The organism is Flavobacterium anhuiense (genome assembly GCF_900101855.1).
Taxonomy (GTDB): Bacteria; Bacteroidota; Bacteroidia; order Flavobacteriales; family Flavobacteriaceae; genus Flavobacterium; species Flavobacterium anhuiense.
The window spans coordinates 288,357-506,746 of record NZ_FMVC01000005.1 but is presented as its reverse complement, the minus strand read 5'-3'; the positions used below and the strand labels follow the sequence as shown (position 1 = coordinate 506,746).

The following is a 218,390-nucleotide window of genomic DNA, read 5'->3' as shown; positions in this document are numbered from 1 at the left end:
TGTTTCTCGCAAGAAAAACTTGAAAAAATTTTGAAGCTTTCTTATCGCTTCAGTTTCTCAACTTTTTCTTCCAATCTTTCAATGAGCCTCCGTGTTTTGCGGGGTGCAAATGTAAAAAGCTTTTTCTTTTCCCGCAAGCTTTTTCCAATCTTTTTTTTCGAAAATCTCTTTCCTCAAAATATGATCAAGCTGCCGGAATGTCTAAGAGCGTTTTTCGCCGTTGCGGGTGCAAAAGTAGAACCTTTTTCCGCTTCTGCAAGCTTTTTTAAAGAGTTTTTTTGAAGTTTTTCTGCCCTTTTTCCTAACCTTCTCATAACGCGGGGCTTACATTTTGGATATTTTTCACATCGCGTAAGGTTTTTCTTCATACACCAAGGAATCGGGCCGTTTTGCCGCAAAGCCGCTAAGGCTCGAAGACTGTTTTCCCCACTTTTTAGACGCTGAGTTTTCTGCCCCTTCTTCTGGAAACCGGCGCCCTAGCCCCGATAGGAGCGGAAATCCTTCTGCTTTTTTCTTTAAAAAGCAGAAGATTGCAGCGGATAGCGGGAAACAGATCCTAAAAAAAACAAAATCCCAATCTTTTAAACTCCAAATTCCAAAAATGGATACTCTTCACTCCGCTCAGCATGACAAAATCTTACTCCTGTATATTGTATAGCATGAGTTAGTTCATATTAAATATGTGTAAAAAAAATAAACCCGACAGATTTTGAAAACCTGTCGGGTTACTATACTATATATATGTATAAAATTATTTCTTGTTTAGTTCTTTCGCTCTTTGCTGCCACTTCTCTGACAAATCATCATAATTTACAGGATTAGCTGGCTTCTGATTTACCAATCGGCCAGATTCAAAAGCCCTCACTAAGATTGTTTCTATTAAATAATCTTCGTTTACGTCGTAAGGTTTGTATTCTTCTTTTAAACTTATATCAAATAAATTCGCGGTTGTATTAGAAACAAACGCCTTAAATCCGCTTTTTAGGGTTTTAATCAATTCATAAGTTGTAATTCCAGTTTGACGATGAATCAATTTCACTAAGATCTGTCCTTGTTTTCTGGATAGCTTTTTTAGCCTTTCCTCAAATTCATTATTTAGGTAGTCTTCTACAATTTTGAAGTACTTCTTTTTTTCACGGCTAGTTTTTAAACGAGCCATTCCATTATTTAAAGCGGTTAATCTTTCTGAAGCTAACTTTGCATAAGGATAAACCTTATACACTCTGTTTTGAAGAATTTGAAATTGCTTCATTTCTTCAGCACTCATCTTTTGTCCTTTTGTAATAATTATTTCGGGAAGCTGAATGGTATCCCCTAAAATGGAATCTTTCTCTGTTAATATATACCCCATTTGTTCGTTCTCTTTTGGAGTAACTTGTGCCTTAGAAGAAAAACAAATTAACAATAAAAATAAAAAGGTGGTTAGTCTCATTGAATCATAATTTAAATGTAAAATTATATATTTATACACAACTCTGATACCAAATTTATATTTTAGCGAAAAAATATTTTTATGAGTACGAAATCTATCTTAAATGATACTTCAATAGCTTTTCTTGAAAGCTACTTAAATAACGCTTCTCCAACAGGTTACGAAAGTGAAGGGCAAAAACTTTGGATGAATTATCTAAAACCTTATGTAGATTCATTTATTACAGATACTTATGGAACAGCTGTTGGTGTAATTAATCCCGATGCTCCTTATAAGGTGGTAATTGAAGGGCATGCAGATGAAATTTCATGGTATGTAAACTACATTACAGAAGATGGCTTAATATATGTAATACGAAATGGAGGTTCAGACCATCAGATTGCCCCTTCAAAAAGAGTTAATATTCATACCAAAAACGGAATTGTAAAAGGTGTTTTTGGATGGCCTGCTATTCATACTCGTTTGCGTGACAAAGAAGAGATTCCGAAACTGAGTAACATATTTATTGATTTAGGCTGTGAAAACAAAGAACAAGTCGAAGCGCTAGGTGTTCACGTGGGATGTGTGATTACATATCCTGATGAATTTATGGTTTTGAACGAAAATAAGTTTGTTTGTCGTGCTATTGATAATAGATTGGGCGGTTTTATGATTGCAGAAGTTGCCCGTTTATTACATGAAAATAAAAAGAAACTTCCTTTTGGTTTATATATAGTAAATTCTGTTCAGGAAGAAATTGGTCTGAGAGGTGCTGAAATGATTGCACATCGTATAAAACCAAATGTTGCTATTGTAACTGATGTTTGTCACGACACCACTACTCCAATGATTGATAAAAAGGTAGAAGGTGATCTAAAAATGGGAAAAGGCCCCGTTATTGGCTACTCTCCTGCTATTCAAAATAAATTACGTGATTTGATTGTAGCAACTGCTGAAGAAAATAAAATCCCATTTCAAAGACATGCTACTTCTCGCGCAACGGGTACAGATACCGATGCTTTTGCATATAGCAATGGCGGTGTGCCATCTGCTTTGATTTCTCTTCCATTACGATACATGCACACGACTGTAGAAATGGTTCATAAAGACGATGTTGAAAATGTAATTCAACTTATTTATGAAGCTTTATTGAAAATTGAGAACAACGAGACTTTTTCTTATTTTAAATAATATACTTTAATGTAAATCCGATTTGAGTTATTAAATCGGATTTACAAATTATAAACCAAGCATGAAAATATTACTGCTCGAAGACGATTTTACTTTATCAAAAGAAATCTCCGCATTCTTTACTTCAAAGGAATTCGAGTGTGTTCCTTATTATGATGGCTCTTTGCTTTTGAAAAAATACTTCCCGTACGAATATGATTTAATTGTTCTAGACATAAACGTTCCGGGAATAAATGGAATTGATGTTTGCAAAGGCATTCGGGAAACTGATAAAAAAACACCTATTATAATGCTTACTGCCTTTAGCGAAATTGAAGATAAATTGTCTTCTTTTGATAATGGTGCCGATGATTATCTTGTAAAACCTTTTCATTTTGAAGAATTATACGCTCGCGTACAATCACTTTTAAGAAGGAAAGAAGTTCCTCAGCAAATAGAAAATAAAATCGTCATTAAAGATTTAGAAATCTTTGAAGAAGATATGAAAGTTTTTAGGGCGGGTGAAGAAATTAAACTTACTCCGAAAGAATTCAAATTAATTCTGATTTTGGCGCATGCCAAAGGAAAAGTGCTTTCTAAACAATTTATAGCCGAGAAGCTTTGGGATTATCATATTGAAACCAATCAGAATACTATCGAGGTTTATGTTAACTTTTTAAGGAAAAAAATCGATAAAGACCACGAAATAAAACTTCTTAGAACCAAAGTCGGTTATGGGTATTATTTAAGCGACCAAGAATGACATTAAAAAATCGAATATCACTTTTAGTAAGCTTGCTGTTTACCATTCTTTTTGGATTGGCTTCTACAGTGATATTCATTTTGTATTCCAATTACAGAAAAGAAGAATTTCGAGATCGATTAGAAATCAAAGCTTTATCTAATATTAAGCTATTAGTAAATGTAAAACAAGTTGATAATCAGCTTTTAAAAATAATAGATCAGAATTCCATCAATAAATTATATGATGAAAAGACTTTGGTTTTTGATTCAAATTACAAACTGATTTATAGCAGTATTGACGATGCCAAAATCAATTGGTCTGTTGATGATTTAAAATATCTTAAAAAAAATAAGACCTTTTTTAAACAGCAAGGAGATTATGAAGTATACGGTGTTTTCTACGATACCAACGATAAAGATTTTTATGCTTTAATTTCTGCTACTGACAATTACGGCAAGAAGAAACTGCTTTTCTTGAGGTACACTTTAATTATTTCATACATCTTTTTTACTTGCGTTTGTTGGATTTTGACTTCTTTTATGGTCAAAAAAGCAATGAATCCTCTTCATGCTTTCCACCAGAAAATCAAAAATATAAATGAGAACAATCTAGATACTAGGATTGAATCTAAAAGCACTAAGGATGAAATTGATTTAATAGCAGATGAATTTAATTTCATGATGGACCGTATTGAAGTTTCCTATCAAAGGCAAAAAGAATTTACCGCTCATGCATCTCACGAATTAAGAACACCGCTTTCTAGAATAACGTCTCAGATTGAAAATGCTATTGTCAATCCCGAGATGCAATCTAAAAATAAATCGTTTTTAAATTCCATATTAGCCGATGTCAATCATTTAAGCGAATTAATCAATTCTCTACTTATCCTTTCTAAAATTGACAACAGAAAAGCAGATCATCATGAAGTACAAAGAATAGATGAAATTTTATTTTCTTCTATCGAAAAAATAAACAAAGCTTTCCCTGATTTCGTTATTCTTTTCGAAATGGAAGAAAGTGACGATCTTGATACTGCTTTAGAGGTAAAAGGAAATAGAAATCTTTTAGAGATAGCCTTAACCAATATTTTAAAAAATGCCTGCGTTTATTCAGACAATAAGCAGGCAAAAGTAAAAATAAGCACTGATCACCATCATCTTATCATTTCTGTATCCAACACAGGAGAAACCTTAAATGAAGAAGAACAAAAAAATCTTTTTCAGCCTTTTATGCGTGGCCGAAATTCGAAAGGAACTTCTGGTTTTGGACTTGGCTTAAGAATTGTGCAACGCATCCTAATTTTGCACAAAGCAAACATAACTTACTCTGTCTCAAATATTAACACGAGTTTATTTCAGTTATTTTTTAATTTGTAAACAATTTTAAGCTATTTTTAAGGTAGATTTTAAGCTCTCTTAAAGCCTGTTGATAGCATATTTGTACAACTTAAAGATGATACAATGAAAAAGTTATTCGCATTGCTGTTATTTGCACTTTTAAATCAAGCTGCAATAGCACAAAAATCACTTACTCTCCAAGACTGTGAAAGTCAATTTTTAAAAAAGAATCTATTTTTACTGGCATCTCAATATAATCTTGATGCCTCAAAAGCACTCACCATTCAGGCTCGCATTTGGGACAATCCCACGCTCTCAGCAGAGTTGAATGCCTACAATCCTGAACGAGACAAATTTTTTGATATTGGCAAAGATGGTCAGAAAGTTTTTGCAATAGAGCAACTAATCTATCTTGGCGGTAAAAAACGCAATGAGGTTAAATTAGCGCAAACTAATGAAAAACTGGCAGAGCTTCAGTTTAACGATTTGCTTAGGACTTTAAAACTGCAATTGCGTAAAAGTTTTTTCACTGTATATTACAACACTAAAAATCTTGACAATACCGATAAGCAACTAGCTCATATCGAAAATTTGATTAATTCTTATTCCGTGCAAGCTCAAAAAGGAAATATTCCTTTAAAAGACGTTGTTCGTCTACAATCACTCTATCTTAATTTCAAAAACGAGAGATTAGAGGTTATAAATAACAACATCGAAGAACAGGCTAATTTAAAATTGCTTTTGAATGAAACTGAAAATGTAGTTCCGGTTGTTAGCAAAGATGATTCTGATAAATATCTAAAAGTTATAGCTTTTGATCTTAAAAATTTTGAGGAACAAGCCATAGCAAATAGACCCGATTATTTAGCAAAACAGAAAGAAATAGATGCTAATGAGCTGAATGTAAAATTACAAAAATCACTTTCAGTTCCAGATATTACGCTTGGAGCAAATTATGATCAGCGAAGCGGTGCTTTTAATAATGAAGCCAATTTAACTGTTGGAATTCCCTTACCACTTTGGAATCAAAACAAAGGAAATATTAAGTATGCAAAAACAATTTTGGAACAATCTAAAATTGAAAAACAAAACTTCGAGTTACAGCTCAAAACAGAAATCACATCAGCATGGACCAAATGGGACGAGTCTAGACAAAACTACAGCGTGATCAAACCAACCGTAAATTCAGATTTTGAAGCGGTTTACAACGGAATGCTAACCAATTTTCAAAAACGAAACGTAAGTCTTTTAGAATTTACCGATTTTATGGAAAGCTACAATCAGGCAATAATTCAATTAAATGAATTAAAGAAAAAAGTAGTGATTGCAGGCGAAGAATTAAATAGTACCATCAACAAAGATTTATTTTAAAAAACTACAGAAATGAAACATATATTATTCATCGGAATCGCACTAGCAGGTTTATCTCTTACGAGCTGCAAAAAAGAAGTTGAAAATCCTGAGACAAATAGCTCTTTTGTTTTGAGTGATGCTATGCTTAAAAGTACTACAACTGCTGAAGCTAAAACTCAGCCATTAAAAAACGAACTTAGTTTTTACGGTAAAATTACTGCTGACAATAATAAAATGATTGATGTTTATCCATTAGTTGGCGGAAACGTAATGAAAGTAAATGTTGAACTTGGTGATTATGTAAAAAAAGGACAAGTATTGGCAACTATAAAAAGTACCGATGTAGCCGATTTTGAAAAACAATCCATTGATGCTAAAAGCGATTTACTTGTCGCTAAAAATAACTTGAAAGTAGCACAAGAATTATTTGATGGAAAATTGAATTCTGAAAGCGACGTTCTACAGGCAAAATCGGAAGTAAATAAAGCGCAGTCACAATTAAGCAAAATTCAGGAAACATATAAAATTTATAACATCAAAGCAGGTTCTATTTATGAAGTAACAGCTCCAATAAGCGGTTTTATTATTCAGAAAAGTATCAATCAGGATATGCTTTTGAGAAATGATCGTTCTGAAAATATATTTGACATTGCAGAAATCAGTGAAGTTTGGGCAATGGCGAATATTAATGAAATTGATATCAATAAAGTAAAATTAGGAACCAATGCTGCAGTGACCACTTTGAGTTATCCAGATAAAACGTTTTATGGAAAAGTAGATAAAATTTATAATGTTATTGATCCAGAAACGAAAGCCATGCAGGCTAGAATTAAGCTTAATAATCCAGATTACATGCTTAAACCCGATATGAATGCTAATATCAAACTATCTTTTAATGAAAATCAGTCTATGATAGCCGTGCCTAGTAAAGCGATTGTTTTTGATAAAAGTAAAAACTTCGTTGTGGTATTTAAAGACCGAAATAATATTGAAACCAGACAAGTAGAAGTTTATAGAGTGGTTGGAGACACCACGTATCTTTCAAGTGGTTTAAAGGAAAATGAAAAAGTAATCACAAACAATCAGCTATTTATTTATGGTGCTTTAAATAATTAAGACATGAACAAATTCATAAAAAATATTATTGCTTTTTCGCTAAAGAATAAAGCATTTACCTTCTTTTGGGTGGGATTGTTAGCTGTTGCTGGATTTATTTCATTCAAAAATATGCCAATCGATGCTTTTCCTGACGTTACCAATACGCAGATTATTATTATTACGCAGTGGAATGGGAAAAGCGCCGAAGAAGTAGAGCGTTTTGTTACTTCTCCAATTGAGATTGCCATGAACTCAGTACAGAAAAAAACAAGCGTTCGAAGTATAACTATGTTTGGTTTATCTGTAATTAAAATCATTTTTGATGATGGTGTAGATGATACTTTTGCACGTTTTCAGGTAAATAATCTATTAAAAAATGTTTCTCTTCCTGATGAAGTTGAACCAGATGTACAGCCACCTTATGGACCTACAGGCGAGATTTTCAGATATATTGTAAAAAGCGACAGCAGAGATAGCAGAGAATTATTGACCTACCAAAACTGGGTTATCGATAAACAATTGCGCTCTCTTCCTGGCGTTGCCGATTTAAATGTTTTTGGAGGTCAGACTAAAACCTATGAAGTTGGGGTTGATCCAATCAAATTAGCAAAATACAACATTACGCCTTTACAAGTTTATAACGCAGTAAATGCTGGCAACTTAAATGTTGGCGGTGACGTCATTGAGAAAAACGGACAAGCATTTGTTGTCCGTGGAGTTGGTTTATTAAAGTCTAGAGAAGATATTGGTAATATTATTGTTGATGACGCTGGAGGAAATCCAATTTTGGTAAAAAATTTAGCTGATGTTTACGAAAGCTCAATGCCAAGAGTAGGTCAAACGGGTATTGGAAATAATGACGATGCCGTTGAAGGAATTGTGGTGATGCGAAAAGGCGAAAATCCGCAGGAAACTCTTGCCTTAATCAAAGCTAAGATTAAAGACCTAAATGACAATGTTTTACCAAAAGACATTAAAATTGAAACCTTCTATGACCGTGATAATTTAATGAATTTCACGACAGAAACTGTAATGCACAATTTATTTGAAGGTATTATTCTAGTTACCGTTGTCGTATTCCTTTTCATGGCCGACTGGAGAACAACTTTCACCGTTTCTATTGTCATTCCGCTTTCCTTATTATTTGCCTTTTTATGTCTTAAAATGATGGGAATGAGCGCCAACTTATTAAGTTTAGGGGCAGTCGATTTCGGAATTATTATCGATGGAGCCGTCGTAATGGTTGAAGGTTTGTTTGTGGTTTTAGATCATCGAGCGCATCAATTGGGAATGGAGAAATTTAATAAAATTGCCAAAGGAAGCTTAATCAAAAAAACAGGTACTGAAATGGGTAAAGCCATTTTCTTTTCAAAACTGATTATTATTACAGCTTTGCTTCCTATTTTCTCTTTCCAGAAAGTAGAAGGAAAGATGTTCTCTCCCCTAGCCTTTACATTAGGTTTTGCCTTATTAGGAGCGCTTATTTTTACCTTGACTTTGGTTCCCGTTCTTTCTCATATTTTATTAAATAAAAATGTAAAAGAAAAACATAATCCGTTTGTGAATTTTTGGGATAGAATTGTCAGCAAAGGTTTTCAATGGACATTCAAACATAAGGTGCAGACCTTAATTGCATCATTAGGATTGTTAGCAGCTGTTTTCTTCTCAGCAGGTTTCTTAGGAACCGAGTTTTTACCACAATTAAACGAAGGAGCATTATGGGTTACGGCAGAATTGCCAATGAGTACCTCTCTCCCTGAAAGTGTTAAAACAGCAGCAATGATTAGAAAAGATCTGGAAAGTTTTCCTGAGGTTAAACAAGTTTTATCTCAAACTGGACGAAGCAACGATGGAACTGACCCGAATGGTTTTGGATTTATCCAACTTCAAGTTGATTTACTTCCAAAAGCAGAATGGAAACGTAAAATTTCTATGGACGATCTGATTAATGAAATGGATAATAAACTAAAAGTCCATCAGGGAATCACATATAATTATTCTCAACCCGTAATTGATAATGTTGCAGAATCGGTGGCTGGGTTTAAAGCTTCGAATGCCGTTAAAATTTATGGGGACGATTTGAATAAATTAGATGAGCTTGCGAATGAAGTCTTGGCTCAAATTAAAAATATTCCAGGTATAAAAGATGTTGGAATTTTGCGAAATGTTGGACAACCTGAAATTAGCGTAATCTTGGATCGCGAAAAAATGGCGGCCTATGGAGTAACTCTGAGTGATGCACAAGCAGTTTTAGAATTAGCTTTCGGAGGAAAAACCGCAACAGAAAAATATGAAGATGAAAAGAAGTTTGATGTTCGTGTTCGTTTTTCTAAAGAATACCGAAAAGATGAAAAAGATTTGGAAGAAATTAAAGTTCCGACCATCAGCGGAATCAAAATCCCTTTAAAAGAAATTTGTGATATTAAAACTATTACAGGTCCCGCATTTATTTATCGAGATAACACCAAACGTTTTATTGGTGTAAAATTTTCTGTTCGTGATCGTGATTTAGGAAGTACAATTGCAGAAGCCCAACAAAAAGTAAACAAACTTAAATTACCAGCTGGTTACACGACAGGATGGACAGGAGAATTTGAAAATCAAGTTCGTGCGAGTGCCCGTTTAGCGCAAGTAGTGCCCATCAGTTTAATTGGAATTTTTGTACTATTGTTTATTTTGTTTGGAAACTTTAAAGATTCTCTTCTTGTTTTGGCTAACGTCCCATTTGCTATTATCGGCGGAATTATTGCGCTTCATATTACAGGAATGAATTTCGGAATTTCAGCAGGAGTTGGATTTATAGCACTTCTCGGAATCTGTATTCAAAACGGAGTTATTTTAATTTCTGAATTTCATCATAACCTGAAGGCCAAATTCTCTCTCGAAGAATCTATTTTTATGGGAGTAAAAGCCAGAACCAGAGCGGTAGTTATGACAGCATTAATGGCATCTATAGGATTAATGCCTGCAGCAATTTCTACCGGAATTGGATCTGAATCGCAGAAACCGCTTGCCATTGTAATTATCGGTGGACTGATGACAGCTACTGTTTTAACACTATTAGTATTTCCAATTTTATTCTGGATATTCAACAGAAAAAAACATGTACCGATAGAATAAATAATTAAAATACTTAGTTTTAAATCAATTTGTTGGGATTTAAAAAAGAAGAAGCATCATTCTCGTAATGATGCTTTTTTGTTTATAATCAAGTCTGCACAAAGCAAAAAAAAGACCTTTTGCTCAGAAAGGTCTTTTTACTAACTCAAAACTTTTAAAATCTTATTTCAAATCTTTCAAAAGCGCAATTGCTTCTGAAGCATTTGATGCTTGTGCATATTTTAATGCAGTATAACCTTTTTCGTTTTTAGCTTTAGGATTTGCCCCATTCGCTAATAAAATTTTAATGATTTCATGTTTATTGTATAGTGCAGCTATCATTAAAGGAGTAAGATCCTCTGATATTTGGTTCACATCTGCACCATATTCAATAAATTTTTTAACTGTTTCTAAATCTCCTTTACTAATAGCAACATTTAAAGGAGTTCCTACGTAATTTTTAAATTCAACTTGATTTTTAACAGTTGAGATTTCATTTGAAGCCATTGCTACATTTCCAAATGTTACTAAGGCTAATCCTAAATAAATAACTGATTTTTTCATAATGATTGATGTTTATTAAATGATTGATGATGATTTTTAATTTGATGATGTAAAAGTAAATCATTTTATCGTATTATGCATTACAAAGTACCATGTTTTAACCAATTCTTAACACTTACTTAATAAAACGATAATCAAAGAGCTTTAACGTTATCAAATTATTGATTTTACTATAATAGACTACAAAAAAGGAAAAATGTTACAACAAATCTTATTTTTTTTTAATTCTTTTTAAATCAATCTGCTTCCAACGCATAAATTATTTTTTTTAAATTTACTATAGCATTAGAAATCAAAGGCTAACATATCAATGCCCAAGCCTTCTAATTCTTAGCTTTAAAAATAAAAACAAACAATAATGTAATAACCTTAAAGCAGACCGTCATGATTTTTATTAAAAGAATTCTCGTCATTTTAATTTTATTTATTTCAATTGTTTTAATTACCGCTTATTTTATGCCGAAAGAATATTCGGTAGAAAGAGAAATTACAATCAATAAACCCGCTGATAGCATTTTTAAATATGTTCGTTCTCTAAAAAATCAAAATGAGTTTAGCGTATGGGCAAATATGGATCCGAAGATGAAAGTTCATTATAGAGGAATTGACGGCATGATTGGTTCAGTTTCTTCTTGGGAAAGCGATGTGAAAGAAGTTGGCGTTGGCGAACAAGAAATTACAAAAATAACAGAAAACAGACGTTTAGATTTTGCGCTCCGTTTTAAAAAGCCAATGGATGACACTGCTGTCGGATTTATGTCTACAGAACCAATTTCTGAAAACAAGACAAAAGTGAAATGGGCAATCAGCGGTGCAATTCCATATCCAACAAATATCATGCTTCCATTGCTAAGAATGGATCAAATGATTGGAAATGATTTGCAAAAAGGTCTTGAAAATTTAAAAGATAAAATGGAAAAAAAATAAATCTTCTCTTAAAAAAAACATCATCCTTATAAAAAGATGATGCTTTCCTTTCTTTTGTTCTTAAAAATTACCTCAATCCTTTTAAAATCTCGGCAGACTCAGTTGATTTTGCGTATCTAGCATAATCCAATGCTCTTAGTCCGTGAGCGTTTTCTATTGAAGGTTTAGCTCCACTTGCCAACAAAATTTTTACAATTTCAACGTGGTTATAACGAGCGGCGAGCATCAAAGGCGTCATATTGCGCACAATTTTATTTACATCTGCGCCGTATTCAATGCTTTTCTTTACAGTTTCAAGATCTCCGTTGCATACTGCCAAATGTAAAGGCGATGATAAATCAAAAGGAATTTCAATTTGATTTTTATTTTTTAACTTCAAGTTAGAAGCTGTTGCAAAATTTGCAAATAAGGCCAAAGCCGTTCCTAAAACGATTACTGTTTTTTTCATGATTGATTGCTTGTTTAATGATTAATGATTGTGATGATTACTTATTAGACGCACATTAGGTATAAAACGTTGCATCGAGAATGAAAAAAATGCAAATTTTATTTTAACAATAAAAAAAGTGCGGTCAAACTAATTGAATCGCGCCTTTTCATAAATTTCAATTTTTGAATTTCTATAAAAAAAATGCCTCACTTGTACAGTAAGGCATTTTATAAACGTTAAAGCTTAAATGTTCATTTAAGCACGAAATTATTATTTTGAAGAAAGGTAATCTAATACGTTTTTTTCAATACGCTGGTCAATATTATCAATATCCGCTTTTACAAATTTTTCTCCTAAAATATTCTCGTATAATTCGATATATCTTTCAGAAACTGACTCGATATATTCATCTGTCATATTTGGAATCTGTTGCCCTTCTTTACCTTGAAAACCATTTTCAATTAACCAGCGGCGAACAAATTCTTTAGATAATTGTTTTTGCTCTTCACCTTTTTCTTGTCTTTCAGCATATCCATCAGCGTAGAAATAACGAGAAGAATCTGGTGTGTGAATTTCGTCAATTAAAACAATAACACCATCTTTTGTTTTTCCGAACTCATATTTGGTGTCTACTAAAATCAATCCACGTTTAGCAGCGATTTCAGTTCCTCTTTGAAATAAAGCTCTCGTATATTTTTCTAAAACTAAATAATCTTCTTCTGAAACAATTCCTTTTGCCAAAATATCCGCGCGAGAAATATCTTCATCATGAGAACCGTTATCTGCCTTTGTAGTTGGTGTAATAATTGGCTCTGGAAATTTATCGTTTTCTTTTAAACCTTCAGCCATAGTAACACCACAGATTTGTTTTCTTCCAGCCGCATATTCACGAGCCGCATGTCCTGACAAATAACCACGGATAACCATTTCTACTTTAAAAGGTTCGCATAAATGTCCAACAGCAACATTTGGATCTGGAGTAGCAATCAGCCAGTTTGGAACAATATCTTCTGTCAATTCCATAAACTTTGTTGCAATCTGATTCAAGATTTGTCCTTTGTATGGAATTCCTTTTGGCAAAACTACATCAAAAGCCGAAAGTCTATCGGTAGCTACCATTACTAAAAGTTCGTCGTTAATATTGTAAACTTCTCTAACTTTTCCGCGGTAAACTGATTTCTGGTTCGGGAAATTAAAATTTGTAGTTGTAATTGTATTACTCATTATCTTTAGTTGTGTTGTTTTTTATGAATGCAAATTTAAAACTATTTCACATAGTTACACAATGAAATTTCAGATAAGAAAATAAAAAATCCCTAAATAAGTAGTTCATTTAGGGATTTTCCTTTCTAATATCTTCTAAAATTAACTTGTTGCAAATTCTTTATCTAAAATTTTAGATGCAATATATCTAGCAACGCCATCCTCGGCATTTGTTTTAATTACTTCTAAATCTGGCAGAGTTTCTTTCAAAATTGATGGAGCATTTCCCATAATCAATCCTTTTCCAGATGAAGACAGCATTTGCACATCATTAAATCCGTCTCCAAAAGAAACCGCTTCAGACAATGTAAATCCTTCTCTTTCCAATACCTGCTCAATTGCAACTGCTTTATCTATAGATTTGTCCATAAATTCTAAACAAGTCGGCAAACTAAAAGCATGATGCAAATGTTCTGAAGAATTGGCTAAAATGGCATCTTTCAATTTGACTAATTTTTCGTGATCGCTGCAAGAGAAGAAAATTTTAATAGCTCCAAAATCTTCTAAATTCTTATAATCTACCAGTTCTGGACGATATTTTAATTCTGTTTGAAAAGAATTCAGTTTTTCGTTCCATTTATTGGTCTGCCAAACATTTTCTTTGAATAAAACGACCGTGATTTCTGGATCAATTTCAACATTTAATGCGGCCTTAACCACATCACTGTCTAAGTTGAAAGCAAAAAGCTGTTCTTTGTTTGGCGAATGAATTCTGGCTCCATTAGAACTTACCAAATAAACTGGAACTTCCAATTTATCAATAATTGCCATTGCATCTAGATGATGGCGGCCTGTAGCTACCACAATTAGATATCCTCGATTGTGAAGTTCTTGAAAAATTGATTTAGTATAATCTGAAATAGTGTGTTGTGGGTTAAGCAAAGTTCCGTCAAGGTCGCTTACTACAACTTTTATATTTTTAAGTTTTGTCATATTAATATTCTAATATTTAGAATTGCAAATTTACGGCTTTAAGCTTGGTTAGACAAAGATTAGAGGCTTTGAAAACCAAAATTGAGGTAAGTTTATTATTTATTTAACTATTTCGTTAAATATTGCTATACTAATAATTTAAATCTTAACAATTCCTGTTTTATATAAATCAATAGCTTTTCTAATTATTATTTCAATCTGTTTCAAAGGCAAATCTTCATTAACATCAAACAGCATAATTTTCGTTCTAGAGCGATTTTCTTGAATAAGAAAAACTTCGTCAAAATGCTTTCCTTCTACAATTCCCATATAAGGTTCTTTGAGTTTTTTATGAATCCACAAATAACAGAACATTTTTCCTTTATAAGAGAAGAATGGCATTCCATATTTTAGAGTATTGGTTATCTCCTGATCTTGTTTTAGAATGATTTCTTTAATGCCAGAAATATCCCTTTTATAGGTTCTTCTTGGTTTAGGTAAAAATCATCTAGTTGTTTCATTTTTTTAATTGAATTTAATATTCAAACCCATTTTTCCAATCAACAATTTCTTTTGGATGATTATAATCATTTGGATAATTGCCTTTGATAAATTCAAACTGATTTTTTGTCAATAATACAATTTTTCCGTCATTGCCTGAGCTAATCGGATAAAACTGTTCATTACTGTCTTGCATTTTAAGCTGATCATTTAACATTTCAATGAAATTCAAATATGCTATTGTCCAATCGTAATTTCCAAAATCATTATCGAAAGCAACATATTCTTTTCCGTTTAGTTTTATCTTATGAAGTAAATGTTTATCAGTTTGAGATTCAAATTCTTCAGATATTACAAGTTTTAGATTTAACTTATCAAATAAAACTTTAAAGATTTCTAAATATTGAATTAATCCTCCTCCTTCAAACAATGTTTCAGAATCAATAAAATAAAATCTATTATCTGTAAAACTTAAATCTTCTCTCATTTGACCTTCAAAGAAATTCAATTGATCATAAGACTTTTCAAATTCATATCTTGTAATTTGCAAATCATTTTTATCGGTTAAATTGAAAAAATTCAATCTGTTTAATTCTTGAACAATTTCCTTTCCACTTAATTTATTTATTTTTCTTTCTGTTTTATTTTCTTCTCTTTTTTGGGCATAAAACTTAACTGCAAAAAAAAGTAAACCAACAATCAAAATAATTTTACTTTCCATTCTTTTTCAATGATAATAAAAAAATATTCGTTTTGCACTTTTCAAAAGAAAATATACAAAACGAATATTAATAAATGTTAAAACACAATTCACGATTTACATTTAACATTTTACTAAAATTTATAATTAATCGTGGTTTTCTATTTGCTTATAAGCATCAATTACCTTTTTAACCAATCTGTGGCGAACGATATCTTTATCATCTAAATAAATAATTCCGATGCCTTCAATGTCTTTTAGAACCAAAAGTGCTTCTTTAAGACCAGAAATTGTTCTTCTCGGCAAATCGACTTGACCTGGATCACCAGTTATCATGAATTTGGCATTTTTCCCCATACGGGTCAAAAACATTTTCATTTGTGAATGTGTGGTATTCTGAGCCTCGTCAAGAATTACAAAAGCATTGTCAAGAGTTCGTCCGCGCATGAAAGCTAGAGGTGCAATCTGGATAATTCCTTTCAGAATATAATCTTCCAATTTTTCGTTTGGAATCATATCTCGCAATGCATCATAAAGCGGTTGCATGTAAGGATCAAGTTTTTCCTTCATATCTCCAGGCAAGAAACCTAGATTTTCACCCGCTTCTACCGCTGGACGCGTCAGAATAATTCTTTTTACTTCTTTGTCCTTCAGCATTTTTACCGCCATAGCGACTCCTGTGTATGTTTTACCAGTTCCAGCGGGACCTACTGCAAAAACCATATCGTTCTTTTTAACGGTATCAACCAGCAATTGCTGATTTGGGGTCATTGCTTTTACAATTTTACCGCCAACACCGTGAACTAAGATTTTATCATGATCGTAAGCTCTCTTTTCATCCTGACCATCACTCATTATCACACGCTCAATTACGTTATCATCAATATTGTTGTAACGTGTAAAGTGAAGCATTAATCTTTGAAATCTTTTTTCGAATTCGTCTAAAACTTCTTTTTCGCCAAATGCTTTTAAAGTTGTCCCTCGTGCTACGATTTTAAGCTTTGGGTAATACTTTTTAATAATTTCTAAATGGCTATCCTGTGCGCCCCAAAATTCTTTTGGTGCAATATCTACTAGCTCGATTATTCTTTCGTTCAAATGAAGTTGTTTTAAATTAAAATAATTCCTTTTAATATTTAGTGGCTGTCGGGTCTTTTTTTAGTCACAGTATCCGGTCGCAGTTTTCAGCTTTTCGTTTCTTGAACCTAAATCTGTGTTTCTGAATATTGTAACAGACAAAAACTTTTAAAAAACACAAATTGTCTTTACTTTCTTTCAATTTGTGTTTACTATTATTAGCTTTGCATTTCTCAAATTTAATGAAAATTAGATTTAAATACTATCAATAGTTATAAACAAAAATATGTCAATAATTACCCTTACTACAGACTACGGCTTGAAAGATCACTTTGTGGGGTCGCTGAAGGGTAAAATACTTTCTGAAAACCCAGAGGTTCAAATCATTGACATTTCTCACGACATTGATCCCTTTAATACGGCCGAAGCAAGTTATATTATTGGAGCATCTTATTTGAGTTTCCCAAAAGGAACTGTGCACTTAATTGGTGTCGATATCGAGCGCAATAAAGAAAACCAGCATATCGCTATGCAATGGAACGATCATTACTTTATTTGTGCCGATAACGGTATCTTAAGCATGCTTACGCAGAAAATTGTTCCGCAAAAAATTGTGGCAATTAATATTCACGATCGTTTCCCCATTGAAGCGACAGATTTGGATATCTTTATTCAGGTTGCTTCTCACTTATCTAGAGGTGGTTTATTGAATGTTATCGGAAAAGAAATTTCGTCTATTAAAGAAGCTACCGAATTGCAGGCTCTTGTTGCAGATGACGGAAATTCTATAAAAGGAAACATCATATATATTGATCATTTTGGAAACGTTGTAACCAATATTTCTAAAAAACAATTCTTAGAAGTTTCGCGCGGACGTCCTTACGAAATTGTGATGAAACCAAAGAGCATCAAAACAATTCTGCCAAATTATTCGGCTATTGCCACTTCTGACAAATATCCGATTAAAACCTATGAAGGAGAAAAACTAGCTATTTTTAATGAAGCTGGATTTCTAGAAATTGCTATTTTCAGAAGCAATCCTTCTAAAGTGGGTTCTGCAAATAGTTTGTTGGGATTGAATTATCGTGATGTGATTACGATTAAGTTTTCTTAGAAAAATTTTAGATTTTAGATTTTTTAGCTCGCAGATTTCGCTGATTGAGCAGATTTTTTATTGTTTTTGATCATGAATATAGCCCGTGGTTGAAACCACGGGAACATAACGCATATCACTCAACGTTTCCCGTGGTTGAAACCACGGGCTATGTTTAAAAATACTGTGAAAATAGAATTTAAAAATCGACATTTATAATATTTCATTTTTTGTTTAAAACAATAATCTATTTTGGTATTTTTGCGCACCTGTAAGATTTTAGACAATTCAAAATCTAAAATCAACAGTCTAAAATCTAAAATAATAAGATGTTTGTTCGAATAGTAAAAATGAGTTTTCACGAAGAAAAAATTCCTGATTTTCTGGAGAATTTTGAATCGGTGAAAGAAAAAATACGAAATGTAGAAGGGAATCGTTTTTTAGAATTGTATCAGGACAAAAATGATAAATGCATCTTTTTCACTTACAGTTACTGGGAAACGGAGCAAGATTTAGAAAATTACAGAAAATCCGAACTTTTTAATACGGTTTGGGATTTTACAAAAAAACTATTCAATGCTAAACCAGAAGCATGGAGCGTTGATAAATTGGTTAGCTTAAATTAGTTTTCAGTCACAGTCGCAGTTTGCAGCGTGGCCAGAATAAACCAACCGCTAAACAAAAAACGATTACACGATTAAACAAATAAACGAATAAACCTTATACATGAAATCAATCATTTTAAGAGAAATAAAATCCTTTTTTGGCTCTCCAATTGGCTATTTGGTCATAGCTGTTTTTTTAATCAGCAACGGACTATTTTTATGGGTGTTCGAAGGAGATTATAACATTCTAAATACAGGTTACGCCGATTTAACTCCATTTTTCACATTGGCGCCATGGATTCTGATTTTCTTAATTCCAGCTGTTACCATGAGAAGTTTCTCTGATGAAAAAAAACAAGGAACTTTAGAATTGCTTCTAACAAAACCGTTATCAATCTGGGAAATTGTAAACGGTAAATTCTTTGGTTCATTTTTGCTGATTATTTTAGCCATTATCCCAACCTTAATTTATGTAAAAGTAATTTCAGATTTAGGTTCTCCAGAAGGCAATATCGATATGGGAAGCACAATTGGCTCTTACTTCGGATTATTATTTTTAATTGCCTCTTATTCAGCAATCGGAATCTTTACTTCTACCCTTTCAGAAAATCAGATTGTAGCTTTTATTGTAGCCGTTTTTCTTTGCTTTTTCTTTTATTTTGGCTTTGAAGGTCTGAGTTCACTAATTCCAGGTTCAAACAATTTCATTTCGGTTTTAGGAATGCAAAATCATTTTAAAAGTATGAGTCGTGGTGTAATTGATACTCGCGACATTATTTACTTTTTAAGCATTGCCATTGCTTTTTTGTCTTTTACTGTTTACCAATTAAAATCTTATAAAGCCTAATGAAACCATCTATAAAGCAAAATTTAAAAACGTTAGGTATTACTATTTTCATTTTAGTAGTTTTAAATGTACTTGGAACTCTATTTTTCCATCGTTTTGATTTAACCAAAGATAAACGTTATACATTATCTCCAACTTCGTTGGGCATTATAAAACAAGTTCAAAATCCGCTTTCTATAAAGATTTATATGGCCGGAGATCTCCCAGCCGATTTTAGACGTTTACAGCAGGAAACCAAACAATTATTAGAAGAATTTCAGGCCTATAACAACAATATTGTTTTCGAATTTGTTGATCCTTTAGAAAATGAAGATGAAAGCGAAGAACTAACAAAATCACTTTTTCAAAAAGGATTAACTCCTGTAAACATTACAGTTGATGATAAAGGAAAACAATCTCAAGCTATGGTTTTCCCATGGGCTGTTGCAGTTTACAATAACAAAGAAGTTAATATTCCATTATTAAAAAACATAATGGGAGCTTCTACTACGCAAAAAGTAATTGGATCTATTCAGCATTTAGAATATTCAATCGCTGATGCCATTAATAAAGTGACTAAAAATAAACAGAAAAAAGTTGCCATCATAAAAGGAAATGGCGAATTAAACGAAATTCATATCGCCAAAATGCTGATGCAGATTCGTGAGAGTTATTTTATCGGACCTTTTACTTTAGATTCTGTTGCAAAAGATCCAAACGGAACTTTAAATGCATTGAAAAAATATGATTTAGCCATTATTTCTAAACCAACAGAAAAATTCTCCGATGAAGAAAAAGAAGTTCTGGATCAGTTTATTATGAATGGCGGAAAAACCATTTGGCTGATTGATCAAGTTGCGGCTGATATGGACAGTTTATACAACGATGCAGGAGCAACTTTAGCTTATCCAAGAGATTTGAATCTAAACGACATGTTCTTCAAATATGGATTCAGAATTAATCCCGATTTGATAAAAGATGAATATGGAAGTCCAATAAAATTGGCAACCGGCGAACAAGGGAGCGCAACGCAATATCAAGATTTTATTTGGAAATTTGCTCCACAGGTTTATCCAAAGAGCCAGCATCCTATTGTTAAAAATCTTGGCGGAATTAAGTTTGATTTTGCCAACCCAATTGATACGTTGAAAAACGGAATCAAAAAAACAGTTTTATTGCAGTCTTCTCAATATTCCAAAACTATCGGAACACCAGCAGAAATCAATCTGAATATGGTTACTGAAAAATCAACTCCGCAAGATTATTTGAATAAAGGAAACCAAAATCTTGCCGTTTTGTTAGAAGGCTCTTTCCATTCTGCTTTTGAAAACCGAGTTTTGCCTTTCAAAGACAATTCGTTTACAGCAAAAGGAAAACCGAACAAAATGATTGTTATTGCTGACGGAGACATTGCAAAAAACCAATTGGACAAAAACATGATGCCAGTCGAACTAGGTTACGACCAAAGAACTGGAAATTTATACGACAATAAAGACTTTATCATGAATTGCATCAATTATCTTCTTGATGATACAGGACTTATTAACATTAGAAGCAAAGATGTAGAACTACCATTATTAGACAAAGAAAAAGTTTACGAGAGCTATACTCAGACTCAATTCATAACTATCGGAGTACCAATTCTAATTTTAACCGTTTTTGGACTTGTATTTACTTTTGTAAGAAAAAGAAAATACAGCAAATAGATGTTAATAAAAAAATGTAATACTTTGGATAGTTTAAGATATATTTGTAATCCGTATATTTAGCCCTTTATTTGCTAAAGCATCCATCAAAAAATAAAATAAAACAGATGAAATTTATAGTATCGAGTTCGTACTTATTAAAACAATTACAAGTTTTAGGTAGTGTAATCAATAGTAATAATACGTTGCCTATTTTAGACAACTTCTTATTTGAACTAAACAATAATGAGTTGACCGTTTCGGCTTCAGATCTTGAAACGACAATGTCGGCTACATTATCGATCGATTCTACAAGTAAAGGAAGTGTAGCGGTTCCAGCTAAGCTTTTACTTGAAATTTTAAAAACTTTCCCAGAGCAGCCATTAACTTTTACTGTTGAAGACAACAATACAGTAGAAATTAGCTCAAATTCAGGTAAATATGCACTGGCTTACGCAGCTGGAGAAGAATTTCCTAAAGCAGTAAGTCTTGAAGATCCATCTGTAACGCTTGTTCCTGCAGAAGTTTTGGCAACTGCGGTAAGCAAAACCATTTTTGCTGCTGGAAACGATGATTTACGTCCTGTAATGTCTGGAGTTTTCTTCCAGTTCTCGCCAGAGGGATTAATTTTCGTAGCTACAGATGCTCATAAATTGGTAAAATATGCACGCACAGATGTAAAAGCATCTCAAGTTGCAGATTTTATTATGCCTAAAAAACCTTTAAATATTTTGAAAAGTATTTTAGGAACTTCTGATGCTGAAGTGAAAATTGAATACAACGATTCAAATGCGACTTTCTCATTTGACAACTATATCTTAATGTGTCGTTTAATTGATGGAAAATACCCGAACTACGAAGCGGTAATTCCTAAAGAAAATCCAAACAAATTAATGATTGACCGTTCTTTATTCTTAAGTTCAGTTAAACGTGTTGCGATTTTCTCTAACAAAACTACACACCAAATTCGTTTAAAAATTGCAGGAGCAGAATTAAACGTATCTGCAGAAGACATCGATTACTCAAACAAAGCAGAAGAAAGATTGACTTGTGATTATCAAGGAGATGATTTACAAATTGGCTTCAACTCTCGTTTCTTAACAGAGATGCTGACTAACCTTCAATCTGACATGATTATGCTTGAAATGTCATTACCAAATCGAGCTGGTATTTTAACTCCAGTTGATGGTTTAGAAGAAGGAGAAACAGTTACTATGCTTGTAATGCCTGTAATGTTAAATAGTTAACATTAAAGTTTCTTTCTGTTACAGGGATATTTTTTAGTTTTAAATAAAAGATATATCATTGTAAAAAAAAAAGATATCGCTATTAACCAACCATTTTTTATACCTAGAAACCGCAATTCCTATAAAGAGTTGCGGTTTTTTATTGGAGTTGATTTTGTTTCAAGTTTCAAGTCCCTATGCTTTCTGTTTATTTTTAACCGAAAAGTTCGCAAAGGCTTACGCAAAGTTCGCAAGGTTTTTTCCTCAAAGCTTTGCGAACTTTGCGTTTTCTATAGATTTTGCATATCAAAAAACCTTGCGTGCCTTGCGGTAAGAAAAACACAAAGCATAGCAACTTGAAACTTCAAACCTGAAACCTAAAACAACAATTTTCCCTATCTTTGCAATATGAAAATAGAAATTTGGTCGGACATCATGTGTCCATTTTGTTATATCGGAAAAAGACAATTGGAAACTGCACTTGCAGTATTTCCTAATGACGAATTTGAAATTGAATGGAAAAGCTTTCAGCTAGATCCAACAATTACATCTGAGCCTGATATGGATGTTTATACGTTCTTAGCAGAAAGAAAAGGCATGTCGATTGAACAATCTAAAGAAATGCACAAAGGAGTTGCAGAACGCGCTAAAAGTGTTGGTTTAGATTATAATTTTGATAAAGCTGTTATCTCTAATTCTTTAAACGCCCACAGAATTATTCAATTGGCTAAAACGAAAAATATAGGCGACAGAATGGAAGAGATTTTCTTTAAAGCCTACTTTACTGATGGACGAGATTTAAATGATGGTCCAACTTTAATAGAATTGGGAATTCAAGCTGGTTTGAAAGAAGAAGAAATTAGAGAAGTCCTTGAAAGCGATTCTTTATTTCTAAAAGAAGTTGAGTCGGATATTAGAGAAGCAGGTGAAATTGGCGTGCAAGGAGTTCCATTTTTTGTATTCGATAGAAAATATGCTGTTTCGGGTGCACAACCTGTAGAAACATTTGTAAAAACGATTCAGGAAGTTCTGAAATAAATTATAAATCTTATCTAACCTAAAAGCGTGCTGTTTATATTTAAACAGCACGCTTTTATTATTTAGTCTTTTCAATAAAACTAAAAATTAATGTCCACCTCTACCTTTAGAATCGTTAGATTTTGTGGTGCTTTTTCCTCTAGAACCAGAAGTTGATTTTTGAGCTTTTCCAGAATCTTTCATTCCAGATTTCGAATCTTTTCTTGAAGTTTCCATGATAAATAATTTTTTAAATAATTAATATACACAAATTTGCAAAATGTGTAAGTCCTTATTTTACAGAATTATATTTGATTTTACAAAATGAGAAGCACACTGAAATCCTCTTTAAAATAAATCATATAAAAATTAAATCGAATCTTATAAATTTTTCAAGTTTCTAATTTTCAAATTTGTATATATCGTTTTATTATAACCATTTACTAATTTAAAATAGTAGCCATGAGAACAGATAAAGACAATAGAAAAACTGCAAGATTAAATGATTATAAATGCAGTAAACCAGATCATGTTGATACAGCGCATGAAAATGAAGCAATGGATAATGAATTTACTTCAGGAGAAAATCCTGATACAAATTACAGAAAATATTGCAGTCATTTTGAAGACTCCTATGAAATCATAGAAAGCGGGCTTAATCTAGCTGAAGACAATACTCCTTATCCTACTTATGATGATGCTAATCCTTATAACAGTTATAATTTAGATAACGAAGATGATAAATATAACTGTCCTCCTTACAGAAATTTTGAATATTAAAAATTCTACAAGAAACTATGTCGCCAAAAAATGATCAAGAAGTTATGAATGAATACTTGTCTAATGAGAGAACCTTATTAGCATGGATTCGTACAGGAATTGGGATAATGGTTTTCGGGTTTGTCGCGGTAAAATTTTCATTATTTTTAAAACAGCTTCCAGCAAAATATATAGCTGAAACTGTTCCGCCAAATAGCAATTTCACTATTTATTTAGGAATCGGTTTGTTGATTGCTGGTGCAATGACTATTCTGCTCTCCTATTTGCGTTATGTTCGCACCATCAAATTATTAAAAAAAGGAAAGTATCAATATTCAACCGCAATGCTTACCTTTATAACAATGATGCTTTTTGTACTGAGCATATCACTTATTGCTTATCTAATTATTGCAGCAAGCACATAAAAAAATTATCTAATTGCTAAATTTTCTAATTATCTAATTAAAAAATGAATCCGCCACTATTGCAATTTAACGACAAAGGAATCTACTGCCAGCAGGCCGACGTATATCTTGATCCGTGGCGACCAGTAAAAAATGCTATCATTACCCATGGACATTCTGATCATGCCAGATGGGGGCATCAAAACTATATTACCCATTACTCAAATATTCCAATTATTAAACATCGTTTGGGAGAAATTAATGTTTCAGGAAAGAATTGGAATGAAACTTTTACGATAAATGGAGTGAAATTTTCTTTTCATCCTGCAGGCCATATTATTGGTTCTGCCCAAATAAGGGTTGAATACAAAGGTGAAATTTGGGTTTTTACTGGAGATTACAAAACAGAAGATGACGGAATTTCTGTCCCGTACGAAGTGGTAAAATGCCATTCTTTTATCACTGAATGCACGTTCGGACTTCCCGCTTTTAAATGGGAACCGCAAGCTGATGTCATGACAGAAATAAATAATTGGTGGGCTGAGAATCGCGCAGAAGGAAAAACTTCTGTACTATTTGGATATTCTTTAGGAAAGGCGCAGCGATTACTAAAAAATCTAGACACAAGCATTGGACCAATATACACACATGGCGCTATCGAAAATATGACCAATATTGTGCGTCCGCAAATCGATTTGCCTCCTACGATTAGAGTCACTACTGAAACCAAGAAAGAAGATTTACTCGGCAGCATTGTAATTGCTCCGCCAAGCGCACACGGAAGCACTTGGATTAGAAAAATGACTCCTTTTGTAACTGGAACAGCAAGTGGCTGGATGGCTTTTCGCGGAGCACGACGCAGGCGAGCCGTTGACCGCGGATTTGTTTTAAGCGATCACTGTGATTGGACAGGTTTATTGGAAAGCATAAAAGCAACAGGAGCCGAAAAAGTAATCTGCACTCACGGATATTCAGATATATTTTCGAGATACCTAAGAGAATTAGGTTACGATGCCAGAACAGCACATACACAATACGAAGGAGAAACCAATGATACTGATGAAAGTTAAATTCCAAAATAAGCAAATTCCAAATTCCAAAACCATCAACAAACAACTTTCAACCCTCAACTAAATTTAAAATGAAAAACTTTGCCGAGCTTATAAAAACCTTAGATACTTCTAATAAAACATCGGTAAAAGTTGATGCGTTGACTAATTATTTTTTAAAGGCTAGTGACGAAGACAAAGTCTGGACAATTGCTATTCTTTCGCATCGTCGTCCGCCACGGCCTGTCAATACTACCTTATTGCGTTTATGGGCAAATGAATTGGCCAATATTCCGCTTTGGCTATTTGAAGAAAGTTATCATATTGTGGGCGATTTGGCCGAAACTATTGCATTGGTTATTCCAACTACAAAAGAGCATTCCGATAAAAGTCTGACCGAATTTCTACAGGAAATAATCGCCTTAAAAAAGAAAACTGATTTCGAGAAAAAAGAATATCTGCAAACCAATTGGCTTAATTTAAATTATTACGAAAGATTCGTTTTCACGAAGTTAATAACGGGAAGTTTCAGAATTGGCTTAAGTCAGAAACTGATGACGCGAGCACTTTCTAAAGCTGAAAATATTGATGAAGATACACTAGCTTACAAATTAATGGGCGATTGGAATCCGAATACGATTACGTTTCAGGAATTGATTTTGGATGAAAGAAACAGTGATTATCTATCGAAACCTTATCCGTTTTATTTGGCTTATCCAATTGAAGGCGAACTGGAAAGTTTAGGAAATCCCGAAGATTGGAGCGCCGAACATAAATGGGACGGAATACGATCACAGACTATTATCCGAAACAACGAGATTTACGTTTGGAGCCGTGGGGAAGAATTGGTAACCGATAAATATCCAGAATTTCAATCTTTCATCGGAAATATTCCAGACGGAACCGTTATTGATGGCGAGATTCTTCCATTTATAAACAATCAAATTGGGACATTTAATGATTTGCAAACCCGAATTGGCCGTAAAAATGTATCAGCTTCGGTTTTAAAAAGTACGCATGTTATTATTAAAGCTTATGATTTATTGGAATGGCAGGGAAATGATATTCGGAATCTGCCTTACGAAGAACGTCGTACATTGTTAGAAGGACTATTTACGACTTTAATTGGAAAAGAAATTCCGCTACAACTATCTGAAAGATTTAATTTTTCTATTTGGGAAGACGTCACAGAAGAAAGATTAAAGTCGCGCGAAATGAGAAGCGAAGGTTTGATGCTGAAACGAAAAGATTCTCCATATTTAGTCGGAAGAAAAAAAGGCGATTGGTGGAAATGGAAAATTGAACCTTTAACTATAGACGCCGTCCTCACCTACGCCATGCGCGGACACGGAAGACGATCTAATTTATTTACCGATTATACTTTTGCCCTTTGGCAGGAAAATGAAAATAAAGAACGTGAACTCGTCACTTTCGCAAAAGCGTATTCCGGTTTAACCGATGCCGAATTTAGAATGGTAGACGATTTCATAAAAAAGAATACTTTAGAACGATTTGGTCCAGTAAGAAGCGTTACGCCACAATTGGTTTTTGAAATTGGTTTCGAAGGAATTGCGCTTTCCAAAAGACATAAAAGCGGAGTTGCAACCCGTTTTCCGCGAATTTTAAGATGGAGGCATGATAAAAAAATTGAAGACGCCAATTCGATAGAAGATTTAAAAAACATGATTTCATAATGAACAGAGAGCAGTTATTTACCATAGCCAACAATTGGTTTGAAAGTCAGGGATGGAAACCTTTTCCGTTTCAGACACAGACTTGGACTGCTTTTTTGCAGGGAAAAAATGGTTTGTTAAATGCTCCAACCGGAAGTGGAAAAACGTATGCGCTCTGGCTTCCTATCATTTTAAATTACATCAAAGAAAATCCGAATTATAAAACCAAACATAACTCAGGATTAAAAGCGATTTGGATCACACCTTTACGCTCTTTATCTGTCGAAATAAAACAAGCAGCAGAAAGAGTACTTACAGATTTAGATATTCCAATGACTGTCGGAATTCGTTCAGGAGACACATCTTCTGCCGAACGTGCCAAACAAAAAAACAAAATGCCTGATTTGCTGATTACAACTCCCGAAAGTCTACAATTACTTTTAGCAACGAAAGGTTATGCTAATATTTTTAAAAACTGCAGTTCAATTGTAATTGACGAATGGCACGAATTATTAGGAACAAAAAGGGGCGTCCAAGTGGAATTGGCATTATCGCGGCTAAAAGCAATTTCTAAAAACATTCGCATTTGGGGAATTTCAGCCACAATTGGAAATTTACAGCAAGCGCAAGAAGTTTTACTTGGAGTTGATTCTGAAGCCTACCATAATTCTGTTTTAATTAAAGCCGTCATTAATAAAAAAGTAAAAGTTGTTTCCATTATTCCTGAAAAAATGGATACGTATCCGTGGCGCGGACACATGGGATTACATCTGATTGATGAAGCGGCAAAAATTATAAAAGCCAGCAAAACGACACTTATTTTTACCAATGTTCGTTCAGCTTGCGAAATTTGGTATCAAAGATTATTAGAAAAATATCCCGAATTTGCTGGTGAAATGGCCATGCATCACGGAAGTATTGATCGAGAAACCAGACTTTGGGTAGAAAACGCCATTCGAAATGAAGAATTAAAAGTGGTGGTCTGCACTTCGAGTTTAGATTTGGGAGTTGACTTTGCTCCTGTCGAATCGATTATTCAGGTCGGCGGTCCAAAAGGCGTTGCCCGTTTTATGCAGCGTGCCGGACGAAGCGGGCATCAACCTGGAAAAGAAAGCGTTATTTATTTCCTTGCTACTCATGCCATTGAATTAATAGAAGCCTCTGCCTTGAAAAAAGCGGTTGAAAACAGCGTCATAGAAGATCGTGTTCCCTATTTGAACAGTTGGGATGTTTTGGTGCAATATTTAAACACGCTCGCAGTTTCTGACGGATTTTATCCCAATCAAATTTTAAAAGAAATTCAAGGAACTTTTAGCTATCAAACTATAAGCAACGAAAATTGGAACTGGATTTTAAATTTTATTACCCAAGGAAGCCAAAGCCTTCACGCCTATGACGAATTTAAAAAAGTTGAAATTGACGAAAATGGCTGTTATAAAATAAATAGCAGAATGATTGCCATGCATCACAGAATGCAAATTGGAACTATTGTTGGCGATGCTGTGATGAATGTCAAATATGTCAGTGGTGGTTATATCGGTACAATTGAAGAATGGTTTATATCGAAACTAAAACCTGGAGATACTTTTATTTTTGCTGGAAAAAAACTGGAATTGTTCAAAATCAGAAATATGCAGGTTTTGGTAAAAAAAGCGAGTCCGAAAAAAGAATCTAAAATTGCGAGCTGGATGGGCGGCCGATTGGCGTTGTCTTCGCAGATGAGCGAATTGCTTCGAAAAGAATTATATCGAGCTAATACTGAAAATCTTTCGCCAGAATTAAAAGCTTTACAGCCTTTATTCACAAGACAGCGAAAAGAATCTATTGTGCCAAGTCCAGATGAATTCTTAATTGAAACTTTTAAAACCCGAGAAGGATTTCATGCTATTTTTTATCCTTTTGAAGGGCGATTTGTGCATGAAGCTTTAGCCAGTTTATTGGCATTTAGAATTAGTTTATTGCAATCGATCACTTTTTCTTTGGCGTATAATGACTACGGATTTGAATTGCTTTCGGATCAGGAAATTGATATTGAAGCAGTTTTAGACAATAATCTATTTTCAACCGAATATGTTCATCATGATTTGCAGAAAAGCTTGAATTCAACCGAAATGGCTCGAAGAAAGTTTAGAGATATAGCGGTAATTTCAGGATTAGTTTTTACGGGTTTTCCAGGAAAAATGGTTAAGACCAAACATTTGCAAAGCGGGTCGCAATTGCTTTTCGAAGTCTTCAGAGATTTTGAACCCGATAATTTATTATTGCATCAAGCTTATCGCGAAACCTTTGAACATCAATTAGAAGAAGGACGTTTGATTTTAGCATTAGAAAGAATTGCCAATCAGAAAATCATCTGGAAACAATGCTTAAAGCCAACTCCTTTTAGTTTTCCAATTATTACAGATCGATTGAGAGAAAAACTTTCGAGTGAAACTCTCGCAGAAAGAATTCAAAAAATGACCGCTTCCTATATGAAATAACAGCTTATGAAAATTCAGATCAAAAACGAAAATTTTATACTTCATCCAAGCGGAGCTATTTATTGGGAATCGAAAAAAATGATTATCATTTCTGATGTGCATTTAGGAAAAGTAACGCATTTTAGAAAACACGGAATCGCCATTCCGCAAAGTGCGGTTTCAGAAAATTTTAGAAAAATCACAGAAGTTTTAGATTATTTTGAACCCGAAAAAGTTATTTTTTTAGGAGATTTATTCCATAGTTCAAAAAATGCAGAATGGGATTTATTTGAAGAATGGATTTCCAAGCATAATCAAGAAGCATATTTAATAGCAGGAAATCACGATATAATTGACCAGAAACATTATTATGAAATTGGAATTCTTGTTGTTGATTCTTTAGAAATGAATCATTTTCTTTTAACCCATCATCCGACAGAAAAAGAGGATTTCTTTAACTTTTCGGGGCATATTCATCCAGGAATAATTTTACGCGGATTAGGGCTTCAAAGTTTAAAACTGAGATGTTTTTTTCAAAAAAGCAATCAAATGATATTGCCTGCTTTTGGAGAATTTACGGGAAAATTTATTATGAAACCTGAAGAAGATCATAATGTTTATGCTATAGCTGGCAATGAAGTTATTTTAATAAATAAAAACAATTGAAAACCATCCGATGCTTTTATTTACAAACATTTAAAACAATCTGTTTAAAGTTGTATTTAAAGTATAATCAAAAAAACCAACAGGTTTAAAAAACCCGTCGGATTAGCAACACAATTAAATTTGAATTGCCTCCAGCTTTAGCTGGAGTTTAAATGATTTGCAATACAGAAGACTTTAGCCAAATCGCAATTTGGGCTAAAGCCTTTTTAAGAATTTAATTTAAAATTCCCCAGCTAAAATTAGGGAACAATTTTTAATAAAACCTCTCCTCCTAGAAGCGCGAACAATCTTACTTTTCAGTTTTTCTCTAAACATCACAAAATAAGTATTATTCATTTTTTTTTAACATAAATCTCCTCAAAAACATGTAATTATACATTTTTCAATCAAAAAGGTTAAATTTTATGTTTGTTTTCATTTTAGTATTTCTTTTCTCAACATCCAATTTAAATTTATATATTTGAAAGAGAAAATTCCAAATTTATAGCAAATGCAAAACAACTTACTAGGTGTCTTAAAAGAGCACGAAAACAAATTATTAACTATCTGGTCTCAAATTCTTTTAGATGGAGGATCTGAAGATGGAGCGATGGAAGAAGAAGAGTCAAAAGAATTTGCTTCTCTCTTTTTAAGTGTATTGGCTAAGTCTGATGAAAAATACGAAAACTCACAAGAGTTTGAAAAAGTTCAGGATTTAATTGTCGGGATTTCATCTTCAAGAGGAAAACGCGGTTTTTCACCTAGAGAAAATGCTCAATATTTAATTTCATTTAAAGAAGCGTGCTCACAAGTTTTGTCTGAATTGATTCAAGAACCTGAGAAACTTTATGATGCAAATCTAAAGCTTAATGCTATTTTAGACAACATGATGATTATGACTTTTGAAGCTTTCATGAAAGGAAGAGAAGACGTAATCTCAAGACAAATTGATGAAATCAGCGAAATTTCAACTCCAGTAATTACAGTATGGGACGGAATTGTTGCCTTGCCAATTATTGGAACGCTAGACAGTTCAAGAACTCAGACAGTGATGGAAAGCCTTTTGCAACAGATTGTTGACACAGGAAGTTCTATCGCTATTTTGGATATTTCTGGTGTGCCAGCAGTAGATTCTCTAGTAGCACAGCACCTTATTAAAACGGTAAGTGCAACCCGTTTAATGGGAGCAGAATGTATTATCAGCGGAATTCGTCCTGAAATTGCGCAGACTGTGGTGCATTTAGGAATCGATTTAAGCGGTATAACCACCAAAGCTTCACTTGCAAGCGCCTTACAAACAGCTTTCGAAATGCTTCAGTTAGCTGTTGTAAAAAGAAAGAAAATTGTAGAATAAAAAGATTTAAGATTTTTTATGGAAAGAATTCCTATCCTAAAAATGGGAGATTTTCTGCTTGTTACCATACAGGTAGATTTATATGATCAGCTGGCAGAAAATCTTGAATCAGACTTAATCAATACTATAAGTAAACATAGTTCTAAAGGTGTTTTAATAGACATCTCTGCTGTTTCGATTATAGATTCGTTTATGGGACGAATTCTCGGAAACATTGCAGTAATGTCAAGAATATTAGACGCACAAACTGTTGTAGTGGGAATGCAGCCTGCTGTTGCCATTACACTGGTAGAACTTGGATTATCTTTAAATGGAGTTATAAGTGCTTTAAATGTAGAAAAAGGCATGGATTTACTTCGCTCAAAAATGCGAACTAGCGATAACGAAGAGCCGGAGTATGACGACGATAACGAATAACAAAGAAGAAGCACTGATCGTAAAAGAACAGGATGTTGTACCGCTCCGCAATCGTGTTAAAGAGTATGGCGTAAAAATTGGCATGAGTATTTTGAATCAGACCAAACTTATTACGGCCACAAGCGAACTTGTGCGTAACCTTCTCAAATATGGCGGTGGCGGTAAAGTCATTATTGAATCTGTCAGCAACGGACGCGAAAATGGCGTACGGGTTACTTTTATTGATAATGGCCCTGGAATAGCCGATATCGAACTGGCAATGAAAGATGGATACAGCACAGGAAAAAGCCTCGGATTAGGATTGCCCGGAACAAAAAGACTTGTCAATGAATTTGACATTAAATCAGAACTAGGAAACGGTACCACCGTTACTATAACAAAATGGAAAAATGGATAATACGTTTTCCACTTATAAAATTGATGACAGAAGTCTCATTGCTTTTATAAAAAGAGAAATACACAATCTTGCCCTTCAATTGGGTTTTACACCTCACAGAGCCGCTGAAACAGACATTATTGTTGCAGAATTAACTTCAAACTTAATGAAATTTGCCAACGGTGGCGAATTGCTCTATCGCGCGAGTATAGACGGAGAATACAAAGAAATTGAAATTTACTGCCTCGATAAAGGAGTTGGATTTGATAATGTGGTCAAAATAATGAACGACGGCTATTCGTCTTCTAATACTCTTGGACATGGCTTAGGTTCTATTAAAAGGCTAAGCAACGATTTTCAGATTTATTCTATGAAAAATTGGGGATGTGTGCAATATGTCAAAATCTGCGAGAAACCCGATCTAGAAATACCTTCTGCCAAAAGCGGACTAAATCATGCTACAATTGCTGTAAATTATCCAGGTGAAAAACTTTGCGGAGATGGGTATTATATAAAACAAACCAGCAAAGGTTTTCAGATATTTGTAGGCGATGGATTAGGACATGGAGAAAGTGCCAATGAAGCAGTCGAAGCAGCGATAAAAGCGTTTAGGCAAACCATAGAAACAGAACCTGCCGCTATCCTGAGAGATATTCATATAAAAGTAAAAAAAACCAGAGGATTGGTTGCAACCATAGCATCTGTTGATTATAAATCTGAAGTTTGGAACATTTGTGGTATCGGAAATATTAACACCCGTATTTACAACGGATTAGATAATAAGACGTATACACCTTATAACGGAATCATAGGGCACAACGTACCGCGTACATTAAACAATACGATCGTGCCCTACAGAAGACATCAGATCATCATTATGCATAGTGACGGATTGCGTACAAGATGGAGTTTAAATGATTTAACTTCTATCTTTAAACAAAGTCCGAACATAATTGCATCTGCTCTTTATAAAGAAAACATCAGAGGCAATGATGATGCAACTATTCTAGTAGGAAAGATAAATTAAGACTATGAAAGAGATTGTACAAATAAATCTTGACAACGAAATGGACTTGATACTAGCCCATAAGCGCTGCATGAAAATTGCTGAAATGTGCGGTATGGCATCATCCCTTCAGACAAGATTTGCAACTGCCGTCTCTGAAGTCGCCCGATGTGCCATTGCAAAAGGAAAAGATTCTTTGCTGGTGCTTAATATAAATATCATAAAGGCAACCCAAAAAGAAATTACAGCTATCATCACCGATAATGTTGATTTAAAAAGTTGCAGTCCAGATGCTTTTATTTATGCATCAAAAATTTCGCATCATATAGAATATCAGTATTCGAATAATCAATCTTTAACTAAAATAAGTCTGCCTATTCCATCTCCTGGGCTTCTTTCTGAAACTAAGATTAAAACGTTAATTGATTATTTTAAGTTTGAAACTCCCCTTTCTCCTTACGACGAAATTCGAAAGAAGAATATTGAACTTATAGCACTTTCAGAAAAACTGGCAGAAAGTGAAAATAAATACAAACAGCTGGCAAACACGATTCCGATTTTAATTTGCGTAATTAATGAACGAAATAATGTCTTGCTGGTAAATGAATCCCTAGAAAATTATTTAGACAAACCCTTACTTTCTTTTGATCGTAAAACTTTGATGAATTTCATTCATACTGAAGATATCGATGGAATTTTGGAAGGTTGGAATAAAGCCAAACAAAATCGATCAAATTTCTTAGGTGAAACTAGAATTAAAAAAGATTCTAATTATATCTGGCATTTAATTTCTATAGTTCCGAACAAAACTGAAGATGGAAGTTTTAACAGCTGGCTGGTCTATTTTGTAGATATTAATGCACAGAAAATGATGGTTGAAACACTGAAAGATAACACTCAGTTAAAATTAATTCAGCATGAACTGGAAAACGCCAACTCAAAGCTTCGTTTTAAAAATAAAGAACTAGAACAGTTTGCTTATATTGCCAGCCACGATCTTCAAGAGCCGCTGAGAAAAATTATGATAATGCTTTCTCGCGCTGGCGAACATTTGAGCGAAGATCAAAAGAAAAAATATTACTTTGACCGAATAACATCTGCTGCGGGAAGATTATCAAATTTAATTACAGATGTCCTTAATTATTCAAGAATTGAAAATAAAGAACAATATTTTGAAAAAGTCGATTTAAACAAAATTATTATTGACGTTTTAGGAGATTTAAGTTTGGTTATTGAAGAAAAACATGCAGTTATAAATGTAAATCCTCTACCAACAGTTTTTGGGCTCGACACTCAGCTTCGTCAGCTATTATATAATCTCATCAATAATGCTCTTAAATTTAATGCCAAACAGCCTTCTGTAAAAGTTTTGCATGAAAATGTTCCTAAAGATGAACACCTACCTATAGGAGCAGAAAACTATGAAGTAATAGCAATTTCTGATAATGGAATTGGAATGGATAGCAAATATTCTAATCGAATTTTCGACATGTTTCAGCGTCTTCACGAACGCGATCAATATGGAGGAAATGGTATAGGACTTGCTTTATGCCGAAGAATTATTGAAAACCATAATGGTATAATTAACTTCACCAGCAAACCTGATGAAGGAACCACTTTTTGGATATATTTTCCAAAAAACAAACTCTATACCGCTAAATTATCTCTAAAAAACCAGTCCTCGAATTAAAATCAGGATAATCCTTCCAAATGCTGGAAAACGGGAATTAAAGCTTTTCCCTTCTCTGTCAAATTGTATTCAATATGGAGAGGTTTTAGCTTAATTGTAGTCTTTTCCAAAAGCCCTTCTTCCTCCAGCTCTTTTAAGGCTGTAGATAATGACTGTTTGTTAGAACCTTGAATCTGACGCAGTAAAGTATTAAAACGTAAAGGCGATTCTACAGCCAAACGAAAAATTTCTGCCTTCCATTTTCCAGATAACATTTTCAAAAGTCTTTGTGCTGGACAAGTTTCTGTTTCTTCCATAATAATTGCTGGGTAGTCAAAAAAATCTGACTTCTTGTTTTGGAAAGTTTTTTAAATAAAATTTGTTGTAATTCTAAAGTAAAAATATAAAATGAAAGGAAAGAAACCAAGCGACATGAGCATTGAAGAGCTGTTAAAAATGCAAAAAACGATTCAGACCACAATTACAATTTTGATTCTAGTTGCCATCATATTATTCATTCTTATTGTGCTGCTACTTCTAAAAAAGGGATTTCTAATTTTAATACTATTTCCTTTTGTTTTGGCATTTATTATGATTAACCATTCGAATTCTCTTAAAGAAATTGAACAAGAAATTACTTCAAGAGAACTAGAATAAAGTTCTCCCACTAAATATTAAGTTATAGTTTTAAATTTAATTTTTCTTAACTGAAAGTCTTTCAAAAAAAAATTAAATTTGAGCTCCCAAATAAGCCCTTAATACTATGACTATTCAAAAAAGAACATTTTATTTTTTCTCTTTATTTTTATTCCTTTTCTTCTCACAGCTCAATTACGGTCAAGAACAAAAAAATGCAAAAAAAGAAAGTCGCGGAAGATTATTTAACGATACTACAGCAACAGATAGCGATTATTTAATGGCAATCGAGAAAGCTGGAGAAGTTTTAGAATCTGCGTACAACGACATTGATTTCGCAGGAGATACGCGTCACCTTTTTGGCGACATGAAACGTACCGAAAGCAAACTGGATTTAATCTTAGCCAGTTTAAAAGGAGCCAATCCGAATGTGAGAAACCAACAAATGTACCGAGTTGTGCTTCAGGAAATTCAACAAGAATTGGAAGAACAGAACAAAGCCATCAATGATCGAAATCAAAATCTTGAAAACATCAAGAAACGTGTAATTGATCTTCGAAAAGACAAAACTTTAATTACTCTATTAAAAGATACGATACGCCGTAAGCAATTTAAAAAAGAATTCGGGAACCTTAGAAAAAGATATGTTGCCACGGATAGTCTAATGACTAAAAACCAAACGACGCTAAACAACAAAAAAAGACTAACCGTACAACGAAAAATTGCAGTTTCTAATGCCTTGGCAACCGTTGAAAGCAAATTGGAGAAATCTGGAATCAGCATTTTCAAGAAAGAATATCCTTCTTTATGGCAAATTAGTGATTCTGCCGTAAAGAAAAGGGTAACCCACAACATTAAAGCTAAAATTATAATTGAAGAAAATGTTGCCGCTTACTATCTAAGTTATAAAGCTGGCGGACTTATCACTTTATGCTTTTTTATGGGGCTTTTGTTTTGGTACATTTCCAGAAACATCAAATACCTTAAAACAAATGGCTACGCAGAAAATCTTTTGCTCTTAAATTTCAAATACCTAAACCGCGGTGTCCTGCTTCCTGTTTTGGTTATCGCACTAAATATTGCTGTAGTTACCAATTTATATGCTCCTGCCCTGTTTTTAGAATTAATTCAACTTTCCTTACTTGGCGTTTTAATCTTTCTTTTCAAAAATCAGTGGTCTGGCGTTGCTATGAGAAACTGGCTTTTCTTATTAGGATTATTCTTTGCGCTTTGCTTTTTGGACTTATTTATCACAATCGGATTATTGCAGCGTTTTGCTTTTGTTGCGATCAATATTTTAGGAATCCGCTACGGTTTGGTTCAGATTAAAACACTTAAAGAAGAACTTTATATAAAAGGCTTTTTTAAATGGGCAAGTATCATTTTTATTGGACTAAATATTTTGTCTATTCTTTATAATGTTTTTGGAAGAGTTTCGCTTTCTAATATGTTAAGCTTAACCGCTTTTATATCGCTTACTCAAATTGTTGCTTTAAGTGTACTTCTAAAGATTATTTTGGAAATTATTTTACTTCAAATTTATACAACTAGGGTAAAAAGAGGAATTGAAAAAATGTTTGATTACGAAAGCTTGTCAGACACTTTGAAAAGACCTTTTATCATTGCCATCAGTTATATGTGGCTGATTGTAATTGCTTCTAATTTGAATATATGGGAATCGCTTCGTGCTTCTTTGACAAAACTATTAAGTCACCCGAATACAATCGGAAGCATCACATTTACGCTTGGCAATATCGTTTTATTTTTCATTATTATCTGGGCAGCGCATTTACTGCAAAAATATGTGGCTTATTTCTTTGGCGAAATTGATGATGAAAACGAAGAAAACATCAATAAAAGACAACATTCAAAATTGCTTATCACTAGATTGGTGGTTCTTATAAGCGGTTATTTGCTTGCTGTTGCGGCTTCTGGAATGCCTTTAGACAAGTTGAGTATTCTTTTAGGAGCTTTAGGTGTCGGTGTTGGACTTGGACTTCAAAACATTGTCAATAATTTTGTATCGGGAATTATCTTGATTTTTGACAAACCGATTCAAGTTGGCGATGTGGTTGAAATTAGTTCAGAATCTGGACGCATCAAATCGATGGGATTGCGAACAACTAAAATCAATGCTCCAAACGGTGCCGAAATCATTATTCCGAATGGTAACTTATTGTCTCAAAATATCACGAACTGGACGTATACCGATAATTTTAAGTTAGTAGAAATTACATTTGAAATTAACGGAGAAACCATTCCAGAGGAAATTAATACGATTGTAAATGACACACTTTCTAACCTTCCGTTGGTAAACAATTCAAAAACATCACAAATATACTACAGCTCAATTTCTGATGGAAAATATAAACTTCTAATCAAGTTCTGGTGCAGTATTTACAGAACCGAAGAAACAATAAGTTCCGCAAGGCAAGAGCTTTACGTAAGCTTCAAAAACAAAGGCTTGACATTCTCTAGCTAGAGCACAAAAAAGGCAGTAACGAGTTACTGCCTTTTTTATTGCCCAAAAGATATCTCTGGGAGTAAAAACATTGTTTTTTTTTTCTTACTTTTAAGGTATTGTGTTAAATAATAGCACATTAGCAAAAACACGTATAAACCCGTGTACCCATAATTTTGTTATAAAGTAATTTAGCATTGTAGTAAAACACTATATAAAACTAACATTAACTATTAAATCTTAAAATTATGATGGAAGTCTACTTGGGAACAATTTTATCTTTCGCATTTAACTACCCTCCTGCTGGGTGGGCTGCTTGCAATGGACAAATTATGTCAATTTCTCAAAATTCAGCTCTTTTTGCACTACTTGGAACAACTTACGGGGGCAACGGCGTTTCTACGTTCGGCCTTCCTGATCTAAGAGGAAGAAGTCCTATCCATTTCGGACAAGGGCCTGGCCTAAGTCCTGTCGTAATAGGAGAAAGCGCAGGTACTGAAAATACAACCTTAACAACGGCAAACATGCCTGCTCACGTACATGCTCTAACAGGTGGTACTGCAACAGTTGCTGTAACTGCAACTGCCATAGTTGGAGGAACAATTACTAATGAAACAGATAACGGAAATAACTCTTTTTCTTCTGGTACAGCAACTGCAAACATTTACAGTGAACCAGGTGGAACTGGAACTGCAAAAATTGCTGGTTTAGCTGCAACAGCAACTCTAGGAGGAAACACAGCAATTGCAGGAAGCACTATACCTTTCAGTATACGTGATCCATATCTGGCTGTAAACATGTGTATTGCACTAAATGGAATTTTTCCTTCTAGAAATTAAATCAATTTATTAATAGAGGCAAAAATTGCCTCTATTTTTTAATCTCATTTTATGGATAAGCAAATTAAAATCGGAATTTTAATCCCAAAGTCTCAACAATATCCTTCATTAGATAGAGATTTTATAAGAGGTTTAAAACTTAGCAATCTGAATGTAAAACTTTTTGTAGAAAGTATTGGTATTGGTGCAGACGAGAAGCTAATAATCGATAAAATACAAAAACTTAATTTTCAGGAAGATATTTCAATTATAATTGGTTTTCTTGGACATTGTAATACGTCTGATGTTTATAAATATGCTTCTAATAATAAGATATTATTATTAGTCGCCGATTTGGGAGCAACAATTCCTTATCAATCTGCATATAAGGGCATATATATAAACTCTTTGGGACTAACAGAATCTTGCTATCAGGTGGGCAAATATTTTTCAGATAAAAAATATAAAATAGCAACTTCTACGTCCTTTTATGATTCGGGATATGGGATGCTTCATGCCTTAGAATATGCTTTTAAGGGGCAAAACCATTTTACCGCGCATTACATCACACCTTTTAATCCTAGAGAAAATGAAGCGACACACATGGATCAAACTATAAACACGCAACAACCTAGTGTTGTATTTGCATTTTATAGCGGTTTATATGCTGATGAAAATGCTGATTTCCTTAAACAAAATAGGCTTACTCAAAAGTATCCCTTTTATGTAACGCCATTTTTTATCAATGATAAAATTTTAGCTGAATATAAAAATAATCCTCATGAACTTTATGTAGTAAGTACGTGGATGCAACATGATACTGATGCAACAGATTTTAGTTCAAATTATAAAGAAGTTTATACTGAAAGCCCATCTCTATTTTCAATTTTAGGTTATGAAAACGGTCTGATATTAAAGCATATACTTTTAGATGCTGCTAATTTAAAAACAAGTTCTTTAATTGAGTCCATTCATAGATTAAATATTGACGGTCCCAGAGGTGCTATCCGATTTGATGAGGAAACCAACAGAACACTATTCAATCATTATATATACCAATTACACTTAGATTCTTTTAATACTATAAGCTTTAAAAAAATTGAAACATTGATAAACGATGGGGATTTTATTAAGGCTTTTGCCTCATTAACAAAGCCTGAGCATCTAGGAGGCTGGGATAATGCTTATTTATGTCATTAACTAAATTGTATGTTATGAAAAAAAAATTACTCTTATTTTTTACGTTCTTTTGCTTCTTTAGTTTTCATCAAAATTTAAAAGGACAAACTTTAGGACCTGGAGATATTGCTTTCCTAGGTTTCAATAGTAATCCACTGGATGGTTTTTCTTTTATTGTATTAAAAGATCTAAATGCAGGAACAGTAATTTATTTTACAGAAAGAGGATGGAACGGTACAACTTGGGTATCGGGAAGCACTGAATCACATCTTCAATGGACGGTACCTTCTTTCACACCTGTTGGTACAATTGTTTCAGTAATGGAAACTGCTAATGATATTTTTACAGTAACTGGGACATCAGGTATTGGCCTTGCTCCAGGATTCACTGGGTTTAGTCTCGCTTCTGGTGGTGATCAAATATTGGCTTATCAATCACCAACTGGTCCTCAACCAGCTTCGCCTACTTTTATTGCTGGAATTCATTCCGATTATAATTCTGGAGATTATGATCTTAGTACTACATGGAATGCTACAGGAACAAGCGGAGGTAATTCAAGTGCCATACCAACAGGTTTAGAAAATGGTAAGACTTGTATTTCTTTATTCCCTTATTCTCCAACAGTGGAAGAGCATCCTAATGCAAAATATAATGGAACTTTGACTGGAAATGTAGCTGATTTATTGCTAAGCATAAATAATCCGGCAAACTGGCTTAAAGATGAAACTGATAATACAAATTATCAAATAACAGCCGCGAACTATAATACCCCAAATATAACTTTAGTCGTTACGCCAACAGTAACCACCACTGTACCTGTAACAAATTTTGGAGCAGTTTCGGCCGTGTTAGGAGGTTCAAACGATAATGGCGGAGACACTGGCACTATAAATAGAGGCGTTGTTTGGTCTTTAACAACAAATCCAGTAATAAATGGTCCAGGAGTAACAAACGTATTTGGAACTGCAGGCACTGGTGCTTTTAATATAAATGTACTTTCACTACCTCCAGCAACGACAATATATTATAGAGCCTATGCGCAAAATTCAATTGGAACATCTTATGGAAATACGGTATCTTTTACAACCAATTCCACATTATCTGCGACACAATCTCAAACAATTGCTTGTAATGGCACCAATAACGCAACGGCAACTGTAAACGTTTCAGGAGGAAAAGCACCATATACGTATGAGTGGACCAATGGTTCTACTGCCGCAACAGCAACAGGTTTGGAACCAAACATAACTTATAATGTTTTAATAAAAGATAGTGAACAAACTACGATATCAAAAAATTTTACTATAGTAGAAAATCCAGCAATATTGGGTGGACTTAGCGTTACCAATGTGGCGTGTAACGGAGGAAACAATGGATCTATAGACCTTACCCCTTCAGGAGGCAGCGGATCTTATACATATAATTGGGGAGGTGGAATAACAACACAAGATAGAACTGGTCTAGTAGCAGGGACATATTCTGTCAGTATTACTGACTCTAATAATTGCAGCACAATAATAAATAATATTGTAGTTAGTCAGCCTACAGCTTTAAGCGCAGCAATTGGAGGCGGAAAAACAGACGTATCCTGCAATGGAGGCGCTAATGGCACGGCAACAGTGGCTCCAACTGGAGGTTCTGGAGGTTATACTTATTCTTGGAATACAACACCTGTCCAAACAACTGCTACAGCAACAGGACTCATAGCAGGGACTTATACTGTGACGGTAACTGATGCCAATAATTGCCAGACAACTAGAACTTTTACTATTAACCAGCCTCCATTATTAAACATAGCAACTGGAGGAGGCAAAACAGACGTATCCTGCAATGGAGGCGCTAATGGCACGGCAACAGTAGCTCCAACTGGAGGTGCTGGAAGCTATACTTATTCTTGGAACACAACACCTGTTCAAACCACTGCTACCGTAACAGGTCTTGCTGCAGGCAATTATACGGTAACGGTAACCGATGCCAATAGCTGTCAGGCAACTAGGAGCTTTACCATTAATCAGCCAGCAACAGCTTTAAGCGCTGCATCTGGAGGAGGCAAAACAGACGTATCATGTAATGGAGGCGCTAATGGCACGGCAACAGTAGCTCCAACTGGAGGTGCTGGAAGTTATACTTATTCTTGGAACACAACTCCTGTACAAACAACTGCTACGGCAACAGGTCTTGCTGCAGGCACTTATACAGTAACGGTGACCGATGCCAATAACTGCCAGGCAAACCGAAGCTTTACCATTGACCAGCCAGCAACAGCTTTAAGCCTACTAACTGGAGGAGGCAAAACAGACGTATCCTGCAATGGAGGTGCTAATGGTACGGCAACAGTAGCTCCAACTGGAGGTGCTGGAGGTTACACTTATTCTTGGAACACAACTCCTGTACAAACAACTGCTACTGCAACAGGTCTTGCTGCAGGCACTTATACAGTAACGGTAACCGATGCCAATAGCTGTCAGGCAACTAGAAGCTTTACCATTAACCAGCCAGCAACTGCTTTAAGCTTAATAACTGGAGGAGGCAAAACAGACGTATCCTGCAATGGAGGTGCTAATGGTAATGCAACGGTTGTGCCAACTGGAGGAACTCCAGGTTATACTTATTCTTGGAATACAACACCTGTTCAAACAACTGCTACGGCGACAGGTCTTGCTGCAGGCACTTATACTGTAACGGTAACTGATGCCAATAGCTGTCAGGCAACTAGGAGCTTTACCATTAACCAGCCACCAGCTTTAAACTTATCAATTGGAGGAGGCAAAACAGACGCATCCTGTAATGGGGGCGCTAATGGCACGGCAACAGTTGTGCCGACCGGAGGTGCTGGAGGTTATACCTATTCTTGGAATACAACTCCTGTACAAACAACTGCTACCGCAATGGGTCTTACTGCAGGCACTTATACAGTAACGGTAACCGATTCTAATAGCTGCCAAGCAACTAGAAGTTTTACTATATCTGAACCGCCTGCACTTACGGCAAGCAATGGTGGTCAAACCGATGTTTCTTGCAATGGAGGATCAAATGGTTCAGCTACTGTAACTGTTACTGGAGGAACAGGCACTTATACTTACCAATGGGCTCCTAGCGGAGGAACTGCTGCAACTGCTACCGGACTATCAGCTGGAACTTATATTGTAACAGTAAAGGATGCTAATAATTGCCAGACTTCACAAAGTTTCACCATTAATCAACCACCTATTTTAAGTGCAACACAATCTCAAACAGAAGTTTTATGTAATGGCGGAGCAACAGGAACTGCTACAGTTACAGCATCAGGTGGGGCTGGAAATTATACCTACTTTTGGTCTCCATCGGGAGGAACTGCAGCTACAGCTACTGGGCTAACTGCCGACATATACACATGCGTAATTACGGATGCAAATGGCTGTTCCATTACAAAAACATTTGTTATAGGTCAACCTTCAGTTTTAGGCGCTACTACCTCGCAGACAAATGCAACTTGTTCTGCGGGTGGAGATGCTTCTGTAATACCATTTGGCGGTGTTGGTAATTATAGTTATTTATGGACACCAGGAGGTGCTACCACGCAAAATATTACCAACTTGGCAGCAGGCAATTACAGCTGCCTCATTACAGATGGAAATGGATGTACGGTCACTAAAAACTTTATCATCAATACAACTAATACACTAGTAGCTGCTACTTATCAAGTTAATGTGTTATGCAACGGATCCAACACTGGTTCTGCTTCAGTTATTCCTTCAGGAGCCGCTGGACCGTTTACTTATAGTTGGTCTCCTTCTGGAGGATCTTCTGACACTGCAAACAACCTTAGTGCAGGAAACTATTCTGTAACAATCACTGCCAGCAATGGATGTTCAATTGTCAAAAACTTTACAATCACTGAGCCATCGTCCATTGTAATAACACCAAATCCTCAAACAAATGTGACTTGCAGTGGAGGAAACAATGGTTCTGCAAGTGTTTCAGTAACAGGTGGCACAGGTGCATATTCCTACACTTGGTCTCCTTCTGGCGGAAATGTAGCAACAGCAACCGGACTTTCTGCTGGAACTTATACTGTCACAGTAAAAGACGCTAACTCATGCACCAAAACACAAAGTTTTACTATAACAGAACCTAATGCTCTTAGTGCAACAACATCTCAAACCGATGTTACTTGCAATGGAGGTTCTAACGGAACTGCAACTGTAAACGTTACTGGAGGAACTGGAGCTTATACGTATTCTTGGTCTCCTTCTGGCGGAACTACTGCAACTGCTTCGGGTTTACCAGCAGGAACATATACAGTTACTGTCAAAGATGCCAACCTATGTCAAACTACGGCAAGCGTAACTATTACTGAACCTCCTGTTCTTACAGCAACGGTAGCTAAAACAGACGTTTTATGCAATCAGGCAAATAACGGAACAGCTACTGTAACTCCTTCTGGAGGAACTGGAACTTATACCTATTCTTGGTCGCCATCTGGAGGAACTGCTGCAACAGCTACAGGATTAAGTCCAAACACTTATAGTGTTACTGTGACCGATGCAAACGGATGTTCTGTGACAGAAACGGTTCAAATTACAGAGCCTTCTGCCCTTTCGCTAACAGATTCTCATACCAATGTTTCTTGTAATGGAGGCAATAACGGTACTGCATCTGTAGTGGCAACTGGAGGAACTGGAGCTTATACTTACTCTTGGTCTCCGTCTGGCGGAAGTGCAGCAACAGCAACTGGTCTTACCGCAGGAGTTTATACTGTAACCGTTACAGATGAAAATTCATGTTCTGCAACAAAAGCGATTACCATTACAGAACCAGATGCCTTAACCTTAACTGCAACTCCTTTAGCAGTATCTTGCCATAACGGAAATAACGGGTCGGCTACAGTTAGTGTAACAGGTGGTACAGGTGCTTACTCCTACTCTTGGTCTCCATCTGGAGGAAATGCAGCAACTGCAACTGGTCTTTCAGCTGGAACTTACATTGTAACTGTTACAGATGCTAATTCTTGCTCAGCTTCAGCGACTGTTGAAATAACACAGCCTGCTAATCCTGTTAATTTAAGCACTGCAACTGTATCAGGAATCACTACAACTAGTGCCTCTTTATCTGGTACTGTATCTTCTGACGGAATCAATACTGACAGTGGTTCTTGTTTAACGGAAGTTGGTTTTGTATATGCTCAGCATGCTAACCCTACTACAGCTGATACTAAAATTAATGTCACTGCTGCATTAGGAACATTTACAAACTCTTTATCTGGACTTAGAGGAAATAGAACCTATTATGTTAGAACTTATGCTATAAACAGTAACGGTTTTATTAATTATGGAAATGAAGTAAGTTTTACAACACAAAAATATACTCTTACTATAATCGCAGCAACAGGACATACCAAAGTATATGGCACAACAGATCCAGTATTCAATTACACTGCTTTAGGTTTTGCTAACGGAGATACAAACTCAATACTTACTGGTCTGCTTACAAGAGATGCTGGAGAAAATGTTGGAAAATACAACATTAAGCTGGGAACAATCAATGCTGGGGCAGATTACGTAATTGCCTTTACTGGTGCAGAATTTGAAATTACTAAAGCAAATCAAACAATTACTTGGAATCAGACTTTAGAATTTGGCTGTTCAGACTCTAATAATGTTACCTTAACTGCAACAACTGATAGCGGTCTACCAGTTTCTTACAGCATTGCAAATGCAGCATTGGGAACAATTTCAGGATCAACTTTAAACATTACAGGTTCAGGAAGCTCAACCATTACTGCAACACAAAATGGAGATCAAAATCATAATGCTGCTACAGCCGTTGTTAAACCAATAGAAATAAGCCAATCTGGTCTTGTTATACAGCAATGGGCAAATGTTCTATTCTTTGATAATAGATCAAATAATTTTGTGGCTTGGCAATGGTATAAAAACGGAGCAGCTATTTCTGGAGCAACTAAGCAATATTATAGTGAAATACAGCCTTTAAATGGCACTTATTACGTAATTGCAAAAGACAAAAACGGAAACTCCATTAAATCTTGTCCAATTGAAACAACTGGAACAATTTTCACCAAGAAAATCAAAATTTATCCAAACCCAGTTAAACCTAATGCCGAGTTTACTTTAGAATGTGATTTTAGCGAATCTCAATTAAATGGATCTGAGGTGGTTATTTATGACATTGCAGGGAAATTAGTTCAGACTATTTCAAATGTAAAAGCCAAAAATCAAATTATCGCTCCTTCGCAGACAGCCTTATATATTGTTGTTCTTAAACTGGCTGACGGTCAGTTAAAAACAATCAACTTATTGGTTAAATAAAAATGAGATTTAATTTAAAATTACAAACAATGAAAATTAAAGCCACCATAGCTATACTAGTACTGTTTAGCGTCACGATAAAAGCACAGGAAATTAATTTTAAAATTAACGGCGGTCCGTCTGGAATTCTATACGATAGCAATATCGGAGAAGGTAAACTAAAATTTGGTGGAGGAATAGGTGTTGGATATACCTATTTCTTCAGCAATCACTGGGGAATTTCCACAGGCGTAGATGTTACATACAATCAAAATAGTTTTGAATTAAATAACGGAACTACCATCTCAACTTATGAAGTCGATGACCAAACTTCTGCATTTGAGTATCGGGTCACTCCTACCAACTATAAAGAAGATCAACATTTTATTGGTTTCGCGATTCCGCTTCTTCTTCAATACAGAACATCAATTGCTTCTCAGACACAATTGTACTTTGGATTCGGAGGAAAAATTATGTTCCCAGGAAAACAAACTGTAAAAGCTTCGGCTTCTGAGTTACAGCTGAGCGGTTATTATCCTGATGTAAATCTTTTAGTTGATGATCTGCCTTCTCACGGATTTGGAAAAGTAACCAATTGGCAAGATAAAACAACAGTAAGCTTAGATCCCGCTTTTATGTTAAGTTTTGAAACTGGTCTAACATTTAAACTAGCAGAAAAAACAAAGCTCTATACAGGTTTATACGTTGATTACGGTTTAACTGATTTGGCAAAAGAAACTCCAAATACCAATATTGTGGCTTACAATCCAAACGGACTTGACAATATTCAGGCAAATGGTACAATCGGAAATAGCAGAATCGTTCAAGAAAGCCGTTATCTATCTGCTGGAATCCAACTGAAACTAGGTTTTTCATTAGCTAAAGACAAACCAGAACCTGTACAGGCAAAAGACGAACCAGTTACTCAGACAGAAACAGCTCCAGTTCAGAAAGAGGTTCCTGTACAGCAAAAAGTTGTAGAAGCAGTTCCTGCTAAAAAAGAACTGACTACAGAGGAAAGAAACTATATTGAAAAAGAGCCTCTCGCTTTCCAAGAAATTGGAAATACTAGCGTAACGCCAGAACTTGCTTCAAGATTAGATGAAATTGCAAAAATTCTAAGATCGAACAAAGACACAGATTTGAATATTACTGGATATACTTGTGATATAGGAACTGAACAGCGCAATCTTGAAATTGGAATGAAGAGAGCGCAGGCAGTTGCAGATTATTTGCAGAATAAAGGAATAGAATCAAACCGCATGCATTTATTCTCACAAGGAGAAAGAGAACCTTTAGTTCCAAACACTCCAGCAGAAAACAAACCGCAAAACAGAAGAGTTTCACTTACTCTGATAGACGCAAAATAATTTTTTTAATTCTACAATTCTATAAAGCATGATAAAGAGCTTAGTTCTCTTTCTCATGCTTTTTTCTTTTTTCAACAATTCAAGTTTTATAAAAATCGCAATTAATAAAGATTCGATTATCAAGGTTAACATATACAAACAAATATAAAACAGTATGATTAGAATCATGTTTTGAAAAAAATGATGATAATATATTTACCCTATTAAAAATTATGTATTTAAATATATTTTAAAAACAGGTTTAAAAGATAAATAGCATCAGCTTTCATATAGCTACATAGCAGAAAATTCAAAATTAACATGAACAAGAACTTTTTAATACAGGAAATAATCCGATTGAAAAAAGAAAAAAATGTTATTATTCTGGCTCATTATTATCAAGATGAGGATATTCAGAATATAGCAGATTTTATTGGAGACAGTCTGGAACTGGCAAAAAAAGCTCAAAATACAAATGCTGATATTATAGTTTTTGCTGGAGTTCATTTTATGGCAGAAACCGCAAAAATTTTAAACCCAAATAAAAAAGTAGTATTGCCTGATTGGAATGCGGGTTGTTCCTTGGCCGATGGCTGTCCGCCTGAGGATTTCAAATTATTCAAAGAACAGCATCCAGACCATATTGTAGTCACTTACATTAATTGCTCTGCCCAAATAAAAGCTATGAGCGATTTGGTCTGTACGTCGGCAAATGCCAAAAAGATAATCGAGTCTATACCAGCAGAACAAAAAATCATATTTGCTCCAGATGAAAACTTGGGCAGATATCTACAAAAAGAAACCAAACGCGAACTGGTCTTATGGAAAGGCTCTTGTGTTGTGCATGAAGCCTTTTCATTAGACAAACTAATTGAAATATATAACAAAAATCCAACTGCAAAAATTGCAGCACACCCTGAATCTGAAGAGCATATTTTAAAAGCAGCACATTACATCGGCTCAACTTCGGGAATTATTAATTTCATTAAAACGGATCCTGCTGCCGTTTTCATTGTGGCCACAGAAGCCGGTATCCTGCATGAACTTACAAAAGCTGTACCTGATAAAACGCTGATTCCGGCTCCTACCACAGATGACAATAGCTGTGCCTGCAGTGAATGTGCTTTCATGAAAATGAATACACTCGAAAAATTGTATTTGTGCCTTAAAAATGAAAGGCCAGAAATGCTAATTAAAGATGAACTGAGAATACAAGCGCTAAAGCCTATTGAAAGGATGCTTGAACTATCATAAAAAAATGCAACAACTCTAAATCAAAGTAACATGCTTAAAACAGATATACTTATCGTAGGTTCTGGTATTTCGGGATTATTTTTTGCAACGAAAATCGCAAAAAAACGGCCAGATTTATCAATTGTTATAATGACGAAAGAAACAGCTAAAAACACCAATACAAGACTGGCACAAGGCGGTATTGCAGTGGTGACTGATCTCATAAAAGATAGTTTTAACAAACATATACATGATACGCTTCGTTCAGGTGGAGGGCTGTGCGATAAAGAAGTGGTTAATATGGTTATTAAACAAGCTCCAGAAAGACTTAAGGAATTAATTGAAATTGGGGCATGTTTTGATAAAAACGAAAAAGGCCAATGGGATTTAGGTTTAGAAGGTGGGCATTCACAACATAGAATATTACACCATAAAGATAGCTCCGGACAAGAAATCGAGCAGAAACTGCTCAAAATGATCAAGAAAATGCCCAATATTGAACTCTTAGAAAATCATATGGTCATTGACTTAAATACCGAAACAAAAAAAGCTAAAACTACTTGTACCGGAGCTTTTTTCTTTGAAAAAAAACACAACCGAATTAAATACATTAGAGCCAGAACAATCGTTTTAAGTACGGGCGGATGCGGACAGCTTTTTGAAAATACAACAAATCCGAAAATAGCAACAGGAGACGGATTGGCAATCGCAGCACGTGCAGGAGCAGAAATTGTCGATATGCAGTATATTCAGTTTCATCCAACAGCTTTGTTTACAGAAAAAGAGAATCCGTTATTCTTAATTTCTGAGGCCGTTAGAGGCTTTGGTGCTCATATAGTAAACGACGAAGGAAAAAGATTCTTGTTTAAATATGATATTAAAGGCGAATTGTCTACACGCGATATGGTCTCAAATGCCATAAGCAAAGAACTTCAATTGAGTGGCAAAAATTATGTTTACTTAGACTGCAGGCATTTAGATCCGAAAGCTTTTGCAAATCAATTTCCTGTCATCACAGCACATTGCAATGAACTAGGAATCTATCCTGAAAAAGATTTAATCCCAGTTGTTCCTGCTGCACATTATCAATGTGGCGGCATCAAAGTCGATCAAAACGGAGTTACATCAATTAAAAATCTTTACGCTATTGGGGAATGTGCGAGAACAGGACTTCATGGTAAAAATCGTCTGGCATCCAACTCACTCCTCGAAGCTGTAGTATATGCACACCAAGCTTCGGAAAATGTTGATAAAACTATAGCTGAGTTTATTTATTCATCCAAAATATTGATTCCCAAGTTTCCAAAAGCACATAATGTAGATGATTATCTTGCTTTTGAAATACTTAAAAAAGAATTGCAAAAATGGGTCACTTCGTTTTATACGAGTGAAGAACGCGATGCCGATTTTGCTTTTGCAAAAATAAAAGAGCTTCATAATTATGCTGTTTCGCTTACAAAATCACACGAAATCACGATTCCGTTTATCGAATTTTCAAATATGATAGCTGCTTCACTATTGATTATTAAACAATGTAAAGCAACTACAGACAAACAAATGTGCTGAAACCAGAATTAATCCATACACCCCTACCATTATGAAACTAACAAGTAAAACCACAGTTGGCGAAATCGTAGCAGATGATTTCAAAACAGTAGCCATTTTTACAAAATTCCATATTGATTTTTGCTGCAAAGGGCATCGAACTATCGAAGAAGTCTGCAGAAAAAGAGATATTGAAGAAAATGTTCTTATTGACCATATTGAAAAAGCAAGAAACAGTTCTGCCAATCAGTCTTTTGATTATAAAAATTGGCCTGCAGACATGATTGCAGATTATATTACCAAAACTCACCATAGATATGTTGCAGAAAAAGCTCCTGTTATTCTAGAATATTTAGATAAATTATGCGGTGTTCACGGTGCGATTCATCCTGAGCTTCATGAAATCCATACTATTTTTTCAAAATCGTTTTTGGACTTGACGGCTCATATGAAAAGAGAAGAGTTGGTTGTTTTTCCTTTTATTAAAAAAATGAAAACCGCATACAGTAAAGGTACAAAACTGGAAACACCGCCTTTTTTATCTATTGAAACTCCAATCGTAACCTTAAAAGATGATCATATTACAGAAGGACAACGCTTTAGAAGAATTGCGGCCTTAACTAATAATTATACACCACCCGTGGATTCATGCAGCACCTATAAAGTAGCTTTTCTCATGCTGGAAGAATTTGACAAAGATTTAAAGAAGCATATTCATCTGGAAAACAATATTCTGTTTCCAAAAGCCATTGAGCTTGAAAAAACATTTGAAAAAGTGTCTTAAATAAAATCAGAACCATGGAAAAATATGTAATCAAACGCAACGGAGATTATAAGCCATTTGAAGCTTATAAAATTCAGGATGCCATTCAAAAAGCCTTTCAGAGCGTCAATCAGCCTGTAGACAAAAGAATTTTTAAAACCGTTCTTTCTGGTCTAGAAGCAAAGTATTCATGGCCTGTTGAAGAAATTCAGGACATTATTGAAAGAGTACTTTTTGAAAATGGCTATTTCCAAACCATGCGTTCGTTTATTATTTATCGTCATACAAGAAAATTACAGCGAGAACATATTAATGGTTTAAATGATGACACAACTTATATAGACAGTACGCAAACTGTTGAAGAATACATCAACCAGTCAGATTGGCGAATTAATGCTAATGCGAATATTTCGTATTCAAACGCGGGACTAGTCAGTAATACCGCCGGAAAAGTAATCGCCAATTACTGGTTAGATAAAATATATAATAAAGAAGAAGGTTCTGCTCATAGGAATGGCGACATACACATCCATGATTTGGATTGTCTTACTGGATACTGCGCTGGTTGGAGCTTACGTGTGCTGTTAAATGAAGGTTTTAACGGCGTTCGTGGCCGTGTCGAGAGCAGACCTCCTTCTCATTTTAGAGAAGCCTTAGGACAAATGGCCAATTTCTTGGGCATACTGCAAAGCGAATGGGCTGGTGCTCAAGCTTTCAGTTCTTTTGACACCTATTTGGCTCCTTATGTTTTTAAAGATCAGCTTTCTTATGAAGAAGTGCTAAAAGGAATTAGAAGTTTTGTTTACAATCTAAATGTGCCAGCACGTTGGGGACAGTCGCCTTTTACAAACATCACTTTAGATTGGAATGTTCCTGAAGATTTAAAAGAACAGATTCCGACAATAAATGACGAACATTTATTTTTGAATGTTACTAATGAAAAGCTAATTGAAGAAGCTAAAAAAAGAGGCGTTTCAAAATTGATAGATTTAAAATATGCTAATTTTCAAAATGAAATGAATCTCATTAATAAAGCATATTACACCATTATGACTGAAGGTGATGCAAATGGCCAGCCGTTTACGTTCCCTATTCCGACAGTAAATATTACCGAAGATTTTGATTGGAACGGAGAAAATGTTGATTTGCTTTTTGAAAACACAGCTAAAATTGGTTCATCTTATTTCCAGAATTTTATTGGAAGCCAATATCTTTTGGATGAAAATGGTAATCGCATAGAAAATCCAGACGCTTATAAACCAAATGCCGTTCGCAGTATGTGCTGCCGATTACAGCTCGATTTAAGAGAATTGCTAAAACGCGGAAATGGTCTTTTTGGAAGTGCCGAAATGACGGGAAGCATTGGTGTAGTAACCATAAATATGGCACGTCTAGGTTATCTGCACAAAGGAAACATCATTACTTTATTTGAACATTTGGATGAATTGCTTCAAATAGCAAAATCGACTTTAGAGAAAAAAAGAATGTTTATTCAGCAGATGTACGACTGCGGACTTTATCCATACACACAGCGCTATTTGAAACATTTTAGAAATCACTTTTCTACAATTGGCGTAAACGGAATGAACGAAATGGTGCTAAATTTTTCTGAAGGGAAACATAATATAACAGAAAACTCAGGAATTCATTTTGCAACTGAAATTCTAGATCATATCCGACTGCGAATGAAAGAATTTCAGGAAGAAACAGGCAATCTCTACAATTTGGAAGCAACTCCGGCTGAAGGAACCACGTATCGTTTTGCAAAAGAAGATAAAAAACGTTTTCCAGAGATTCTTCAGGCAGGGCAAAATGAAAACATATACTATACAAATAGTTCCCAAATTCCTGTTGATCATACCGACGATCCTTTTGAAGCGCTATTGCTTCAAGATGAATTGCAATGCAAATATACTGGCGGTACAGTTTTGCATCTTTATATGAGAGAAAAAATAAGCAGTCCCGAAGCCTGTAAAAACTTCGTGAAAAAAGTTTTAACCAGCTTTAAACTGCCTTATATAACCGTAACACCAATTTTCAGCATCTGCCCTATTCATGGCTATCTAAACGGAGAACATGAATATTGCCCAAAATGCGACGAAATTTTACTCAATAAAAACAATCAAAAACACTTGGCTTATGAAAACGAAAACGCATAAAATTCTAGAAGATAACAAATCACAAAGAAGCAAATGTTTGGTTTATACCCGTGTAATGGGATATCACAGGCCTGTAGAAAGTTTTAATATTGGAAAAAAAGGTGAACACCAACAGCGTACACATTTCGAAGAAACTATTATCTAATAAAGCAGTATTTAGCCTCACACCTTTTACTTTATTAGATTATCCGCATAAAACAGCCTGCATTGTGTGGTTTGCGGGCTGTAACATGCAGTGTTTATACTGCTACAATCCTGATATTGTTCTGGGAAAAGGAAAAATAAATTTTAATGAAGTTCTAACTTTCCTCAAAACGCGAAAAGGATTGCTAGATGGAGTGGTTTTAAGCGGTGGCGAATGTACTTTACACAAAAAAATAATTGATTTTATAAAAGAAATCAAGGCAATGGGATTTGCGGTTAAAATTGATACCAACGGTTCCAACCCAAAAATATTGAATAGCCTGATTCGTGATCAATTAATTGATTATGTCGCGTTAGATTATAAAAGTCTTCCTCATACCTTTAAAAAACTAACGCAATCAGGCTTATTTTCTGAATTTCAAGCAACTCTTTCTCTTTTGATTCAATCTAATATTCCGTTTGAAGTTCGTACTACTTTTCATTCTTCTTTAATTACAGAAAGTGATTTTATTCAAATGATCAAATATCTTGAAAGTCAAAATTTTGAAGGCAATTATTATGTGCAACACTTTATGAATAATGTGCCAACACTTTCAAAGCTAGACCATTCGACTAAAGAAATACAACTTAAAGACTTCTCTACTCCAAAAATAAAAATTATTTTTAGAGAGTAATATATACAAGTCTTAATCTGTACAATAGCAAAAAAATGGCAATCATTATTTCATCTATTACTTTAATAAAGCTTAAATGTTAACTATTGGACTTCATTTGAAGGATTTGAAGTTTCAAGCCATAAAATACCAATTGAGATTTAGTACATTTGATTTGATCGGATTAAGACATCATGCCGACAAGTATTGGTCCAAAAGCAGTCAATAATATATTGGCTAATGCATACGGAATCGTATAGCCTAAAACTGGAAACTTGCTTCCTGATGCATCTTGAACCGCTTTTAATCCTATTGTTGAGGTGCCTGCGCCGGTTTGTGCGCCAAGTAAAATTATTGGATTTATTTTTAATATATACTTTCCAAAATACAGTCCGATGATATGAGGAATTAAAGCAACAGCAACACCAGCAAGCAAAATACCAAAACCAGTTTCTTTAAGACCCGAAATAAAACTTGGACCAGCAGCGAGGCCAACAAGTCCGATAAACGTTGCGAGACCAACGTTGTCAAAAATCCACAAGGCGGGCTCTGGAATTCTGCCAAAAACAGGAGTTCTTGAATGCAACCAGCCAAAAATAAGTCCCATTACCAATGCACCACCGCTTGTCGTTAAAGTTACTGAAACTCCAAATAATGTTACCGAAAGCAAACCTAAAAGTCCACCTAGGACAATACCCAAACCAACAAAAATGATATCTGTCTCTGGACTTAAACGATCCAGATAGCCTATTTCTTTCGCTGCTTCTTCCAGTTTTGCAGGTCTGCCAGAAAGATTCAAAATATCGCCTCTATTTAAAACCGTCTTTGATTCAAGTGGTATTTCATGATTTTCTCTCGTTATTTTGTTTAGCATTAGCCCGTGATAAAAACTGCTTTTTCGAAGAGACTTTACTGTCATTCCTTCAATTGCTTTATTGGTGATTGTGACATCTAAATGTGCAAGCGGGAAATTCAACAATTCTTCATCCAAGACTTCTGGTCCAATAGAAAAGAGACTGTCTAAAATGATTCCGTGTTGTGCCATTATAACCATCACATCATCTTTATGAATTATGGTATCAGGTTTGGGATCTAGCAATTGATTTCTATGGCGTACCCTCTGAATAACGATATTCTTGTTGGATATTAATCTTTCAAACTCGCTTATACTGATTCCAATCCATTTCTCATTGGTTATTCTATAGGCCCGAATAATCCATCTCTGATAGGCGCTTTTCATTCCTGGACCATATTCCTGTTCACTTTCTCCAGAGATACTTTCAGCCAGTTTGTCACTTTCTTTAACTAAGTCAATACCAAGCAATTTTGGGGCAATTGCAGTCAGGAAAAAAACAAAAGAAGCTGCACCTACCAAATAAGTTACAGAATAGGCTACCGGAATATTATTGATTAATCTGCTTTTTTCTGCATCATCAAGATTTAAATGACTGATGGCATCTGAAGCAGTACCAATCACAGTTGATTCAGAAAAGGCACCTGCTAATAATCCAGCGGCGGTTCCAATGTCATAACCTAAAAGAATAGAAACAGAATAGGCAACTATTAGGCATGCTAAACAAATTACCAAAGTGAGTAATAATTGCGGAAATGCATTCTTTTTAAAACCTTGAAAAAATTGAGGGCCAACTTTATATCCCGTTGAAAACAGGAAAAAATCAAAGAAAATGGTTTTTACAATACCAGGAATTTTAATATCCAGCTGACCAATTAGAACACCAGCGAATAAGGTTCCTAATACTACACCAATTTTAAATGTCCCAATTTTAATGCGCCCGATTAAGAATCCAAGAGCCAAGCATAAAAAAAGTGCCAGTTCAGGATGTTCTCTAAGTATAGCTGTTACCATATTGCATTTTTTTTTAGATAAATTTAATCAAAAAACACAAGTAACTAACTACATTTCAATTATTTAAAAACAATTATTTTAAATCACATTATATAAACAGAAAATAACGTTGATAAATGTAAATAACTAGGCACTTTCTACAACAAGCGACTAAAACAAAATTAAAAATAATCCGAATCCAGCATCCAAGTTATTCCATCATCTTCATGAAACATCGGACAAAGAATTATTTTTTCTCTCCGTTCTCATTAATAAGGTACCAATCTGTAGCAGTATCAACAATTAGATCAAGAAATTTCTTTTCCTCTTCTGCTTGAGCAGAAATCAAATCATCATCCTCAACTCCTTCACCCAATAAAATGCTATCTTCTATAGAGAATTTTATGTAGTCTGCTAAATGCTGATTCTCAGACAACTCAGCCAAATAATCAAATTTAAAAGAAATATCTCCCGAACTTCTCATATCCCAGTTCGTTTCGACAATCGATCCGATATTAAGCTCTCTCCAATACAATTCGAATTTCTTCATTATTTATCTTTAAATTATGAGTCTTTACTTCAAACAAATATAGACATATGAATTTCTTATTTATGATACGTTTCGAAACATTTCTGTATTTAAAACTAAAAAAAAATCAACTAAAATTTGCATATATGACCAATCGGTCATATATTTACATCATTAAATACAATCTATCATGACAAAAGGTGAAGAAACCAGACAATTTATTATAGAAAAAGCCGCTCCTATTTTCAATACAAAAGGAATTGCAGCTACTTCTATGAGCGATATTATGGAAGCGACTAAATTGTCTAAAGGAAGTATGTATGTTCATTTTGAAAACAAAGATGTTTTGGCCTGCGCTGCTGTAGATCATAACATGAAAATATTAAGCTCTAAACTAGAAGCAGCACTTAGGGACGGAAAAAGTGCTAAAGAGCAACTTTTTGCTTACATTGATTTTTTTAGTAATCCGATAAATCCACCAGTAATTGGCGGATGTCCTTTACTAAACTTTGGGACAGAAGCCGATGACACGAATCCGATTGTAAAAGAAAAAGTAAATAATGCCATTAAACGTGGCCAGCAGCTTCTAACTGCGATTATAGAAAAAGGAATAGCAGACAAAGAATTTATTCCTGACTGGAATGCTTCAGAATTTGCCACTGCCCTTTTTGCTATGCTTGAAGGAGGGCATTTGATGTCAAGAATGTCTGGCAACAATAACAATATGAATGCGATAGAAAAAACGCTTAAAAAAATTATATCTGAAAAATTGATATAATTTTTTTTACTATAAAAATGACCGATTGGTCATATTTTGAATCAAATATTAATTATAAAAACAAATACCATGTCAAAAACAATTTTAATTACAGGAGCTTCAAAAGGATTTGGAAGAGCTTGGACAGAAGCTTTTTTAGCTAAAGGATACAACGTAGCGGCAACAGCAAGAAATCTAGAAACGTTAAACGATCTAAAAGAAAAATACGGAAGCACTATTTTACCTTTAAAATTAGATGTCAACAATCGTCAAGAATCTCTAGAAGTGATTCAGAAAGTAAAACAGCATTTTGGAAGAATTGACGTTTTAATCAACAATGCTGGTTATGCGCTTACAGGAGCTGTTGAAGAGGCAAGCGAACAAGAGGCGAGAGAGCAGTTTGAAACCAATTTCTTTGGAACTTTGTGGTTAACACAAGCCGTTATTCCAATTATGAGAGAACAAAAAAGCGGTCACATTATTCAAGTTTCATCAATTTTAGGATTAGCAACTTTGCCAACAGGAATGGGACTTTACAGCGCTTCTAAATTTGCTATAGAAGGTTTAAGCGAAACATTAGCATCGGAAGTAAAACAATTTGGAATCAATGTGACTTTATTGGAACCAAACGGATATGAATCTAATATTTGGCATACTGGAATTACCAGCAAAAGTTTACCATATTATGACGAAATCAAAAAAGCTTTAGCTGAAAGAGAAAACATATTTGGAAAAGTACAAGCAACAGCACCAGCAGTGGTGAACTTGGTAGAAAACGAAAATCCTCCTTTAAGATTATTGCTTGGAAAAGTTGCGTTCCCATTTGTAAAACAAAGCTACGAACAAAGATTGGAAAGCTGGGAAAAATGGAATGATGTTTCAGTTGAAGCTCACGGTTAATTAATCGGTGCTCTAACTAAAAAGATTCCTTCAAAACAAAGTTATCATTCGGTAGGGATGTTTGGTCGGCCAAATTTACGTTCCGTAGGAACGTTTTATGTCCATTATTATTGAGAATTATATCCAAAAACCAAACGTTCTTACGGAACGTGAAATAATGACGAAAACATAATTTCTACCAATGAAATGTTCCTACGGAACATACTATTTACAAAAAAACGGGATTGTTTGCTCAAACAATCCCGTTTTTTCTTTAATAGAAATCTTTAATCTTTAATTTTTAATTTTTAATTTTTAATTTTCTTACTCTTCCTACCTTTCTTCCACCAAATAATAAATCCAGTTATAGGCAAAGAAGCGCCAATCAAACTTACCAAACTCCAGATTATTTTTCCTGCAAGTCCAAAGAAAATTCCTGTATGAAGATCGTAATTACTTGCTTCATAAACATCAGCAGCATTATTGTCTTTGTATAATTTGGTTCTGAGCATCTTCCCTGTTTTTCCATCAAAGAAAATAGTGTTCTGTTTTCTTGCCCAATCATTCGGATATGTCATTCTTAATCGAAGTTCTCCCGTTTTTCTGACTGAAAATGAAACTGAAGTTGCGCCTGGATATTTCGCATTTGCATTTTCGTAAATATTGTTATAACGAACAGGAATTGTAGTCGAATCTATTTTGGCATTAGAAACCACTTCATCTCCTTTTCTAAGTTTGCTTCCTGTTACCAGACTAACTCCTTTTTTGACAGCATCGTACTTAAAATATGTTCCAGAAAACGCAATTAAAAGCAAAAAAATAGAAGCATAAAATCCTAAAACCTGATGCAAATCAAAATTGATTCTTTTAAAAGAACCGCTCCATTTTATTTTTAAAGATTGTTTAAGCTGACGTCTCTTTTTTGGAAACCATAAAATTAATCCCGTTATGAGCATAATGATAAAAATCACAACCGACCAGCCTTGAATAAACTCGCCAACTTCTCCCAATAATAAAGTACGATGTATTTCTAGTACCGTATTCAGCCAATCTGCTCCCTGCTGATTGATTAAAGTTCCATTGTACGGGTTGAAATAATAGGTCTTTTTCTTTTTGGTAGAAATTTGAACTGCCGCATTAGGTTCTGCTTTATTTATTTTTAAAGCCGTTATTTTCTGTTTAGGTTCTAGATGTTCATAGTTTTCTATTATAGTTTTTAAACCTATAAAAGGCTTATTTTGAGCAGGAACATGCAGATATTCCTTGTTTGTAAAATCACGAATTTCTTCTTCAAAAACATAAAGAAAACCCGTAATGCTCACTACAAAAACAATGAGGCCCGATGCTAAACCGAGCCACAAATGTATTTGTCTGATAGTCTTTTTAAAACCTTTGGTCATACTGTGCAATAAAATCCAAATGTAGAAATATCATTTTAAATGACGAATTGTATTCTTAGAATTTAAATGTAATATTTCCCGTAATTCTCGTTGGGTTTTGAGCCGCTAAACGATATGACCAATATTTTTCGTTGGTAAGATTGTCTACTTTTAACCCTAATCTAAATTTTGGTCTGTCATAAAATACAGAAGCATCTAAAACGGTGTAAGAAGGAATCGTAAATTTAAATGTTGAAGTGTTAGTTTGATAATACTCACTTCCGTAAATTCCTCCAACACCAAATCCAAGTCCAGAAGCTGCTCCTTCTGTCAATCTATAACTTGCCCAAAGATTGGCAGTTGTTGGAGAACCAGCTGTTGTTGGTCGTAAACCATTTATACTTGGATTGGCTTTTGTGTATTTACTGTCATTATACGTATAACCTGCCACGATGTTTAAACCTTTAATCGGATTGGCAATCAACTCAGCTTCAAAACCTTTACTCAATTGAGTTCCGTCCTGAATCTGAAAGTTTACATGGTCTGGATCATCGCGAGTAATATTCGTCACTTTTATGTCATAATAACTAAACGTCGCACTGATTTTATTAAAGTCAAGTTTAATTCCACCTTCCAACTGATTGGCCTGATTTGGCTTGAAAGTATTTCCATAAAAATCAGATCCGCCAACATTGTTGAAACCGTTCATGTAATTTCCAAAAACAGAAACCTTCTCTTTTATCACTTGATAAACTGCTCCAAATCTAGGAGAAAATGCTGTCTGATTGTAATTTCCAGCAATAGAATCGCGACTTGGATAATACACACCTTTATTGATATAACGATCAGCTCTAACACCACCCATAACCAATAATCTATCAGTAACATTCAATACATCAGAAACATAAGCGCTATATGTTCTTTCGTTATTCGATACCATATTAGTATAGGTTGCATTTGCAAATAAAGGCTCAATTTTATTTATAGTAAAATTATTGTAAGCATCGCCAGGTTTTCTAAAATTAAGTGCTGGCATATTTACTGTTGCATCATTACGTGTGGCGCGAAGACTGTAAAAATCTAATCCAGCCACTACTCTATTACGCAGTTTTCCAATTTTAAAATCTCCGTTAAAATTCTGCTGAATATCAGTTCCATAATAAGGATAGTCCTGATTGGTAACTTGCTGTCTCAAAGTTTCATTGCTCAACATAGTCAGTGCTACAACATAACCTTCAGATGAAGACCTTGTACGCGAAACAATAGTTTGTGAAGTCCATTCATCTGAAATTTTATATTTCAACTGCGCAAAAATATTGTATTGCTGCCCCATATAATTTACCGTATTATTAGCAAATGAAAGTTTGTACGGAATTCCCAATTCTTCTACACTATGAGCCGTGGCATCTGCTTTTGTATAAGGCGTCAATCGAGTTGGCGATGTTGCTTTTGAAGCACTAAATTCGGCATCAATTAATAAAGTCAATCTATCGTTTACCTCATAAGAAAAACTTGGTGCAATAAAAAAGCTTTTATTAAAACCTGCATCCTGAAAACTTCTTTCACTATGTAAAGCTGTATTGATTCTGAAAAGAGCCGTTTTCTCTTCATTTAAAGGTGTGTTGATATCTGCTGTTAGACGATTCAAATCCCAATCACCTGCCGAAAAAGAAACTTCCCCTTTAAAAAAATTAAAAGGCTTTTTGGTTACTCTGTTAAACAATCCCCCAAAAGAAGAAATAGTACTTCCAAATAAAGTAGCCGATGGGCCTTTTATTACTTCTATACGCTCTAAATTTGACGGATCAATCGAGTTAAAAGTAAAACTTCCAACACCGTTTCTTACCAATTGCGGTGTCGCAAAACCTCTAGAAATATTAGTCGTTCTTCCCTGATTTCTCACTTCGGCAATACCTGCACCCGGAACATTTTTAAAAGCACTATTATAATCCGTTATAACCTGCTCTTTCATCAATTCCTTGCTCACAATAGTATAAACCTGCGGGTTTTCCATGTTCTTCAGTTTCATTTTAGAAACCTCTTCACTTTCTTTTCTCGCAAATCGGTTTCCTCCAGAACTTACAATTACTTCTTCTAATTTTTGAGAAGTATAAGTCAGTTCAAAATCTAGCGTAACTTCTGTATTGTTTTGATCAACAATAACCGAAGCTGGAGAAGATTCATAACCATTTAATTTTATTTCAACCAAATATGTTCCGAAAGGAATATTTTTAAATTGATAAATCCCATCAGAATCAGTTGTAGTGGTTTTATTTAATTCTGAAATTTTAACAGTTGCACCTTGTAAATAATTTCCGTCTTTAACGACAGCCTTACCCGAAATTGTACCAACAGTTGATTGAGAAAAAGCCTTTTCTGATCCTATAAAAATGATCAAAAAAACCACAAACACTTGACATAAAATATTGTCTTTAAGTGTTTTGAAAAATGTTTTCATATAAAATCCGTAATTTATTCTTATTTAGACTGGTTACAAATATATAAACGAGAACTGACTTCTTGGCTAAAGATTAAAACTTTCTTAAAAAAAAATTAAAAACACCAAAATAAAGGCTGAACAGAATCTGATTTCTATTAATGCGATATAACTCAAAATCAATTTCCTTACTTATTTTATGCTTTAATTTTCAGTTATTTAAAAGTTAATCAATACGTTTCATCCAAAAAAGAGGTTGCATAAGCCGTTATTCTTTTTTATTTTTATGAAATCTGATGAAACCCTAATCATTTGATGTAAAGTTTTTAAAAACAAGAAAAAATTAAAATGAGCAACGACAAAAAACTAAAAGCTGTCGCTTTCGGAGAAGTACTTTGGGATATTTTTGGCAATGAAAAAAAAATTGGAGGAGCACCTTTAAATGTGGCGCTTCGCATGAAAGCTCTTGGCGTTGAATCAAATATGATTAGCTGTGTAGGAAATGATGTAGATGGAGAAGCAATTATAAACGAAGTCAACAAACTAGGCTTGGATACCAGCACTATTCTCAAATCTGACGATTTCCCAACAGGATTGGTGAACGTAACATTAGACGAAAGTAAATCGGCTACTTATGAAATTATTTATCCTTCTGCTTGGGACAAAATTGTTCTAAATGAAGAAGCGAGAGAATTAGTAGTAAACTCAGATGTTTTAATTTACGGAAGTTTGGTCTGCAGAGATCAAGTTTCTCGAGAAGCTTTAGACGAGTTGCTTCACACCCACACTTACAAAGTTTTTGATGTTAATCTTCGAAAACCACATTATGATTACGAAACTTTGCAACATCTAATGCAGTCTGCCAATTTCATCAAATTTAATGATGAAGAAATTATGGAAATTAGTGCCGCTTTTAATTCTCCTTATAAAACTTTAGAAGAGAACATGAACTTCATTTGTTCTTTGAGCAATGCTACTGCGATTTGCGTGACAAGAGGGAAAGATGGCGCTTTATTATTGTGGGATAAACATCTTTACGAAAATGAGGGTTATACCGTAAAAGTTGAGGATACTGTCGGTGCAGGAGATTCTTTCTTAGGTGCTTTAGTCACTTCACTTTTAAACGGAAAAGAACCACAAGCTGCTCTAAATTTTGCCTGTGCAACTGGTGCCTTAGTCGCTGGATCGGCTGGCGGAAATCCTAAAATTTCAATATTTGATATTGAAAATTTAATTAATAAAAATTAAAAGAAAATTGCAAAGCCTGGTATATTATAAACATCAGGCTTTTTTTATAGTTAAAACATTACCTTCAATCATCAAACATGGGAACTATGTAAATTTAAAATGGAATTATTTCTTCCTAATCAATATGGGCGCAGTAAATTGTGTTTTCAAATAATTTAAGGAAGAATGATGAAAAAATTACGAATTTCACTTATCAATATTCACGGACTCTTGAAAGGTTCTGGTCTAGAGATTGGGCGAGATGCAGACAACGGAGGCCAGACCAAATACATATACGAATTAGCCGAATTTTTATCGCTGCATGAAGATGTAGAACACGTTCATCTTTTTACCAGATTAATAGATGATCCTGCCCTTTCGCCTGAATACGCAGTGCCTGTCGAAATTATCAATGATAAATTAGACATTAGAAGAATTCCGTTTTTAGGAAAGAAGTACAAACCCAAAGAACAGCTTTGGGAGGGTCTTGATCTTTTTGTAAATGGCGCGATGCAGCATATCAAACAGCACAATATTTTCCCAGATTGGATTCACTCGCATTATGCAGATGCCGGTTATGCGGCAGCCGAATTATCAGCCGTTTTAAATATTCCTTTTGCCCATACGGGACATTCTTTAGGATTCTACAAAAAGAAAAAACTAGTTGAAAGTGGTGAAACAGAAGAAGAGCTAGAGAAAAAATTTAAGTTTAAAGCCAGAATTGCGGCTGAAGAGAGAACCTTAGAACTTGCAGAATTCATCGTTACTTCTACCGAACAGGAAATTGAAACCTACAAAGCCTACAAAAATTTTGAACTAGGAAAATACCACGCTATTTCTCCAGGAATCGATACCCGAAAATTTGTTCCTTATTATTATCAGGAAAACGATTCTGATAAACATATGGAAGAAGCACAGCGAAAATACTGGGTTGCCGAATCCATTTCTAAATTTCTTACCAATCCACACAAGCCTATTATTCTGGCACTTTCGAGGCCTGACCGCCATAAAAACTTGAACACTTTAATTGAAGTTTACGGAAAAGATAAAGAGCTACAAAGCATTGCTAATCTTGTCATTTTTGCTGGTATACGAAAAGATATAGCCAAAATGCCTGAATCTGAAAAAAATGTTCTGACCGATTTGCTTCTTTTAATGGATAAATACGATTTGTACGGAAAAATGGCTATTCCGAAAAAACATGACGTTGAAAATGAAGTTTCGATTATCTATCGCTATGCTGCCGAAAAAAGAGGTGTTTTTGTCAATTTAGCTTTGCATGAAAATTTTGGCTTAACCGTTATAGAGTCCGCTAGTTCTGGACTTCCTGTTGTGGTGACCAAAAACGGCGGACCTTCAGAAATTATTCCAGTTTGCCAAAATGGAGAATTAGTCAATCCTCAGGAAGAAAGCCAGATTAAAAAAGCCCTTTTAAATATTTTAACCGATGAAAATCAGTGGAAATATTATTCGAATAATGGAGCCATCAATATTCAGAAATATTACAGTTGGATTAGCCATGTTAATCATTATGTTGAATTGGTTAAAGAAAACCTTTCTCTTTCATCCGGAGCTGGAATCAAAAAGCAGCATTATCCTAACATCAACATTAGCCGATTAAAAAGAAAAATCGACCATTTGTTGGTTTCTGACATTGACGGAACATTGATTGAACCGAAATTGGCCAATCCAGGTTTGAAAGAACTCAAAACACATTTGATGAATCGTACCGATAAAATGGCTTTTGCAATGGCTTCTGGACGAAACTTGGCTTTAGTAAAAAAAGTAATTGACGAAGAGGAATTTCCTCTCCCCGACTTCATAATCTGTTCTGTCGGAACCGAAATCTATTACACCAACGGAAAAGATTATATTTTGGATAAAGGGTGGGCAAAATTCCTAGCTGGAAGGTGGAAAAGAGAAGAAATTTTAAATAAACTCAAAGCCATCAAATGGATCAAACTGCAGGAAGAAGAAGCCCAAAATCCGTATAAAATCTCATATTATTATGATAAAGAACAATACAATCATGACGAGTTAATCACTGTTTTAGGAACAGGATGGTACAAAGTCAATATTATTCCGAGTCACGGTCAGTTTTTAGATTTTATTCCGAAAAGAGCTTCCAAAGGAAATGCGATAAAGTTTTTATGCCGAAAGTGGTCTATTCCGCTAGGAAATGTAATTGCTGCAGGAGATTCTGGAAACGATGTCGACATGTTTAGAGGCCCCGTAAAAGGAATCATTGTTGGAAACCGAAGCGCAGAACTCATGGCTTACGAAACCACAAAAAGCATTTACGTAGCCAAAACTTCGGCTTCGGAAGGGATTTTAGAAGGCTTAAAATATTATAAAATCATTAAATAAAAAGAATAAGCCACAAATTACACGAATTAGCGCGAATTTAAAAATAGTTCAGCGACAACTTTGTCAAAGTTTAAAACTTTGACAAAGTTCATGAGATTTAAAATTCGAAATTAGTGGCTAAAAAAAATACAATCATTAAATAAGTAATAAAATGTATTCAGGTTCAGGATTTAGCAATTGGGAAATTGGAGATGTTGATGTATTTATAGATGAAAAAGGAGTTCATCATTTATTTCATTTAATTATTCCAAATCACGATTATATTGCACATGCAGTTTCAAAAGACGGTCTTTCGTGGAAACGAGTAAAAAACGCCTTATTTGTTGGCGATCCAGGAGAATGGGACGATGATATGTTATGGACAATGCATGTCAGCAAAAAATTGGATGGCGAGGGTTATGAAATGTATTACACTGGCTTAAAACGTCAGGACAAAGGAATTGAGCAAAAAGTAGGAAGAGCTATCTCTACCGATTTAATTACTTGGAAAAAAGAGAATCTATACGGACTTCCTTTTAAAAGTGAAGCTCCACATTATGAAGGTCCAATCAACAATCCGCGACAATGGATTAGTTTTCGCGATCCATTTAAATACCAGTACAAAGGTGACGATTATTTGCTAATCTGCGCCCGAAGCGCCTCTGGACCAACATACCGCAGAGGCTGTATTGGTGTTGCCAAAAGAGAGAAAGAAGGTTTTGTGCTACAGAAACCACTCCATATTCCATATGTATACGATGATGTCGAATGCCCTTGCGTTTTTGAAATTAAAGGAACGCATTATCTTTTAGGATCAATTAGAGAAGACATAAAAGTTCGCTATTGGTCGGCACCTGAATTTAGAGGCGAATATTCTGCTTTTCATAACAACGTTTTAATGCCTCAAGGAAATTATGCGGCAAGAGTTGTTAAAGAAGGCAAGCATTTTCTGGTTTATAATTTCTATTTCGCAGACGGAAATGTCAATACGCATCGTGTAATGCCACCTCCTAAAGAACTCGATGTTGACAAGAGCGGACGACTTCTACTAAAAACTTATTATTATTGGCAGAAACTCTATCAGAAAACCATACTTCAAAAAGACTTACCGCAGCCTATGCCTATTTTAGGAAATCCAACAGCCGATTTTGTTTTAGAAAATGAAAGCAAATGGCGTTTTGGATGCCGAAGCGGTTATGAAATATATGGCTTCGAAAAACCATCAAGCAATTTTGTCTGGGAAGGTACATTGTCTGTAGAAGGAATGGGAAAAACAGGCTTTGTGATTGAATGCGACAAAGAAGGAACGGGATATTATATTTCGATTGATTTTATGAACGGTTTTGTGCAGTTTAGAGCATGGGGATTTAATGAAAAAGACGTTAAGAATAATTTTATTTTTGAAAACATTCAAACGAATCAGTTTGAGATAAGCGAAGAAAAACAGATCTCTTTTAAGATTATCCGTTATGGAAACTATTACGAGCTGTCGATTAATGACATTGTAAAACTCACTTTATTAGATTTTAAATACAGCGAAGGAAAAGTGGGAATCTACGTCTGCTCGGCAGTAATTTCGATAAGTGATTCTAAAATTCACGTTATTCCAGAACCTGAAAATGAGTATGCAGCTTCTGATCCTGAAAAATATGATAATGAACTACAGCCTAACTCTTTAATTTAAAATAATTATGAATATCCAAACCTTTAAAATCCAAATTGCGTTAGTGCTTTTACTAATTTTTAATGCCGCTAATGCACAACAAAAAGATGCTGAAAAATGCCGTTATACCAAAACCAGTTATGGCTTTCTAATGGTTCTTCGCGAGGGCGATAATGTTTTAGAATTAATTGAAAAATTAGCAAAAGAACAGAAAATACCATCAGCCAATTTTACCGGAATTGGTTTTGCGCAAGATGCCACTTTTGGATTTTATGATTTTAACGAAAAGAAATTTCATCCCAAAACTTTCAATAAAGTCGAGATGGGAAGCATTACAGGATCTATTGCCTGGAGTGGCAACAAACCTTCTATACACATGCACGGCGTTGCAACCGACGAAAAATTTGATGCTTATGGAGGTCATATTTTGGGCTTAAAAGTCGGAACGGGTTCTATGGAAATTTACATTACTTTAAATAGCGAAAAACTCGAGAGAAAAATAGAGCAGCCTCTCAATTCGAATGTTTTACAATTGCCTTGTTTGAAGTAGATTTTGGTTAAAACAGCTGTTTTTATTTTGAAAGATTAAACCTATATTGGCGTTCCAAACTCATAATTTACTAAAATGTCACAAAGTCCGTCTCCTGAAGAGGTAAGCAGAGTTTTCGAAAATTATTTTTCTGCCGATATGAATATCTGGAAAGGATTTTCGGAAAAAATTAAAGTCCGTGAATTTGATAAATCAGAAATCATAAAAGATTATCATGGAGTCGAAAAATACCTTAATATCATCATTAAAGGATCAGCGGGTTTGTTTGTTTGGGACGGCAAAAGAGACATTTGCATTAATCTATTGTATGAAAATAGTTTTATAAGCGATTATATGTCATTCTTAAATCAGCAACCATCGGTTATTAAAACTGAAGCTTTAGAAGATATAACGCTTTGGTCTATTTCTCATCAAAATTTGAATGAATTATACCAGAGATCTGAAACAGGTTTGAGAATCGGAAAAGCCATTTCTGAAATGCTTTATGTTCGTAAACAACAGGAACAGATTAATCTTTTAACGCTTTCTCCTCAAGAACGATATTTGAAACTTATAGAAGGCCGTCCAGAAATTTTTCAGAGAACGCCTTTAAAAATCATTGCCTCTTATCTGGGATTAACAGCAGAAAGTCTGAGCCGAATTCGAAAAAGAGTTATGGAAAAATGATTTCTTACCCAAAGTCAATTTTATTTTCATTTTGCCTCGCTAAGTTTGCCTTACTAAACCAAACAAAATAGTAAACGATGAAAAATAAAATCAACTTTGGAGCTATCATAGTATATTACGTAATTGCTGTTGCTTGCAGATATGCTGCCGTAAAAACCAATTTATTATCTGGAATAGAAAATCCGTATTTAGTGATTTTGCTTCGCGGTGTTGGTCCTGCTTTAGGAGCTTTGGCTGCAATCAAAATATTCTCACTTCACAATCCAATGTCTTTAAAAGGAATATACAAAAATGCCATTGTTCCTTTTGCCATATATTGGCTACTCCCTGCTGTTTTAATTGCAGGAGTTTATTATGTTACCATTGGAAAATCCCCAATTTTATTAATGTTTACCGTTCTAGCTTACGGGCTTTTGGAAGAAATCGGATGGCGAGGATTTTTACAGGAACAATTAAAATCACTTCCTAAATTTACTTCTATAGCCATTATTGCTATTCTCTGGTTTGCATGGCACTTAAATCTGGAAACCACTCCAAGTAACATGATTTTTCTTGGAATCATTTTCTTTGGAACTTGGGGAATCGGAAAAGTATATTCTTCTACAGGATCATTGCTGGCTGTGGCAGGAGTGCATTCGCTAAACAATTTCTTTCGCAATGGTTTGCATGAAACAGAACTTACGCTAATCGCAATTTTATTAGTAATCTGGATTGGTTTTATTATTCTTTACAACAGAAAATACAAAACCGCTGTAAATCCAGCTTAACTTAATTCTGCAGGCAAATGAGATAGTTTCTGCAGAAACTAAAAGAATAATTTTTTCACGCAGATTTAGCAGATTTTAAATCAGTGAAAATCCCTTAATCTGTGGCAAAAAAAACAGCGCAAACTTTAAGATTTGCGTTATTTTTTTTTAATTAAGCCTTTCTGTTGTTTCCATTCTTAAGCAGTGCTCACTTCCTAAATAAAGCGGGTTTCCATGTTTCTCTGACCAAAAACCGTCTAAAACATCTTTAGTGATACACCTGTAAACTACAACACCTTTATAAATTTTATTGTCGTCGCCTTTATAATTGAAATTAATTACTAAAATATTGTCTTTAAAGAAACCTGTACCTTTTTGCTGACGCGAATTGATAACCCAATTTGCTTTAATTCTATTGTTTTTGTCTAAAGTTAAAGCCAAAACACCTTTGTATGTTATCTCATTGCTTTCGTCCTGATTGCTTCCCGAAACCGAAAAAGTGCCTACTAAATCTTGTATTGTCATTTATGAAATCTGCTATTTTTTGGCAAAAGTAAAAATTATCTTTTAAATCAACTTTATCACGTTTTTTCCAGCCAAAAGTTGTTTCAACTTTTTAAGATAAAGGTTGAAATTTTGTTAATTTCTTATCGAATTAAGTAAAGTCCGTTTAAGATTTTATAACTAAATTGGTAGTATGAGAACAAATCCCGATGTACTTATTATTGGTGGCGGTCTTGCTGGTCTTGCAGGCGCTTTACACTTGTCCAAAAAAGGATTGAAGGTTGTTCTTATCGAAAAAAACACCTATCCAAAACATAAAGTTTGCGGAGAATATATTTCAAATGAAATTCTCCCCTATTTATTATGGCTTGATATTGATGTTTCAAAATTGCATCCCGCCAGTATTTCAAAATTCGAATTTACGGCACAAAATGGTAAAACTGCAAAAACCAGACTCCCTTTGGGCGGTTTTGGAGTTAGCCGTTATGAGTTGGATCATTTTCTATTTCAAAAAGCTGTAGAAAATGGCTGTACTATAGTGACAGAAACAGTTACGGATATTTCTTTTGAAAACGACATTTTTACCATTACCACTTCAGAAGAAATGCTTTCTGCAAAAATAGTTCTGGGCGCTTATGGCAAAAGATCCAATATAGATCAGGTTTTGTCAAGAGATTTTATTTCTAAAAAATCGCCGTGGCTGGCTGTAAAAGGGCATTATTCTGGAAATTTTGATGAAAAACTTGTCGCTTTATACAATTTTCAAGGCGGTTATTGCGGTGTTTCAAAAGTTGAAAACGGCATAGTAAACATTTGCTATCTAGCCGATTTTGAAACTTTTAAAAAGTATAAAAACATTGAAGAGTACCAAAAATCTGTACTTTATAAAAATAACAAACTCAAAGCTGTTTTTGAAAATAGCACTTCCCTATTTGAAAAACCATTAACCATAAGCCAAATTTCATTTGACAGAAAAGAACCTGTAGAAAACCATATTCTAATGATTGGCGATACCGCAGGATTAATTCACCCCATGTGCGGCAACGGTATGGCAATGGCGATTCACAGCGCAAAAATAGCCTCTGAATTGGTATTGGATTTTTATTATGGAAAAATAGAATCAAGAAGCGAATTGGAAAAAAAGTATATTCAAGAATGGAAAAAGCATTTCAGTAAAAGATTATTTTTTGGGCGTCTATTAGCCAAAGCATTGAAACACAAAAATTTCACGCATGTAATGACAACCATTGCAGCGTCGATTCCGTCGTTACTTTCAGTCATTATAAAACAAACACACGGCCGCCCCATAACAATTGAATAAATGAGTGTAAACACCAAATATAGAACCGAAGAAATTGAAATCATGGACGATTTTTCGCTTGAAGGCGAAGAATTGATCGGCGCTTTAGATCAGATTGCTTCTATCAATCAATTACTTGGAGGCAATAAATTAACGCTTCACGGCATAAAAAAACTTTTAAAAAAGACTGATATTTCAAAACCGATAGTAATCGCAGATATAGGATGCGGAAATGGCGATATGTTGAGAATGATCGCGAAACATGGAAAAAAGCGTAATCTCAGCTTTAAGTTAATTGGTATCGATGCCAATGCTTTTACCATTAGTTACGCCGAAACATTGTCTAAAGATTTTCCAAACATTGAATATCTCTGTATGGATATTTTTAGCGAAGAATTTGGCCTTTTAAAATATGACATTGTTTTGTGTACGCTTACTCTACACCATTTTTCAACAAATCAGATTGAAGAAGTAATGGATGTTTTAAACAAAAATGCTTCAATCGGCATTGTAGTAAATGATCTGCACAGAAGTAAACTGGCTTACCGATTATTTGAATTGATTGGTTTTGTTTTCAATCTCAATGACATGTCTCGTAATGATGGACTAATTTCAATTCTGAAAGGATTTAAAAAGAAAGAATTAGAACATTTATCCAAAAAATTAAATTTAAAAAACTATTCCATAAACTGGAAATGGGCTTTTCGCTACCAGTGGATAATTACAAAAATATGAGTGTCAAAATAATCACAGCAGTTAAACAGCTTCCACAATATTCGAGAACAACAGAAGAAATTCTTCCGCTTGTCGATGTGTGGCTTGAAGGTCAGGAAGAACGTTTCATCAAAAAAGTAAAAAAGATATTTGAAGGTGCTTCTGTAGATAAACGCTATTCTATCATGGAGCCTTCGGAGGTTTTTACTGCCACTTCATTCGAAGAAAAAAATGATATTTATAGCCGTGAAATGATCATTTTAGGACATCAGGTTCTAGAAAAAGCATTAGAAAAAACAGGCTGGGATCCGAAAAGTTTAGATTACATTATTACGGTAAGCTGTACCGGAATTATGATTCCTTCGCTTGACGCTTATCTGATTAATAAAATGAAATTACGACAAGATATTGTTCGTCTTCCTGTAACCGAAATGGGCTGTGCAGCTGGAATATCGGGAATTATTTATGCGAAGAATTTCCTGAAATCAAATCCGGGCAAACGTGCTGCTGTAATTGCTGTAGAATCACCAACAGCCACTTTTCAGCTCGATGATTTCTCGATGCCAAATATTGTAAGCGCTGCCATTTTTGGAGATGGTGCCGCCTGCTGTTTATTATCATCAAAAGAAGACGATTTTGGCCCCGAAATTCTCGACGAACAGATGTATCATTTTTATGATGCCGAACACATGATGGGCTTCAAACTAACGAACAGCGGATTGCAAATGGTTCTGGATATAGAAGTTCCAGACACAATTGCTTCTCATTTTGGAGATATTATTCATCCTTTCTTAAAACAAAATAATTTAGAAATAAAAGATATTGACCACATGATTTTTCACCCAGGCGGGAAAAAAATCGTCACCACCGTCGAATCGCTTTTTGCTGGATTGGAGAAAAATATTGATGATACAAAAGAAATCCTGAGAAATTATGGCAATATGTCGAGCGCTACCGTTTTGTACGTTCTGGAAAATATTATGAATCGAAATCCAAAAAAAGGAGAAAAAGGCTTAATGCTAAGTTTTGGCCCAGGATTTTCGGCACAAAGAGTTTTATTGCAATGGTAATTTGAAAGTTTATGAAATTAGATGATATTATCGCACAGCTTCCGTACAGCAAACCTTTTTTGTTTGTGGATGAATTGCTTCATGCTGACGAAAATGGTGTGACAGGAACTTATACATTTCGAGAGAATCTGGACTTTTACAAAGGGCATTTTAAAGATAATCCTGTAACTCCGGGAGTTATTTTAACTGAAACTATGGCTCAGATCGGAATGGTTTGCTTGGGAATATTTCTCTTAGGAAATGATTTGGGAGAAAACACCGTAATCGCTTTTACTTCTGCCGATATGGAATTTTTAAAACCCGTTTATCCTAATGAAAAAGTAACGGTAACTTCTGAGAAATTGTTCTTCCGTTTTGGAAAATTAAAATGCAATGCGGTAATGAAAAATGAAGCTGGACAAGAAGTCTGCAGAGGTGTTTTGGCCGGAATGATAACAAAGAAACTATGAAAAAGAGAGTGGTAATAACAGGTCTCGGAGTTGCTGCACCAAATGGTGTTGGGGTTCCCGCATTTACTCACGCACTGCAAAACGGAATTTCGGGCATCAGGCATGATGCACAGCTTGAAGAACTGCAATTTTCTTGTCAGATTGCGGGTCAGCCACAAATATCTGAGGAATTAAAATCACAATATTTTACAGAACTTGAACTTCGCGGATTTAACAGCACTGGCATTTTGTATGGTGTTATTGCAGGTTTAGAAGCTTGGTATAATGCAGGATTGCCATTAAACGAAAATCCTGATTGGGACAGCGGAGCTATTTTTGGCTCAGGAACATCAGGAATAGATAAATTCCGCGAAAGCATTTATAAAATTGATGAACTGCAAGTACGGAGATTGGGAAGCACTGTTGTTGCACAAACTATGAACAGCGGTGTAAGTGCCTATCTTGGCGGCAAAATCGGATTAGGGAATCAAGTTACAACCAATTCTTCGGCTTGTACGACTGGTGCTGAAGCTATTTTGATGGCTTATGATCGAATACAATCTGGGCAGGCAAAACGAATTTTGGCTGGAAGCACATCTGATAGTGGGCCTTATATTTGGGGAGGTTTTGATGCGCTTCGTGTTTGCTCATCCAAATTTAATGATAAACCCGAAGAAGGTTCAAGGCCCATGAGCGCTACGGCAGCAGGATTTGTTCCTGGAAGCGGTGCTGGAGCTTTTGTTATTGAAGATTTGGAAACTGCTTTAGAACGTGGAGCAACAATATATGCCGAAATTTTGGGCGGAAACGTCAATTCGGGCGGACAAAGAGACGGCGGAACTATGACGGCTCCAAACAGCACGGCGGTGCAAAGATGCATTAAAACCGCTATTGAAAACGCAGGAATCCATCCAAATGAAATTGATGCTATAAACGGGCATTTGACAGCCACAACAAAAGACAGTCTTGAAATTGAAAACTGGACAAAAGCATTAGGGAGAAATGGCGCTGATTTTCCGTACATTAATTCTCTAAAAAGCTTAACAGGCCATTGCTTAAGTGCTTCTGGAAGTATTGAAAGCATTGCCACTGTATTACAACTTCATGAAGGATTTTTATTTGGAAATAAAAATTGTTCCGACCTTCATCCAGAAATTGCAACGCTTATCGACCCATCAAAAGTTCTTTTAGAAACTATTAAAATCAACCCCAAAATAATTGCAAAAGCCAGTTTTGGTTTTGGCGATGTAAATGCATGTATATTATTTAAAAAATTTGAAAACTAACATGGACAGAACAGAACTTATCAAGGAATTAAAAGTAATTATCAAGCCTTTTGCAACTAACAAAGAAGCTTTTGAAAATCTGACTGAAGAAACGGATTTTATTAAAGATCTGAATATCAATTCAGCCAATCTAGTTGATATTGTACTGGACATTGAAGAAAATTTTGATGTCGTGATCGATAATGCCGATATGGAACGCATGCTTGATGTAAAAACTGCTGTTGAAATCATTGAAACCAAACTAGCCGAAAAATGATTGGCAATGATGTTATAGATCTTGCACAGTCGCGTATAGAAAGCAATTGGCAAAGAAAAGGTTTTATAGAAAAGCTTTTTATAGCCGAAGAACAGCAGTATATAAATGATTATGATAAGCCTGAAACTATGGTTTGGCTTTTATGGAGCATGAAAGAGGCTGTGTACAAAATTTATAATCGCGAAACCAAAATACGAGAATTCAGTCCCAAGAAACTTTCTTGTTCTTTAGATTTTATCAATTGTAATCTCGCATTGGGTAAAGTAATTTGTAATGAAAATAGATATTATACCAAAAGTATATTTTCTTTAGAAAGCATTCACACAATTGCTGTAAACAATTTGAAGAATATAAATAATGTGGTTGAAGTGGATAGCAAAGAAATGATAAAAGATGAAAATGGCATTCCATACTTAAAGACTGCTAAATCGGTACAAGACATTTCAATCAGTCACCACGGAAGGTTTGAAAAATGGGTAACCATCAGAATATAAAACCTTTTTTAATTTTGAATAAAAGCAATAATTATAAGAAAAAACTTTAATTTTGACTAAAATTATATTCTAAATCTTATTCGCTAGCATTTAAAATCTATGAGAATACTTTTTACTAAAACTGTATTATTTTTATTGTTCTTATCTTTATTTTCATGTGAAAATAAAAAACCTAAACCTGTAGCAAAACCAACATATAAAGCAGGCGTAATTTTATCTTTTGATGATGCTTACGTTGACGAATGGTCTGAGGCAGACCAAGCTTTACGAAAGTATTCCTGGAAGGCTACTTTTAACGTCTGTCGAATAGATTCTATTGGAGCGCCTGAAATTAAAACGCTTTTAGAAATGCAAAAATATGGCCATGAAATAGCCGGTCATGGTTATCATCATTACAATGCTGTTAAGTTTACGAAACAGTTTGGCATTAAGGAATACATGAAACAAGAAATCGATCCTATGATTATTTCCATGAAAAAGAAAGGTTTCGATGTCACTTCTTTTGCTTATCCATACGGAGAAAGGTCAGATTCGTTAGATCAGGCTTTATCTCCTCTGTTCAAAATTATTAGAGGAAGAGCGTTTGGCGGTGAAATTCCAGAGAAACAGGACAGTTACTTCAATAATTCAGAAATTGTATTTGCTTTTGATATTGACAACAGCCATATTCATTTCAGCATTCCATATGTACTTGAATTATTAGATTACGCCAAAAAGAACAATAAAATTCTGCTTTTATGCGGACATAAACCTGTAAAAGAAATTACTGAAAATTATCAGGTCAAAATAGAAACTTTAGAATTCATTTGCAAATACATGAAATTGAATGATCTTAAATTCTATAAACTTTCAGACTTAGACAATTTGGTTCCGCCTCAGCTTTAATGCTAATATTTGTGCTTATCAAATAAAAAACAGTCCTTTAACCTTTAATCTTTTTTTGTATTTTTAATCATTCCTAAGCTTTTCTATTACTTGATCTAAAATGCTAAAAGAAAAAACATCCAGAGTTTTATTTTTGATAATCCTTATTCTTTCTGCGGTTCCGACTTGTTATGGACAATATAAGATTTCGGGATATATTGATGCTGAACAGAAAAACAAAACAGTTTATTTGAGTCTGCTGAAATATGATGAAGAAACTATGATTACCGAAAATCAGATTCTTTTTTCAACAGAAACAGATGAAGATGGTTATTTTGAATTTAAAGGACAGCTTTTATCCGAAAAAGACAAATTGTACCGCATCCATTCCAATATCAATACGATCAAAGGACTGCAATTGGTAAGCGATAATGAGAAAAGCAATTATCATAACTTTATTTTTTCAAACAGAGATACGATTTATTTTCCAAAATCTGGCAACAATTGGTTTAGCGAATCCCAAAACAGTAATTTGGCCGATAAAAAATGGAGAAATTTAAAATCTTTCGAGGAACAGTTAGAGAAAAATAATGCTCAAATCAAAAACAAGGAAGCGCAACAACAGGCCGTAAATGATTTTGCAGAAAAAGTAAAATCATATACCGAGAAAAGCATTAAACATCCTCTGCTCAAACTTTTGGCTTTTTCGGACATTAAACGAAATGATTATAACATTAAAAACGACTTTGAAAAAGATGATGCGTTTTACGATGGTGTTTCAAACTCACTCAAAAACTATTATGGTGAGGCATCATACTATCTTCAATATCAAGACGAACTTTCAAAAATTTCTAATGTCATTCTACAGCAAAAATATGCCTTTCAGCGAACGCTGAATTACTTTTTAGGTTTTCTAGTATTGGTTTTGGCTGTTATTTCAGCTTTACAGTTTAAACGATTAAAATTGCTTCAGCCAAAACAAAATCAATTTGGGGTTTCAAATTTAACTCTGACCAATCAGGAAGAGAAAATTGCCAAGCTTATTTTAGAAGATAAAGCAAACAAAGAAATTGCTGATGAACTTTTTATTTCACTGAGTACGGTAAAAACACATATTCGAAATCTTTATGCTAAATTGGATGTTGCAAATCGTCATGAATTGGCTTCTAAACTGAAAAATCATCCTTGGAATTAGTCCCAAATTCAACCTCTGCATAACTGATTTTCAAAATTGTCCAATCTAATTTTGTTTCCGAAATCTTAAATCAATCGGAAATGAAAAAAAATCTTTTATTACTAATCTTCATTGCAATCTTTCAATTTTCTGCCGCCCAAGAATCAGCAAAAGCTCTTAAAAACAGGCAAAATATTCAATCCTGCCTTTTGGAAGCAAAAGAACTTTTAGAAAAAGAGAATGGGAAGCTTTGGGGAAAACGAATCTGGAACGACAGCATTATTGTAATCGACTTTGACCATTCAATTTATAGTTTGGTAAAGCTACCTAATAGCAAAACCGACAATGGTATTTTATTTTCTAAAACTATGGAACCTAATTCGCTTGTTTTTGTTAATACCACTCAGAAATATGAAGGGAAAGAATATGCAACTGTTCTCAATAATTATCTGGACGATAAAAGTGCTACGATTATTCATGAATTATTCCATTTACTGCAAATGAAATCCCGAAAGTTTAACGGAAATCCAATTGAGTATCTCGACGAAACCAATGCGCGTATTTTATTGCGATTGGAATATCAAGCATTAAAAAATGCTTTGAAAGCGGTAATCCAAAAAAGAAAAATGAATGAGGTTGAAAATTATTTGAAAGATGCTGTAATTTTTAGAAAAGAAAGACAACAGCAATATTCAAAATATTTGAATGATGAATTGGAAATTGAAACTTTGGAAGGTTTGGCAAATTATACTGGTTTTGTTCTCTCTTCTTATGATAATAAATATGAAAAGGCATTAGAAGAAATTAATCAGCGAGAAGAGGCTAAAACGTATACCAGACCTTTTCCTTATGCCACGGGCCCAGCTTACGGATTGCTTTTTGATTGCTTAAACATATCCTGGAGAAAAGGTTTAGATAATATTTATAATTTCACTGATATTTATGAAGTTATGTTTTTAAAATCAAAATTAACTATCAATAAAAAGCAATTAGAATTAGCCAAATTAAGAAATAATTTTACGGAAATAAATAAACAGGAAATTGCCCGAGAAGAAGAACAAAAAAAGCTAATTTCGTATTATACTGATTTACTAATTAACAAACCGACTCTTAAAGTTGCACTTGCTGATATTGACCATTATGGGCGCACTTTTAACATGAATGGAACGATGACTTTAAACGATAAAGGAATTGTGTATTCGAGTATTAAAGGCCGTGATAAATCAGGAAATAACTTTGGAAGTTTTGCAACAGTTTACGGTAATAATCAATTGGGAAAAGCTGGCATTTTAAGTTATGATAAAGATGGAAAAACTTATTTTGTTTTTCCGCTCCCGTCTAAAATTGAAGGAAGAAAAGTTATAAGCGAATTTTATGAAATAGAACTAAATCCAGACTGGAAAATTGTAAAACAAGATGATGGAAATATGGAAATTGTCAAAGAATCTAAAAGCTAATTTATATTTTTCTTAAAATAGAACGAGCTTCAAATTTTTGAAGCTCGTTTCTTTTATAATAAGGTATTATCATCATCAGGATTAAAACTGCCCTTGTCAGGATATTTTATACTTCCCTTTAATTCTTCCACACGTTTTGGGTCAAATTTCGGAAGCTGTAACTCATTACTTTCTTTCCATTTTTTAACTGTTTCTGTAACCTCATTTCTTTTTTCATCAGAAACAGGAGTATCTCTGGTCATATAAAGCGTCTGCGATGGATAAGCCAAAGCTGTACCGCTTTTTTCTATAATATCCATCATTCGCAGTAAAAGATCTTCTTGGACTTCTTGCGATGTTTCAAAATTTACAGCTTCAATATAAGCGGTAATCTCTACTTTTAAAGCATCTGCTGTGATACCAGTAAAACGAACAATTGGAGGAGAATTTAAAACAGCGGGATGTGCATAAAGCAAAGATTTTATTTCCACCAGCAGATAACGCATCTGGTCTGGACTTGTTTCCATTCTAAAACCTAAAATCGGATTGAAAATAAAGCGATCGCGATGTGCATAATTCTCTATTTTACTAGCCGATAATTGTCCATTTGGAATTGTGACAATAGTTCGCGCTGCAGTACGCAATGTTGTAGAGCGCATGCCTATGGATTCTACGGTTCCTTTTATATCATCAACTCGGCAGTAATCGCCAACACGCAATGGCTGGTCTGCAATAAGGCTTACGCTTCCTACAAAATTTTCTATTGTTTTTTGTGCTCCCAGAGCCAATGCAATCCCCCCAATTCCTAGTGCAGCTAGACCGGCCGTAACATCAACTCCGATAATTCCTAATAAGGCAATGATTCCGATTACTACAATCGCCGCTTTCATAGTACGGCTTAAAAATAAAACCGCAGATACTGCAGAAGCACGCCCTCGATTGCTCATCCTGCTTCGTGTATACATGCTTACAAAATCGGTCATTCTCCAAAGCAAGATTAAAAAAGCTAAAATTCCGATCGTAATTATTATAATGCTAAATCGCTGGCGGACAATTATTGAAATTCCCATTCGCTGGGTAAATGCAACGAATAAAATTACTGTCAAATACATCTGAACAGGCAATGTAAATGCATCTATAATTGCGATTCCTTTTTCAGTATCTGCCTTTTTCCATATTTTTTGAATCAGAAAAATAAGCACAAAAATGAGCAGTCTAGAAAGCAGATATGTTACAACAGCCATTACTACCACAACTCCCCAATGTCCAATAGGAACATTTCCTAATTTTCTGTCTTTTAAAAATTTGGGTAAAACCCTATCTAAAAAAGTTTTTTCACCGCTCACATCTGCTCCACGAATTGCCTCTACAGTTTCTGCAGAAAAAAGCCATAATGCCGGCTCGCTATCATCTGACTGATTTTCTAAATAAAGCTGTATGTCTATTTTATCTGTGGATATATTTCCAACCAAATCTATACCCGTTGTGAGATTATCGTCTAAACGTCCTAACTCTTTATTGCTGAGAATAGATGACGGCGAGAAATTACCTCCTTGATCCAACAGCTGCTGGAAAGTTTTTGCAATCTGTATTCTTTCGGCTGTTTTACGATAAGAACGCTTGCTTAGAACAAGATATTGACTGGCACGCAGATAATTCTGATCGCCAAGCGCTTTAATGAACCCGTTGACAGTTCCTTGGGGTGTCCTTCTTCCTAGTGAATCATCCGGAATCTTAACTGGTTCTTCTGTTGTAGTCTTTGCGCCTCCTAAAAGCTGTGCTTCTGCTGTGAAGGGCTTTATCAAAACCAAAATCAATAAGAAAAAAAACAATAACCGTTTTGTACTTGAAATCATACTCTATCTGCTTTAGTAATGACTATTAAAAGTAAGAAATATTGAAGAAAAACAAAGCTTTTGCATTAGAAAAAACAGAAACCACCAACAATTGATCTTTCATTATTCTTTAATTTATACGCAAAAACCTTTATCCGATTTTGAAAGAGCAATTCTTGAGCTTTTCACAAATTCAATTAATCCTAACGGCTTTAATTTTTCAGTCAAATATACTATTTCGTCATCTGTTCCTGTGGCTTGCAATACAGTATACTCTTTTTGAATTTCTGAAATTTTAAGGTCATTTTCTTTAAATAATACTTCCGTTTCTGGGTCTTGCATAACTAATGCCGTAGGAATTTTAAATAATGCGGTTTGTTTAAAAACAATCTCTTCATTCAACGAATAATAACATTTATAAACTTCAATGACTTTCTCTATTTGCGAAGTTAAATTGATGACTAAATCCAATGTTTCATTTATTACGATGGTATGTCTATACATATTTTCTATTTCGCAAATAGACATATTAAGGCTCAAAATCTGAATTTGTTTTCTTAAAAACATGCTAGATAATTTGCTTATTAATCTGATTTGATCTTCTGAATAAATGGTTAGAGTAAATTCGTTTTTCATTGTTGATTTTTATTTGTGTTTGAATGAGCTGCTGAGAAATAAAAAAGCCTTTCACATTTTGACTGAGAAAGGCTTTTTTTGATAGACAATAGAATCCTGACTCGTCATGTGATACGAATAATGATAATTGAAATAATAATGCTATTCTGAATTGAATTTTTCATGCTTGCTGTAAACAAAAAAACCTCCCGCTAAGGGGAGGTTTTTCTAAATTGTATTTTTACTATTTATATAACATCCCTTCACCACTATCGAATGATAATAATGATAATAATAACCGCGATGTTAATGATGTTTCTCATTTTTTTGATCTGCTGCGCAAATATATTGATATTTTTTAATCTGCAAACTATTATTCTAACAAACAAAAATCCGTTTCTCAGAACGGATTTTTTTGCTGTATAAATTTAAGGTATTAAAACAGCTCTGCCTTTTATTTTACCTTGTCTCATTCGTTCGTAAACTTCGTTGGCATCATCAAGTTTATGTTTTTCAATTTCGATATGAATTTTCTTTTGTCTTGCCAGACCCACCACTTCCATCAATTCTGTCCTTGATCCCCAATAAGGATTAGTCATGCTTACGCCAAAAGGCAAACCATTCATGCTGTATTGATAATGTCCTCCGCCAAGACCAACAATGGTAAGATCTCCGTCAAGACTCACTACTTTTGTTCCCAAATCTATGGTAGAAGTTGCTCCTACGAAGTCTAGAACAACTTTAGCTTTTTTGATTCCCGTGATTTTCTGGATTTGTTCTGCCGCATCAGCATCTTTAGAATTAATTACATAAGCTGCGCCCAATTGTTTAGCAAAAGCCAATTTATCTTCTGTTACATCGCAAGCAATAATTTCGGCTCCGCTTATTTCTCGTAATATCTGTAAAGCAACATGACCTAATCCCCCAACGCCAATTACTACCACATATTCGTCAGCCATTAATTTAGGAAGAGAACGTTTTATCGCAGAATAAGGTGTAAGGGCAGCGTCTGTTAACGGCGCTGCAATAACAGGATCTAAGTCAAATATGGGCACTAAAAGTCTAGAAGATGGCACGAGCATATAGTCGGCCATACCGCCGTCCAGTCCTAGTCCGCCACCATATGCTTGTTCAGATTGATGATCACAATAATTTTCTTTGGACTGCTGGCAAGGTTTGCAATGTCCGCATCCCCACGGACCGTAAACTAAAACTGCATCTCCTTTTTTATAACCTTCAACATTCTCCCCAACTTCTTCGATCCATCCAGCATTTTCATGTCCCAACGTAAAAACGGTTCCCACAACGGTCCCTTCATCTATAATATGCAGATCGGAGTGGCAGACTCCAGCTCCGCCGATCTTTAACAAAACTTCATCACCTTTAGGAACAGGTCTTTCAATATCATTAACAACGCGGACATCTTTGTGTCCAAAAAAACGTACTGCTTTCATAAAATAAACTTTTAATTACTATTCTACTAATTTACAACTTGTATCTTTTATAAGTTTTATCAGACAAGTTAAGTTTATCCTAATTTATAGCCAATAACAGGCTTTTATATTGTAAGCGGTAATAATTGGGGTAAGCAAAAAATGTAAAATCTAATGTGTTGATATAAAAAAGAGAGCCTAGGCTCTCTTTTTATTTATATTTTGCTGATTCTATTTAATAATAAACAGACAATAAGATTTTAGAATTTGAACTTTCTATATATTTTGAAAGTCTAGTTAAAAATTCTTGATTAACCATTGGACAACCGTGACTGTTAATGATATAATACTCTTTTTCATCAGATGGGACTTCTTTATAAGAATGCAATACAATGGCACGTTTCATGGCATTATTATTCGTTTCGTCTAATCCCGCCAATCTGAAAGCTTTTCCGAACACACCTTTATATGGTTTTTCTACAGAGTATCTTCCAAGTGAAGTGCAGTTAGATTCTGGAGCATTACTAAATTGTAAGATGTCTCCTTTTATTCCAGTTTCAGAGCCTTTTCCGTGTGCCACTAAACCTTGATCGAGAATTTGATTATTTTGAAGATCGTAAACAAAAAAGCGATTTCTCCCAGATTTAATTTTCATGTCCACAAGAAAAGCAATTTTATTGTTATACTTGTGATTTGATGCTGTAAAAGCCTTTATTTCATTTACGTGCTCATTGAGTCTCGCAAATTCAACTTCATCTAAAATTTCATCTTCGTCCCACATACTTAATGAGGTAAACGAACTTAAGGAAAAAAGCAGTGCCAATAAAAATACTCTCATACCAGGCAAAATGTTAAGTTAATAGTTATGACTTGGGGTCATTGATAATTTTTTCTGTTGCAAAATTATACACAAATCTTATACAATTCCCATATCATAAGTTAAAGATATTATAAATATCTGAAAACTACAATATTATATGTTAAAATTCGATTAACAGACCACATTTCATGCTAAAACGTGTTAATATTATCTCAATGTAACTTTCTTTCTTCAAATTTATTGCGAATAAGCCTTAAAAAAAATCTGTTATGGAAAGCCACTTGACAGAAATTATTAGAAACATAAACGCAATTAGTAATTTTTTTGAGCCTTCTAATCCAGCCATTTTTTTAATGTATCCATAATCAGTTTTTGATCATTTTTAGGAAAATTTTTGACTCTGGTTGAATGACTTCCTTCTGGAAGCACCATTTTTAAAGCGTCAACATTAGGCTTCGGAGTTGGAGAACACGAAAACCAAGTATCATAGCCTCCATAAATGTAAAGTATTTTATCGCCTTTGTTTTCAACATATTTGCGCACTTTCTTAATATACTTTGGATTATATTTTATTGTAACGTCTTTTGGTGCAAATCGTGCATTAGAACTGCTTTTGACAATAGTTAACAAATCGGCAACAGGTTCAAGATCAAAACCATAATAACCTAATTCGCTTAAATGCTGATAATAAGACGGCAGATAGACAAATGACATTTTATCATTGTAAGTCCCTACTCCAACAATATTATTTAAATAATCGAAAAGTTCTTTTGCAGAGGCATTTATTGGCGGAATTTCGTCGCATTTTCCTCCCCATTGCCAAAACGAAAAAGGAAATTCTAAAACAGCATATTCCAAAGCTTCCGCAAAAGGAACTTCTGTAAACTGCATCTTTTTCTCAGCTGAAAAGCCTTTAAAAACGTCTAAGACAGCTTCTCTATTTTGCAAGACAGCTCTTTGAAACGCTGTTATTTTTGCTCTGCACTCTGGCGTTCCAACCGTTCTTGTGTGCTCTATAGTTCTCGGATCTTCACAGGTATTAATTAGCGGTGCAACATACGGCATTGCCACATCAACATCGTTTGGATAGATTGATTTATAAATTAAAGCCGTTTCTCCTCCTTTACTGATTCCAGTTGAAATCCATTTTCCCGAGTATATTTTTTTTAGTTTAGTAACAATGTTATGATAATCTTCAATAGCTTGATCATTAGTTAAATATTCCCATTGAATCGGATTTGGCCTTGATTTTCCGTAAAAACGATATTCAACAGCAACCTGATTGGCCTGTAATAAACTGCTCACTTCGCTTTTAATATTTTCTGTATTATAACCATGAGTCTCAATTACAGTCGGTCTGTCGTAACCTAAATGTGACAAATAAATATAATGCTGAAAAGTGCCTTTTTCTGGGTGTTTATGATCAAGAGGTTCGTCTAAAATAAGCTGATACGATTCGGTATAATTTTCTAAGTTATCGATTCGCGTTATAATGGCTTTTGGAAATAATTCGGTTAGTTTTTGCTGTAGATTTAGTGAAGATTCTTGAGCAGAAACTTCAAAATAGTTCAAGCAAAGAAGGAACAGCGTAATAATAAAGGATTTTGGGTTCATTTTTAATCTTGTTATTTGAGTTTTTAAAAGTAAGTGCAATACAAAGCAGTAACTGATACTATATTACCCTTAAAATGTAATATTTTATCTAGTTTACATTAACATAGAACAAAATCCAAATAATGCTTTACTTTTATTGAAAAATTGAACTTTATATCAGTTTAACGAATTACGGTGCATTAAATAATAACTTTAAAAAAATAAAAAATGGCAATTGGAGTTGGCGGATCAACTGTAGACATCGAATTAGAAAAAATACAAAACATGACGCTTGGTGTTGTGCCAATCGAACTACCTGAGTATAAACAGCGTATTAAAAAAGCGGTTTCTTTAATGAAAGAACTCAATTGTAAAGCGCTTTATGTAAATGCTGGAACCAATCTGTATTATTTTACAGGAACAAAATGGAATCCGTCTGAGCGTATGGTTGGCGCTCTAATTTTTGAAGATGAAACAGTTGAATATATTGTTCCGAAATTTGAAGAAGGAACTTTTAAAACTTTCATGAAAATCGAAGGAAATTTAAATTTCTGGGAAGAACATGAAAGCCCTTCTGAATTGTTTGGAAATATCCTAAAAAACAAAAATAGTATTGAAGGCAATATCGCGCTGGATGAATCGGCTGCTTTTTTTCTAATTGATGCCATCTCAAAAGCAAATACAAATTTCAGTTTTGTAAACGCTCAACCTATAACTGCAGGTTGTAGAATGCATAAATCGGTTAATGAAATTGCTATCATTCAGAGAGCAAAAGATATAACCTTGACTGTTCAAAAAGCAGCGGCTCGCATTTTGCATCCAGGAATTCCAGTAAGTACAGTTGTCGATTTCATACATAAGGCACATATTAAAGCTGGTATTGCATCGGGTTCTTATTTCTGTATTGTTCTTTTTGGAGAAGATTCGCAATATCCGCATGGAGTTACAGCTCCTCAAAATTTAGTTGATAATGATGTGGTTTTAATTGATACCGGATGCCGTTTGGAAGGTTATTTGTCTGATATCACTAGAACTTATGTATACGGAACTCCAAGTGAGGAACACAGAAAAATATGGAATCTTGAAAAAGCAACTCAAAAAGCAGCCTTCGATGCTGCGCAAATTGGAGCAACATGCGGATCTGTAGATGATGCCGCACGTAAAGTCCTAGCAGAAGCGGGTTTAAGCGGTGATTATGAAATTCCAGGTTTGCCACATCGTGTAGGTCATGGTACAGGTTTAGATATTCATGAATATCCTTATTTAGTAAGAGGCAATCAAACCATTTTAAAAGAAGGAATGGTGGTTAGTAATGAACCTATGATCTGTATGCCGGGTCAATTTGGTATTCGTCATGAAGATCATTTTTACATGACAGCTGAAGGTCCAAAATGGTTTACGGAGCCAATGCAGAGTATTGATAATCCGTTTGGATTAGAGGTTTAAAATAATTCTCGTTTAATAAACAAGAGACTGTCTCAAAAGTTTTCGAGACAGCCTCAATTGTTTTTATTTATACGCATTTATATTCAAATATAGCTCGTGGTTTCAACCACGGGGACATGCGTAGGAAATTCATTGCGTTCCCGTGGTTGAAACCACGGGCTATATTTCGAGCTTCTGGGCAGAATTAAAGAGGCAAGTGCAGTCTAAAAGCCAAAATAACCTCTTTTTTATTCCGGTAGCTCCAGAGGAGTGGCATATTCATTTCCAAAAGAATCAAAAAAAAATATGGCTGTCTACAAAATAGACAGCCATATTCATTTAACTAAATTAACTTATTACTCAACCAATAATTTTTTCTTTTCTACAAATTTTCCATCTGTAGCGACAACAATATAAACTCCTTTATTTAAATATTTAAGAGAATAAACCGTTGTATTATGAACTGTATCTACCAAATGGCCTGTACTATTGTAAATTGACACTTTTACTTTATTGACATCAATGTTATCAAAAGTAAAGTTCACAACGTCTGACGCTGGATTTGGATACATTGTAAATGCTTTCGCCGTATTTGTATTTATGCCTGGCAAACCAGTGCTTCCAGATTGTAAATCGATTGTATGAGAAGCGCTCCATTCGCTAAAAGCCGTTCCATTTATTGCTCTTACTCTAAATTCATATACAGTTTGAGTTCCTTGTTTCGGAATCCATAAATAATATGTTGTAGAAGTTCCTGCCGCTGTCCAACCTGACGAAGTATTTAATTGCACTTCATAAGACGCAGCATCTGTTGACGTTGCCCAAGAAGCATAAAATCCTGACGAATATACTCCTGCGTTTCCAAGATTAGCAGGAATTGTCAAAGTTGCTGGATTTGGTGGAACAGATGTTCCTGCTTGAACAGTATAATCTTCAATTTCTCCATCCCCAAGATTTCCGCATGTTGAAGACGGATTAGCATTATATTTCATCACCACTCTCATTCTGGTAGTTCCTGTAAATGATTGAGGCGTAAAACTTGCTGTAACCGCACCATTAGATGAAATATTATTAATCACTTTTTCAGATGCTTCAAACTGATTGTTTTTATTGTAATCGATCCAAACTCCCCAATATTCGGTGTAAGCAGAACCTGTAAAACCTGGAGTTAAAGTAACGCTTGTATTTGCATTCGGATTCAGCGTAATCACTTTAGAAGTATAATCGGCATAACCGTTTGTTTCTTTTCCAGATGTATTTACAAAACTTCCTACTGCTACAGAACTTATGTATTCGTAACCGTTTGTTCCTTGCGCAGTGCACGGTGGAGCAACCGGAATTGTTACAGAAACCACATTAGAATACGCAGAATAATCAGTTCCAGATTTTGCTCTTGCTCTATATTTATAAGTGTTTCCAGCTGTTAAACCTGTATTGGTATAAGTTGATGCAGTGTTAGCTAACGTAGCAATTTCTGCATAAACATCATCTGCTCCCGCTCTCTCTATAATCACATTTGAAGCATTCGTAGCATTATTAGTCCAATTAAGAACGGTTTCTAAATTTGCTGCATTGGCTGTTGCCGTTAAATTTGTTGGCGCAAATACTATATTGGTAGTTTGTACTCCTGCTAAAATAGGTTCGTTTGGTTTGGTGTTATAAGCAAAATCCAAAACGGTATATCCTACTCCACCAGCTTCCACTTTTACGTGCATCCATCCGTAGCAAGTACGCCCTCTGCTTGTATATTCAAAACCAATATATCCTGTTTTATTATCCCAAGCTGTATAAGAAGCAGTTCTTAAATCTAATTGATTTGGATATGCCCCTGGCGCTGCAAAATTACTTGAAGCTCCAATTGAAGTACCTTGTGATAAGAATGATATATTTCTCGTTCCAGCTTCAGAAACTAATCTTTTTCCGTAGGTCTCCATTTTTAAAGCCGCTGCGGCATATTGCCAAGCTCCATACTCAGTATTATCTCCAATACCCAAATCAAAATATTGCCAAGTAGATGCTGCATTGGCCGTGTAATCTGGATTGTTCACATAAAACACTCCATAAGGCGCGTCAAATTTCAAATTGATTGTTTTACTCGCGGTATCCAAAGTAGCTATTCCGCCAGTAATTGCTGCATCTTTAAACGTAACTGTAACAACAGCATCGTTTGTTGTATTGTGTGCAGTAGCTTTTCCTGTAAAAGAAAGTACTGTTTTAGTATTGCTTTCAAGAGTTAAAACTGCAGTTAAACCAGCTGGAACGCCAGTAATAGTATAATCAGTTCCTGCTGTAAAAGTACCGTTGCTTTTTGTGAATGTACCATTATTAGTACTCAAAGCGATTGTCGCAGTTGATGTTATGCTTCCATCATTTACTTCAGCTTCATACAATGTATCCGGAGATAAAGTTGTAGCTGTTTTATCAGTCATTCCCGTATAAATTGGAGTATTTGGCTTTGTATTATAAGCATATTCCAAAATTGTATAACCATCTCCATCCGCATTTACTTTTACCTTAAACCATCCGTAACAAGTAAGACCATCCATTAAGTAATCAAATCCTACGTAACCTGTTTTTCCGTCCCAAGCGGTATAACTCGCTGTTCTTAAATCTAACTGATTTGGATATGCACCCGGAGCAGTCATATTGCTTGTTGGACCAACGGCTGTGTTTGAATTTAATAAAGAAATATTTCTAGTGCCTGTTTCGCAAACTAATCTCTTGGCATAAGTTTCAATTTTTAAAGCATTTGCAGCATAACGCCAACCTCCAAACGCACGATCATCTCCTTTTGCAATTTCAAAATATTTCCATGTCAATGCCGACGAAACCGTCACATCTGGCATGTCGACAAAAAAGATTCCGTATGGATCTGAAAATTTAAAATTGAAAAATAAAGAAGTACATGATAAATCAGCTGTTCCTCCTGTAAATACGGCCGGTAAGAAACTAATTCCGCCTGAAGTATTATTGCTTAATGCATGATTCGTTGCTTTTCCTGTTAATGTAACCGTAATTTGATTATTAGAATTTACAGTAAGTACAGGTGTAATTCCTGCTGGGAAAGTATGAGTGAAATGAGTTCCTGCTGTTAATGTTCCAGAAGAAACAGCAAAAGTTTTAGCTCCGTTTAGTTTGATAATTGATGAAGTGTCAAAAGAACCATCGTTTATAATTGCTTCTTTAAAAACTGTAGCCGAAGCAGTAAGCGTGCTTCCTGTAGCATTTACGCCAGTATCAATTAAGTTTTGCGCCTGCCAAAGTGATTTTCTCGCAGGATGTTCTAAAGCAGCCAACATTCTATCAATCTGACCTTGAGTATACATTTTGTAGCAGCCTTGCGCTCCATTGTACCCCATGTAGTTTTCGAAATTTACTTTGTCTCCGCTGCAATTTGTTCCTGGAGTACAGCCTAAGGTATGTTTTCCGTCTTCCGCTGGAGTATCAGCAACTTCATCAGTTCCAGTACATCCTCCTTCAAAAGTATGAATCAGATTGAGAAAATGTCCGAATTCGTGGGTAAGTGTTGCGGAGAATTCTTTACTATAAGAGTTGTCATATAAATAAGCTCCGTTAAAAACAACACGAGCTGTATTGTTTGCCGTCATATCTGAATTAGGATACCATGCCACTCCCGAATTATTTGTCGCTCCGTCATTGTACAAATCATTCTGAATATAAACATTCATGTATTTGGTATTGTCCCAAGCGTCGGCAGCAATTTGGTCATCATAGCCTCCGCCATTTCCGTAACCATTTTTAGTTGGATGAAAAACAACTCCTGTTGTACAACCACCGTTCGGATCTTTTTTAGCAAGTTTAAATTCTATATTTAAAGTTCCGCGTCGAGGTTGAAAAAAGGATTCAACTGTTTGATAATCGGCATTACGACCATTAAAATCATCATTAAGCTGAGCTAGGTGATTTACGATTTTTTCGTACGTAACTGTTTTTCCGCTTTGTACATCACCATAAATATGAAATACTACTGGAATTGTGTAAGTAGTTGCAGCTGTTTTTGCTGTTGAAGATTTGCGCTGGGCCGCAAAATTTTTACTGAAAACATCAAAGTTCTTTTTCTCTTGAAGTGCATGTGGATTATTCCGATACACTTTTTCATTTTCTTCGCTTGTTCTACAAGGCAAACCCTGTGCACTAACTTTCAATGAGCTGAAAATCAGAAAGCAGATTAGTAATTTTAATTTCATTTGTTTAGGTTTTTTAATTAGTAATAATCAAAATTACCGCACAAGCTTTTATCTTTCTGATAGTATTTTAATCAGAATTAATACATAATTATCATATTTTTAACCTTAAAAAAACACATAATTAAAAAACATTCATAATAAAACACTAAAAACAAACCTTACAAAACATACTAAAAAACATCAGTCTACCCTTGTAAATACTGTTAAAAACAAAAAAACCAGCGCTTAGAAAGTGCTGGTCTCAAAAAAACAAATTAAACTAACTCAAAATTAAAATTTGTCCCAAAAAATCTTCGTTGTCATTAAATCTCCTCCTATTGCTGCTGAAGCTGCTTCATAATTTGCCGTGTTCAGCGTTTTGTCAGATGTTGAATAAATATTTCTAACAGGAACTTTTCCTTCAGCTTCTTGCACAGCTGTTGAAGGCGCTACCAATATTGGATAATCTAACCTTCTGTATTCTGTCCATGCTTCAAAACCGCGATTGTAGTAAGCGATCCAAAGCTGGTAAGCAATTTTTTGTTTGTCTGTTCCTGAAGCTGTAGCAAAAGCAACATCAGGACGTGCAAGATAAGTTTGAGCATTAGCATCAGAAACTCCCCAAAATTTCATGCTTGCTTCTATCCCTTTAGTATAATATGTTGCAGCATCAGCTCCAACGTTAAAGCCTCGGCTTGCCGCATCTGCCAGTAAAAAACAAGTTTCGGTATAATCGAATATTACTCCTGGATTTGTTTTCTGTCTTAATCTTGCACCAGTATTTGAATAATCTGCATAATTAACCTGTTTTGCGTAAGGAGCTCCTTTATATTGCCCGTTTACCTTTGAATTCGGATTGAAGAAAAAATCGCGTCTCGGATCTTCTTTACCATTTAATTCATTTACAAAAAATTCAGCAATATTAATCTGGCTTTCGTTTACCAAACTGTCATACAACGGATTCATATCTGTTATTGAAGAAAAGTACTGAAACAACGCCGTATCAGCCTCTGTCGTCATAACTCCTGAATTAAAAGCACTTTCAACCATTGCTTTTGCCTTTACAGCATCAACATCCGCAAGATGCAAGCCCATTTTTAGTTTTACGCTATTGGCTAATGTTTTCCATTTTGCCACATTTCCGTGAAAAATTAAATCGGCATTTCCAAAACTTCCATTTTCATCATTTAGAGCCGCAATAGCAGCATCCAAACGAGAAGCCAAATCAAAATAGATTGTTTTTGCATCGTCATATTTTGGAAGCGGAAATTTTTTAATATCTAACGCTTCGGAATATGCAACATTCCCAAACAAATCTACTAGGGTTTGATAAGCCATTACAATTTGCACTTCTAAAATAGCAAGCTGATTTTTCTTAATGCCTTCTTCAATTGGCCCTAATACTTTTGTGTTTTGAATTTGTTTTTGTGCATTTACTAGATCTTGAAGCACATCACGGTATAACAGTACAGCATGCGAACTTCCTAAATTTCTTTTCGCCTGATTATAATTGGCTTCATCCGTATACGTTGATGTAGACCAATGCTGTGCATAGGCTCTAAAATTGTTTGAATTTACCGAAGCATTGGTTAGAAAGTAAGCATAATTAACCTGTGCATTAGTCATCAACGCACTTGGCAAAGCGGTTTCATAAGCCTTTTCATTTTTGTTCATGTCATCTAAGTTATCACACGAAGCTGCTGCACACAAAACTGCTCCTGCAAAAAATATTGTTTTTATAATTCTCATGTTTTATTATTTTTAGAATTGAACTTTCATGGTAAAACTGTACTCCTTTGTAGTTGGCAGTACTCCAGTCTGGAAACCTTGTAAATTACCCGAAGATGCTCCTGCCTCAGGATCTGCGTATGGCAGGTTTTTATGGATGATCCAAAGATTGCTTCCGTTTAAAGCAAAAACCATATTGCTGATGAATGTGTTTTCTAAAAATCTTTTTGGCAGTTTATAGCTCAAACCTATTTCGCGAAGTTTTACATAAGATGCATCATATACATATTGCTGCTGTGGCATAGAATTATAAAAATAATATCCATCAGTTCCAGTTACACTAGCTGTAACATTATTTGGCGTTCCGTCTTGTTTTACACCGTCCAACAATATACCACCGCCTTGAGTAACTGGTTCACGCTGAGGAACTCCATTATGGTTATTGCTTACTGTACTTTCGTAAATTCCAGTTGTATGTCCGTATTGCTGATCTAGAGAATACACATCTCCACCTTTTTTCACATCAATTAAAAAGTTGAAAGCAATGTTTTTGTACGTCAAAACGTTATTGAAACCGCCAATCCAATCTGGAGCTACATTTCCGATCACAACTCCTGCACTTTGTAGATATCTTCCATTAGAACGAATTACTTTTTCTCCGTTTAAATAAGTATATCCAGAACCAACTAACTGCCCTACTGGTTTCCCTACTTCAGCCACATAATTTACTCCTTGAAATGATCCTAATGAAATCTGACTTGCTCCACCTAAAGAGATTACTTCATTTTTATTGGTTGACCAGTTTACTGTAGCTTGCCATGAGAAATCTTTAGTTTTTATAGGAGTAGCATTTACTGTAACCTCAAATCCTTTATTTTGAACATCTCCACCATTAATCCAAGCTCTTGTATATCCTGTTTGTGTTGGAGTTTCGATAGAAAGAATCTGGTTTGTTGTATTGGTTTTATAATATGAAAAATCAACGCCTAACCTGTTTTTGAAGAACTTAAGTTCAAGACCTGCTTCAACTCCTTTTGTCAACTCATTTTTTAAATCAGAATTGCTTCTGCTGTTATCTGTAGAAAAACGGATTCCCCCTGGCCCAAAATTGGTATTTTTAGGATAAAGCGTAGAAGTTACCGCAAACGGAGCATCGTTTCCTGTTTCAGCATAATTCAAACGCAGTTTACCAAATGAAAGCCAATCTGCTTTAATATGATTGCTAAAAATATAAGTCGCTGTAATCGATGGGTAAGAATAGGTATCATTATCTTTTGGCAAAGTAGACGATTGATCTATTCTATAAGTCCCTTCAAGAAAATACGTATCTAAGAAATTAAAACTTGCCATACCGTAAACACTATTGGTTCCCAATGTCTGCTGCATTTCGTCAGGACTGTTAATTGGGTCAATTGAGTTGGTCAAGGCATAAATCCCCGGCACAACCAATCCGCCATTTGTTACTGCGTAGATAGAATTATTAACAGAACGCCTCGTGTTTCCTCCTAACATACCATTAAAATTGATTCCGTCTGTGATGGTTGTTTTAAAATTCAATACTAAATCTAAATTGATTTCGCGGAAATTTTTATCATATCTAGAATATTGGCCAAGAGCATTTGGTGTTCTTTTAGAACCTACAGCAATACGCTCTTCCTGCAATTGATGGTAAAAATCTACTGCACCGCGTCCCATAATATCAAACCAATTGGTAACTTCTGTTTTTACCACAACATTACCGAAGAAGCGATCTCTTTTTAATGAATTGTAGTTATTATAACGTTGAAAATAAGGATTATCGTGAAACTGAACTGCTAGATTGTCTGGCGAACCAACGTTCCATGTTGTGTTTTTACCTGTTATTTCGTAAGCCTCTTTTAGATCTCCAAAATCAGCATTAGTCGTATACCATTGTCTGACACTGCTCAAATAGTTATTTCCTCCATCTCCGTATCCTGTTTCATTCATTCCAATAGCATTAGATGTCAAATAATTGGCTGAAGTTGAAATTCTGGTTTTAGGTGTAACTTTATAACTTCCAGAAAAATTAAAATTGTCTTTTCTGTTGTTGCTATTAGGAAGAATTCCTTGCTGCTGATTGTAATTTGTATAACCAAATCTAAAGTCTCCCTGATCATTTGCTGCCGAAAAAGAGATACTATTGATATATGTTAAACTGTTTTGATAAAAACTATTTGGATTGTTTTTTACAGCGGTGTAAGGCGTCGCTTTTCCATAAGTTGGCAATTCTGGATAAAACGAATTCCAGTTGTAAACCAACAATGAAGGATCAAATTTTGGTCCCCAAGCCGCGTCATCAGTAGCAGCGTAAGGATGAACTCCACTGCCTAAATCAACTGTACCGTAAAAATCGCCATAACCTCCCCCATATTGGTTTTGATATTCTGGTAAAGTTTTCTTATCTACGACTCCAACATTTACTCCAGAACTAAAATCAAATCCTAATCCTCCTTTTGTTTTGCTTCCTTTTTTAAGGGTTACAATGATAACACCGTTTGATGCTCGAGAACCATATAATGCGGTTGCTGCGGCCCCTTTCAAAACATTCATCGTTTCTATATCATCAGGGTTAATATCTGAAGCGGCATTTCCGTAATCGTAACCTCCTACGTTCCCTCCCGATTTTTGATCTGCAGAATTGGTATTATCATTATTTAATACAATTCCGTCAACAACCCATAAAGCCTGATTGTTTCCTGTTAAGGAAGTTGTACCACGAATGACAACATTGGTAGAACCGCCAATATTATTATTTCTTCTAATTTCAACACCGGCAATTTTTCCAGAAATATTATTCGAAACGTTACCTGTATTTATTTTTGTTAGCTGATCTCCATTTATTTCTTGTGTAGCATAACCCAAAGATTTTTTCTCTCTTTTAAGTCCCAAAGCTGTAACTACAATTTCTTGTAATTGTGTAGAACCTGCAGACATTTTTACGTTTACGTTTTTATCGCGTGCTTGAACTTCTTTAGTCTGCATTCCAATAAAACTAAACACAAGCACAGCATTTGCTTCAGCTTTTATTGAATATTTTCCATCAAAATCAGTCTGAGAGCCATTCTGAGTTCCCTTAACCAGTATGCTTACGCCTGGCAAAGGCACTCCATTCTCATCTGAAACAATTCCTGATACAACCCGATCTTGGGCAAAGGTCAGTTTAGTCAACAGTACAAAAAAGAGCACTGCAATTTTTCTAAAATTAATCTTCAATTTCATAAAATGGTTTTATAATTAATGTGGCAAATATTTTGCTTTTTAGATAATTATTATGATAATATATTACCGAAAAACCTGATTATATTACCCTATAAATAACAATTTCGTAATTACACAATTACTATATTACCTTTTAGAAAAGATTTCAAAATCAAACAATTAACTCATGTCAAAATCAGAAAGCCCAAAAAAAAGAGGAGAATTTCAACTTGATGAAATTCTCCTCTTTTTATAATATATTACTTTTTTTATTTTGCTCCTGGCGAGCAATTTTTTTCTGTATATCTCACAAAAGTATCCATTAAATGTTGCGAGGTTCCTTCGCCTTCATCAATGCTATGCGAACGGTTTGGATAAATCATTAAATCAAACATTTTATCGTACTTCACCAATTCGTTGATTAGGACTTCCGCATTTTTATAGTGTACATTATCATCGCCTGTACCATGAATATAAAGCAGATTTCCTTTTAAGTTCTTAGCATGAGTTACTGGAGAAGCCTGAATATAAGTTGCTTCATTTTCCTCAGGCAATCCCATATAACGTTCTGTATAAATATTATCATAAAAATGCTGGTCTGTTACTGCTGCAATCGCAATTCCCGTTTTATAAATATCTGGGTATTGAAAAATCAAATTTAAAGTTACAGCTCCACCGCCACTCCAACCGTGAATTGCTACACGATCGGCATCAATAAAATCCCATTTTAGAACTTCTTTAGCCGCCATTGCCTGATCGTGCGTATTGATAATTCCGATATTTTTATAAATTGATTTTCTCCACTGTGTTCCTTTCATTGCGGGAGTTCCTCTGTTATCCATAGCAATTCCGATGTATCCTTTCGGAATTAACGCAGCGATAAATTCATTAAAATAAGGGCTGTCATTGGCAACCGTAGCCATTGGTTCTCCATACACATAAAAGAAAACTGGATATTTTTTTGAAGCATCAAAATCTAATGGCTTTGCCATGATTCCGTCAATATCAATGCCATCAACTGTTTTCACTTTAAATTTTTCTAACGAATAATCTCTATGAGGGGCAGCAAAAACATCTGCTTCTTTTGGATAAATCTTTTGATGTCCAGACAAAGCGATCAATCTCTGATTATAATCTCTCGAAATGCTTGCATTGGTATGCTGAGCGTAAGCTGCGTCAGTAGAAAAGATATATCGGTTTGAACCTTCAAAAATAGCTGGTGTTACTCTTTTTGTCTTTTTAGAGTTCAAATTGGTTTCATACAAATAACGCTGTGTGGCATCATCTGGGCTGGCAATAAAATATATTGTTTTTGTTTTTTCGTTATAGGCTTTATAATAAGCATCAAAATTAGTTTTGGTAACCAATTCTTTTGATTTTCCATCCAAACTTATTTTATAAATATGCATCCATCCGTCGGCATCAGAACTCCATAAAAAGGATTTTTCATTATCCACAAATTGACAAGGAAAAATATCATATAGTCCCGAAGAAATATCAAAAACATCTATCCAAAAATTTGATTCTTCTTTGTAAATAACTCTAGCCAATCCTGATTTTGCATTGCAATCATACATCGTAACTTGATTCTGGTTTCGGTTTAATTGAATCACCATAACAGACTCATTATTAATCCATTTCATCCGAACCAAATAATTATTATCTGGCTCTCCCGGAATGTTTAGCCAATTGGTTTGCAAAGAATCAATATTCACAATTCCGATTTTTACAGAAGACGGTTTTTCTCCTGCTTTTGGATATTCTACAGGAATAATTGTCGGATACAACGAATCGGTATTATTAATCATATAATGAAATTTGGTAGACGTTGCATCTACTCTCCAAAAAGCAATGCTTTTTCCATCTGGACTCCATCTAAAACCATCTCTTGCAGCCAGTTCTTCTTCATAAACCCAATCAAAAGTTCCATTGATAATTTTATCTGTTCCGTCTGTTGTTACTGGTGTAATTTTTCCAGAATTCAGATTTTCAACATAAATATTGTGTTTTGAGACATAGGCAACATTTTCATTATCGCTTGAAAATTTAGCAAACATCAATGACGACGCATCCAAGTTTTTGCCTAATTGCTTTCCTTTTCCTGAAGCCAAATCAAAATACCAATAATCGCCTCTGGTATTGTCTCTCCATACTTTTTTAGAATTAGCATAAACCAAAACCTTTGTTTTTAAGTCGTTCCATACTAAATCTTCGATTTCTCCTTTAAATCCAGCTTCTGCTAATTGTTCTTTAGACAAAATCGTGTTTTGCTTATCGAGTTTATCAACATCGTAAACCGACACATTGTTATCTTTGCTTACCCAAAACGAATGAGAATTTGGCAACCAATTTAGATTGTTAATATCAATCTTCTGTGCAAAAACAGAAGTGCATATAAACAAAAGAAACAACAAATACTTTTTCATCTTATTTTTTGTTTTTAATTAAATTTTCAATTTCTGCAATTTCTATTGGCAGTGCTTCACTCAGGTTGATGTTTCCGTCTTCTGTTATCAAGTAATCATTCTCTAAACGGCAACCTATTCCTTCTTCTCTAATGTAAATTCCAGGTTCGCAAGTAAGCACCATTCCCTTTTCAAAAGGTCGTGAATACAAGCCAACATCGTGAACATCCAATCCTAAATGATGCGCTGTTCCGTGCATGAAATATTTCTTGTAAGCAGGTTTTTCTGGATCTTGCGATTTAATTTCTTCTTCTGTAATTAACCCTAACTTTACCAATTCAGCTTCAATTAATTTTGCCATTTGAAGCTCGTAATCTTTCGATAAAACTCCAGGTTTCAGCAATTTTGAACCTTCTTTCAAACAATGTAAAACCGATTCGTAAACCTCTTTTTGTCTAGCACTGAAAGTTCCATTAACCGGAATACATCTTGTAGTATCTGAATTATAGTTGGCATAACAGCTTCCAAAATCCAACAGCACCATTTCATTTTCTCGGCAAATATCATCGTTAGTGTTATAATGCAATGAACAGGCATTTAACCCAGACGCTACAATAGATCTAAATGCTTGTCTCGTTCCTCCGTTTTTTACGGTTGCATATAAAAGTTCGGCTTCTAACTCATACTCTTTAATATTAGGACGAATTGCGCCTAAAACTCTTTGAAAACCTTCAACGCTAATCGCAGTTGCTTTTTTGATTAAATCAACTTCCAAATCTGATTTAATTGGGCGTAATTCGCGGGTTATTTTTGCCGCACGCTCATATTGATGCAATGGATATTTTTCTTTACACCATTTTATCATTCGGTCTTGTCTGGTTTCAATTTCAGCAGTTACCCTTTTGATATGCTCATTGTGACCTAAATAAAAAATATCTGACTCAAAGGCAAACAGTTGTAAAGTCTTTTCAAATTCGTGAAGCCATTTGATATTCTGGATTCCAGAAATAGCGGTAGCCTGTTCTTTGGTTAAAAAATTACCATCCCAAATGAGCGTGTGTTCGTTTGCTTCTTTGACAAAAAGTATAGCTTTGTTTTCTTCTTTAAATGCATCTGGATAAAGCACCAAAATGGTTTCATCCTGATCAATTCCAGAGAGATAAAACAAATCATTGTTTTGCGAAAAGCCCATAACATCATCTGCGTTATTAGGCATTACGTCGTTTGAAGTCAAAATGGCCAAACTGTTCGGCTTCATTTTTTCGGTAAATCTTTTTCGGTTTTCAATAAACAAAGAAACCGGAATCTGGTTGTATCTCATATTTTATATTTGGAATCTGTCAATTGCTACAGAAGTCGGTTTACCAGAAATAATTTCTGTGATAATTTTTCCTGTTGCTGGCGCTAGGCTTAATCCCATCATGGCATGACCTGTTGCTAAGGTCAAATTTACGACTTTTTTGTCTCTAGCGATAATTGGCATTCCAGATGGTGTACATGGGCGGAATCCAAACCAAGTGTCTTCTGCTTTTGGCATTTCCACTTTCATATCAGGATAAAAATCATTAATGCTGTTTATAATTCCTTGAAGTCGGTTTGCGTTTATTCTATTGTCTTTGGTGTGTGTAATTTCCATTGTCCCACCAAATCTTATATCATTTGCCATTGGAGTCACCGCTACTTTTCCTTCACACAAAATAGACGGAATACTAGGCTTTTGAGTCTTATCTTTTAAAGTAAAACTATATCCTTTTCCAGATAAAATAGAAATGGAAATATTAAGTTTTTTAGCCAAAAACGGACTCCAAGATCCTGATGCCAATACCACTTCATCAGCTCTAAAAAGCCCTTTATTGGTTACAATTTTTTCTATTTTACTTCCTTCTAAAACAAAATCTTTGACACTGGTCTTAGAATGAATTTCGACTTTTAAACGAGATAATTCTTCTTTGATAAAAGCCATAAATTTTTGAGGATACAAATGGGCGTCGCTTTTATAATGAACACCTCCAATTACATTAGTATTCGTTCCTTTTTCTAAAAGTGCTACTTGAGATTTGGATAGGTAATCTACTTCTAAACCAAGACGTTCTGCTTCTTTACCTTCGTGGTGCATTTCTTCTTCTACTTTATCGCTTTTATAAAGCATCAAAAGTCCTTTTTCTTCATAAAAAAAAGAATTATTTTCTTTGGCAAAATCCTGATATAATTCTTTGCTCAATAAAGAGAGATCGCGTAAAGCAGGCATTGCTTTTTCTACGTGACGCAAATTGGCATGTTTATAAAACTGCATGCCCCATCTTAATAAATCCTTGCTTAAACGCGGTTTTACATAAAACGGACTACGGCTATCAAACATCCATTTTATTCCTTGTGCAATCATGCCAGGCTGGGCTAACGGAATAATATGTGAAGGCACAATCATACCTGCGTTTCCGTACGAACATCCATTGTCCATATCTGACTCATCATATATGCTTACTTCGTAACCTTCTTTTGCGAGATAATAAGCTGAACATAAGCCAATAATTCCACCGCCAATAACAGCAACTTTTTTCATAAATTTTAATTCGTTAAGAGTTCTTTGAACTACTAATTATATTTTAAATCTGTGGAATGAAATTATATGTTCCATTAAGAATTAAAATTGTAAAAGATGGTTTTAGCTTCAACAACAACCACGTTAATTTGGCTAAAGCCATCCTATTTACAATTTCTAAAATCCCCTAGTTAAAACTAGGGGCTATTCAAAAAAACAATAATTTAATTTGACCAACAGCTTAATTATATTATACACTGATTTTTAAATAACCTGAAATCCAAATGCATATGGATCGTCGCTTTCATCAATTATAATAGTATTATATCCGTACACTTTTGCCCAACCTTGAATGCTTGGAACAATAGCTGGAATATCTCCAATAGAAGTTTCTTCTACCACTTTTCCAATAAACTTACTTCCAATATAACTTTCGTGAATAAACTCTTCTCCTTTTTTTAATTTTCCTTTAGCGTGCAATTGTGCCATTCTAGCCGATGTTCCTGTTCCGCAAGGCGAACGATCTATTGCTTTGTCGCCATAAAAAACAGCATTTCTTCCAGAGGATGTTGAATCTATAGGCGATCCCGTCCATAACATATGTGATACATCTCTAATGGTATCATTTTCTGGATGGATGAAATAATCTGGATATTTTTCATTAATCTTTTTACGTACTTCCTGACTATACTGAACAATTTTGCTTGCTGTAAAGTCCTGAACTCCAGAAAAATTCTTTTGTGGATCGACAATGGCGTAGTAATTTCCTCCGTAAGCTACATCAAAAACAATTTCGCCCAATTCTGGACAATCAATGGTAAGTCCTTCTGCAGCCAGATAAGATTTAACGTTGGTCAGACGTACCCAATCTACTTTTTTGCCAGTCTGCTGATATTCGATATGCACTAAACCTGCTGGTGCTTCCATTTTGATAATTCCGGGAACTTTTGGAGTAACCAAACCTTCTTCGACAGCAATTGTAATAGTTCCAATTGTTCCATGTCCACACATTGGCAGACAGCCTGAAGTTTCTATAAAAAGAATTCCAAAATCATTCTCAGGATTTGTTGGCGGATACAAAATGCTGCCGCTCATCATATCATGCCCTCTAGGCTCAAACATTAATCCTTTACGAATCCAATCATATTCTTTTAAGAAATGCTGCCGTTTTTCGCTCATCGAATCGCCTTGCAAATTAGGTCCTCCGCCAGCAACAACCCTAACTGGATTCCCGCATGTATGAGCATCTACGCAAAAAAAAGTTTTCTTTACCATTTTATATTTGAGATAGTGTTAGTTTATTATTTACGGTACGAACAATCTGCAGCGGATTCTCGTTTTGCAATTCAGCTGGCAGCAAATGATCTGGCCAATTCTGAAAACTTACCGGACGCACCCATCTGTAAACCGCATCGATACCTACCGCAGTATAACGCGAATCTGACGATGCAGGATAAGGCCCGCCGTGAAGCATTGAAGCGCAAACTTCAACCCCTGTAGGCACGCCATTATAGATCAAGCGTCCCACACGATTCTGTAAAGCAGCAATTACTCCTTTATGAGTTTCAATTTCATTTTCCTCACTGATAATTGTTCCTGTAAGCTGTCCTTCCAGCTTAGAAATTACTTCAATTAATTCAGCTTCATTTTCGCATTCAATTAAAATTGAAAAAGGACCAAAAACTTCATTGTGCAATACTTTATTTTTCAAGAACTCTTTTCCGTAAACTTTTAAAACAATAGGGACTCCATGATTTGGTGTTGTCTCTCCTTTGAATTGAGCGATTCTTGAAACTCCGTTCTGCTCTTCTATTTTTGAAATTCCATTATTAAAATCAGCGTAAATAGAAGGATGAAGCATACAACCTGGCTGAATTTTTTCGATTGCCTCATTAAGATTTTCAGCAAAGTCATTCAGTTCTTCTCCCTTTATAGCTAATAATAATCCAGGATTTGTACAAAACTGACCTGCACCTAAAGTGATCGAACTCGCATAAGCTGTCGCCCATTTTTGGCTGTTTTTTTTCAAAGCATTAGGCAGCAGAACAACAGGATTAATACTTCCCATTTCGGCAAATACCGGAATTGGTTCTGGACGCTGTGCCGCTAAATCGCACAAAGCTCGTCCGCCTTTAATACTTCCTGTAAAACCTACTCCTTTTACCAATGGATGTTTAACCAAACTTGTGCCTAGCGTTCTTCCGTCTCCTATAAGGTTAGAAAAAACACCTTCTGGCATGTTAGTTTTCTGAGCCGCTTTTATAATTGCTGAAGCCACCATTTCGCCTGTTCCAATATGCATAGAATGGCTTTTTACAATAACTGGACAACCCGCAGCCAAAGCTGAAGCTGTATCTCCTCCGCTTGTAGAGAATGCAAAAGGAAAATTACTTGATCCAAAAACCACAATTGGCCCTAAAGGTGTTAACATTTTGCGTAAGTCTTCTTTTGGGGCAGGCTGTCTGTCAATTATTGCAGTATCTATTGTCGCTTGTACCCAGCTTCCTTCTGTAAGCATATCGGCAAAAGCTTTCAACTGGCCGATTGTTCTTCCGCGTTCTCCTTCTGCTCTTCCTCTCGGGTAACCCGATTCGGTGCAGTATTGAACTAAAAGATCGTCTCCTAATGCTAAAATTTCATCAGCAATGGCATTTAAAAATTTAGCTTTTTCGATACCAGAATAGTTTTTATAACTCGCAAACGCTTGATTGGCCAAAGTAACTGCCTCTTCAATTTCATCTTGAGTCGCCTCTGTAAAAACCCATGGATTTTCTGTATTCAATATTGGATTAAATGTTTTTAGTGATTTTGTACCGCCTGCTTTTAGCTGGCTTCCTATGTAATTTTTTCCTGTAATCATGATTTTTGTCTTATGAATGAGTGAAGTGCAGTTTTCAGTCGCAGTTTTCAGTCGCAGTTTTCAGTCGCAGTCGCAGTAAACACAGTAACCGAAAACCCTGACTGTAAATGGAAACTGGAAACTGAGACTGCGACTGAAAACTAAAAGCCACAGCCAATCATGCGAATATGCTGTTATAAATTTTTATAGTCTGGCAAAGTTGGTCTAGTGCGTAATCCTTCAGCAATAATGGCTAGCACTCTTTCTCTCTCTGCTCCTTGCAATGGCAATCTTGGCGCACGAACATGTTCTGAACCAATTCCTGTTGCAACTTCTGCTAATTTGATATTCTGAACCAAAAATGCATTAATATCCAATTCTAATAAAGGCAAGAACCATCTGTAGATTTTCAAAGCTTCGTCAAATCTTCCTGCTTTTGCTAATTTGTAAATTGCCACTGTTTCTTCAGGAAAAGCACAAACTAATCCAGAAACCCAACCGTCAGAACCCATAAATAAGCTCTCTAATGCTAATGTGTCAACTCCTGATAATATTTTTAAACGATCTCCAAAACGGTTGATCATTCTGGTAACGTTAGAAATATCTCTAGTTGATTCTTTTACTGCTTGAATGTTATCATATTTCAATAACTCTTCAAACATGCCTAAAGTAACTTCAATTTTATAGTCAACTGGATTGTTGTAAACCATAATAGGAAGCGACGTATTTTTTGCGACTTCACTATAGAAAGTAACCGTTTCAAAATCAGACGCTTTATAACGCATTGGAGGAAGCATCATTAATCCTTTTGCTCCATCTTGTTCAGCTTTATTGGCAGCTAAAATGGCATTTTTTGTAGATTGCTCTGCAATGTTCATAATTACAGGCACTTTATTTTCTGTTAGCGAAACGGTATGTTTTACTAATTCTCTTTTCTCTTCTTCTAAAAGTGTGCTGGCTTCTCCTAAAGTTCCCCCTAAAATAATTCCCGATACTCCAGCATCTAATTGTGCTTTCATATTGACTTCGAACATGTTGAAGTCTAATTTATCATCTGCAGTAAATTTTGTGGTTACCGCCGGCATCACGCCATTCCATTGAATACTCATAATTTTAATTTTTTATTTAAAGCCAAAATTATCTAGAAACCGCAGAGCGCACCCTTTAAAAATTACCACAAAATGATACTATATTACCCTATATAGAAACAAAACTTAAAAAACAGAACATTATAGCATCATTTTTTTGATTAAATGCAATATATTTGATTGTAACTAACTAACCACTATATGAAAGTTTTTCCATTTAAAATTCCAAAATCTGGAGAAGATCCCCTTATATATCAAGAAGATATCGAAGTATCGTTTTATGATAAACTACACCAACACGAAGAAATTCAAATTAGTTTTATAGAAAAAGGAGAAGGTGCCGTTTTTGCCGGCGATACTATTTCGCAATATCGGGAAGGCGACATTCTAGTAATTGGAAGCAACTTACCTCATGTTTTTAGAAGCGACGTTCAGGAAAATGTAGTTTCTGTAATGCGCACTTTGTTTTTTACCTTCAATTCGTTCGGAAGAGATTTTTTTGAACTCTCTACTTTTAGAAATATTCAACCAATCTTAGAAAGCAGCAAAAACGGATTCATTATTCATAACGCACCGAAGAAAGTTGTCAAGTATTTTAAAAAGCTGAAGAAAGCTGACAGTTATACTCGTTTTATATTATTTCTAGATATTCTGAAATGGCTGTCAACATCTGAATATACTCCGCTTTCTAATTATTTATATCAAAAGAAAATAACCGATAATGAAGGTAAACGAATGCAGATTGTGTTTGAATATGTCATGACCAATTTTCATAAAAATATCACGCTTGATGAAATTGCTTCGATCGCCAGTATGACCAAAAATGCTTTCTGCCGGTATTTCAAAGTCCGGACCAACAAGTCTTTTTTTCAATTTCTAATTGAAGTGCGTATTGAGAGAGCTGCAAAGTTATTGTCTAATAATGAAGAACTCTCTGTCTTGGAAATTGCCGAAATGTGCGGCTTTAATAATATTTCCAATTTTAATAGAAAATTTAAGGAATTAAAACAGCTTTCGCCTTTGCAGTATAGAAAACTGAATTTGTAATTTATAACTACAAATGTTCAAGCTCCCAATAGCTATCGGAATTAAAATAATTAAAACAGACGCAAAAAAATCTCCAAAATCTGCTAAATCTGCGAGAGAAAAATGCTCGCAAAGTAGCTAAACCGCAAAGTTTTTTTTAGCCACAGGTTATTAAGATTAAAAGGATTATAAATCTGTTAAGAAAAATCTAGACGCAAAAATATTTCACGCAGATCTAGCAGATTGAGCAGATTGAGCAGATTAAATTAGATTTTCATAAAATGAAACCAAAATAAATCAGCTGTTTACTCTCATTGTTTTAAACGAGATCAGACAGCTGATTTATTTCATAAAAATCTATTTATTTCGAAACTGCTGTTATTTCAAGTACAACGCTTGATTCTACTTTCGAAGAAAAAACTCTCAAACCTACATTCATTAAATAATCTCCTGTAAAAGATTCTCCAGATTCTTCAAGCGTTTTCTTTGCATCCGTCATTAAATTAATTTCTTCCACTTTATAGGTTTTGTTGGCATCTAAACCTTGAAAACGAACCAAATTATATTGCGGATCATAAAGCGGATGAAGCGTATACGAAAATAAAACGGCTTTGTCTTTTGATTCATCAACATACATTAATACCGCGCGGCTGTCTTCATAAGGAGAAACTATTCTGTACATATCACCATGCCATATTACAGAACTTAGTCTTTTGTAATTTGCAACTGCATCCTGAGTATATTTTAATTCTTTTTCTTTCAGTTCGTTTACATTAATGTCAAAACCTAATTTTCCCATCATGGCAACATCTGTTTTGAATTTAATAGACTGATTTCCCCATGAAGTTACGTGATTACAAATCGAAAAAGCCGGAAAGAACTGCGAATAACCCCACTGAATAAATACTCTATTATAAGGATCTGTATTATCACTTGCCCAAAACTCTGTGAAATATTTTAGGAAAGCATAATCAGTTCTTCCTCCACCTCCCGCGCAAAGCATCATTGGCAAATGCGGATATTTAGTTTTTATTCGTTCTAAGACTTTGTACAAACCTCTGGTGTATTCAATAAACAAATGTGACTGCTGATTTTTTAAATAGGTAGAATATGCGTTGGTCATCATTCGGTTACAGTCCCATTTAAAGAATGCCACTCCTCCATTGGTCTGCATAATATCGTCTACTGTTTTAAACACAAAATCCTGCACTTTAGGATTCGATAAATCCAAAACCAATTGAGTTCTGTAATAACTTTCTTCTCTATTTGGCAGTTTTAAAATCCAATCTGGATGTTTTTCATACAACTCACTTTTCGGATTCACCATTTCGGGTTCAATCCAAATTCCGAATTTAACTCCTGTTTTTTCTGCCTGCTGCATCAGAAAACCTAAACCGTTTGGCAATTTTGTTTTGGTTGCCTGCCAATCTCCTAATCCAGATTTATCTCCGCTTCTCGGATATTTATTTCCAAACCAACCGTCGTCTAATAAAAACATATCGACACCTAATGTTTTAGCATCTTCAAACATTTCGGTTAATTTCTTTTCGTCGAAATTAAAAAAGGTAGTTTCCCAATTGTTCAATAAAGTCAAGCGAGATTTGTCTCCATCTTTTACGCCATAATTTTTTGCCCACGAATGTAAATTTCTGCTGGCCTGTCCTTTTCCTTTATTTGAAAAAGTATAAATAAAAGAAGGAGTTGTAAATACTTCTCCAGGCTGAAGGTTATATTCTGAAGCAAACGGATTAATTCCAGAACTAATTCTAAGAGAATTTTTGTTGTCCAATTCAAAAGTAAACTTAAAATTTCCCGACCATGCAATTGTTCCAGCAACAAGCTCCCCTGTATTTTCTTTGGCTTTTTCATTTAAACCTAAAAAGAAAACTGGCGTCTGGTACATATTGGTTCTTACACCCAACTTCGAATCGATTACTTTAGCACCGCTCGTTAATTCGCTTTCCTGCATTCTTACCTCTTTTGCCCAATCACCATGAAACTGAGTCAGCCAATATTTATCGGCATCAAAGTGCAGCATAGACGAAGCGTAGTTGTACAGCGTTACAGGTTTCTTTTCGCGGTGCACAATTTCTGTCCACTGTTCAATAACATTTTCCTTATAAAAAGCTTTATAATACAATGTCACTTCTACAGGATAAACTGGATCTTTCATTTTTATACTGGTTTCAGTCGTATTGCTATCTAACTTTTTTGTTTGATGATTTACATAAACCAGTTCTAAAGCAGGATTTCCGTCATTATGCGTTATTCGAATAGCCGATTCAAACAAATTATTGGTTCCGTAAGTTGGATACGCCTGATGTCTTAGATTTAGCAACGGATTTCCATCGTTGATAACAAATGTTCTTTCGGTTTCTTTTGAAAGCGCATTATATGCCGAAGCTTCGAGTTTTGTCCCTAAATACGATTGGTAAAGCAAACCGTTTTTTGCCACCTTTAGAATTAATGCTGTATTCTGGGTTTCAATGGCAATGGGATCATTTTGTGCATTAGTCTTCCAAAACAAAATGGTTAAGACTAATATGAGAAGTGCTTTTTTCATAAAAGTTTGATTAATAATAAATAATGTTTTTTGGGGAGATTTTAAAAGATTACAATACAATCAATTGTTGTAATTCATCTTAAAACTCCGAACATCACATTTATCAATTAAACCACGAGAGAAATTTCATTTAATTATACCCATATATAAAAGGTTCTATTTGGTATAATTCATAAGAAAAGGTTTTTGAGCTCTAATAAACCTTTTATATCAATGTAAAAATGAATTCCAAAAATAGCAAAATATAATTAAATCCATATTTCTGCCTTTAGATTTTCCTTTTTTGGAAAAGTAATCCAAAATAGGCTTTTGATAAAACTTTTAGGCTTTTTTACCGATTCTGATATTTTATTACCTAAAAATCGCTCTGAATCGTAAAACACGAATAAACATAAACAAGTTTACTCTTACATATTAGCTTAAAAACACTGACTGGTATGGTCAACAAAAGAAAAACGAGTAAAAAATCAAAAATTATTCTGCAAAAAAAATTCTGATACTATATTATCCACTTTTAAAAATCAAAATAATCACTTTTTGACTTCTCATAATCTCCATTGTTTTTTCCAAAAATTGATTTTAAGAATCGAACAGAACAAATAAGCTTTTAATAACAATAAAAACTCACATCTATTAGTCTAATTGACTTTAACTTACGCTTTATGCATATATTATCCACTTTAATTTTTAAATTATCTTAAATAAGGCATGTTTTTTACGCATATCTCAAAAAACTGGTAGGTACTGGTATGTGCTGGTTTAGAAACATTTATACTTTTGGTTTTCACATTTATCTCTTTTTCATAAACAATCTGCACGAGCTCAAGGCATTTTGTTTCTCCAAAATGAAAAAGATGAAAACGGACCACGAGAATAAATTACTAACTAACAAAAACCACTAAAACATGACCAAACAAAAACCGACAAAAGAGTGGCTTTCTTCTGAGACGTGGAAGATTACCAAACTAACATCTGGAGCCTTACTGGCACTCGCTTTACAGAGTTCTTTTGCTGCTGAGTTGAAAGAGACAAAATTCTCCACCAAACTGTCTTCTGATTTAACTCTAACAAAGAACAAAAACACATTTTTTGCCGTAGAAAAACTAGTAAAAGGAAAAGTAACAGGCCCGCAAGGAGAACCGCTTCCTGGTGTAAACATTCTTGTAAAAGGAACAAAAATAACGGCAACAACAGATTTTGATGGCAATTTCACAATTGAGGTTCCTGACTCCAACAGTATTCTTGTTTTTTCTTACACCGGATTTTTAACAAAAGAAGTTCGTGCTGATGACGCTGCAAGCATTCAGCTTGAAGAACAGAATCAGACTTTAAATGAAGTGGTTGTCGTTGGGTACGGAACTCAGAAAAAAGCTTCTACAACGGGAGCAATTGCTTCTATTAAAGGAGGTGTTCTAACTCAAAATGCATCTGCAAACGTATCTAACGGAATTGCTGGACGTATGTCTGGGGTAATTGCCAATAACCGTTCTGGAAGACCTGGTGATGACAGCTCAAGCCTTTTGATTAGAGGATTTAATTCATTTGGCGGAGGTACAAGTCCGCTTGTAGTTGTAGACGGTATTCCTGATCGTGATTTGAACAGAATTAACCCTGACGATATTGAATCTGTAACGGTTTTGAAAGATGCATCGGCAGCTATTTATGGAGTACGTTCTGCAAATGGGGTAATTCTGGTAACGACTAAAAGAGGAAAAGTAGGCGCGCCAACGATTAAAGTTGACGGATCGTATGGTATTCAGCAGTTAACCAGAATGAGCGAAAGAGTTAATTCTTGGGAATACATGACGTACTATAACGAACTTAATGCTCATAAAGGCACAACGCTTCCTTACACTCAGGCAGAAATTGACAAATATAAAGCTGGAAACGATCCTAATTATACCAGTACAGATTGGTTAAAACAAGTTTACAGAAAAGATGCTCCGCAAGCCAACCTTTCTCTATCTGTAAATGGTGGGAACGAGCAGGTTAAATATTTCTTTTCTGGACAATATTTAAACCAAGAAAGTAATCTTAGATATAGCGACGAGCGATACAGACAGTTCAATTTAAGATCTAATATTGATGTTAATATTACTTCAAACTTTAAAGTAAACTTAGATATCGCTACTCGTAAAGAAGACAGAAACTTTCCTGCGGTAAGCATTGGAAGCATTATGCACGAGACAGTTAGTATGTATCCTTTTATTCCTGCATACTGGAAAAATGGACTTCCGTCGTCTGGTATCACAAATGGTAGAAACCCAATTTTAATGTCTTCGTCAGCAGCAGGTTATGATCACGTGGTAAACTTAATTGTAAATCCTAAAATTGGATTTGAGCTGAAATTGCCAAAAATAACTGAAGGATTATCTCTTAGCGGATACGCTGCATTTGACTATAATGTGCGTAGTGAAAAGAGATTTACAAAACCATGGGATGCTTATTCGTATGACAAAACAAATGACAGTTACAATAACGTAAAAAACAGCACCAGTATAACTAGTGTTATGCAGGATGAGCGAATTGCAAATCAAAATACATATTTCGCAAAATTAGCTTACGATCGTAAGTTCAACAAACACTCTGTTAATGCTTTTGTAGGTTACGAGCAGACTACAATGGACAAAACCCAAACGTATGCTTACAGAAGAGATTTGTTAAGCGATCAATTGGATCAGATTTTTACTGGAAGCACTAAAGGGCAAAACGCAACTGGCGGCGCCTATCAGGACGGACGTGAAAGTTTCCTTGGAAGAGTGGCTTACAATTTTGATGATAAATATTTTGCAGAAGTTTCTGCACGTTATAACGGATCATTCAATTTCCCTTCGTCAACGCGTTGGGGTATGTTCCCGGCTATAAGCGCAGGCTGGAAAATCTCTGAAGAGCCTTTCTTCAAAAACAATATAAAAGGATTTGATTTACTAAAAATTAGAGCTTCTTGGGGAAGAATGGGTAATGACGATTTGAGAGAAACTATTAATGGTGTAGAATATCTTAACCAATATCTTTTCTTGACAAGATATCAGTTAACAACAGATCAGCAGCTTTACAGCTACTTTGGATCAGATTATACGTTAAATAACAGTATTTATCTTTCTTCTACTCCAAACCCAAATATTACTTGGGAAATTCAAGATTCTAAAAACATCGGTTTTGATTTCGGATTCTTTGGAAATAAATTAACAGCGACTTTTGACTACTTCAGTAATAAAAGATCTGACATTCTTGCAGCTAGAAATGCTTCTGTGCCATTATACACAGGATTATCTCTTCCTAAAGAAAATATTGGAAAAACGGTAAACAGAGGTACTGATTGGTCTATTAACTACGCCGACAATATCAATAGTTTTAAATATAGTGTTGGTTTCAATTTTACTTATGCACAGAGTGAAGTATTATTTCGAGATGAAGCGGCAAATATTCCAGCTTGGCAAAAATCAACTGGAAGAGCTATTGATTCTTGGATGGTATATCAAACCAACGGAATTTACCGTACTCAAGCAGAAGTTGACAATTCTCCTCACTTTGAAGGAGCAAAACCGGGTGATCTTTGGGTAAAAGATATTGATGGTGATGGAAGCATCACTTCTAATGATAAAGTGAGAATTCCTGAATCGGCAACGCCAAAAATTGCTTATGGTATTCCAATCAGAGCTGAATACAAAGGTTTTTCTGTAGATATGCTTTGGACAGGTCAGGCAAAAGCGAGACAAATGATTCTTCCGCAAGCTCAAGGCGCTATCGTGGCACCACCAAGATGGTTATACGAAGACCGATATACTGCTGATAATCCAAATTCAAAATACCCTGTTGCCTTCAATGATTCTGATCCAAGAAACAATATTCCAGCTGACTTCTGGTTAAGAGATGCTTCATTCTTCAGATTAAAATCTTTGGAGATTTCATATACATTACCAGAAAAAGTCTTGTCTAGATTCGGAATATTAAATACGAGATTTTATGCGGGAGGAACCAATTTGTTTTCTATCGATCACATGAAACAGTACAATTTAGATCCTGAAACCAATAATACGACAGGAGTAAATTATCCGCAAACCCGTATTTACAGAATCGGTGTAAGCATTGAATTATAACAAGGTAAAAAGATCAAGACATGAAAAATTATAAAATCAATAAACTAATAAATATAAAAAAGAAGGCTCTTATTGCGGCTGCTCTTTTTATCACAGTTACCACTGTAACATCTTGTAGTGAAGACCCGTTAGATAAAGCGCCTTTGGATTCTTATACAGATGAAAATGTGTGGAATGACTTAAAACTTACCGAAGCTTTTGCTAATAATCTCTATACCGTTTTACCAAGTACGCAGCACAACTGGAACGACAGAACCAACCGCAGCTGGATTTTATCTACTGCTTGTGATGAAGCATTCAATAATTTTAACGATTATGATGTATGGAATTTAAATTCTGGAGCTCTTACACCAGACAACGCGGGAGATTTCAACACTTGGAAACCTACTTATGCTACCATTCAAAACTGCAACATCTTTTTGTCCCGAATTGATAACGTGCCAGGAGACGAAGCTTGGAGAAATAGATTAAAAGGTGAAGTGCTTTTCTTAAGAGCTTATGCATATTTCAAATTAATTAGTGATTACGGAGGAGTTCCTCTTGTTACTACGCCTTTCGACTTAAACAGTAATTTTAAAGTAGATCGCAGCACTTATGACCAATGTGTCGATTTTATTGTTACAGAATTAGACAAAGCTGCTGAATTGCTTCCTTTAACTGCTAAAGATTTAGGAAGAGTAACAAAGGGCGCAGCTTTAGCTATAAAATCAAGAACATTACTTTATGCTGCAAGTCCGCAATGGAATCCTTCTAATGATTTAACAAAATGGAAAAAAGCATCAGACGCTGCAAAAGCAGTTATGGATTTAAATATGTATTCACTTTACGACAAAAAGTACGAAGATCTTTTTACTACAAACAATTCAGAAATCATCTTCTGCCGTTTATCTAGTAAAGATCCGCAATGGAGTGCATTTAATGGTGTAGAAATGTTTAATTCGCCAAGCGGTTTTCACGGATGGGCTAATTTTGCACCAAGCCAAAGCCATATAGATGCTTACGGAACAGCTGACGGAAAAGACATTACAGATCCAACATCTGGTTATGATCCTCAAAAACCTTATGTAAACAGAGATCCTCGTTTTTACAAAAACATTGTTTATGACGGACGTGCTTACGGAAAACCTGAATTCTTTCAAGATCGTTACGATGCAGGAAGTTCTAATAAAGCTGAATTCTACGAAGGCGGTTTAGATTCTCCACAAGGTTGGGATACTTGGAATGCCAGTAAAACACGTTATACTTTCCGTAAATATTGCGATACAACTTACAATTACAATAATGAAACACAAACTAATAAAGCTTGGATTATATCTCGTTTAGGAGAAATTTACCTAAACTTTGCCGAAGCGCAATTTAAATTAGGAAATGAAGGGACTGCCATTCAATATCTTAACTTGATCAGACAGCGTGCAGGAATTACAAATCCGTTAGTAGGTTTGACCGGAACAGCTTTAGAGAATAAAATCCGTAACGAAAGACAAGTAGAATTATGTCTCGAAGGATTCCGTTACTATGATGTTCGCCGTTGGAAAATAGCCGAAGAAACTGAAAACAAACCTCTTATGGGAGTAATCATTACCAAAAACAGTGACGGTTCTAAAACGTATACCTACACTAAAGTTCAGGAAAGGATTTTCAAACCACAGCATTATTTGCTCCCAATTCCGAGAGATGAGATTAACAGAACAGGTTTACCCCAAAACCCTGGTTATAATTAAACTATAACCGATTAAGCAAACCCATCTAGAGGGATGGGTTTGATTTTAAAATGTCTCTAGAAATCAATCCAAATTGAAAATAGCGTTATGAAAAATCATTTTATAGTTTGTGTGGCAAATTGCTGTTTCTTTCTGAATTCATTCAGTCAGGAAACAATTACTTTCAAATCTACAGAACCTGCACTCCAGCTGGCATTTGAACGTGCCAAAAGTATGGCTCTGAGCTATAAAGGAGATTCGAACGATCCTGTTGGACCATGGTATGAAGCGGCTCTTCCTTCCCGATCTGCATTTTGCATGCGCGATGTCTCTCATCAAAGCATTGGCGCAGAAATCCTTGGATTGAGTAAGGAAAACAAAAACATGCTTTCGCTTTTTGCTAAAAACATTTCGGAAAATAAAGATTGGTGCTCTTATTGGGAAATTAATAAATACGGAAAACCTGCTCCAGAAGATTATAGAAATGATAAAGAATTCTGGTACAACCTGAATAGCAATTTTGATGTCATATTTGCTTGTTGGAGATTGTACTTATGGACAGGCGATGAAGATTATATCAAAAATCCTGAGTTTGAAAATTTCTTCGAAAAATCATCAACAGCATATATAGAACATTGGTTTTTGGAAGCCGATTCGCTATTAACCAGACCAGAATTTGTAAACACTCCTACTCCGTTCAATAGCAAAGACGATTTTCATAAATGTAGAGGATTAGCTTCTTATTCCGAAGGCATTCCGGGTTTAAAAATGGGAGTCGATCTAGTTGCAGCCATTTACAGAGGATTACTTACCTATTCTTCTATTTTAAAAGAAAAAGGACAATTTGAAAAAGCTGCTTTTTTCGAAAAAAAGGCACTTAGATATCAAGAGCAGATCGAGCAAATCTGGTGGGATCAAAATGCATCGGCCTACAATGTAATTTATACCGCCGATGGTAAATTTAGCAAAGATGCGGGCGAACTATTTTTATTATGGTTCGATGTTTTGGCAGATACAGACAGAACTGAAAAGACAATTAAACACATTCTTTCAGAAGAAAGCAATGTAGAAAATGCTTCTTATCTTCCGTTCCTTTTATACAAATATGGTTACGAAGACAAAGCATACGAATACATTTTACATTTAACCGATCCTGAAACCAAAAGAAGAGAATATCCAGAAGTTTCATACGGCGTAATTGAAGGCATCGTACACGGTTGTATGGGAATAGAGCCAGATGCTTCAAAAAGAACAATAACAACAATACATCGAGGAAAAAAAGACAGCATTTCTGAGGTCGACAATTTACCCGTGTTACAGACAACATTAGCTGTAAAACACGAAAAACAAACCACTACAACACTACACAACAAAGGCGAAAAATTTATAGAATGGAAAGCAATGTTCCCTGGGAATTATACTTCTATCTTTATAAATAATAAAAAAGCTGCCGTAATTCATGAAAAGGACAACAAGGGAAATCCCTACACTGCTATTACAATTCGTGTGAATCCTGGACAGAAAATAACGGCGGCCTGTCGCTAAAACAACTCGTCCAATGTACTACTCATACAATGGATACAATTTAAAATCAAACGCTATGAAGATATCTTCTAGAAAAAAACTTAAATCCTTTTTATTGGTTCTTATTGCTTTATGCTTTATAGCAAATACAGCATTTTCACAAGAAGATCAACGTTGGCAAATTAATACCGACGGTTCTATTTCTTGGCAAATAAACAATAGCATTCCGCATGATGATCATATCGAAATGAGTGGTAAAAGAATCTCATGCGTTCTAAGGTATGGCGTAGCGGCTGATGGTTCTTTTCATGCGACCAGAAGTTTAGTCTGGCCAATGCTGAGAACCATTCCGAATAATACGCATGCGAGTTTAACGCGTCAGTTTGCGCAAGATGCTTTTGATCTTGTTACTGTAAATTACAAACCGATTGCAGCAGAAAAAACGGTTTCATTAACGTTAAACGGAACATTATTGGTTAAAAGCAAAACAGATAAACTTGAACTTACAAGACAGTTTTTTCCTTCTACAGCTTTGGCGGTTTATAACGAAATTTATACCATCAAAAATAGCTCTGATAAAAACTGCATTATAGAAATTCCAAAATCGAATGCTGTTTATACCACAGATCCTGCAAAAGGAACTGAAGGCAGTTATACTATTCATGCAGATCTTATTAATAATGGAAGTTTTAATCTGAAACCAAATGAATCGGTTAGCTTTTCTGTTGTCTATTCAGGCGTAAAAGCAAACGAAACCGTTCCTGCTGTAAATGTTGAAGAAGAAAAAAGCAAACGTTTAGAATTGATTAGTGAAATATGGAGCAAATTGATTTTGGAAACGCCAGATCAGGTTTTGAATACCGAATTTGCTTTCGCGAAAATCAGAGCGGCTGAAAGTATTTTTGAAACCAAAGGCGGTCCAATGCACGGTCCAGGCGGAGAATCGTATTATGCTGCCATTTGGGCAAACGATCAAGCGGAATATATTGGTCCATTCTTCCCGTATTTAGGATATGACTATGGAAACAAGGCTTCATTAAATGCCTATCTTCAGTTTGCCAAATTCATGAATAAAGATTACAAACCTATTCCGAGTTCGATTGTGGCAGAAGGAACAGATATTTGGGCAGGTGCAGGAGATCGCGGAGATGGTGCTATGATTGCTTATGGAGCTACTCGCTATGCGCTTTCGAGAGGAAATACAGATGAAGCAAAACAGTTATGGCCCTTAATTGAATGGTGCTTAGAATATTGTCGCAGAAAAATAAATTCAGATGGCGTTGTTGCTTCAGATTCTGATGAATTGGAAGGGCGTCTTCCTGCAGGAAAAGCCAATCTTAATACTTCTTCTTTGTATTATGATGCATTACATTCTGCCGTTTATCTAGGCAAGGTTTTAGGAAAAAACGAAACACAGCTTAAAGAATATAAAGCGGAAGCTGAAAAATTAAGAACCGCTATAGAAAAGTATTTTGGTGCAAAAGTCGAAGGTTTTGAAACGTATAAATATTACAAAGAAAATGATGTTTTAAGAGCTTGGATCTGTACTCCACTTACCATGGGAATTTATGATAGAAAAGACGGAACTATAGATGCCTTATTTTCTTCTAGATTATGGACTAAAGATGGTTTGGCAAGTGTTGCCGGAGATAAAATATTCTGGGATCGTTCTACTTTGTATGCTTTAAGAGGCGTTCTAGCTGCTGGCGAAACAGACAAAGCGCTAGATTTCTTGCATTATTATTCTAACCGACGTTTATTGGGAGATCACGTGCCATATCCTGTAGAAGCATATCCAGAAGGCGATCAGCGTCACCTTTCGGCTGAAAGCGGTTTGTATTGCCGAATTTTTACAGAAGGATTATTTGGTATTCGTCCGACAGGTTTGCACAGTTTCGATTTTACGCCAAGACTTCCTAAATCTTGGTCTACTATGAAACTAAAGCATATTCATGCATTTGAACGTGATTTTGATATTACCGTTGAAAGAGCTGGCAAAAATCTAAAGTTAAAAATAACTGACGGAAAAAAACTAGCGATCAATAAGGTTATTAAAGATGGTAATACCATAAATATTAAGTTATAATTTTTTTTTGAATTATTGTTTTTGAAGCAAACCTCCGAAATGTATCTTGGAGGTTTGTTTTTATTCGAGTAGTTTTTTCACGCAGATTTAAACCAATAGGATCTGCTAAATCTGCGAGAGAAAAAAAATATAAATAAAACTGCCTCCCGCAGATCTTGCAGATTTAGCAGATTATTTTATAAATACAGTATATCTGTAGAGACGCACCGCAGTGCATCTACGCCCAATATATCAAGGAGATTTGTTTTTTATATCAATAGATTTATATACAGATTTAAACAAAAAAATCTGCTAAATCTGCTAAATCTGCGAGAGAGAAAAATATAAATAAAAATGCCTCACGCAGATCTTGCAGATTTAGCAGATTATTTTATAAATACAGTATATCTGTAGAGACGCACCGCAGTGAGTCTACGCTCAGTATATGTGCAACAGGAAAATCTTTGAGGACAAACGTGCGCGAGACGCACTGCAGTGCGCCTCTACAGAATATTAGAACGATAATAAATCTATCTCTATTTCAAAGCCTTAAACAATATTTCTACCGGATGCAATGCTTTTCGCCCCGTTCCATCAGTAATTTGATGTCTACAGCTTGTTCCTGATGCAGAAATTAAAGTAGCTGTTTCTTCTTTTCTAATTGTTGGAAACAAAACCATTTCTCCAATTTTCATCGAAATATCATAATGCTCTTTTTCGTAACCAAAAGAACCTGCCATACCGCAACAGCCGCTTGGAATATTCAAGACTGTATAATTCTTAGGAAGAGAAAGTATCTTTTTAAGTGGCACTAAGGAAGATAAACTTTTTTGAAAACAATGCCCATGCATGCGAACTCTTTCTGTCTGTTCTGTAAAACTATCCGATGTAATACGTCCAGTTTCTAATTCTTGAGCTAGAAATTCTTCTATCAAGAAAGTTCTTTTCGCTGCTGTTTTCGCTTTTTCTTTTAAATCTCCACGACACAAATCAGGATATTCATCACGAAATGAAAGTATCGCCGAAGGTTCAATTCCTATTAAAACACCATCACTTGGAATCGCTTTTTCAAAATCTCTAATATTTTGTTCTGCAATTTCACGTGCTTCTTTTAGCATTCCTTTTGAGAGATATGTTCTTCCACTTATTCCTATTTCAGGAATCAAAACTTTATACCCTAATTGATTCAAAAGTTTTACGGCCGTCTGCCCTATTTCGACATCATAATAGTTGAGAAATTCATCATTATACAAATAGACATTTCCATTTCTAAAATCACCTATTTGCCTATAGTTTTTTATCCATTTGGCAAACGTAATTTTATGCATTAAGGGTAATTGTCTTTCCACAGCAAAACCAGTACTTTTTTTAATCCAATTTCCGAGAATTCCTTTGGTTGACAAATTATACATCCACGGAACTGAAGCAAACAACTGATTTATTTTTGGTGTATTTCCAATAAGTTTTGATCGAAATTTTACACCGTTTTTATCATGATATTGCTGCAAAGTTTCTGCTTTCAGTTTTGCCATATCTACGTTTGAAGGACATTCTGACTTACAGCCTTTACAGCTTAGGCACAAATCTAAAACATCCAGCAAGTTTTCATCATCAAATTTATTGGCTTTTACTGAGTTTGTAATGGTCTCTCTCAGCATATTAGCACGCGCTCGAGTTGTATGTTTTTCATCTCGGGTAGCCATATAACTTGGACACATTGTTCCGCCGCTTTTCTCAGTTTTTCTGCAATCGCCAGATCCATTGCACATTTCGGCGGCACGAAGAATTCCGTTGTGTTCCGAAAAATCGAAATAAGTTTCAGGCATTGGCGTATCCTGTCCAGCCGTATATCGCAGACTTGTATCCATAGGAGGCGTATTCACGATTTTCCCCGGATTAAAAACATCCCACGGGTCCCAAACCTTTTTTATTTGAACAAATAATTCATAAATCTCATCTCCCAACATTAGCGGAATAAATTCTCCACGAAGCCTTCCGTCTCCATGTTCTCCGCTCAACGAGCCTTTGTATTTTTTTACCAAATGTGCAATATCGGTTGCAATAGTTCTAAAAAGTGCTGTCCCTTCATGAGTTTTTAAATCTATAATCGGACGCAAATGCAATTCACCCGTAGCCGCATGCGCATAATGCACACAGTTTAGATTTCTCTTTTTTAGAATAGCATTAAAATCTTCTATAAAATCAGGCAGATCATTTACGTCAACAGCTGTATCTTCAATTACAGCTACCGCTTTCGCATCTCCCGGAATATTAGATAATAAGCCTAATCCGGCTTTTCTTAATGCCCAAACTTTATTGGTATCTTCACCATAAACAATTGGAAAATGATATCCTAGATTTTTAGAACGCATCAGGGCTTCCATCTCTTTGGCAATGCCGTCTATTTCTTCTTGCGAATCTCTTAAAAATTCAACCGCTAAAATAGCTTGAGGATCGCCTTTCACAAAAAAACGATTCTTACTTTGTTCGATATTTTCTTTGGTGCATTCCAGAATATAATGGTCAATCAGCTCCACGCTATCTGGATTAAATTTCAGCGCTTCAATATTAGCTTTTAAAGATTCATGAATGCTTTCAAAATGCACACAAACCAAAGCCGAATACGGTTTTAAAGCATCAACTAGATTTAGTTTTATTGCTGTAGAAAAAAATAATGTTCCTTCAGACCCTGCAATCAGTTTACAGAAGTTAAACTTTTCATGAGAATTATTAAATGGACTGCTGTCTGCCAATAAATCCAAAGCATATCCTGTATTTCTTCTCGGAATTGATTTTTTAGGAAAATTAGTTTCAAATAAATTTCGGTTATGTTCAGATGATAGTATTTCTTTAGCTTGAACATAAATAGCCTGTTCTAAGGGACTCACAACATTAATTCCGTTGCATTTATCTTCAAATTCAGCATTGGTTAGAGAACCAAAAACAACTTCATTTCCATCTGCTAAAAAACCTTTTATTTCAAGTACATGCTCTCGAGTTGATCCATACACAACAGATCGAGCTCCGCAAGCATTATTTCCCACCATTCCACCAATCATACAGCGATTACTGGTGGAAGTTTCTGGTCCAAAAAAAAGTTTATACGGTTTTAAATGCAAATTCAGTTCATCACGAATAACGCCAGGTTCTACCCAAACGGACTTTTCTTCCTGATTTACCGAAATAATTTTGGTGAATTCTTGCGAAATATCGACCACAATTCCATTTCCAACTACTTGCCCTGCTAATGAAGTTCCAGCCGCACGAGGAATGATACTGCTCTTGTTTTCTTTAGCAAAAGCAATAATTTTCTGAATATCTTCTTTAGTTTTCGGAATGGCTACAGCCAAAGGCATTTCTTTGTAAGCGCTTGCATCTGTTGCGTAAAGCAGACGCATGGTATGATCGTAAAATAATTTTCCTTCTAATTGCTTTTCTAAAACAGTAAGATTAATAGAACTTTTGGAAAGGATATTATTATTCATTTTTAATTGTTATTAACTTTTGTCTTAACACATAGAAACATAGATTTTTATTGTGTGAGAGGGTTTCACTTAGCATGAAAACACATAGATATGTGTTAAGAACGAGTTTCTTTTTTGTGTCTTTTTTTAAGATAAAAATCTATGTTTCTATGCGTTTAAAAAACTATAATTCGCTCAATGCAATATCAAGTAATTGCACCATTTCATCAGCATTTTGTTTATTAAATGGCATTGGCGGTTTTATTTTTAGAACATTGTGCAGAGGTCCATCTGTGCTTAACAAATATCCTTTGGCTTTCAGCTTTTCGACTACAATATCTATTTCAGGAATGGCAGGTTCCATTGTAGTTCTATCTTTTACCATTTCTGCTCCAATAAATAATCCGTGTCCTCGAACATCACTAATGATAGGATATTTATGCATTAATTTTTTTAATCCATCCATCAAATAATTACCAGTTTCCAATGCATGCTGCTGCATTTCTTCCTGCTGAATTACATCTAAAACAGCCAATCCTGTAGCCATAGAAACAGGATTACCGCCAAAAGTATTAAAGTACTCCAAGCCATTGTTGAAAGCTTCTGCAATCTCTTCGGTTACAATTACAGCTGCCAACGGATGCCCGTTTCCTATTGGTTTTCCTAAGACAACAATATCTGGCACCACATTTTGCAATTCGAATCCCCAGAAATGATCTCCAATTCTTCCAAAACCAACTTGAACTTCATCTGCAATGCAAACTCCTCCTGCCGCACGAACATATTCATATACAGTTTTTAAATAGTTTTCTGGCAACGGAATTTGACCGCCGACTCCTAATAAAGTTTCACAGATAAAAACTGCTGGCGCCTTATTTTCTTTCTTTAAATTTTCGATAATTCGCTGTACATCTGCAGCATATTTTTCTCCTGCTTCTGCATCGCCATATTTATAAGGACCTCGATACAAATCTGGATTAATTGCTTTATGAATCCAAGGCATTTGACCAGAACCGCCTTTGCTGTCAAATTTATACGGACTCATTTCCATTGCGACCGTCGAAGTTCCGTGATAAGCGTGATCGAGTACGATAATATCTTTTTGTTTGGTAAAATGACGGCTCATACGAATAGCCAAATCATTGGCTTCACTACCAGAATTTACAAAATAACAAACGCTTAGTTTTTCAGGTAAAGTTGCCGTCAACCTTTGCGCATAATCCGTTATGGCGTCATTCAAATATCTCGTATTTGTATTTAAAGTCGCTATTTGATGTTGCATTTTTCTAACCACAACCGGATGGCAATGTCCAACATGCGATGGATTATTTACACAATCAACAAAAGTTCTTCCTTTGTCATCATATAAATATTGCAAAGCTCCTTTTACAATTTTTAATTTTTCTTTGTAACCAATGCTTAAATTTCTTCCTATTTTCTGTTTTCTAATTTCAAGAAGCTCCGAATAATCGTTATCATTGATTAATCCATCAAAACCACACCCTTTTCTAAACGCATCTTGCGCTTTGATTGGATTTACTTTTATCCATTTATATAACAAATCCCAAGCTGGTTTTTCGGTAACAAAATGGTGTTCGTTGTTACTGTCTAACGATGCATTGTAAGCAGATTGTGTCACACTAATGCAAAGTCTTCCTGCAATTAAATAATACAAAAGATCCAATTCTTGTTCGGTAAGCGCATACGAATTATGATATCCTTTGACAATGGTTGCCGCTACAGCTAACGGATCTTCTTCATCAAGCATCGCATACACACAGGCAATCGCAAGGTTATTGATTAAAGCCGTGTAAACCATATCGCCAAAGTCAATCAGTCCGCTAATGCGATTGTCTTTCACCAAAACATTATAATCATTTGTGTCATTGTGAATATAGGCGTGTCTTAGACGATGCAACTGCGGCAGCACTTCGGTGTCAAACTGCAATAAAAAATAACCCGCAATACGTCTTCTTTCATGATTTAGAATATACTTTAAATTATCGCCTGCTTCACTTGCACGGCTAATATCCCAAGTATAATTGCGATGCATTGCTGGATGCGAAAAATTAGCTAATACAGCATCCATATTACCTAAAAAAGAACCTAGATTATAATGGAGCTCGCTGTTTTTGTTCTTCTCGTCTACCCAAAAAGTACCTTCCAGAAAGTTGAGAATTCTAATATGATAGGTTTGGGAATCTGTTAGTATCTCAGTCAGTCCCTCGCCATTTTTATTAAGGCAAAAATGCTGAAAACAATCTGAAATAGCACTATTGCCAAGATGCCTCAAAATTGAAGCTTGTGCCTTTAAAAATGGAAATGAATGACTCTCATTTGATACTTTGAGAATGTATTTTTCATTTTTGTCATCGGACAAGAGAAAATTCAATTCGTCATATCCATTTAATGCTTTTACGGCTACATTTAATCCGTAATGTTCTTTTACCAAGTACTGAATAACTGTTTCTGAAAAAATCATTGCTATTCTATTAAATTGTTTTTGTTTTTTTTTAGCCACTAATTGCACGAATTTGCGCTAATTTTTCAAGTCTTTAATTCGTGTAAATTAGTGTAATTCGTGGCATTTATTAAAAATTATTAGCGGCAAATTTTATTTCCAAATTACAGCCTGAGCTGGTTCTAATGGATTTTTTCCCACCAATATTTTGCTTCCTGCAGGAATTGGCAGATTAATAGTTTCATTGGTATAATTCACACCCACATAAAAACCATCACGCCATTCTACATAAACTCCTTTTGGCAAATCTTCAATGGCAACTTTTGCACGTTCGTATACAGTTCTTACTAATTGTCTTTCCAGATTTCCGTCTTTACTTTCAGCTCCAATATAAGTAACGGTTCCTTTTCCTAATTTTCTGGTAATCGCCGCCGCTTTGCCTTTGTAAAACTGATCGGCATAAGAAGCCAAAACTTCAGTTCCTTGTTTCGGATTTAAAACATCTGCCCAAACATTCCACTTATAAGTATTGTTTCCAGCATTTATAGTTCCGTTTACATCTTCAACGAGCATATCAAAAAACTCAACATCTGCTCCGATCAAAGGTACAATTGGCGCACTCCATTTGGCTTCAAAGAAATGGCCGTTTTTATCTTTTTGGCCTGTTCGACAGGAAAGAATTAAATTTCCACCATTTTCGACGTATTTCGTCCATTTGTCCACCAGTTTTTGATCAATTAATTGATACGCTGGGGCAACAATAAACGGATATGCAGAAAAATCGCTCTCTTCTGTGATAAAATCCATTGGAGCACCAGTCGATTTTACAGCTGAACTATAGATGTTTCTATGTCTCCAAGTACTCCAAAATTCTGTTTGTTTCTGGTTTTCTAAATCCCACAGATTTTCGTGACTCCATAAAAATCCTGTTTTTCTCTTCGCTATTTCCTGCGGAATTACTGCTTTTGGATTGTACTCTTTACGAAGCAGTTTCATATCTTCAATTGACTGAACAAACTCTTTTCCGCCTGTTGTCAACGTCACGCCATCTGTACCCACAATTCCGTCATGATACATTTCGCTGCTTCCAAGCGGATGTCTGTATCTGTACGTACAAGTAAAAGAACAGCCGCCGCCAAAAGCCTGAGAAATCCACATATGGACTGTTCCCGGAAGCAGTTGCGGATTAATGCTTGCCCAGTTTACCTGTCCCGGCTGCATTTCCATTACTCCTGTAACGCCATTTATGGATCTGTAATAATCATTTGCTTCTGAAATTTTATTAGGATGTCCCATTCTAAAATTTTGTCCGCCTAAATTGTTTCTTCCACTTACAGGATACATCGTATAAGTTGCAAAATCCATTTTATCTGTTCTTCTAGGATCTGCCCCGTAAACTACATTGGTATAATTGGTCGTAATCCATTGTTTTGGATCAATATATTTGCGAAGTATTTCTGCCTGCAAATTCAAATATTCTGCTTGAGAATCTGCTGTAAAACGTTTAAAATCCAAAACAGCATGTGGACTTAGTTTGTCTTCAAAATAAATCTCTGCATTTGGAATCGCAATCTGTTCAAAATTATTGTATCTGATGCTCCAGAAACTCGCTACCCACTCCGCATTTAATTTTTCGATTGTACCATACTTCGCTTTAAGCCATTTCTGAAATCCTTTTTGTGCGGACGGACTAAAATCGTCTGGTGCTCCTGGTTCGTTATCAACTTGCCAGCCAATAACGTTTTTATTATTGCCGTATCTTTTTGCAAGTTCGGTCACAATTTTAGCTACAAACTCTCTGTATTTTTCATTAGAAACAGATTGATTGGCTCTATTTCCGTGTTCTCTTCTGCGTCCGCTTGCATCTACCAGATAAATTTCAGGATATTTTTCTCCCATCCATGCTGGAGGAGTTGGCGTTGGTGTGCACATGATGACTTTCAAGCCTTGTTTTTCGGCAATAGCCAAAGCATCATCCAGCCATTTAAAATCGTATTTTCCTTCTTCGGGTTCCATAAAAGTCCATGCGAACTCAGCGAAGTGCGTAAACTCAAAACCCAGTTTTTTGATGTTTTTTAAATCGCGTTCCCATTGTTCTCTAGGCCATTGCTCTGGATAATAATAAACTCCAATCTGCATTAAATTTGGTTTGGAGAAAAAACGTTGCGGATCCTGTTTTTCTGAAACCGCCCCCTTTTTGTTCTGAGCAAAAACAGGTGTTAAATTACAGCTTGCCATAAGCAATCCTGCTAATATAATTTTGGTTAAAGTTTTGTGGTTAGACATGTTAGTTTTGTTGTTGTTGTTGTTGTTGTTGTTGTTGATTTATTAAATTAAACACATAGAAACATAGTTTTATTTCTAAAAAAGATAAAGTGAAAGAAACTAGTTTCTAACACATAGCTATGTTTGCTTAAGAAAAGTAGAACGTCTTTCACCGCTACAATTATGAGTCTAGTAAATTATGTTGCTATGTATTAAAAACCAACGCTTTATATTATTTATCCTCTAAAAGCAGCATTAAATAATGCGAAGCCGACCAGCTGAAGTTGTAAGCTTCCAATCCTTTTCCATTTACGGGCTGATAATTTTCTCTGATAGAAGTTCCTTTGTCCATAACGCCTTCAGCATTATGCATCAGTTTATAGGCCAATTCATTTGCTTCTTTCGTGTATCCATACTTTTCTAATCCGTTGATGCCAAAATAACTTTGGTCAAGCCAAATAGGTCCTCTCCAATATCCGTTATCTGGTTTAAACTTTGGGTGATTAGCAGCCAATGTTGGCAGAGGCACAAAAGTGTTCAAACTCGCTGGATCAACCATATTGTTTTTTGCTGCTTTGGCTTGTTCGGCTGCAGCTACTTCTGCCCAAATCGGACAATATCCTTCGCATCCCATTGCTTTTATCAATGTTTTACCGTCAATTGTGGTGTCATAAAACCAACCTGTTTCTGGATCCCAAAATTGCTTTTGAATTTTGAGTTTTAATGCATCGCTTTCATTCTTCCATTTTTTAGCTTCATCATTTAATTTTAAAACTGATGCCATTTTACTGAGATAGTTTTTCTCTGCAAATAAGAACGAATTTAAATCAACGCTTTCCTGATCTAATGAATACGCTTTTTCGCCATTTTTCAAGATTTTGCTATCATCAAAACGTACAGCATTATCCATTCCGCTTTCCCATTTTGCTGCAATCACAGTTCCGTCTGTCGAACCAAATTCGCATAAACCATCTTGATCGTGATCACGTTCTTTGTACCACCAATTGTGATATAAAGTCAACTTTGGGTAAAACTCTTTTATGAAATTAACATCTTTTGTCTTTTCATAAATCTTCCAAATTGCCCAAGCAGCAAGCGGTGCTTTTGTATTTCTGTAATTGTTTTCTTCTAGAAGATTATTTCTGTAAATGCAATCTGGAATAAAACCATTTGGATCCTGATAATCGAATAAAGCACGCATCTGATTTTTGGCTAATTCGGCATCATAATTGGCTACTGCAACGGCATGTTTCCAGCTGTCCCAAGCCCAAAAACCATGAAACCATTCGTAATTGTAACTCGGAAAAAGACCGCCATGTTTCAATCCTTCTGCTGGAATTCTGGTGTTGTTCTGTAAAGTCAGCACCAATTTTGCAATCAAATCTGAATAACTGTGATCTTTGTAAATGTTTTTCTTTTTGGCAATAAGTTGTGCCAGCTGTTTTTCTTTTTCTTTTTGTGTGTTGTTTAACAGTGTAGTGAATACCGTTTTCTGTATCGTTTCGTTTTCCGTTTTCCAAGAATATTGCGGAAAAATAAAAGTTTGTGAAACTACAATTTCTTTAGTTTCATTTGGTTTTAAAACCAGTTTCTCCGTTTGTGCCTTATATCCTTGTTTGGTAATTTCAATTTCTGGATTTGATTTTAGAAACTGAATATAACCAACCGCTATGCTTTTTGAAGAAACAATTTTTAAAGTGTTTTTCTCATTAGACAATTGCAAATCATCTAGAAAAAGAGACGCATTATAAGACGGAAAAAGCGTAATTGTCTTTGCCGTTTTATTGGTAATGCTTGTTCTTTGCAGAGCCGAATGCCCAGATAAAAACACCAGTTGTTGTTTTACTTCTAATTTTTCATTTTTAAACTGCTGTTCTAGATGACTGTTATAACTGTTTTGTGCTACCAATGAGCTTTTCCAGTCGATAATATCTTGGCCTTTTTCATCTTTTAATTGCAATGAAACAAAAGAAGAACTTAACCAAACGCCGTTTTGTTCGGTCATTAAAAATGGCCCCGAAAAACCTGCTTGAACATTTGAAACATCTAAAAATCCGAAGGCGAACCAAGCGCCTTTATCAGAAAACGCAAGAGATTTTCTGTCTGTAGCATTTGTTGGATTTCCTTTAAAATTGATACTGTTTTTAGCTGATTCTAAAATGGAAAAGCCTTTTTGAGACCAGCTCGACGAGATGATGAAAAAGAATACAAGAATCAAAAAAAATTTCTTTTTGTACATGTTATTTCATTTTTATGAAGTGTTTTTTATTTAAATATAGAACTTGTTATTTTACTGGCAAAATTCATTTTATAAATGAAATTTTATCCCTTGAGATAATGCCACGCCAACACCATAATTGATTGTATTGGTTTGTCTTCTCATGTAAATTTTCCAAGCGTCAGAACCGGATTCTCTTCCGCCTCCAGTTTCTTTTTCACCTCCAAAAGCACCACCGATTTCAGCGCCAGATGTTCCGATATTCACATTTGCAATTCCGCAGTCAGAACCAGCAACTGATAAAAACAATTCGGCTTCTCTTAAGTTATTTGTCATAATTGCCGATGATAATCCTTGAGCCACATCATTTTGGATTGCAATAGCATTTTCAACCGTTCCAGAATATTTCAACAGATACAATACAGGCGCAAAAGTTTCGTGCTGCACAATTTCAAATGAATTGTCAGCCTCTGCAATGGCGGGTTTTACGTAACAACCGCTTTCGTATCCTTCACCAAAAAGCACACCGCCTTCAACCAGAATTTTTCCTCCTTGCGCGACAACCTTTTTCAAAGCTTCATTATACAATTCAACTGCTTGTTTGTCAATAAGAGGTCCGACATGATTTTTCTCGTCCAACGGATTTCCGATGCGCAATTGTTTGTATGCTGAAACAAGAGCTTCTTTTACTTTATCATAAATACTCTCATGAATAATCAAACGACGTGTTGTAGTGCATCTTTGTCCCGCTGTTCCTACGGCGCCAAAAACGGCACCAATAATTGTCATTTCCAAATCTGCATCGGGTGTTACAATGATGGCATTGTTTCCTCCTAATTCTAATAATGATTTACCGAAACGTCCTGCAACTACCTGCGCCACAATTTTACCCATTCTAGTAGAACCTGTAGCCGAAATTAACGGAATACGTTTATCATTGGTCAGCAACTCTCCTATTTTATAATCTCCCGTAATTAAACACGAAATTCCTTCTGGCAAATTGTTTTCTTTTATCACTTCTGCCATAATATTTTGACAGGCAACGGCACAAAGCGGTGTTTTTTCAGACGGTTTCCAAACGCAAACATCTCCGCAAACCCAAGCCAAAGCGGTATTCCAAGCCCAAACGGCAACTGGAAAATTAAATGCAGAAATAATTCCGACAACTCCTAGAGAATGATATTGCTCATACATTCTGTGTCCCGGTCTCTCCGAATGCATCGTTAAGCCGTGCAGCTGACGCGAAAGTCCAACCGCAAAATCACAGATATCAATCATTTCCTGTACTTCTCCGTAACCTTCCTGCAAAGATTTACCCATTTCGTATGAAACCAGTTTTCCTAACGCTTCTTTATTCTTGCGTAATTTCTCGCCAAACTGACGTACCATTTCGCCACGTTTTGGCGCAGGAATTAATCGGAATTGTTTAAAAGCTTCGTTAGCCGATTCCATCACTTTTTCATAATCAGCTGGAGTTGATGTTTTGACTTTTCCAATTAATTTTCCATCAACAGGAGAATAACTTTCTAGAATTTCTCCGTTAGAAAAGTTATTCAATCCCGTTGAAGTTCCTTCATTTATGTCTTTTATGTTTAATTCTTTTAAAGCTTCTTTTATTGTAGTTTCTAATTCTTCTATTGCCATTATAAACTTTTAGTTATGCGTTTTCTATTAACTGAATATTATATTGTTTTTTGAAGTTTTACATCGGTACTTTCAAATATTTTATCTGCCGATGAAGCCACAAAACCTTGGTATAATTCTCCGTTTGACATTGGATAACGCAACGCAAATTCATAATAACATGATGGCACTTTTAATGTTCCTTCTTCAAAATCAACATCGTATAAATCTGCCAATGTGCTTGATTGTTCCAAAAGCTGTTCTGGAGTTCCTTTAATTTTTCCGCCAGAAGCATTTAGTTCCCATCCGCTAGCTTCTAAGAAATTGTTTAATTCTTCTAAAGTTTTAAATCCTTTTAAAGCATTGGTATTGATTGTAAAATGATTGGCTCTAAAACCATAAACATACATCCAAGCCGCGTATTCAGACTCTTCTAGTAATGATTTGTAAACCGCTTGCGAATTTCCTTTCCAAACCGCTCCGCTTAAAACCAAATTCGGATCGTTGAATACATTTTGATCACAGTTGTCTAAAAGCTGTTGCACTTTTTCCTGCAATTCTGCTGAGCATTTTTCTAATTCTAATTCTGAAATGAAAATTCTTGGTGCATTTTTATCTAAAGCATTTTCATAATGTTTAGCATATAATTTTTTGGTTTCAAAATAATATTCCCCTTTTGCTTCGTAGCCAACATTTATGAAAGCTTTTTCTAATACTTCAATATTTACACGTTTATCATTGAAAGTACGAATTGCAATATGGTCATTTAAAATTTCTTCACCTTTTTCTTCCAGTAATTCGTGTATTTTCAATGCAGATGGAGTAATCTCAATATATTGCTCCCAAAGTTTCGTAAGTAGTTGATTCTTATCCATTTTTAAGTTTGTTAAATAGTGTTATAATGACACAAATCTATAGATAATACTGTTATTATAACATTATACCTGTACGATTATTTACAATTCGACACTTTGAACTCTTTTTTTTGTAATTTTGACACTTTGAAAACCTGTTTTACCAAAAGAATTGTCAAAATAATAGAATCCATAAATCAGCATAGCATATGGCAACGATTAAAAAGAATGAAAATATTGACTTTTTAGATAGAGAAATCATACAGAAACTAAGCGAAAACGGAAGAATTGCTTTTTCTGATTTGGCACGCGAATTAAACATTTCCAATTCATTGGTCCACTTAAGAGTTCGCAAATTGCAAGAATCTGGCGTAATAACTGGCTTTTCTGTAAAATTGGATCCAAAACAAGTTGGTTTTGAAACCATTACCTACACCGGAATTGTTACAAAAGAAGCTCATTTCTCCTATTCTATTGCAGAAAAACTAAAGCAAATTCCCGAAGTGGTAGAATGCCATTGGGTTTCTGGCAATTATGCTTTATTCATTAAAATCGTTGCAGCCAATAATGAAGAACTTCGTAAAATATTGTACGAACAAATTCACCAAATTGAAGGCGTTGGAAGCACCGATTCTTTTTTCTCTTTTGGTTCTGCTTTTGAAAAAAATCTTCCTGTTTAGAATATACAGCTTTCTAACCGGTCTACTCAAAATATAAAAAGTGGTACATTTTGATGATACAGTAAAATGATATTTTTGACCAAAAATCATTAAAGCATATCAAATAAAATGAGCACGCAAATAAGACACGACTGGAAAAAAGAAGAAATTCAAGCAATCTACGATCAGCCTTTATTAGAATTGGTTTATAATGCTGCTACTGTACATAGAGAGTTTCATAAACCTTCAGAAATACAGGTTAGCACATTACTTTCTATAAAAACAGGCGGCTGTCCAGAAGACTGTTCTTACTGCGGACAAGCAGCGCGATATCATACCGATATTAAAGTGCAAGCTCTTCTTCCTACAGAAAAAGTATTGGAACATGCGCAAAAAGCAAAAGAGGGCGGTTCTTCTCGTTTCTGTATGGCTGCAGCTTGGCGCGAAGTTCGAGATAACAAAGATTTTGATCGCGTTATCGAAATGGTAAAAGGTGTAAACGATATTGGACTGGAAGTTTGCTGCACGCTCGGAATGCTTACCGAAGAACAAGCTGTACGTCTTCAAGAAGCGGGTCTTTATGCTTACAACCATAATTTGGACACTTCAGAAAGTTATTATGATGAAATAATCAGCACTCGCAAATTTGATCAGCGTTTGGATACGATTAACAACGTGAGAAAAGCAGGAATCACGGTTTGCTCAGGCGGAATCATTGGTCTTGGAGAATCTGATGGCGATAGAATTTCTATGCTTTTAACGTTAGCTACCATGCCCGTTCATCCAGAATCTGTTCCTGTAAATGCTTTGGCGAGAGTAAAAGGAACTCCGCTAGAAAATAACCCAAAAGTGCCTCTTTGGGATATGGTTCGAATGATTGCTACAGCGCGTATTGTTATGCCTGCATCTATTGTTCGTTTAAGTGCAGGACGCATCGAAATGACCGAAGAAGAACAAGCTTGGTGTTTTATGGCAGGTGCCAATTCTATTTTTACGGGAGAGCGCGAAACGCTATTGGTGACGCCAAATCCAGGTCTTTCTGAAGATATGCAGATGTTTCAAAATCTTGGACTTAAGCCTTTGGTTAAAGAAAATAAAAGTGCTTGTTCGGTGGTTTAAAATACTGAGAAATATAAAAACGGCGCAGTTCTGAAAGCTTTCTGAACTGCGCCGTTTCTTTAGATCGTATTTCAAAAAATATTTAAATATATTTGGAATGCATTATTGCGAGCAGAAATTTACTCAATGGAAATATTAAATATACAAACCAAACGACTTAATATACAACACCTAAAATTATCAGATCTATCCGATTTTCATATATACCGTTCAAATCCTGAGGTTACCAAATATCAAGGTTTTGATGTTATGACAATTGAAGAAGCCAAAAACTTTATTGAAGAAAACGCAACGAAGCATTTTGGAAAAGCTGGAGAATGGGTGCAATACGGAATTGAAAATAGTGAAACTAAACAGCTTATTGGCGATTGTGCCATTAAACTTGACCAATACGACACAAGAATTGCCGAAATCGGAATAACGATTTCTCATCTTGAACAAAAGAAAGGTTTTGCAAAAGAGGTTTTACTTGGCATTTTAGCTTTTCTATTTGATAAAAAACAAATTCACCGAGTAGTTGAAATTGTAGATGCAGAAAACATTGCTTCTATCAATCTATTAAAAAGCACTGGTTTTAAACAAGAAGGACACTTTATTGAAAATATTTTCTTTAAAGGAAAATGGGGAAGCGAGTTTCAGTATGCTATGCTGAAACGTGAATGGGATGAGAGAACAACATTTTGATATTCTTTAAAAAAGATATAATATCTAGCAAAACATATGCTTCATGAAGAATTGAAAAAACTTCACGAAGAAAAAATTGCTTTGTTTGAGAGAATGCTGAAAGAGAAAGATGAAATAATGCCTAGGCTTGAGAAATTAGTCGGTAAATAAGCTATACCAGATATTAGTTCAATATAAAAGGCAGACTTTTTTAAATCTCTTTTTATGTTTTTGTTTTAAACTCTTTTTTACAAATACACTACCAAAAGCTGACAGTATTAAGCTTCCATTCCTTATTTCTAGAAATTATTAGAATTGTTTCAATTGCAGAAATTATTCCGATATTAAAAAATAAGTTTCTAAAGCCATGAGTGCTGTTTAATATAATTTCAGTTAAATATAAATAAAAGGTAAAAATCCAAATCTTGCTTAAATATGAGCTTACAACAGCTACTTTTTGATATTTGAAATAATTCAAAAACAAAACAAACGTTTTAAATGCTAAAAGAATTATAAAAGCATCAATAAAACTGAAAAGATCAATCTTAGTATGCAAAAAAATTAGGAAGATCATTATCAGCCAATAAAAATAATTAGAAAGTGCTTCAACAGTATTTTCATTTTTCCCGTAGTTTAAGATTAAACCGATAATTAAAAAAACTTCAATTATTAGATCATAATTATCCAGATATTTATATCTAAATAAAACAACACATGTTGCCACTACCAATAAAAAACGAATAATTAATTTTATCATATTTAAATTCAAATAAGATTAGTAATACTCTGCTAGAGCGAGCATCCTACACTATCTTCCCAAGAACTATAGATATTATCACCTATCAAATTGTTCATTAAACTGTGAAATCATTAACTCTGGTTTTGAAAATGAATATTTAACCAAAATAGTATCTCCCTCATTAACTTTTTGAGAAGAAGTAAAACCATCAATACCAATATATTCTTTATCTCCAACATAATACCTAACTCTGATATGATTTCCCTTTTGGATAGATTTTTTAATAACTACACCTTTAGTAATTTTATAGTTTTTATTAATGAAATCAATGTTTTGCAACTCCTTTTCTCTTAATTTAGTTGCTATACAGTAGATTCCCAAAATTATTAATCCTATAACACTAAATACCTTTAACTTATCTTTCATACTTTAAAAAGTTCTTAAAGTCAAATTTAAACATATCTTACAAAGCTTATAATAATATTTTTTTTATAAGTTTAATATAAAGATTTTATAGACTTAATTCCTTCACTTGCTTTAAATGAAAATCCTTGCGATTTTGTTTCACCCCGATCCGCAAAGTAATCTCCGCCTAAACTCTAATCAATCTCGAAAGATTTAGAAACTAACTTTGCGCCACCTCATCTTCATTTTAAGAAAACGAAAATATCTAAAAGACTTCGACTATAAAACTAAATTTAATATAAATTACAGAGGTTTATTGATTTCCATGTTTTAAAAACCAATCAAAATTTGCGTAGCTTTTCGGTACAAGTATCTTTATAATTTGATGATTATTCATTTCAAATCTTTATCCCTAATTTTACAAAAACAAAAAACTCATGCTAAAACACGCCCTCCCACCATTAATAGACAATTCCACAATTATCCTAATTATGGGCACCATGGCGGGTGAGCAATCTATTGCAAAGCAAGAATACTATGCCAACAGAGGCAATCTTTTCTGGAAGATTTTGTTTGCTATTTTTGAAGAAGAGTTCAGCACTTCTTATGAAGATCGTAAAGCGCTCGTCAAAAAATACAATATTGGACTTTGGAATGTCCTTAAAAGCTGCAAAAGAGAAGGAAGCAGCGACGCCAAAATAACAGAAGAAACTATTAACGATTTTGAGAATCTGCACAAACAGTTTCCTAACATAAAATACGTCTTTTTTGAAAGCAAAGCCGCCGCAAAATACTTTCACAAACATTCTGTACCGCAAGATGGAATTACTTATATAACACTACCCTCCACTAGCGGACTAAATGCAGGATTAACTACAGCTGAAAAAATGGAACAATGGAAAGTCGTATCAAAAATAAGGCTTTCAAAAAATGAAGATTAATAGCAACAATTACCTATTACGCATAATGTAGAAAAGAATTTCTTCTTCTAACTCCCTTGACAGATTCTCAAATTTCATTCTGCGTCGAAAGTTTTTTTCGCTTTTATCCTTATAAAGCTCAGTTTTAGCCGTGCTTGCGCAATAAGCATCGCATATTACTTTAAATTTTTGATCGAGTATATACAATTCTTTCATTGAATCAAAATACGCTGCAAACTTAACATTGTACAATTCATCAGGAATGGCGGCCATAGGTTTTGTATTTAAATTAATACTTTATTTTACCTTATAAGTTCATACATACTCAATTGGTGGCAGCTCTTCTTTTATGTAAGAAAAACTGCTTTTGAAATAATACTTAAAATTAAAGTGAAAAACTTTAATCTTCTTATTTGAAACAATAGAAATGGTTTCAGATTATAATCTGAAACCAGAAATAGTAAAATGAACCTTGAACCGTTAAAATGAAACAATGAAAAGTCAGGTTGTTATCACATGATACACATAAATCTGTACCTCATCATCATTGGCAAAAACCCTACGATAGTGGAATTCAACCAATGAAATACAAAAAGAATATCATAAAGGCGCAGCTTAATCTATATTATAAACATCTCTACATAAGTTCAATAAGTCAAAACAAACTCAGTTTTTTGGAAAATTGATATTTGCCTTTAAAAAAATGTTAATTAACACAGAAAATACAAAAACAGGTAATACTACTCATAGTAATATTCCTATAGATTAAATAAATTTACACTCCTTTTTACAAGCCGCTATTTAATCCAAATATTTTAATTGAATTTAAATCAAGTTATAAAACCATTTTAATGTTTACTAGAGAAATGACTTTTTGTATAAACTATTAGTTAAGCTCTATTGGATATTAAATCGGCTTTATGGCAAGAAAATGTTATTATTTATTTTTCATTTCGTATGTCGTATTAAAAATTAATATTACATAAGAAGCAACAAACACCCCAAAGATGCTCGAAAAAAAATCTATAGTAATTGGATGTGACGATATCACTATATTGACTGTGATATTGAATGCAATATCTATAGTCTCTGATTATGCTTTTTCTACGGTCACAGTTTCGAGAGGAGTTGATTTAAAGAATACGATAAACTCTTTAAATCCTGATTTGGTAATTTTGGGTTTTAAACAAAACAAACTTGTTTTAAATGACACCAATTTCAGTTCTGACAAAAGGGATCTTCCAATTCTATATCTGACTCAAAATTATGAATGCGAATCTTTATGCTGGTCTAAACAAAGTATCGTTTTCACTTATCCGTTTAATCAGATTCAGAATACCGATTTTTTAATTTATAGAATACGCTCTATTTTTCTTTTAAAAAAAACGGAATCACAAAATATGCCTACCGCGTCGTTTGCAGAAGCAGCAATACAGAAGAATGATTCCGATAAATTAAGCCATTATGTAATGGAACTTGACCAAAAGGTTGAAGTTCTCTTAAAGATAAAAGAACGCATTTCGTATCTCTATCCTAATGTGGATGATGCAACGAGAATTGAATTAATGTCTATTGTAAATTCGATCAAAACCGTTGCAAACGACAATAAACTTTGGGATGATTTTAAAATCTATTTTGAACAGTCAAATCCTAATTTTCTTCTGGCTCTTGCCAAAAAACATCCTTCTTTAAGTTCTAGAGATTTAAAATATTGCTGCTATATTAAAATGAATATGAGCAACAATGATATTACCAATCTTCTTGGCATCAATCAAGAAAGCGTTCGCACTCATAAATATCGTCTAAAAAAGAAATTAACTCTTAAAAAAGAAGATGATATCATTTCATACTTAAGAACAGTTTCTTAAAATTTCCTTTCCTTCATTTCGCTTTCCAACAATTGCATGCTTTCTTATGATTGGCATTGCAAAAGAGGTTTTATGCCTCAATTTTCTGATTTCAAACCTCTGTTTCTAAACTTAAATCTCTACTTTTTTGTCGCTTTTTCTCTTAGTAAAATAACAATTTTTAATGTCTTACACTTCAATTTGTAACAAAGTATAGACAAAAAAAACTTTGTCTACATTTTGTCTACAAAAAACACACAATCTCTTATGGTTTTGTCTATGAAAAGTATATTACAAATTTTTCGTACAAATCTAATTCTCAGCTACTTTTACAACTACCAATAGCTAAATTTCTTAGTTACGGCACTTCATTAATCCTAAGAGTTAAATGCGATGATCAACCAGGCACTTCAATTTACGAATAAATTACTGGGACAGTTTTTAAAAAACCGTTTTGGTTTGACCGAAGATAAAACTGTTTTGAACTATCTCATTGAACCAAGCGGGACTTTGCCAAAAGCAAATCAGAACAAAGTGGTTTTGTCTCTTATCAATATTGAAAAAGAAACCAATCAGCCTTTTTATGTCAGAAATCAGAGGTTAGAAAGTGGCAACTATTCCAATTTTAATCCAACAGAAAGATATAATATAGACTTGCTCATTAGCAGCAATTTTGAGGATTACACCGAATCTTTAAAATTTCTGGATGCTATAATTGTCTTCTTTCAGATTAACAATTATATCGATGCATCGTCCTCCTCTTCTATTCCAGATGGTTTGAGCAGATTAGAATTTGAATACGAAAAGATCTCCTATCATCAGATGCACAGTTTATGGACAGCAATGGCAACGAAATATCAGCCTTCGATTATTTATAAAATGAAACTGATAAAAGTTCAGGCTCACGAAATTATGGAAATCATACCGTCTGTAAAAAATACCAGTAATAATATCGTCAAATGATACAGAGCAATTACATACAAATCTTTAGCATTGCAGCTTATCATACTTTTTTTGATAACGGAAAATGCAATTGTCTCCACTTTATTCCCAATCATACGACTGACAAAACATTAAAAAAATTCGGATTCAAAATGAATCTTGTCTCCAACGGATTTGATTTATATTCTAATACAAAATCTTCGCTATCAGACTTATTAAATTATATTTCTACGACAACACAGCAAAATTATTTTGAGTTTGATATCAAATGCAGCAATCCAAACTTTATTCTCTTTACCACATTGCCCATAAACTGGATTGGAGCTATTACGTATTCCAGTCAGGATCCTAAAAATATAAACAATAATGGTAAAATAATTTTAAACCAAACCTTAGAGAACAAACCAATTTCTTCTCATTTTGGCCATTTAAAAATTTATTTCGAAGATATACTAACAGCCCATTCTCCTCTTTTTAAAATAAACTTTACTGCACGAGCAACACAATGGCAATATTATTTTATAAATAAAAATGCTGTACAGCTCAATAATCCTTCGATTACAGAAAAGGAAAACATACATTTTGACGGTCCTCAAAATGTAACAATCCAAACTGGAGAATCGGCATTATTGTTTACTTCCAATAAAACCTATATCACACTTAGCGAAAAGCCAAAATATAAATTTGATTTGGTAAACAGTTCATCATCTGCAAATCAAAACAATATAAAACCCAAAGTAATTATAAAAGGACTTCCGTGTCCAGATGTCTCCCGAGTCGGAATTATCGAGAACAGCGACCAAAACGAGGTCGCATCACCAATGTATATCTATCTATAAAAAACTATTAAAAATGAACATTAAAAACTAAAATCAATGAATTTATCTACCATTCAAACTCCTGGTGTTTACATTCAAGAATTAAATGCTTTTCCCAATTCTGTTGTTGGAGTTGCTACGGCTATACCAGCATTTATAGGGTACACACCACAGGCCGCATACGAAGGAAAATCGTATACGAATGTGCCAGTAAAAATCACATCTTTTGCTGATTTTCAGGCTTTTTTCTGTTTGCCGGATCCACCTGCGCCAGCAAGTCCGTCCAAACAATACAGCCCTGAATACTATCTGGTAGCAGAAAAGAGTCAGCCCCTAAAGGGAGACTACATGCTGATTGCAGGAACGTACTATTCAATTGTTCCAGATCCTAACACGGTGTATTATTTATACAATAGCGTAAGACTATTTTATGAAAATGGAGGTGGAGATGCTTATATTGTTTCTGTTGGTTCTTATGGCCCTCCGTCACAAAAAGCAGGAACTCCAGGCATTCCTGTTGTAAATCCAAATGTACAGCTGAATGATTTGACAAAAGGTCTTTCTTTATTGCTGAATGAACAAGAGCCAACCATGTACATTTGCCCAGAAGCCACTTTGCTAAGCGTAGAAGACAACGGAACTCTAATGCAATCTATGCTGCTTCAGGCTACACAAATGCAGACTGCAATGTGCTTGTTTGACATTATTGGCGGCGACGCTCCAGATCCTATTTTGTATACGGAGGATATTTCCAATTTCAGAATGAATACAGGTTCTGTTGGGTTAAACTATGGAATGGCTTATTATCCTTTTATAGGAACTACGATAATGCAAACTTCTGATATTGATTATACAAATTTGTTTGGCGGAGATTTGAAACAGCTTGAAGCAGTTCTTAATCCACCAAGTGCTCCTAACCCAGCCGCTGCATCGATTATTGCCAATATCCAAAGTCCGTCAAGCACTTTGACTGTGACGCAAAATCACAATGCATTGCTTATTGCCAGCCAGACTTACTCTCTTATGATTAAGCATATTTTGGCCGATGCTAATATTCTTCCTCCAAGTGGAGCTATGGCAGGAGTTATTACTACTGTTGATAACGCTGTTGGTCCGTGGGAAGCTCCTGCAAATACTTCTTTTGTGGGCGTATCATCATTGCCGATTTCTCTTTCTGAAAGCCAGCAAGCCAATTTAAACGTTGATGCTGTTTCTGGTAAATCGATAAATGCGATTAGAACATTTAACGGTTTAGGCATTTTAATCTGGGGGTCTAGAACACTTGACGGGAATAGTCAGGATTGGAGATATATTCCTGTAAGAAGAACCATGATTTTCCTAGAGCAATCTTGCAAACTTGCGGCTCAGGCATATGTATTTCAGCCTAATGATAAAAACACTTGGGAAGCTGTAATTTCAATGATTAGCAGTTTTCTTAGTTCGATTTGGAAACAAGGAGGTTTACAGGGAGCGAGCGCTTCTGAAGCCTTTTCTGTAGCCTGCGGATTAGGTTCGACAATGACTGCAGATGATATACTAAATGGTTTCATGAATGTAACTGTAAAAGTTGCTGTTGTTCATCCTGCCGAATTTATCGTTCTGACATTTCAACAGCAAATGGCAACTTCTAGTTAATCAAATAATACTCTTAATTAAGCAAATTTTTAATTTAAAATAAAATAATATGGCAACAGATGACGGAAGCGTACAAGGCGCAACATGGCCCATGCCAAAGTTTAGATTCGAAGTAGATCTTGGAACAGAATTGACAAAAGTAGCTTTTCAGGAAGTTACAGGAATGGATGTCGAAAATCAAATTATAGAATATCGCAAAAGTAACAGTCCTCTTTTTTCTGTAGAAAAAATGCCTGGCATTACCAAATATGGAAACGTAACCATGAAACGCGGAATTTTTGTAAACGATAATACTTTTTGGGATTGGCATCAGCAAGTCGTAATGAATACGATTAAAAGAAGAACCGTTCTAATAAAATTATTGGACGAAAAAGGCGGTGTCACCATGCAATGGACTTTAAACAATGCCTGGCCAACCAAAATCACCAGCACCGATTTGAAATCTGACGGTAACGAGGTTGCAGTAGACACTATAGAAATTGCACACGAACAGCTGATCATTAAAAATGGCGGCAAGTAATGATTATCCTGTAAGCTTTTATTTTACACTCTCTTTTGCGGGTGTAGATGCGGCTTTCAAAGAGGTATCTGGAATTTCTAAAGAACTAAGCGTAGAAGAAATTGTTTGCGGAGGCGAAAATAGATTTAAATATCGCCTCCCAACCATTTCTAACAGTCAAAACTTAGTGCTTAAAAGAGCTATGGTACCTGCTGGATCTCAGTTGGTCAATTGGTGCGCCAACTGCATCGATCAAGGATTATCAAACCCAATACAGCCCAAAAATGTGATCTTAAAATTGCTCAATGCCTCTGGTGTAGTATGCATGCAATGGACTTTTAACAACGCTTATCCGGTAAAATATTCTGTTTCTGATTTAAACTCTCAGGAAAGCAACATTGCGATAGAATCTATTGAACTGGCTTACACCTATTTTGACATTTCTAAGGATACCAACTTTAATAAACTTTTTACGTAGACCATTATGCCAATCGAAATAAGAGAACTCATTATCAAAACGGAAATCGTAACAACAAATGCGAAGAATTTGGCTCTGACCAAAGAAAGAGAATTTTCCATTTTGAGAAAACAGCTGCTGGAAGAATGTAAAAGATTAATTGCAGAGAAAAATCAGGAGAATAGCTATAAACGTTAAAGCCACATCAAAAGATTAAAAAAACCTGCATGATCAGCGAAATCTGCGAGAGAAAACATTTAACAGGCTTTAAAAAATTTAAACTTAAAATAATAACCCAATGGCAAGTTTAGAATTAATGAAAATTACGGGATACACAGACGAAGAATTTCAAAACAAATTCTCTGGAAGTCCGTATGCCTTTATGATTAATCCTGATAATATCAAAATACAGAAAAGCATCGAATACAACGAGCAGCAAGCACCCGCAACAAGTTCGGCTTCGCAAAAGTACAAAAGCACTCCAAGCGATAAACTGAGCTTTGAAATGGTAATAGACTGTACCGGAATTATAGATGCCAAACGTACCGATATGGCCAAAGAAATAACTGCTTTAGAAACGATTATTTACACCTATAACGGTAAAATACACCGACCTAATTTTGTAAAAGTACAATGGGGGCAGAATATCACATTCAACGGAGTACTCGATTCTATTGACATCTCTTACACTTTATTCAAACCAGACGGAAGTCCGCTTAGAGCTAAGATATCGCTGTCATTTAGCCGTTACATTTCTCCAAAAACAGTAACTAGAACTGATGCTCCAGAATCTCCAGACCTTACCCACATTGTGAGTGTTTCCGAAGGAATGTCATTGCCACAGCTGTGCCAGAAAGTATGGAACGATGATTCGTACTACATACAGGTTGCAGAGTATAATAAACTTAACAAATTCAGAAACCTAAATGGTATCGACAAATTAATTTTTCCACCTATAAACCCTTCAAATTAATGAGTGCCTCAACCGAAATAAAAAGTGGCGGAATCGCAACATTTGTCGTAAAAGTCAACGGTTCTCCAATAGCCGATGAACTAAGTGTGCTTTCTGTACATATAGAAAAAAAAGTAAACCGAATTGCTTCTGCAAAAGTTACCATTCTAGACGGAGAACCTAATACTGGTAAATTTGACGCCAGTTCTTCCGCTACTTTTGTTCCAGGAGCATCAATCAGCATTGAAGCTGGATATGATAATACCAACGCAGTTATTTTTTCTGGTGTAATCATGAGCCAGACCATCCGTATTGATAATCTTGTAGGATCGGCTCTTGAAGTTGAATGCCGTGACAACGCCATAAAAATGATTGTGGGCCGAAAAAGCCTTACTTACTCAAAACAAAAAGACAGTGATATTATGACGTCTCTTATAGGAAACTATTCGGGATTAAGCGCAGATGTTACTGCTACTAGCACAACTTGGCCAGAACAAGTACAATTTTACGTTACCGATTGGGATTATCTTTTATCTCTTGCCGAGGCAAATGGACTAATCGTAACCACATTAAACGGAAAAATTTCTGTATTTCCTCCCGACAAAAACATCTCATCAGTGCTTACCGTAACGTATGGCGATACTTTGCTTGAATTTAATGCCAAATTAAGTGCTGTTACCCAGTTAGGAAATGTGGCTGCCAATAGCTGGGATTTTAAAACCCAAGCCGTTGTAACGGGTAATGCAGCACCAGATGTTAGCGGATCAGGAAATTTAACTACAAAAAAACTTTCTGAAGTTGTCGGACTCTCGACCTATCAATTGCAGACTTCTGCCCCGCTAGAAACTGCTGATTTGACTAATTGGTCGAAAGCACAGATTATTAAAAGTGAATATTCTAAAATAATGGGAGAAGCCAAATTTCAAGGCACAAATTTAGTTGATCCCGGAAAATATATGACCTTCGCCGGTCTTGGAGATCGCTTTAATGGCGATTACTTAGTTGCAGGAGTTGTACACGATTTATCGCAAGGAAACTGGATTACTGAGGTTTCACTGGGGCTTTCTCCTTTTTGGTTTACCGAAGAACCAGATGTTATGGCACCGCCGGCTTCTGGTCTAGTTCCTGGAGCGAAAGGCCTTTTTAACGCAACTGTAAAACAGATGTATGAAGATCCTGATTCTCAATACAGAGTTTTAGTAGATGTTCCGTTATTGGATCCAAAAGGGCAAGGAATCTGGGCAAGGCTTACCAATTTTTATTCGACAAGCGGAGCTGGAGCTTTCTTCATGCCCGAAGTTGGAGACGAAGTCATTCTGGGTTTTATAAATGAAGATCCGCGTTATCCTATAATTCTCGGAAGCGTCTACAGCAGTACAAGCATAAAACCTTATACAGGTTTAGACCCAAATCAGAAAAACTCAATAAAAGCTATTGTTTCCAAATCAGGAATATCGGTGCAGTTTGATGATGAAAACAAAGTATGGACTGTTGCCACACCCAATAAAAACACCATCATCATTAGCGATAAAGACAAGAAAATCACCATTCAGGACGAAAACAATAACAGTATTGTTATGTCTAACAGTGGAATTGATTTATCAAGCCAAAAAAACATCAACATTTCGGCAAATCAAAATGTTACCATCAAAGGAAATCAAGGTGTCAACATACAGTCAAGTGGCGGAGATGTTGCTATAAAAGGCCTTAACATCAAAGAAAACGCAGATATGCAATACAGCGCTCAAGGCGGACAAATGGCTCAAGTCTCAGGCGGAATGCAATTGACATTGAAAGGCGCGATGGTAATGATTAATTAATCAGTTTGTGGTTGATGGTTTATAGTTTATAGTTAATGCCCAATTATGACTAAAAAGCTATGAACAAAAACCAGAAACAACAAACAATAAACAATAAACAACAAACCATAAACCATAAACAACAAACTTATGCCACCAGCAGCAAGACTTACAGACTTTCACCAATGTCCTATGGTTACTCCGGGAGTGCCACCAGTTCCGCATGTAGGCGGACCAATAGTAGGACCATGTGCGCCAACTGTTTTAATCGGCGGATTACCAGCAGCCAAAGTTGGCGATACACTGGTTTGTGTAGGACCACCAGATTCTATTATAAAAGGATCTGCGACAGTTATGATTTGCGGTATGCCAGCCGCAAGAATGGGAGATACGACAGCCCACGGAGGCTCAATTATGCTAGGAGCATTTAATGTAATGATCGGTGGATAATTTGGAACATAATGAAACTGCCTTTTTAGGTTCAGGGTGGGCATTTCCTGTGTCTTTCTCTGCAGATAACTATCAGCTGAATTTGTCCGCTAATGAAACCAACATTAACGAATCTATTCATGTTATTCTAAATACCCGAAAAGGCGAACGCACTCTTGAGTCCGAATTTGGTTCAGGAATACAGCAATTTATGTTTAGAAAAATTGACAGCACGCTTAAAGGCGAAATCATTGAAGCTATCAAGTTTTCCCTACTGCGTTACGAGCCAAGAATATTAGTACAAGATGTAAAAGTTGCATCGACTGATGTTGCAAACGGAAAAATAGAAATACTGATTAGCTACATCTATTCAAAAACCAATACAAGACACAACTATGTGTTCCCATTTTATGTAAAAGAAGGAACAAACTTAGACAAGAAAAAATGATTTTAATTGATCAAAATAGCGCTATAAATTCTCTCAACGAAGCACTCGTTCCAAGTCCGCATTTAATAGACGGAAGAACCGAGCAAGACTGGCTGTACTTTTTGACAGAATTCAGCAAATTGATCAATTTCTATAATGACAACAATACCATTTATGGCAATTGGAGTCCGTTTTTACTAAAAGATCCTGTTTTTCTGATGGCTTCGATTTCAAAAACAAACTACAAAAAACTGCATTCAGATTATAAAAATAGCTGTACCGAAATTCAAAGATTAATACAAAACGAAAACGGCGGAATTCCGCATTCAAATGCTTTAAACAATCTTTTTGACCGCATTACGGCCATTTATAAAATTATAGAACGCTGGACTCATTATATGCTGAGAAATAGCGAAATCTACGATCTTAAAAGTTATATTTTACAAGAAGTTAAAACAAGATTAAGCATTGATTTCTGGGCAATTCAGTCTTTTAGAGAATATTTAAACAAATTAGCTATTGATGGTTTGTCTATTGCCTCAGCGCCTCTGCAAGATTTTAACTCTTTTGACAAAAGCATTTGGTATATCAATAAAGACAAAACTCCTTTTTGGCAGGTTTTCGGATTTGAAACAGAACATTCCGTTTTACAGGAAACAAGTTCAATAACGGCATTTAGTCTAGATATTCTAACCAAAATTGGAGATAAGCTATTTCAGTTTTTAGAAACCATAATTCATCATGCGGGAAAAGAATTCAAGAAATTAAATCTTCAAAAAGGACATTTTCCAGACACCGTTCTTTTGCGCTCTTTTGTAAATATTTTAAAAGTACAGCAAGATCGCATGAATGGTCTTTCTGAAAAGCATCTTGATTTTTATTATAGAGATATTCTAAAACAGACTAAACTCCCTGCAGTTGCCGATCACACCTTTTTGTGTGCGACGCTTACAAAGCCAACAGCTGTATTTACTTTGCCAGCCGGAACCTTGTTTAATGCTGGAGTCGATGCGCAAAAGAATCCTATTCTGTTTGCTTCTCAAAAAAATGTAAACCTAAATCCTGCTGCAATTGCGAGCGTGCATAAGCTTTCTTATCAAGATAAAAACAATGCTTTTTATAATTTACAAACTGTTGATAAGCCAACAGAAATTCAATTAGACGCAGAAAATAAAGCAATCAGTTGGGAAACTTTCGGTTCAGATGATCTTTCTCTAAGTCCTTCTTTAATCGGAATTGGTTTTGCTTCACCAATGTTATTATTGCGTGAAGGAGTAAGAACAGTAAACCTGACTTTGGAATTTGATTCTCCAATAGATATAAAAATACTGCAAGAAGCCAGCTATTTTTTGAGCACACAAAAAGAATGGCTAAAACTGAATTTGGCTCCTGCAGATTTTACAGCAGACGCTACAAAGCAAAATACTGTTTTTACGATAGAGATAGTTCTTGACGAGACAGTAGCTTCAATCGAACCTTTTTTGGTTAATCCTGACGGATTGAAAAGCGATTGGCCAATGATGAAGATTTTATTTCAGAATGTTCCAAATCCGCAAGAGCCTCCTAAAATTACTTCGATAACTATTGCTTTAAAAGTAACGGGTGTAAAAACCTTTCAATTGTATAATGATTTTGGTGAATTAAGCACAAAAAATCCCTACACTCCTTTTGGACCAATTCCGCTGGTAAATGCCAATTTTATTATTGGAAATAATGAAATCTTGAGCAAACCTCTCGACAGTTTTATCGTAGAAATAGATTGGGATAAAAGACCAGCTGATTTTGAAGTATATTATCAGCAATATAATGAATATCTGCATCCAACTAAAACAACTCCAAAAGCAGGACTTAGAAGAACAATTAGAAATATATTATCTAAACCAGAGGAGGATGTTGTTTTTCCAAGCGAATTCACAAACACCAGTTTTACTGTTGATTTTAATATTATTCAAAACAAATCATGGCAAGGCCTGAAAATGACCAAAATTGAAAGCAGTGATATTGATAATTTTTTTATTCCCATTGATGAAATCCCTAAATCTGTTTATTTATTTGATCCTGAGCCAATAAATGCTATCAATAATACTCTAAACACCTCCAGCAGTTATTATGTATATTCTAAACCCGATCCAAAATCTAATGCTGCGCAAAATGGCGTCAAGCTTTTGCAGCCCGATCCAAACATTCAAAAAGAAACTTTAAAGTTTACCGAAGAAAGTTCATCGGGATTTATAAAAATGACTTTATCAAGTCCTGAATATGGCTTTGGCTCAGAATTGTATGCAAATGTTGTGGCTAGCATTGCTTTACAAAATGGCAATAAACTTGCCATGGCTAAAGACAAAGAAGTGACAGATTTTATTGCCGCGGCCAATGTACCTTTTGCACCCAAAATACAAACCTTTTCTGCCATTTATAATGCTAGTGTAACCTACAAACTTGATGGCACAGCTGGCGATTATCCGCTGCAGTATTTTATATATGCTCCTTTTTCAAACTATACCGTATTTGATAGTGAAACAGCCGACCAAACCAAAACCAATACATTTAATACCCAAATCATTGGAAGTTCTGAAAACGATGCCGCAAAAGGTTTTCCGCTTTATCCTTCTTTTAATTATAACGGCGCTTTATTTATCGAACTAGATAATCTGATTTGCGACAGCACTTTGAACCTCTATTTTGAGTTGGCCAGAAATTCTACCGCGCTTACCAATCAGAATGACATAATGTATTACTATTTAAGCGATTCAGGTTGGAAAAACATTCAGCCTTTATCTGATCAAACCAGCCAATTTAGATGTTCTGGAATTATAGAAATTCCTATTCCCGCAGATTGCAATAATAACAGCACGATAATGCCTGGAACCAAAAACTGGATTTCTATTGCGGCTACTGGCAATCTTGCTTCGTTTTCTAAAACCACTTTTATGCAAACCAACGGTTTTAGTGTACAACGAACAGGAACTTCATTTCTGACCGATACACAAAGTCCGCAGATAGAGGCTAATGCAATCACAAAACCGGAAACCAAGATTCCAGAAATAGGTACCATCATTCAGCCATTCGCTTCTTTTGGAGGAAAAGCCGCGGAAGACAAAACCGATAGAAACAAAAGAGTAAGCAATAGCATTAAAACCAAAAACAGAGCAAGCACATTAACCGATTATTATACGCTGATTGCCGAAAAATTTGATACCGTATACTATTCAAAAGTAGTTACTAAAAAAAGCGACAACAGCACTAATGTTTATTTAGTCAAAAAAATAGCGTCAGATAACGCTTCAAACGCTTTTATTCCTTTGGTAACAAATGCACTTGAGATTCAAGTAAAACAGTATTTAAGCGCCAATTCGTCGCCATTTATAAACATGAACATTTCCAATTTTAATCTGGAATATGTTTGCATCAATATCTCTATTATAGTCGATCCAAACTACCAAAAAACGTTGGTAAACAAAAATGTAAATCTAGCTTTAAAGAAGTACTTATCGCCATGGATTTCCAATTGCCCTTCGGAAATAGAAATCGACAAACCGCTTGTTGATGCCAAAGTGAGCACATTTATTCAAACTATTGAAGGAGTCCTTTCTGTCGAAAATGTATCCTTTTCAAGCTATTACATCAATCCCATTACGGGAGTGCAAACCGCTTTAAAAAGTGAAAAAAAAACTTTAATGCCATACGGACAAGCAACGCTTTTAGTTTCTGCTCCCAATCATAATATTTCAAATCTGATATAATGGATATTAATAATCAAATAACAAAAACACAGCTTCCGCCGCATCAGGATTTCAATTTCCTGAAAGACGAAGCTATTGATTATATCCAAAATCATATTGGTACAGAATGGACCAACTTTAATCCGAGCGATCCTGGAATGACCATTTTGGATCAGGTTTGTTATGCGCTTACAGAATTAGGTTATTGTATCGATTTTTCTATTCCCGATATTTTGACCGATTCTACAGGAAAAATGGAAATAGAAAATCAGTTCTATCTTCCTTATAAAATCTTGACCACTTCGCCCTATACAATTGATGATTACAAAAAATACATCATTGACGGGATCGAAGATGTTTATAATGCCGAAATAGTAACTTACAATGACAATCTTCCACCATTTAGCAGAGTATATCAAGTATATCTTTATATAAATCCCGATATTACCGATAGCATTCAGCGAGATACTATTTGTAAATCGTCATTTTATTACCTTAACCAAAGCCGAAATATTGGCGAACTTTTTAATATGCCAATTGCTCTGCAGCCACAAAACTGCTTGATTGGCGGAAAAATTGAAATTGAAAAAGACGCAGACGAACAAGCCATTTTATTAGAACTGCAAGACAAAATTCGCACTTATATTTTTCCGAAAATAGCTCAGGTAAATTATGATTCTCTAAAAGAAGATGGATATAATGCTGCCGAAATATATGATGGGCCTTATCTAAAAAATGGCTGGATTTTAAGCGAATCTATATTAGATAAAAAAGATACTCTCAAAACTATCGATCTAATTCCAGTAATTGAGTCTGTAGCTGGTATTATTTCAGTTTCAGGAGTTCAGCTTTATCAGAACAGTAATCATGTTCAAGCATTGCAATCGACTATCAGTCAGATAATAGCGATAGATATTCTGGCTTCTTATGGAGAAAAAAAACTATTGTTAATCAGCAACGGAAAAGAAGTTCAAACTGATGCTTTAAGCCCGTTGCAAATTAATCTCAGTAAATATCAAGAAACAGCGATAAGTTTAAATAACAAACCTGCTATAAAATTGCCTAAAAGCAGTTTTAGAGACATTAACAGCTATTATTCTATCCAAAATACATTTCCGCAGCAATATGGCATTGGCGATGATAAAATTGAAGATGATTCTGCTCCCATACAAGTCGCGCAATCACGTCAGCTAAAAGGCTACTTAACCTTATTTGATCAGGTTCTGGCCAATCAGTTTTCGCAACTGGCCAATGTTTCAAAACTATTTTCTTTTACCAATTCTGTATGCGGTTCGCCATCAGACAAAGATGCTTTTTATGCGCTAAAAGATAAGTATGAGAAAAAACACTTAGAATATCCTGTTCCGTACAAAATGTTTTCTCCAAGCTATTTTTATCAGTCACTGTACAATGTTCCTCATATCAAGCCTTTATTAAAAAACAATAATGTGTTTGAATACACTTATGGCGACGAAACTAAAAAAGAACTAAAAGAAAAAAGCTGGTTAGAATATCAGCAAGATCCTTACAATGCTTACATCTTTGGAATGATGAAAATCATGGAGGAAGAAGATGTCAATTTTGAAAGAAGAAATACAATTTTAGATCATTTGCTTGCGAGACACGGCGAATCGCCTAAAGTTATTGATGCCATAATTGCTGGTACAATTTATACGGGAAATAAGAAAAAAGATCAAATCATTTTGAAGAGTCTATATCTTCAAAACCTTGATTTACTAACGTATAATAGAATAAAAGCCTGCAATTTTCTGACGGCTTCAAAAATAACTCCGACTCATAATCTCAATATTAAAAACGATCATTACGATTACATCAATGAAAACACGTCTGATTTTATTTTTAAATCAGAACATCTCAATAAAAAAGAAAAATTAAGCAAAACCGATTTCAGCAATTTTTCGGGATTTGAATTAAAACTGAATCTCCTTTTCGGATTAAAAAATATATATAACAATTTTATTACGGCTCAATTTGAAGCTTCACAACATTCTATAGAAGACCAATTGAACGCCAATAAAACTATACAAAAAGTATATTGGTTTAAAGAAAAAAGAAAAGGCAGCATCTTTATTGAAACCTCTATTCTTTTAAATCAATTAAAATATAACATACAAATCGTAAAGCAAAGTGATAGTTTAAATTACACAATTCAGAATATTGATTTTCAATCAGTAAATAATATAAATTATATTCTAAATAGTCTGAACCAAACTGTTTTGGATACTCAATTTCAAAATGGTTACTTGGAATTTGCTTCGGAGAAATATCTTTTGGTTTCTAGCGATTCTCAAACTGTAATAACTACAGATTATACAAAAAGTAAATCATCCGATTATGCATTTCGCATTACAGTTTCTTCTGGAAACGGACTCATTACAATTAATGACGAACTTTTTAAGAAAAATGCCATCTTATTATTTCCTGATTTTATTCCTGAATTACAAACTCCTGAATTCAAAAAACGTTTAAAACTGTTTCTTTCAATATGCCTTCCAACAAACATAAAATGCGAATGTCTGTTTGTAAGTCTTCAAGAATTGGAAACTCTAATACCTAATTACAGTAATTGGCATGATAGCTTGCGTTTTAAAAATACTCAGGATTTATTCAATAAACAGGAAAATAATTTAGAAATAGCAAATCCAGAGATTTCTTCAGTGAATTTGATCAATAGTTTAACCTCAATTTTAGAAACGAAAAATGGAAGAAATAAATAGCCATATTGTATCAAGTCTAAAGTGGGACACAACTTTTGACCAGAAAAAAGAAAGCTACAGACTTCAGGAACGTTTGAGCGCCTGGAGCAAAATCTCGTTGCCTAGAGAAGTCGCCACTATTTTTAATGAATTATGTCCGCAGGAACAAAGCTGGCGAATTGAATCTCTGGAACTTGATCTTGGCTCTTGCGATTATGGCGATCTTGAATTTGACTTAAGTCGAAAAATACGCAATTTATTAAGGGAAAAAATAGCCGAATTAATTCTGTATCAAAACAGTCAGAAGCAAAACGGAATCGCGGTTTACAATAAAGAAAAATCGATTCTGGAAAATCTGATGGTCTTTTTGTTAGAAGGTTATCTGCCATGGAATTATCAGAACAAAGAAGGTTCTGTAAACCAAATTATGGCAGAATTACTTCAGAATAATCTAGCTGAGGTTATTGCGATTATCAAGGAAACGGGAATGACGCATGAGGAAGTTAGAAAACGAATTGCATGGCAGTTTGACGAAAAAAATATAACCAAAATAATTGCGGCGCTTGAACCTAATAATAGTAGTTCGATAATTGAGTTTAGCTCTATTATGGTAAACATTCAGGTTAAGGAAACTATTATTCAGACGAGTACAATCAGTTTCAAAAAGAATCTTTGGTTCTTTATTCTTAACTTTTTATTGCTGGAACGCGGCACTCTATTTAATAAGCTCGCTTTCATGAAAAGTAGTATTCTGCAAATGGCAAATCATTACAATATTGCTTACGCAGAACTTATTGTTTTGATCGAAAATGCGATTGTAAAACTCTCTGATAAAACTTCTCAAAACAACAATTTTATTGCTTGCCTAAAAATACTGACTCAAGAATATGAAACACAAAAAAATGAAAGCCATTTACATGATTATAAGATAAATTATTGGAGTTTACTTGAACAATTACTTCAAAATAAAAACAGCCGAAAATTTAAGGCAGACAAAGACAATTTGAACGAATTAATTGTGGCATTAAGCACTGAAAACAAAACAAAATTTAATGCCCTTATTCAGCCTATTTTTAAAGAAGAAAACCTGCTTGCTTCACTGCTTGAGGATTTAAACGAAACTTCTATAAAAGTACTTTTTTCAAGATTAGACACTACTCCATCGCTTCTTCAAATGGAATCGATAACGTATTTGAATAAACTGAGCCAAACCTTTAAACTCAAAACAGACAATAAGGCTTTATGGGAAATTGGAATGCTTTTTTTAATTAAAAATAAAAATGCTGGCAATAGTGCGTTTCTGCTTTTCTGCATTAAGGAATTAGGCAGAAAAAATAATCTAAGCCACGAGCATTTATTGGCGATGTTTACCAATGCTAAAATTCCTGCGGCGGTAAAAAATAATAATTCGGCAACCATTTATACCAATCTTAATGCGATTTACTGCAAGGAAATAAACCGTAATAATTCTAATTATCCAGCTGTTCATTTTAAGAATCTTGTTGCCAAATTAGAACTGGAATTACAGAAAAACAGCACCAAAAGTGTCTTTTTTATTGATTTGCAAAGATCACTTACGAGAACCATTTTATTGCATCCTAAAATGGCTTTTGAGGTAATGCTTTCATACGGAAATAAAGAAGTTTTAAAGAAAATACTTCCGCTGGTCCTTAATCGTGAAATGCTACAATTATTGGTAAAAACTGCCAATTATAAAAAGACAAAGCTCGTACAGACCATTCAGGTTGTTTATGAAATTCTGAACGAAAAGGATAAATATGATTTTCCAGAAGAATTGATAACGGATAATTTATTACTTCTCGGAATGCAGGAAATACTGTTTCATCCCGAACATAATTCCTCTTTGTTTCTGGAAACTATTATCATGCAATTATCCAAAAAAGTAACTGACACAAGACGCAACGATTATTTTCAGTTTATCGCAAAACTGATTCAGTCCAAACAAATTAAATCTTTTGGAGTTGCCATCAAAAAGACATTTTTGAACCAATTAAGAAATACAAGTTCAATCGACACCGTTGCGCTTGCATTGCTCATTCAGAATACATCGCAACAAGATCAGCAAGAATTAGCGCAATTACTGACTTCCAATTTTAATGATTCGGGTTTTATAGAACTGCGAAAACAAGACAGAAAGGAAAGCGAAAATCTATTGCATTATTTCTTGACAAATGGTGTTGCGCTGAAAAAGAACTGGATTCAGAAGACATCTGCTGTCATTATTAATAGCGTAAAATCGGCTTCAAAAACTAAAATTACTTGGGAATTAAACGAACTTTTCTGGAACACGATTTTAAAATATTCAGCTTATAAAGGCAATGAAATCTTATTTGAAAAACTGCTTCAAAAAGAACTGAAATTGTATTTGAAAAAGACTGTTGCAAAGGAAAAAATACAGATTCAAAACGAAACAAACTCTTTTGAATCAGCAAACTCTGTAACAGAATTAGAACATTTTTTTAAAAGCGAAATGATTTCGGATTATGTGCTTTCTAATGAAATTTCAAAGACTGTCAGTTCAGACATACTTTTTGAGATTCAAGTATTATCAGAAAAAGAAAAATACAAATGGATTTCTTCCATTATTATCGAACGTCAGATTTCTACTGATTTCAGCATTTCTAAAACAATAGAAATCAAAGATATTCTGAATGTCATTATGGTAAAAGAGCCTCAGATTTTCTTTAGAATAATGAAAAAAGAATTTATTCCCGAAGCTCAAATGGATTGGCTTTGCCGCAATATCAACTTTCATAATTTGTGCAATGCAACAAGCCAATTGGATAAAAACAGAGAATCGTATTTGAGAATTCTGGAAAAGTTCAATCAGGTTTTGGGATCTGTAACCATCAAAGGTTTGGCTTCTAAAGAAATGCAGCATCTTTTGCTTCGAAAACTTTTAAAAGCTGTTGTCAATGACAATTGGAGACTTATCGCTATTGATAAAATATGGAATGAACTAATCTGGGAAGTGGTGACTAAAAAAGGGATTTCTAAGAAAAACTTTTTGGCCGACATGGAAAAATATATCTATCAATTTCCGCCTGCTTTACAGCTTGGTTTTAAAGAAATTCTTCGAACAGAAAAACAAACTGCACCAATTTTAAAACAAACCGAAATACTATCGAAAATGGAAACAATTAGAATTAAAGAAAAACCAAAAACTAACCTCAAGCAAGGTGTTGCGGTTAGAAACGCAGGAATTGTGCTCTTGAACGATTATATCGCAATGCTGTTTGCTCGATTGAATCTTACATCAGAGAATAAATTTATAAGCAACGAACATCAGGTTAGAGCTGTGCAGTATTTACAGTACGTCATCACAGGAATGCAGGAAACCGAAGAAGTTTATCTGCCATTGAATAAAGTTTTGTGCGGTTTACCATTGACAGACACAGTACCCGATTTTGTAGAAATATCTGATCGGGAAAAGCAATTAATAAACGGTTTAATACAAGCAGCTATTTCGCATTGGCCAGATATTGGAGATTCTTCCATAGATGGCTTTAGAGGAAACTGGCTTGTACGCGACGGAATTCTGGTAGAACTGGAAGACAAATGGGAACTTACTGTAGAGAAAAGGGCTTATGATATTTTGATCAACAGATCTCCTTTTGCTTTTTCTATTATGAAATACCATTGGATGGATAAGCCTTTACATGTCATTTGGCCTTATTAACAAAACATTGCCTTTAATTCTTAAACACATAGAAACATAGATTTATACATAAAAAAAGAATAAAAAAAGAAACAAGTTTCCTACACATAGCCGTAGCTGTGTGCATTTGAATGAGTTGAAAAGTCTTTTTAAGAGAGTAAAACCTATGTTTCTATGTGTTAAATGAATAAAAAACCATTGAATACGATCTTGAAATATAAATTAATCAACTAAAAAAACTATTATGAACAGTTACAATGAAAATCTGCATTCTAGTGTATTGTCATCATTAGAAAGTCAGGAGATGACCAAAAAACAATTGAGTTCACAATTGAGCACTTCAATGTTTACTCTTTATTATGCCGAGGGAGCTGAAATTGTTGCGCAGGAAAAACTCGATGCAACAACCAAAATGTACAAAGAACAGCAACATATAAATAATGTAGTTGTTAAGAATAAGAACATGGCAGACAACTTATTATTATCTGCAAATCAGCAAAAAACGTATGTCACACAAGCCCTTAGCAATATGGCGGTTTGTGCCTCTAACATTCAAATTGCGTCAAATTCTATTGTGCGTCTGGCAAGTGATATCGGAAGCATTTATAGCATTATCAATGCTGCAGATTATGGAACTCAAATTTACCAGCAGGCTCTTGAGGCTTACAATCTGATTAACAAAACGGCTTATATTGCCGAACAGACTTCGCAATTTGCGATGGAAGCCACAGCTTCGATTGCTGAAGTTTCAACCTCAACAGTTGCTGACGGCGCTAAGTTAACGAATACCTCTGTCAATAATTTATTGCAGGTAACCACTGCTGATTTAACAGCAACTACTGCTGTACTAACAGCAGATAACGATACAAAAGCTAAAGCAAGTATTGCCACAAGAGCTGCAGAAGGTGCTATAAAGTGTAGTGAAGTAGAATATGATGCTTCTAAAAAAGCATATAACTATAACAATGCATTATTTAACCAAAGTTTGGTTGTAGAAGTACCAAAGCAGTTTGATCCTGCAGCGGGCACTTTTAGCGTATATTTTGATGCTTACAGAAGTCCTTTTTCGCCAGAAGACAGAGATCCTGGAACACAAAACAAAGGATTGGCAAATCCTGTTTTAAGCTATAATATCATTATGGTAAAAGACAGCAAAAAATCTTTTTTTAGTGCTTCGAATGCAGAATTATTAGTGGGCAATCCAGCTCAATGCAAAAGTATTCCTGCTTCTCAGAATCCAGATGCCAAAGGAAAATATAAATCATCTATAGTCTACAAAGAACTTAGAGATTCTGACAATGATCCTCTTGTGCTTGGCGAAAATTATGTAGCCTTTCTTTTAATCATCTTTACAGAAAACTACAAAAAAGAAATCAATACGTTTGATGAATATTTGTCTGCTCCTTCTGAGACGTTTGCATTGACTTATACCTTAAAAACGGCCAAGAATATAGCAAATTCTAGAGAGCAAGCATCTGAAGATTTGTCTAAAATCACTTTTAGTGTAGATAAAGAAGACGTTTTAAAAGCAAATGAAATTGATTACAGATGTTTCTTCTTGCCTTATCCTGATGATATTGCTACAAACGAAGATTTGGAAACTCTAGAGTACAAAATTGAAACAATGGAGTTAGAAGAAGAAATTAAAGCTGTAGACGCAGAAATTAAATCTCTTAATGAAGAAATAGAAATTTTAAACAATTCTGCTAGTCAAGCTAATGCCGACGGAGCTAAAAAAGATAAAGAAACGGATCAGGATAAGCAAAAGAGCCTTAGTCTGAAAAGTGCTTTGGCCGATGCTAAAGAGAAATTACGCATTGCAAAAAGCCAATTGACAGATTTGAATGCTAAACTGAAAGAGGTTAAAGAGAAATCTCCTAAACCAGTTAAAAACAGCAATGCTTTTTACTTCAATTTAAATTTAGCAGAAAACATTCCTGCTGGAAACTTTACGAGTGCTAAACACCACAAAGCGGCTTCTGGCCAAGAATTTAGTGTACATATTGATACTACAACTACAGATAATTTTGGAAATCCGCTAATTGAGGATAAAAGTTATATTCCTGTTGTGTTGTCTTACTACAAAGGCAGTGAAAACGCTAAAACCAAATACACCAACAGTCTTTCTGACTGGCAAAACACAACGCCAATACCTTATTCTACAAAAGAAATTTCAAAATCATCAACCATTTAACACCTGAACTATATGGAAACTATATTATCACCAAGTCCTAATTTGCAGAGATACGGAATTACAGAAAAGAAAAAAGCTGAACTAGACTTGATTAAAAATCAAGTGGTTGATGCAACTGCAATTGTACAGCAGCAGCAAACCATTGTAAACTCGCTGAATGAAAAAGCAACGAGATATCAAGGTTATTTATTGGTTTCAGAAAGTAATCGTTCTCATGCTTTAAGCAATAAAAACTTAATAGATCAAGTTGTTCAAAATGCATACGATTTGGCACTTAATTCAGAAAATGCCTTTTCAAAAACGGCAACTGCAACTCAGGATTCAAAAAGAGTGAGCATTTGGATTAGCGATTTGATTAGCAAATTAATTTATTCTGTAGAAATAATTAATAAACTGTCTAATCTTGTAATTCGCAAAAAAGCGCTTAATCCGTTAATTTCTGATGATTTAATTACCAGAATCAACACTGCAGGCACAGACGCAAACAATGCCGTTGCTCTTACGCTTGTTGCTTTAAAATCTACATTGGCTGCAGAAGCTTCTGTTCTTGAATCTGAAGAAGCAATTACTCTAGAAACTAAACAGGCAGCTAAATTGTATTTTACTTTAACAAATAGCAAGTCTTTAGAAGCAACTTTACCTGCACCATCCCCTTCTGATTCTTCGATTAGAGGATTAATATACAATGCGTATAAAAATGCTCAGATTGCTTATGACAAAGCAAATACTGCAAATGACGAAACTGGAAGACAATTGGTTATTGCAACAAGCAATTTAAGCAAAGCGCAAATCAAACTTCAGTCGCTTCAATCTAGTTTAGCTGCTGCAACTGCTGCGGCTTATGCTTCTTAAGACAAATTAAAATGTCCACTGTTTTCAATCCTGCATTCAGTGGACTTTAATTCTAATTTTTTAAGGTTATGAATTATACTAACAAGAATTTCTATAGACAGTTTTATTTAAAAACAGGAGGATTTCTGCCTACAAAACCGTTGAATAAAAGTCTTTTTCCTGGTGATTATTTCCAAATTAAAAATGGCGAAATCATTCTTTTGGGAAACATTTATCGCAATGGCATTATATCGCATCACGATGCAGATATTAGTGGCGTAATTGCATTAAATGACGCCAATTGGAATTTTAGCGATGGCATTTCAAAACCTTATTCTGGACGATCTCTTGCGCATGGTTCTATTGAAGGCGATTTTGAATTCAGCAAACAAATACTGGCTTTCGCCCATAAAGGAAGTTTCATTTTTAAAGCCGAAGAACCAGAATCTGTAAAGATTAATAATTGGAACGAAATCCAGCAGCAGTTAATTATAAAACTGACCCAAACTTTATACTCTTTCAGAGAGCTTTATGTGGTAACAGAAAGTGCTACAGCCAAAAATACAACTCTCGCTACAGCTGGGGAAGCAAATGCAGAATTGGAATTGGCTTGCGAAGCAGAAAACTTTGGTCTGACAGATATTTTTGGACATTCTAAAACCAAAACAATCCAGTCAAAAGATATTGAATATTATCATAGAGAAACCAAAAGAAAACCCGCTTATTTTAAGGCTAAAAAATTAGTCGTTCAAGACGAAAAACTATCGTATTTCATTAGTGATTTTATTGCCAGAGAAAACAATGTAAGCGCATGGACAGATTCTTTTTTTGATTCTAATTTTCATAATGACACTGATTACAACACTCAGATGATCATGCAAAATGCACAAGGTTTTTATTTGGATATGCTGCAATGCAATGAGTTAAATCCTAATACGGCCTTGTTATATTTTAAATGGGCTGATGCTAATTTGGACGATGTAGAAAAACTATTCGGAGCGTATGGAAACTAATTCCAATATTTTGGTTTTGTATAATGAAATGGATTGGCTGCAAAAGGTAATCGATCAGGTTATTTGCAGTTATCTGCTTCAAGAAGGCCACGAAAACCGATGGCAAGATATTCCATTGCCTGAAGCCAATGAAGATACTGAAGAAAGTGTTTATTATAAAAAATTAGCCGAATGGAACTTGAATCTCTACGAACGGCTTTGTCTTGCTTTGATTCTAGCGCCTCAGATTAAACCTGAAGTTCTAGATATTTTCTTTAGCAAAAATGCGATGTATGATCGTGGTTTTACTGAATTTGGTGGTGTTGTTAATAAAAACCACAGCGGTTTTCTGCCTACGGGCCAAACGCTTTCCTTTTTGATTACGGCTGTTAATCCAGAATTACGAATTGAATTGCTCAACATTTTAAACACATCGAATATTCTTGTCAAAGAACAGGTTTTGGTTTTGGAAACTTCAGAATCTAATGTTCCCATTCTAAATCAGGTTCTTTCGATTAATGAACGCTGGCTAAACTTTTTCATAACGGGCACTCTGCCTAAATTGGAACATAGTGTTTCGTTTCCAGCTCAACAAATTTCGACCAATTTAAACTGGGACGATTTGGTTCTCGAAGAACATGTTATGAATCAGGTCATGGAAATTAATGCTTGGCTTAATCATGGCGAAACTCTTATGAAAGAATGGGGTCTTGAAAACAAAATAAAACCTGGCTATCGAACCCTTTTTTACGGACCTCCTGGAACTGGAAAAACGCTTACGGCAACTTTACTCGGAAAAAGTACAAACAGAGAAGTATACAGAGTCGATCTTTCTATGATTGTTTCAAAATATATCGGTGAAACCGAAAAAAATCTATCCAAAATATTTGATGTCGCACAACATAAGGATTGGATTTTATTTTTTGATGAAGCCGATGCGCTTTTCGGAAAAAGAACCAATGCTTCCTCTTCAAACGATCGGCACGCCAATCAGCAAACGGGATACTTACTTCAACGAATTGAAGATTTCCCTGGAGTTGTTATTCTAGCATCCAACTTAAAAGAAAATATGGACGAAGCTTTCTCGAGAAGGTTTCAATCGATGATTCATTTTACAATGCCAACCGCCGAAGAAAGAATGCTATTGTGGGAAAAAGCCTTTTCAGGAAAATGTCAACTTGATCCTGCTATTGATATCGAAAATATTGCCGAAAACTATGAATTGGCTGGCGGCGCAATAATTAATGTATTGCGTTTTTGCGCTCTGGCTGCCATTCAGAAGAATGAAACTATAGTGGGTCAGCAAGATTTATTGGAAGGCATTAGACGTGAATTTAAAAAGGAGAACAAAACCCTTATGGTTACTCAAATGAATTGACGCATTATGAAAAAAGATGAAAATATAAAAAAAGTTGCAGTTGCTGCGCCACAATTACACCGTCATAAAGTGACGCTTAAAATTGGAAACTGGAAAAAATATTTCGATTCCAATTATGTCAACACCATCATTGCAATGGCTTTAAATGACTTCGACGACAAAATCTTTTTTTTCATAAACGGATATCTTATTACGAGCCAAAATCTTTATTTGATTGTACAAACTACTGAAAAAAGTGTAGATGAAATGGTGAGTAAAATTGAGGCTAAGATTATTCATTTATTAAAAACCAATCCGCAAAAACTAAAAGAAAACCGTGGAGAAATTTCTTTTATTGCTGATGACGAAAGTCTTTTTTATGCTGCACGAAAACCTCTTTTTAAAATTTATCCTTTAGAAAATGATCATCTCATAAAGCTCATTACAGGAAGAAAAGTAAAACTCCCCTATTTTGATCAAAACCTTGAGAGCTTAAAAACTATGATTCAAAATCATCCTTTTTGTTCAGCAATCCATTATTTAGGTGGTATTGGTCCTGTAAAAGTCACATCGTTTAAAGATCAAATAGACTCGGAAGAATAAGCTGTTATACAATTCAAAAAAGAAGAAAATGACGCAACAACACAAAAAAATATCCGAAAACATAGCCTCAATTGCTGCGGCAAATGCTACTCAGAATAAAAACACAGCTCAATTAAAAGATAATCGGGAATATTCTATCGTACAGAAAAAACTGCATGAGAACACATTAACAGATAACACTAACACGGTTACACAATTAAAAGGCGGTGATGGAAAAAAGAACCAGAAGAAAAGAAAAAGGCAAGACTCGGAAAGTGACGACGATGGCAGCGGTGATTATGTTCCACCACAAGCCAAAAAACAAAAAAGATATCATATTCCTAATGAGACAAGGGATCACGTTATCGAACATACTGCCCATGAACGTACTAATGTAAATAGCAATTTTGATGCAATTTATACTTGTCCTGGCTGCAGAAGACCGCTTGCTTATAAAAAGAAAGGAAGCAAAAAACTAGAACTAACCCGATTTGCCTACACAAGCCAAAGTGGCAATCCTCACGAACTACGGGCTTTAACATTAGACCATTATCCGCCATGGGCGCCACGTGAGCGCGACTTGAAATCAAAAGGTGCAACTGATTCAGAAATAAGAGAAGATCATAATGATCCTGATCGTCTAAGAGCCTTGTGCAAAAAATGCAATGAAAGCCATAAATATGAGAAAAAGAAAAAAGTGAGTTACGAAAGTGAAGATGAAGAAGACGGATACCACACACCAGATGATGAACCTGAAAATAAAGGTTTTTATAAAGATTTTCGTTATGATCCTGATTCAGGATCAGGCGGTTCTGGCATAATAGCTTAGAAACTATATTCGACTATATTCCTCATCGCAATTTTAATAAAAAGAAAGCATTATGAATCGCTATAGTGAAGTTCCAAAAGAAAATGATCATCAAGGTGCGGCAAACAGTCTTACTCCTAATAGAAATACTATTGGCAACACTTTTCAGTTGGCCGATAATCGTGTTTCGTCGTCAACTTTAACCAATACCAATATTTCCGTTAGACAGTTAAAATCTAATCAAGCGATTGCCAATTTTAACTCTAATGTTGTGCAATTGGGACGGATAAATTTCACCAAAGAGCAACGCGAAAAAAAATTAGCAGCAAATAAAAAGAGTAACGGAGGTTTTCATACCTGCACTAATTGTGGATTCCAACACAAAAAAATACACTATGCTACCTTTAAAGGAAGGAGAATGGGCGATGGACAATTTCACGTTGATCACATACAACCTGCATCAAAAGGCGGTAAAAATAACATGAGAAATGGCAGAATTTTTTGCGGAACATGCAATACATCAAGAGGAAACAGAGCAAATGTAGGAGTAACAGGTTTCAAGAAATATCATGCACTGCATAGAAAAAAAATTGCAAAAAATTATATGCGCAGACCAAGTAAGAAAAGAAGATAAAACTTAAATCTAGCAATAACTAATAGCAATTAAAATTGGTTTTTATGGAATATTCAACTCATAAAACGAAAACGCAATCTGCCGCAAATAGTTCTGACGAAAAAGTTATTCAAAATAAGGCAAGAGAACTTCAGGACAATCGTCCCGTTTCTGTTTTACAAAAAAAAGTCAATAATACTGGCTTGCCAGACAATTTAAAATCAGGCATAGAAAAGCTCTCTGGTCATTCTATGGATGATGTTAAAGTACATTATAACTCAGACAAACCTGCTCAACTTAATGCTCATGCCTATGCGCAAGGAACAAATATTCATCTAGCTTCCGGACAAGAAAAACATTTGCCTCATGAAGCCTGGCATGTGGTACAGCAAAAACAAGGGCGAGTAAAGCCTACTTTACAGATGAAAGGTAAAGTGAATGTAAATGATGACAAAGGTTTGGAAAAGGAGGCTGATGTTATGGGGGCTAAGGCTTTGCAGACAAAGCAAATAACCAAACCTTTTTTACTCTCTCAAAATCAACCAACTAAGACAACCGTTGCACAGCTCAATGAAGACGAAGAACATGGTTTGGTTCCACCTTCTACTCACGGTAGATCTCAAAGCTATAAATCACCTGCAGATCCAGCGTCTACCACTAAAGGGCATCATCATGCAGTTCCACGTAAAAATTTGACACGCTTTGAGCGAATGATAGACCGAATAGGAAGAATTCTTGCAACCAAAACCAATGTTCACGTTGCTGTAGCTTTGGATGATAATACACTTGTCTTGAGTGTCAATCAGGAAAGTTTAGAAGAGGAGAAAAAGTTAGCAGCAGTAGCTGCAAAACTCAAGAATATAATTCATGACGAAGATCCATTAGCTGGCTCTTCAGACAAAAGAATCACGGGACATAGACGCACCAAAGACATAGCCAAGACTAAAAATTTACTGGAAGGGGCATATACAAATGAAGAGACTGGAGTAGAAACTAACGAGGAAGTTTCATCACAGTTAAAACGATTGATGATAGCTATCAATGCAGGTGTAATTAATGGAGCCAAATACAATAGTGGCACTGCTGGTATCTATGTAGTTCCAACCTCTACAAATCCATCTGATAAAACTCAAAATATGCATGGTGAACTTAAAGTCACTGGAGCAATTCTGGAACGTCGTAAAAATGGCAAGTATAATGAAAAAGATGTGTATATAGGTGGTACTCTTGCTGACTGCTTTGCTTGCAATGCATCTCATAAAATTATGAATGAAGAAATTCGCAAGCAACTTAAAGATTGGAGTTTTTATTCTGGAGGTACACATGGAGGCTTGTTTGTAGGGTATCGAGCCAGTACAATTGTAGCTAAAAACAAAGCACGATTTCAAGAACTCACGGGTGAAGAAGTTATTGATGGAGACATACCTAAAGTAAATTCTATCGATAAAGAATCTCCTTCTTCACTAAACTATGATTCTGACTCTGAAGCAGAAGATGTAGTTGAATTATCTACCTATGCCAAACAACGTAATAAGCTTAATACTATTCAAAAAGACCTTAGAGCCAGTAGAAAAAAAATAAAACAATTTGATGCAGAAATACAGGCCGCAAATAGCCACCTTGACTCATTACGCCAGGAAATGCAAAAATTAACCCCTTATGTAAAAGAAGAAAGTTTCAAAAAGGAACTTGCACGAGCAGAACAGGAATATGAATCAGCTAAACAGGAAAGCATTCGCACAGAAAAACTTTTAAAGGATATGGAGCAAGAAGTTCAAAATGCCATAGAAAATTTAGAAAGTACTAAACAAAAAATCCTGAATGATATTGTCGTAGTAGGAACAAAAACCAGAAAACCTAAACCAGGAATACCAGTAACTTTTCGTGGAGATACGTTGACACAAACAGGCTGGGAGCCTGGTCAAAGTTTCAACGAACGTGCACTTAAAGACCTGAGTTCAAAATATGCTTATAAACAAGCATATGATAAAGCAAATGGTAAAGAGATTAAAGTACAATTGGAGCTAGCTAAAGCTGAATTTCAAAAGGCTGAAAAATCTGCAACTGACCTGAATCTTAAATTACTACATGCTAAAGCACCACTTGACCGTCTTGAAGTTTTACCTTTGGAAATTCAAAAAACAGAAGAAAATATAAAAAAAATACAGGCCGATCGAGAAATTACTCATCAGCATATAATTGGTAATGAAGATGAAAAAGTAAAAACAAAAGCTGATCAAAAACTTGCTGCAAATCATAGCAAAGTTAAAGCTGTTAAAGGCAAGCTTGATTGGCTTAATCAATCGGCTATTACTGCCGATCAAACAGATGGAGATTAATATCTAAAAGTAAAACCAACTCTTCTGATAAAAGGCAACAATAGAGCCATCAAATTACAACTATTTTAGAATTAAAAGGCTTCTTTTCTTCTAAACAAAAATTGATTTATCAACCTACAGTTTGTACTTTTGCCCGTATGAATGATAATTTTATAAATGAATACTTCGGCATAGGAATACAAAATGGTAAGACGCCAGAAAACTTAGGTGTTTTATGGCGATCAGCTCAAAACTTAGGGGCTACTTTTATATTTACCATTGGAAATCGATATGCCAAACAAGCCTGCGATACACACGACGCAGTAAAAGCAATTCCTTATTTTCATTACGATACGTTTGAAGCTTTTTTTGAGAACTTACCTAAAGGAGCAAGATTAGTTGGCGTTGAATTATCTGAAAAAGCTGCTGATCTGGAAACATTCGAACATCCTAGACGGTGTGTTTATATATTGGGCGCAGAAGATCATGGCTTATCCAAAAAAGTAATGGAAAAATGCCATCATTTAGTAAAGTTTAAATCGGAAAAAAGTTTGAATGTTGCCGTGGCAGGAACTATTGTTATGTACGATAGAAATTTGTCTAAACCGCGTTCTTAAAATAAAAAGTTTAAAATATGGAGAAGCATACATGTTAAGTTCACTTTCACAAAATAAATGCGTCACCTATTTTATTTTTATAACAATTCTTTCAAATTAATTTCTTTCAAACAAAGAATTAAATATCAGTGCTCTATTTTTCTTAGCAAAAGTGATCCAGATACAAAACTGTTGTTAGCAGAACATTGACCTGAAACTTTAATAGTTATTCGTTTTCCTTCGCCTAGAAATGAACTAGAAGCGGCAAAATTGACTGGTCTCCCATCATTATCTTTAACTGTATTTCCATCAACAGCTACTTCTATAAAATTTTGCTTGCATCCAATAAACTCTGAATTTACTGAAAATTGAAATTCTTGAGCTGTTTTCAAGTCTGCAACTAAAAGCTCTTTATTCAGCTCAGGTTTCGCTGCCCAAGTACTTGCAATAGCTTCGACAACTTGTTTCTGAATAATTTCCCATACTCCGATCGATACCGTGCTTACACCATTTTGCCTTAATTCAACTCGTTTACCTTCTACAACAACTCCTCCTCCTTCCATAAATCTTCTCGGCAACTCGATGCCATCAACTAATATAGTATAGTCATCAAATACATTATCAGCGCTCATTGTTCCATTAGTTATTCTATAAATCCGGCTAGAAACTGCCGAGTTACATATAATTGTAGTTTTATTTGGATTTACAGTACTCCATGCTCCTTTATAAAGGTTTATAGATGTCTGGGCACAAAGATTAATAGTACAGAACAAAATCAGTAAAAAAATATTTTTTTTCATTTTTAAATTTAAAACTATAAATTATTTATTATTTACGTTTGTGAGAGAACAAACAGTAATACAACACATAGGGTTCTGATTTCTAGGAAAGCTAAAAACTTCTCTTATTTCTCCAGGATATAATCGACATTGTGCTGTTTCACGACGCCATGAACCTTCGTATATCCATCTTCTTTCAATGGTAATAGTTGCATCAGTTTCAGAAAGATTATCTAAATAGTACCATGCATATTCTGCATTGCCTCTGTCTGTAATTTTAACTTGATTACTACATCCTGTACTATTACAAACAAATAAGCTTAAATCTTCATCAACTTTTTCTATTCCTAAATCCAAAAAATCTCTTGGAGGTATGGAAAATTCAGTTCCCTCATCATTAACATCATAATACTTACCTTTTAGTTTAGGGTCGTTTAAATCAATTTTTTTCATATTTTTTTGTTATCCGTTATTTTTTTACCTTAATCCCTCTTCAATATAATATCTAAGATTATCTAAATTTTCTATTAACTCAAGTAATCTTTTTTTTAAATAATTAAAGCCAATGCCAAATAAATACCTTTCTAATAGGCTATAGAAAATGTATAAGTTTCACTGAAAAATTATATGCATCTTTTAGCTAAAAGATTTTGATGAATTAAGAATTATAAAAAATAAATAATGCCTAGATTTCTTATTTTTTATAATAAAAATATAGTTTGCGATTAAAACCTTCACCTTGTTCTATTGCTATTCTAATGCTATTTTTATTTTTTATCTTATTAATAGCTGCACAAATAGTAGGAACAAAAAACTCGCCAGGTTCTATCTTAACCATTTCTGACAACCATTGACCAGTATCAACTGAATTATCATTTATTGATAAAACTTCATTTTGAATTTTCTCTGCTTGAAAATGTTTAATGTCATTGTGTTTCTCCTCAGGAAATGAAGCGTCACCTGTATAAAAAATCCAATATTCGTTCTTGACTGGCTCCACAAGAATAGCCGAATCTGGATTATGAATAACATCATTTAAAAGAAATCCTATCTTAAAAGGATTTGAAGTGAATAATGCAGAACGATATTCCGCAAACGAATTTGAAGCTATTTTTTCCATAATATTTTAGTATTTGTTTCTAAATTTTATTTATTACTCAATTTAAAGCTTTCACCCATAACAAATTATTGCACAACTAGTTACCAAAACACTTTCATAAAACTATTCTAATAATCTCGATCTACTTGCATAATCTAAACCATATGGAACGAAATAAACTTCTTAATCGGTGTGCCGTTAATTTCAATTAATTGGTTACTCCATACAAGTTGGTATAAACGTTTTAGATCTTCGATGTCAATGTCTGTTAGCTTGCTTTTGTCACCATAATTCATAATTGAAAAAGGACTATCCGTACCAAAAAGCTCACTTCTCCATCTACTTTCGGTTATGTTTGCAAAGAAATGTCTCAAACCAAAAATATGCCCCATTTCATGTATAATGGTCTCTATTTGCTCTTGATATGACTGATGAAACATAGTTGGATAAATGTAAAATGTATTCTGACCAGCACCAGGAAAGAAAGCTGAAGCTAATACACAACCTGTGTTATCACAATCTTCACGATGCATACTAATTTCAAAATCCCAAGCATCTCTAACTTCTCTAAATTTAACTGGACATGAATCTTTCCAAGCTAATATTGCTTCTCCAAAAAGTTTTCTTACTCCATGTTTAGCTGCTTCGGGATTTTTAAAATAGGTATCAAAAGATTTACTAAATCTCCAATTTAAGCTTACGCCTAAATCCCAAAGAGGTATAAATCCATCTGTAGCATCCACCCTAATTTTAGCTGGATCTTGATTATTTGGTTCGGCATATCCTTTAGAATCGGTTACACAAATTACTTTTTTGTTGTATATATGCCTAAATTCTTTAGCAGGCAAAAATGTAGTAGCATCTAAATCGAAAGCTGATTTTAATTCTGATTCTGTTGTTTTCATTTTAATATATTTTAGTTAGACCTTTACATAATCAATTTAAAATTATTATGATTTACTTTTTCCACTGTCTTTTAAAATCATCAGTTTATTGAATGAATTTTCCAAAAGTGAATCCTACATTAATTCCTACAAAATGATCTTTATTAACTTCTTTCCATACAACTTCAAAATTAACGGACGGTTTTTCATCTTTATCCTTTAAGCTAAATGGTATTCCCAATTTCCAATTCAAAGTATCGTATTCTCCAAAAGTTTTATCAACTCCTGAACTAAAACCAAATGTTCCTTCTAAAACAAAAAAGCTTACAAATTCAGCGCTCAAAGAGGGAGTTATAAATTGTTTAAAATCACCTCCATAAACAGTTTTATTATCTTCTATCAAAGAACTGTTATCCGGACTATATATAGGAAGAGTATATTTCGTAAGTGCTTCTGTTTCTATGTTATTATTATTTTTGACATTGCCAAATCCGCTGATATAACATGATTGTCCACTACTCCATTTCCAATATTTTGTAAAACCAGCAGTAATGTACCAAGGATAAAAATTTTCTTTTTTACTTTCCGTCGTCGATATATCAGGCAACAATTCATACTGACGTGGTGAGACAGGCATGTAGGTCTCAATAGAAATCCAATAATCAGTACTTAAGCTGTATAATCTAAATTTTCTCAAATAATCAATTTCTTCTTCCGCAATCTTTTTATAAAAATCTATTTCGGCTTTATTGTCCGATGGATTATCATAAATACTTTCATTGACCAGTTTCTCAATTACATTAACTCTAAAAGAATTTATTTTTTCTTCTTGTTGTTCATCCTCATAATAAATACTTCCATTCCATATGTAATGATACTTTAGACTAACCCCTAAATCATTTTGCAATTTTCCATTTTTATAAATTGCTGAAAAATCATCATCAACTTTTGCTTTAATTCCCGTGGTAATTAAATGACTAACAGCATCCGTTTCTTTATCTCGAGTATCAAATGTCCCGCCCAAAAACAAGGTTTTGTCAGCCGTATTTAAAACAGCATATGCTTTTTGAAAAGTAAGATCTTTTGAAGATGTCACATAACTTGATACTTCTGATGCAAAAAATGCATTTGATGCTGAAGGTGTTAATAATATTTTGTTGTTTTTATTACTTTTCTGCCTTACACGAGCATCTATGTAACTTGTGCTTGTTTCTAACTCTTTAAAAGAAATAATTTTAGGCACATATATACTCTTTTTAAACTTCTCATTATCAAAGTCATTAGATATTTTATGAGCATTATCGCTCTCTTCTTTTGGATCTCGAATAGCATCGTAGTATTTTTTAATCATGCTCTTCATGTAAGTCGAATCTTTTTGTCCAAACATTGCAAGACTAAAAAAAAATAGCACAATGAGAAATAAATTTTTCATAATTGGGGTCTTAAAGGGTTATTAATAGTTAGATAATCAATGAAATAAATATTGTCCATCGCATCGATAAAAAAATTAGTTTCTTTACTAGATTCAATAAAATATAGTAATGCGTAATTCAAGAAGTAACACTAAGTTTAACCATCAAATTTTAAATTCGTAAACTCAACATATTTCTATTCCGTTTCTACAAAGCATTATTTAGCACAATTATCAATGCTACTTTATCTATCCTAAAGAATTACATAGCTAAAATACAGTGTGAATGAAAATTGATTTCGGGGAGATTTCCGGTCAGGAAGGGGGAAAATTCCTGTTTTTTGAATTATAGCGAAATTAGCTGCAGGCGAACTGCTTCTAAAGCCATACCAACACGGCTTTTCACATTTAATTTAACAAAGATAGCTTCACGGTAACCATCAATTGTCTTTTCTGAAAGGCACATTTTCGAAGCGATTTCTTTATAAGTCATATCACTGCAAGCATGATGTAAGAATAACTGTTCGTTTGCTGATAATTTTAATTCCGCTTCATCATGACACAGCAATCGTCTAAGATTCTTGTTAATAGTATCGCTATTATAATAGCCATTATTATTGATCTCTGTTAATGCTTTATCCAATTCATTAGGGTGAATGTCTTTTAAAAGATAGGAGCAGCAGCCAGCCTTTATCATTTTTATGATAGTGCGATCATCATCTTTCATAGAAAGAGCAACAAGTTTTATATCAGGATATTTTTTTGATAGCAATAGAGCCGTTTCCTCTCCATTCATAATAGGCATATTGACATCAATCAGTATAATATGAGGAAGCAGTAACGTAATCTCTAATTGACTGAGAAGATCCTTTCCATTCAATGCCTCCATGATTACTTTTTTTCCATCAAAACCATCAATAAGCGTTGCCAAAGATCGCAAAAAAAGCTGCTGATCATCTGCTAGTGCAATAAGCAAATCCTGATTATTAGTCTCCATGGATGTTATATTAACAGTTTTAATATCGTTCCGCCACCTGAATTCTCAATCGACATGTATCCTCCAAGCAAACTTATTCTATCACGCATACTAGCAATACCTTGTCCATTTTCATTTTTATATGAAATTCCGACTCCGTTATCCTGTATCATCATACTAAACTGATTTGAGTAATCTAAAGTAATTGTTATAGATGTTGCATTGGCATGTTTCAAGATATTATTTAAACCTTCTTTGGCTATACGATACATTGTGAAAGAAGTTTTGGGATCAAGATTGGGTTTACCCGTTATATTAAGCAAAACAGAGTGAGTTCCAATATTTTTAATTAAAGTGAGATCATCATTTAATGCATTTTCAAGATTGAAGCTATGAAGATTTTCACTATATAGATGGTTGGAAATATTGCGAAGATCGACGATAGCTTTTGTTACAAGCTCAACTGTCTCATTAAGTTTTCCGCCAGATTCATCTTTTATCTTTTCTAATAAATGAAGATTGAGTTTAATGATAGACAATGTCTGACCTACGCCATCATGAATTTCTTGCGAAATTTCATGAAAAGCATTCTTTCGTTTTTCTTCTGCTAGAAGTATACTATTCTCTGCCAATTTTTTGAATGCTGAATTTTTTCCGCTTTCAAATACAAAAGAGACAAAAAACACAATTAGAATCAATCCAACTAAACAATTTATCGCTAGCGAATTCTTCCAATCTAAGTCATAATGTAATGGGAAAGCATATCCTAACCTATCAGAAATTCCAAAATATAACGCTATCCCCGAATTAATAAAAAGCCAAACTAGTCCTGTCTTTTTTCCATTCATAAGTAAGGCAACTACAGGTGATGTTGCAAGCCAAGGCAAAACAGGTGAATTTAGTCCTCCAGAGAAATAAATAGAAATAAAAACTGCTGATACACCAATTAAAACATAAAAATTAACAATAAATAAGAGAGAAACATTCCTCTTTATTGCAAAGACCAGCAACAAATGAAGTATAGCAGCGGCAATTAAACTTATGGTACCTTCACTCATTTTAATCGTTACAGTAATAAGCGCATAATCAAGGTCGAACAAAAAAGTAATTAAGATTATGTTCACTACCAACTTATATTTTAATAATATTTCTGGCAGTTCTTGCTTTTCTAAAGGAATAAAATATAAAGTTAGTCTTTTAAGCATCTCTATTTATTTTTTAAACAAATAAATAATGTAATTAATTAATTTTACCCACCACAATTCATGAGATTTCCATGATAATCCTTTTTTATACCTTCTTTTATCAAGATACTTTGAGAATAATAACCATTTAGGCTCATGAATATCCCATATTTTACAATACTTCGCTTTACTTCCGCTAACGTCTATAATGTTATTTGTTGCTCTGCGCGCAGCCTCATTAGCTCCTTCCATTGTCGCAAGATCTGTAAATGACCTAACATAATCTGAGGCTAAGAAAAGATTAGAAATTGAGGTGCGAGAATCATTGCGAATTGACCAAGTATTAATTTCATTAACCAACAACGGTTCTTCATTTTCAATCACTGTATTTGCACCATATGGCACAAACGTGTTTATATCACAGTTCGATTTTCTTTTTTCTTCATCAAAAAGATCTTCGCTAAATATTATTGAATCATCAATAAAAGCCATAAACAAGTTTTCATCTTCTAATATAGCTACTGGTGTATTGAAAGATATTTTTAGCTGGTACCAAACTTCGAGTATAACTTCACATTTATTACACTTATTTGCAGGTTTATTCACCAGCAATCCATTTTTTTCCCAATTGCTTACATCTACAGATATTATTCCCTTTACTTTACCATCGCCATAATCAGAAAGACTTACATTCCAGAATTGCGCTTGCGAAATTGCTGTTAACGACCAAGGGCTATCTGATAAAATGATATGCCCATCAACAATTTTTACGTCTTCTCTTAAATAAAACTGTATTCCATTCATCCATGCGACAGATTTTTTAAGTGTATCGGTAAATTTTAAATTGGGATCTAACTCTAATAAATGTCGTTGATTTAAAATTGGAGCTGCCCTTTCAACTGGGACTGCACAGATAAAATAGTCTGCTTCATGGCTCGATATCAAATCATCTTTTTTGATCTTAACAGATGCTATTTTTCTTTCTTTAACCTCAAAATCTATTGCTTCGCTTGCAAAATTAAAGCATACATTTTTTGATCTTAGGTAATCTAACCAAGGAGTAAGCCATTTCTCATTTGTTGGTCCTGACAAAATCCTATCGGTATGCCTTGTTGGATCCACCATATTGAACATTAATTGCACTAAAATATCTCCATTCGTTTTAGTGTTGCAAGTTTCGGCTTTTGCAGCAACTAAAGTTCTAGTAAGACCGTCAACAAAGACTGTCCTATAAGCTTCACTATGTACTGCTGCTTCAGTAAATTCCCACCATCCAGTACGCTCATACTCATTAAAGCGTCTATCTTTACAGCTTGTTAGTAGCTGCCATAATTTTAAAGCAATTAATTTTTTTTCTTCTTCGCTTAATCCTGTATCAAAGATTTTGATTTTTTCAAGTAAATCTCTAATTCCTTTTATTGAACGAGGCAGGTGGCTTGGTAAAACAATAGGAATTGTATTTGCTCTTGCCATCATCATATTTGGGCAGTCAACTAAGTTATCTGCAACGCATTTTTCATCTAAATCTCCCTTAAAAGGTATACGCTTCATTGTATCAATGATATGCTTGTAAAAACCAGGAAAAAAACGAAAACCATGTTCACCAGGTAATTCTTTACTTGGAGATGTTGCTGTACCATTTATTGGAATGCTTCTGGCTTTTCCACCACAAAGTTTTTCTTGGCGCTCAAATACAGTGACTTTAAATCCGCGCTCAACAAGTTCATGAGCGGCACTCATTCCTGCAACTCCACCGCCAATAATAATTACGTGTCTTTCATTCTCATTCATTTGGAGCGTTTTGTATGATTTTAGTCATGATTAAGTCAATTACACCAAAATCATTATTCAAGTAAATGTATTTCATTAAAATAAAATACAGTCACGTAAAAACACCTGATTATAACGCCCAAAATAATTTAGAATTCAAAAGAAAATAATTTATAGCTTTTTCTTCGATTAAAACTGTCTCAATTCTTTATTGCATTTTCAAATTTCTGAAATCTTGCTTCTAAATCCGTCAACTTTTTATTTTCCTGCTGCAATTCATAAATCTTTTTATTTTGTTGAATTACATAAAGAGTCAATTCTTCTATTTTCTTTAATAAAGACATATTCATTTCAGAAACCTTTATTCCGTTTTGCTCAAACTCTTTTGCTGAAGGGATTTCTGGCAAATGACTGTTCTCTTTAATATAATTTTCAACATCTTGAAGAGATCTCAAATTGTAATCTTCTTTAAAAACATAATCTGGTACAGGAATACTTGTATCAACTTTTACTTCTTTAGAATGGATAGTTCCATTTACGGTCAATCTTGCATCTGGATTTTCTGTACCTATTCCAACATTTCCAGCCGAATTCCAAATACTTCCTCCAGATAAATAAACATTTCCTTTAAATCTATTCTGATATGGAACTTCAACTGTTTTAATTCCGGTCATCGGCTCATCAACAACCGTCCATCCCTGAAACCAGCTACTAGTTTCCTGCATTCCTTGAGCGTAAGCACTTACAGTAAATCTCTGAAAATATGACTTATCGTTTATAAAAATTACCACTTTCCCATTTTCAACTGATAAAAATACTTGGGGTGTATAACTTCCTGAGGAAGACATTTTAGGCTCATAAAAATAATATGTAGAGCTGTCTTCAATATTTACCCCTGTGTACCATATGTAATATACTAGCATTAACCTTATTGGTTCACTACTTCCATAATTAAAACCAGAAATCGTTATTGTTGGCATTTGTGAATCTACTTTAAAAGGCAAATTGGTTTTTATCTTAACACCATTTACGGGAGTACCATTAATTGAATAATTTACAATATTGCTATAATTCTGAGCACTTCCAAACGCAACAGAAAGTAAGAAAAGAATAAGATAATATTTCTTCATATTTATGATTAGGTTTATTTTGTACTTTTAAGCAATTCATTTTCTTGTTTTAGCATAGAAATGTCTTTTTTCATTTCAATTACATACAAAGTCAATTCTTCTATTTTTTTCAATAAAGCCATGTTCATTTCAGAAACATTTATTCCGTTTTTCTCGAACTCTTTTGCTGAAGGAATTTCTGGCAAATGACTGTTCTCTTTAATATAATTTTCAACATCTTGCAGAGATCTCAAATTGTAATCTTCTTTAAAAACATAATCTGGAGCAGGAAAATTTAAATTTACTTTTACTTCACTTGAATGAATTGTTCCGTTTACTGTTAATAGTGCGTCTGGAGCTTTTGTACCAATTGAAACATAACCATTTCTATCAATACGCATTCTTTCAGAGCCATAAGTTCCAAAAATTATATTACCATTCATATCCGGAACTGTTGAATAACCAGACAGGTCAATAAATGATTTAACATATGAAGATGTTCCAGCTCCTGCAGATAATCTTAAAAAACCATCATCGTATGCATTTCCTGCTCCACTATATCCTCTAATTTCTCCATTTTCTAAAGTACCAGCCGTAATCAATGGTCTCTGTAAAGTATTACTAAGGCTGCCATTTATTGTTAAAGAGCCTGCAACCGATAATCTGCTTTCAGGAGTTTTTGTTCCGATACCAACATTTCCATTAGTAATAATACTCACTCTTTCTTCTCCATTAGTAGAAAAACCTAAAAAACCGCCATTTACAGACGCACCTCTATAAAATGAAATAAAGCCATTATTTTCAACATCATTGTATTTCAATCCAAGCCTAAATGATTCGGTATAAATAGGTTGCGTAAACAAAGACTTTGCATACAATGAAAAAGCAGCTTCGTTACTGTTGGCCAAAATAGTACCATACGAATTGTCTCCATTATTGACATGTAATTTTGCTTGTGGAGTAACGGTGCCAATTCCAATACTAGCATTTTCAGGATATGGAAATGTATTTTGAGAAAAACCTATTTGGAAAGATAAAAGCAGTAATAAAATTTTAAGTTTCATTGTTATTATTTTTTAGATGAATTTATTTCTCTTTTTAGTTCGATATTCTCTTTTTCAACTTTATCTAAACGTTTGTTTTGTTCTATTACATAAAGAGTCAATTCTTCTATTTTTTTTAATAAAGCCATGTTCATTTCAGAAACATTTATTCCGTTTTTCTCGAACTCTTTTGCTGAAGGAATTTCTGGTAAATGCTTATTTTTAATGATGTAATTTTCAACTTCTTCTAAAGATTTAAGCTGGTAATCATTTTCGAAAACATAATCTGGTGCTGGAACATTAAGATCCACTTTGATTTCGTTTGAATGAATTGTGCCTTTTACTGCTAATTTCGTATCTGGATTCTGTGTACCAATTCCAATATTACCTTTATTAATTGTTAAGTAAGTTTCAGCATTATTTCCCCATGACTGAATATTATCTAAAGGATCTCTTTCCCACCATGTTTTTGTATCGATATTTGGAGTTTGAAAAGAATTATCCACTGAGATTCCATCGTGAAGTCTTGACGCATACCAATTATTCAGACTCCCATCTCGATATGTCCATAATCTATTTATAATTGTATTTTCACCAACATTGCCACTTCTTTGACTTATTAACTGAAAGGAATTTATAGTTGCCCCCAATGCCGTAGGCTCGTAACTACTTATTGTACCATATACATCAAGTTTTACAGCTGGATTTGTATTTCCAATTCCAATATTACCATTTTGACTAATATGCATTCTGATCTGTGGCGCATTTCCACCAAAATCACTATTTGTTAAAAATTGCATGTAAGTATCAAAATTAGATCCTCTATAACTTCTAATAGCTGATGATCCTGCTGCAGCGAAATCCCAACTTAAATCTTGAGCTGAATTTGCGTTAGCAGGTGAATTTGGTCCCCAAATACTAATTGCTTTTAACGGAGTTGGATATCCATTTGGACCAGCTTGAACACTAAGTTTTGCTACTGGAGTTTGTGTACCAATACCAACATTATTATTAACAGAACTACCTTCTATTTGACCATTGGGAACATATAACTGTGCTTTAACGGATATAGAAAATATAATTGCAGTAACCAAAACCAGTTTGTTTTTCATTTTAAAGAATTTATTTTAATTGGTTTTCAATTTTGTTTAGTCGTTCAAATATTTCTTCAAACTTTTGCTTCTCTTTTTTTATTGTTTCGTTCTCTTTTTTCATCTCAATTATGTAAAGAGTCAATTCTTCTATCTTCTGCAAAAGCTTAGCATTCATTTCTCCCAAATTAATTCCATTTTTTAAAACTTCTTCTTCACTTGGAATATTTTCTAAATGTCCTTTTTCAGCGATGTGCTTTTCAACTTGTTCTAATGTTGGCAGATTGTACTCTTTTTTAAATACAAAATCTGACCAGCCTGACATATCTACTTTTACCTCTTTGGAATGGATTGTACCGTTAACATCTAATTTATTATTTGGACTTGTTTGCCCAATACCAACATTGCCATTATCCATTATAGTAAAACGATTATTGCATAATCCTCCTCCACAGCTTAAATTATCATACGCCCAAAATTGCAGACTATTTCCATACACTCCCGTCATATTATATATCATCCAAGTACTGGCAACTCCATTTCCGTTTTTGGAAGGATTTATCAATTGTATATGCCCGCCAGTTTCATTTGAAATTGAGCTAATAACTGCTCCTTGAAATATACCACTTCCATTTACATCTAATTTTTGCGACGGATTTAATGTCCCAATTCCAACAAAACCGCCGTTAGGTTGCAAATACATGCCGCTTTTGCCATATCTAAAACCACCGTCAATAATAATACCTGTTTCAAAAGCAATTTTAAGCTGTTGAAAATTGGGTAAAGACCAAGATCCACTAGTTCGATAAATGCCATAATCTAATGGCTCGGGTTTAAACCATGTGATTCCGTCTGGAACATCACGACCATCATTAACATTGTTAAAGTTTACAGAATTATGTAGTTCATATGTTTGCGAAGCTAAAAATTGAAAAAAGGCTAAGGCAATCCAAAGATATACTGTTTTTAATTTCATGATTTTCAATATAAAAATTTTGATCCAATACTTAATTAGTGTAATACGGTAGTATTTTTGTTTTTTAATTTTGTTTATCCTCTTTTAACAATTCAATTTCTTTATTCAATTTAATCACATATAAAGTCAACTCCTCAATCTTCTGTAAAAGCTTAGCATTCATTTCTCCCAGATTAATTCCATTTTCTAAAACCTCTTTTTCACTTGGAATATTTTTTAAATAGCCTTTTTCCGCAATATGCTTTTCAACTTCTTCCAATGTTGGCAGATTATATTCTTTTTTAAATACAAAATCTGACCAGCCTGTCATATCTACTTTAACTTCTTGCGAATGGATAGTCCCTTTAACATCTAGTTTATTAGTAGGATTAGTAACACCTATGCCAACATTACCAATAATATCAATAGTTACAGCAGGAAGTGCCGAAGCACTATTATAGCTTGTATTAAAAGTATATCCATGGTATGATGAGAAAATCATTTTATCTGCAAATGGAACACTTATCTTCGCAAAATCGCTCGTGACCCCAAAATATAAAATCGGATTATCCCCAGTTGTGTACCCTCCCGATGCCCCAGTAACAAATAAGTTCTCTTTTACCTTTGCATTTCCATTTACAACCAATTTTGCATCAGGATTAAAAAGCCCAATACCAACATTACCTAAATATGGTTGCATTACGATTGGTTTCCCCAACATATCATATATTAGAAGAGAATTTGCAACGCCATAACTTCTTAAATATGCATTATTGACATCTGAACTTAATTCGCTGTAATAAGAAGAATTAGTCTCTCTGAACATCGCAGTACCAATAACATCTAATTTACTTAGAGGATTTGTTGTTCCAATACCAACCTTACCATTCTCAGGAAAAGGATAAGTATTTTGTGCAAAATTTATTTGTGAAATAAACACAATAATTAATAAATAAATCTTTTTCATTTCACCATTTTTTTTCAATTTTCTCTATTCTTTTTTTCAAGCCTTCGTTTTCCTTTTTCATCTCAATTAAGTATAATGTCAACTCCTCAATCTTCTGCAAAAGCTTAGCATTCATTTCTCCTAAATTAATCCCATTTTCTAAAACCTCTTTTTCACTTGGAATATTTTTTAAATAGCCTTTTTCCGCAATATGCTTTTCAACTTCTTCCAATGTTGGCAAATTGTATTCTTTTTTAAACACAAAATCTGACCAGTCTTTCATGTCAACTTTTACTTCTTTGGAATGGATTGTGCCGTTTACATCAAGTTTATTAGTTGGACTAACGGTACCTATTCCAACATTTCCTGAATTCGAAATTATCATTCGATTATACCAATTATCTGTATAAGTCCCAAATGTTATTTCCTGTGATCCTCTAATTGCTAATATCTGCCCCACTTCTCTTGAAGTTAAATAATTAGTATCTCCCATATGTCCGAGAAGTATATTTCCATTATTTTGTAAATCACCTTGAATATGGAATTTAGCCTGAGGCTGATCTGTTCCAACACCTATATTTCCATTTGTATTTAAATGAAGCTGGTTTAAATTCTCGATGCCATTAATTTGAAATGTATGTATATCAATATTGGCATTCCAACCTTTGCTTACTATTTTACATAAACTATTAGTGTTTAAATCAAAAACTAAATTTGAGTTTAGTTTTTGTAAATGTAGAGTACCAGCTGGATTTGTGGTTCCAATTCCAACATCACCAGATGGCAATGGGAAAGTATTTTGAGCAAAATTTATTTGTGAAATAAATACAACCAAAAATATAATCTTCTTCATAATTTTATTTACTTTTTAATTTTTTAACTTCCTCTTCCAATTTTAATTGATTTATTTTTATCAGATTATTTTCTCTTTTCATTTCGTCATTTTCCTTCTTCATCTCAATCATGTACAATGTCATTTCCTCTATCTTTTGTAAAAGCTTAGCATTCATTTCACCAAGATTGATTCCACTTTTCAAAACCTCTTCTTCACTAGGAATGTTCTCTAAATGTCCTTTTTCAGCAATATGCTTTTCAACTTCATCTAAAGTTGGCAAAGCATAGTCTTTTTTAAATACAAAATCTGACCAGCCTGTCATATCTACTTTAACTTCTTTGGAGTGGATAGTCCCATTTACATCTAATTTGTTTTTTGGATTTCGTGTGCCAATGCCGACGTTGCCATCTCCTAAAATTCGCATCATTTCATTATTTCCTGTAGCGAAAGCAATATTCCCTGGAGCAACTCCTGAAGACTGGATTGTCATGGTTAATAAATCTTCTACTGGAGGCCATCCGCCGTCTAATCTTTTATTTGTTAAAAAACTTAAAACTTGGTCTTTATCTTTCAATGTTAATTTACTTTCAGGATTCAATTCACCAATACCCACGTTACCTTCGCTTGTTATATTAAAAAAATCGGTAGAATTATATCGCAAACTAAACATATAATTACTCGCTGCTGGATATCTTACTAAAGTCCATTGCCCAATTCCTGTTCCAGAATTCCCACTAACGGCTCCCAAAGCGACACTCGCATAACCTCCTGTTAGAGATGGCAATAGCCTTAAGTTCTCGTTATAATTTGAATTTGATGATTGTATTTTTACCGTACCAATAACATCCAGAGGAACATCTGGATTATTAGTTCCAATACCAACATTTCCTGAAGGTAACGGAAAAGTATTTTGAGCAAAACCTATCTGTATGGCAAATGCCATGAATATCAAAAAAATCTTTTTCATAAATTAAAAATTAGCAAATGGCATCTCCTCCATTAAGTTACATTGTTGTTATATTAGTTTCTATTTGTTATTTAAAGCAAAGGGGTTAAAAATTGTATTTACAACATTATACTCTTTAAAACATAAATATTCCTTCCATAAGTATAAAACAATACGGAATATTTGCAACACAAACTACTTACTAATCGCGCTAATATAAAAATGACTTAAGTAAAAACATTACGTCTTTCCTCATTTTACAACAATTATGTAAAGTCCTTTAACATAATCGGCGAAATGAAAATTTTTACACTCCTTTGTTTTTTTGCATTATAACTTCTACAAACAATTGATCTGTATTAGTTTTATAATTTCTCTTTTTTACAAAGTTTAAATGCTTAATATTTCCCAGCATTGGATTATTTTCAACTTTATTTAATAATGCCAGACAGCCATTAAAAGATCCTTCCAGAGAGAAAGTATAACTTGTGGTATTAAATCCTTTTTGTAAATTGATATGAGGTTCTTTAAAATCGACAATTTTTAAGTGGTAACTATCGCTATAAGAGGTCAATTGTTTTAGTAAATCATTTTGAAATGATTCTGATATTTTTACGTCATAATTATCCAAAATCTGATCCAATTGTTTTTCCTTCTGAACCAACTGAGCAATCAAATTTGGCATATTACTATCTGCAGCTATCTCTTCTTGCTTATTTTTATATTCGCGATAATATTGTATCGTATTTGAAATTGCAAAAGAGTAGCAAATATACAACACAATGCAAAAACCAATAACCAAAAGTTTATTTCTTTTGTTTAGCTTCATTTTACTTCAATGTTAAGTTTATAGAAAAAGTCGTTTCATTTTCTTCGTTTTTACCAAAATGAGTGATTAAAACTTTATCCACCCATTTTAGCTTTTCAATCTCCTCCACCCACTTAGTAAAATCTTGGTTCGCAATTGTGGTTCCTGAAATTACAATCAGTTTATCTTTGGTAAGAATTGGTTCTTCAGCCTTAACTTTTTTTTCTAACGGATTAAAAATTAATTCTGTTAACAAAATCGAAGTCGGAACTCTATTCGCAATTTCATTAATCACTTGAGAGCTTCTAGAGGTCATTCTTCCATCAATATCTTTAACTTTTTCTTCTTTTACTATAATTCTCTGTTTAATTTCAGTAACGTCTTCTATTGAAGATTTATTTACTAATAGTGTCTCTGATGATTCTTGTGCTAATTTGTAATAGCGAGAAAAAAAGATAAAATTGAATACTAGTATTGCTAAAACAATACCGACCATAATTTTAATTCCTTTATTAAAAAAAGAATTTTGATTAAAATCATCATAAAGCTCTTCACTGTACGATAGTGCTGATCCAGTATTTGCAGTATTATTCAGCAACAATCGCAAGATTCCTGAAAAAGCGAGAAGCTGTCTATTTTCAATCTGTAGTCCATTTATAGTATAAGCAACTGTAGTGTCTAATGGATTTATGGCAATAGTTGGATTCTCTTCCTTTGATACTAATTGATAATTTGTAAAAAACTGATTTTCATTAGAATATTCAATTATATCTGCAATAGAACAAACACCAAGACTTATTCCTGCTACTTCAATTTTCTGATTTTTGTAGTTTTCTAATAAAGTATCTACATATGACTTTCTGGCAATCGCAATAACTGACTTTGTCTTTACTCTCCAAATTTCATAATAGAATTCATCCCAGTTAGTATTCGGAAAAGATTTGTGCAACAACTTTTCATCTGAAGGATCTATACCTGAAACTTCTTTCTGAATAACCTGATTTGAATTTATGATTAAGAAAAAAGGCAGTTTTGAATCCCATTTTTCAGCTATTGTACCATTATAACTAACCCTATCTTTTTTACTAATTACAAGTCCTTCTTTTTTATTTTCAACTAAAAGCAAGGCAACTTTATCTTCACTGTTTAAAGTGAAGTGTTCAACAGCAATATATTGCTTTCCAAGTAAAAAATTATTTAAGGAAAATTTTGCCATTAGTAAATTACTGTAGGTTTAATTAATACACTTAATTTTTTCTTAGAATCTTCACGTTTTCTAGAACTAAATAGCCATTTAATAACTGGAATTCTTGATAATAAAGGCACACCAGTTCCCGAATCATTTTTTACAGATTCTTCCAATCCGCCTAAAACAATTAAATCTTGGTCTTTCACTCTAATAATGGATGTGAATTCTCGAGAATTGATTCCAGGAGGAGCATCTTTATCCACTTTTTGCCCATTAAAACTAGACTGAATTACTTTTATATCCATAGTAATCTGTCCGTTTCCAGAAACTAACGGCATAATCGTTACCGACAATTCTGCATCTATAGGCTGGTAGTTTTTAACTTCTGATGCCTGTGGAATTTGAGAACCATAATAATTCTGATTAGTAACAACATAGTATGTAGTTTCTCCAATAGACAAATAAGCTTTATGACCATTCAAAGTAGATAATCTTGGGGATGAACGCACTTTCAAATTTCCATTTGTTTCCATAGCTTTTAAACTCAAATAAAAGTTTGGAACCACTTGTCCAATATTCAAAGAGCCAAATCCGCTGAAACCATCAATGATTTTATTAATTGTTGTTGCGCCCAATGTTATATCTGCACTAGGAAAAACAGTCCCTTTTGTTGTAACTGGTTTATCGCCAATCCCAGCATTTATTCCTGTTTCTACTGTAGCACTTCTATTCACTTCAAGCAACATAACCTCAATCAAAATAACAGGAACTGCTTTATCAATATAATTAACAAAAGATTCAAATCTTTCAATATTTGCTGCTGGTCCATTTACCAGAAAACTATTTAATTCTTTATCAACTTTGATATCTAAATCTCGTTTTATTTCATCTGGAATAATGGTTAAAATAGATTCTGATGGCGTACTACTTGAAGAAGATGATGATGAAGAATAATTGCTGCTGTTATTGCTATTATTAAAACTATTGCCTTGATTTGAAAAATTACTCGAATTAGAATTGTATCTATTACTACTGTCATTAGAATTATAATTCGTATAACTATTTACGTTATTAAGTCTTCCAGCACTTCTTCCTTCTTTTGACGGATCGCTTAAAAGTTCAATGGAACGATGCATAAGTGGCACCAACTTTATGTTTCTTACTACAAGCTGGTCTTTTGTTCCAAAATAATACACCGAACCGCTTTTCTTAAAAGTGTAAGCACCTCCTGAAGCAGCAACTGGCGCTGAATTATTGCTATTATTATTAAATTGCTGATTACTATTTTGAACAAAACCACCATCCGATTTTATTTCAAATAATTTTACCAAAAGTTCGTCAAAGGTAATATTCTTTGCTTTTACTGTTCCATTTCCTGCATTGTCTAACGGACTAGATATAAACATATCCAAATCTAGCTCATGTCCAATATCATAAACAATGCTTGATATTGGCGTGTTCTCAAAATCTACATTCAATAGTTTTTTATCAGCATCAACAACAGTAAAGAAGAAATTAGATTTTCTAGGACGCTGTGGTTTGTTTTGTCTTATTGCATTATTTGCATCCGAATTTCCTTCAACAGCATAATTTCCTTCAAGCTTATCAAACACATAAAAATTATCTCTTGATTTGGTAACGCTCAAATTATTAGCGTATGCCATTTTATTTAAAGCTGCGTCAAAAGGCATACTTTTGATATACGCAGTAAGCAGCTGATTTTCTAGTCCTGGAGCAAAAACTAAGTTTTTGCCACTTTCATCCATAATTTTCTTAAAAACGTCATATAATTTATCGTCTTTCAAATTCAACGAAAGCAAGTTATTGGCTAAATCATAAGATACATCAATAGATTTTACCTTTTGAATTTCAACTGGTTTTTCGTACGATTTAATAGATAAAATATTACCCGTAAAATCAATTGTCAAGTTGTATTCTTTACATAAAAAAACAAGAAGATCTCCAACAGTAACGTCAGAAAAATTATTGACAATATTAATTTGCTGCAAGTTTGATGCAACACTAAAATTAAGTTTATGAATTTGAGAAACTGCTAGTAAAAAACTTGACAATGAAGCCTCTTTTATATTAACGCTGACCTTTTCGTTTAAGCCTGGTGCATCTGCAGAAATAGATTCAATATTATTTTTAATCTGTAAAATACGATTTTCCTGCGAAAACGAAATTTGGAAAACCAGTATAAAAAACAGCGTAATTATTCTTCTCATGAAACTTATTATAATGTAAGATTTTTATATATTTAATTTTACAAGAGTAATGAAAAAACTTCATCAACAGAAGTAATTCCCTCTTTAATTAATAACAATGCGTTACGTTTTAGTGTAAAAATGTTTTTATCATCTAGATAGTCATTGATATCCAGCTGATTATTCTTTATCAAATTAGACAATTCAGAATCAATCGGTAAAATTTCATAGATAGCTTTTCTTCCAGAATATCCTGTGTGATAACAGTTTTCGCATCCAGTTGCTACAAAATGAGATGTTAGATCGCTCGGGATTTCAAATCCGGTTGGAAAAATTTCATCAGTTATTCTTTCTTCTGTTTTACAGGAATTGCATAATTTTCGCACCAAACGCTGTGCAACACTCATATTTAACGTGCTGGCAATTAAAAATGCGGGAACTCCCATATCTATTAACCTAGAAACAGTTGCCCAAGCCGAATTGGTATGAATTGTAGATAAAACCAAATGTCCGGTTAAAGCAGCGCGAATTGCCATATTGGCTGTATTTACGTCACGAATCTCTCCAACCATGATTATATCAGGGTCTTGTCTTAAGAAAGTTCTCAAAGTTGCGGCAAAATCAAGTCCGATATTTTCTTTTAACTGCACCTGATTAATTCCTTCTAAAGTATACTCTATCGGATCTTCAACTGTTAAGATATTCGTATTTGGAACATTTAAGTTCTTTAATGTCGCATATAGTGTTGTGGTCTTTCCAGAACCCGTTGGTCCAGAAATGAGAACTATACCGTTTGGCTTTTTTATATTCTCGCGATACATCGCTAATTCTCTGTCTGTAAATCCAAGAGAATTAATATCAATATGACTGGTATCTTTGCTCAGGATACGCAATACTACTTTTTCACCATGCAGAGTTGGCAGAACTGAAACACGCACATCAAAATCCTGATAATCTGTAACCATGGTTATACGGCCATCCTGCGGCAGTCTTTTTTCTGAAATATCTAGCTGCGCTCTGATTTTAATTTTGTTTACAATAATAGGATATTCTTCTACAGAAATATGAAATTGCTCTTTTAGTTTACCATCCAAACGAAAACGAACTCGTGCATTTTTTTCATAAGGTTCAAAATGAATATCACTGCTCCCTATTTCCTTTGCATTCAAAACGATCTTTTCTAAGAAATCTGATGTATAGTGGATTTCCGAAACATCATTCGAAGTTTTTCTATAGTTTGTACTTAAATATCGATTAATATTTTCTGCAGAATCCAATTCTAATTCTACCTGAAAACTAAGCAGTACGCCTAATTCATTTTGAAGACTGGTTACATCTGCTGCATCAGTTTTTAATACAACTGTATCTAGATTTTTTCCTACTGGAATAATTCTATAATAATAAGCCTGTTCTGATTTTACAAGCTGCTGAAATTCTATTGGAATATTGAAACTCTCCATCTAGTATGCAAATAAAAAAGTATCGTTATAACAAAAAGAAACTATGTAAACAACACCAAAAAAAAGAGACATATAGCCCGCAAGTGGAACTGTAGAGGCATCTTTTTTGTTGCTTAAAATTAAATGTAAAAGCAAAGAAAAAATAAGCGAAAAGACGAAAAGAATCCAAAATGAGACAATTGAAAAAGAAGCTGCTATAAATAGAAAGAATAACACATCTCCTATTCCAATTGTATTTTTAAAATCTAAATTTTTAAACTTTATATAAATTGATGTTACAGCAAGCAGAAATACTACAAATAATAAATTAAAAGCAAAATTGACAAATGCAACTGATAGCGGCACAGCGTTAGACTGAATCGTAAAAGCTAAAATTCCAATTATTGGATACAAAAACCAGTAAACCATCCGGCTTTTAAAATCCTGATACAAAACAATTGCAAATAGAATAATTAATATTAATTTCAAATACCACATTAATCATTTATGATTTGCTTTGGAACGCCATTTTGATCAATTTCCCAAACATTAAAAACTCCATTTCCATTAAAATCTGTAATTGCTGTAGCTTTTACCTTAAACTCATTATTGCTTGAATGTACGATTTCATAAACATAGTTCGCGCTTCCATTTTCTTTGGTTGTTTTTGGCGCTTCAAAATCTATTTCAGTAAAATTAGGACTGTATTTTGAGTACATAAAATAGTACTGCTTTTCAGCATTATATATGGCTTTAAGCTGAACCTGAGCCTCAACACTTTTAGCTTTTGTGATCAAGGGCATTAAGTTAGGAAGGGCTATTAAAAGTAAAATTCCAATTATGGCAAGAACAATCAACATTTCCTGAAGATTGAATGATGGCAGTTTTTTCAGTAAATTTTTCTTCAAAATAAATATAAATTAATTTTTACAAATATATCTTTTTTATCGAGAAAACAATGGCGTAGATAATGAGAAATAATTTGTTAATAAAACTTTAAATTTATAAGAAATATTTTACTATAATTACAATCTTTTTTAATCAATACAAGATTTCAATAGGAATCTCGTAATCATACACTTAAAAAATCATACTAGAAAATTTCACAATAAAAATTAAATGCCTTGAGATGAAAACTAAAATAATTGCCTTTGTTCTATTACTAAATTTATGTTCATACGGTCAAAAATCTACAGAATATGACTATGGAATTCCACTTCCTCCGGAATCATATCAATTTAAAAAACGATTATTAAACAATGTTTCTTTATATACTGGTCAGCCTTCTATTGACATTCCTATTTACACCATTGACTTGGATGGTATGCAAGTACCAATTTCTATTTCTTACAATACTGGAGGTATAAAAGTCGAAGAAGACGCAACATCTATAGGCCTAGGATGGAGTTTAAATATTGGCGGACAAATTACGAGAAGCACTAATGGACTACCAGATGAACGTTTTTTCATGCACCAAGACTATAATGGAATTAAGGGAATTGGTAATTTTAAAGGAACATTATTACCAAATACTGTTGGGTATTATAATTGTTCTCAAAATTACTTATATGCTGACAGAGTTCAGTTTTATGACGATTCATTTAGAGCAGGAGACAATATAACTACAAATTATCCAATGGCAGACATGCGTCCCGATGATTTCTTTTATAGTTTTTTTGGACACAGCGGAAAATTTATGTTTAACCAAGAATTGAAAAAATTTATAACCTTTCCCTTAGATGACATCAGCATTAATTATGAGGTAAGCCCAATAGCATCTGCAGGATACTTTTTAGATAACTTTAATATAAAACTCCCTAATGGATATAATCTAATTTTAGGTAAAGATGGTCGCTCTGCTATTAGTACATATGGTGGTACACCATTTGACCAGTCATGGCAATTGAAGAAAATAATCTCCCCAAATAGCAAAGAAATTATATACACTTACTTAACGGCTCGTTATAACTTATATACAAATCTTTCTAATCAAACAACGCAGATATTAACGATGAGCACAAATGAAATTAATGGCTCATCATATGAATCAACTGTGACAAATAACATTGAACAATTGATATCTGAAATAACCTTTCCCTCAGGTAAAATTAATTTCACATATGGAGATAGAATTGATCTTCAAACAGGAGCAAAAAAATTACAGGAAATTAAAGTTTATGATAAATTAAACAATCTTATTAAGAGAATAGAATTTGTTCAAACTTATTTTAATGCAAATAGCAATTTATTCGGTCAGGATGCTGTCGATAAGAGATTAAGACTTGACGCTGTCAAATTTTATGATTCAAAAAATACAGTTGTTGAAAATTATAATTTTGATTATTATTTATTTGACAAAATACCTTCTAAATATTCAAAAGCACAGGATCATTGGGGATACTTTAATGGTAAAGTAACCAATAACTCTCTTTTTCCTAAAAATTTATTGCCACAGGCATACACTGTAGATAGTGACTATGGCTTCAATAGAAATATTGATACTTTATACACTAAAACCTTTTCATTAAAAAGTATTAAATTTCCAGAAGGAGGCTCCAAATATTATAATTATGAGAATCATGTAGCTTTAACAAATCCTACAACTGGTATTTACTATGACGCTATTTCAGATGAGCGATACTCAGTAAGAAATTTTTCATTCTCAGTTTCTGGATATGATTTAAAAAACTTTTATCCAGCACCAAGTTCTACAAACAGCTTTAACAAAACTTTTTATAGTAACGAATTAGAAACAACTATTTACAGTTCGTCTTTAAAAGGTGCCGAGGCTGGTGTCATAATATCTTCAAACCTACCATTCAAAGTTCCTTCTACAATAAATGCTGAATTTAACAATGTTCAGTTTTACTTACAGCAAAAACAGAGTGATGGTACTTTCACAGACATTAAATATTATGGTACTATCTCTAAAAATGAAAATACATCAGGTAATATCCAAAGCTATTTTGATGTAGGAGGAAAAGGTGCTTATCGAATAAAAATAGTTGTTACTCAAAATTATTTGTTATCAAGTCCTAATGATTATAATTTTTACCATAATACAAGCTTTACTTTAAGATATAGAGATAAAGTTAGAGATGATGTTCATGTAGGAGGATTAAGAATAAAAAATATTCAAACATATACAAATGACACTTCAAATGGCCCAAAATATACAACTAATTTCAAATATCAGGATGACAATAATATCACTTCAGGAAAAATGATGAACGTACCTTGTTATGCTGAATATATCTCTATTTATTCTCCTGGCACAGAACCAGGTTCAGGCTCACATAACTTAGGAATTAAATTATCTTCCTCTTCAACATTATCACTATACAAAACATCGAGCTCAAACGTTGGTTATACGAAAGTTGATCAAATTGATTTTGACAATACCACTAAAAAAGAAATTAAAGAAAGCAGTTACTTTAGTTGGGTTGAGCCTAAATTTTCAGAAATACCAATATTTGATGATTTAAGAGAACAAGAACCTAAAGATTGGCACAGAGGGAAACTATTAAAAAAACTATTCTATAACAATGGAACAGCAATAAAAGAAGAGCAATACACCTATTACGGAGATCAAATAGAAAAAAACATGGGCTATGTTGACGATATTAATTATCAGTTAATTGATCGAAACGCTTTTTGTCTTCCTCAATCAGGAGTTTCAAAACACATTTATCCTATGTATGTACCACATCCAGGAATATTTTCAAAAGTAACACCGATGCTTTTTTATGGTATCCCTCAAATCAATAAGTATGGTATAGAAAACAATAGTAACCCTCAGACCATAATACCTTATTTTAAAATTTATACTGGTTTTGATAAATTAAAATCTAAAACAATAATAGACTATTTTGGAGGCAATAGTGTTGTTCAATCAGAAAATTATTTTTACAATTCAACTCCAACAAGCATACAATTATCATCGCAAACAAATGTTAACTCGAAAGGAGAAACATTAGAAACTAAATATTACTACGCGCAAGATGCTGAAATGACAAATGAACCTTTCAGAAATGAACTCCTTGCAAAAAACATGATTGGAATTCCATTAAAACAAGAATCCTTTAAGGGGGCAAATAAATTATCAGAAAAGAGAACCAAATATGGCAGTTTTCCATCTTCAATAGTTAATCAGCCAAATATATTACCTCAATATATCTATACTAAAAAAGGAAATGTTGTTCCTGACCAATTGGAGAAAAAAGTAACTTATCAAACCTATGACACCTTTGGTAATATTACTCAATATACAATAGAAAATGGAAATCCTGTTTCTATAATTTGGGGGTATAACCAAACCCTTCCGATTGCTAAGATCGAAAACGCAACAGCTTCCCAAATTGCATCTGCTTTAGGCGTTTCAAGCATAAACAATCTAAACGAGACTAATCTAGCAGGCATAGATGCTTTACGAAACAATGGCGCCTTTGCTAATTGCATGATTTCAACTTATACCCATATTCCGCTTGTCGGAGTAAGCACCATCACAGATCCTAAAGGAGATAAAACCACCTACACCTACGACAGCTTCGGAAGGCTAGAATCCGTAAGGGACAATGCAGGAAACATCCTTTCAGAGAACCAGTACCATTATAAAAACTAACCGGACCAAAGCATCATGAAAAACGCAATAAAATTCCTTTTGGCTCTGTTCCCTATATTGGCAATAGGCCAGACCCAGAGCGAAAACTACATAAAAACAGTAAAATATAAGGTGCCGAGCGCCTCGCTTATCACATCGCCCACCATCCAGCAGGCATCCCAGAGCACGACCTATTTTGACGGTCTGGGAAGGCCCGTGCAGCAGAATGCCTCGCAGCAGTCGGCTTCTGGGAAAGACATCATCACCCATATAGAATATGACGGCTTCGGAAGGCAGGCGGAAGAATACCTGCCGTTTAAGACGGAAACCGCAGACATGGCTTTTGACCCTTCGGCCAAAGCCAAACAGTCTTCCTACTATGCAAATCCAAATCCGGCCCTTAACGGAAATCCCGCCATGGAGGCCACCTCATACCCATTCAGCAGAAAGGAGCTTGAGGCTTCTCCGCTCAGCCGCGTGCTCAAGCAGGCAGCTCCCGGAAACGCTTGGTATTCGGGTTCGGGGCATGAAATAAAAATGGACTACCAGACCAATGCGGCCAATGAGGTGAGGCTCTTCTCTGCCGCCACGCAATGGAATGCAGCATCCGGACTGTATGGCATTTCCCTTGTCGCCAATGGCTACTACAGCGCCAATGAGCTCTATAAAACCGTAACCTATGACGAGAATACGGCCGCGGCTCCGCTTGAAGCCAACGGATCGGCCGTTGAGTTTAAAAACAAGGAAGGGCAGATCATCCTGAAAAGAACCTACGATGCGCAGGCCAAGCACGACACCTATTACGTATACGACATCTACGGAAACCTCACCTATGTGATTCCGCCTAAGGCTTCCGACCTCATTGACGGTTCTCAAGGCATTCAGGCCGACATCGCCTCTACGGCTGTTGTGGCGCCGGGACAGACCCTGAACCTCACAGCCTCAAACTCAATCACCCTTCTGCCGGGCTTCCATGCTCAGGCTGGAAGCGCTTTTTCGGCTGTGATCAATAACGGAACGCAGACGCTCTTAAACGATCTGTGCTACCAGTACAGATACGACTACAGAAACAGGCTGGCTGAGAAGAAGCTTCCGGGAAAACAGTGGGAGTTTATGGTCTATGACAAATTGGACCGAATTGTGGCCACAGGGCCTGCCAATTCCCCTTTCCCTGATGGGAACGGCACGGGATGGACCATCACCAAATACGATGCTTTCGGCCGCGCAGTCTATACCGGATGGGCGCAGCATGCCTCGGCTGATGCTGCGGGAAGAGTCGCACTGCAGGCTGCGCAGAACGGCGCATCTGCCATAAACGAAGCAAGAACCGCTTCGGGAACCCTGGACGGAGTGCCTGCCCATTACACCAATGCTGTGGCTCCTGCATCTTTCAGGCTCCTTTCGGTAAGCTATTACGACACTTACGCTTTCCCTGGCGCTGCCGCAGTGCCTGCAATGCTGGAAGGCCAGAACATATCCCCTCAGGTTAAGGGTCTCGCATCGGGATCATGGACAAGGGTGCTCACTTCAAGCGCCGAAGCCTTGGGAGAAACCTCAACCACAATCTATGACGATAAGGCAAGGCCGGTGAGGGTATGGACATCAAACCATCTGGGAGGATACACCTGTACCGACACCAAACTTGATTTTTCGGGCAAAACGGAATACAGCATCACAAGGCATAAAAGAACGGCTTCCGATGCCGAGCTTACCACGAGAGACGGCTTCATCTACTCCGCGCAGGACCGCCTTCTGGTGCAGACCCATCAGATAAATGGCGGGACAGTCGAGGTTATTGCCGAGAACGCCTATGACGAGCTGGGGCAGCTCATTTCCAAAAAGGTAGGAAACAGTGCCCAGAATGTCAATTACAGCTATAACATCCGCGGATGGCTGGCGGGAATCAACGATGTGTCTTCTCTTGCAAAGCCTGGAGACCCTAAGGATCTCTTTGCCTTTAAGATCAATTACAGCAGCCCGTCTGCAGCTAGCGGCGCAGCGGCGCTCTACAACGGAAACATCTCCGAGACCCAATGGGCAACCAATTCGGATAACGGAATACTGCGCGGATACGGCTACAGATACGACAATCTGAACCGCCTAAAGGAAAGCATATCCGTAAAAGCGGGCGCTGTGAGCAATGCCTACAATGAATCTCTGTGGTACGACAAAAACGGAAACATCACAGCCCTTACGCGCAACGGCAGCAGCGAAGCCGTGCAGCCGATCGACAATCTGTCTTACGCCTATTCTGGAAACGGCAACCAGCTGGCCAGAGTGACAGACAGCAGCCGCAAGGATTTGGGATTCATTGACGGAGCCAATGCAGGCGATGACTATGCCTATGACCTTAACGGAAACATGGTATCCGATGCCAATAAAAATATTACGTTAATAACTTACAACCATATGAACCTTCCCGTAAAGGTAACTTTTGCGGCAAGCGGAAATATTGCCTATATTTACAATGCGCAAGGGCAGAAATTGAAAAAGATTGTGAGCGAAACAGGAAAGGCTGCTATAACAACCGATTATCTGGGAGGATACCAGTACGAAAACGGGGTGATGAAGTTTTTCCCAACCGCAGAAGGTTATGTTGAGCCATCTGCAGGCGCATACAAATACGTTTACCAGTACAAGGACCATTTGGGCAACATACGTCTGAGCTACGACAAGAACCTGAATATTCAGGAGGAGAACAATTACTATCCTTTCGGAATGAAGCATATGGGTTACAATGGTGCAATCGCCTCAACAAACAGCGCTTTAAAGTATAAGTACAATGGTAAGGAGCTTCAAGATGAAAGCATTGGAGGCAATCAGCTGAATTTTTACGACTATGGGGCTCGTAATTATGACCCTGCACTTGGTCGTTGGATGAACATTGACCCACTAGCGGAGAAATATTCTAATTTATCAATGTATACCTATTCTTTAAATAATCCTGTATACTTTTTAGATCCAAATGGAATGGAAATAATTAATGGTGATCAAGTAAAGAAAAAAGAGATTGACGAAAAAATAAAAACAAAAAATCAATATATTGAATCACAATTAGCTAAAATGAATCTTTCAGGTCTTTCAGAAAGTAAATTGAAGAAAAAATTGACAGACAGTCAATTTAAGAGCTATAAAAACATGCAGAAAGAGATAAAATCATTAACAAAAGAATCTAAAGAACTCGATATTCAGTCTAAAAAAACTAATGATAAAATAAATGAATTAAAAAAGGAAGCTCCAGAACTGTATAATAAAATGAATTCTTTAAGCGTTGATATATACTGGCAATCCAGTGACTATATACATAATAACGATGGTCAAAACAATACCTCTTTCGAAAATTCAGATCCAAAAAATGTTAGTTTAAGATCATCATTTGGCTCTAATTCAACTACGATTGTAACTGGAAATACCCCTTCGGGAGATCGAACAACTTTAGAAGTAAGCAAACATGAATTCGGTCATGCCGATTATATAATTGAAAATACTCAATCATATTATGAATGGTTGATAAACAATAAAATTAATTTACAAAAACACGACGGCCATAAAAACAACGATCCATCTGGACAAAGAGCTGACGAGTATACTAATAAAGATTTTAAATCAGACAAATGAAAAAGTTAATTTTAATTATATTATTTATATTTCCGGCACTTGTTTTCTCGCAAGTAGATATTCAAAAAAAAGATATTGATACAATGTCTATAATTTATAAAGCAAAAACATTTACGATAAGCAAACATGGCTTTAAGGATATCGAATCACAAATAAGTTCTTTAAAAAACATGCCTTATGAAATTTATGGCACTAATGAATTTCTCTTCATAAAAATAAAAGGTAACTTTTTCTGTGAAGAAAAAGGAAACGTTGTAACCTTTGCTTGGTGCGAGTGTGACTATTACGTTTGTTATTCTTTTGAAAAAGATTATTTCTATTTATTAGGAGGATTTAAGGTTAATGATATATTACCTTTTTCAAAAGAATATAGAGGTTCACTTTCGAGTGTTAATTGGTCATACAGAATTAAAGATCAAAAATTGAACGAGTTTTTAGAAAAAATTACTTTAAAAAAAATAAAAGAAGCTGATAAAATTTTTAATAAATGTATTGATTCTTCTAAGAAATGAAAGATAATGACGAATGAGCAATTTATTAAATCTGCTTTGCTTTAAATATTCTACCTCTCCATACTGGGTAGTGTTTTAAAGTTAGTGATATGAAATTTCGATTTCTAATCTATTGAAATAAAATAAATATCATTAAAAAACAATTTAAAGATGGGCATTAATGCTCATCTTTTTTGTTTTAATAGTCTCTTAAACGTGCTAAAATGAATAAAAATTCGATATAGTGTTCCATAGTTAGTGATGATATAAATTGTCCTAGCTAAAGCGACAGACAACAGCCGAAAAGATTTGGGATTCGTTGACGGAGCCACTGCAGGCTATGATTATGTCTATGACCTTAACGGAAACATGGTTTCCGATGCCAATAAAAACATCACCCTGCTCTCCGAAGAGCTCCATATGAAAAGCTGCGCAAATGTCTCTGACTTTGCGCATTTTTTTGGCCTAAATATGAAAGACCTGTCAAAAGTCTCCATACTTTTACTCTCCAAATCTTAATAGAATTTTTATTCTAGAATTTTTTGTAAAGTTGCAGACTTTATCGTATTAACATTCGTAGTTACATTTGTTTGCAAGGCGCAAAGTCAGCCCCGAAAGCTTTCGGGATTGCACAACTTGTTAAGTTATTACAAGAACACTTTGCAGAGCGGGGATTATTCCAGAAAAACCTAAAAAAAGAAAGTAAATTTTAAAGAAATGATCATTAAATATAAAGCGATACTATTATTTGGATTAGTATTAACGATACTTAGTTGCACTACAAAAAATAATAATAATGTAACCAGAATCTATAATTTTAAAGGAATTAAATTTTATGAAATAAAGTGTGGTGAAAAAATTTATTTTTCATTACAAGAGGGAAATTGTAATTCGATGCCTTCATCTTATATATATCCTAAAGGAGATTCAGAAAATTACTTTTGCATTTTTTTACGAATTAAAAATAAAAAGTTAGAATTGTATTCACCTTATAATGATTTGGTGAAATTTGGAAACATTAGCGATCAAATAAAAATTTTTGAATATAAGACTCCTGAAGATAATCTTTTTATTGAAGATTCAATTAAAGGAAAGTCATACTCTATAGATGGGACAACTTCGTTGTAAGAGATTTGATCCGAATTATTTATAAAAATATCGTTCAAACGTACCGTCCTTATAGAGTTAATAAAAACAAAAGCCACTTTTTCTGAAGCGGCTTTTAATTATGATTTTTACTAAATAAAATAAAACTTTTATCTCCTCCTTAAATTATTAATCTCTTTTGACAAAAAGCTATTCTGCTCCTTAAGCTTATCATTTTTTATTTCAAGATCATTTACCTTCTTATTCAAATCAATAACATACAGGGTTAACTCCTCAATTTTCTGTAGTAATTTTACATTCATTTCCCCTAAATTAATTCCGTTTTTCAAAACTTCTTCTTCGCTTGGAATATTTTCTAAATGTCCTTTTTCTTTAATGTGCCTTTCAACTTCAGCAATTGTAGGCAGTTTATATTCTTCTTTAAAAACAAAATCAGACCAATTTTCCATATTGACTTTTACCTCTTTAGAATGTATGGTGCCATTTACATCCAATTTATTCTGAGGCGAACTTACACCAATACCTACATTGCCTAAATTGTAAATTAAATTAGAACCATTATCTTTCCAATTTGTTGCCGCGTAAGAAAGTAATCCTGCATAGGGATGGGTAGCTTCGGGGTGAATAAAGAATAACTCGGAAAGACCTAAATTTCCATTGTTTTCAGCATTGTAAAATGTAAATCGAAGTTTTCTATATGTTCCAGGAACAGGAACTTGAGTAGAAAAATTAAACCCTACATAGTCAGTTGAGGAATAATCTACAACAGTTACCCAACCATTATCATAACCTTCAATCTTAAATCGATTTGCTGGCCAGTAACGTGTTGTCCAGCCAACCCACGTTCCTGTTTGGGTATGAGCTTCTGGTAAACCTTCTATAAGTATTACAACTGGATTTGATGCAGAAATGGGAGTTGAAGTATAATAGGGCATCATTCCACCATCAAACAAGGTAGGCAAATCTACGACTGGTCCTGTTCGGGTAACTGTATATCGAGTTGTGGCATTAAACAAAATGTTATGCTCCCATCCTACTGGTGTCAAATTTGTTGAGAAAGTTTGGGCACTTGTAATCTGACATAAAAATAAGGGTAAGAAAAAGTAATTTGTATTTTATATTTGCTCGGTTTTAGTGAAAGACAAACATAAGATATTACATCAAAAAAAATCATAACATAAGAGCTTAAAATCTGAAAATAAAAGATTAAATTTTAACACTACATTACATCTATTTGATTAGATTTGTTAAAAAATATAAAAAAATAATTACAATAAAAAAAATGTTATGTTTAAAAAAGTTGTTGTCTTAATTTTAATAATTTGCAGTGCTTGCCAGACAACCAAAATCAAAAATGATAATTATAAATTTTCCTCTTCAGTTGTAGAATTAGGGAGTATTGGAACTTCAAAATTATCATACAATCTCAATACTTTTGAGCCTAAAGCTTTGGCAAAACTTGAAAACAATATTCGCGTAGAAATTGGCGTAGTTCCTTACAATAAAAAATTAAACAAGATCTATAAATCAAAAGCTAAATACAATCAAAACCAAACCAAAGTAGCTTTTATAGACAGTCTTCCCATTAAGCCTGAGTTGGTAACTATCAAAATATTAGATGTTGCCGGATTGGTTGATGAGATAAATGCAGATTATAATGCTTCACTTCTAAAACTTTTAACGGATACTCAAAATCTGCAACTAATTTCAAGTCTAGCTGTAAGCTTACCAACTGATGAAATTGCAAAAATCAGACAAGCTGATGCTTATTATTTGGCTAATAACCAATACAAAAAATACACAATAGCATTATACAAAGCAGGCAAAAAAACAGATATTATAGATATTAATCCTGAAACTATTGTGGCGTACCAAGTCAGTTCATTCTGTTGGACAAAATCGGTAAAGGGCCATTGGAATGTTGCTGATATCGTAAACGAAAATGATAGATGCACCGGAATAACCAAACAAAAAATAAGCGAGAAAAAAAATAACAAAGATCTTTTTGATCTATAGTTTTTCAGACCGAATTTTACTTTTATAAATACCTATTTCTTTACCATAATGAACAGATCTTTCTTAAAATATTTTTCACTTTTATTCATACTCAATTTTATTTCGTGCGAAGAAATACTAATGGTCGATGATATTTCTAAAAAAGAAGTTGTACTGACAGCGCCAGCCAATAATGCGGTTTTATCTTTTTCTGGAATCACTTTTTCATGGGAAAATGTTGAAAGTGCAGAGAAATATCAACTTCAGATTGCTACTCCAAATTTTGAAACCCCGCAACAAGTGGTTCTTGATACCATCTTAACCAAAAATACTTTTACACAGCAATTAAATATTGGAAAATACGAATGGCGAGTAAAAGCAATTAATAGCGCATATGAAACTGCATACTTTAAAAGAAGTTTTGAGATTTTAAATAATGATGATTTTGAAAAGAATACCGTAGTTTTAGTAACTCCTGCCAACAATTTAACAACCAAAATAGCCGCTCAGAAATTATCATGGGACGCTATAATTGGGGCAACAAGCTATCAAGTCCAAATTTTAGATGAAAATAATACTTTGGTAAAAGATCAAAATATCGAAACCACTCTATTTAACTTTACTTTTGACGAAGGAAAATATACTTGGAAAGTGCGTGCCAGCAACGGAAATGCCGAAACACTTTATACTTCGAGATCTATTCTAGTAGACACTAAAGCACCAAACACTCCTGCTCCTACCAATCCGACGAATGCAAGTACGACTACTAATACCAGCATTAACTTTCAATGGAATAGAACTCCAATTTCTGGAAGTTCAGAGAAAGATAGTTTATATGTCTACACAGAAAGTGCTTTGACAAATCTAAATTTCAAAGATAAAGCCACTAGTCCGTACAATAAGACATTGACCAAAGGTACTTATTACTGGTTCGTCAAATCATTTGATGATGCAGGAAACCAAAGTGCAAGAAGTACCGTTTTCAACTTCACTATAAATTAAAAACCTTCTCCCAAAGAAACTACTAACCAAACTTATATGAAAAAAATAATTTTAATAGTTCTTTTCTTTAATACTATTATTTCAATCAAATCTCAAAACACCACTTTTGATAATGTTAGCATTGGTATAAGTTATCCTACTTACGGTGCACAGATAAAAACAAACTTCCCCGGGTATACAGGCGGTTGGGGACGTGCTTACTCTCTAGCTAATGAATCGGGGAGCGAATCCTTTTTTACATTTGGTTCTACTGGCAACTCTATAAATGGCGTTTCTACTGTTTCAAGCAATTTCATAGGTAAAGATTTAAACAATAGATATATGACATTTTTACCAAATGGAAATATTGGCATTGGAACATCAAATCCTCAAACTATTTTGCAAATTGGTGAGTTTATAAATAACAATAATTACAAACTTAGCTTTCCAGGAACATATAACTTTGAAGAAATCAAACTAGGCCAATATGGAAATGGCAGAAGTGGTCTGGAAATTATCACTCATACCAATTTATACAATTCATTTGGCGTAAGGCTTTTTGCGGGTACAGACACTGGCCTAAATGGATTACTTTTTCAAACGGCAGATGCTACAAATTCTACGGAAAGTTTAGCTTATTCAACCAAGATGGCGATTATCTTGAATGGAAATGTAGGCATTGGTACAATAGCTCCAGATGAAAAGCTTACTGTAAAAGGAAAAATCCACACTCAAGAAGTTCGAGTTGATATGGCTGGCCCGTTAGTCCCAGATTATGTTTTTGCTGATGATTATAAACTGAAATCATTGCAGGAAATCGAAGATTATGTTAAAGAACATAAACATTTGCCTGAAATTCCTTCTGCCAAGGAAATTGAAAATAATGGTTTGAAGCTAGGTGAAATGAATATGGCTCTACTTAAGAAAATGGAAGAAATGACACTTTACATGATCGAACAGAACAAACAAATCAAAAATCTAGAAAAGAAAATTGAAACCCTAACCAATAAACAATAACTATCCATGAAAAAAAGACTATTCTTCTGCTTATTGATTATTTTTTCCTCTGCAAAAATTATAGCTGTAAATCTTTATAAAGCAATTTCGATAGCTTATGCAACAGAATATGAAACTAGCGTTACTTTCCCAGCCGGTTATGCTATTGGCGATTATGTTGAGTTTTTAAGAGTAAATCCAACATCAGCTGGAGCAAGTGGTTATTATCAGATTTCTTTAAGTTATACTAGAGGGAATATCGCTTCAGCGGCAACGCACATTGCATCTATCAGCCATTCCAATCCTAACTTATGGAGAGAAATTGGTCGTATAAACAACAATCCTTATGTAGGAAGTGGAACAAATTTTACTATTGACTGTAATACACAATATGCAAATCCTAGATTTAGAATACGTGCCGTAAATACTTTGGGAGTCAATACACCAATAATAGTTTATATCAAAGTTATTTCTATAAATGTAAACGGGAATTTTGATCCTTTAAATATAACTGGAAATGATACCAGTGTTATGAAATTCCTTCCTATGACAGCTGACTGGGATTTATATGTAGGAAATGTTTTTACTTCAGATGGCGCTTCACTCGCTATTAAGGCGCTTCAAAATGGAAATGTAGGTATTGGTACAGCAACACCAGACGAAAAACTTACCGTAAAAGGTAAAATCCACTCACGAGAAGTAAAAGTTGATATGGCTGGTGCATTAGTTCCTGATTATGTTTTTGCCGATGATTACAAATTGAATTCATTACAAGAAATTGAAAATTACATTAAAGAACACAAACATTTACCCGAAATTCCATCTGCTAAAGAAATCGAAAAAAATGGTTTAATGCTAGCCGAAATGAACATGGCTTTGCTAAAAAAATGGAAGAAATGACGCTTTACATGATAGAAATGAAAAAAGAAAATGAAAAGCAAAACGAAAAAATAAGCACTCTTGAAAAACAATTAAAAAAAAGTAACCAATAATGAAAATAATAAAACTAGCCTTTTTAATAGCAATCACTCATACTTCATGTATAAATGCGCAAATTCAAGTTTCTCCTGTAGCTGATGATTTTAAAATAATAAATATAGGCAATAATGCCCAAGGAGATTATACCCGTAATCTAATTTTATTGCACGAAATCTATAATGGCGCTTTTATATCCATGAATAATGCAGTAGGAACAATTACAGCTTTTAGAGGCAGTGCTGCTTCTTATAATCGAATAAATATTGTAGAAGTAAATACTTCATCAGCATATGCCAACATTAACGCTACTATTAGAACTTCTGTAAATGATGCTAATTGGACCTTAAAAACATGTATCTATAACGGAAAAAAATATATAGCGGTCGATGTGCCATACAGTGCGGCTTATCATGATTTAGGCTATAAATTTTCAGGATGGACAAAATCTACAGGAGAAAACATGAAATCTATTAATTATCAAGTTAATGGTCTGCCAGTAAATACAACTATTTTAACCGATATTAAGGACTTTACTCCTAATATGGATGAAACGCATCAGGTTAATAATTTTCATATTTTAAGTAGCAATACAACTATTGGAACGAACGAGAGAAATTCTAATTTGACTGTTGCAGGAAACATTGCATCGCGTGAGGTTAAAGTAACTGTAAATGCAGGAGCCGATTTTGTTTTTGAAAAAAATTACGACCTTCCTTCACTAGATTCGATAGATAAATTTATACAAGAAAACAAGCATTTACCAGAAATTGCTTCTGCTGAAGAAATGAAAAAAGATGGTATTAATTTGTCTGAAATGAATATTAAACTTCTTCAAAAAATTGAGGAAATGACTTTGTACATGATTGAACAAAACAAAAAGATTAATGAACTTCAAAAACAAAATAAAAATTTCGAAAATATAGAAGCTAGGTTAAAAAAAATAGAAGATAATATCAAACCATAAAAATGAAAAAACTATTCCTCCTTCTCTCCACTTCTTTTACAATAATTGTTCAATCTCAGAGCTATTTTCCATTAAGAAATGTAGAAACAAACCTTTCTTCTTTTTCTGGAGTCAACGGTCAATGGATCGCCGTTGAGCCTACTAACAATATATTGGGAGCAAATTATTATCAAGGTTTAAATTTTGGCTTTGATGTAAATAACTATGTTAGTCTTGTAAATGGCGTTGCAACAAATGAATTATATTTTGGAAGATGGGCTTCCGGTTGGAAAGGCTGGAACAGAATCTGGCATTCTGGAAATTTAAACAATTGGGATACTGATTTTACCGCAAAAACTCTAGCAAGTAAAAATATTTATATTAACGTTCCTGGAAGCCAAGATTTAATTAATGCTTTTACTATTGATGTTGGTTCTTTTGGAACAAACGAAAATGCGGCAAGAAGCAGTTATATGCGGGTACGAGATATAGGTGCAGGAGGTAGAGACTTGTTTACAATAAAAGGAAATGGTTTTGTAGGCATAGGAACTCCAAATCCAAGCTCATTGCTTACAGTAGCTGGAAATATTTCATCGCGAGAAATAAAAGTAACAGTAGATGCCGGTGCCGATTTTGTTTTCGAAAAAGATTATGATTTACCTTCTTTAGAATCTGTAGATCAATTCATTAAAGAAAACAAACATCTTCCAGAAATTGCTTCTGCAGAAGAAATGAAAAAAGAAGGAATCAATCTATCTGAAATGAATATTAAACTTTTACAGAAAATTGAAGAGATGACTTTATATATGATTGAAATGAAAAAGCAAAATGACATAATAATAAAAGAAAATGAGTCTTTGAGAAGCAATCAGAAATTAATAGAAAAACGCATTCAACAAATTGAAAATAACCAATAATGAAAAAAATATTTCTAATAGGTATACTAATTCTTTGTTCAAAATACTCATTTGGACAAGTTTCAGGAAGTTTTAATGTTGGAGGAGATTTTGACAAATTTTATCCAGTGACATTTGTTGATAATGGCTGGAATAATAACACTCCAACAAATGTATTTTTATCACGGGCCAACATCCATCTAGATTCTACATGGAGAGGATCGTTAATGGCTTCCTTTAAATACCATGTCACAGGATGGGGACACGGTTCTCAATTTATAGATGCTGATATCAAACCCTCTAGAGGATCTGTTGCAAATTTTATTGCAGGCTGGCGAGATGCCACAGAACAGGGAACGTGCAATTGCATCATAATCTGGCTTCGTGGTGGCGGAACCACGTATTATTACAAATCCGATTATCCGATAAACCCAACCGTATACGATGGCGCACAAAATGCATTGCCTTACAATGAAGTTAACGGACCTGCACATAGTTATAAAACCGTTGTTGAAGAATATGCAACAACAGCTGGAAAATACCAAGAGAAAAATGCTTACTTTATGGCTAATGTTGGCATTGGAACAGTAAACCCAACCTCAAAACTTACTGTTGCTGGAAATATTGCTTCTCGAGAAGTAAAAGTAACTGTGGATGCAGGTGCCGATTTTGTTTTTGAAAAAGATTACAATTTGCTTTCTTTAGAATCTGTAGATCAATTCATTAAAGAAAATAAACATCTTCCAGAAATCGCTTCTGCAGAAGAAATGAAAAAAGACGGAATCAATTTATCTGAAATGAATATTAAACTTTTACAGAAAATTGAAGAAATGACTTTATATATGATTGAAATGAAAAAGCGAAATGATGAAATGGAAAAGGATATATTGAAATTAAAACAACAAAAATAACCCTATGAAAAAACTATACTTTCTACTCTCTTTTATTTTCCTTTTTACTAAAATTTACTCCCAAGTATCTGGAAGTTTCAAAGTTAATGGTGATATTGACAAATTTTACCCTGTTACCTTTTATGATGGCGGATGGGCAGTTAATGCACCAACAAATTTAACTTTAGGAAGAAGTTATGTACACACAGATGCTTCTTGGAGAGGATCGCTCATGTCTCAATTTACTTACCACGTTACAGAATGGGGAAATGATTCCTCATTTATTAATGCCGACATTGCTGCTCCCACAGGCTACTATTTAGGATCCTATTCAAACTTTATTGCAGGCTGGAGAGACGCATCTGCATCAAACGCCGAGCGTAGAATTATTATTTGGCTTCGTGGCGGCTCAACGACCTATTTTTATCAATCAAATTACGCAGTAAACCCTGTCGTTTATGATGGTACACAAAATGCGCTTCCTTATAATGAAGTTAATGGTCCCTCACACAGCTTTAAAACTGCAGTTCAAGAATATGCCATAAATACAGGAGTTTATCAAAACCGAAATGCTTTTTTTGCTTCAAACGTTGGTATAGGGACTATCAATCCAGATGAAAAACTTACTGTAAAAGGTAAAATCCACACTCAAGAGGTTCGAGTGGATATGGCTGGACCATTAGTACCAGATTATGTTTTTGCTGATGACTACAAATTAAAATCGTTGCAAGAAATCGAATCTTATATTAAAGAAAACAAGCACCTTCCTGAAATTCCATCAGCCAAAGAAATTGAAAAAAATGGCTTAATGCTCGCCGAAATGAATATGTCTCTTCTAAAAAAAATGGAAGAAATGACATTGTACATGATTGAAATGAAAAAAGAGAATGAAGAGATGAAAAATGAAAATGAAGAACAAAATAAAGAAATAGAAAAATTAAAAAAAATAACATCCCTTCAACAATAATGAAACTAAAAATAATGCTATCCCTATTTCTATCACACACCATCTTTTCATATTCTCAACAAATAAATGATGGATATGCTACAATTAAAACCGATTGGACACAACCTTTGTTGTCAGGAGGGTATGGTGGAGACAATGCAATAGGTAGAACTCCTGACAATAGTTTTGAATGGCAACATTTGTTTGTTATTCGTCATGGAAATCCAACTAACAATCATCAACTTCAGATAGGCTCTTCATTTACTTCAAATGATAGGTTATTTTTCAGAAAAATTGCTACAGATTTATCATCTTCTAATCCAAATTGGATAGAGTTGGCTACAAGAGGAACAAATAATTTTATAGGAAATCAGAGTTTTTCTGGCAATGTTGGTATCGGAACTACCTCACCTAGAGCTAATTTGGATGTGGCACAATACATACCCAATGGTCAAATAGGTACCGTTTTTGGAAGATTAGGAGAGGGAGATGGTACTGGATCTGGAACTTTCTTAGGAGTTCAAGGGTTTGACACACAAGGAAATGATTATAGAAATGTCAAAAGTTTTTCCATTGTACACAACTTTTATGGAGAAACCAATAGCTCTATTAATTTTTACAGAGGAGGTGGAATAATTGGGGGGTTTATGACTTTTTGCACTGATAACAATAACGAACAAATGAGAATTGCCATTAATGGCAATATTGGTATAGGAACTATAAATCCCGACGAGAAGCTTACTGTAAAAGGTAAAATTCACACCCAAGAGGTTCGAGTGGATATGGCAGGGCCATTAGTACCCGATTATGTTTTTGCAGATGATTACAAATTAAAATCGTTGCAAGAAATCGAATCTTATATCAAAGCAAATAAACATTTACCCGAAGTGCCTTCTGCACAGGAAATTGAAAAAAATGGCCTAATGCTCGCTGAAATGAACATGATTCTACTCAAGAAAATGGAAGAAATGACTCTACATATAATCGAGCAAAATAAAGTAATAAATAAAGTTCAGGAACAACTGCAAAAGCAAAATAAAGAGATTGAAAATCTCAAAAAGACAAACAAATAATTTAAGGCAATATTCTTTACTATGAAATTAAAAAAATATGCAATAATTACAATTTTACTATTTGCTTCGGCATTATCAAACGCACAAAATGACATTAATCAAAACGGATTAAAAACAAGTGTAATCACTAATTTATCGGCAGTTGATACTCAAGCAAGAAGGTATGAAATTGCAACCATAGGTTATAACTCTTATCATTGGCAAACTGGAGGATTACTTATTATTGAATTATTTCAAACTTCATTCGGTACAGGGTACGAAAAGTACATAGTTGAAAACGGTTTTTTACAAGGTGCAAATATTGGATCGCCCATTGTTAAGCTTGTAGAATCACATGGTATCTATCATTCTGGAAAAATTTCTCTAGGAACGCCAATTGACTTAACTTCAACTCTTGGAGATAAAATAAACAGAAAATTGCCCGTTTATTTTGACGTAAGAGATTATGCCACATATAGAGTAAAAATTACTTATTTACAAGAAAAGGTAGATACTATAACCTATGCAAATCAAATCAAAATTGATCAAACTCCCGTTGGAGTTAATATATCTGATTTTAGCGCACCAATTGCATTTGATTATGATTTAAGACTAAACGGATTAGGCGGGAATCATTATATTTTGAATGGAAATTTGGGTATTGGTACAACAAACCCAACTTCAAAATTAACTGTAGCAGGAAATATCGCTTCACGCGAAGTAAAAGTAACCGTAAATGCAGGTGCAGATTTTGTTTTTGAAAAAGATTATAATCTTCCTTCTTTAGAATCTATAGATAAATTCATCAAAGAAAACAAACATCTTCCAGAAATTGCTTCTGCAGAGGAAATGAAGAAAGACGGAATCAATTTATCTGAGATGAACATCAAACTTCTTCAGAAAATTGAAGAACTAACTCTCTACATAATTGAACAAGAAAGAAAAAATAATGACCAATCAAAGAAAATAGAAAAACTAGAACAGGAAAATGAAACTTTCAAATTACTTTCTGAAAGAATTTCTAAACTTGAAAACAAATCAAAATAATATTAGATGAAAAACAAATACTTAATTGCACTAGCTTTCTTTTGCATTAATGTAATTTCAAATGCACAACAAATTGGGGAGGGCTTTGCCTCCAACATAACTGATGTTTCGCAACCTTTAAAATCTGGCATTTATGAAGCTTTAAATCCTGTTGGTTCTATCCCTGATTTAACCTATAGTGGTTGGCAGCACTTACTTGTTTTGAGACATTCAAACAGTCTAAATAATCATGAACTTCAAATCGCATCAAGTTTTACTGAAAATGATAGACTATTTTTTAGAAAAGCTGCTAATTACCAACTTACTTCCTCTAATTCTGTTTGGAATGAATTAGCTACCAGAGGATCAAATAGTTTTATAGGCAATCAAAATATTGAAGGCAATTTAGGAATTGGCACCACAAATCCGCAATCAAAACTTACTATAAAGTCAGGTGGAACTGGTGTCAGTATTCATCCCGGAACGGCTCCTTATTTTGGAACCTTAGCATTTAACAGAGAATCTTTTACTGGAGAAATTTTTAATCCCAATGGTCAGGCTTTTCAAATAAATAATGGAGGTTCAGACAAACACCTTCATTTTCAAGTTTATAATGGAGATGGAACTCAAATAACAAATGATGCTCTTGTAATTAATGGCTTTAATGGTAATGTAGGTATTGGAACTGCAAAAATAGATTCGAAGTTAACCGTAGCAGGAAACATTGCATCTCGAGAAGTAAAAGTAACCGTAGACGCAGGTGCCGATTTTGTTTTTGATAAAGATTACAACCTTCCTTCTTTAGAATCTGTAGATAAATTTATCAAAGAAAATAAACATCTTCCAGAAATTGCTTCGGCAGAAGAAATGAAAAAAGATGGAATCAATTTATCTGAAATGAATATTAAATTGTTACAGAAAGTTGAAGAATTGACTTTGTATCTAATTCAACAAGAAAAGAAAAATCAAAAGCAATCAGAAGAAATAGAAGAATCTAAAAATCAAATTGAGTTATTAAAAAAGGAAAACGAATCTTTCAAATCTACTCTTAAAAAATTATCTCTTTCAGAACAAAATTAAATAATTAAATGAAAAAAATATTTCTCCTTATATTTATTCCCTTGCAGACTTTTATGTTCAGTCAAACATTCGAATTAGGAACCAATAGTTTAAAGTGGACCAGAGAGCAAAAAGACTTTAATAGCCCACCACGAGTTGGTGTAGCAGATATGTCATTAAAGCTTTGGGATAATTATACTGGTGCAAATGCACCTTCTCAATTCGGCACTTTGTTAGAAATTTATGGACAGCATGGCCATTTAATTTCTCACCTTTACTTTAACAATAATTGGGATGGCGGGCAAATCATGTATAGAAGTGCATTTTATGGTCAAGATACTTGGGGAGAATGGCGAAATTTATTGGATTCTAAAAGCGATGTAGTTTCATCTGGTATTTTAAAGATTGGAGGGACAGGAAATAGCGGTATTGGCACAAATAATCCAGAGAAAAAATTTCAAATTGATGCTTCCAATACTGATGCAGGACTTAGAATACATGCTGCAAAAGGCGATAATAATACCAGTACGCCATACTTACTTTTAACTGGTGGATATCTGCCTAATAACGGAGTAGCTTTGAGAGGAATTGGAGACGCAAACTATGGAAGAAAGGCGTTGGTATTTTATTCAGGATGGGATGGAAATACTGATAACCCGGCAATCTCCGATTTGCAAGAAAGAATGCGAATTTCATCAAACGGAAATGTTGGAATTTGCACTATGATGCCCGATTCAAAACTAACGGTAGCAGGAAACATCCATTCACGAGAGGTAAAAGTAACAGTAAATGCTGGCGCCGACTTTGTGTTTGAAAAAGATTATGATTTACCTTCTTTAGAATCTGTAGACAAATTCATAAAAGAAAACAAACATCTTCCTGAAATTGCTTCGGCAGAAGAAATGAAAAAAGATGGGATTAATTTATCTGAAATGAATATTAAATTGCTGCAGAAAGTTGAAGAGATGACACTTTACATGATAAGAATGAATGAACTAAATGACAAACAAGAAAAAGAAAACAAATCATTGAAAAGTAAACTGGAAGTGCTTGAAAAAAGAATCCTTAAAATTGAAAATAAATAATGATACGAAAAATTCAGGTAATAATATTGCTTATTATTTCTAAACATGCTTTTTCTCAAGTTTCTAGCAGTTTTAATGTTGGTGGAGATATTGATAAATTCTACCCAGTTATTTTTTATGATGGTGGGTGGAATAATAATGTACCTACAAATTTGACATTAGGCAGAAGTTCAACACATACAGACTCGTCATGGCGAGGAGCATTAATGGCAAATTTTAAATATCATATTACTAACTATGGCAATGCGGCAAATTTTATTGAAGCAGATTTAGTGTCAAGTGTGCCTTTTATAGCTGGGTGGCGTGATGCAACATCCAATGGTTCCTGTTGGTGTATAATAATTTGGCTTAAAGGTGGAGGAACCACTTATTATTATCAGTCAAATTATGCAGTAAATCCGACTGTATATGATGGAGTACAAAATGCACTTCCATACAATGAAGATAATGGTCCTGCTCATAGTTACAAAACAACTGTAGATCCATATGCAACAACTACTGGAACTTTTCAAAATAGAAATGCTTATTTTAATGGAAATATTGGGATTGGTACTATAAACCCAACTTCAAAACTCACGGTTGCTGGAAATATCACTTCACGCGAAGTAAAAGTAACTGTAGATGCAGGTGCCGATTTTGTTTTTGAAAAAGATTATGACTTACCCTCTTTAGAATCTGTAGATAAATTCATCAAAGAAAATAAACATCTTCCCGAAATTGCTTCAGCAGAAGAAATGAAAAAAGATGGGATCAATTTGTCTGAAATGAATATTAAGCTCCTTCAGAAAATTGAAGAAATGACTTTGTATATGATTGAAATGAAGAAAGAAATCGAATTATTAAAAAAAGCCCAAAACTAAATCATGAAAAAAGTAACCACTATTCTATTTATTCTGACCTCATTTACAACATTTTCACAAATCATTTCCCCAAACGGAAACAATATCTTTTATTATAATGGTATGGCTGATGTTACCTTTAAGTATTCTGATAGAGGTTCAGGAGGAAGAGCTTTTGTACATGCTCCCAATAATGTTTTAGCATTAAATTATGCTGAAGATTTTGCAGGAGGAACCTTGATTGGTAACAATGTTTATTTTAAAGATAATGGAAACTCCTTTATTTATTCCGGAAATTTTGGCATCGGAACTTCAACACCAGCAGGTACATTAGATTTTAAAAAACTAAATTCAAATTTAGTTTTTGATTTAAATACAAATGACATCTGCAAAATAATCAGCAAAGGCTGGAATGCTAATATTGATTTACATACCTTTCAAATAAATGGGAGTTGAAAACCTAAATCAATTACACCTTAACACAAATGGCTATGTGGGTATAGGAACAAATACCCCTAGTGCGCCGCTCACAGTTTATGGAAAATCTCATTTCTTTCCGGCCAGAATTGGCAGTGGAGACGGCCGATTTTTAGAGATAAGCAATACAGCGCGCTTTCCTGATTTTATTGATAATGATTTCCCTGTATTCTTAAAAACAGGAGGAGGAAACCAGCCCTTGGTTTTGGATGCAGCAAGAGTGGGCATTGGTACTGCAAAACCTTCTTCTATGCTTACTGTAGCGGGAAATATTACCTCACGTGAAGTAAAAGTAACCGTAAATGCAGGTGCCGATTTCGTTTTTGAAAAAGATTATAATCTTCGTTCTTTAGAATCTGTAGATAAATTCATCAAAGAAAATAAACATCTTCCTGAAATTGCCTCTGCCGAAGAAATGAAAAAAGATGGAATCAATTTATCTGAAATGAATATTAAATTGTTACAGAAAATTGAGGAAATGACTTTATATATGATTGAAATGAGAAAGGAAAATGAAAAACAAAATGAGGAAATTAGAAATCTTAAAAGTCAATTATTAAAAAATGAAAAATAAACTATTAAAAAAAACAAGTATAGTTGCATTTTTGCTAAGTTCTATTATTTCGTATTCACAGCAAATTGGCGATGGGTTTGCTCCAATCACTCCAGATTTTGGAGCTCCCTTGAAGTCTGGAGTTTATAACGGCACAAATCCGATAGGTTCAACGCCTGACAGCAGTAATCCTTGGCAGCATCTATTTGTTTCAAGACATTTAGATCAAAATAACAATCATCAATTACAAATTGCCTCTTCAATAACAGTTAATGATCGGTTGTTTTTCAGAAAAATTGCGGCCAGTACTTTAATTACATCAAACTCTACTTGGGTAGAATTAGCAACTCGAGGAACAAACACATTTATTGGAGACCAGTATTTATCAGGAAACCAATCAGTCACAGGCAATCTATTTTTGGGGCAACATGGAGAAATCGGCACAATATCTGGTCCTGGAAACAGCGGAGCTATACAGATTAAAACAAATATTAATTATGCTGGATCAAACAATAGATATTTAAGATTAGGGTGGAAAGATAATAATGGCATTTTTTCTCCTTCTTTATCAATTAATGAAGATTTAAATGTTGGTATTGGAACTATAAATCCAACATCAAAACTAACGGTAGCAGGAAACATCCAATCACGTGAGGTAAAAGTAACCGTAAATGCAGGTGCCGATTTCGTTTTTGAAAAAAATTATAATCTTCCTTCTTTAGATTCAGTAGATAAATTCATCAAAGAAAATAAACATCTTCCTGAAATTGCCTCTGCAGAAGAAATGAAGAAAGACGGGATCAATTTATCTGAAATGAATATTAAATTGTTACAGAAAATTGAGGAAATGACTTTATATATGATTGAAATGAAAAAAGAAAATTCTGAAATGAAAAAAGAAATATTAACATTAAAATCAAAAATAAATTAATGCTAATGAAAAATTTTAAAATATTTATAATACTACTTTCCTTTCAAGCATTGTACTCCCAAAATAACTACCCTCCTACTGGACCAGTTACTTTTGATACAAAGTTAAATTTAGGAAATCAAATAGCTCCTCCTAGCACTCCAGGTGAAACAATACGCTTATCTATTACACCATATGGACATACAGGTGGACCATGGCATTTTAAAGCTAGAGACAATGCTTCTTTAGCATTCCTGGATATAGATTATGGAACTACTGGTTCTGCCTTAACCATTAATAGTGATAAAAATATTGGAATAGGAGTAACAAATCCATTTCAGAAATTAGAGGTCAACGGAAACGGATTATTTACTGGTGCAGTTATTAGTTCTATAAGTTCAGATACAGGGGGAAAAATTCAATTAAACAATCCTTCCAAGACCGCAAATCAAACTGCAAGTATATGGGCAATCTACAATATGACAGGCGGTTATGGAAATAGTTTACAATTTTGGGCTTATGATAATTTGGGTTGTGGTAGTGGAATGTGCAATAATAGATTTACCATTATGGATAATGGAAATGTTGGAATTGGCATAACAAACCCATTGAATAAGCTAGATGTAAATGGTACAGTTCATTCTAAAGAAGTAAAAGTTGATATGACTGGCTGGTCTGATTTTGTTTTCAAAAAAGAGTATAATCTCCCAACTTTGGCTGAAGTAGAAAAACATATTAATGAAAAAGGCCATTTAGAAAATATCCCAAGTGAAGAAGAAGTTCTAAAAAACGGAATCAATTTAGGAGCAATGAATTCAAAACTGCTTCAGAAAATTGAAGAGATGACTTTATATATGATTGAAATGAAAAAACAAAATGATTTAATAATCAGAGAAAATGAGTCATTGAAAAACAATCAAAAATCAATGGAAAAACGTATTCAACAAATTGAAAGTAAACGATAAATGAAAAAGATTTTACTTGTATTCATACTTATTCTTTGTTCAAAATATGTTTTTGGACAAGTTTCAGGCAATTTTAATGTTGGCGGAGATATTGACAAATTTTACCCAGTTACATTTGCAGATGGAGGGTGGAATAATAATACTCCAACAAATTTAATTTTATCGCGAGCCAACATTCATCTAGACTCTACATGGAAAGGCTCGTTAATGGCTTCTTTTACATATCATGTCACAGGATGGGGACACGGTTCTCAGTTTATCGATGCTGACATTAAACCATCTAGAGGATCTATTTCTAATTTTATTGCGGGCTGGCGAGATGCCACAGAACAGGGAGCTTGCAACTGCATCATTATTTGGCTTCGTGGTGGCGGTACAACTTATTATTATAAATCAAATTATGCAGTAAACCCGACTGTATATGATGGAGTTCAAAACGCTCTTCCGTACAATGAAGATAATGGTCCTGCTCATAGTTACAAAACAACTGTAGATCCATATGCAACAACTACTGGAACTTTTCAAAATAGAAATGCTTATTTTAATGGAAATGTTGGAATTGGTACTATAAACCCATTGAATAAACTAGATGTAAACGGTACAATACATTCAAAAGAAGTAAAAGTAGACTTGAATGGCTGGTCAGATTTTGTTTTCAAAAAAGAATACAATTTGCCAACACTTGAGGAAGTTGAAAAGCATATTACAGAAAAAGGGCATCTAGAAAATATTCCAAGTCAAGAAGAAGTTCTAAAAAACGGAATTAATTTGGGAGAAATGAATTCAAAACTGCTTCAGAAAATTGAAGAGTTGACATTATACATCATTAAGCAAAATAAAAAAATATCTTCACAAGAAAATAAGATTGAAGAATTAGAAAAAGAAAAAACTGTTCTTAAATCTTTATCTGAAAGACTTTTAAAAATTGAAGAGCAACTAAAATAAACGTCATAACTAATGAAAAAAAATACCGTTTTCCCATTACTAGCATTTTGTATTTTCAATTTATTCTATGCTCAAAGTTCCACTTCATTGATAATAAATGACACTAGATCAATTAATGATGCTCCTAACTTTATTGAACATTCGATTAGAGCAGATTTTAAAGAACGAAGTATAATAGGTGCTCCTGGATATGGTATGTATTCAGCTAATTTAACTATCGCACCATGGGAAGATACTGACAACTCAGGCGGTGCTAATCATCAATTGAATTTTAATGATGGTGGGATTTTTTATAGAAAAGCGTACCCATTAAATTCTCTATGGGGAAAATGGCAACAATTATTAATGACAAATATTGATGGGAATGTTGGTATTGGCACTGAAAATATTGGTTTCCAAACCAGATTACATGTGAAAGAAAATGGAACATCTAATGCTACTTGGCGCGGTCGAATTGTTGCATCTGGAGACTTAAATGCTATCGTAATGGGTGAATATAATGGTAAAGCATGGTTTGGAGCACATAATTCTCTATTAAACGCATGGAGTGATTTGATAATTCAAGCTGATGGAGGCAATGTAGGAATTGGCATGATTAACCCCAAAAACAAACTAGACGTAAAAGGAACCGTACACTCACAAGAAGTAAAAGTCGATATGGAAAATTGGTCTGATTTTGTTTTCAAAAAAGAATACAATTTGCCAACACTTGAGGAAGTTGAAAAGCATATTACAGAAAAAGGGCATTTAGAAAATATTCCAAGCGAAGAAGAAGTTTTGAAAAATGGAATCAATTTAGGAGAAATGAATGCTAAACTACTTCAGAAAATTGAAGAGTTGACACTTTATTCTATTCAGCAGAATAAAAAAATAGAAGAGCAGTCAAAAGAGATTGAATCATTAAAAAGTTTAGCTTTGCGCGTAGCAAAATTAGAGAAAGAATCTGCTCAGAAATAAAAATATGAAAAACAAAAAAAACATATACATCTTACTACCTCTTGTTTTATTAGTTTGGGGAGCTGTCCTTTTTCAGCTTTTTTCATTTACAAATCCAGATAAAGTTTCTGCACCCGATAATCCAGAGTTTACTTTTAGGCCCATGAAAGTTAATAAAAGAGAATCTTTTAATATTAATATCAATTATAGAGATCCTTTTTTAGGCAAAATGTATGCTAATGAAACCAATGCAAAGCCTAAAAAAACACATTCGGTTTCTCCAAAAACTTTCAAACAGCCAGAAGCTCTAGTGTGGCCTAAAATCACTTATAAAGGCTCAATTGCTGATTCAAAAGGAAAAAACACCATCTATATGCTGATTATTGATGGCAAAAACTATTATATGAAAATTGGAGATACTGAAAATGACGTTTTTCTAAAGTCTGGCGATAAAGAATCTGTATATGTCAAATATAAAGGCAATCTTAATATTATAATGCTTCAGGATTGAAATTAAAACTCAAAATAAAATCTGGTGCGTTGCAATTTACAGTATTTATTGCTGTTTTAATCGCTCTCTTGCTGGCAGGCTTAGTTTTATATGCCTATACATTTATTTATATGAAAGAACAGTCTAAAGGAGCCATTGAAAATATTCAGATTGCTGATATCGGAATTCAGTCTCTTTTAGAGCAGAAAGAATTAAATATTGATACTGCCAAAATAGATTTTCTTAAAAAAGAAAATCAGATTATTAAAACACATCTGTCTCAATGGGGAGTATTTCAAAAAGGAATTACAATTACCCAATACAGAAAAAAAAGATTCATCAAAACTGCTATTATAGGATCTTTACTAACAGCTGATAAATCACCTACTCTTTACTTGCAAGAAACACACAACGGACTTTCTGTCGTTGGAAATACTAAAATAAAGGGGACTGCTTATTTACCAAGTCAAGGGGTAAACTCTGGTTACATTGCTGGAAACAGTTATTACGGTTCTCAGTTAATTTATGGGAAAATTGAGAAAAGCACTTCTGAACTTCCAAAGCTTGAAAAAACATTTCTAGATGCTGTCAATTTTTATTTAAAGGAATATAAAATAGAACACCAAGAAAGCTATATAAACTTAGGGTCTAGTATAAAGATTACCAATTCTTTTAAAAACGAAACAAAAGGATTTTACTCAGAAAATCCGATAACAATAGAAAACAAAATGCTTTCTGGAAATATTATAATTAAATCTGAAATTTCCATTAAAATAAAAAAAACGGCCTTACTTAAAGATTTAATTCTAATAGCACCAATTATCGAAATCGAAGATGAAACAATAGGATGTTTTCAGGCAATTGCATCAAGAAAAATTGTAGTGGGTAAAAAATGTAATTTATCTTATCCTTCGGCATTGATGCTGTTTCAGGATAATAAAAACAGTATAACTGAAAATGCCAATTATAGTAGCACACCAGATAATCAAATTTTTATTGATACAGGAAGCAATATAAGAGGAAGTGTAATTTATTTGCAGACAAAAGAAAAATCGGATTTTTTGACTCAACTAATTTTAGAAAAAGATTCAAAAATAAAGGGACAAGTCTATTGCAATGGAAATTTTGATATACGAGGAACCGTTTCTGGCTCGGTTTATACAAAGCAATTTACAGCCAATCAAGCGGGGTCCATTTTTGTCAACCACATCTATAATGCAACTATTGAAAACGAGAATATTCCTGAAATCTATGGCAGCATCATTTTCGAACAAGAACCTAAAACTGTTTTGAAATGGCTTTATTAAAAAAAATAAAATCGGCTACACTAATTGAAGCGGTTGTTGCAACCGTTTTGGTTGTCATTATATTTATTATTTCTAGCTTAATATTAAATAATCTGGTTTTTAATACTTTCTCAAAAAATACTCATAGCATTGAGACTAGAATAAATGAACTAGAGTACGATATTCAAAACAATATTATTAGACTCCCTTATCAGGAAAATTTTAAAGACTGGAATATCAATATTGCTTTAGAAACTATTTCATCAAAAAAAATAATTTCTATTTCAGCATTTAATACTGTATCGGGAAAGGAAATCAAGAAACAACAAATTATATGGCTCCAAGAAAATTAAAATCATTTACATTATCTGAGCTAATAGTGGTTATGATCATAACTGCTATTGTTGTTGGAATGGCTTTTAGTGTTTTAAGAATTGTTCAGAAGCAAATTCATAGTATTCAAGCAAATTTTGAAAAAACAAGCACATTGGCATTATTTGAGCAAAAACTTTGGCAGGATTTTAATGAAACGCACACTATTATTTATGACGGTAATAAACAAACTCTCATAATGGTTTCAGAGATAGACACTACAACCTATTCTTTTCAAGAGAAATTCAGCATGAGAAATCTTGATACTATTAAGCTGAAAATTATTCCAAACAAAGCTTTGTTTAGAGGAAAAGAAATAAGTTCTGGACCGATAGATGCTTTATCAATAACTGCAGAAACAGAACTACCAGATTATCGGATTTTTGTTTCGAAAAAAAATGATTTAACCCTTTTAATGAATCAGGAAGATGGCCTTTAAAATAGAAAATACCCCAAACAAAAGAACTATTAAGCCAAAGGATTCAAGTAGTATTGAAAACTTATTAAAAAAAGAGATAACGCTTTTTGGTGAAAGTTTCAACAATAAAAAAAAGCAGGCATTTTACCTCGAACTAGCCGTACTGCTCAAAGCAGGGGTTAGTTTTAAAGAGGGATTATCACTGATTATTGAATCATTAAAAAAAAGCGCTGACAAAGTTTTAATTCAAACTATTTTAAATGATGTAGTAAACGGAAAGCCATTTTCTGATGCTTTACGAACATCAAAATCATTTACAGAATACGAATATTATTCTATTCAAATTGGTGAAGAAACAGGAACTACGGCTCAAGTATGCGAAGAATTAGGTCATTTTTTTGAACGTAAAAACGAGCAGAAAAGAATTATAGTGGCTGCCCTCACCTACCCATCTATCGTATTAAGTACTGCCGTATTGGTTGTTATATTTATGTTGAGTTATGTTGTGCCAATGTTTCAAGATATCTTTAAACAAAATAATATGGAACTACCCGTTTTAACTCAATTTATTGTAAAACTATCGGTGTGGACTAAAACGTATGGCTTGTATTTTTTATTAGGACTTATTACTTTTATTGCCTCTACCCAATTTTTTAAAGATAACCACAAGTATAAAAAAACGCTTCACTTTTTTCTCGTAAAAATTCCCGTTTTAGGCCCATTTATGACAAAAGTCTATCTGGCACAATTTACACAGGCTGTAACCTTGCTAACAACTGCTAAAGTACCGCTATTGAATAGTATACAAATGGTAAAAAAAATGATTCAGTTTGTTCCTCTACAGGAAGCCCTAGAACAGGTTGAGAATAGCATTTTAAAAGGAAACAGTTTGAGTTCAAGTTTAAAAAATACTCCTCTTTTTGATAATCGAATCATATCGCTTGTAAAAGTAGCAGAAGAAACCAACCAAACCGAATATGTTTTCAAACAGCTTAGTGAACAGTACAACCAAGAAGTAGTACAGCAATCTAAAGTTATGACAACTGTTTTAGAACCATTTATCATTCTTTTTGTTGGGGTTTTAGTGGCAGTTTTGTTAGTTGCTATGTATTTGCCTATGTTCCAACTAAGCAGTGCGATAGGATAACACAAAACAAATAAATTTATGAATATATTTTTGTTAATATCTTTTAAGAATCATTCTTTTTTATTACAAAATTTAACTTATTATTGTGTTTTCCTATAAATAAAAACTTACTTTTTCAATATTTATAAATATCGGTAACTAACATGTTTAAAACTACTTTTTATAAATTAATGCTACTTGCATTAGTTTTACCCAACTCCATTTTTTGTCAAGTCACAAAGGATATTCCCAATTATTTTCCAGTAAGTCCTAACGCAGCTTCGTTTGCAAAACAAGGATTATTTCCTGTCGATTATTCAACAGGAAAAATCAACATTAGTATTCCTCTTTACACCATTAAAACAAAGGAATTAACTGTACCTATTGACATAAGTTATAATAGTGCTGGAATTCAACTAGATGAACTAGCTTCATGGGTAGGTTTAGGATGGAATTTAAATGCTGGAGGAGCAGTTGTGCGAAATGTTAAAGGAGTTCCAGATAATGGTTCACCAATACCTGATATTACCAATTCTCCTTTTACATCTTTAGCTTACAATACTTTATACAATCAGTTTAATCCTTACAATGCTGGAGCTGGTACTCCTGGAACAGATTCGGCTTATGATGAATTTATTGTAAACGCACCTGGCTTATCAGGCACTTTTTATTTTGTTAATGGTCAAGCTGTATTTAGAGATTTACAAAACACCGTTGTTAAGACTTCTTCAACAAATAATAAATTATTAATTAATACATTAAGTTTAGAAATAACAAAAGACGATGGAACAACTTACCGCTTT

Annotated in this window: 176 protein-coding genes and 1 pseudogene (1 of these 177 only partly in view); 118 read left to right on the top strand and 59 right to left on the bottom strand. The window is 34.3% G+C overall.

Annotation, left to right across the window (positions count from 1 at the left end; translation table 11 throughout):
- A partial coding sequence (locus tag BLP44_RS22995) for a hypothetical protein (protein ID WP_170830254.1) occupies positions 1-282 on the top strand: 282 nt, incomplete at its 5' end.
- 469 nt (positions 283-751) lie between these two features.
- Here BLP44_RS22995 and BLP44_RS15915 read toward each other — a convergent pair.
- Positions 752-1,432, bottom strand: coding sequence for a DUF4294 domain-containing protein (locus tag BLP44_RS15915; protein ID WP_091134419.1), 681 nt, complete (start codon positions 1,430-1,432; stop codon positions 752-754).
- 81 nt (positions 1,433-1,513) lie between these two features.
- Between BLP44_RS15915 and BLP44_RS15910 the strand changes: the two genes are divergently transcribed.
- From BLP44_RS15910 to BLP44_RS15885, 6 genes are all read left to right on the top strand, one after another.
- Entirely contained in the window at positions 1,514-2,602 is a 1,089-nt protein-coding gene (locus tag BLP44_RS15910) for a M42 family metallopeptidase (protein ID WP_091134417.1), read from the top strand.
- Positions 2,603-2,663: 61 nt separating this feature from the next.
- On the top strand, positions 2,664-3,344 hold the full coding sequence (locus BLP44_RS15905; RefSeq protein WP_008469016.1) for a response regulator transcription factor: 681 nt from the start codon (positions 2,664-2,666) through the stop codon (positions 3,342-3,344).
- Positions 3,341-4,702 (top strand): sensor histidine kinase, encoded by a 1,362-nt coding sequence (locus tag BLP44_RS15900; protein WP_091134415.1) that lies wholly within the window; start codon positions 3,341-3,343, stop codon positions 4,700-4,702. The genes BLP44_RS15905 and BLP44_RS15900 overlap by 4 nt, the downstream gene beginning before the upstream one ends.
- Before the next feature lie 84 nt (positions 4,703-4,786).
- Positions 4,787-6,034 carry a TolC family protein gene (locus tag BLP44_RS15895; protein ID WP_091134413.1) on the top strand — a complete coding sequence of 416 codons (1,248 nt, stop codon included), beginning with the start codon at positions 4,787-4,789 and terminating at the stop codon, positions 6,032-6,034.
- A 12-nt stretch (positions 6,035-6,046) separates the two neighbouring features.
- On the top strand, positions 6,047-7,132 hold the full coding sequence (locus BLP44_RS15890) for an efflux RND transporter periplasmic adaptor subunit (protein WP_066034548.1): 1,086 nt from the start codon (positions 6,047-6,049) through the stop codon (positions 7,130-7,132).
- A 3-nt stretch (positions 7,133-7,135) separates the two neighbouring features.
- A complete protein-coding gene (locus BLP44_RS15885) occupies positions 7,136-10,234 on the top strand; it encodes an efflux RND transporter permease subunit (RefSeq protein WP_066034547.1) in 3,099 nt (1,032 codons plus the stop codon).
- Positions 10,235-10,396: 162 nt separating this feature from the next.
- Here the strand turns inward: BLP44_RS15885 and BLP44_RS15880 are convergent, their stop codons facing one another.
- The gene (locus tag BLP44_RS15880) at positions 10,397-10,777 is read right to left on the bottom strand and encodes an ankyrin repeat domain-containing protein (protein ID WP_066034546.1); all 381 of its coding nucleotides are present in this window, start codon (positions 10,775-10,777) and stop codon (positions 10,397-10,399) included.
- Positions 10,778-11,161: 384 nt separating this feature from the next.
- Between BLP44_RS15880 and BLP44_RS15875 the strand changes: the two genes are divergently transcribed.
- A complete protein-coding gene (locus BLP44_RS15875) occupies positions 11,162-11,704 on the top strand; it encodes an SRPBCC family protein (protein ID WP_091134411.1) in 543 nt (180 codons plus the stop codon).
- A gap of 67 nt (positions 11,705-11,771) precedes the next feature.
- On the opposite strand, the gene BLP44_RS15870 is transcribed toward BLP44_RS15875, so the two are convergent.
- The 6 genes from BLP44_RS15870 to BLP44_RS15845 all read right to left on the bottom strand — a co-directional run bounded on the left by BLP44_RS15870 (position 11,772) and on the right by BLP44_RS15845 (position 16,608).
- A complete protein-coding gene (locus tag BLP44_RS15870; protein WP_091134408.1) occupies positions 11,772-12,152 on the bottom strand; it encodes an ankyrin repeat domain-containing protein in 381 nt (126 codons plus the stop codon).
- Between the two features lie 252 nt (positions 12,153-12,404).
- Positions 12,405-13,358 carry a phosphoribosylaminoimidazolesuccinocarboxamide synthase gene (locus BLP44_RS15865; protein WP_091134406.1) on the bottom strand — a complete coding sequence of 318 codons (954 nt, stop codon included), beginning with the start codon at positions 13,356-13,358 and terminating at the stop codon, positions 12,405-12,407.
- A 141-nt stretch (positions 13,359-13,499) separates the two neighbouring features.
- Complete coding sequence (locus BLP44_RS15860; RefSeq protein WP_066034542.1) at positions 13,500-14,330, bottom strand: Cof-type HAD-IIB family hydrolase; 831 nt, start codon at positions 14,328-14,330, stop codon at positions 13,500-13,502.
- Positions 14,331-14,468: 138 nt separating this feature from the next.
- Positions 14,469-14,735 (bottom strand): DUF1801 domain-containing protein, encoded by a 267-nt coding sequence (locus BLP44_RS15855; RefSeq protein ID WP_394363687.1) that lies wholly within the window; start codon positions 14,733-14,735, stop codon positions 14,469-14,471.
- Positions 14,736-14,844: 109 nt separating this feature from the next.
- Complete coding sequence (locus BLP44_RS15850) at positions 14,845-15,531, bottom strand: hypothetical protein (protein WP_091134403.1); 687 nt, start codon at positions 15,529-15,531, stop codon at positions 14,845-14,847.
- Positions 15,532-15,657: 126 nt separating this feature from the next.
- The gene (locus tag BLP44_RS15845; protein WP_008469028.1) at positions 15,658-16,608 is read right to left on the bottom strand and encodes a PhoH family protein; all 951 of its coding nucleotides are present in this window, start codon (positions 16,606-16,608) and stop codon (positions 15,658-15,660) included.
- Positions 16,609-16,873: 265 nt separating this feature from the next.
- Between BLP44_RS15845 and BLP44_RS15840 the strand changes: the two genes are divergently transcribed.
- From BLP44_RS15840 to BLP44_RS15815, 6 genes are all read left to right on the top strand, one after another.
- The gene (locus tag BLP44_RS15840) at positions 16,874-17,701 is read left to right on the top strand and encodes an SAM hydrolase/SAM-dependent halogenase family protein (RefSeq protein WP_066034541.1); all 828 of its coding nucleotides are present in this window, start codon (positions 16,874-16,876) and stop codon (positions 17,699-17,701) included.
- A 308-nt stretch (positions 17,702-18,009) separates the two neighbouring features.
- Positions 18,010-18,306 carry a putative quinol monooxygenase gene (locus tag BLP44_RS15835; RefSeq protein WP_091134402.1) on the top strand — a complete coding sequence of 99 codons (297 nt, stop codon included), beginning with the start codon at positions 18,010-18,012 and terminating at the stop codon, positions 18,304-18,306.
- Positions 18,307-18,406: 100 nt separating this feature from the next.
- On the top strand, positions 18,407-19,132 hold the full coding sequence (gldF, locus tag BLP44_RS15830; RefSeq protein WP_091134400.1) for a gliding motility-associated ABC transporter permease subunit GldF: 726 nt from the start codon (positions 18,407-18,409) through the stop codon (positions 19,130-19,132).
- Entirely contained in the window at positions 19,132-20,817 is a 1,686-nt protein-coding gene (gene gldG, locus BLP44_RS15825) for a gliding motility-associated ABC transporter substrate-binding protein GldG (RefSeq protein ID WP_091134398.1), read from the top strand. The genes gldF and gldG overlap by 1 nt, the downstream gene beginning before the upstream one ends.
- 107 nt (positions 20,818-20,924) lie before the next feature.
- The gene (gene dnaN, locus BLP44_RS15820; RefSeq protein WP_008469033.1) at positions 20,925-22,043 is read left to right on the top strand and encodes a DNA polymerase III subunit beta; all 1,119 of its coding nucleotides are present in this window, start codon (positions 20,925-20,927) and stop codon (positions 22,041-22,043) included.
- Between the two features lie 387 nt (positions 22,044-22,430).
- Positions 22,431-23,060 carry a DsbA family oxidoreductase gene (locus BLP44_RS15815; RefSeq protein ID WP_091134396.1) on the top strand — a complete coding sequence of 210 codons (630 nt, stop codon included), beginning with the start codon at positions 22,431-22,433 and terminating at the stop codon, positions 23,058-23,060.
- A gap of 87 nt (positions 23,061-23,147) precedes the next feature.
- On the opposite strand, the gene BLP44_RS23230 is transcribed toward BLP44_RS15815, so the two are convergent.
- Positions 23,148-23,276 (bottom strand): hypothetical protein, encoded by a 129-nt coding sequence (locus BLP44_RS23230; protein WP_257784745.1) that lies wholly within the window; start codon positions 23,274-23,276, stop codon positions 23,148-23,150.
- A 225-nt stretch (positions 23,277-23,501) separates the two neighbouring features.
- Between BLP44_RS23230 and BLP44_RS15810 the strand changes: the two genes are divergently transcribed.
- The 11 genes from BLP44_RS15810 (at position 23,502) to BLP44_RS15760 (ending at position 34,871) form a co-directional block, all read left to right on the top strand.
- Positions 23,502-23,819, top strand: a complete 318-nt coding sequence (locus tag BLP44_RS15810) for a hypothetical protein (protein WP_091134394.1) — start codon at positions 23,502-23,504, stop codon at positions 23,817-23,819.
- Between the two features lie 17 nt (positions 23,820-23,836).
- Positions 23,837-24,223: a YidH family protein gene (locus tag BLP44_RS15805; RefSeq protein WP_008469038.1), complete on the top strand. Its 387-nt coding sequence runs from the start codon at positions 23,837-23,839 to the stop codon at positions 24,221-24,223.
- Positions 24,224-24,267: 44 nt separating this feature from the next.
- Entirely contained in the window at positions 24,268-25,272 is a 1,005-nt protein-coding gene (locus tag BLP44_RS15800; protein ID WP_091134392.1) for a ligase-associated DNA damage response exonuclease, read from the top strand.
- A 71-nt stretch (positions 25,273-25,343) separates the two neighbouring features.
- Positions 25,344-26,945: an ATP-dependent DNA ligase gene (locus BLP44_RS15795; protein WP_091134390.1), complete on the top strand. Its 1,602-nt coding sequence runs from the start codon at positions 25,344-25,346 to the stop codon at positions 26,943-26,945.
- On the top strand, positions 26,945-29,404 hold the full coding sequence (locus BLP44_RS15790) for a ligase-associated DNA damage response DEXH box helicase (RefSeq protein ID WP_091134388.1): 2,460 nt from the start codon (positions 26,945-26,947) through the stop codon (positions 29,402-29,404). The genes BLP44_RS15795 and BLP44_RS15790 overlap by 1 nt, the downstream gene beginning before the upstream one ends.
- Before the next feature lie 6 nt (positions 29,405-29,410).
- The gene (pdeM, locus tag BLP44_RS15785; RefSeq protein WP_091134386.1) at positions 29,411-30,049 is read left to right on the top strand and encodes a ligase-associated DNA damage response endonuclease PdeM; all 639 of its coding nucleotides are present in this window, start codon (positions 29,411-29,413) and stop codon (positions 30,047-30,049) included.
- 490 nt (positions 30,050-30,539) lie between these two features.
- Positions 30,540-31,382 (top strand): STAS domain-containing protein, encoded by an 843-nt coding sequence (locus BLP44_RS15780; protein WP_008469046.1) that lies wholly within the window; start codon positions 30,540-30,542, stop codon positions 31,380-31,382.
- Between the two features lie 18 nt (positions 31,383-31,400).
- Positions 31,401-31,799, top strand: coding sequence for an STAS domain-containing protein (locus tag BLP44_RS15775; protein ID WP_008469047.1), 399 nt, complete (start codon positions 31,401-31,403; stop codon positions 31,797-31,799).
- The gene (locus BLP44_RS15770) at positions 31,780-32,196 is read left to right on the top strand and encodes an anti-sigma regulatory factor (RefSeq protein WP_008469048.1); all 417 of its coding nucleotides are present in this window, start codon (positions 31,780-31,782) and stop codon (positions 32,194-32,196) included. The genes BLP44_RS15775 and BLP44_RS15770 overlap by 20 nt, the downstream gene beginning before the upstream one ends.
- On the top strand, positions 32,189-33,202 hold the full coding sequence (locus BLP44_RS15765; RefSeq protein WP_091134384.1) for a SpoIIE family protein phosphatase: 1,014 nt from the start codon (positions 32,189-32,191) through the stop codon (positions 33,200-33,202). Before BLP44_RS15770 ends, BLP44_RS15765 begins: the two co-directional genes overlap by 8 nt.
- A 4-nt stretch (positions 33,203-33,206) precedes the next feature.
- Positions 33,207-34,871, top strand: coding sequence for a sensor histidine kinase (locus BLP44_RS15760; protein WP_091134382.1), 1,665 nt, complete (start codon positions 33,207-33,209; stop codon positions 34,869-34,871).
- Positions 34,872-34,873: 2 nt separating this feature from the next.
- Here the strand turns inward: BLP44_RS15760 and BLP44_RS15755 are convergent, their stop codons facing one another.
- Positions 34,874-35,167 carry a winged helix-turn-helix transcriptional regulator gene (locus BLP44_RS15755; RefSeq protein WP_008469053.1) on the bottom strand — a complete coding sequence of 98 codons (294 nt, stop codon included), beginning with the start codon at positions 35,165-35,167 and terminating at the stop codon, positions 34,874-34,876.
- Positions 35,168-35,258: 91 nt separating this feature from the next.
- Between BLP44_RS15755 and BLP44_RS15750 the strand changes: the two genes are divergently transcribed.
- The 12 genes from BLP44_RS15750 to BLP44_RS15695 all read left to right on the top strand — a co-directional run bounded on the left by BLP44_RS15750 (position 35,259) and on the right by BLP44_RS15695 (position 54,098).
- A complete protein-coding gene (locus tag BLP44_RS15750; RefSeq protein WP_091134380.1) occupies positions 35,259-35,507 on the top strand; it encodes a hypothetical protein in 249 nt (82 codons plus the stop codon).
- A gap of 106 nt (positions 35,508-35,613) precedes the next feature.
- Positions 35,614-37,968 (top strand): mechanosensitive ion channel family protein, encoded by a 2,355-nt coding sequence (locus BLP44_RS15745; RefSeq protein WP_091134378.1) that lies wholly within the window; start codon positions 35,614-35,616, stop codon positions 37,966-37,968.
- Positions 37,969-38,195: 227 nt separating this feature from the next.
- Complete coding sequence (locus BLP44_RS15740; RefSeq protein ID WP_244511794.1) at positions 38,196-38,786, top strand: phage tail protein; 591 nt, start codon at positions 38,196-38,198, stop codon at positions 38,784-38,786.
- Positions 38,787-38,837: 51 nt separating this feature from the next.
- Complete coding sequence (locus BLP44_RS15735; protein WP_091134376.1) at positions 38,838-39,965, top strand: ABC transporter substrate-binding protein; 1,128 nt, start codon at positions 38,838-38,840, stop codon at positions 39,963-39,965.
- 14 nt (positions 39,966-39,979) lie between these two features.
- On the top strand, positions 39,980-46,252 hold the full coding sequence (locus BLP44_RS15730; RefSeq protein ID WP_170830253.1) for a T9SS type A sorting domain-containing protein: 6,273 nt from the start codon (positions 39,980-39,982) through the stop codon (positions 46,250-46,252).
- A 29-nt stretch (positions 46,253-46,281) separates the two neighbouring features.
- Positions 46,282-47,601, top strand: a complete 1,320-nt coding sequence (locus BLP44_RS15725) for an OmpA family protein (RefSeq protein ID WP_170830252.1) — start codon at positions 46,282-46,284, stop codon at positions 47,599-47,601.
- Between the two features lie 300 nt (positions 47,602-47,901).
- On the top strand, positions 47,902-48,834 hold the full coding sequence (gene nadA / locus BLP44_RS15720; protein ID WP_091134371.1) for a quinolinate synthase NadA: 933 nt from the start codon (positions 47,902-47,904) through the stop codon (positions 48,832-48,834).
- Positions 48,835-48,864: 30 nt separating this feature from the next.
- Entirely contained in the window at positions 48,865-50,379 is a 1,515-nt protein-coding gene (nadB, locus tag BLP44_RS15715) for an L-aspartate oxidase (protein WP_091134368.1), read from the top strand.
- A 31-nt stretch (positions 50,380-50,410) separates the two neighbouring features.
- Positions 50,411-51,142 carry an iron-sulfur cluster repair di-iron protein gene (gene ric / locus BLP44_RS15710; protein WP_091134366.1) on the top strand — a complete coding sequence of 244 codons (732 nt, stop codon included), beginning with the start codon at positions 50,411-50,413 and terminating at the stop codon, positions 51,140-51,142.
- A 14-nt stretch (positions 51,143-51,156) separates the two neighbouring features.
- Positions 51,157-53,280, top strand: a complete 2,124-nt coding sequence (locus BLP44_RS15705) for a ribonucleoside triphosphate reductase (RefSeq protein ID WP_091134364.1) — start codon at positions 51,157-51,159, stop codon at positions 53,278-53,280.
- Positions 53,261-53,425 (top strand): anaerobic ribonucleoside-triphosphate reductase, encoded by a 165-nt coding sequence (gene nrdD, locus BLP44_RS23225; protein ID WP_170830251.1) that lies wholly within the window; start codon positions 53,261-53,263, stop codon positions 53,423-53,425. Before BLP44_RS15705 ends, nrdD begins: the two co-directional genes overlap by 20 nt.
- Positions 53,382-54,098, top strand: a complete 717-nt coding sequence (locus BLP44_RS15695) for an anaerobic ribonucleoside-triphosphate reductase activating protein (RefSeq protein WP_091134363.1) — start codon at positions 53,382-53,384, stop codon at positions 54,096-54,098. Before nrdD ends, BLP44_RS15695 begins: the two co-directional genes overlap by 44 nt.
- Before the next feature lie 163 nt (positions 54,099-54,261).
- On the opposite strand, the gene aspT is transcribed toward BLP44_RS15695, so the two are convergent.
- Positions 54,262-55,944 (bottom strand): aspartate-alanine antiporter, encoded by a 1,683-nt coding sequence (gene aspT, locus BLP44_RS15690; protein WP_091134361.1) that lies wholly within the window; start codon positions 55,942-55,944, stop codon positions 54,262-54,264.
- Positions 55,945-56,170: 226 nt separating this feature from the next.
- Positions 56,171-56,473, bottom strand: a complete 303-nt coding sequence (locus BLP44_RS15685) for a hypothetical protein (protein ID WP_091134359.1) — start codon at positions 56,471-56,473, stop codon at positions 56,171-56,173.
- Positions 56,474-56,642: 169 nt separating this feature from the next.
- On the opposite strand from BLP44_RS15685, the gene BLP44_RS15680 reads away from it, so the two are divergent.
- On the top strand, positions 56,643-57,230 hold the full coding sequence (locus BLP44_RS15680) for a TetR/AcrR family transcriptional regulator (protein ID WP_091134358.1): 588 nt from the start codon (positions 56,643-56,645) through the stop codon (positions 57,228-57,230).
- 69 nt (positions 57,231-57,299) lie between these two features.
- Complete coding sequence (locus BLP44_RS15675; protein WP_008469094.1) at positions 57,300-58,109, top strand: SDR family NAD(P)-dependent oxidoreductase; 810 nt, start codon at positions 57,300-57,302, stop codon at positions 58,107-58,109.
- A 287-nt stretch (positions 58,110-58,396) separates the two neighbouring features.
- Here BLP44_RS15675 and BLP44_RS15670 read toward each other — a convergent pair whose 3' ends face one another.
- Together BLP44_RS15670 and BLP44_RS15665 are read right to left on the bottom strand one after the other, a co-directional pair.
- Positions 58,397-59,488, bottom strand: a complete 1,092-nt coding sequence (locus BLP44_RS15670) for a PepSY-associated TM helix domain-containing protein (RefSeq protein WP_244511792.1) — start codon at positions 59,486-59,488, stop codon at positions 58,397-58,399.
- Between the two features lie 55 nt (positions 59,489-59,543).
- A complete protein-coding gene (locus BLP44_RS15665; protein WP_091134356.1) occupies positions 59,544-61,925 on the bottom strand; it encodes a TonB-dependent receptor in 2,382 nt (793 codons plus the stop codon).
- A gap of 327 nt (positions 61,926-62,252) precedes the next feature.
- On the opposite strand from BLP44_RS15665, the gene BLP44_RS15660 reads away from it, so the two are divergent.
- The 6 genes from BLP44_RS15660 to BLP44_RS15635 all read left to right on the top strand — a co-directional run bounded on the left by BLP44_RS15660 (position 62,253) and on the right by BLP44_RS15635 (position 69,123).
- Positions 62,253-63,152, top strand: a complete 900-nt coding sequence (locus BLP44_RS15660; RefSeq protein WP_066034508.1) for a carbohydrate kinase family protein — start codon at positions 62,253-62,255, stop codon at positions 63,150-63,152.
- 165 nt (positions 63,153-63,317) lie between these two features.
- Positions 63,318-65,498: an HAD-IIB family hydrolase gene (locus BLP44_RS15655; protein ID WP_091134354.1), complete on the top strand. Its 2,181-nt coding sequence runs from the start codon at positions 63,318-63,320 to the stop codon at positions 65,496-65,498.
- A gap of 151 nt (positions 65,499-65,649) precedes the next feature.
- Entirely contained in the window at positions 65,650-67,161 is a 1,512-nt protein-coding gene (locus BLP44_RS15650) for a glycoside hydrolase family protein (protein ID WP_091134351.1), read from the top strand.
- A gap of 7 nt (positions 67,162-67,168) precedes the next feature.
- Positions 67,169-67,690, top strand: a complete 522-nt coding sequence (locus tag BLP44_RS15645) for a PPC domain-containing DNA-binding protein (protein WP_091134350.1) — start codon at positions 67,169-67,171, stop codon at positions 67,688-67,690.
- Between the two features lie 75 nt (positions 67,691-67,765).
- A complete protein-coding gene (locus tag BLP44_RS15640; protein ID WP_091134348.1) occupies positions 67,766-68,356 on the top strand; it encodes a Crp/Fnr family transcriptional regulator in 591 nt (196 codons plus the stop codon).
- Between the two features lie 77 nt (positions 68,357-68,433).
- Positions 68,434-69,123: a CPBP family intramembrane glutamic endopeptidase gene (locus BLP44_RS15635; protein ID WP_091134347.1), complete on the top strand. Its 690-nt coding sequence runs from the start codon at positions 68,434-68,436 to the stop codon at positions 69,121-69,123.
- Between the two features lie 147 nt (positions 69,124-69,270).
- Here BLP44_RS15635 and BLP44_RS15630 read toward each other — a convergent pair whose 3' ends face one another.
- A complete protein-coding gene (locus BLP44_RS15630) occupies positions 69,271-69,627 on the bottom strand; it encodes a prenyltransferase/squalene oxidase repeat-containing protein (protein ID WP_091134345.1) in 357 nt (118 codons plus the stop codon).
- Positions 69,628-69,799: 172 nt separating this feature from the next.
- Here BLP44_RS15630 and BLP44_RS15625 point away from each other — a divergent pair, with 172 nt between their 5' ends.
- From BLP44_RS15625 to BLP44_RS15580, 10 genes are all read left to right on the top strand, one after another.
- On the top strand, positions 69,800-70,927 hold the full coding sequence (locus BLP44_RS15625; RefSeq protein WP_091134343.1) for an NAD(P)/FAD-dependent oxidoreductase: 1,128 nt from the start codon (positions 69,800-69,802) through the stop codon (positions 70,925-70,927).
- Complete coding sequence (locus BLP44_RS15620; protein WP_091134341.1) at positions 70,928-71,641, top strand: methyltransferase domain-containing protein; 714 nt, start codon at positions 70,928-70,930, stop codon at positions 71,639-71,641. It begins immediately after the preceding gene.
- Positions 71,638-72,690 carry a type III polyketide synthase gene (locus BLP44_RS15615; RefSeq protein WP_091134339.1) on the top strand — a complete coding sequence of 351 codons (1,053 nt, stop codon included), beginning with the start codon at positions 71,638-71,640 and terminating at the stop codon, positions 72,688-72,690. Before BLP44_RS15620 ends, BLP44_RS15615 begins: the two co-directional genes overlap by 4 nt.
- A gap of 11 nt (positions 72,691-72,701) precedes the next feature.
- On the top strand, positions 72,702-73,139 hold the full coding sequence (locus BLP44_RS15610; protein ID WP_091134338.1) for a 3-hydroxyacyl-ACP dehydratase FabZ family protein: 438 nt from the start codon (positions 72,702-72,704) through the stop codon (positions 73,137-73,139).
- On the top strand, positions 73,136-74,404 hold the full coding sequence (locus tag BLP44_RS15605; protein WP_091134336.1) for a beta-ketoacyl-[acyl-carrier-protein] synthase family protein: 1,269 nt from the start codon (positions 73,136-73,138) through the stop codon (positions 74,402-74,404). The genes BLP44_RS15610 and BLP44_RS15605 overlap by 4 nt, the downstream gene beginning before the upstream one ends.
- A 1-nt stretch (position 74,405) precedes the next feature.
- Positions 74,406-74,660 carry an acyl carrier protein gene (locus BLP44_RS15600; RefSeq protein WP_008469108.1) on the top strand — a complete coding sequence of 85 codons (255 nt, stop codon included), beginning with the start codon at positions 74,406-74,408 and terminating at the stop codon, positions 74,658-74,660.
- The gene (locus BLP44_RS15595) at positions 74,657-75,154 is read left to right on the top strand and encodes a 4'-phosphopantetheinyl transferase family protein (protein ID WP_091134334.1); all 498 of its coding nucleotides are present in this window, start codon (positions 74,657-74,659) and stop codon (positions 75,152-75,154) included. The genes BLP44_RS15600 and BLP44_RS15595 overlap by 4 nt, the downstream gene beginning before the upstream one ends.
- Before the next feature lie 99 nt (positions 75,155-75,253).
- Positions 75,254-76,039, top strand: coding sequence for a polysaccharide deacetylase family protein (locus BLP44_RS15590; protein ID WP_091134332.1), 786 nt, complete (start codon positions 75,254-75,256; stop codon positions 76,037-76,039).
- 100 nt (positions 76,040-76,139) lie between these two features.
- Positions 76,140-77,213, top strand: coding sequence for a response regulator transcription factor (locus BLP44_RS23220; protein ID WP_317040791.1), 1,074 nt, complete (start codon positions 76,140-76,142; stop codon positions 77,211-77,213).
- 80 nt (positions 77,214-77,293) lie between these two features.
- Complete coding sequence (locus BLP44_RS15580) at positions 77,294-78,649, top strand: hypothetical protein (protein WP_091134331.1); 1,356 nt, start codon at positions 77,294-77,296, stop codon at positions 78,647-78,649.
- Positions 78,650-78,702: 53 nt separating this feature from the next.
- On the opposite strand, the gene BLP44_RS15575 is transcribed toward BLP44_RS15580, so the two are convergent.
- The 5 genes from BLP44_RS15575 to BLP44_RS15555 form a co-directional block, all read right to left on the bottom strand.
- Positions 78,703-80,484, bottom strand: a complete 1,782-nt coding sequence (locus BLP44_RS15575; RefSeq protein WP_091134329.1) for a mechanosensitive ion channel family protein — start codon at positions 80,482-80,484, stop codon at positions 78,703-78,705.
- Positions 80,485-80,598: 114 nt separating this feature from the next.
- Positions 80,599-81,099, bottom strand: coding sequence for an acetolactate synthase small subunit (locus tag BLP44_RS15570; protein ID WP_091134327.1), 501 nt, complete (start codon positions 81,097-81,099; stop codon positions 80,599-80,601).
- A gap of 407 nt (positions 81,100-81,506) precedes the next feature.
- On the bottom strand, positions 81,507-82,532 hold the full coding sequence (locus BLP44_RS15565) for an NAD(P)-dependent alcohol dehydrogenase (RefSeq protein ID WP_091134325.1): 1,026 nt from the start codon (positions 82,530-82,532) through the stop codon (positions 81,507-81,509).
- Positions 82,533-82,746: 214 nt separating this feature from the next.
- Positions 82,747-83,349, bottom strand: coding sequence for a murein L,D-transpeptidase catalytic domain-containing protein (locus tag BLP44_RS15560; protein WP_162927221.1), 603 nt, complete (start codon positions 83,347-83,349; stop codon positions 82,747-82,749).
- Between the two features lie 315 nt (positions 83,350-83,664).
- Complete coding sequence (locus BLP44_RS15555) at positions 83,665-84,945, bottom strand: S28 family serine protease (protein ID WP_091134321.1); 1,281 nt, start codon at positions 84,943-84,945, stop codon at positions 83,665-83,667.
- 207 nt (positions 84,946-85,152) lie between these two features.
- Between BLP44_RS15555 and BLP44_RS15550 the strand changes: the two genes are divergently transcribed.
- On the top strand, positions 85,153-86,370 hold the full coding sequence (locus tag BLP44_RS15550) for a M24 family metallopeptidase (protein ID WP_091134319.1): 1,218 nt from the start codon (positions 85,153-85,155) through the stop codon (positions 86,368-86,370).
- A gap of 335 nt (positions 86,371-86,705) precedes the next feature.
- Here BLP44_RS15550 and BLP44_RS15545 read toward each other — a convergent pair whose 3' ends face one another.
- The 9 genes from BLP44_RS15545 to BLP44_RS15505 all read right to left on the bottom strand — a co-directional run bounded on the left by BLP44_RS15545 (position 86,706) and on the right by BLP44_RS15505 (position 104,375).
- Entirely contained in the window at positions 86,706-90,557 is a 3,852-nt protein-coding gene (locus BLP44_RS15545) for a M43 family zinc metalloprotease (protein WP_091134317.1), read from the bottom strand.
- A gap of 270 nt (positions 90,558-90,827) precedes the next feature.
- Positions 90,828-92,285, bottom strand: coding sequence for a SusD/RagB family nutrient-binding outer membrane lipoprotein (locus BLP44_RS15540; RefSeq protein WP_091134314.1), 1,458 nt, complete (start codon positions 92,283-92,285; stop codon positions 90,828-90,830).
- A gap of 12 nt (positions 92,286-92,297) precedes the next feature.
- Positions 92,298-95,504: a SusC/RagA family TonB-linked outer membrane protein gene (locus BLP44_RS15535; protein WP_091134312.1), complete on the bottom strand. Its 3,207-nt coding sequence runs from the start codon at positions 95,502-95,504 to the stop codon at positions 92,298-92,300.
- A 248-nt stretch (positions 95,505-95,752) separates the two neighbouring features.
- Positions 95,753-97,909 carry a S9 family peptidase gene (locus BLP44_RS15530; RefSeq protein WP_091134310.1) on the bottom strand — a complete coding sequence of 719 codons (2,157 nt, stop codon included), beginning with the start codon at positions 97,907-97,909 and terminating at the stop codon, positions 95,753-95,755.
- A gap of 1 nt (position 97,910) precedes the next feature.
- Positions 97,911-99,209, bottom strand: coding sequence for an aminopeptidase P family protein (locus BLP44_RS15525; RefSeq protein ID WP_091134308.1), 1,299 nt, complete (start codon positions 99,207-99,209; stop codon positions 97,911-97,913).
- A gap of 3 nt (positions 99,210-99,212) precedes the next feature.
- Positions 99,213-100,448 (bottom strand): NAD(P)/FAD-dependent oxidoreductase, encoded by a 1,236-nt coding sequence (locus tag BLP44_RS15520; protein WP_091134306.1) that lies wholly within the window; start codon positions 100,446-100,448, stop codon positions 99,213-99,215.
- 243 nt (positions 100,449-100,691) lie between these two features.
- Complete coding sequence (locus BLP44_RS15515) at positions 100,692-101,702, bottom strand: 4-hydroxyproline epimerase (RefSeq protein WP_091134305.1); 1,011 nt, start codon at positions 101,700-101,702, stop codon at positions 100,692-100,694.
- 1 nt (position 101,703) lies between these two features.
- Positions 101,704-103,287, bottom strand: coding sequence for an aldehyde dehydrogenase (NADP(+)) (locus tag BLP44_RS15510; protein ID WP_091134303.1), 1,584 nt, complete (start codon positions 103,285-103,287; stop codon positions 101,704-101,706).
- Positions 103,288-103,460: 173 nt separating this feature from the next.
- Positions 103,461-104,375 (bottom strand): dihydrodipicolinate synthase family protein, encoded by a 915-nt coding sequence (locus BLP44_RS15505; RefSeq protein ID WP_091134300.1) that lies wholly within the window; start codon positions 104,373-104,375, stop codon positions 103,461-103,463.
- 180 nt (positions 104,376-104,555) lie between these two features.
- Here BLP44_RS15505 and BLP44_RS15500 point away from each other — a divergent pair, with 180 nt between their 5' ends.
- Complete coding sequence (locus BLP44_RS15500; RefSeq protein ID WP_066034479.1) at positions 104,556-105,401, top strand: AraC family transcriptional regulator; 846 nt, start codon at positions 104,556-104,558, stop codon at positions 105,399-105,401.
- A 340-nt stretch (positions 105,402-105,741) separates the two neighbouring features.
- Here BLP44_RS15500 and BLP44_RS15495 read toward each other — a convergent pair whose 3' ends face one another.
- Positions 105,742-107,943 (bottom strand): alpha-galactosidase, encoded by a 2,202-nt coding sequence (locus BLP44_RS15495; protein ID WP_091134298.1) that lies wholly within the window; start codon positions 107,941-107,943, stop codon positions 105,742-105,744.
- A gap of 905 nt (positions 107,944-108,848) precedes the next feature.
- On the opposite strand from BLP44_RS15495, the gene BLP44_RS15490 reads away from it, so the two are divergent.
- The 4 genes from BLP44_RS15490 (at position 108,849) to BLP44_RS15475 (ending at position 117,353) form a co-directional block, all read left to right on the top strand.
- Positions 108,849-112,043: a SusC/RagA family TonB-linked outer membrane protein gene (locus BLP44_RS15490; RefSeq protein WP_091134296.1), complete on the top strand. Its 3,195-nt coding sequence runs from the start codon at positions 108,849-108,851 to the stop codon at positions 112,041-112,043.
- A 20-nt stretch (positions 112,044-112,063) separates the two neighbouring features.
- On the top strand, positions 112,064-113,764 hold the full coding sequence (locus tag BLP44_RS15485) for a RagB/SusD family nutrient uptake outer membrane protein (RefSeq protein WP_091134294.1): 1,701 nt from the start codon (positions 112,064-112,066) through the stop codon (positions 113,762-113,764).
- 87 nt (positions 113,765-113,851) lie between these two features.
- Positions 113,852-115,288, top strand: coding sequence for a hypothetical protein (locus BLP44_RS15480; RefSeq protein ID WP_091134292.1), 1,437 nt, complete (start codon positions 113,852-113,854; stop codon positions 115,286-115,288).
- A gap of 13 nt (positions 115,289-115,301) precedes the next feature.
- Positions 115,302-117,353, top strand: a complete 2,052-nt coding sequence (locus BLP44_RS15475; RefSeq protein WP_211516887.1) for a hypothetical protein — start codon at positions 115,302-115,304, stop codon at positions 117,351-117,353.
- A gap of 515 nt (positions 117,354-117,868) precedes the next feature.
- Here the strand turns inward: BLP44_RS15475 and BLP44_RS15470 are convergent.
- From BLP44_RS15470 to BLP44_RS15445, 6 genes are all read right to left on the bottom strand, one after another.
- On the bottom strand, positions 117,869-120,817 hold the full coding sequence (locus tag BLP44_RS15470) for an FAD-binding and (Fe-S)-binding domain-containing protein (RefSeq protein WP_091134288.1): 2,949 nt from the start codon (positions 120,815-120,817) through the stop codon (positions 117,869-117,871).
- Positions 120,818-120,980: 163 nt separating this feature from the next.
- Positions 120,981-123,278: an aminotransferase class III-fold pyridoxal phosphate-dependent enzyme gene (locus tag BLP44_RS15465; RefSeq protein WP_091134454.1), complete on the bottom strand. Its 2,298-nt coding sequence runs from the start codon at positions 123,276-123,278 to the stop codon at positions 120,981-120,983.
- 132 nt (positions 123,279-123,410) lie between these two features.
- Entirely contained in the window at positions 123,411-125,543 is a 2,133-nt protein-coding gene (locus tag BLP44_RS15460; RefSeq protein WP_091134286.1) for a beta-galactosidase, read from the bottom strand.
- A 211-nt stretch (positions 125,544-125,754) separates the two neighbouring features.
- Complete coding sequence (locus BLP44_RS15455; RefSeq protein ID WP_091134284.1) at positions 125,755-127,761, bottom strand: MGH1-like glycoside hydrolase domain-containing protein; 2,007 nt, start codon at positions 127,759-127,761, stop codon at positions 125,755-125,757.
- A 69-nt stretch (positions 127,762-127,830) separates the two neighbouring features.
- On the bottom strand, positions 127,831-129,384 hold the full coding sequence (gene amaB / locus BLP44_RS15450; RefSeq protein WP_091134282.1) for an L-piperidine-6-carboxylate dehydrogenase: 1,554 nt from the start codon (positions 129,382-129,384) through the stop codon (positions 127,831-127,833).
- A gap of 38 nt (positions 129,385-129,422) precedes the next feature.
- Complete coding sequence (locus BLP44_RS15445; RefSeq protein ID WP_091134280.1) at positions 129,423-130,238, bottom strand: DUF1338 domain-containing protein; 816 nt, start codon at positions 130,236-130,238, stop codon at positions 129,423-129,425.
- Positions 130,239-130,426: 188 nt separating this feature from the next.
- Between BLP44_RS15445 and BLP44_RS15440 the strand changes: the two genes are divergently transcribed.
- From BLP44_RS15440 to BLP44_RS23265, 4 genes and pseudogenes are all read left to right on the top strand, one after another.
- Positions 130,427-130,897: an Lrp/AsnC family transcriptional regulator gene (locus tag BLP44_RS15440; RefSeq protein ID WP_091134278.1), complete on the top strand. Its 471-nt coding sequence runs from the start codon at positions 130,427-130,429 to the stop codon at positions 130,895-130,897.
- Positions 130,898-131,005: 108 nt separating this feature from the next.
- Entirely contained in the window at positions 131,006-131,995 is a 990-nt protein-coding gene (gene bioB, locus BLP44_RS15435; RefSeq protein ID WP_091134276.1) for a biotin synthase BioB, read from the top strand.
- A gap of 126 nt (positions 131,996-132,121) precedes the next feature.
- Entirely contained in the window at positions 132,122-132,679 is a 558-nt protein-coding gene (locus BLP44_RS15430; protein WP_091134274.1) for a GNAT family N-acetyltransferase, read from the top strand.
- Positions 132,680-132,724: 45 nt separating this feature from the next.
- A pseudogene (locus BLP44_RS23265) lies at positions 132,725-132,829 on the top strand (XRE family transcriptional regulator); the annotation flags it as partial.
- A gap of 664 nt (positions 132,830-133,493) precedes the next feature.
- Here BLP44_RS23265 and BLP44_RS15415 read toward each other — a convergent pair.
- Positions 133,494-133,823 (bottom strand): hypothetical protein, encoded by a 330-nt coding sequence (locus tag BLP44_RS15415; protein WP_091134270.1) that lies wholly within the window; start codon positions 133,821-133,823, stop codon positions 133,494-133,496.
- 416 nt (positions 133,824-134,239) lie between these two features.
- Between BLP44_RS15415 and BLP44_RS15410 the strand changes: the two genes are divergently transcribed.
- Positions 134,240-134,743, top strand: coding sequence for a DNA-deoxyinosine glycosylase (locus tag BLP44_RS15410; protein WP_091134268.1), 504 nt, complete (start codon positions 134,240-134,242; stop codon positions 134,741-134,743).
- 9 nt (positions 134,744-134,752) lie between these two features.
- On the opposite strand, the gene BLP44_RS15405 is transcribed toward BLP44_RS15410, so the two are convergent.
- Positions 134,753-134,995 (bottom strand): hypothetical protein, encoded by a 243-nt coding sequence (locus BLP44_RS15405; protein ID WP_008469153.1) that lies wholly within the window; start codon positions 134,993-134,995, stop codon positions 134,753-134,755.
- 734 nt (positions 134,996-135,729) lie between these two features.
- Here BLP44_RS15405 and BLP44_RS15400 point away from each other — a divergent pair.
- From BLP44_RS15400 to BLP44_RS15295, 23 genes are all read left to right on the top strand, one after another.
- Positions 135,730-136,590, top strand: a complete 861-nt coding sequence (locus BLP44_RS15400) for a helix-turn-helix transcriptional regulator (RefSeq protein WP_091134266.1) — start codon at positions 135,730-135,732, stop codon at positions 136,588-136,590.
- Positions 136,591-136,962: 372 nt separating this feature from the next.
- Positions 136,963-137,532: a Pvc16 family protein gene (locus BLP44_RS15395; protein WP_091134264.1), complete on the top strand. Its 570-nt coding sequence runs from the start codon at positions 136,963-136,965 to the stop codon at positions 137,530-137,532.
- Positions 137,529-138,350, top strand: a complete 822-nt coding sequence (locus BLP44_RS15390) for a hypothetical protein (protein ID WP_091134262.1) — start codon at positions 137,529-137,531, stop codon at positions 138,348-138,350. The genes BLP44_RS15395 and BLP44_RS15390 overlap by 4 nt, the downstream gene beginning before the upstream one ends.
- Positions 138,351-138,386: 36 nt before the next feature.
- Positions 138,387-139,964, top strand: coding sequence for a phage tail sheath family protein (locus BLP44_RS15385; protein WP_091134261.1), 1,578 nt, complete (start codon positions 138,387-138,389; stop codon positions 139,962-139,964).
- A gap of 49 nt (positions 139,965-140,013) precedes the next feature.
- Positions 140,014-140,484 (top strand): phage tail protein, encoded by a 471-nt coding sequence (locus BLP44_RS15380; protein ID WP_008469163.1) that lies wholly within the window; start codon positions 140,014-140,016, stop codon positions 140,482-140,484.
- A complete protein-coding gene (locus BLP44_RS15375; protein WP_091134259.1) occupies positions 140,471-140,941 on the top strand; it encodes a phage tail protein in 471 nt (156 codons plus the stop codon). The genes BLP44_RS15380 and BLP44_RS15375 overlap by 14 nt, the downstream gene beginning before the upstream one ends.
- Before the next feature lie 6 nt (positions 140,942-140,947).
- The gene (locus BLP44_RS22990) at positions 140,948-141,118 is read left to right on the top strand and encodes a DUF5908 family protein (RefSeq protein ID WP_164085593.1); all 171 of its coding nucleotides are present in this window, start codon (positions 140,948-140,950) and stop codon (positions 141,116-141,118) included.
- Between the two features lie 100 nt (positions 141,119-141,218).
- On the top strand, positions 141,219-141,893 hold the full coding sequence (locus tag BLP44_RS15370; protein ID WP_008469165.1) for a CIS tube protein: 675 nt from the start codon (positions 141,219-141,221) through the stop codon (positions 141,891-141,893).
- A complete protein-coding gene (vgrG, locus tag BLP44_RS15365; RefSeq protein ID WP_091134257.1) occupies positions 141,893-143,692 on the top strand; it encodes a type VI secretion system tip protein VgrG in 1,800 nt (599 codons plus the stop codon). Before BLP44_RS15370 ends, vgrG begins: the two co-directional genes overlap by 1 nt.
- A gap of 129 nt (positions 143,693-143,821) precedes the next feature.
- A complete protein-coding gene (locus BLP44_RS15360; protein ID WP_008469168.1) occupies positions 143,822-144,121 on the top strand; it encodes a PAAR domain-containing protein in 300 nt (99 codons plus the stop codon).
- Positions 144,114-144,548, top strand: a complete 435-nt coding sequence (locus BLP44_RS15355) for a GPW/gp25 family protein (RefSeq protein WP_008469171.1) — start codon at positions 144,114-144,116, stop codon at positions 144,546-144,548. Before BLP44_RS15360 ends, BLP44_RS15355 begins: the two co-directional genes overlap by 8 nt.
- On the top strand, positions 144,545-148,270 hold the full coding sequence (locus BLP44_RS15350) for a hypothetical protein (protein WP_091134255.1): 3,726 nt from the start codon (positions 144,545-144,547) through the stop codon (positions 148,268-148,270). Before BLP44_RS15355 ends, BLP44_RS15350 begins: the two co-directional genes overlap by 4 nt.
- Positions 148,270-150,987: a hypothetical protein gene (locus BLP44_RS15345; protein WP_091134252.1), complete on the top strand. Its 2,718-nt coding sequence runs from the start codon at positions 148,270-148,272 to the stop codon at positions 150,985-150,987. Before BLP44_RS15350 ends, BLP44_RS15345 begins: the two co-directional genes overlap by 1 nt.
- A complete protein-coding gene (locus BLP44_RS15340) occupies positions 150,971-154,666 on the top strand; it encodes a contractile injection system tape measure protein (RefSeq protein ID WP_091134250.1) in 3,696 nt (1,231 codons plus the stop codon). Before BLP44_RS15345 ends, BLP44_RS15340 begins: the two co-directional genes overlap by 17 nt.
- 223 nt (positions 154,667-154,889) lie before the next feature.
- Positions 154,890-156,839 carry a hypothetical protein gene (locus BLP44_RS15335; protein ID WP_139159213.1) on the top strand — a complete coding sequence of 650 codons (1,950 nt, stop codon included), beginning with the start codon at positions 154,890-154,892 and terminating at the stop codon, positions 156,837-156,839.
- A 12-nt stretch (positions 156,840-156,851) separates the two neighbouring features.
- On the top strand, positions 156,852-157,691 hold the full coding sequence (locus BLP44_RS15330; protein ID WP_091134246.1) for a hypothetical protein: 840 nt from the start codon (positions 156,852-156,854) through the stop codon (positions 157,689-157,691).
- 68 nt (positions 157,692-157,759) lie between these two features.
- Positions 157,760-158,683, top strand: a complete 924-nt coding sequence (locus BLP44_RS15325; RefSeq protein ID WP_091134243.1) for a hypothetical protein — start codon at positions 157,760-157,762, stop codon at positions 158,681-158,683.
- On the top strand, positions 158,673-160,040 hold the full coding sequence (locus BLP44_RS15320; RefSeq protein ID WP_091134241.1) for an ATP-binding protein: 1,368 nt from the start codon (positions 158,673-158,675) through the stop codon (positions 160,038-160,040). Before BLP44_RS15325 ends, BLP44_RS15320 begins: the two co-directional genes overlap by 11 nt.
- Positions 160,041-160,046: 6 nt before the next feature.
- Positions 160,047-160,622, top strand: a complete 576-nt coding sequence (locus tag BLP44_RS15315) for a hypothetical protein (protein ID WP_091134240.1) — start codon at positions 160,047-160,049, stop codon at positions 160,620-160,622.
- A 28-nt stretch (positions 160,623-160,650) separates the two neighbouring features.
- A complete protein-coding gene (locus BLP44_RS15310; protein WP_091134238.1) occupies positions 160,651-161,430 on the top strand; it encodes a GH-E family nuclease in 780 nt (259 codons plus the stop codon).
- Positions 161,431-161,482: 52 nt separating this feature from the next.
- Positions 161,483-162,043 (top strand): HNH endonuclease, encoded by a 561-nt coding sequence (locus BLP44_RS15305; RefSeq protein ID WP_066034451.1) that lies wholly within the window; start codon positions 161,483-161,485, stop codon positions 162,041-162,043.
- 44 nt (positions 162,044-162,087) lie between these two features.
- Entirely contained in the window at positions 162,088-164,361 is a 2,274-nt protein-coding gene (locus BLP44_RS15300; protein ID WP_091134236.1) for an eCIS core domain-containing protein, read from the top strand.
- Between the two features lie 137 nt (positions 164,362-164,498).
- Positions 164,499-164,957: an RNA methyltransferase gene (locus tag BLP44_RS15295; RefSeq protein WP_091134234.1), complete on the top strand. Its 459-nt coding sequence runs from the start codon at positions 164,499-164,501 to the stop codon at positions 164,955-164,957.
- Positions 164,958-165,082: 125 nt separating this feature from the next.
- On the opposite strand, the gene BLP44_RS15290 is transcribed toward BLP44_RS15295, so the two are convergent.
- The 20 genes from BLP44_RS15290 to BLP44_RS15190 all read right to left on the bottom strand — a co-directional run bounded on the left by BLP44_RS15290 (position 165,083) and on the right by BLP44_RS15190 (position 186,524).
- On the bottom strand, positions 165,083-165,736 hold the full coding sequence (locus BLP44_RS15290; RefSeq protein WP_139159212.1) for a hypothetical protein: 654 nt from the start codon (positions 165,734-165,736) through the stop codon (positions 165,083-165,085).
- A 21-nt stretch (positions 165,737-165,757) separates the two neighbouring features.
- Positions 165,758-166,168: a hypothetical protein gene (locus BLP44_RS15285; protein ID WP_091134229.1), complete on the bottom strand. Its 411-nt coding sequence runs from the start codon at positions 166,166-166,168 to the stop codon at positions 165,758-165,760.
- 241 nt (positions 166,169-166,409) lie between these two features.
- Positions 166,410-166,835: a hypothetical protein gene (locus BLP44_RS15280; RefSeq protein WP_091134227.1), complete on the bottom strand. Its 426-nt coding sequence runs from the start codon at positions 166,833-166,835 to the stop codon at positions 166,410-166,412.
- Positions 166,836-166,969: 134 nt separating this feature from the next.
- Positions 166,970-167,719, bottom strand: a complete 750-nt coding sequence (locus BLP44_RS15275; protein ID WP_091134224.1) for a matrixin family metalloprotease — start codon at positions 167,717-167,719, stop codon at positions 166,970-166,972.
- 85 nt (positions 167,720-167,804) lie between these two features.
- Positions 167,805-169,130 (bottom strand): hypothetical protein, encoded by a 1,326-nt coding sequence (locus BLP44_RS15270; protein ID WP_139159211.1) that lies wholly within the window; start codon positions 169,128-169,130, stop codon positions 167,805-167,807.
- Positions 169,131-169,455: 325 nt separating this feature from the next.
- Entirely contained in the window at positions 169,456-170,106 is a 651-nt protein-coding gene (locus tag BLP44_RS15265) for a response regulator (RefSeq protein WP_091134219.1), read from the bottom strand.
- A 5-nt stretch (positions 170,107-170,111) separates the two neighbouring features.
- Positions 170,112-171,290 carry a sensor histidine kinase gene (locus tag BLP44_RS15260; RefSeq protein WP_091134217.1) on the bottom strand — a complete coding sequence of 393 codons (1,179 nt, stop codon included), beginning with the start codon at positions 171,288-171,290 and terminating at the stop codon, positions 170,112-170,114.
- A 6-nt stretch (positions 171,291-171,296) separates the two neighbouring features.
- Entirely contained in the window at positions 171,297-173,060 is a 1,764-nt protein-coding gene (locus tag BLP44_RS15255) for a hydroxysqualene dehydroxylase (RefSeq protein ID WP_091134216.1), read from the bottom strand.
- Positions 173,061-173,239: 179 nt separating this feature from the next.
- On the bottom strand, positions 173,240-174,169 hold the full coding sequence (locus tag BLP44_RS15250) for a tail fiber protein (protein ID WP_091134214.1): 930 nt from the start codon (positions 174,167-174,169) through the stop codon (positions 173,240-173,242).
- Between the two features lie 14 nt (positions 174,170-174,183).
- A complete protein-coding gene (locus tag BLP44_RS15245; protein ID WP_091134212.1) occupies positions 174,184-175,212 on the bottom strand; it encodes a tail fiber protein in 1,029 nt (342 codons plus the stop codon).
- Between the two features lie 5 nt (positions 175,213-175,217).
- On the bottom strand, positions 175,218-176,303 hold the full coding sequence (locus BLP44_RS15240) for a hypothetical protein (protein WP_091134210.1): 1,086 nt from the start codon (positions 176,301-176,303) through the stop codon (positions 175,218-175,220).
- Positions 176,304-176,313: 10 nt separating this feature from the next.
- Complete coding sequence (locus BLP44_RS15235; RefSeq protein ID WP_091134209.1) at positions 176,314-177,258, bottom strand: hypothetical protein; 945 nt, start codon at positions 177,256-177,258, stop codon at positions 176,314-176,316.
- A gap of 64 nt (positions 177,259-177,322) precedes the next feature.
- Positions 177,323-178,204, bottom strand: a complete 882-nt coding sequence (locus BLP44_RS23175) for a hypothetical protein (protein WP_240628105.1) — start codon at positions 178,202-178,204, stop codon at positions 177,323-177,325.
- A 1-nt stretch (position 178,205) separates the two neighbouring features.
- On the bottom strand, positions 178,206-179,036 hold the full coding sequence (locus BLP44_RS15225) for a hypothetical protein (RefSeq protein ID WP_091134206.1): 831 nt from the start codon (positions 179,034-179,036) through the stop codon (positions 178,206-178,208).
- Positions 179,037-179,040: 4 nt separating this feature from the next.
- Entirely contained in the window at positions 179,041-179,985 is a 945-nt protein-coding gene (locus tag BLP44_RS23170; RefSeq protein ID WP_240628106.1) for an outer membrane protein, read from the bottom strand.
- A gap of 286 nt (positions 179,986-180,271) precedes the next feature.
- On the bottom strand, positions 180,272-180,793 hold the full coding sequence (locus BLP44_RS15215; RefSeq protein WP_091134204.1) for a general secretion pathway protein: 522 nt from the start codon (positions 180,791-180,793) through the stop codon (positions 180,272-180,274).
- 1 nt (position 180,794) lies between these two features.
- Positions 180,795-181,988 carry a general secretion pathway protein gene (locus BLP44_RS15210; RefSeq protein ID WP_091134202.1) on the bottom strand — a complete coding sequence of 398 codons (1,194 nt, stop codon included), beginning with the start codon at positions 181,986-181,988 and terminating at the stop codon, positions 180,795-180,797.
- Positions 181,988-184,189: a type II secretion system protein GspD gene (locus tag BLP44_RS15205; RefSeq protein WP_091134200.1), complete on the bottom strand. Its 2,202-nt coding sequence runs from the start codon at positions 184,187-184,189 to the stop codon at positions 181,988-181,990. The genes BLP44_RS15210 and BLP44_RS15205 overlap by 1 nt, the downstream gene beginning before the upstream one ends.
- 38 nt (positions 184,190-184,227) lie before the next feature.
- Positions 184,228-185,628, bottom strand: coding sequence for a GspE/PulE family protein (locus tag BLP44_RS15200; protein ID WP_091134198.1), 1,401 nt, complete (start codon positions 185,626-185,628; stop codon positions 184,228-184,230).
- Between the two features lie 476 nt (positions 185,629-186,104).
- On the bottom strand, positions 186,105-186,524 hold the full coding sequence (locus BLP44_RS15190; protein ID WP_394363686.1) for a prepilin-type N-terminal cleavage/methylation domain-containing protein: 420 nt from the start codon (positions 186,522-186,524) through the stop codon (positions 186,105-186,107).
- Between the two features lie 212 nt (positions 186,525-186,736).
- On the opposite strand from BLP44_RS15190, the gene BLP44_RS15185 reads away from it, so the two are divergent.
- The 4 genes from BLP44_RS15185 (at position 186,737) to BLP44_RS15170 (ending at position 195,444) form a co-directional block, all read left to right on the top strand.
- A complete protein-coding gene (locus tag BLP44_RS15185; protein ID WP_091134193.1) occupies positions 186,737-190,228 on the top strand; it encodes an RHS repeat domain-containing protein in 3,492 nt (1,163 codons plus the stop codon).
- Positions 190,229-190,243: 15 nt separating this feature from the next.
- Positions 190,244-193,825 (top strand): DUF6443 domain-containing protein, encoded by a 3,582-nt coding sequence (locus tag BLP44_RS15180; protein WP_244511791.1) that lies wholly within the window; start codon positions 190,244-190,246, stop codon positions 193,823-193,825.
- Entirely contained in the window at positions 193,822-194,337 is a 516-nt protein-coding gene (locus BLP44_RS15175; RefSeq protein ID WP_091134191.1) for a hypothetical protein, read from the top strand. Before BLP44_RS15180 ends, BLP44_RS15175 begins: the two co-directional genes overlap by 4 nt.
- Before the next feature lie 696 nt (positions 194,338-195,033).
- Positions 195,034-195,444, top strand: coding sequence for a hypothetical protein (locus BLP44_RS15170; RefSeq protein ID WP_091134189.1), 411 nt, complete (start codon positions 195,034-195,036; stop codon positions 195,442-195,444).
- A 128-nt stretch (positions 195,445-195,572) separates the two neighbouring features.
- Here BLP44_RS15170 and BLP44_RS15165 read toward each other — a convergent pair whose 3' ends face one another.
- The gene (locus BLP44_RS15165; RefSeq protein ID WP_091134187.1) at positions 195,573-196,469 is read right to left on the bottom strand and encodes a hypothetical protein; all 897 of its coding nucleotides are present in this window, start codon (positions 196,467-196,469) and stop codon (positions 195,573-195,575) included.
- Positions 196,470-196,710: 241 nt separating this feature from the next.
- Between BLP44_RS15165 and BLP44_RS15160 the strand changes: the two genes are divergently transcribed.
- From BLP44_RS15160 to BLP44_RS15040, 25 genes are all read left to right on the top strand, one after another.
- Positions 196,711-197,439 (top strand): hypothetical protein, encoded by a 729-nt coding sequence (locus BLP44_RS15160; RefSeq protein ID WP_091134184.1) that lies wholly within the window; start codon positions 196,711-196,713, stop codon positions 197,437-197,439.
- Positions 197,440-197,487: 48 nt separating this feature from the next.
- Positions 197,488-198,420, top strand: coding sequence for a phage tail protein (locus BLP44_RS15155; protein WP_091134182.1), 933 nt, complete (start codon positions 197,488-197,490; stop codon positions 198,418-198,420).
- Between the two features lie 36 nt (positions 198,421-198,456).
- Positions 198,457-199,416, top strand: coding sequence for a tail fiber protein (locus tag BLP44_RS15150; RefSeq protein ID WP_091134180.1), 960 nt, complete (start codon positions 198,457-198,459; stop codon positions 199,414-199,416).
- A gap of 6 nt (positions 199,417-199,422) precedes the next feature.
- Positions 199,423-200,295, top strand: a complete 873-nt coding sequence (locus BLP44_RS15145; protein WP_091134178.1) for a tail fiber protein — start codon at positions 199,423-199,425, stop codon at positions 200,293-200,295.
- 91 nt (positions 200,296-200,386) lie between these two features.
- Positions 200,387-201,337: a hypothetical protein gene (locus BLP44_RS15140; RefSeq protein ID WP_091134176.1), complete on the top strand. Its 951-nt coding sequence runs from the start codon at positions 200,387-200,389 to the stop codon at positions 201,335-201,337.
- Between the two features lie 2 nt (positions 201,338-201,339).
- Positions 201,340-202,233 (top strand): hypothetical protein, encoded by an 894-nt coding sequence (locus tag BLP44_RS15135; RefSeq protein ID WP_091134174.1) that lies wholly within the window; start codon positions 201,340-201,342, stop codon positions 202,231-202,233.
- The gene (locus tag BLP44_RS15130; RefSeq protein ID WP_091134172.1) at positions 202,233-203,123 is read left to right on the top strand and encodes a tail fiber protein; all 891 of its coding nucleotides are present in this window, start codon (positions 202,233-202,235) and stop codon (positions 203,121-203,123) included. The genes BLP44_RS15135 and BLP44_RS15130 overlap by 1 nt, the downstream gene beginning before the upstream one ends.
- A gap of 4 nt (positions 203,124-203,127) precedes the next feature.
- Positions 203,128-204,069, top strand: a complete 942-nt coding sequence (locus BLP44_RS15125) for a tail fiber protein (protein WP_091134170.1) — start codon at positions 203,128-203,130, stop codon at positions 204,067-204,069.
- Positions 204,070-204,083: 14 nt separating this feature from the next.
- Positions 204,084-205,121 carry a tail fiber protein gene (locus BLP44_RS15120; RefSeq protein ID WP_139159210.1) on the top strand — a complete coding sequence of 346 codons (1,038 nt, stop codon included), beginning with the start codon at positions 204,084-204,086 and terminating at the stop codon, positions 205,119-205,121.
- Positions 205,122-205,142: 21 nt separating this feature from the next.
- Positions 205,143-206,147 carry a tail fiber protein gene (locus BLP44_RS15115; RefSeq protein ID WP_091134166.1) on the top strand — a complete coding sequence of 335 codons (1,005 nt, stop codon included), beginning with the start codon at positions 205,143-205,145 and terminating at the stop codon, positions 206,145-206,147.
- Between the two features lie 6 nt (positions 206,148-206,153).
- Positions 206,154-207,206, top strand: a complete 1,053-nt coding sequence (locus BLP44_RS15110; protein WP_091134164.1) for a tail fiber protein — start codon at positions 206,154-206,156, stop codon at positions 207,204-207,206.
- Positions 207,207-207,214: 8 nt separating this feature from the next.
- Entirely contained in the window at positions 207,215-208,270 is a 1,056-nt protein-coding gene (locus BLP44_RS15105; protein ID WP_139159209.1) for a tail fiber protein, read from the top strand.
- Positions 208,270-209,130 (top strand): tail fiber protein, encoded by an 861-nt coding sequence (locus BLP44_RS15100; protein ID WP_091134160.1) that lies wholly within the window; start codon positions 208,270-208,272, stop codon positions 209,128-209,130. Before BLP44_RS15105 ends, BLP44_RS15100 begins: the two co-directional genes overlap by 1 nt.
- Before the next feature lie 3 nt (positions 209,131-209,133).
- On the top strand, positions 209,134-209,565 hold the full coding sequence (locus BLP44_RS15095; RefSeq protein WP_091134159.1) for a hypothetical protein: 432 nt from the start codon (positions 209,134-209,136) through the stop codon (positions 209,563-209,565).
- Entirely contained in the window at positions 209,555-210,160 is a 606-nt protein-coding gene (locus tag BLP44_RS15090) for a hypothetical protein (RefSeq protein WP_091134157.1), read from the top strand. The genes BLP44_RS15095 and BLP44_RS15090 overlap by 11 nt, the downstream gene beginning before the upstream one ends.
- Positions 210,150-211,070 carry a hypothetical protein gene (locus BLP44_RS15085; RefSeq protein WP_091134155.1) on the top strand — a complete coding sequence of 307 codons (921 nt, stop codon included), beginning with the start codon at positions 210,150-210,152 and terminating at the stop codon, positions 211,068-211,070. The genes BLP44_RS15090 and BLP44_RS15085 overlap by 11 nt, the downstream gene beginning before the upstream one ends.
- A 5-nt stretch (positions 211,071-211,075) precedes the next feature.
- Positions 211,076-212,014 carry a hypothetical protein gene (locus BLP44_RS15080; protein WP_139159208.1) on the top strand — a complete coding sequence of 313 codons (939 nt, stop codon included), beginning with the start codon at positions 211,076-211,078 and terminating at the stop codon, positions 212,012-212,014.
- Positions 212,015-212,959 carry a hypothetical protein gene (locus tag BLP44_RS23060; RefSeq protein WP_211516886.1) on the top strand — a complete coding sequence of 315 codons (945 nt, stop codon included), beginning with the start codon at positions 212,015-212,017 and terminating at the stop codon, positions 212,957-212,959.
- Between the two features lie 12 nt (positions 212,960-212,971).
- Positions 212,972-213,916 carry a cell wall anchor protein gene (locus BLP44_RS15070; RefSeq protein WP_244511789.1) on the top strand — a complete coding sequence of 315 codons (945 nt, stop codon included), beginning with the start codon at positions 212,972-212,974 and terminating at the stop codon, positions 213,914-213,916.
- Between the two features lie 4 nt (positions 213,917-213,920).
- Positions 213,921-214,406, top strand: a complete 486-nt coding sequence (locus BLP44_RS15065) for a hypothetical protein (protein ID WP_091134151.1) — start codon at positions 213,921-213,923, stop codon at positions 214,404-214,406.
- Positions 214,403-215,692: a hypothetical protein gene (locus tag BLP44_RS15060; RefSeq protein ID WP_091134149.1), complete on the top strand. Its 1,290-nt coding sequence runs from the start codon at positions 214,403-214,405 to the stop codon at positions 215,690-215,692. The genes BLP44_RS15065 and BLP44_RS15060 overlap by 4 nt, the downstream gene beginning before the upstream one ends.
- Positions 215,680-216,024 (top strand): hypothetical protein, encoded by a 345-nt coding sequence (locus BLP44_RS15055; RefSeq protein WP_091134147.1) that lies wholly within the window; start codon positions 215,680-215,682, stop codon positions 216,022-216,024. Before BLP44_RS15060 ends, BLP44_RS15055 begins: the two co-directional genes overlap by 13 nt.
- Positions 216,006-216,482, top strand: a complete 477-nt coding sequence (locus BLP44_RS15050) for a PulJ/GspJ family protein (RefSeq protein WP_091134145.1) — start codon at positions 216,006-216,008, stop codon at positions 216,480-216,482. The genes BLP44_RS15055 and BLP44_RS15050 overlap by 19 nt, the downstream gene beginning before the upstream one ends.
- Positions 216,472-217,608 carry a type II secretion system F family protein gene (locus tag BLP44_RS15045; RefSeq protein ID WP_091134143.1) on the top strand — a complete coding sequence of 379 codons (1,137 nt, stop codon included), beginning with the start codon at positions 216,472-216,474 and terminating at the stop codon, positions 217,606-217,608. The genes BLP44_RS15050 and BLP44_RS15045 overlap by 11 nt, the downstream gene beginning before the upstream one ends.
- Positions 217,609-217,778: 170 nt before the next feature.
- A protein-coding gene (locus tag BLP44_RS15040; RefSeq protein ID WP_170830250.1) for an RHS repeat protein crosses the window boundary here: on the top strand, positions 217,779-218,390 show its 5' portion. The gene runs 2,787 nt beyond the window's last position; the window shows 612 of its 3,399 coding nt (coding positions 1-612); its start codon is at positions 217,779-217,781; its stop codon lies beyond the right edge, outside the window.

Excerpts from the sequence above, each read along its gene's own strand:
- BLP44_RS15555 (WP_091134321.1), bottom strand. The coding sequence starts at position 84,945 with ATGAACCCAAAATCCTTTATTATTACGCTGTTCCTTCTTTGCTTGAAC.
- BLP44_RS15730 (WP_170830253.1), top strand. The coding sequence starts at position 39,980 with ATGAAAAAAAAATTACTCTTATTTTTTACGTTCTTTTGCTTCTTTAGT.
- BLP44_RS15800 (WP_091134392.1), top strand. The coding sequence starts at position 24,268 with ATGAATCCGCCACTATTGCAATTTAACGACAAAGGAATCTACTGCCAG.
- BLP44_RS15810 (WP_091134394.1), top strand. The coding sequence starts at position 23,502 with ATGAGAACAGATAAAGACAATAGAAAAACTGCAAGATTAAATGATTAT.
- BLP44_RS15250 (WP_091134214.1), bottom strand. The coding sequence starts at position 174,169 with ATGAAGAAATATTATCTTATTCTTTTCTTACTTTCTGTTGCGTTTGGA.
- BLP44_RS15255 (WP_091134216.1), bottom strand. The coding sequence starts at position 173,060 with ATGAATGAGAATGAAAGACACGTAATTATTATTGGCGGTGGAGTTGCA.
- BLP44_RS15725 (WP_170830252.1), top strand. The coding sequence starts at position 46,282 with ATGAAAATTAAAGCCACCATAGCTATACTAGTACTGTTTAGCGTCACG.
- nrdD (WP_170830251.1), top strand. The coding sequence starts at position 53,261 with ATGAAAACGAAAACGCATAAAATTCTAGAAGATAACAAATCACAAAGA.
- ric (WP_091134366.1), top strand. The coding sequence starts at position 50,411 with ATGAAACTAACAAGTAAAACCACAGTTGGCGAAATCGTAGCAGATGAT.
- BLP44_RS15735 (WP_091134376.1), top strand. The coding sequence starts at position 38,838 with ATGGATAAGCAAATTAAAATCGGAATTTTAATCCCAAAGTCTCAACAA.
- BLP44_RS15320 (WP_091134241.1), top strand. The coding sequence starts at position 158,673 with ATGGAAACTAATTCCAATATTTTGGTTTTGTATAATGAAATGGATTGG.
- BLP44_RS15860 (WP_066034542.1), bottom strand. The coding sequence starts at position 14,330 with ATGACAAAACTTAAAAATATAAAAGTTGTAGTAAGCGACCTTGACGGA.
- BLP44_RS15325 (WP_091134243.1), top strand. The coding sequence starts at position 157,760 with ATGAATTATACTAACAAGAATTTCTATAGACAGTTTTATTTAAAAACA.
- BLP44_RS15430 (WP_091134274.1), top strand. The coding sequence starts at position 132,122 with ATGGAAATATTAAATATACAAACCAAACGACTTAATATACAACACCTA.
- BLP44_RS15045 (WP_091134143.1), top strand. The coding sequence starts at position 216,472 with ATGGCCTTTAAAATAGAAAATACCCCAAACAAAAGAACTATTAAGCCA.
- BLP44_RS15345 (WP_091134252.1), top strand. The coding sequence starts at position 148,270 with ATGGATATTAATAATCAAATAACAAAAACACAGCTTCCGCCGCATCAG.
- BLP44_RS15085 (WP_091134155.1), top strand. The coding sequence starts at position 210,150 with ATGAAAAATAAACTATTAAAAAAAACAAGTATAGTTGCATTTTTGCTA.
- BLP44_RS15775 (WP_008469047.1), top strand. The coding sequence starts at position 31,401 with ATGGAAAGAATTCCTATCCTAAAAATGGGAGATTTTCTGCTTGTTACC.
- BLP44_RS15395 (WP_091134264.1), top strand. The coding sequence starts at position 136,963 with ATGATCAACCAGGCACTTCAATTTACGAATAAATTACTGGGACAGTTT.
- bioB (WP_091134276.1), top strand. The coding sequence starts at position 131,006 with ATGAGCACGCAAATAAGACACGACTGGAAAAAAGAAGAAATTCAAGCA.
- BLP44_RS15390 (WP_091134262.1), top strand. The coding sequence starts at position 137,529 with ATGATACAGAGCAATTACATACAAATCTTTAGCATTGCAGCTTATCAT.
- BLP44_RS15280 (WP_091134227.1), bottom strand. The coding sequence starts at position 166,835 with ATGGAAAAAATAGCTTCAAATTCGTTTGCGGAATATCGTTCTGCATTA.
- BLP44_RS15645 (WP_091134350.1), top strand. The coding sequence starts at position 67,169 with ATGAATATCCAAACCTTTAAAATCCAAATTGCGTTAGTGCTTTTACTA.
- BLP44_RS15790 (WP_091134388.1), top strand. The coding sequence starts at position 26,945 with ATGAACAGAGAGCAGTTATTTACCATAGCCAACAATTGGTTTGAAAGT.
- BLP44_RS15215 (WP_091134204.1), bottom strand. The coding sequence starts at position 180,793 with ATGAAGCTAAACAAAAGAAATAAACTTTTGGTTATTGGTTTTTGCATT.
- BLP44_RS15750 (WP_091134380.1), top strand. The coding sequence starts at position 35,259 with ATGAAAGGAAAGAAACCAAGCGACATGAGCATTGAAGAGCTGTTAAAA.
- BLP44_RS15125 (WP_091134170.1), top strand. The coding sequence starts at position 203,128 with ATGAAAAAACTATACTTTCTACTCTCTTTTATTTTCCTTTTTACTAAA.
- BLP44_RS15815 (WP_091134396.1), top strand. The coding sequence starts at position 22,431 with ATGAAAATAGAAATTTGGTCGGACATCATGTGTCCATTTTGTTATATC.
- BLP44_RS15670 (WP_244511792.1), bottom strand. The coding sequence starts at position 59,488 with ATGACCAAAGGTTTTAAAAAGACTATCAGACAAATACATTTGTGGCTC.
- BLP44_RS15385 (WP_091134261.1), top strand. The coding sequence starts at position 138,387 with ATGAATTTATCTACCATTCAAACTCCTGGTGTTTACATTCAAGAATTA.
- BLP44_RS15455 (WP_091134284.1), bottom strand. The coding sequence starts at position 127,761 with ATGTACAAAAAGAAATTTTTTTTGATTCTTGTATTCTTTTTCATCATC.
- BLP44_RS15675 (WP_008469094.1), top strand. The coding sequence starts at position 57,300 with ATGTCAAAAACAATTTTAATTACAGGAGCTTCAAAAGGATTTGGAAGA.
- aspT (WP_091134361.1), bottom strand. The coding sequence starts at position 55,944 with ATGGTAACAGCTATACTTAGAGAACATCCTGAACTGGCACTTTTTTTA.
- BLP44_RS15090 (WP_091134157.1), top strand. The coding sequence starts at position 209,555 with ATGGGAGTTGAAAACCTAAATCAATTACACCTTAACACAAATGGCTAT.
- BLP44_RS15475 (WP_211516887.1), top strand. The coding sequence starts at position 115,302 with ATGTACTACTCATACAATGGATACAATTTAAAATCAAACGCTATGAAG.
- BLP44_RS15270 (WP_139159211.1), bottom strand. The coding sequence starts at position 169,130 with ATGAAAAATTTATTTCTCATTGTGCTATTTTTTTTTAGTCTTGCAATG.
- BLP44_RS15875 (WP_091134411.1), top strand. The coding sequence starts at position 11,162 with ATGATTTTTATTAAAAGAATTCTCGTCATTTTAATTTTATTTATTTCA.
- BLP44_RS15560 (WP_162927221.1), bottom strand. The coding sequence starts at position 83,349 with ATGAGAGTATTTTTATTGGCACTGCTTTTTTCCTTAAGTTCGTTTACC.
- BLP44_RS15490 (WP_091134296.1), top strand. The coding sequence starts at position 108,849 with ATGACCAAACAAAAACCGACAAAAGAGTGGCTTTCTTCTGAGACGTGG.
- BLP44_RS15535 (WP_091134312.1), bottom strand. The coding sequence starts at position 95,504 with ATGAAATTGAAGATTAATTTTAGAAAAATTGCAGTGCTCTTTTTTGTA.
- BLP44_RS15565 (WP_091134325.1), bottom strand. The coding sequence starts at position 82,532 with ATGAAAGCAGTACGTTTTTTTGGACACAAAGATGTCCGCGTTGTTAAT.
- BLP44_RS15210 (WP_091134202.1), bottom strand. The coding sequence starts at position 181,988 with ATGGCAAAATTTTCCTTAAATAATTTTTTACTTGGAAAGCAATATATT.
- BLP44_RS15495 (WP_091134298.1), bottom strand. The coding sequence starts at position 107,943 with ATGAAAAAAGCACTTCTCATATTAGTCTTAACCATTTTGTTTTGGAAG.
- BLP44_RS15105 (WP_139159209.1), top strand. The coding sequence starts at position 207,215 with ATGAAAAAAATATTTCTCCTTATATTTATTCCCTTGCAGACTTTTATG.
- BLP44_RS15680 (WP_091134358.1), top strand. The coding sequence starts at position 56,643 with ATGACAAAAGGTGAAGAAACCAGACAATTTATTATAGAAAAAGCCGCT.
- BLP44_RS15570 (WP_091134327.1), bottom strand. The coding sequence starts at position 81,099 with ATGAAAAACGAATTTACTCTAACCATTTATTCAGAAGATCAAATCAGA.
- BLP44_RS15885 (WP_066034547.1), top strand. The coding sequence starts at position 7,136 with ATGAACAAATTCATAAAAAATATTATTGCTTTTTCGCTAAAGAATAAA.
- BLP44_RS15175 (WP_091134191.1), top strand. The coding sequence starts at position 193,822 with ATGAAAAAGTTAATTTTAATTATATTATTTATATTTCCGGCACTTGTT.
- BLP44_RS15510 (WP_091134303.1), bottom strand. The coding sequence starts at position 103,287 with ATGATTACAGGAAAAAATTACATAGGAAGCCAGCTAAAAGCAGGCGGT.
- BLP44_RS15285 (WP_091134229.1), bottom strand. The coding sequence starts at position 166,168 with ATGAAAAAAATTGATTTAAACGACCCTAAACTAAAAGGTAAGTATTAT.
- BLP44_RS15055 (WP_091134147.1), top strand. The coding sequence starts at position 215,680 with ATGGCTTTATTAAAAAAAATAAAATCGGCTACACTAATTGAAGCGGTT.
- BLP44_RS15705 (WP_091134364.1), top strand. The coding sequence starts at position 51,157 with ATGGAAAAATATGTAATCAAACGCAACGGAGATTATAAGCCATTTGAA.
- BLP44_RS15065 (WP_091134151.1), top strand. The coding sequence starts at position 213,921 with ATGAAAAACAAAAAAAACATATACATCTTACTACCTCTTGTTTTATTA.
- gldG (WP_091134398.1), top strand. The coding sequence starts at position 19,132 with ATGAAACCATCTATAAAGCAAAATTTAAAAACGTTAGGTATTACTATT.
- BLP44_RS15470 (WP_091134288.1), bottom strand. The coding sequence starts at position 120,817 with ATGAATAATAATATCCTTTCCAAAAGTTCTATTAATCTTACTGTTTTA.
- BLP44_RS15870 (WP_091134408.1), bottom strand. The coding sequence starts at position 12,152 with ATGAAAAAAACAGTAATCGTTTTAGGAACGGCTTTGGCCTTATTTGCA.
- BLP44_RS15185 (WP_091134193.1), top strand. The coding sequence starts at position 186,737 with ATGAAAACTAAAATAATTGCCTTTGTTCTATTACTAAATTTATGTTCA.
- BLP44_RS15410 (WP_091134268.1), top strand. The coding sequence starts at position 134,240 with ATGCTAAAACACGCCCTCCCACCATTAATAGACAATTCCACAATTATC.
- BLP44_RS15245 (WP_091134212.1), bottom strand. The coding sequence starts at position 175,212 with ATGAAACTTAAAATTTTATTACTGCTTTTATCTTTCCAAATAGGTTTT.
- BLP44_RS15375 (WP_091134259.1), top strand. The coding sequence starts at position 140,471 with ATGGCGGCAAGTAATGATTATCCTGTAAGCTTTTATTTTACACTCTCT.
- BLP44_RS15895 (WP_091134413.1), top strand. The coding sequence starts at position 4,787 with ATGAAAAAGTTATTCGCATTGCTGTTATTTGCACTTTTAAATCAAGCT.
- BLP44_RS15900 (WP_091134415.1), top strand. The coding sequence starts at position 3,341 with ATGACATTAAAAAATCGAATATCACTTTTAGTAAGCTTGCTGTTTACC.
- BLP44_RS15115 (WP_091134166.1), top strand. The coding sequence starts at position 205,143 with ATGAAATTAAAAAAATATGCAATAATTACAATTTTACTATTTGCTTCG.
- BLP44_RS15850 (WP_091134403.1), bottom strand. The coding sequence starts at position 15,531 with ATGGAAAGTAAAATTATTTTGATTGTTGGTTTACTTTTTTTTGCAGTT.
- BLP44_RS15130 (WP_091134172.1), top strand. The coding sequence starts at position 202,233 with ATGAAAAAAATATTTCTAATAGGTATACTAATTCTTTGTTCAAAATAC.
- amaB (WP_091134282.1), bottom strand. The coding sequence starts at position 129,384 with ATGGCAATAGAAGAATTAGAAACTACAATAAAAGAAGCTTTAAAAGAA.
- BLP44_RS15225 (WP_091134206.1), bottom strand. The coding sequence starts at position 179,036 with ATGAAGAAGATTATATTTTTGGTTGTATTTATTTCACAAATAAATTTT.
- nadB (WP_091134368.1), top strand. The coding sequence starts at position 48,865 with ATGCTTAAAACAGATATACTTATCGTAGGTTCTGGTATTTCGGGATTA.
- BLP44_RS15155 (WP_091134182.1), top strand. The coding sequence starts at position 197,488 with ATGAACAGATCTTTCTTAAAATATTTTTCACTTTTATTCATACTCAAT.
- BLP44_RS15640 (WP_091134348.1), top strand. The coding sequence starts at position 67,766 with ATGTCACAAAGTCCGTCTCCTGAAGAGGTAAGCAGAGTTTTCGAAAAT.
- BLP44_RS15290 (WP_139159212.1), bottom strand. The coding sequence starts at position 165,736 with ATGAAAAAAAATATTTTTTTACTGATTTTGTTCTGTACTATTAATCTT.
- BLP44_RS15740 (WP_244511794.1), top strand. The coding sequence starts at position 38,196 with ATGATGGAAGTCTACTTGGGAACAATTTTATCTTTCGCATTTAACTAC.
- BLP44_RS15440 (WP_091134278.1), top strand. The coding sequence starts at position 130,427 with ATGGCAACGATTAAAAAGAATGAAAATATTGACTTTTTAGATAGAGAA.
- BLP44_RS15755 (WP_008469053.1), bottom strand. The coding sequence starts at position 35,167 with ATGGAAGAAACAGAAACTTGTCCAGCACAAAGACTTTTGAAAATGTTA.
- BLP44_RS15260 (WP_091134217.1), bottom strand. The coding sequence starts at position 171,290 with ATGCTTAAAAGACTAACTTTATATTTTATTCCTTTAGAAAAGCAAGAA.
- BLP44_RS15590 (WP_091134332.1), top strand. The coding sequence starts at position 75,254 with ATGAGAATACTTTTTACTAAAACTGTATTATTTTTATTGTTCTTATCT.
- BLP44_RS15360 (WP_008469168.1), top strand. The coding sequence starts at position 143,822 with ATGCCACCAGCAGCAAGACTTACAGACTTTCACCAATGTCCTATGGTT.
- BLP44_RS15110 (WP_091134164.1), top strand. The coding sequence starts at position 206,154 with ATGAAAAACAAATACTTAATTGCACTAGCTTTCTTTTGCATTAATGTA.
- BLP44_RS15610 (WP_091134338.1), top strand. The coding sequence starts at position 72,702 with ATGAAATTAGATGATATTATCGCACAGCTTCCGTACAGCAAACCTTTT.
- BLP44_RS15630 (WP_091134345.1), bottom strand. The coding sequence starts at position 69,627 with ATGACAATACAAGATTTAGTAGGCACTTTTTCGGTTTCGGGAAGCAAT.
- BLP44_RS15330 (WP_091134246.1), top strand. The coding sequence starts at position 156,852 with ATGGAAACTATATTATCACCAAGTCCTAATTTGCAGAGATACGGAATT.
- BLP44_RS15100 (WP_091134160.1), top strand. The coding sequence starts at position 208,270 with ATGATACGAAAAATTCAGGTAATAATATTGCTTATTATTTCTAAACAT.
- BLP44_RS15265 (WP_091134219.1), bottom strand. The coding sequence starts at position 170,106 with ATGGAGACTAATAATCAGGATTTGCTTATTGCACTAGCAGATGATCAG.
- BLP44_RS15300 (WP_091134236.1), top strand. The coding sequence starts at position 162,088 with ATGGAATATTCAACTCATAAAACGAAAACGCAATCTGCCGCAAATAGT.
- BLP44_RS15485 (WP_091134294.1), top strand. The coding sequence starts at position 112,064 with ATGAAAAATTATAAAATCAATAAACTAATAAATATAAAAAAGAAGGCT.
- BLP44_RS15660 (WP_066034508.1), top strand. The coding sequence starts at position 62,253 with ATGAGCAACGACAAAAAACTAAAAGCTGTCGCTTTCGGAGAAGTACTT.
- BLP44_RS15685 (WP_091134359.1), bottom strand. The coding sequence starts at position 56,473 with ATGAAGAAATTCGAATTGTATTGGAGAGAGCTTAATATCGGATCGATT.
- BLP44_RS15080 (WP_139159208.1), top strand. The coding sequence starts at position 211,076 with ATGAAAAATTTTAAAATATTTATAATACTACTTTCCTTTCAAGCATTG.
- BLP44_RS15340 (WP_091134250.1), top strand. The coding sequence starts at position 150,971 with ATGGAAGAAATAAATAGCCATATTGTATCAAGTCTAAAGTGGGACACA.
- BLP44_RS15665 (WP_091134356.1), bottom strand. The coding sequence starts at position 61,925 with ATGAAAACATTTTTCAAAACACTTAAAGACAATATTTTATGTCAAGTG.
- BLP44_RS15780 (WP_008469046.1), top strand. The coding sequence starts at position 30,540 with ATGCAAAACAACTTACTAGGTGTCTTAAAAGAGCACGAAAACAAATTA.
- BLP44_RS15595 (WP_091134334.1), top strand. The coding sequence starts at position 74,657 with ATGATTGGCAATGATGTTATAGATCTTGCACAGTCGCGTATAGAAAGC.
- BLP44_RS15865 (WP_091134406.1), bottom strand. The coding sequence starts at position 13,358 with ATGAGTAATACAATTACAACTACAAATTTTAATTTCCCGAACCAGAAA.
- BLP44_RS15880 (WP_066034546.1), bottom strand. The coding sequence starts at position 10,777 with ATGAAAAAATCAGTTATTTATTTAGGATTAGCCTTAGTAACATTTGGA.
- BLP44_RS15890 (WP_066034548.1), top strand. The coding sequence starts at position 6,047 with ATGAAACATATATTATTCATCGGAATCGCACTAGCAGGTTTATCTCTT.
- BLP44_RS15145 (WP_091134178.1), top strand. The coding sequence starts at position 199,423 with ATGAAAAAAAGACTATTCTTCTGCTTATTGATTATTTTTTCCTCTGCA.
- BLP44_RS23220 (WP_317040791.1), top strand. The coding sequence starts at position 76,140 with ATGCTAAAAGAAAAAACATCCAGAGTTTTATTTTTGATAATCCTTATT.
- BLP44_RS15460 (WP_091134286.1), bottom strand. The coding sequence starts at position 125,543 with ATGTCTAACCACAAAACTTTAACCAAAATTATATTAGCAGGATTGCTT.
- BLP44_RS15910 (WP_091134417.1), top strand. The coding sequence starts at position 1,514 with ATGAGTACGAAATCTATCTTAAATGATACTTCAATAGCTTTTCTTGAA.
- BLP44_RS15140 (WP_091134176.1), top strand. The coding sequence starts at position 200,387 with ATGAAAATAATAAAACTAGCCTTTTTAATAGCAATCACTCATACTTCA.
- BLP44_RS15770 (WP_008469048.1), top strand. The coding sequence starts at position 31,780 with ATGACGACGATAACGAATAACAAAGAAGAAGCACTGATCGTAAAAGAA.
- BLP44_RS15310 (WP_091134238.1), top strand. The coding sequence starts at position 160,651 with ATGACGCAACAACACAAAAAAATATCCGAAAACATAGCCTCAATTGCT.
- BLP44_RS15795 (WP_091134390.1), top strand. The coding sequence starts at position 25,344 with ATGAAAAACTTTGCCGAGCTTATAAAAACCTTAGATACTTCTAATAAA.
- BLP44_RS22990 (WP_164085593.1), top strand. The coding sequence starts at position 140,948 with ATGCCAATCGAAATAAGAGAACTCATTATCAAAACGGAAATCGTAACA.
- BLP44_RS15580 (WP_091134331.1), top strand. The coding sequence starts at position 77,294 with ATGAAAAAAAATCTTTTATTACTAATCTTCATTGCAATCTTTCAATTT.
- BLP44_RS15760 (WP_091134382.1), top strand. The coding sequence starts at position 33,207 with ATGAAAGAGATTGTACAAATAAATCTTGACAACGAAATGGACTTGATA.
- BLP44_RS15600 (WP_008469108.1), top strand. The coding sequence starts at position 74,406 with ATGGACAGAACAGAACTTATCAAGGAATTAAAAGTAATTATCAAGCCT.
- BLP44_RS15575 (WP_091134329.1), bottom strand. The coding sequence starts at position 80,484 with ATGATTTCAAGTACAAAACGGTTATTGTTTTTTTTCTTATTGATTTTG.
- gldF (WP_091134400.1), top strand. The coding sequence starts at position 18,407 with ATGAAATCAATCATTTTAAGAGAAATAAAATCCTTTTTTGGCTCTCCA.
- BLP44_RS15120 (WP_139159210.1), top strand. The coding sequence starts at position 204,084 with ATGCTATCCCTATTTCTATCACACACCATCTTTTCATATTCTCAACAA.
- BLP44_RS15620 (WP_091134341.1), top strand. The coding sequence starts at position 70,928 with ATGAGTGTAAACACCAAATATAGAACCGAAGAAATTGAAATCATGGAC.
- BLP44_RS15540 (WP_091134314.1), bottom strand. The coding sequence starts at position 92,285 with ATGAGAATTATAAAAACAATATTTTTTGCAGGAGCAGTTTTGTGTGCA.
- BLP44_RS15835 (WP_091134402.1), top strand. The coding sequence starts at position 18,010 with ATGTTTGTTCGAATAGTAAAAATGAGTTTTCACGAAGAAAAAATTCCT.
- BLP44_RS23230 (WP_257784745.1), bottom strand. The coding sequence starts at position 23,276 with ATGGAAACTTCAAGAAAAGATTCGAAATCTGGAATGAAAGATTCTGGA.
- BLP44_RS15370 (WP_008469165.1), top strand. The coding sequence starts at position 141,219 with ATGGCAAGTTTAGAATTAATGAAAATTACGGGATACACAGACGAAGAA.
- BLP44_RS15135 (WP_091134174.1), top strand. The coding sequence starts at position 201,340 with ATGAAAAAACTATTCCTCCTTCTCTCCACTTCTTTTACAATAATTGTT.
- BLP44_RS15525 (WP_091134308.1), bottom strand. The coding sequence starts at position 99,209 with ATGAGATACAACCAGATTCCGGTTTCTTTGTTTATTGAAAACCGAAAA.
- pdeM (WP_091134386.1), top strand. The coding sequence starts at position 29,411 with ATGAAAATTCAGATCAAAAACGAAAATTTTATACTTCATCCAAGCGGA.
- BLP44_RS15445 (WP_091134280.1), bottom strand. The coding sequence starts at position 130,238 with ATGGATAAGAATCAACTACTTACGAAACTTTGGGAGCAATATATTGAG.
- BLP44_RS15615 (WP_091134339.1), top strand. The coding sequence starts at position 71,638 with ATGAGTGTCAAAATAATCACAGCAGTTAAACAGCTTCCACAATATTCG.
- BLP44_RS15240 (WP_091134210.1), bottom strand. The coding sequence starts at position 176,303 with ATGAAAAACAAACTGGTTTTGGTTACTGCAATTATATTTTCTATATCC.
- nadA (WP_091134371.1), top strand. The coding sequence starts at position 47,902 with ATGAACAAGAACTTTTTAATACAGGAAATAATCCGATTGAAAAAAGAA.
- BLP44_RS15380 (WP_008469163.1), top strand. The coding sequence starts at position 140,014 with ATGGCAACAGATGACGGAAGCGTACAAGGCGCAACATGGCCCATGCCA.
- BLP44_RS15275 (WP_091134224.1), bottom strand. The coding sequence starts at position 167,719 with ATGAAAACAACAGAATCAGAATTAAAATCAGCTTTCGATTTAGATGCT.
- BLP44_RS15415 (WP_091134270.1), bottom strand. The coding sequence starts at position 133,823 with ATGAAAGATAAGTTAAAGGTATTTAGTGTTATAGGATTAATAATTTTG.
- BLP44_RS15650 (WP_091134351.1), top strand. The coding sequence starts at position 65,650 with ATGTATTCAGGTTCAGGATTTAGCAATTGGGAAATTGGAGATGTTGAT.
- BLP44_RS15070 (WP_244511789.1), top strand. The coding sequence starts at position 212,972 with ATGAAAAAAAATACCGTTTTCCCATTACTAGCATTTTGTATTTTCAAT.
- BLP44_RS15840 (WP_066034541.1), top strand. The coding sequence starts at position 16,874 with ATGTCAATAATTACCCTTACTACAGACTACGGCTTGAAAGATCACTTT.
- BLP44_RS15205 (WP_091134200.1), bottom strand. The coding sequence starts at position 184,189 with ATGAGAAGAATAATTACGCTGTTTTTTATACTGGTTTTCCAAATTTCG.
- BLP44_RS15400 (WP_091134266.1), top strand. The coding sequence starts at position 135,730 with ATGCTCGAAAAAAAATCTATAGTAATTGGATGTGACGATATCACTATA.
- BLP44_RS15350 (WP_091134255.1), top strand. The coding sequence starts at position 144,545 with ATGATTTTAATTGATCAAAATAGCGCTATAAATTCTCTCAACGAAGCA.
- BLP44_RS15655 (WP_091134354.1), top strand. The coding sequence starts at position 63,318 with ATGATGAAAAAATTACGAATTTCACTTATCAATATTCACGGACTCTTG.
- vgrG (WP_091134257.1), top strand. The coding sequence starts at position 141,893 with ATGAGTGCCTCAACCGAAATAAAAAGTGGCGGAATCGCAACATTTGTC.
- BLP44_RS15405 (WP_008469153.1), bottom strand. The coding sequence starts at position 134,995 with ATGGCCGCCATTCCTGATGAATTGTACAATGTTAAGTTTGCAGCGTAT.
- BLP44_RS15305 (WP_066034451.1), top strand. The coding sequence starts at position 161,483 with ATGAATCGCTATAGTGAAGTTCCAAAAGAAAATGATCATCAAGGTGCG.
- BLP44_RS15765 (WP_091134384.1), top strand. The coding sequence starts at position 32,189 with ATGGATAATACGTTTTCCACTTATAAAATTGATGACAGAAGTCTCATT.
- BLP44_RS23060 (WP_211516886.1), top strand. The coding sequence starts at position 212,015 with ATGAAAAAGATTTTACTTGTATTCATACTTATTCTTTGTTCAAAATAT.
- BLP44_RS15180 (WP_244511791.1), top strand. The coding sequence starts at position 190,244 with ATGAAAAACGCAATAAAATTCCTTTTGGCTCTGTTCCCTATATTGGCA.
- BLP44_RS15545 (WP_091134317.1), bottom strand. The coding sequence starts at position 90,557 with ATGAAATTAAAATTACTAATCTGCTTTCTGATTTTCAGCTCATTGAAA.
- BLP44_RS15480 (WP_091134292.1), top strand. The coding sequence starts at position 113,852 with ATGAAAAATCATTTTATAGTTTGTGTGGCAAATTGCTGTTTCTTTCTG.
- BLP44_RS15625 (WP_091134343.1), top strand. The coding sequence starts at position 69,800 with ATGAGAACAAATCCCGATGTACTTATTATTGGTGGCGGTCTTGCTGGT.
- BLP44_RS15235 (WP_091134209.1), bottom strand. The coding sequence starts at position 177,258 with ATGAAATTAAAAACAGTATATCTTTGGATTGCCTTAGCCTTTTTTCAA.
- BLP44_RS15635 (WP_091134347.1), top strand. The coding sequence starts at position 68,434 with ATGAAAAATAAAATCAACTTTGGAGCTATCATAGTATATTACGTAATT.
- BLP44_RS15160 (WP_091134184.1), top strand. The coding sequence starts at position 196,711 with ATGTTTAAAAAAGTTGTTGTCTTAATTTTAATAATTTGCAGTGCTTGC.
- BLP44_RS15505 (WP_091134300.1), bottom strand. The coding sequence starts at position 104,375 with ATGAGTATTCAATGGAATGGCGTGATGCCGGCGGTAACCACAAAATTT.
- BLP44_RS23170 (WP_240628106.1), bottom strand. The coding sequence starts at position 179,985 with ATGAAAAAGATTTTTTTGATATTCATGGCATTTGCCATACAGATAGGT.
- BLP44_RS15200 (WP_091134198.1), bottom strand. The coding sequence starts at position 185,628 with ATGGAGAGTTTCAATATTCCAATAGAATTTCAGCAGCTTGTAAAATCA.
- BLP44_RS15315 (WP_091134240.1), top strand. The coding sequence starts at position 160,047 with ATGAAAAAAGATGAAAATATAAAAAAAGTTGCAGTTGCTGCGCCACAA.
- BLP44_RS15605 (WP_091134336.1), top strand. The coding sequence starts at position 73,136 with ATGAAAAAGAGAGTGGTAATAACAGGTCTCGGAGTTGCTGCACCAAAT.
- BLP44_RS15150 (WP_091134180.1), top strand. The coding sequence starts at position 198,457 with ATGAAAAAAATAATTTTAATAGTTCTTTTCTTTAATACTATTATTTCA.
- BLP44_RS15745 (WP_091134378.1), top strand. The coding sequence starts at position 35,614 with ATGACTATTCAAAAAAGAACATTTTATTTTTTCTCTTTATTTTTATTC.
- BLP44_RS15050 (WP_091134145.1), top strand. The coding sequence starts at position 216,006 with ATGGCTCCAAGAAAATTAAAATCATTTACATTATCTGAGCTAATAGTG.
- BLP44_RS15520 (WP_091134306.1), bottom strand. The coding sequence starts at position 100,448 with ATGAAAAAAGTTGCTGTTATTGGCGGTGGAATTATTGGCTTATGTTCA.
- BLP44_RS15905 (WP_008469016.1), top strand. The coding sequence starts at position 2,664 with ATGAAAATATTACTGCTCGAAGACGATTTTACTTTATCAAAAGAAATC.
- BLP44_RS15805 (WP_008469038.1), top strand. The coding sequence starts at position 23,837 with ATGTCGCCAAAAAATGATCAAGAAGTTATGAATGAATACTTGTCTAAT.
- BLP44_RS15550 (WP_091134319.1), top strand. The coding sequence starts at position 85,153 with ATGGCAATTGGAGTTGGCGGATCAACTGTAGACATCGAATTAGAAAAA.
- BLP44_RS15515 (WP_091134305.1), bottom strand. The coding sequence starts at position 101,702 with ATGGTAAAGAAAACTTTTTTTTGCGTAGATGCTCATACATGCGGGAAT.
- BLP44_RS15095 (WP_091134159.1), top strand. The coding sequence starts at position 209,134 with ATGAAAAAAGTAACCACTATTCTATTTATTCTGACCTCATTTACAACA.
- BLP44_RS15500 (WP_066034479.1), top strand. The coding sequence starts at position 104,556 with ATGAAAGTTTTTCCATTTAAAATTCCAAAATCTGGAGAAGATCCCCTT.
- BLP44_RS15465 (WP_091134454.1), bottom strand. The coding sequence starts at position 123,278 with ATGATTTTTTCAGAAACAGTTATTCAGTACTTGGTAAAAGAACATTAC.
- BLP44_RS23175 (WP_240628105.1), bottom strand. The coding sequence starts at position 178,204 with ATGAAAAAGATTTATTTATTAATTATTGTGTTTATTTCACAAATAAAT.
- BLP44_RS15530 (WP_091134310.1), bottom strand. The coding sequence starts at position 97,909 with ATGAAAAAGTATTTGTTGTTTCTTTTGTTTATATGCACTTCTGTTTTT.
- BLP44_RS15170 (WP_091134189.1), top strand. The coding sequence starts at position 195,034 with ATGATCATTAAATATAAAGCGATACTATTATTTGGATTAGTATTAACG.
- dnaN (WP_008469033.1), top strand. The coding sequence starts at position 20,925 with ATGAAATTTATAGTATCGAGTTCGTACTTATTAAAACAATTACAAGTT.
- BLP44_RS15915 (WP_091134419.1), bottom strand. The coding sequence starts at position 1,432 with ATGAGACTAACCACCTTTTTATTTTTATTGTTAATTTGTTTTTCTTCT.
- BLP44_RS15295 (WP_091134234.1), top strand. The coding sequence starts at position 164,499 with ATGAATGATAATTTTATAAATGAATACTTCGGCATAGGAATACAAAAT.
- BLP44_RS15335 (WP_139159213.1), top strand. The coding sequence starts at position 154,890 with ATGAACAGTTACAATGAAAATCTGCATTCTAGTGTATTGTCATCATTA.